This window comes from Arthrobacter sp. zg-Y844, assembly GCF_024385465.1.
In the GTDB taxonomy this organism is placed as follows: Bacteria; Actinomycetota; Actinomycetes; order Actinomycetales; family Micrococcaceae; genus Arthrobacter_B.
This window is the reverse complement of sequence record NZ_JANFLS010000001.1, coordinates 229,695-459,054: the sequence shown is the minus strand read 5'-3', so window position 1 is coordinate 459,054 and position 229,360 is coordinate 229,695. Positions and strand designations below refer to the sequence as shown.

Genomic DNA, 229,360 nt, shown 5'->3' with positions numbered 1-229,360 from the left:
CCGTGATGGTTCCTTCGGAATCGAACGCCGGACGAAGGCCGGCCAGCGTATCCACGGTGGTGTTGGGCCGCACGCCCTCGTCCGAGGTAAGGACCAGGGGCTCTCCGCGGCGCTGCGGCACCGTCACGGGAACGATTTCCGCGTCGAAGACCCCCGACGCCATGGCGGCTGCCGCGCGCTGGTGCGAGGCAGCTGCTACCTCGTCCTGTTCCAGGCGCTTGATCGCCAGCTTTGTATTGCCCCGCTCAGTGGAAATGCCCATGGAATCGTTGTCGAAGGCATCAGTGAGGCCGTCGTGGGCCACCGAATCCAGTGCGGAGATGTTGCCGTAGTTCCAGCCCTGCCGGGAACCGGGAAGCAGGTGCGGTCCGCGGGTCATGGATTCCTGGCCGCCGGCCACCACCACGGTGGCCTCGCCGCCGCGGATCAGCCGGGCGGCATCAATCACCGCAGCCAGGCCGGACAGGCAGACCTTGTTGACGGTGACTGCCGGGACGTCCCAGCCGATGCCGGCCTTGATGGAGGCCTGGCGGGCGGGGTTCTGCCCGCAGCCGGCCTGCACCACATGCCCCATGATGACCGAGTCGACATCCGCGGCATCGACGCCGGCTTTGTCCAGCGCGCCCTTGATGGCAAACGCGCCGAGCTCGACGGCCGTGAAGGCGGACAGCTGGCCGTTCAGGCGGCCCTGGGGCGTACGTGCGCCCCCGACAATAACCACTTCGGGAACGGCGGTGCCCTCGCGGGCTGCGGAGGTGCTTGTGGGTGCGTTAGTCACTCGTGCATCGCTTTCGTCGGTGTGTTCGTCATTGAAGACAGGGATAAGGCTACGCCACCCCGGCGCGCCGGGGGGAGAGCGCCGTCACAGGGGTCCGCGGCACTGCACACCATGCGGGCACGCATAAAACCGCCGTTGTGCGGTAAGGTATCTGTATCCGATGCGTGAACGGTGCGCCGGTGCAGCCTGTAGCTCCCCCTCGATTCCGGGATTAGACAGCCCGGAATTCGATCCCCGGAACATCCTTTCGGAGGGGTTGAGCGAAGCAGGGGTCAGATACCGGCTAGACTTGTCTGCCCATAATGCCCTATAGTGGATATTTGCTTCCTCCTGTTAACCTTCAGCCTTCATATAGCGGTGGGCTTCGTTCCGTGCCGGGCAGTATCCGCAACCTGTGGATAGGCCCCATGCCGGACAATGGGACGCACACGGACTCGGTCCGCATCGTGCAGGGGAGGAGGCGTGAAACACGCCTGAAGGTCTGTGGAAGGATCCCTCTTGGTCGCCTCGAGCACCTCTAATAACGAAACCGCTACTAATCCGGAGAACGCAGCTTCCCGGATTTCATTCGCAAAGATTCACGAACCGCTTGACGTTCCCAATCTTCTTGCCCTGCAGACGGACAGCTTTGACTGGCTCGTCGGCAACGAGCGCTGGAAGGCGCGCGTTGAAAAGGCGCGGGAGACCGGCGAACAGGGTATTGCCACCACTTCCGGCCTGGCTGACATCTTCGAGGAAATCTCCCCGATTGAAGACTTCCAGGGCACCATGTCCCTGAGCTTCTCGGAGCCGGAGTTTGCCGACCCGAAGTACACCATGGCGGAGTGCAAGGACCGGGACGCTACGTACTCGGCCCCGTTGTACGTTAAAGCCGAATTCATGAACAACAACACGGGTGAAATCAAGCAGCAGACCGTGTTCATGGGCGACTTCCCCCTCATGACCGACAAGGGAACGTTCGTCATCAACGGCACCGAGCGTGTTGTTGTTTCCCAGCTGGTCCGTTCCCCGGGCGCATACTTCGAGCGCACCGCGGACAAGACCAGCGACAAGGACATCTACACCGCGAAGATCATTCCTTCCCGCGGTGCGTGGTTTGAACTTGAGATCGACAAGCGTGACCAGGTGGGCGTCCGCCTGGACCGCAAGCGCAAGCAGTCCGTCACCGTGCTGCTGAAGGCACTCGGCTGGACCGAAGGCCAGATCCTCGAGACCTTCGGCGAGTACGACTCCATCCGGGCCACCCTGGAAAAGGACCCCACGGAAACCCGCGAAGATGCCCTGCTGGACATCTACCGCAAGCTCCGTCCGGGCGAGCCGCCCACGGTCGAGGCTGCCCAGACCCTGCTGGACAACCTGTACTTCAACCCGAAGCGCTACGATCTGGCCAAGGTTGGCCGCTACAAGATCAACCGCAAGCTGGGCATCGACAAGCCGCTGACGGATTCCGATGCTTCGGTTCTGAACAATGACGACATCGTCGCCATGATCAAGTTCCTCGTTGCACTGCACGCCGGCGAGAAGACGGTTCCGGGCAAGCGCAACGGCGAGGACGTCGACATCCGCGTTGAGGTCGACGACATCGACCACTTCGGCAACCGCCGCATCCGCGCCGTCGGCGAACTGATCGAAAACCAGATCCGCACGGGCCTGTCCCGTATGGAGCGCGTAGTACGCGAACGGATGACCACCCAGGACGTCGAGGCCATCACGCCGCAGACCCTGATCAACATCCGTCCCGTTGTTGCTGCGATCAAGGAGTTCTTCGGAACCTCCCAGCTCTCGCAGTTCATGGACCAGAACAACCCGCTGGCCGGCCTGACGCACAAGCGCCGCCTGTCCGCGCTGGGCCCGGGCGGTCTGTCCCGTGACCGCGCAGGCATGGAAGTCCGAGATGTGCACCCGTCCCACTACGGACGTATGTGCCCCATCGAAACCCCTGAAGGTCCGAACATCGGCCTGATCGGTTCGCTGGCTTCCTACGGCCGCATCAACGCCTTCGGCTTCATCGAAACCCCGTACCGCAAGGTCGAGGAAGGCGTAGTCACCGACAAGGTCGACTACCTGACCGCCGATGACGAAGTTGAGCGCACCATTGCCCAGGCAAACGCTCCGCTGCGCGCCGACCAGCACTTCGCCGAGGACCTCGTCCTCGTCCGTGCCCGCGGCGGCTCCGGCGAGCCCGTCCTCGTTGAGCCCAACGAGGTCGAGTACATGGACGTCTCCCCGCGCCAGATGGTGTCGGTGGCTACGGCCCTGATTCCGTTCCTCGAGCATGACGATGCCAACCGCGCCCTCATGGGTGCGAACATGCAGCGCCAGGCTGTGCCGCTGCTCCGTTCCGAGCGTCCCGTCGTGGGCACCGGCATGGAGAAGTACACCGCCGTTGACGCCGGCGACTCCGTGACCGCCAAGAAGCCCGGTGTTGTCACCGAGGTTTCCGCTGACCTCGTCACCGTCATGAACGACGACGGCACCGAGACCAGCTACCCGATCATGAAGTTCGAGCGCTCCAACCAGGGCAACGCCTACAACCAGCGCGTGCTGGTCTCCGAAGGCGCCCGCGTTGAGGTCAACAGCATCATCGCCGACGGTCCCGCAACGGACCAGGGTGAACTGGCCCTTGGTAAGAACCTGCTCGTGGCATTCATGTCATGGGAAGGCCACAACTACGAAGATGCCATCATCCTGTCCCAGCGCATGGTCTCCGACGATGTCCTGACCTCAATCCACATTGAGGAGCACGAGGTTGACGCCCGCGACACCAAGCTTGGTGCCGAGGAAATCACCCGCGACATCCCCAACGTCTCCGAAGAGGTGCTCTCGCAGCTCGACGAGCGCGGCATCATCCACATCGGTGCCGAGGTTGAGGCCGGCGACATCCTGGTTGGCCGCGTCACCCCGAAGGGCGAAACGGAACTGACCCCGGAGGAGCGCCTGCTGCGCGCCATCTTCGGCGAGAAGAGCCGCGAAGTCCGCGACACGTCCCTGAAGGTGCCCCACGGCGAGTCCGGCACCGTCATCGGCGTCCGCATCTTCGATCGTGACAACGACGACGAGCTGCCCCCGGGCGTCAACCAGCTGGTCCGCGTCTACGTCGCCCACAAGCGCAAGATCACCGACGGTGACAAGCTGGCCGGCCGCCACGGCAACAAGGGCGTCATCTCCAAGATCCTCCCGATCGAAGACATGCCGTTCATGGAAGACGGAACCCCCGTCGACATCATCCTGAACCCGCTGGGCGTTCCGGGCCGAATGAACGTCGGACAGGTCCTGGAAATCCACCTGGGCTGGGCTGCCAAGCAGGGCTGGAAGATCGAAGGCGAGCCGGACTGGGTCAAGGACCTGCCGAACCTGCCGCGCGAAACCGGCCCCACCACTGTCGCCACCCCGGTGTTCGACGGTGCCAGCGAGGACGAGATCATCAACCTGCTCGACTCCACCAACGTGACCCGTGACGGCAACCGCCTGATCGGTGCATCGGGCAAGGCCCGGATGTACGACGGCCGCTCCGGCCAGCCGTTCCCGGACCCGATCTCGGTCGGCTACATGTACATCCTGAAGCTGCACCACCTGGTGGACGACAAGATCCACGCACGCTCCACCGGTCCGTACTCCATGATCACGCAGCAGCCGCTGGGTGGTAAGGCACAGTTCGGCGGACAGCGCTTCGGTGAAATGGAAGTCTGGGCCCTGGAAGCGTACGGCGCCGCCTACACGCTGCAGGAACTGCTCACGATCAAGTCCGATGACATTCATGGCCGCGTGAAGGTCTACGAAGCCATCGTCAAGGGCGAGAACATCCCGGAGCCCGGTGTTCCGGAATCGTTCAAGGTCCTGATCAAGGAAATGCAGTCGCTCTGCCTGAATGTGGAAGTCCTCTCCACCGAAGGCAACACGATTGAAATGCGTGACTCGGATGAAGAAGTCTTCCGGGCCGCGGAGGAACTGGGTATCGATCTGTCCCGTGCAGAGCCCAGCTCCGTCGAAGAGGTTTAGCTGGTAGATCCGTCCTGGCCGGCGCCAGGACGGTCCGGAACGGCGGCAACGAAATTCCGCGGCTCGCAGAGCTCGCAGCGGAATATTGAAGCCGCCTAACCCGGACCGGCAGGCGCCGGCCCTGATGGTCACCTTCAATCTTTTCCGCACCCGAGACATTCAGATTTAGAGAACAAGAGAGAACAGGGACCCATGTCCAACGATTCCACGTTCGGCCTCATGCGAATCGGCCTTGCCACCGCGGATGAAATCCGCGGCTGGTCATACGGCGAAGTCAAGAAGCCGGAAACCATCAACTACCGAACCCTGAAGCCGGAGAAGGACGGTCTTTTCTGCGAAAAGATCTTCGGTCCTTCCCGCGACTGGGAATGCTACTGCGGTAAGTACAAGCGCGTCCGCTTCAAGGGCATCATCTGTGAGCGCTGCGGCGTCGAGGTCACCCGTGCCAAGGTGCGCCGCGAACGCATGGGCCACATTGAGCTCGCCGCTCCGGTCACCCACATCTGGTACTTCAAGGGTGTTCCGTCCCGCCTGGGCTACCTGCTGGACCTGGCACCGAAGGACCTTGAGAAGGTCATCTACTTCGCTGCCTACATGATCACCTCGGTGGACGAAGAGAACCGCCACGCGGAACTGCCGAACCTGCAGGCCGAGCACGACGTGGAGCGCAAGCACCTCGTCGACCAGCGCGACTCCGACATTGCCGCGATCGCCAAGGACCTGGAAGGCGAGCTTGCCCGCCTCGAGGGCGAAGGCGCCAAGGCTGCCGACAAGAAGAAGGCACGCGACTCCGCCGACCGCCAGATGGCCAAGGTCCGCCGCGACGCCGACAACAACATCGAGCGCCTCGAGCAGGTCTGGGACCGGTTCAAGAACCTCAAGGTCGGCGACCTGGAAGGCGACGAAGGCCTCTACCGCGAACTGCGTGACCGCTACGGTCTGTACTTCGAAGGCTCCATGGGTGCCGAAGCCATCAAGAAGCGTCTTGAAGACTTCGACATGCAGGCCGAGTCCGAGAACCTGCGCGACATCATCCAGAACGGCAAGGGCCAGCGCAAGACGCGTGCCCTGAAGCGCCTGAAGGTTGTCAACGCGTTCCTGACCACCACGAACAGCCCGCTGGGCATGGTCCTGGACGCCGTTCCGGTTATCCCGCCGGAACTGCGCCCGATGGTCCAGCTCGACGGCGGCCGTTTCGCGACGTCGGACCTTAACGACCTGTACCGCCGCGTGATCAACCGCAACAACCGCCTGAAGCGCCTGCTGGATCTCGGTGCCCCCGAGATCATCGTGAACAACGAAAAGCGGATGCTCCAGGAAGCTGTTGACTCCCTGTTCGACAACGGCCGCCGCGGCCGTCCGGTCACCGGACCGGGCAACCGTCCGCTGAAGTCGCTCTCCGACATGCTCAAGGGCAAGCAGGGCCGCTTCCGCCAGAACCTGCTGGGTAAGCGCGTTGACTACTCCGGCCGTTCCGTTATCGTCGTTGGCCCGCAGCTGAAGCTGCACCAGTGCGGCCTGCCGAAGCAGATGGCACTGGAGCTCTTCAAGCCGTTCGTGATGAAGCGCCTGGTTGACCTCAACCACGCCCAGAACATCAAGAGCGCCAAGCGCATGGTCGAGCGTTTCCGTCCGCAGGTCTGGGACGTACTGGAAGAGATCATCACCGAACACCCGGTGCTGCTCAACCGTGCACCCACCCTGCACCGCCTCGGCATCCAGGCCTTCGAGCCGCAGCTCGTTGAAGGTAAGGCCCTTCAGCTGCACCCGCTGGTCTGCGGCGCCTTCAACGCTGACTTCGACGGCGACCAGATGGCAGTCCACCTGCCGCTGAGCCCCGAAGCCCAGGCTGAAGCACGCATCCTGATGCTGTCCTCGAACAACATCCTGAAGCCGTCCGACGGCCGCCCGGTCACCCTGCCCTCGCAGGATATGATCATCGGCCTGCACCACCTCACCACCAAGCGGAACGGTGCTGCCGGTGAAGGCCGCGTGTTCGGTTCCATGGCCGAAGCCATCATGGCCTTCGACATGGGCGAGCTGCACCTGAACGCACTGGTGAAGATGCGCGTGGACGGCTTCGTCCCCAGCGCAGGCCAGCCGGCACCGGAAGGTTGGGAAGAGGGCACTCCTGCCCTCATCGAAACCTCCCTCGGCCAGGTCATCTTCAACCAGACGCTGCCCGCGGACTACCCGTGGGTGAAGGAAGTTGCCGATAAGGGCCAGCTCTCCGCGATCGTCAACGATCTGGCTGAGCGGTACCCGAAGGTCGTCACGGCTGCAACGCTGGACAACCTGAAGGACGCCGGTTTCTACTGGGCCACCCGCTCGGGCGTTACCGTTGCCATCTCCGATATCGCGGCTCCGATCGACAAGCCCGCCATTATGGAAGGCTACGAAGCGCAGGCTGCCAAGGTTGAAAGCCAGTACGGCAAGGGCCTGATCGCTGAAGACGAGCGCCGCCAGGAACTGATCGACATCTGGAACAAGGCCACCAACGAGGTTGCTGCTGCAATGCGGGCGAACATGCCCGAGTTCAACAACATCAACCGCATGGTGTCCTCCGGTGCCCGTGGTAACTGGCTGCAGGTCCGCCAGATTGCCGGTATCCGTGGCCTGGTGGCCAACCCTAAGGGCGAGATCATCCCGCGCCCGATCAAGTCCTCCTACCGCGAGGGCCTGTCGGTGCTGGAATACTTCATCGCCACCCACGGTGCCCGTAAGGGTCTCGCCGATACCGCTCTGCGTACCGCCAACTCGGGTTACCTGACCCGTCGTCTGGTGGACGTTTCCCAGGACGTCATCGTCCGCGAGGAAGACTGCGGCACCGAGCGCGGCCTGAACGTAACCATCGCGGTTCCGGACTCCAACGGCGAACTGCAGCTGCACGAAGAGGTCGAGAACTCGGCGTACGCCCGTACGCTGGCCACCGACGTCACCGATGCACAGGGCAACGTCCTGGCCAAGGGCGGCGACGATGTGGGCGACGTCCTCATCGCCAAGCTGTTCGAAGCCGGCGTCACCGACATCAAGGTCCGCTCCGTACTCACCTGTGAGTCCGCCGTCGGTACCTGTGCGCTTTGCTACGGCCGCTCCCTGGCCACGGGTAAGACCGTGGACATCGGCGAGGCCGTGGGCATCATTGCCGCACAGTCCATTGGTGAGCCGGGTACCCAGCTGACCATGCGTACCTTCCACACCGGTGGTGTTGCTTCCGCTGAGGACATCACCCAGGGTCTGCCCCGTATCCAGGAGCTCTTCGAAGCACGTACGCCTAAGGGTGTTGCTCCGATCTCCGAGACCGCGGGTCGGGTCACGCTGGAAGAGACCGACCGCCAGATGCGTCTGGTTGTCACTCCCGACGACGGCTCCGAGGAAATCGCCTACCCGGTCCTGCGCCGTGCCCGCCTCCTGGTTGCCGACGGCGACCACGTAGAGGTTGGCCAGCAGCTGGTCTTCGGTGCGGTGGATCCCAAGCAGATCCTCCGTATCCTCGGCCCGCGCAAGGCACAGGAATTCCTGGTGGACGAAGTCCAGCGCGTATACCGCAGCCAGGGTGTGGGCATCCACGACAAGCACGTCGAGGTTATTGTCCGCCAGATGCTGCGCCGCGTCACCGTGATCGAGTCCGGCGATTCCGATCTGCTCCCGGGTGAGCTGACCGAACGCCGCCGCTTCGAAAGCGAGAACCGCCGCGTCGTTTCGGAAGGCAAGAAGCCTGCTTCGGGCCGTCCGGAACTCATGGGTATCACCAAGGCCTCCCTGGCCACCGAGTCCTGGCTGTCCGCAGCTTCCTTCCAGGAGACAACCCGCGTCCTGACGCAGGCTGCCATGGAAGGCAAGAGCGATCCGCTGCTCGGCCTCAAGGAGAACGTCATCATCGGTAAGTTGATCCCGGCCGGAACGGGCCTGCCCCGTTACACCGAGGTCACTGTCGAGCCGACCGAAGAAGCAAAGGCCAATCTCTTCACCGGCCCGAGCGCCTTCAGCGACTTCGACTACGCCGGCGTTGACGGCGGCCTGAGCCCTGAGTTCCACGCCATCCCGCTGGATGACTACGACATGGGCAGCGACTTCCGCTAACCAAGGCAACAGGCGCCGCGTGTAGCGCGCAGCGTCAACGGCAGGTCCCGCACCCCAGGGTGCGGGACCTGCCGCGTTTAACGGGCGTGCCGGATAGCTGCTGTGGCAGATAACTGCTGTGCGAAACTTAGACATGGCCAATTCCCCGAGCGGCGAGTCAATGACCAGCCGGATCGTGCGGGTGATTAGTGCCTTCGACGAAACCCACCAGGCCATGCCCATCGCCATGCTGGCCCGCCGTGCCGGGCTGCCGCTGTCCACTGCGCACCGGATCGTAAACGAGCTGATGGGGCACGGCTTCCTGCAGCGGGAAGCCGACGGCGGCGTCCGCTTGGGCCTTCGCCTGTGGGAACTGGCCAACCGCAGCTCCGCCGCGCTCGGCCTCAAGCAGATTGCCATGCCGTTTATGGAAGACATCCAGGCTGTGGTCCGGCAGCACACCCAGCTGTCCGTGCTGCGCTCGGATGAGGTTCTGTTCATCGAACGCCTTTCCAGCCACGGATCGGTGCTGAACCACGCGAAGGTCGCCGGGCGGCTCCCTGTCCACGTGTCCTCATCGGGGATGGTGATGATGGCCCACTCGCCGCGGCACGTACAGGAGGAGTACCTGGCGCAGCAGAACCCGGCTGCCTCCGAAGAAAAGCGGCTGCGTTCGTCCTGGGCAAAGATGCGCCTTGAGGGCAGCGCAAGCCTGCCCGGCGCCGTCGTTCCGGACACCACCGGAATAGCCGTGCCCGTCTTCGGCCCGGGCGGCACGGCCGTGGCTGCCATCGGAGTGGTGGTGCCCACCGGCAGCGAACACATCTCTTCGACCATCCCGGCGCTGATGACTGCTGCCCGCGGAATCTCCCGCGGCCTGGGCGTCCGGGCAGACGCCGCGGGGCCGCACTACCAGCGCTGACCCCCCGGCAAGCCGTGGCCGGATCCGGCCGTGCGGCGTGGCGCTGCCGGCCGGCGGCGGACTCCCGGGTAATAGTAGTGCCGGGCCGGCAGCACATCCTGCCGGGACCTTCTCCGGCAATTCCGTGCCGGCACCAAACGGCGCGGCACAACGGGGGACAGAGTGGCGAAATCAGGGGCGGGCGTCTGGTCGCTGCCTGCTTTCCGTGGCCTGTGGCTGGCCACCACTGCGGTGCACGCCGGTCGTGATGTCGCCGTGTTTGCCGTGTCGGTGGGAATGATCTCCGTGCTCGGCGCTACGCCGTTCGAGGCCGGGCTGGCCGCACCCCTGAGCAGCGCCGGGCCGCTGCTTTTCGGGCTGGTGGCGGGGGTGGCTGTTGACCGGTGGGGGCAGCGGCGGACCATGCTCGCCATGACCTGGGTCCGGGCGGGAGCCTATGCCTGGGCCGTTGCCTCGTTCTTCCTGGGCTGGCTGGAGGCATGGCAGCTGCTGCTCGTCATCCTGGTGGTCGGGATTGCCGACGTGTTCTTTATGGCCGCCCATACCTCGGTATTGCCGCGGCTGGTGGGACGGCACCGGATCGCCGATGCTGCGTCTTCGCTGATGGCCTCCGAGCAGGTGGTGTCCCTGGCCGGTCCGGCGGCCGGCGGGATCCTGGTGCGGCTTCTCCCGGCGCCGGCAGTGCTTGCCGTAAGCGCAGCCACACAGCTGGTCGCCGCCGCGGGACTGGCCCGGCTGCCCCCGGACCACCCGGCCCCGCCGAAGACGGACCGGCCGGGCATCCGCGAAGCCGTCGCGACGGGGGTCAGGTTCATCGCCGGCCACCGCGTTCTGCTGGCACTGATCATGACTACCACCACCAACAACTTTGCTGCCGGTCTCTACCAGGCTGCCGAGTCCTGGTTCATCCTTCACGATCTGGCAATGGACCCGGTGCTCTTCGGTGCCATCTGGTCCGTCAGCGCCGTTGGCGGCATCGTCGGCGCGGTGCTGGCCCCGCGTATCGGAAAGGCCATCGGTCCGCTCCGGGCAATGCTGCTGGCAGCGCTGATGATGCCGCTGAACTTCGCGCTCGTCCCGCTCACCGCACTCTGGCCGCATCTCGCAGTGCTGAGCATCGGGGTGTCGTTCACCCTTTTCGGCCTGGCTCTTGGCCTGATGATGGTGAACAGCTCGGCCCTGACCACTGCACTGATCCCGGATGAGCTGCTGGCCCGCGTTTCGTCCACCCGCCGAACCCTCACCCAGGGCTCCGTTGTGCTGGGCGGTGTCCTCGGAGCGGTGCTGCTGGGCTGGATCGGTGCTGTGCCGACCCTCTGGCTGGCCGTTGCCGTGGCGCTGGGCCAGTGCGTGTTCCTGCTGCGGATAGGAGTGCCCCGGCGGGGTGCGCTGCTGGCTTCGGAGCTCCCCGCGACGCCGGACGCCGGCCGAATTCCCATTCAATGAGAATCACTTTGCTGCTCCCCGTGTGCCGGCAGTCACACTGGGAGGTAGTGTCCGCTACAAAGTTTTCAAGGGAGCAATAGATGGGTGCAGAGCGCACTATCCTCAAGACGCAGGTCGGCATTGTGGGCGGCGGCCCCGCCGGACTGATGCTTTCGCACCTGCTGTCGAAGTCCGGCATCGACAACATCGTGGTGGAGAAGCGGGACCGCGAGACCATCCGCACCACCCACCGGGCCGGCATCCTGGAGCACGGAAGTGTCCGCATGCTGACCGATTCCGGGGTAAGCAACCGGGTGCTTACGGAGGGGTACCGCCACGAGGGAATCGACCTGCGCTTCGGCGGCGAGAGCCACCGGATCGATTTTGAAGACCTGGTGGGGGAGTCCGTGTGGCTGTACCCGCAGAATGAGGTCTTCACGGACCTGGCCGCCGCCCGGGAACGGGACCACGGCGATGTCCGCTACGGAGTCAGCGGAACTTCCGTCACGGACCTGGCGACGAGCACCCCTAAGATCCTGTTCACCGACAGCGACGGCCGGGACTTTGAAGTCCACTGTGAAATCCTGGTGGGCTCCGACGGTTCCGGGGGCATCTGCAAGCGCTCCATCCCCCAGGAAGCGCGCACGGATAACTTCATCGAATACCCCTTCGCCTGGTTCGGCATCCTCACCAGGGCTGCTCCCAGCGCCCCGGAACTGATCTACGCCAATTCCGACCGCGGCTTTGCCCTGATCAGCCAGCGCAACGACTCCGTCCAGCGGATGTACTTCCAGTGTGATCCGAACGAGGATGCGGACGCGTGGAGTGAGGACCGCATCTGGAACGAACTCCAGGCACGGGTGGAGGGCCCGGACGGCTTCGAGCTGACCCGGGGCCCCATCTTCGAAAAGACCGTCCTGAAGTTCCGCAGCTATGTGTGCGAACCCCTGCGCTACGGCAACCTGTTCCTGGCGGGCGACGCCGGGCACACGGTTCCGCCCACCGGCGCCAAGGGCCTCAACCTCGCCCTGGCGGACGTGAAAGTACTGTTCGAGGCCATTGACTCGTTCTACGCCACCAAGTCCCCGGACCTGCTGGACGGCTACAGCGACAAGGCACTGCAGCGGGTCTGGCGCGCGCAGAACTTCTCCTATTGGATGACGTCGATGCTGCACACCCGGGCGGACGCCAGCCCCTTCGAGCGCAAGCGTGCGCTGGGAGAGCTCAGCGGCGTCGTCTCCTCCCGGCACGGCAGCGCCTACCTGGCCGAGGCCTACACGGGCTGGCCGCACGACTAGCGTTCGCATAACGAACATCTGTACATCCATCGAACAGGCGGTGTAACGTGGTCTCGACCACGTGGATGCTTGGAAAGCCGGAGCGCGAGGGTGCGCTTCATTGAAAGGAAAACCCATGGAAATGGAAGAGAACCTTTTCTCGAACAGCCATGTCATCGAGAAGCTGGACGCGGCCGAGGCCTCGCAGGACCAGATCTCCGCTGAAATCGCCGCGGTCCACGCCGAGTACTCCAAGGGGGTGGACGACGGCGCCGCCGAGGAGACCCAGCCCCGCATCGATTTCTCGCCCTACCGCAGTTCCCTCCTGCGCCATCCCACCAAGGATCCGCACCACGTGGACCCCGAAACCATCGAGCTGTGGTCCCCGGCATTCGGGCACCAGGACGTCCACGCGCTCGAGAGTGACCTGACCATCCAGCACAACGGCGAACCGATGGGGGAGCGGATCATCGTCCGCGGACGCATCCTCGACGGCGACGGGCACCCGGTCCGCAACCAGCTGGTGGAAATCTGGCAGGCCAACTCCGCCGGCCGCTACATCCACAAGCGCGACCAGCACCCGGCCCCGCTGGACCCGAACTTCACCGGCGTCGGCCGCTGCATCACCACCGACGACGGTTCCTACGAGTTCACGACCATCAAGCCCGGTCCGTACCCGTGGAAGAACCACTACAACGCCTGGCGCCCGGCGCACATCCACTTCTCGCTCTTCGGCACCGACTTCACCCAGCGCATGATCACCCAGATGTACTTCCCCGGGGATCCGCTTTTCGCGCTGGATCCGATCTACCAGTCGATTACGGACACCAAGGCCCGCGACCGCCTCGTGGCCACGTACGACCACAACATCACCTCGCATGAGTGGGCCACCGGCTACAACTGGGACATCGTGCTCACCGGCAGCAACCGCACCTGGATGGAAGACGAGGACGCAGAGTAATGAACGAGCAGAAGCTAACCGCCACGCCCGGCCAGACCATCGGCCCGTTCTACGGCTACGCCCTCCCCTTCGAGAAAGACAACCAGCTGCTGCCTCCGGGGATGCCCGGCAGCGTCCGTCTCCAGGGCACCGTGACCGACGGCGCCGGAGAAACCATTCCGGATGCCCTGCTGGAAATCTGGCAGGCCGACGCCGACGGCAATATCCCCCAGCGGACCGGATCCCTGGTCCGTGACGGCTACACGTTCACCGGCTGGGGCCGCACCGCCGTCGACAATGCCGGCAATTACACCTTCACCACGGTCAACCCGGGCCCCACGGAAGAGGGATCGGCCCCCTTCATTTCCGTCGTCATCTTTGCCCGCGGCCTGCTCAACAAGCTGCACACTCGGATGTACCTGCCGGACGACGAAGAGGCCCTGGCCCGTGACGCCCTGCTGTCCTCGCTGCCCGAGGAACGCCGGCGCACCCTGATCGCCACCCGCGAAGCGGACGGCGGACTCCGCTGGAACATCTGCCTGCAGGGGGAAGACGAAACCGTCTTCCTCACCTACCCCGGGGCGTAACCGTGGGTGCAGCGGACAGTGCGGACTACGGACTGCTCTCCCCGGCCTGGGCGGGCACCCGGGTCGCGGAACTGACCGGGGACCGGCAGCTGCTCCAGGCCCTCCTGGACGTGGAGCTCGAATGGGTGCGCGTGCTGGCCTCCGCCGGCCTGGCCGATCCGGAAGCTCCGGCCGCGGTGGCCGCCGTCAGCGATGCCTCCCGGTACGACGCCGCGTCCCTGGCCGAGCGGGCGCAGGGCGGCGGCAATCCCGTGATTCCGCTGCTGGCCGACCTCCGGACCCAGGCACGGGAATCTTCGCCGAAGGCCGCGGCCGCCATCCACCGCGGCGCCACCAGCCAGGACATTATGGACACCGCCCTGATGCTGCTGGCCCGCCGCGCCCTGGAAACCATCATCACGGATGCCGACCGGGCCGCCGCTGCCCTGGGAGCCACCGCCCGGCGCCACGCGGCGACCCTGTGCGTGGCACGGACCCTGACCCAGCACTCGCTGCCGTCCACGTTCGGCCTGCGCGCCGCCCAGTGGCTGCACGGGGTGGGCAGCGCGGCGCAGGGGCTGCGTACCGCCGCCGGCAACCTCCAGCTGCAGTGGGGCGGCGCCTCCGGAACCCTTGCCGCAGTTTCCCTGGCCGCCGGCTCCGCTGCCCCCGGGACGGAGCGCACCACCGCCTTCGACCTCACTGCCCGCCTGGCCCGCGGCCTCGGCCTGGCCGAGCCCCTGGCGCCGTGGCAGACCAACCGGCTGCCGGTGACCGCCCTCGGCGCTGCACTGCAGGACTTCACCGCCGCGGCCGGAAAGGTTGCCAACGACGTACTGCTGCTCAGCCGGCCGGAAATCGGCGAGGTCTGCGAACCCCGGGCCGCCGGACGCGGGGGATCCTCCGCCATGCCGCAGAAGCAGAACCCCGTCCTGTCCGTCCTGATCCGCAGTGCGGCCCTGGCGGCACCCGGCTACGGCCTGCAGCTGAACGCCGCTGCCGCGGCCGCGGACGATGAGCGGCCCAGCGGCTCCTGGCACGTGGAATGGCAGGCCCTGCGCTCCCTGCTGCGCCTCGCCGGGGGAGCAGCCGCCAAGCTGGCCGAACTGGCCGAGGGCCTTCAGGTCTCCACGGACGCGCTGGCCCGCAACCTGGAATCCGCCGGGCCGCTTGTGGTCAGCGAGAAAATCATGGCCGTGGCCGCCCCGCTGCTCGACGACGGCGTGCCCGGACGCGGTAAGGAAATCATCGCCGATACAGTGGCCCGCTCGCTGTCCTCCGGCGAGCCCTTCGAAGAGCTGCTGCGCGCAGCCGTCCCCACTGAGGTCCTTTCCGATACGGAACTCAAAAGCATCCTCGACCCCGCCGAATACCTAGGGGAGGCCACCGCCCTCATTGAGCGGATCACCGCGGCCTACCCCGGAAAGTCCCCTGTATGAGCATCCCCGCCATCAAGGCCTCGCGCCTGTCCAACGCCGGCCCCGCGGCCCCCGTCCTGATCGCCGGCCCGTCGCTGGGCACTGCGTCCATGCCGTTGTGGAGCCGGGCCGCTGCCGCCCTGGACACCTTCACCGTCATCGCCTGGGACCTGCCAGGCCACGGTGCCAGCCCCGCTGCAGGGGAGTCCTTCAGCATCGCGGACCTGGCCTCCGCCGTCGCGTCGATGGTCACCGCAGCCCGCAGCGCCGGAGACATTCCCGCAGATGTGCCGGTCTTCTACGCCGGGGTGTCGCTGGGCGGCGCGGTAGGGCTCCAGCTTGGACTGGACCACGGGTCGCTGTTCGACGGCGTGGCCGTCCTCTGCTCCGGTGCCAAGATCGGCGAAACCGGAGCCTGGGAGGAACGCGCGGAAACGGTGCGTGTCCAGGGCACACCCACCCAGGTGGTCGGCTCGGGCCAGCGCTGGTTCGCCCCGGGCTTTATGGACCGGGAACCCGCCGCCGCTGCCGCCCTGCTCCACTCGCTGCAGGACGCGGACCGCTTCTCCTACGCCCTCTGCTGCCGCGCACTGGCGACCTTCGATGTCCGGGGACGGCTGCCGGACATCACTGTCCCCGTGCTCGCGGTAGCCGGTGCCGACGACGTCGTCACCCCGCCGTCGTTCGCGCAGCTCATTGCCGACCGGGTGGCCAACGGAACCGCCGCCGTCGTCGACGACGCCGCGCACCTGGTTCCGGTGGAGCAGCCGGCCGTAACCGCAGAACTGCTGAAGGACTTCTTCGGCGCCCAGTACCTTGAAGGGAAATAACGCTGTGATCGCAGACGCCGACAAGAGCCGGCAGGACGTGTACAACGAGGGCATGGCGGTGCGCCGCGAAGTCCTCGGTGCCGAGCACGTGGACCGCGCCAACGCAGGCAAGGACGAGTTCACCACCGACTTCCAGGACCTGATCACCCAGTACGCCTGGGGCACCATCTGGACCCGTCCGGGCCTGCCGCGCACCATGCGCAGCGCCATCACCCTGACGGCACTGATAGCCCACGGCCACCTGGAGGAGTTCGCCATGCATGTCCGGGCAGCGCTGCGCAACGGCCTGGACCGCGACGAGATCAAGGAAATCGTGCTGCAGTCCGCCATCTACTGCGGCGTGCCCTCCGCCAATTCCGCCTTCAAGGTGGCCCAGGGCGTCTTCCGCGAGATTGACGCCGCGGCCTGAGCAGGGCCTTCGTCCCTTCCAGCACTTCCAGTTTTCGCTTTCCAGTTCAAGGAGCACCGGTGAACCAGGCCTATATCTACGACGCAGTCCGCACCCCCTTCGGCAAATTCGGCGGCGCCCTCGCCGGCGTCCGCCCGGACGACCTGGCCGCCCAGGTCCTGAAGGCCTCCGTGTCCCGGGCGCCCGGCCTTGACCCCGAGCGGATCGACGAAGTGGTCTTCGGCAACGCCAACGGTGCCGGCGAGGAAAACCGCAATGTCGCCCGGATGGCCACGCTGCTGGCAGGCCTGCCCACCTCGATCCCGGGCACCACGGTCAACCGCCTCTGCGGCTCGTCCCTCGACGCGGCACTGATCGCCTCACGGCAGATCAACACCGGTGAAGCGGACCTGATGCTCATTGGCGGTGTCGAGTCCATGAGCCGTGCCCCCTGGGTGCTGCCCAAGAACGAGAAGCCCTATCCGGCCGGAGACCAGAACCTGGCCTCGACCACGCTGGGCTGGCGGCTGGTCAACCCGGCCATGCCGAAGGAATGGACTGTCTCCCTGGGGGAGGCCACCGAGCAGCTGCGCGAGAAGTACGGCATCACCCGGGAACGCCAGGATGAGTTCGCCGCAGCCTCCCACGCCCTCGCCGCCAAGGCGTGGGACGAGGGCAGATACGCGAACCTGACCGTCGCCGTCGACGGCGTGGACCTGGACCGGGATGAAAGCATCCGCGCCGGCTCCACGGTCGAGAAGCTCGCCACGCTGCGCACCGTTTTCCGGCCTGCGTCCGAGGACGTCTCCGGCGGCACCGTCACCGCCGGCAACGCTTCCCCCTTGAACGACGGCGCCTCCGCGGCCTGGCTGGGCAGCGAAAACGCTGCCGGCATCCTCGGCCTGGACCCGCTGGCCCGGATCGCCGGCCGCGGCGCTGCAGCCAACGAGCCGCAGTACTTCGGTTACGCCCCGGTGGAAGCGGCCAACACGGCGCTGAAGCGTGCCGGCATCAGCTGGAGCGACGTCGGTGCCGTTGAACTCAACGAGGCCTTCGCAGCCCAGTCCCTGGCCTGCCTGGACGCCTGGGATGTGGACCCGGCCATCGTCAACGCCTGGGGCGGCGCCGTCGCCATCGGACACCCGCTCGGCGCGTCCGGCACCCGCATCCTCGGCACGCTGGCCCGCCGGCTGCAGGAATCTGGAGAGCGCTGGGGCGTGGCCGCGATCTGCATCGGCGTGGGCCAGGGCCTCGCCGTCGTGCTCGAAAACGCCAACTGAGAATCCAGTTACCGAAGACGTAAGGAAAAACCGTGCTCAACATTGTGCAGGACGTTGATGAGGCCGTTGCGCCCATCCACGACGGCGCCACCGTCATGATCGGCGGGTTCGGCCAGGCCGGACAGCCCGTGGAGCTCATCGAGGCGCTGCTGCGCCAGGGTGCCAGGGACCTGACCGTGGTCAACAACAACGCCGGCAACGGAGAACAGGGCCTGGCCGCCCTGATCGGCGCCGGCCGGGTGAAGAAAATCATCTGCTCCTTCCCCCGCCAGTCCGACTCGCAGATCTTCGACGCGAAGTACCGCGCCGGGGAGATTGAACTGGAACTGGTACCCCAGGGCAACCTCGCCGAACGCATCCGCGCCGCCGGCGCCGGCATCGGAGGGTTCTTTACTCCCACCGCCTACGGCACCCCGCTGGCCGAAGGCAAGGAAACCCGGATGATCGACGGCCGCGGCTACGTCTTCGAAACCCCGCTGCACGCCGACTTCGCACTGGTGAAGGCACTGCGCGCCGATAAGGCAGGGAACCTGGTCTACCGGAAGACCGCCCGGAACTTCGGACCGATCATGGCCGCCGCCGCGAAGACCGCAATCGTGCAGGTCCGCGAGATCGTGGACATAGGAGAAATGGACCCCGAAGTGGTGGTCACCCCGGGAATCTACGTCAACAGCCTGGTCCGCGTGGACCGGGAGAAAGCGCCGGCTGCAGCATGAGCAACCCGACCGAAAAACTGGGCAAGAACGACCTCGCTGCGCTGGTGGCGGCCGATATTGCCCCGGGGTCCTTCGTGAACCTGGGCATCGGCCAGCCCACCCTGGTCTCCAACTACCTGCAGCCGGAACAGCACATCACCCTGCATACCGAAAACGGGATGCTGGGCATGGGGCCCGAGGCCACCGGGGACGAGGTGGATCCGGACCTGATCAATGCCGGGAAGATTCCGGTGACCGAACTGCCGGGCGCCGCCTACTTCCACCATGCCGATTCCTTCGCGATCATGCGCGGCGGGCACCTGGACGTCTGTGTCCTGGGTGCCTTCCAGGTCTCCGCCTCCGGGGACCTGGCCAACTGGCATACCGGCGCTCCCGACGCCATTCCCGCAGTGGGCGGCGCCATGGACCTGGCCACCGGCGCCAAGGACGTCTACGTCATGATGTCGCTGTTCACCAAGGACGGGCTCAGTAAGCTGGTGAAGGAATGCAGCTACCCGCTGACCGGCGTCGGCTGCGTCACCCGCGTCTACACTAATGAAGCGGTCTTCCTGCTGAAGGAGGACGGCGTCCACGTCCGCGACACCTTCGGAACCACGTTCGAGGAACTGGCGGCAAAGATGGACATCCCGCTGATCCGCGCCGCGGCCGACAGCCAGCAGTAACCGACAACATAGGGGACACGTGAGCGAGACGGCATCGGCCAGTGACCAGTTCGTACAGTCGCTGGCCCGCGGCCTCACGGTAATCCGGGCCTTCGACGCCGACCACGTGCAGATGACCCTGAGCGAGGTTTCCCGCCGGACCGGACTGACCCGGGCCACCGCCCGCCGCTTCCTGCTTACCCTCGTGGAACTCGGCTACGTGCGCACCGACGGGCGGACTTTCGAACTGACCGCCCTGGTCCTGCAGCTGGGTTACTCCTACCTCTCCGGCCAGTCCCTTCCCCAGCTTGCGCAGCCGGTACTGGAGGACCTGTCCAGGGAAATCTCGGAGTCGACGTCGGCCTCGGTGCTGGACGGCGACGAGATCGTCTACATTGCCCGGATCCATACCCGGCGGCTGATGACCGTAGGCATCAGCGTTGGGACCCGGTTCCCGGCCTATGCCACCTCCATGGGCAGGGTCCTGCTGGCGGGGCTGCCGGAGGACCGGTTCGACGATTACCTGTCCAAAGCCAGCCTGAGTCCCCTGACGGAGCGCACGGTCACGGACCCGGCCCGCCTGCGCACCCTCGTGGCCCGGGCACGGGAACAGGGCTGGGCCATCGTGGACCAGGAGCTGGAACTCGGGCTGCGTTCCGTGGCCGTTCCCGTCCTGGACCCGCGGGGTAACGTGGTCGCCGCCCTGAACACGTCCATGCAGGCGACCATGGGGCTTACTCTGGAAGAGGCAGCCGCACGCGTGCTGCCGTACCTGCAGCAGGCTTCGGCCACGATTACCGCGGCCCTGAGTGCCCGCAGCTAGTGACGCTGCTCGCACTTTCCGCCGGGGCTCGTTAAGTCTGCTAGACTGAAAACCAATTGTTTGTGTGGCAGTGGATGAAGGCCGCTCGCGTGCCCTCCGTGGTGAGATACTCGGAGGAATGCATTCCGTAAGGAATGGGCGGGCCTGTTTCCGGGTTGCGGGGTCCTTGCGCAACGAATGCCACACTTTTGCACGCCTACGGTCGCTTTCGGCGAGAACATCGGAACTTCTCGGGGCATTGCGGCAACGACTTGAAGCGCGCCGCCCCTTTAGTTGGTTTCAGCCGGCAGCGGGGCGGGGCAACCAGAGAATTATCTCGAGAAAAAACGGAGAACACGAAAGTGCCTACGATTCAGCAGCTGGTCCGCAAGGGCCGCTCACCCAAGGTCTCCAAGACCAAGGCTCCTGCCCTCAAGGGCAGCCCGATGCGCCGTGGTGTCTGCACCCGCGTTTACACCACCACCCCGAAGAAGCCGAACTCGGCTCTGCGTAAGGTTGCACGTGTCCGCCTCAACGGCGGCATCGAAGTAACCGCTTACATCCCCGGTGTGGGTCACAACCTTCAGGAACACTCCATCGTGCTGGTGCGCGGCGGTCGTGTGAAGGACCTTCCCGGTGTCCGCTACAAGATTGTCCGCGGTGCCCTCGATACCCAGGGTGTCAAGAACCGCAAGCAGGCTCGCAGCCGCTACGGCGCGAAGATGGAGAAGAAGTAATATGCCCCGCAAGGGTCCGGCCCCCAAGCGGCCGCTCGTACTGGATCCCGTCTACGGCTCCCCGCTGGTCACGCAGCTGATCAACAAGGTTCTGGTAGACGGCAAGAAGTCCACCGCAGAGCGCATCGTTTACGGTGCACTTGCAGGCGCTCAGGAGAAGACCGGACAGGATCCGGTTGCAGCCCTGAAGAAGGCCATGGACAACATCAAGCCGAGCCTTGAGGTCAAGTCCCGCCGCGTTGGCGGCGCTACCTACCAGGTTCCGGTCGAGGTCAAGCCGGGTCGTGCAACTGCACTGGCCCTGCGCTGGCTGGTCGGCTACTCCAAGGCCCGCCGCGAAAAGACGATGACTGAGCGTCTGCGCAACGAAATCCTGGACGCTTCCAACGGTCTTGGTGCAGCTGTGAAGCGCCGCGAGGACACCCACAAGATGGCCGAGTCCAACAAGGCCTTCGCCCACTACCGCTGGTAATACGCCAAGCTGACGGCAGCCGCTGACGGCCCTGTGGCCCGCATTTGCGGGCCGCAGGGCTTCAGCCGGATAAGCGCCGTTGACGGAAGCAACCAAAAAAGGGAGAAACCGTGGCACTTGACGTGCTTACCGACCTGAATAAGGTCCGCAACATCGGCATCATGGCCCACATTGATGCCGGCAAGACTACTACCACTGAGCGCATCCTGTTCTACACGGGTGTCAACCACAAGATCGGCGAGACCCACGACGGTGCGTCCACGATGGACTGGATGGCACAGGAGCAGGAGCGGGGTATCACCATCACCTCCGCAGCTACCACGTGCTACTGGGACAACAACCAGATCAACATCATCGACACCCCGGGTCACGTTGACTTCACTGTCGAGGTTGAGCGGTCCCTGCGCGTCCTCGACGGCGCCGTTGCTGTCTTCGACGGCAAGGAAGGCGTTGAGCCGCAGTCCGAGACTGTCTGGCGCCAGGCCGACAAGTACGACGTTCCGCGTATCTGCTTCGTCAACAAGATGGACAAGCTGGGCGCTGACTTCTACTTCACCGTAGACACGATCATCAACCGCCTCGGCGCCAAGCCGCTGGTCCTCCAGCTGCCGATCGGCTCCGAAAGCGAATTCGAAGGCGTCGTTGACCTCCTCGAAATGCGTGCACTCACCTGGCGCGGCGACGCCAAGGGTGACGTGACCATGGGCGCCAAGTACGAAATCGAACCGATTCCCGCAGAACTGCAGGAAAAGGCCGAAGAGTACCGCGCACAGCTCGTTGAGACCGTTGCTGAAGCCAGCGACGAACTGATGAACAAGTACCTCGAAGGCGAAGAGATCAGCATTGCCGAGCTGAAGGCCGGCATTCGTAAGCTGACCATCAACTCCGAGGTCTACCCGGTTCTGTGCGGCTCTGCCTTCAAGAACCGCGGTGTGCAGCCGATGCTGGACGCCGTCGTCGACTACCTGCCCAGCCCGCTTGACGTCCCGAACATCAAGGGCCACGACATCCGCGACGAAGAGGTCATCCTCGAACGCGCCGCTGATGCCAACGCTCCGTTCTCGGCTCTGGCATTCAAGGTTGTGACGCACCCGTTCTTCGGCCGTCTGACCTACATCCGCGTGTACTCCGGTCACGCTGCTTCCGGCGCCCAGGTCATGAACGCGACCAAGCAGAAGAAGGAGCGCATCGGAAAGCTCTTCCAGATGCACGCCAACAAGGAAAACCCGGTCGAGGAAATCACGACGGGCCACATTTACGCCGCCATCGGCCTGAAGGACACCACCACGGGCGATACCCTGTGCGACCTTCAGGAACCGATCGTGCTGGAATCCATGAGCTTCCCGGAGCCCGTGATTTCCGTGGCCATCGAGCCGAAGACCAAGGGTGACCAGGAGAAGCTTTCCACGGCCATCCAGAAGCTCTCCGAAGAGGACCCGACCTTCCAGGTCTCCCTCGACGAAGACACCGGCCAGACCATCATCGCCGGCATGGGCGAGCTCCACCTGGACATCCTGGTGGACCGCATGCGCCGCGAGTTCCGCGTCGAGGCAAACGTGGGCAAGCCCCAGGTTGCCTACCGCGAAACGATCCGCCGTGCAGTCGCCAAGCACGACTACACGCACAAGAAGCAGACCGGTGGTTCGGGTCAGTTCGCTAAGATCCAGATCGCCATCGAGCCGCTGGATACGTCCGACGGCACGTTCTACGAATTCGAGAACAAGGTCACCGGTGGTCGCGTTCCGCGCGAATACATCCCCAGCGTTGACCAGGGTATCCAGAGCGCGCTTACTGACGGTGTGCTCGCCGGTTACCCGGTTGTCGGCATCAAGGCTACGCTGCTTGACGGCGCGTACCACGACGTCGACTCCTCGGAAATGGCGTTCAAGATTGCCGGACGGCAGGCTTTCAAGGAAGCCGCACGTATGGCAAGCCCTGTCCTGCTTGAACCGCTGATGGATGTTGAAGTCCGCACCCCTGAGGAATACATGGGTGAAGTTATCGGTGACATCAACTCCCGTCGCGGCCAGATGCAGTCCATGGAAGACGCAGCCGGCGTAAAGGTCATCCGGGCGCACGTCCCGCTGTCCGGCATGTTCGGCTACATCGGCGACCTGCGGTCGAAGACCCAGGGCCGCGCCGTGTACTCCATGTCCTTCAACAGCTACGCCGAGGTCCCGAAGGCAGTTGCCGACGAGATCATCCAGAAGACGCGCGGCGAGTAAAACTTGGAGGGTGGACCGGTTCACGCCGGGCCACCCACCGTGTGCGGCCGGTCCGGGCTTCGGCCCGGACCGGGCGCATAGCCAGACTGAGCGGCCTTGCGAGGCTGCTGCGGAAATCGGCAATTTCATCAAATAAACAGCCCCAAGTAGACTTACATCAGTTTCAGTTGCGAAAAGCGCGGCTGGAGATTGAGTCTTCTAACTCTCTAGGAGGAACCCGTGGCGAAGGCAAAGTTCGAGCGGACTAAGCCGCACGTCAACATCGGCACCATTGGTCACGTTGACCATGGAAAGACGACGTTGACCGCTGCCATTTCGAAGGTGCTTGCTGACAAGTACCCTGATCTGAATGAAAAGCGCGATTTCGCTGCTATCGACTCTGCACCTGAAGAGCGCCAGCGCGGCATCACCATCAACATCTCGCACATCGAGTACCAGACCGAGAAGCGCCACTACGCACACGTAGACGCCCCCGGCCACGCTGACTACATCAAGAACATGATCACTGGTGCAGCTCAGATGGACGGCGCAATCCTCGTGGTTGCCGCTACCGACGGTCCGATGGCACAGACCCGCGAGCACGTCCTGCTCGCCCGCCAGGTTGGTGTTCCCTACCTGCTGGTCGCACTGAACAAGTCCGACATGGTTGACGACGAAGAACTGCTCGACCTCGTGGAAATGGAAGTTCGCGAACTGCTGAGCTCCCAGGACTTCGACGGCGACAACGCTCCCGTCGTCCGCGTTTCCGGCCTGAAGGCTCTCGAAGGCGACCCCAAGTGGGTTGCAGCCGTCGAAGAGCTCATGGAAGCCGTTGACAACAACGTGCCGGACCCCGTTCGCGACAAGGACAAGCCGTTCCTGATGCCGATCGAGGACGTCTTCACGATCACCGGTCGTGGAACCGTTGTCACGGGCCGCGCCGAGCGCGGCACCCTCGCCATCAACTCCGAGGTCGAGATCGTCGGCATCCGTCCGGTCCAGAAGACCACGGTTACCGGTATCGAGATGTTCCACAAGCAGCTTGACGAAGCATGGGCCGGCGAGAACTGTGGCCTGCTGCTCCGCGGTATCAAGCGCGAAGACGTAGAGCGTGGCCAGGTTGTCGTGAAGCCGGGTTCCATTACCCCGCACACCGACTTCGAAGCCAACGTCTACATCCTGTCCAAGGATGAAGGCGGACGCCACAACCCGTTCTACTCGAACTACCGCCCGCAGTTCTACTTCCGTACCACGGACGTAACCGGCGTCATCACCCTCCCCGAGGGCACTGAAATGGTTATGCCCGGCGATAACACTGAGATGACCGTTGAGCTCATCCAGCCGATCGCTATGGAAGAGGGCCTCGGCTTCGCTATCCGCGAAGGCGGCCGCACCGTTGGATCAGGCCGCGTCACCAAGATCATCAAGTAATTTGATGGTTTAGCCTGAACCTCATCGGTTCTTAGCAGGGCCCCGTTGCTTATGGCAGCGGGGCCCTGCTGCTTTTAAGCCGGGGCCCGTCCTCCGGTTTCTGCCGGTCGAGGTGGCGCGCCACGGCGGTGCCGGCCGCCAGCCCCTGTTGGAAGGCACGGACCGCGTTCAGGCCCGAGGCGTCCAGCGCGCCGCCGATCACCGTACCGGGCATGCCGCGGGCGTCGCGCTGGAACCGGAGCGGGTTGTACGGCACCTGTCCCGCAGCCAGGACGACGGCGTCAGCCAGCAGGAGCGCCGTCGTGCCGTCAAGGTTCCGGACCCGGAGCCCGAGGGGAGTCACGTCCAACGGCGTGGTCCCGGCCAGGGTCCGGACGCCGGCAGCCCGGATGTCCTGCAGCACAGCCCACCGTGTGGACGGGCCGATGCCCTGCCCGATTCGGGCTCCCCGGCGCAGTATCGTCACGTCCCGGGGACCGCCCGCAACGCCGGGATCCGCCAGCAGGCGTGCAAGGTCCACTGCAATGCCGCCGGCACCGACAATGACCACACGGCGGCCCAGCGGGGCCGGGTCCGCGAAGGCCTGCCGGTAGTCCAGCACGGGGAGCAGGCCGGTGCCCGGCAGATGGACGGTCCGGGGCCGGACACCGGTGGCCAGCACCAGGTGTGAATAGCCGGCCAACTGCGCGGCTTCGGGGGCGGCGCCGGTCAGGACGCGGACGCCCAGCCGCGCCAGTTCATGGGTGAAGTAGCGGATTGTCTGCAGGAAGTCTGCCTTGCCCGGCACTTTGCCGGCCAGCCGGAACTGCCCGCCGATGGAGCTGTCCTGTTCATAGAGGTCCACGCGATGTCCGGCCAGCGCCAGGGTTGCCGCGGCCTGCATCCCCGCCGGGCCGGCCCCCACCACGGCAACCCGTGCGGGGGTGCTCACGGCTCGCCGGGGCGGCTTCAGCGGGAGCGGAAACTCTGTTTCGCGGCCGGCGCGCGGGTTGACCAGGCAGGAGACAGGCTCGGCGCCCAGTGAACGGTCGATGCAGGCCTCGTTGCAGGCTATGCAGGTGTTGACGAGGTTCGACGCTCCGCGCCGGGTCTTGGCCACGATCGCCGGGTCGGCGAGGAAGGGACGGGCCATGGAAACCAGGTCCGCGTGCCCGCAGGCCAGGGCCCGCTCCGCATGCTCCAGCGAGTTGATCCGGTTGCCGGCGATGACGGGCACGGGAACTCCCGCAGCCGCCAGGGCCGCGCGGATCTCCCCTGCAATGGCCATCCAGCGGCCATGCGGAACCATGCCCTGCACGGACGGGACCCTGGACTCATGCCAGCCGATGCCGATGTTGACGGCATCGGCCCCCTCCCGCGCCAGTGCGACCGCCAGGGCCGCCGATTCCTCCCGGGAGCTCGACCCGGCGACGAGGTCTGCGCCCGACGTCCGGTAGATGACCGGGTAGCCGGGCCCTACGGCGTCCCGGACAGCCTGCAGCACCGCCAGCGGAAAAGCCTGTCTCCTTTGCGGATCCCCGCCCCAGCGGTCCTGTCGCAGGTTGGTCAGGGGCGAGGCGAACTGGTTGATCAGGTAACCCTCGGACCCCATGATTTCCACGGCATCGAAGCCCAGGGCGCGGGCGGCAGCGGCACCCGCGGCGAAGTCCGCAAGCGTGTCTTCGATCTGCTTCGGCGTGAGCGCTCGGGGCAGCGTGCGTGAATAGCCTGAATACACCTCCGACGGCGCGGCCGGACGCAGCCCGTATGTGCCCTCCCGGGCGTAGCGTCCCGCGTGGAACAGCTGCAGGGCAAGCCTGCCGCCCGCATCGTGCACCGCGTTGAGCATCGGGGAAACCCGAGCGGCGGCTTCGGGCTCATTGATCAGCAGGTAGTTGGGTCCGCCGGCGCCGGCGCGGTTCACGGCCGCTCCGCCCGTGACGATCAGCCCGGCTCCGGCGGCCGCCCGTTCCGCATAGAACGCGGCCAGGGCGAGCGGGTCATCCTCCCGGTTCAGGTGCATTGAGCCCATGATGATCCGGTGGTCCAGCTGCAGCGGCCCAAGGGAAACGGGGGAGAAGACCCGGTCCAGCATGCCGGCGTCAGGGACGGGCGGCAGGAGCCGCGGACGGATCGGGAGACGGCTCGGGAGACGGATCGGGATCGGGCAGCGCGGCGTCGGCCGGTGTCTGGTCCCGGCGGAAGATACCGCGGGCGATCACGGTTTTCTGGATCTCATTCGTTCCCTCTTCGAAGCGCTGCGCCCGCGCGTCGCGGTACACCCGCTCGATGGGTGCGGACTTCCAGTAGCCGATGCCGCCGTGGACCTGCAGTGCCTTGTCGGTCACACGGGTGAGCATATCGACGGCGGTCAGCTTGGCCATGGAGGACAGCGAACCGGCGTCGGGAGCGCCGTCCTGCCAGGCCGAAGCTGCGTGCAGGGTCAAAGCGCGGGCAGCCTCGATATCAGCGGCGTTTTCCGCCAGCGCAAAGGCGATGGCCTGCCGTGCGGCGAGCGGCTTCCCGAAAGTGGTCCGCTCCAGGGCATGGGCAACTGCGAGCTGCTGGGCACGTTGGGCCAGCCCGACGCAGCTCATCGCCACGGAGATCCGGCTGGGGGTGAGGAAGCCGCCGAGGGCAACGGCGAGTCCGTCTCCCTCCGCTCCGAGTCGGTTGGCGACGGGGACCGGAGTATCCCTGAAAGCAAGGGAGGCATGGTCGGTGCCGCGGACCCCCATGGTCTGCGAGGTGTCTTCCACTTCGACGCCGGGCGCCTGCCGGTCCACCAGCAGCGCGACCGTTCCGCCGCTGCCGGAGCTGCCCTCCAGCCGGGCAAAAAGCAGCCAGTAGTCGCAGCGCACACCGAACGTGATCAGATGCTTGCGGCCGGTCAGGTAGTAGGTGTCGCCGACCCGCCGGACACTCGAGGTGATATCCGCTCCCGTGCCGTTGCCCGGTTCCGTGAGCGTGAAGGCGACCAGCAGCTCTCCTGCCACGGAGGGAAGGACGAATTTCCTTCGCTGCGCCTCGTCGGCATGCGGATTCATGGCCCGCCAGGTGCCGTTGACCACGTGCACGATCATGCGGACCGAAGCGTGTGAACGGGAGAAGACCTCCATCAGCCCCATCCACTGGACAAAGCTCAGCCCCCGGCCGCCCAGTTCCACAGGTGCCGCCAGGGAAAGGAAGCCAGCCTCGCGGAGTTCCTTCCACAGGGCATCGGGTGCGGTGCCGCTGGTTTCAATGCGGTCTGCCCATGACTCGCCGGGGCCCTCGACCCACGCGGTAACGGACGTGAGCAGCTCTCGGTATTCAGGGTCCGGGATACTGCTGCCCCTTCCGTCGGGTGCGATGGCTGCAGTGCTCACAGGCTGCTCCGATCCGGTGTGCCGGGCTTCGGCGGTCCGCCGCCGTCGGGGAAGCTGCGGGCCCTGTCCCGCAGCAGGAACTTCTGCACCTTGCCCACCGCATTGCGGGGGAGGGCATCAACCAGCTCGAGGCGTTCGGGCCAGTAATGCCTGGCGACGCGGTGCCGGTCGAGGAACCCGGTGAGATCACCCAGCTGCGGGCGCATCCCCGCCACGGGAACGACAAAGGCGCAGGCCCGCTCGCCCAGCCGGTCATCGGGCATGGCGGCCACGGCAACGTCCCGTACGGCAGGATGCCGGTAGAGCAGCTGCTCGATCTCGGCCACCGGGATTTTCTCCCCTCCGCGGTTGATGATGTCGCGAACCCGTCCGGTGATGCGCAGGTACCCGGCATCATCGAGGACGGCGGTGTCTCCCGTGCGGTACCAGCCGTCTTCGGTAAAGACTTCCTTGGTCAGGTCCGGACGGTCAAGGTACCCGTCAAAGACGGTGGGACTGAGAAGTTCGAAATTTCCTTCCACGCCGGGCGGCAGGAGGAGGCCGCCGTCGTCGACTATCCGGGCCCGCACACCCGCCAGGGCCCGCCCGTCGGTGCCCCACACTTTTACCGGTTCGTCCCCGGGCGACGCCAGGGTGGCCAGGCAGGTTTCAGTGGTTCCAAACGCACCGCAGATGCCCGCGCCCAAGACGCGTGTGGCGCGCTCAGCGAGGTGCCGGGGGACGGCGGCGCCTGTGGCAACGAAGATGCGCAGGCTGGGCGGAGCGGCGGTACCCGCGTCTACGGCGGCAACCAAGTCGGTGAGGAACGGGGTGGCTGCCTGGACGAAGGTGGCGCGCCACCCGCGCATGAGTTTCACGGCCCGCTCCACGTCCCAGACCGGCTGCAGGATCTGCGGGCAGCCGAGGACGAACGAGAGCCACATTCCGTACAGGAAGCCGGTCTGGTGGGCCAGGGGCGACGGGATGAAGACGGCGTCATCACTGGTGAGGCCCAGGTGCGCCGCTTCCATGGCCGCAGCGCGGCTAAGCGTTCCATGACGGTGCACCACACCCTTGGGTTCCCCGGAGGTTCCGGAGGTGAAAAGCAATTGTGCAGGATCCCCGGCGGTTGGCGCAGCACCGGGACGGAGGACAGCCGCAGGGGTAACGCGGCTCAGCACAGCGTCCCAGTCGTGGAACCGCGGGCCGCCGGCAACAGAGGGGAGGGGACGCCGCGGCGCGGCACTGGGCAGCACGAGGACATCCGCTACCTTGGGGGCGGGCACCGCATCGGCTCGGTCCGTGCGCTGCAGGAGCCCGGCCAGTTCCTCCGCAGGCCGGCGTCCGCGGAACTCCTCGACGGCAACGAAGACGCGGGCGCCGGCCCGGTTCAGTGCCAGCGCCACCTCCCGTTCCCGGAAGATCGGCATCACGGGTGCGGCGACCGCGCCGAGGCGGAGGACAGCCACGGTGAGGACAACGAACTCGCTTCGGTTGGGGAGCTGGAAAGCCACCCGGTCGCCCGGCCGCACCCCCAGCTCCAGCAGTGCTGCGGCGACGCGGTCGGCCTGCGTGTCGAGTTCGGACCAGGTGAGGTGCCCGGATACCCGCGGGCCGCCGTCGACCACCGCTGTTTCGTTGGGGCGTTCCGCCGCCCAGCGCCGTACCCAGTCCGGACCGGTGACGGACGCTGCCGCCTCCACTGCGGCCGGTCCGGAAATGCTTCGGGAGCGGCTTCCGCGTGCGGTCCGGGCCGGCCGGCTGCGGCGGGGACGCTGGATCACGCCGTCCTCGACCTTCATGCGCAGCCCGAAAGCGGTCATGGCCGCCAGGTATTCGGGGTAGGAAATGCGGTAGGCGTTTGGGTATGTGAGGGTGCTGCGTCCTTCTGCGGCTGAGGCCGCCACGGCCAGGGACATGAGGACCCGGTGGTCATTAAAAGAGGAGAGATCGGCCCCGTCCAAGCTGCCGACTCCGCGGACCACCAAGGTAGAGCCCTCCACGGTGAGGTCCGCGCCCATGGAGTTCAGCTGCAGCATGGCGGCCACCCGATCGGACTCCTTCATCCGCACATGGTCGATGTTGCGGAAAACGCTCCGCCCCTTGGCGAGGCACGCCATCACGGACAGCACCGGAAGCATGTCCGGGACGCGGCGGCAGTCGACGTCTACGGGTTGCAGGTCCAGGCCCTGATGGCGGACCCTCACCGCGTCGGTTGCCTGGTCGTAGTCCATCGGCACTCCCATCTGTGCCGCCAGGTCAAGGAAGTCAGCCTCGGGATGGTCGGATCCGGTTGAGGAGGTGGCGCTGAGTCCGGTAAGGGAAATATCTGCCGGATGCAGGGCCGCCGCCGCGATTCCGAAGGCCGCCGACCCGATGTCCGGGGGGAGCCGCAGGTCCGCGGGGACGGCCTGCTGGTCCGCCGGAATCCGGAAGCGCCTGAGGTCCTCGGAGGCCTCCACCTGCAATCCGAACCGCGCCATCATGGCGAGGGTCAGTTCCACGTAGCTGGATTCATTCTGCTGGCCCTCCACCACCACGGTGGTTTCGGAGCGGGCAAACGGTGCCAGCAGCAGAAGTCCGGAAATCCACTGCGAGAGGGTCCCGGAGATATGGACTTCACCGCCGCGCGGCCGCCCGTGGGCAACCTGCAGGGGAGGGCAGTCGTCGCTCGAGGCGATGTCGACGCCCATCTCGCGCAGGGCGGCCAGCAATGCGCCGATGGGACGGCGCTGGAAGTATTTCTGCCCGGTGACGACGACGTCGCGTGTCCCCAGCGAGGCGAGTCCGGCCATGAAGTACAACGTGGTTCCGGAGCTGCCGGCGGAGACAACGGCACGCCGTGGACGGTACGGCCCGCCGTGGACGATAAAGGTGTCATCCTGCACCTCTATTCCGGTACCGAGCTGGCGGAGCGCAGCCACCGTGTACTGCACGTGGCGGGCATCGGTCAGGCCGGAAATGCGGCTGGTGCCCGGAGCCAGGGAAGCCAGGATCAGCGCCCGGTGGGCGTGGTATTTGGAGTTGGGAACCTGCACCGTTCCGGTGATGCCGGAGTGCGTTCCGAGGACCGAAAGATACATGGCCGCAAGGCCCTTTCCGTTCGTGTGGGCGCCTTCCCCCTGGCTCCTCGTGCGCCGACGCTACCAGTTCGTTATCCGGGCGGGAACAGCCCTTGGCCCAGATCGTCAGGCGGAGCGCATTTCGGCCGGGGGTCGCCGGGCCGCCTTCCGGGTCCGGACCGGGACCGGCCGGCTGCCCCTTGGCCGCGGGCACGCGGGGACTGTTCCTGCACAGGACGCCCGGGTGCGCCACGCACGGAAAGATACGCACACCGGATCGAACAGTTGCCGGGATGTGAGGTGCAGCACCCTAGGATGGTCTCCAGTCGAACTCGAACCGGAAGGTAGCAGTTTCATGGGGGTCTTTCTCTTATTCCTGGCCGCAGCCGCAGCCAGTTTCGCCGTAGGGCGGTCGGCAGGCAAAAAAGCCGCCCGACCCCTCGACGGCCAGGGCAGGCCGCTGCCGCCGCCGGCCCAAATCTATGAGGACGGCTACCGGGCGGGATTCAGGGATGCAGCTGCGCGGTTCCGGCCACCGGCGACCATCCACGTTCCGGAGGGTTCGGCTGACTCGGATCCTGCCGCCGTCGCACCGGCTCCTGCTTCACCTGCCCACGGTGCACCTGCTGCTACACCGGCTCCGGCTGCCGCCGCGGCACCTGCCCCCGCTGCAGCCCCGGCACCCACTGCTTCGTATGTCTCTTCCTACACTGTTCCCTCGTCTCCGTTCCATGCTCCGTCAGCGGCTGTGCCCCCTGCCGGGGTGCCGGGCGGCCACCCGCCGACCGTCGCCCCCGTGCCTGCCGCACCGAACCGGAACGTTCCCGTCCAGCCCAGGCCGGTTCCCCCCAAGCCGGCTCCGCCGGTGAAGACGGAAGCCGAGCTGAAGGAAGAAAAACGCCGCCGGGACCTGCGCAACATCAACATCACGCTCTACTCCGCCAGCCTCCTGCTGGTGGCTGCCGCGGCACTGTTCATCGGGCTGGCCATCCCCGCAGAGGCGCGCTTCTTCGGAGTTGTCGCTGTCACGGCTTTGTTCTACGTTTCAGGACTGGTCATCCATGCCAGGAGCGCCCGCCTTCGGCCGGCAGCCGTAGCCTTTACGGGTACTGGCCTGGCCTTGATCCCCGTGGTCGGACTCGCCCTGTTCAATTTCGTGCTTCCGGACGGGCCTGCAGCCTGGCTTGTCACCTCGGTGGTTGGAACCGCGGCGTTCGCCTACGCCGCTGCAAAGATTGAAAGCCGGGTAGTCACCTATCTCGCCTTGACGTTCCTGCTGTCCTCGGGCCTGGCTTCCGGTGCGGCACTGCGCTGGGGAATTGTCTGGTACTTCCTCTTCACCGTCATCATCGCCACCCTGATCAGCCTCGCGGCGGTCCGGCGTCCGGGCTGGCTGAACAACCTCTATGTGGACGCATTTGTCCGCTCCCACCGCTATCTGGTTCCGGCTACGGCCATAGCCACCGTCCAGATCTCCGGCCAGCTGAGCGCGGCGCAGCTGGGAATCCTGTTCCTCACATTCGCCCTCTACTACGCAGTCATGCTTTGGCAGGGACCCGCCCGAAACCAGCTCGTCAACAGCTACGGACTGCGGGCAGCCGGCACCGTGGGACTTACGTCCCTGTTCTATTCCTTTACGGACAGCACCCAGCTGACGTTGCTCGCGTTCGCAGTGCAGGTCGCGGTCCAGACGGCAGGGGTCCTGGCACGCCGCCCCTTGTACGGGGCCGCAGCCCTGCTGCAGGTGGCTGCCAGGAGCACCGGGCTGCCTTTGGACGGGGAGATCGACGAGCGTTCCCGCCACGAGGCCGGTGCCGGATCAACAGGGGGGTCCGCTCCGCTGGCAACGGCGGCGGGACAGGGCGAAAAGCCCGCAGGTGTGTCGGCACCGCCGGCCCCGCCGGCCCCGTCATCTCCCGCCGCGTTCCCGCCGGCCCCGGCAGCCGAATCCGGGCCTGCAGCGGCGGCCATCAGCCTCAAAAAGAAACCGGCGGCTGCCCCCGAAGAGGCTGCACGCAGGTTCTTCCGCGTCGATGTGGCCGCCCTGCTGGTTCTGCAGGCGTGCACCGCACTGGCAGCCGGACTCTGGTACGTGGTTCGCGAATGGGAGTCTTCGGGAAGTTCCGCTGCCTTCACCGGAACCGCCGTCGTGGTCCTGATGACGTATCTGGCCGCTGCCTGGAAGCTGGGCGGACTGCTCGAGTATGCCGTCCTGGTGCCTGCCGCCCTGGCCTTCGTGCCCAACACATTGATGCCCGGTGACGCACTGTGGCCGGGCGTCCTGGCCACCGCAGTCCTCTCTGCCTACCTGGTGGTCCGTGCGGTGCGGGGCGGCGCGGAGGAACGCCTGGTATTCGTCCTCGCCGCACGTGCTGCGGCTGTCCTGCTGGTGGCCCTGACTGTCCTTGCATCCCTTGCCGGAGTACCCGGCGTGAATGCAGGAGCCTGGGGCCTCGTCACCGCGGTGCTCGCACTGACGGCCAACCAGGCGGTTTCCGTTGTCCGTACCCGGCGCGCGAAACCCGAACGCTTCCCGGGTGCCGCCATCACGGCTGCCGCTGCTGCCGCGGCGGTCCTGACCCTGCTGCTCCGCTTCCAGGAATCGCCGGGGCTGGCGTTGACCTTGCTGGGCCTGTGGACCGTTGTGGCCGGAAACGTTTTGACATCCGTGTTGCGGCCCTCCGGAAGGTATCTCCTTGCTGCACCGGCTGGCTTCGCGGCTGCTGCGCTTACGGGTGCAGGCGTCCTTGGCGTCAGGGGCTACGAACTGCTTGCAGCCGCTGCTCTTTGCTACTGTGCCGTCCTGGCCTGGAAGCTGGCACCCAAGACGCACCGAACCTATTACCTGGCGGCAGGACAGACCCAGCTGACTGCTCTGTCTGCCCTGATTGCCGCAGACCTCGGAGCAGGGGTGCACGGGATCTTCATTGCCATGGCGGTCTGCCTGGCTGCCCAGCATCTCCTGCGGGTCCTCCTGGACCGGAAACTCCGGGGGCTCGGACTCTCCCAGACACTCCTGTGGGCAACCGTCAGCGTGCTGGCGGCGCTGCCCCCGCTCTATTACCTCCTTACCTACACGGCGGCACGGTCGGAGACCGGAGTCGTCCTGCTGCTCATCGGTATCGGGTCCGCGGTCCTCACCCAAGGTGCCTACACACTTGGGGCGGCGGGACGGACGCACTTCGGTGAACGCGGCGAGGCCGGTACCGGTTTGCCGGCGCCCGCTGCCGCAGTCTCCCGCGGGACCGCCGGCGGCACCGGCAGTAGGAGTGTCCCCGGCACCAAGGCTTCGGTCGGAGCTGTCGCCGCAGCAGGACTGGTGCTGCTGATGGAGATCGGCGTACGGGCGGCGGAAGGCAACGGAGCAGTTGCCACCGTGGCCGTTCTCGCAACGGCGCTTGGTGTCAACGTGTTTACGGCGCTGCTGCTCCGCCGCAGCTGGCCGGCTCTGACTGCACCCGCCGGCTTCACCGCAGCCGCCGTCGTTGGAGCGGGCGTCCTGGGGGTCAGGGGGTACGAGATCCTCGTGCTGGCAGCCCTTGCCTACTGCACATACCTAGCCCTGGGACGCAGCAACCCCCTCCGTGGTGCCTACCTCCTGGCTGCCCACATCCTGGCGGTTGTCCTGGCCGGGCTGGCGGCGGCCGACCTGACCGGGGACGTGCACCGGGTCTTCGCTGCCGTGGCAGTCGGCATTGCCGTCGGACAGGTGCTGCGGGCCATCTTTGCCGGGATGCTGGAACCCCTGGGGCTTGCAGCATGGGCGCGGTGGGGCGGCCTGGCTGCATCAACAGGAGTTCCGCTGGCATATATCGGACTCCAGGGCCCGGCAGCGCAAAGCGGCATGCTGATGTTCCTTGTCGTCTGCGCCGCCGGCGTGGCAGTGTTCAGCCAATTGGCCGCCGTCGTCCGGGTGCGGAGGGGCAGGCCGCTGAAGTTTGCTGCCGAGTTCCTCGCCGCCGCCGCACTGGTGGCGCTGCTGGCTACTGCCGCATCCCGCGGGGTCGAGGGACACGGGACCGGCTGGACCTTGGCGTTGCTCTGGACCGCGCTGGCCGCAAACGCAGCCACATCGCTGTTGCTTCCCGACCGGTATGAAGCAGCGGCGCTGGCAGGATTCGCCGCTGCCGCGGCCGTAGGTGCCGGAGTACTGGGGCTGTGCGGCTACGAACTACTGGTTCTGGCAGCGCTGGCCTACTCGGCGCACCTCGCACTGAAGCGCTCGGAACCCAACCGCGGTCTATATCTCCTCGGCGTGCAGGGCCTGCTGGTGGTCCAGACGGTGCTCGTAGCCACCGACCTCGGCGTCGGCATGCACGGTCTGTACATTGCGGGGGCAATGGCTCTGGCGATACAGCAGTTGTTCCGCACCCTGCTGCATCGCCGGCTCGACGCCCATGGATACTCGGAAACGTCGCAGTGGCTGAGCATCGCATTGCTGGCCCTGCTTCCGATCACCTACGGATTCCTTGCCGGAACGGCAATCCAACGGGACGTCGTTGCGCTGCACCTGGTCCTGCTCCTCATCACCGCCGCGGCGGTGTTCACGCGGCGCCGCGCGGAAGGCCACCCGAGGTCAGCCTGGGTTGTTTATCCCGCCGCGTACGCTTTGGGTGTGCTGGGGCTGGTCCTCGCCGACCTGCTGGAGTTCAGCAGCCGGGGGCCAATTCCGGAACCGCTGCTCACCACCGGCGCGGCAGGATCGGTTCTGCTCGTCCTCGCAGCGGCGGCATTGTGCGGGGAAGCGCGCCGGTCCCTCGACGAGCCCACCCGTACGGCACTGCTGGTAACTGCCATCGGGTATACCTCTACCGTCCTTGCGATCAGCGCGGCCGCAGACAACCGCTTCCTGACGGCTGCTGCCTTCGTCCTGGGCGCAGTGATCTTCCTGGCGGTCTCCTATACGCGCAGCCTCACCTGGCTGGCCGTTGGGACGCCGGTCCTGCTCACCGTAGGAATGATGGTCCTGTTCCGGGGACTCTTCGACACGATCCTGGCCGGCAGCGGGGACACCGGCTTCGCTTCGCTGCTGCCGCTCTGGGGGACCGTGGCTGTTCTCCAAGCCATCCGCCTCCTTACCCCCGTCCGTCCGGTCGAAGAGTCCGGGACCGGTGGTGCGGCGGGCAGCATTTCGCCCTCGCAGCTCCGCCGGCGCATCCTGGGTTCGGCGTCGGCCCTTATCCCGGCTCTGGCCGCCATACCGGCAATGGCCCCGGATTCGTCCGCCGCAGCCGGTGCACTGACTGTGGTTGCTGCCTTGGCGTTGGCACTCTTGGAGGTTCCATCCCGATTCCGCGAGCAGGCAGTGCAGGCCGCCGTGCTGGTGACTGCACTCGCGGTGCAGCGGATGGGCTGGCTCGTCCTGGGCCACGTCAGCGGATTCTGGTCCCTGCAGTACTGGGCCACCGTCCTGGCCGGATTGGCGGCTTACGAGTTCCTTCGCAAACGTGACCGGCGGGGCACTGCGGTCCTGGTGGTTTCGGCCGTCATTCTTTCCGCCAGCGGTCTGTCCACTGTCATCTTCGGTGGAGGTGGAAAACAGCTCTGGGCGCTGGTGGCACATGCCGGGCTCCTGGCCTTCGGCCTCCTGGCCAGCAGACGGCTGTTCACCCTGTGGGGCGCGGCCGGTGTAGCGCTGGCGGTGCTTTGGTACCTGCGGGGCTACACGTTCCTGCTCCTGGCCCTGCTGGGTATCGGGCTGATCGCCCTGGCCGTCTGGCGGCTCACCCGCGTGCGGACCGATGACCCGGGGAATCCAACTGTTCAAACTACGCAGGGGACCCCACCGGCCATTCCGGTGCCGGTGCCCGGGTTCACTCAGTCGGGTTCGGCAACGGCGTTTGCTCCGCCGGCGCCACCGGCAGCGGTGTATCCGGCGCAGGGGAGTGCCTCGGCGGTCTTCGGACCCTCCACCACCGGCAGTGCCGATGGAGTCGGGCCTGCATCCGGGAGCAACGCCGGACCCGGAACGGACGCACACGGTCCGGGCCGTATGCAGGGACCCGAAGAGGACCGCACGCACTGACGGCCCGGCGGATCCTTGGCGCGTGCAGCGCAGGGGAGAGGCTGTTCTCCGGCACCGGCCAACCGGCTCCGGCCGACCTGGCCGGCTCCGGTGCCGGAGGGATCGGGGGAGGGACCAGCAGCAATCCCGTGCAAGGCGCAGACCGCCGCGCGCAGACTAAGGAGGAGCCCCGTGCCGCTGACGCCGGGCAACGGCTCCGCTAGGCTCGGAAGATGGAATTCCTTATCCTTCTGGTGATCGTGGCCGCAGTGGTGGCAGGTATCGGGTGGTCCCGTAAGCGGTTCCGCCCCGAAATCGAGCGGGCCAAGCGCATCCGCCGGTCCAACCGGGACGGCAGCTCCTGACTTCCAAGGCGCCGCCCTCGGTGCGTTAGACTGGTGGAAGTTAACACGCCGCCCGTTGAGGGGTTTACCCCGGGAGCAGCGTGAACGGACTTGGGCAGCCCGGCGTCGGGACCCTGGAGGGAGACCTCCGGAGACAGATACCTGATTAGCCATCTGTGCCCGAGTCTGGCAGACTAGAGAAGTTGTTCAAGCGCTTTTGTGCCCACACGCGCCCACGTTCCTGCGAACAGCAGGGGCCAGGCAGTGGTGAGATTTCGTCCCGGTCAGGATAATGCCTGATGCAGGGTCGGATCCTTCAGGGAAAGAGCCCATATATAACCCGCCCCTATTCTTGCTCGGCGTCGTTGGTCTCAACACCGCGACACGCCCGAGCGCGGGGGTCGGAGCCTCGGCAGGGTGAGGAACCCGGAATTATCCGGATTCAGTCTGTTGGAGGGGCGCCAGGCCGTAAGGCAGTTCGGTGCAAAAACTGTACAGAGAGCATTACTCGAAGAAAGAGGCACGACGCCATGGCGGGACAAAAAATCCGCATCCGGCTGAAGTCGTATGACCACGAGGTCATCGACGTATCAGCACGGAAGATCGTTGAGACGGTCACGCGTGCAGGCGCAACGGTAGTAGGCCCCGTGCCGCTGCCCACGGAAAAGAACGTTTACGTTGTTATCCGTTCGCCGCACAAGTACAAGGACAGCCGCGAGCACTTTGAAATGCGCACGCACAAGCGCCTGATCGACATCATTGACCCCACGCCTAAGGCCGTTGACTCGCTCATGCGTCTCGACCTGCCTGCCGACGTGAACATCGAAATCAAGCTGTAGGGGGGGAGCGGATACTTATGTCTACTTCACTTACACGCCAGGTAAAGGGACTGCTGGGCACCAAGCTCGGCATGACCCAGGTTTGGGACGAGAACAACAAGCTCATCCCCGTAACCGTCGTCCAGGCTGACTCCAACGTCATCACGCAGCTGCGCAACGCGGAAAAGGACGGCTACACCGCCGTTCAGATCGGCTACGGCCAGATCGACCCGCGCAAGGTGACCAAGCCGCTGGCCGGCCACTTTGAAAAGGCCGGCGTTACGCCGCGCCGCCACGTAGTTGAACTGCGTACCGCCGATGCCGACACTTACGAGCTGGGCCAGGAACTCTCCGTTGAGATGTTCGCGGCCGGCCAGAAGGTCGACGTCACCGGAACCTCCAAGGGTAAGGGCTTTGCCGGTGTCATGAAGCGTCACGGCTTCCATGGCGTTGGTGCCTCCCACGGTGCACACAAGAACCACCGTAAGCCGGGTTCCATCGGTGGCGCATCCACCCCGGGCCGCGTCTTCAAGGGCGTTCGGATGGCGGGCCGCATGGGCGCCGTCCGTCACACCACCATGAACCTCACGGTTCACGGTGTGGACGCCGAGAAGTCGCTCCTGCTGATCAAGGGTGCCGTTCCCGGCGCCCGCGGCCAGGTCGTCCTCGTACGCTCTGCCGTGAAGGGAGCTTAGTCTCATGGCTAACGAAACCACTGTTGAATTCCCCGCAGAGATCTTCGACGTTCAGACGAACGTACCGCTGCTCCACCAGGTGGTAGTTGCTCAGCTTGCAGCCGCCCGCCAGGGTACGCACAAGACGAAGACGCGCGCCGAGGTAAGCGGCGCAGGCCGCAAGCCGTTCAAGCAGAAGGGCACCGGCCGGGCTCGTCAGGGCTCCATCCGTGCTCCTCACATGACCGGCGGCGGCGTTGTCCACGGACCGACGCCCCGCGATTACAGCCAGCGCACCCCCAAGAAGATGAAGGCTGCTGCACTGCGCGGCGCCCTGTCGGACCGGGCACGCAACGGCCGTATCCACGTCCTCGAATCCCTGGTTGAAGGCACCAAGCCTTCCACCAAGGATGCACTGAGCGCCCTGCGTTCGGTTTCCGACCGCAAGAACCTGCTCGTTGTTATCGAGCGCGCCAACGATGTTGCCGCACTTTCCGTGCGCAACGTTCCGGCTGTTCACGTGATCTACGTAGATCAGCTGAACACCTATGACGTGCTTGTTGCCGACGACGTGGTCTTCACCAAGGCTGCCTACGACGAGTTCGTCGGCAAGAACACAGTCAAGGAGGACGCCAAGTGAGCGCGACCACCGCTAAGGATCCGCGCGACGTAGTGCTTGCACCCGTCGTCTCGGAAAAGAGCTACGGCCTGATCGACGAAGGTAAGTACACCTTCCTGGTCGACCCCCGCTCCAACAAGACCGAGATCAAGCTGGCCGTGGAGAAAATCTTCTCCGTCAAGGTCGACTCGATCAACACCATCAACCGTGCCGGTAAGCGTAAGCGGACCAAGTTCGGATGGGGACAGCGCAAGAACACCAAGCGCGCCATTGTCACCCTCAAGGACGGCACAATCGACATCTTCGGCGGTCCGCTCAGCTAGGGCGGAGACCACTTTAACGAGGAATAAATAATGGGAATCCGTAAATACAAGCCGACTACCCCGGGCCGTCGCGGCTCGAGCGTAGCCGACTTCACCGAAATCACGCGGTCGACGCCGGAAAAGTCGTTGGTACGTCCGCTGCCCAAAAAGGGCGGCCGTAACAACACCGGTAAGATCACGACCAGGCACAAGGGTGGTGGACACAAGCGTCAGTACCGTCTGATCGACTTCCGCCGCCACGACAAGGACGGCGTCAACGCACGCGTTGCCGAGATCGAATACGATCCGAACCGTACCGCCCGCATTGCCCTGCTGCACTACGTTGATGGCACCAAGCGTTACATCATTGCTCCGAACAAGCTCAAGCAGGGCGACTTCGTAGAGGCCGGCGCCGGCGCTGACATCAAGCCCGGCAACAACCTGCCCCTGCGCAACATCCCCGTGGGTACCACCATCCACGCTGTTGAACTTCGTCCGGGCGGCGGCGCCAAGATGGCCCGCTCCGCCGGTGCATCCGTTCAGCTCGTTGCCAAGGAAGGCCGCTTCGCCCAGCTGCGTCTGCCCTCCGGTGAAATCCGCAACGTTGATGTGCGCTGCCGCGCCACGATCGGCGAGGTCGGCAATGCCGAGCAGTCGAACATCAACTGGGGCAAGGCCGGCCGTATGCGCTGGAAGGGCGTACGCCCGACCGTCCGTGGTGTCGCCATGAACCCGGTCGATCACCCGCACGGTGGTGGTGAAGGTAAGACCTCCGGTGGACGCCACCCGGTCAACCCGAACGGTAAGCGCGAAGGCCGTACCCGCCGTCCCAATAAAGAGAGCGACAACCTCATTGTGCGTCGCCGTCGTTCCGGCAAGAACAAGCGATAGGAGCCTGGAAACATGCCACGCAGCCTGAAGAAAGGCCCCTTCGTCGACCAGCACCTGTTTCTCAAGGTAGCGGCCGAAAACGAAAAGGGCACCAAGAACGTCATCAAGACGTGGTCCCGCCGTTCGATGATCATCCCCGACATGCTCGGGCACACGATCGCCGTACACGACGGACGTAAGCACATTCCGGTGTTTGTCACCGAGTCGATGGTCGGGCACAAGCTCGGCGAATTCGCTCTGACGCGGACATTCCGCGGCCATGTGAAGGACGACCGCAAGGGCAAGCGCCGCTAGGCGCTGCTCTTTCGGCAGAAGACGAGAGAAGGAAAGCAATGGAAGCCAAGGCAATTGCGCGTCATATCCGCGTAACGCCTATGAAGGCCCGGCGCGTCGTCAACCTTGTTCGTGGCAAGCAAGCGAATGAGGCTCTGGCAATTCTGAAGTTTGCCCCCCAGGCAGCTTCGGAGCCGGTACTTAAGGTAATTCAGTCGGCTATGGCCAATGCACGTGTCCTCGCGGACCGTGACGGCGTGGCCTTCGACGAGGGTGACCTCTTCGTCAGCGAAGCATTCGTTGACGAAGGACCCACCATGAAGCGGTTCCAGCCGCGGGCCCAGGGCCGCGCCTACCGCATCAACAAGCGGACCAGCCACGTCACCGTGGTAGTCGCAACCCCTACGATCGAGGAGGAACGCTAAGTGGGACAGAAGGTAAACCCGCACGGGTTCCGACTCGGCATCACCACTGACCACGTATCGCACTGGTTTGCTGACAGCAACAAGCCGGGCCAGCGTTACAAGGACTTCGTCCGCGAGGACATCAAGATCCGTCAGCTGATGTCCACCGGCATGGACCGCGCCGGCATCGCCAAGGTTGAGATCGAGCGCACCCGTGACCGTGTTCGTGTGGATATCCACACTGCACGTCCGGGCATCGTGATCGGCCGCCGCGGCGCCGAAGCGGACCGCATCCGCGGCGAGCTCGAAAAGCTCACCGGCAAGCAGGTCCAGCTGAACATCCTCGAGGTCAAGAACCCCGAGATGGAAGCACAGCTTGTTGCCCAGGGTGTTGCTGAGCAGCTCTCTTCCCGCGTGGCTTTCCGCCGTGCGATGAAGAAGGCCATCCAGTCCGCACAGCGTGCCGGCGCCAAGGGTATCCGTATCCAGTGCTCCGGTCGTCTGGGCGGCGCTGAAATGAGCCGTTCCGAGTTCTACCGCGAAGGCCGTGTGCCCCTGCACACCCTCCGCGCGCAGATCGACTACGGTTTCTTCGAAGCCAAGACCACCTTCGGCCGCATCGGCGTGAAGGTCTGGATCTACAAGGGCGACGTTACCGCTAAGGAACTGGCTGCACAGCAGGCTGCTGCACCGTCCCGCGGACGCTCCAACGATCGTCCGGGCCGCGGCCCGGCCGACCGCGGTGACCGTGGCGGCGACCGCCGTCGTCGTCCCGAGCGCGGCGACAAAGCCGCCGCGCCTGCTGCTGCAGAGGCTCCGGCCGCTGAGGCAGCTGCCCCCGCAGCAGAAGGAGGACAGGCTTAAATGCTTATCCCACGTCGAGTCAAATACCGTAAGCAGCACCACCCGGGTCGCTCCGGCGCTGCAACCGGCGGCACTGCCGTCAGCTTCGGCGAGTGGGGTATCCAGGCTCTGACGCCTGCATACGTCACCAACCGCCAGATTGAAGCTGCGCGTATTGCCATGACACGCCACATCAAGCGCGGCGGTAAGGTCTGGATCAACATCTACCCGGACCGTCCGCTGACGAAGAAGCCTGCTGAAACCCGTATGGGTTCCGGTAAGGGTTCTCCGGAGTGGTGGGTTGCAAACGTCAAGCCGGGCCGGGTTCTCTTCGAACTCTCCGGTGTTTCCGAAGAGGTAGCTCGTGAGGCCCTGCGCCTGGCGATCCATAAGCTGCCGTTGAAGGCACGCATTGTGCGTCGCGAGGGTGGTGAATAGAAATGGCAGTTGGATCAAAAGAGCTGACAACCGAGCAGCTGGACGGCTTCGATAAGGACCGTCTCGTAGAAGAACTGCGCAAGGCCAAGGAGGAGCTGTTCAACCTCCGCTTCCAGTCGGCTACCGGCCAGCTGGAAAACCACGGTCGTCTGCGTGCAGTGAAGCGCGATATCGCCCGCATCTACACGGTGCTGCGTGAGCGCGAGCTGGGCATTCGTCCCGAGGTTGTCGCTCCCGTTGAGGAAGCAGCACCCGAGGCACCGAAGAAGTCAAAGAAGAAGGCTACCAAGTCTGAAGCTGAAGCCAAGGTCGCTGAGGATGATGCCAAGTGAGCGAAAACAAGAATGAGGCAGCAGTGACAACTGACGCAAACGGCGCCGATGCCCGCGGGTACCGGAAGACCGCACGCGGCTACGTGGTCTCGGACAAGATGGATAAGACCATCGTTGTCCAGGTTGAAGACCGCGTGAAGCACGCCCTTTACGGCAAGGTTATTCGCCGGACCGAGAAGCGCAAGGCCCATGACGAGCAGAACGCTGCCGGCATTGGTGACCTCGTGCTGATCGCCGAGACCCGGCCGCTGTCCGCTACCAAGCGGTGGCGCCTGGTCGAGATCCTCGAAAAGGCCAAGTAACCTAGTAGTAAGAAGTACCGGCCGGCCCGCCGGTGTGTTCCCCGCGACAAGCGGAGAACACGCCGGCACCGTCCACAGCGTGAGGGCCCCGGCCGCGTTATCATCTTCGATTTCGCTTCCGGGGCCTTTTCGCGATAAACTTGAAATCTTGTCTGTGTGGTGCGGAAGTGTGTCCGGAATCCGGTCTCGAACCGGGGCTCCGGTACTGCCTCCTCACCGCCGAATGAGACAAAAGCCCGATAATCTTGTTCGACGCCGCGCAAGGCGGCTGCACTGGCGTGCGGCCGGTCCGCCCGGCGTTGAGTACCAGTATTACGGGGTCCACCCATATCCGTTCCGCAAGGCTCATTTCGAGAACCGGCGCGACGACAGGAGTAATAAGTGATTCAGCAGGAGTCGCGACTGAAGGTCGCCGACAACACGGGTGCCAAGGAAATCTTGACCATCCGCGTTCTCGGTGGATCCGGCCGTCGCTACGCAGGCATTGGCGACACCATTGTTGCCACCGTCAAGGATGCAATTCCCGGCGGCAACGTCAAAAAGGGCGACGTGGTCAAGGCCGTCATCGTCCGTACCAAGAAGGAACGCCGCCGCCAGGACGGTTCCTACATCAAGTTCGATGAGAACGCTGCAGTGATCTTGAAGAATGACGGCGACCCCCGCGGTACCCGTATCTTCGGGCCCGTTGGCCGCGAACTTCGCGACAAGAAGTTCATGAAGATCATTTCGCTGGCTCCGGAGGTGCTGTAGTCCATGGCAAAAATCAAGAAGGGTGACCTCGTTCAGGTCATCACCGGTGCTAAGGCTGAGCGCGGCGGAGACCGCGGCAAGCAGGGCAAGGTTCTGAAGGTCTTCCCCGAGAGCAACCGCATCCTCGTTGAAGGCATCAACCGCGTCACGAAGCACACCAAGGTTGGCCAGTCCTCCCGCGGTTCCAAGACCGGCGGCATCGAGGTTGTTGAAGCCCCGATCCACGTTTCCAACGTCGCCATTGTCGACCCGGAAACCAAGAAGCCGACCCGCGTTGGCTTCCGCACTGAAACCGTCGAAAAAGATGGCCGTGAGCGCACTGTGCGTATCCGCGTGGCCAAGGGCTCTGGGAAGGACCTCTAATGACTGAGACTGTCACCAAGATCGTTCCCCGTCTGAAGACCCGCTACGCAGCGGAGATCAAGCAGACCCTGCAGGACGAATTCAACTACTCGAACGTCAACCAGGTTCCCCGCCTCGTCAAGGTGGTTGTGAACATGGGTGTTGGAGATGCCGCCAAGGACTCCAAGCTCATTGACGGTGCGGTACGCGACCTCACCCAGATCACGGGCCAGAAGCCCCAGGTCACCAAGGCACGCAAGTCCATCGCTCAGTTCAAGCTGCGCGAAGGCATGCCGATCGGTGCGCACGTTACGCTGCGCGGCGACCGCATGTGGGAATTCGTGGACCGCCTGGTCACCCTGGCGCTGCCCCGTATCCGTGACTTCCGCGGCCTGAACGGCAAGCAGTTCGACGGCAACGGCAACTACACGTTCGGTCTGACCGAACAGTCGATGTTCCACGAAATCGATCAGGACAAGATCGACCGCGTACGCGGCATGGACATCACCGTGGTTACCACCGCAAAGACCGATGACGAGGGACGCGCGCTGCTGAAGGCGCTCGGCTTCCCGTTCAAATCCGAAGATTAATTACTACGTAACAGGTCCGACGGAGATCCGTGAGGCGACGCCGCACGGGGATCCTGCAGGAAACCGTTACGAGGGAGGGCAAGAGCCCAAATGACAATGACAGATCCTGTCGCAGATATGCTCACGCGTCTGCGCAATGCAAACTCGGCATACCACGATTCCGTGTCCATGCCTTACAGCAAGCTCAAGGCGCGCGTTGCTGACATCCTGAAGGCCGAGGGCTACATCGCCGGCTGGAAGGAAGAAGAGGCCGAGGTCGGCAAGAAGCTGACCCTGGATCTCAAATTCGGTCCGAACCGCGAGCGTTCCATCGCCGGCGTTCGCCGCATCTCCAAGCCCGGTCTGCGCGTTTACGCGAAGTCCACCAACCTGCCGCACGTGCTGGGTGGTCTGGGTATCGCAATCCTGTCGACGTCGTCAGGTCTCCTGACCGACCGCCAGGCCGCCAAGAAGGGTGTAGGTGGGGAAGTCCTCGCCTACGTCTGGTAGCAGGGAAGGGAAAGAAAAATGTCACGTATTGGACGTCTGCCCATCCCGGTTCCTGCCGGAGTAGATATCGCCATCAACGGCAACGTTGTATCCGTCAAGGGCGCCAAGGGCGAGCTGAGCCACACTGTGCCCAGCCCGATCACGGCAACGCTTGAAGACGGCACCATCACGGTTACCCGCCCGAACGACGAGCGTGAATCCCGCGCCCTCCACGGCCTGACCCGCACGCTGATCGCCAACATGATCACCGGCGTGACCGAAGGCTACAAGAAGGATCTGGAAATCGTTGGTACCGGTTACCGCGTGGTAGCGAAGGGTTCGGACCTCGAGTTCGCCCTGGGCTACAGCCACCCGGTCCCCGTCGCGGCCCCCGAAGGCATCACGCTTACCGTGGTTGGCCCGACGAAGGTCACCGTGTCCGGTATCGACAAGCAGCAGGTGGGCGAGGTTTCCGCCAACATCCGCAAGCTGCGTAAGCCCGACCCCTACAAGGGCAAGGGTATTCGTTACGCCGGCGAGATTGTCCGCCGCAAGGTCGGAAAGGCTGGTAAGTAACCATGGCCATCAGCATTAATAAGAAGCGAAACAGCAAGAGCAAGTCTGCCCTGCGCAGCCGACGCCAGCTGCGTATCCGCAAGCGGATTTCCGGAACCGCGGTTCGTCCGCGCCTCGTGGTCAACCGCTCTGCCCGCCACATCTTCGTCCAGGTTGTCGATGACAGCCGCGGCGTAACCGTGGCTTCCGCCTCCACCATGGAAGCGGATCTGCGTGCACTGGACGGCGACAAGACCGCCAAGGCCAAGCGCGTCGGCGAACTCGTTGCTGAGCGGTCGAAGGCCGCCGGCATCGAAGCCGTTGTCTTTGACCGCGGTGGTAACCGCTACCACGGCCGTATTGCTGCAGTTGCAGACGGCGCACGTGAAGGTGGGCTGGCACTGTGACCGAGGTAAACAAGGAAAAGGAAAATCAGGTGACTGAAGCTACAGCTGCTGAGGCAACTGAGACCAAGGAAGCCGCAGCCACCGGTACCGACGACCGCCGCGGCGGACGTCGCGGCGAGCAGCGCGGCTCCGACCGTGGAGGCCGCGGCGAACGCGGTGGCCGCGGTGGCCGCGACGGCGGACGCAACGATGAGAAGGACAAGTTCATTGAACGCGTCGTGACCATCAACCGCGTTGCCAAGGTGGTCAAGGGTGGCCGTCGCTTCAGCTTCACCGCCCTCGTTGTTGTCGGTGACGGCAACGGCATGGTCGGCGTTGGCTACGGCAAGGCAAAGGAAGTTCCCTCCGCTATTGCAAAGGCTGTTGAAGAAGCCAAGAAGACCTTCTTCCGCGTCCCGCGCATCGGTGGAACCATCCCGCACCTCGTCCAGGGTGAAGCTGCTGCAGGCGTTGTCCTGCTGCGTCCGGCTTCCCCCGGTACCGGTGTTATCGCCGGTGGTCCGGTCCGCGCCATTCTGGAATGCGCCGGTATCCACGACGTCCTGTCCAAGTCGCTCGGGTCCTCCAACGCCATCAACATCGTGCACGCCACGGTTGATGCGCTGAAGCGCCTCGAAGAGCCCCAGGCAGTGGCAGCACGCCGCGGCCTTCCGCTCGACCAGGTCGTTCCCTACGCGATGCTCCGCAACATGCAGAAGGCAGGTGCCTGATGTCGACTCCGAAGAACGTCGTCGTTAGCACGGCTCGACTGGAAATCACTCAGATCAAGTCCACCATCGGTGGTAAGCAGAATCAGCGCGACACGCTGCGTTCACTGGGCCTGAAGCACATCGGCGACTCTGTCGTCCGTACTGCTGATGCAGTGACCGTTGGCATGATCAACACGGTTCCGCACCTCGTGAAGGTTGAGGAGGCGAAGTAACATGCCCGAAGAAAACAGAACTCTGAAGGTCCATCACCTGCGTCCGGCACCCGGTGCCAAGACGGCCAAGACCCGCGTAGGCCGCGGTGAAGGTTCCAAGGGTAAGACGGCAGGCCGCGGTACCAAGGGTACGGCTGCCCGCTACCAGGTCAAGGCAGGCTTCGCCGGCGGTCAGCTTCCGCTGCACATGCGTCTGCCGAAGCTGCGCGGCTTCAAGAACCCGTTCCGGGTCGAGTTCCAGGTTGTAAACCTGGACAAGATCTCGGAACTGTTCCCCGAAGGCGGCGCCGTGGATATCGAAGCACTGGTTGCCAAGGGCGCGGTTCGCAAGAACCAGCCCGTCAAGGTGCTCGGCTCCGGCGACATCACCGTCAAGGTTGATGTCCAGGCCAACGCCTTCTCCGCCAGCGCTGCAGAAAAGATCGCCGCAGCCGGCGGATCCACCACAACGGTCTAAGACCTCGTGGCGGGTCTGTTACCCTCCCCGTCCGGACACATTGCGTGTACCGGCAGGGGAGGGGCGCACGATCCAACGTTTCACCACTGAACTCCTGGCGGACCCCATCCGGTCCGCCGGGAGTTCAGTTCCGTTTAAGGCAACTACCGCGTCCAGTACGGCGTTAACGCAGTACGGGCCGCGAGCGGCTAGACTCTGTTTCTGTCACAAGTCCGGATCGGACTTTCCAAACTTCAGGAGGACGCTTGCTTAGCGCTATTGGCCGGGCTTTCCGGACACCAGACCTGCGACGCAAGCTGTTGTTTACGCTGGGAATCATCACTATCTTCCGCATGGGTGCTTTTATCCCGGCCCCGGGTGTTGACTACGGCAATGTGCAGCAGTGCTTGAATCTGGGTGCCACCTCCGGTGGTATTTACCAGTTCGTCAATCTCTTCAGCGGCGGTGCGCTGCTGCAGGTCTCCATCTTTGCCCTCGGCATCATGCCCTACATCACCGCCAGCATCATTGTTCAGCTGCTGCGCGTCGTGATCCCGCACTTCCAGGCCCTCTACGAAGAGGGTCAGCAGGGCCAGTCGAAGCTCACCCAGTACACGCGGTACCTCACCATCGCGCTGGGCCTGCTCAACGCGACGACGGTCGTCTCCCTGGCCCGCTCGGGTGCACTCTTCAACAACCAGTGCGCCCTGCCGATCATCCCGGACGACAACCTGGTCACCGTCCTGCTGCTCATCGTCACGCTGACCGCCGGTACCGGCGTCATCATGTGGATGGGCGAGCTCGTCACGGAAAAGGGTGTGGGCAACGGTATGTCGCTGCTCATCTTCACCTCGATCGCGGCGTCCTTCCCCAGCGCCCTTGGCGCCATCCTCAGCGCACAGGGCTGGACCATCTTCCTGGCCGTCATCGCCGTCGGCGTCCTGACGGTGGCCCTGGTCATCTTCGTGGAGCAGTCGCAGCGCCGCATTCCGGTGCAGTACGCCAAGCGCATGGTCGGCCGGCGGACCGTAGGGGGCACGAACACCTACATTCCGATCAAGGTGAACATGGCCGGCGTGATCCCCGTGATCTTCGCATCCTCCATGCTCTACCTGCCCAGCCTGCTGGCGCAGTTCAATACTCCCTCGCAGGGCACGCCGCCGGGATGGGTGGTCTGGATCAACAACTACCTCGTCAGCGGCGACCACCCGCTGTACATGCTGGTGTACTTCCTGCTGATCGTTTTCTTCACCTACTTCTACGTCTCCATCACGTTCAACCCGGACGAGGTCTCGGAGAACATGAAGAAGTACGGCGGCTTCATTCCCGGCATCCGGGCCGGCCGCCCCACCGCCGAATACCTGCAGTACGTGCTCTCCCGGATCACGCTGCCCGGCGCCCTTTACCTGGGCTTTGTCGCCCTGATCCCGCTGATTGCTCTGGTGTTGGTTGGAGCTAACCAGAACTTCCCGTTCGGCGGAACGTCAATCCTCATCATGGTTGGTGTGGGACTGGAAACGGTTAAGCAAATTGACGCGCAGCTCCAGCAACGTCACTACGAAGGGTTATTGCGATGACAAGAATGCTGATTATCGGGCCTCCCGGCGCCGGTAAAGGAACTCAGGCCGCTCGGATCTCGGACCGGCTCGGTGTCACGGCAATATCAACCGGCGACATTTTCCGCTCGAACGTGAAAGAGGAAACGCCCCTGGGCGTGGAGGCGAAGAAATACATCGACGCCGGCAACTTCGTTCCGGATACCGTCACCAACGCCATGGTCCGCAGCCGGCTGGCTGACGGCGACGTCGAATCGGGCTTCCTGCTGGACGGCTACCCGCGCACCGTGGCGCAGGTTGAAGAACTCGACGACATCCTGGCCGGCAACGGCCAGAAGCTTGACGCGGTACTCCTCCTGACCGCCGACGACGACGAACTCGTGGCCCGCCTGCTCCGGCGCGCGGAACTCGAGGGCCGCAGCGACGACACGGAAGACGTCATCCGGCACCGCCTGGACCTCTACAAGCAGCAGACGGCCGACGTCGTCGCCCGTTACGAGGACCGCGGAATCGTCACCCGGGTGGATGGCCTCGGCGGCATCGACGAAGTCACCGAGCGTGTCATGGAAGCACTGAAGGACCTGCGCTAAGAAAGTCCGGCGCAAAACGTTATCCGCTAGGAAGTTAGAAGACACATGTTCGGCCAGCCTCGAATCGAATACAAAACCAACGAGCAGATGCGCATCATGCGCGAAGCCGGCCTTGTATTGATCTCAGCGCTCGACGCGGCGGTCAAGGCCGCCGACGTCGGCGTCAGTACACGCGAAATCGATGCAGTATTTGCCCGGGTACTCAAGGAAGCGGGAGCCACCTCCAACTTCCTGGGGTACTACGACTACCCGGCCACGGTCTGCACGTCCGTGAATGAAGAAGTTGTCCACGGCATTCCGGGAGACCGGGTGCTGCAGGACGGCGACATCATTTCCATCGACGGCGGTGCAGTGGTGAACGGCTGGCACTCGGACTCCGCACGAACCGTGATCGTGGGTACGCCGGATCCGGAGGACCAGCGGCTGTCGGATGTCACCGAGAACGCCATGTGGCACGGCATTGCCGCTGCTGCCAAAGGCAAGTTCGTGGGGGACATCGGCGACGCCGTGGACGACTATGTCAGCAGCGTCCCGGGCAAGAAGCTGGGAATCCTCGAGGACTATGTCGGCCACGGCATCGGCACCGAAATGCATCAGGCACCCGATGTCCTGAACTACCGCACCGGACACCGCGGGCCGAAGCTGCGGCCGGGCCTGTGCCTGGCCATCGAGCCGATGCTGGTACGCGGCAAGATCCTCACCCGCACGCTCGATGACGATTGGACAGTTGTCACCGAAGACGGCAGCCGTTCCAGCCAGTGGGAGCACTCCGTCGCGATCCATGAAAAGGGGATCTGGGTGCTCACGGCGCCCGACGGCGGTGCCTCCCGGCTGGAACCGCTGGGGGTTACCCCGGTTCCGATCCCCTAGGGAATCCTCCGCATGCACTAAACCGGCAGGCCCCGTTCCTTCTAGGAACGGGGCCTGCCGGTTTTCCTGGGCGGATGCGCAGACGCGACGGGCCGGCCTCGGTGCGGGCACGTGCCCGGGGGCCGGGGTCCCGCCGGCGGCCTGGATGAACTGCAGCTGATGTCACGGGGAATCCTTGGCGGACGGCCGGTGAAGAGTAGTGTTTTCCCGGCTTTCGAGCGGTCCGCCACCCTACCGTGAAGTCATGGCCTCGACGTACAGAGCAGCAGCCCCGGCGGCACAATCCCTGAGCAACCTGCCGGCAGTGATCGCCCACAGGGGAAACAGTTCGGCGGCACCGGAGAACACCCTTCCGGCATTTGCCGCGGCGGCAGCAGCCGGAGCTGCGATGATCGAAACGGATCTTCGCCTCACGGCCGACGGAACCGCGGTGCTCCTGCACGACGCGAAACTGGGCCGGACGACCAATCTGCGCGGGCGGGTGGGCCGCACCTCGGCCGCCCGCCTCGCCGTGGCGGATGCCGGTGCCTGGTTTTCCGAAAACCACAGGGGAGTGCCGGTGCCGACGCTCGGGGACCTCGTGACGTTCCTGTCCGACCGGCAGCAACTGGGGCTGGTACTCGAGTTCAAGGGAGAGTGGAGTCCCCGCGGGGTGGAGCCTGTGGCGGATGCCCTGTGGGCGGCGGGACTGAAAGACCGCATTCTCGTGCAGGCCTTTTCGCGGCGGACCGTAGCAGCCCTGGCCCTGGCCGCCCCGGAATTCCGGCGGGGACTGCTGGTCGGCAAAGCACCGTCGGGCAGGCATGGAGAGACGGCGCTGCAGCGGTTCCTCTTCCGGGTGGAGGCTGCAGCGTGCAATCCCGGCGGGCGGTTCCTGGCCGAGCGCCCGGACCTGACGGCGCGGCTGCGTGCCGACGGGATGTCCGTGTATCCGTGGACCCTGGACCGCCCGGCACAGTGGCTGGAAGCCTTCGATGCGGGGGTGGACGGGATCATCACCAACCGTCCCGGCGCGCTGGCGGCGTGGGGAAACACCCGGTGCGGGAACTGGACAGCCGGAGCGATTTAACTTATGGGGGGTCTTCCCGTAGAGTTATCTGTTGGTTGTCTCTACATTCGTGCCCGGATTGACCGCTTTCGATGCTTTGTGCGCCGATGCGGCTGGCTGGGCCGGTGGAACGGCCACATTCGAAAAACCGTTGCCGGCGTCAAGCCGGTGACACAGACGTTAGCGGAGGATATGGCCAAGAAAGACGGCGTCATTGAGATCGAGGGCTCGGTAAACGAAGCCCTGCCCAACGCGATGTTCCGCGTTGAGCTGGCCAACGGCCACATTGTGCTCGCACACATCTCGGGAAAGATGCGTCAACACTACATTCGCATCCTCCCTGGAGACCGCGTTGTGGTGGAACTTAGCCCGTACGACCTCACCCGGGGTCGCATCGTCTACCGCTACAAATAAACCGCTGCAAAGACGGACAGCGCACCGCTCAGCCGGTTCACTGACCGTTCAAGCTCAACCCTGCAACCACGCAAAGGAAAACCATGAAGGTCCAGCCGAGCGTCAAGCAGATCTGCGATAAGTGCAAGGTGATTCGCCGTAACGGTCGAGTCATGGTGATCTGCGAGAACCCGCGCCACAAGCAGCGCCAGGGCTAATCTGCTTCTCTAGCTCCGGAGCCCGAAAGGGCAACGGTAAGAGGGCCCCTGATTTCAGGGATCAGCCCACGCGTAGTTAATTGAATATGGCAGTGCAGCGTCTATACGCGTGACGCATACCCCCGGTACGGAGGCCGGGGACCTGGCAACAGGGACGCACTGCTTCAGACCTCCGGTAATAACCAAAGGAGAACCGCCGATATGGCACGTCTCGCTGGCGTTGACATTCCCCGCGAAAAGCGGGTAGTGATTGCGCTTACCTACATCTACGGCGTGGGCAAGACCCGTGCAGAGCAGACCCTTGTAGAGACCGGCATCAGCCCGGAAACTCGCGTCAAGGACCTCACCGACGCTGAACTCGTTCAGCTGCGTGACTACATCGAGGGCAACTTCAAGGTTGAGGGTGACCTCCGCCGTGAGGTGGCCGCCGACATCCGCCGCAAGGTTGAAATCGGCAGCTACCAGGGCATCCGGCACCGCCGCGGCATGCCCGTCCACGGTCAGCGCACGAAGACCAACGCTCGTACCCGCAAGGGCCCGAAGCGCACCGTTGCCGGTAAGAAGAAGGCCGGCCGCTAAATAAGCGGTCTTCGGCCACGGCCCGAATCCGGGCCACCTAAACCAAACTCTTTGTAGGAGAAGTAATGCCCCCCAAGACTCGTGGAGCGGTCCGCAAACCGCGTCGCAAGGATAAGAAGAATATCGCGCTCGGCCAGGCGCATATCAAGAGCACCTTCAACAACACCATCGTGTCCATCACGGACCCGTCCGGTGCTGTTATCTCATGGGCTTCCGCCGGTGAGGTTGGCTTCAAGGGCTCCCGTAAGTCCACCCCGTTCGCTGCTCAGATGGCTGCTGAAGCTGCCGCGAAGCGCGCACAGGAGCACGGCGTCCGCAAGGTCGACGTCTTCGTGAAGGGTCCGGGCTCCGGTCGCGAGACCGCCATCCGTTCACTGCAGGCCACCGGCCTGGAGGTTGGCTCCATTCAGGACGTCACCCCGAGCGCACACAACGGTTGCCGTCCCCCGAAGCGCCGCCGCGTATAAGCAGCACTGCGGTTCCGGTTTCCCCGGCGGGCAGCCCACTTCTCGAAGTGGGTTGCCCGCCGGAGGGCGCCGGTCCCGGGCTGGCTGTTAGCCGTCCAAGACGCCCGCGGAAGACCCGTCGTCGTCGTTTCCACCATTTGTGTTGCGTCATATAGCGGATGCTCGCTGAAAGGAAATGCAAGTGCTCATTGCACAGCGCCCCACCCTCACTGAAGAAGTCGTAGCCGACAACCGCTCACGGTTCATCATTGAACCCCTGGAGCCGGGTTTCGGTTACACCCTTGGTAACTCCCTCCGTCGTACCCTGCTGTCCTCCATTCCCGGTGCCGCTGTAACCAGCATCCGCATCGAGGGCGTGCTGCACGAGTTCACGACGGTTCCCGGCGTCAAGGAAGATGTCACTGAGATCATCCTGAACGTCAAGAACCTCTCGGTTTCCTCCGAGCACGACGAACCCGTTGTGGCTTACCTGCGCAAGCAGGGCCCCGGCGTGGTTACGGCCGCGGACATCGCTCCGCCGGCCGGCGTGGAGTTCCACAACCCCGACCTGCACATCGCCACGCTGAACTCGAAGGGCAAGTTCGAACTCGAACTGACCATCGAGCGCGGCCGCGGCTACGTGTCGGCCAGCCAGAACAAGTCCGGTGACCAGGAAATCGGCCGTATCCCGGTTGACTCCATTTACTCGCCGGTTCTGAAGGTGACCTTCCGCGTGGAAGCCACCCGTGTTGAGCAGCGCACCGACTTCGATCGCCTGATCGTTGACGTTGAAACCAAGGATGCCATTGCACCGCGCGACGCTGTCGCCTCTGCCGGTACCACCCTGGTTGAGCTGTTCGGCCTGGCACGTGAACTCAACACCGCCGCTGAAGGTATCGAAATCGGTCCGAGCCCCACGGATGCCGCACTGGCAGCCGACATGGCCCTGCCGATCGAAGACCTCGAGCTGACCGTGCGTTCGTACAACTGCCTCAAGCGCGAAGGCATCCACACCGTGGGTGAACTCGTAGCCCGCTCCGAGGCTGACCTGATGGACATCCGCAACTTCGGCGCGAAGTCCATCGACGAGGTGAAGGCAAAGCTGGTTGAACTGGGTCTGTCCCTGAAGGATTCCCCTCCCGGGTTTGACCTGGCCGCCCGTGCCGCAGCTATTGAAGAGGACGAGTCCGAGTACTCGGACGACGAGCTCTAACTGAAGCAAATTCTTGCCGTTCGGGCCATTGAGCACCGCACGGCACCGTTTGAGGAGAAAAAGTAATGCCTACACCCACCAAGGGTAAGCGCCTCGGAGGCAGCCCGGCACACCAGCGACTGATGCTGGCCAACCTTGCCGCGCAGCTGTTCGAGCACAAGCAGATCACCACCACGGTGACCAAGGCCAAGCGTCTGCGTCCCTACGCAGAGCGGCTGATCACGTTCGCAAAGCGCGGGGACCTGTCCTCCCGCCGTCGCGTCCTGGCCCTGATCTCCGACAAGGGCATCGTCCACGAGCTCTTCACCGACATTGCTCCGGCAGTCGAGAAGCGCGACGGCGGCTACACCCGTATCACCAAGATCGGCAACCGCAAGGGCGACAACGCTCCCATGGCTGTCATCGAACTGGTCCTGGAGCCGCTTTCTGCCAAGCAGTCGGTAGTGGCCGAAGCCAGCACCGCTGCCGCTGCAGCCGCTCCGGCGCCTGCCGTTGAGTCTGCAGATTCCGCTGAGTCGGCAGAATCTGCCGATTCCGCTGAGTCCGCCGATTCGGCTGAGTCTGCCGACTCCGCTGATGAGGCTGTCGAAGCGACCGAAGAGAAGAAGTAATTCTTCGCTGAAGTCCCGGTGCCCTTAATATGGGTGCTATGACTATTGAAAGGCCCGCCGTCCCCGAAATGGATGGCGGGCCTTTCCGCGTCCGGATGGACCTCGCCTACGACGGTGCTCCCTTCTCCGGCTGGGCCGCCCAGCCCGGCCTGCGGACCGTCCAGGGCCTGGTCGAAGACGGGCTGGCAGTCCTGCTGCGCCGCCCGGTCCGGACGACAGTGGCCGGGCGGACCGACGCCGGCGTCCACGCCCGCGGCCAGGTGGTGCACTTCGACCTCACTGCGTCCGAATGGCACGAGCTGGCCAGGGGGCGGGACATGGACCCGGGAGTCTCCCTGCGGCGCAGGCTGCACGGGGTGCTGAACAAGGAGCTGACCATGCCGGCGCGGGAAGCAGGCCTCCAGCGGCGCGCCGTGGATGCCCTGGGCGGAGCCGTGGAAGTGCTGTCGGCCGTCCCTGCCCCGGCAGGCTTCGACGCACGCTTTTCGGCCCTCTGGCGCCGCTACAGCTACCGCATCTGCGACCTGCCCGAAACCCGGGATCCGCTGTCCCGGCACACCACGCTGTGGTTCAAGGCACCCCTGGACATCGACCGGATGAACGAAGCCGCAGCCGGCGTGCTGGGCATCCGGGACTTCCTCTCCTTCTGCAAACCGCGGACCGGATCCACCACCACCCGTGAACTCCTGGAGTTCAGCTTCCACCGAGGCGGTGACGGAGTTATCAGCACCCACATCCAGGCTGATGCCTTCTGCCACAACATGGTCCGCTCGCTGGTGGGCGGCTCACTGCTGGTCGGCTCGGGGGAGCGGCGCCCCCAGTGGCTTGCCGAACGCATGTTCGCGCGGATCCGGGACTCGAAGTCACTCCTGGCCCCGCCGCACCCGCTGGTGCTGGAGGAGGTCCGCTATCCGGCCGACTCCGATCTGGCCCGGCGTGCCGAGCTGACCCGGGCGCAGCGCGAATAGCCGATCCGGGCGCTGCGGTCCTAAAATAGGGGCAAAACTAATATCCGGCGCTGGAGCCATAACGCGGGGACAGCTTTTGACCTGACTACTCAAGCAGGCTATTGTTTATAGTCGTTGTGCGTGTCCTACCTCGATAGGCCTATGCCCACGGGAGCGGCTCAGTTGCAGAGCCACCTGGCCCCGGGGAAATAGCCGAGATCTCAGGACCACTGGTTAATTCAGTCCTCACCTGACCATCCGGTAACGCATAGAGAAGCTGCACTGTCCATGGCATCCATGGGCGGCGCGCCACCTAAGAAGAAGAAACGAAGGCAAACACCGTGCGTACGTACACCCCGAAGCCCGGCGACATCAACCGCCAGTGGCACGTCATTGACGCCACCGACGTTGTCCTAGGCCGTCTTGCCAGCCAGACCGCAACACTGCTGCGCGGAAAGCACAAGCCGACCTTTGCTCCCCACATGGACATGGGCGATTTCGTCATCATCATCAACGCCGAGAAGGTTGCCCTCACCGGCGCCAAGCTCGAACAGAAGCGTGCCTACCGCCACTCGGGTTACCCGGGCGGTCTGTCCTCCGTCAACTACGCCGAACTGCTGGAGCAGAACCCGGTACGTGCAGTTGAGAAGGCCATCCGCGGCATGCTGCCCAAGAACTCCCTGGCTGCTGATCAGATCAGCAAGCTGAAGGTCTACCGCGGTGCCGAGCACCCGCACGCCGCTCAGCAGCCCAAGACCTACGAAATCAACCAGGTCGCCCAGTAGTTCTGGCCCGCCAACTAAGAAATTAATTCAAGGAGAATCGTGGCTCAGAACACTGAAGAGCTCAATGAAAACACCGAGGAGCTTTCGAGCTACACCTCGGAATCCTCTGACTCGGTCCAGGCCGACGTCAAGGAACGTCCCGCCCTGACCGTCCCCGGCTCCGCCGTCGGACGCCGCAAGCAGGCTATTGCCCGCGTGCGCCTCGTCCCGGGTACCGGCAAGTGGATCGTCAACGACCGCGAGCTCGAGGATTACTTCCCGAACAAGCTGCACCAGCAGGAAGTCAACGAGCCGTTCAAGCTTCTTGACCTCGAAGGCGCCTACGACGTCATTGCACGCATCCACGGCGGCGGCCCCTCCGGCCAGGCCGGCGCGCTGCGTCTGGGCGTTGCCCGCTCGCTGAACGAGATCGACCGCGAGAACAACCGCCCCGCCCTGAAGAAGGCAGGCTTCCTGACTCGTGACGCCCGCGTCATCGAGCGCAAGAAGGCCGGTCTCAAGAAGGCCCGTAAGGCACCTCAGTACTCCAAGCGCTAAAAAGCGCCTACCCGGGGTGTATTCGCTGGAGCGAATACACCCCGGGGCCCTCGGCGCTTTTTAGCGCTTGGCTCCACAAGCGCCGGTTTCAGGGCTTGGGTTCATAAGCGCCGAAGAGCGTGGGGTTTCACCAAAAGGCAGTCGCTACGGCGGCTGCCTTTTGGCGTTAATGCGGCCGCTGGACGTCGGCTTGACCACACAGCCGAGCGGTATTTGCCTGACTGGCGCACACTTTCGCGTTTCCCGTTTCGGAGACAAGGGTGCACCGGTGGCAGAATGGGCCAGTAAGTTGCCCGTGAGCGGCTCCCGCTGTGGCTACAACCTGCTTGAGGATACGTAATGACTAGATTGTTTGGAACGGACGGCGTCCGTGGGCTGGCGAACGGGCTGATCACCGCCGAAGTTGCCCTGGGCCTTGCACAGGCGGCAGCAGTGGTGCTGGGCCATCGCCGGGTGGAACAGGGCCGTCGTCCGGTCGCTGTGGTGGCCCGGGACCCGCGCATCAGCGGTGACTTTATCTCCGCCGCCATGGAGGCCGGACTGGCCAGCTCCGGTGTTGATGTCTACGACGCCGGCGTTCTGCCGACCCCGGCCGCGGCGTACCTGGTTGCTGACCTCGGCGCAGATTTCGGCGTGGTTATCTCCGCCTCCCACAACGCTGCCCCCGACAACGGCATCAAGTTCCTGGCCCGCGGCGGGCAGAAGCTGGATGACGCCGTCGAGGACGCCATCGAGGCCGAAATGGCGCTGCCCAGCATGCGCCCCACCGGAAGCGAGGTGGGGCGGATCCACCGCTTCGCCGATGCCGAGGACCGGTACGTGGTCCACCTGCTGCAAACCCTCCCCAACCGCATCGAGGGCCTGAAGGTCGTCCTGGACTGCGCACACGGGGCAGCGAGCGGCTGCTCTCCCCAGGTCTTCGCCGACGCAGGTGCCGAAGTAGTGGTCATCGGCGCCGAGCCGGACGGACTCAACATCAACGAGGGTTACGGTTCAACCCACCTGGAGCAGCTGCAGGCGGCCGTGGTGGCGCATGGAGCCGACCTGGGTATCGCCCACGACGGCGACGCCGACCGCTGCCTTGCCGTGGACCATGAAGGCACGGTGGTGGACGGTGACCAGATCATGGCGATCATGGCCATTGCCATGAAGGAAGCCGGCAAGCTCAAGGACAATGCGCTGGTGGCTACCGTCATGAGCAACCTCGGCCTGAAGCTCGCCCTCCGCGAGGCCGGCATCGAGCTCATCGAAACCGGCGTGGGGGACCGCTACGTGCTCGAAGGGATGCGCCGCGGCGGCTACAGCCTCGGCGGGGAACAGTCCGGGCACGTCATCTTCTCCGAATACGCGACCACCGGAGACGGCGTCCTCACCGGCCTGCAGCTGGCGGCACAGGTTGCGCGGACCGGACGGACCCTGAAGCAGCTGGCCGGCGTGATGCAGAAGCTCCCGCAGGTGCTCATTAACGTCAAGGGCGTGGACAAGTCCGCCGTCGAGACCAACGAGCCGGTACGGCTCGCAGTCCAGCAGGCCGGGCAGGCACTGGGCGAAACGGGGCGCGTACTGCTCCGCCCCTCGGGCACCGAACCGGTGGTCCGGGTCATGGTGGAGGCCGCGGACATGGAGACAGCCGCCGAGACCGCACGGCGGCTGGCCGAAACGGTGGAAACCCATCTGGCCCTCAACGCAGGCGCCGGAGCAACGGTCTAGCAGCACTGCACCGGCGCGGGACCTAGTCCCGCGCCGGCCTACGTCTTGCGCAGGAGCATCCGCCGCACCGAGTGGTCCGCGTCCTTGGTCAGCACCAGCTGGGCGCGGCCCCTCGTGGGCAGCACGTTGGTGATGAGGTTCGGCTCGTTGATCCGCTTCCAGATGTCCAGGGCCGTGGCCCGGGCCTCTTCGTCCGTCAGATCCGCGTAGCGGTGGAAGTAGGATGCCGGGTCAGCGAAGGCCCCGGTGCGCAGCGACTGGAAACGCTGGACGTACCATTCCTCGATGTAGGAGGTGCGCGCGTCCACGTAAATCGAGAAATCGAAGAAGTCGCTCAGTGCAAGGCCGGCACGCCCGTCGGCGCGCGTCCGGGCCGGGGCGAGGACATTCAGCCCCTCGACTATGAGCACGTCCGGCCGGCGGACCACTATCTCCTCGCCGGGGACAATGTCGTACGTCAGGTGCGAATACTTCGGCGCCCGGACCTCCTCGGCGCCGCTCTTCACCTCGCTGACAAAGCGCAGCAGCCGGCGTCGGTCATAGGATTCCGGGAAGCCCTTGCGCTGCATCAGCCCGCGGCGTTCCAGTTCTGCGTTGGGGTACAGGAAACCGTCCGTGGTGATCAGTTCCACGTTCGGAGTTTCCGGCCAGCGGCGCAGCATTTCACGCAGGACCCGGGCCGTAGTGGATTTGCCGACAGCCACGGATCCGGCCACGCCGATCACGAACGGGGTACGGGTGGTCTTCTCGCCGAGGAAGGTGGTGGTGGCACTGTGCAGGCGGCCTGCAGCCGCCACATACAGGTTCAGCAGCCTGGAGAGCGGAAGGTAGACCTCCCTGATCTCATCCAGGTTCAGCTGGTCACCGACGCCGCGCAGCCGGAGGATGTCCTCCTGGTTGAGCGGGGAGCGTATCTCATGTGACAGCCGCGACCAGGTCCTGCGGTCCAGCTCGACGAAGGGAGTGAAACTGCTCTCGGGCGGCTGGGCCGCGGAGGACTTAACATGGCGTTCGGTCACCATAGGAATTCTGCCCTGAACAGCAGGCAAACCCAAACGGCCCGAAGCGTGCAATGATGCCGCAACAGGCGGAAGGACACCATGCTTTCGGCATCCGGTCCGCGGGCCGGTACGCTTAGTGCTATGTGTGGAATTATTGGATATGCAGGCCGCCCGGACGCCATTGCAGGTATTAGTGCAGGCGGGCACGGAGCTCTCGAAGTAGTAATGGAAGGCCTTCGGCGGCTGGAATACCGGGGCTATGACTCGGCCGGCGTCGCCGTACTCACTCCCTTGGGTATCGAATACCGCAAGAAGTCAGGCAAGCTGGCCAACCTGGTGGCCGAGCTGGAGGCGGCTCCGCTGACCCCCGCCACCACCGGTATCGGGCACACCCGCTGGGCCACGCACGGCGGCCCCACCGATGAAAACGCCCATCCCCATCTGGCGGACAACGGACGCCTGGCCGTGATCCACAACGGCATTATCGAGAACTTCGCCGAGCTGAAGGCCGAACTGCTGGCCGCCGGTGCAGAGTTTGTTTCCGAAACCGACACCGAGGTGGCCGCAGCGCTGCTGGCCTCCATCTACCGCGGCGAGGGCGACGCGGATCTGGCAAAGTCCATGCAGCTTGCCTGCCAGCAGCTCGAGGGTGCGTTCACCCTGCTGGCCGTCCACACCGATTCGCCCGGCACCGTGGTTGCCGCCCGGCGCAACTCACCGCTCGTCGTCGGACTGGGCGAAGGCGAGAACTTCCTGGGCTCGGACGTTTCCGGCTTTATCGACTTCACCCGCCGCGCCGTCGAACTGGGCCAGGACCAGGTGGTAACCATCACTCCTGACTCGGTCCTGATCACCGACTTCTTCGGGGAGGTCGCCGAAGGCACTGAGTTCTACGTGAACTGGGATGCAGCCGCCGCCGAAAAGGGCGGTTACGACTCCTTCATGGAGAAGGAAATCAACGACCAGCCGCAGGCTGTGGGGGACACCCTCCTGGGCCGGTCGGACATCGACGGACGACTCACCCTCGATGAGCTGCGCGTCAGCCCCGAGGAGCTCAAGAACGTCAACAAGATCATGGTCCTGGCCTGCGGAACCTCCGCGTACGCCGGACAGGTGGCCAAGTACGCCATCGAGCACTGGTGCCGGCTGCCGGTCGAGGTGGAGCTCAGCCATGAGTTCCGCTACCGCGATCCCATTGTCGACTCGAACACGCTGGTCGTGGCCATTTCCCAGTCGGGCGAGACCATGGACACGCTGATGGCAGTGCGTTACGCCAAGGAACAGGGCGCAAAGGTCCTGGCCATCTGCAACACCAACGGCTCCACCATCCCCCGCGAATCGGACGCAGTCCTCTACACGCACGCCGGACCGGAAATCGCCGTTGCCTCCACCAAGGCGTTCCTGGCACAGATCACCGCCGCTTATCTGCTCGGCCTGTACCTGGCACAGATCCGCGGCAACAAGTTCCAGGGCGAGATCAAGGACATCCTTGCGGACCTCAGCAAGGTGCCGGACAAGATCCAGCAGGTGCTGGACAACTCCGGGCAGATCAAGGAACTGGCACAGCTGATGAAGGATGCCGGATCGGTGCTCTTCCTCGGCCGCCACGTCGGCTTCCCGGTGGCAATGGAAGGCGCCCTGAAGCTGAAGGAGCTGGCCTACATACACGCCGAAGGGTTCGCTGCCGGCGAGCTCAAGCACGGCCCGATTGCCCTGATCGAGGAAGGCCAGCCCGTGTTCGTGGTTGTCCCGTCGCCCCGCGGCCGGGATTCACTGCACGCCAAGGTGGTTTCCAACATCCAGGAGATCCGGGCCCGCGGCGCCAAGACGATCGTGATCGCCGAAGAAGGCGACGACGCAGTCAAGGCCTACGCCGAGCACATCTTCTACGTGCCGGAAACACCGACGCTGCTGGCACCGCTGCTGACCACCGTGCCGCTGCAGATCTTCGCCTGCGAGCTGGCATCGGCTAAGGGCTTCGACGTGGACCAGCCGCGCAACCTGGCCAAGTCCGTCACGGTGGAATAAGGAGCGTCCCTCGGTGATTATCGGAATCGGCGTCGATGTAGTGGACGTGCCGCGGTTCGGCCGCCAGCTGGAGCGCACGCCCGGGCTCCGTGCCCGGCTGTTCGCACCGGCGGAACGGGAGTTGAACCTGCGTTCACTGGCTGCACGGTTCGCGGCGAAGGAAGCCGTGGCCAAGGCCCTGGGCGCCCCGGCCGGCATGAACTGGCAGCACTGCCAGGTCCTGCTGGATCCCGCCGGAGCGCCGCTGCTGCAGATTGACGGAACCGTGGCTGCCGTGGCGGAGGGCAAGGGCGTGCAGACCTGGCACCTTTCCCTGAGCCATGACGGCAACATGGCTACTGCAATGGTCATCGCCGAAGGCTAGGACAAAGCGCATGATCAGTGCGTACACCGGCACCGCGGTCCGCCGGGCCGAAGCCCCGCTGCTGGCCGAAGGCCGGGGCGGGGAACTGATGCAGCGCGCAGCCTACGGGCTGTACGCGGCGACGGCCGCCCGGCTGGCGGCCCGCCGCGGCCGCCTCTACGGGGCCGGAGTAACCGTCCTTGCCGGCAGCGGCAACAACGGGGGAGACGCACTTTATGCCGCCGCCCGGCTGGCCCGGCGCGGAGCAGCGACGACGGCGGTGCTTACCTCCGACGCAGCGCACCCCGAGGCACTGGCGGCGTTCAGGGCGCAGGGCGGAAAGGTCCTGGCACTCACCGAGTCCAACGCCGCCGCCCTCGCCGATGCCGCCCTCGCGGCCGATGCCGTCATCGACGGCGTCCTGGGCACCGGCGGCAGCGGCGGTCTCCGCGGTCCCGTCCGCATAATCGCAGAGACACTGAACACGGCACGGCTGCAGGGTCAGGGCCCGCTGGTCGTAGCCTGCGACCTGCCCAGCGGCGTCAACGCCGACTCCGGCCGGGTGGATGGAACGTGCCTGCGGGCGGACCTCACCGTGACCTTCGGCGCCGTCAAAACCGGACTGCTCGCCGGCCCGGGCGCTGTAGCCGCCGGGGAAATCCGCTGCATCGACATCGGGCTCGGCCCGCACCTCGGAACCCCGGCCGCCTACCGCCTGTCCGGGGACGACCTGGCGTCCCTCTTGCCCTTCCCCACACCCGCAGACCACAAATACAGCCGCGGCGTGCTCGGCATTGCCGCCGGTTCGGAGACCTACCCCGGAGCCGCGCTGATGGCCACGGGCGCCGCTCTCGCCACCGGCGTCGGCATGGTCCGTTACCTGGGCCCCGACGCCGTAGCCCGGCTGATCAACCTGGCGCACCCCGAAGCGGTCTGCGGCCCAGGGACCGTAGGGGACACCCACGTCCAGGCCTGGGTGGCCGGACCCGGCGCAGGCAACGACGAGGACCAGCGCCGCCGGGCCGGCGACGCCATGGCCTCCGGGCTGCCCGCAGTGATCGACGCCGACGCAATCGCCGAGGTCCGCACCGGGCTGCACCCCGGCGTCGTGCTTACCCCGCACGCCGGCGAACTCACCGCGCTGCTGCGTTCCCTGGGAGAGGAGGCGTCACGGACCGAAATCGAAGCCGATCCCATCCGCTACGCCCGCCTAGCCGCCCAACGCACCGGCGCCACCGTCCTGCTCAAGGGCTGGGCCACTCTGGCGGCGGCTCCCACCGGCGAACTCTACAGCCAGGCCGAGGCAACGCCGTGGCTGGCGACCGCGGGAAGCGGAGACACACTCGCCGGCATCCTCGGCGCCCTCCTGGCGACGGACCGCACCCCGGACACAGAGCGGGAACCGGGACACTATGCACGGCTCGCCGCGGCTGCTGCCCGTCTCCACGGCCGTGCCGGCGCGCTTGCCGCGGCTGACGGACCGGTCCAGCCGTCCCTGCTGGCCCCGCAGATCCGGTCGCTGGTGGCGGAATCCACCCAACGGAGAAGCGGACGAATTCAAGTAAGCTCCAAGTCTGGGGTAAAAAAGTAAGTAGACATATCAATTACGTGTTGTCAGGGAACTAGTCAGGAGCACTACATGGAAGTTTGGCCGGGAGATGCCTATCCGCTGGGCGCAACCTACGACGGAAACGGCACCAACTTCGCTCTCTACAGCGAGGTGGCAGATTCCGTATTCCTGTGCCTGTTCGATGAGGACGGCACCGAGCACCAGATCCGCCTGACCGAGGTCGACGGGTATGTCTGGCACTGCTACCTGCCGCAGGTCATGCCGGGGCAGAAGTACGGGTACCGCGTGGACGGGCCGAACGATCCGGAGAACGGCAACCGGTGCAACCCGAACAAGCTGCTGCTGGACCCCTACGCCAAGGCCGTCGCCGGCGAAATCGACTGGGACCAGGCACTGTTCGGCTACAACTTCGGCGACGAACACTCGCGCAACGACGAGGATTCCGCCCCGCACATGATGATGGGCGTCGTCATCAACCCGTTCTTCGACTGGGACGGAGACCGGAAGCCCAAGGTCCCGTATCACCAGTCCGTGATCTACGAGGCCCACGTCAAGGGCCTGACCGAGCTGCACCCCGACGTACCCGAGGAGCAGCGCGGCACCTACGCCGGCGTCGCCCACCCCTCCGTAATCGCACACCTGCAGAAGCTCGGGATCACCGCGATCGAACTGATGCCGGTGCACCAGTTCGTCAACGACTCGACCCTGCAGGAAAAGGGGCTGTCGAACTACTGGGGCTACAACACCATCGGCTTCTTTGCGCCGCACAACACGTACAGCGCCACCGGCGACCAGGGCCAGCAGGTACAGGAGTTCAAGGCCATGGTGCGCGCGCTGCACCTCGCCGGCATCGAAGTGATCCTGGACGTGGTCTACAACCACACGGCCGAGGGCAACCACATGGGCCCGACGCTGTCCTTCCGCGGCATAGACAACGCGTCCTACTACCGGCTGGTGGAAGACGACAAGAAGTACTACATGGACTACACCGGCACGGGCAACTCGCTCAACGTCGGCAATCCGCACTCCCTGCAGCTGCTGATGGACTCGCTGCGCTACTGGGTCACGGAAATGCACGTGGACGGTTTCCGCTTCGACCTGGCCTCGACGCTGGCCCGCGAGTTCTACGATGTGGACCGCCTCTCCGCGTTCTTCGAACTGGTGCAGCAGGACCCGGTAGTGTCCCAGGTCAAGCTGATCGCCGAGCCGTGGGACGTTGGACCCGGCGGCTACCAGGTGGGCAACTTCCCGCCCCAGTGGACCGAGTGGAACGGCAAGTACCGCGACACGGTCCGCGACTTCTGGCGCGGAGAGCCCTCCACGCTGGGCGAGTTCGCCTCCCGCATCACCGGCTCCGCCGACCTGTACGAGTCCTCGGCCCGCCGTCCGGTGGCGTCCATCAACTTCGTCACCGCCCACGACGGCTTCACGCTGCATGACCTGGTGTCCTACAACGAGAAGCACAACGACGCCAACGGCGAGGACAACAACGACGGCGAGTCCCACAACCGCTCCTGGAACTGCGGTGTTGAAGGCCCCACGGACGACCCCTCCGTCCTGTCCCTTCGTGCCCGCCAGCAGCGCAACTTCCTCGCCACCCTGCTCCTGTCCCAGGGCGTGCCGATGATCGCGCACGGCGACGAGCTGGGCCGCACCCAGCAGGGCAACAACAACACCTACGCGCAGGACTCCGAGCTGAGCTGGATCAACTGGGAGACCATGGATGCGCCGCTGATGGAATTCACCGCGGCGGTCAACACCCTGCGTGCCGAGCACCCCACGTTCCGCCGGCGCCGGTTCTTCGACGGCCGTCCCGTGCGGCGCGGCGAGGGCGAGGCACTGCCGGACATCGTCTGGCTGAACGAGGACGGCACCACCATGTCCCCGGATGACTGGGACACCCCGATCAGCCGTTCCCTTGGTGTCTTCCTCAACGGGCAGGGCATCTCGGGCAAGGATGCCCGCGGACAGCGGATCACCGACCTGAACTTCCTGCTGTACTTCAACGCGCACGACGAAGCCGTGAAGGTCACCCTTCCGGCGAAGGAATACGCACCCATGTGGGACACGGTGATCGACACCGCCGGCGAATACGCCGACTCGGAGCCGGTTGCCGCGGACAGCCAGCTGACCGTGGCTGCCAAGTCCATGGTGGTCCTGCGGGCACACGAAGAGGAAGAGGAGCACGACCACTCCGTGGCCGCGTCCCTCGCCGCCATGGCCGCCCAAAACACCGAGGCCGCCGAATGAGGACACCCCTCTCCACGTACCGCCTGCAGATCCGCCCGTCCTTCACCCTGTTCGACGCCGCGGAACTCGTGCCGTACCTGGCTGACCTTGGCGTGGACTGGGTCTACCTCTCACCGATCCTCACGGCGGAAGAAGGCTCGGACCACGGCTACGACGTCACTGATCCTTCAGCCGTCGACCCGACCCGCGGCGGAGCGGAGGGCCTGAAGGCCCTTTCCGACGCCGCCCGCGCGGCCGGTCTTGGCGTGCTCGTGGACATTGTGCCCAACCACATGGGCATCGCCACGCCGCACCGGAACAAATGGTGGTGGTCCGTGTTGGCGGAAGGCCGCGGTTCCCGGTATGCCGAAGCCTTCGACATTGACTGGGACGCCGGGAACGGGAAGCTGCGGCTGCCCGTCCTGGGCGACGGCGACAATGAGCTCGAGCAGCTCAAGCTGGCGGGCAATGAACTGCACTACTACGACCACCGTTTCCCGGTGGCCGAAGGCACCGCAGCAGAAGGCGACAGTGCGCAGGACGTGCACGCCCGCCAGGCCTACGAACTGGTGAACTGGCGCCGCGCCGACAGCGAGCTGAACTACCGCCGGTTCTTCGGGGTCAACACCCTGGCCGGCATCCGCGTGGAAGAGCCCTGGGTCTTTGACGAGGCACACGCCGAAATTAAGCGCTGGTTCGACGAGGGCCTCGTGGACGGCCTGCGCATCGACCATCCGGACGGGCTCGCCGATCCCAAGGGCTACCTGGCCCGGCTGCGCGAGATCACCGGCGGAGCGTACATCCTGGTGGAAAAGATCCTGGAACCGGGCGAAAAGCTCGCCGCGGACTGGGAAACCGAAGGCACCACCGGCTACGACGCGCTGGCCGACATCGACCGGTTGTTCGTGGACCCGGCGGGCAGTGACACGCTGACCGCGCTGGTGCCCATGGAACCGTACGCACAGATGATCCACGGCACCAAGCGGGTCATCGCGGACGGCCTGCTGCACTCCGAGGTGCAGCGCCTCGTGCGCCTGCTCCCTGCGGACAGCGGACTGGAACCGGAGACGGCAGCAGATGCGCTCGCGGAACTGCTGGCCTGCTTCCCGGTCTACCGCAGCTACCTGCCCGAAGGCGCCGACCACCTGACCGAGGCCGTCATCGCGGCCAAGGTGCACCGGCCGGACCTGGCGGCGGCGCTGGACATCCTGCATCCGCTGTTGAACCCGCTGCTGGGTGAAGACTCCGCGGGAACAGTGTCGCTTTCGAGTCTGGGCGAGCTGGCGGTGCGTTTCCAGCAGACCTCCGGCATGGTCATGGCCAAGGGCGTCGAGGATACGGCGTTCTACCGTTACTCCCGGCTGACCTCCCTCAACGAGGTTGGCGCCGACCCGGCACACTTCGCCGTATCCCCGTTTGAAATGCACACCCGGATGCTCCGCCGGCAGCTGGAACAGCCGGCGGCCATGACAGCCCTGACTACGCACGACACCAAGCGCAGCGAAGACACCCGGTCCAGGATCTCCGTGCTCGCGGAAATCCCGGAGGAGTGGAGCGAAGCATTCACCCGCCTCGACGCCCTTGTTCCGATGCATGACGGGCCGATGGCGAACCTGCTCTGGCAGACCTTCGTCGGGGCCTGGCCGCTGAGCCGGGAACGTGCACATGCCTACGCAGAGAAGGCCGCCCGCGAAGCCTCCAGCAGCACCACCTGGACGGCTCCCAACGCCGAGTTCGAAGAGCGGATGCATGCAGCCATTGATGCGGCGTTCGACAATCCGGACGTCAACGCGGTAATCACTGCGCTGGTAGAACGCGTCCGGGAGGCGGGGTACAGCAATTCGCTCTCCGCCAAGCTCCTGCAGCTGACCATGCCCGGTGTGCCGGATGTCTACCAGGGCACCGAATTCTGGGACCGGTCACTGGTGGACCCGGACAACCGCCGCGAAGTGGACTTCGCCCGGCGGCGCGAGGTCGCGGCGTCGTTCGCCGACGCCGGTGCCCCCGCCCTGGACGAGGACGCGACAGCGAAGCTGCTCGTCACCACCCGCGCCCTGCAGCTCAAGCGCGGCCGGCCGGAGCTGTTCACGGGATACGTCCCCGTAGCGGTGGAAGGACCTGCGGCCGAACACCTCTTCGGGTTCGACCGCGGCGGAGCGGTAACGCTCGTGACCCGTCTGCCGCTGGGGCTGCAGCGCCAAGGCGGATGGCAGGACACCGCCGTCGTCCTGGCTCCGGGCACCTACCGTGACGTGATCACTGGAAAGACGCACGAAAGCGGCGGCCGGCTGGCAGCTGCGGATCTGTTCGGCACCTATCCGGTGGCGCTGCTTGTTCGGGAGGACGGCAAATGAGGACCGACTTCGATGTGTGGGCGCCCAAGGCCGGCACCGTGACGCTGCTGGCCGACGGCCGGCGCCTGTCGATGACCCGCGGAGAGAACGGCTGGTGGCACGCCCAGCACGCCGAACTCACCGAGGACATCGACTACGGCTACCTCATTGACGACGCCGAGACGCCGGTGCCGGATCCCCGGTCCCGGCGGCAGCCCGAGGGCGTGCACGCACTTTCGCGCACCTTCGATCCGGATCTGTACCAGTGGCATGACGCCGACTGGGTCTCCCCGGGACTCGACGGCGGGGCGATCTATGAGATGCACATCGGTACCTTCACTCCCGAAGGCACGCTGGATGCGGCGATCGGCCGGCTGGACTACCTGGTGGACCTGGGTGTGCGCTTTGTCGAACTGCTGCCCGTCAATGCCTTCAACGGAACCCACAACTGGGGCTACGACGGCGTGCTCTGGTACGCCGTGCAGGAAACCTACGGCGGGCCCGAGGCCTACCAGCGGTTCGTGGACGCGGCCCACCAGGCCGGACTGGGCGTTATCCAGGACGTCGTCTACAACCACCTTGGACCCAGCGGCAATTACCTGCCGATGTTCGGCCCCTACCTCACCGACGGGAAGGCGAACACCTGGGGAGACTCGGTCAACCTGGACGGCCCGCTCTCCGACGTCGTCCGCGAGTACATTGTGGACAACGTCCTCATGTGGTTCCGCGACTACCACGTGGACGGACTGCGGCTGGATGCGGTGCACGCACTGCATGACGAACGCGCCGTGCACATCCTCGAAGAGATGGCCGCTGCGACGGACAAATGCGCGGAAGCCCTGGGGAAGCCGCTGTTCCTCATCGCGGAGTCGGATTTGAACAACCCCCGGCTCATCACCCCGCGGAACGTCAACGGCTACGGCCTTGCCGGCCAGTGGTCCGATGACTTCCACCATGCCGCCCACACCAACCTCACGCGTGAAAACGGCGGGTACTACGAGGACTTCGATTCACTCGGTGCACTGGCGAAGGTCCTGCAGGAAGGGTTCTTCCACAACGGAACGTACTCCTCCTTCCGGGAACGCAGCCACGGACGTCCGTTGGACAAGGAGGCAGTGACCGCACGCCAGCTGGTCACCGCTATCCAGAACCACGACCAGATCGGCAACCGGGCGGCCGGCGACCGGCTGAGTGCGACGCTGGGGTACGAACAGCTCGCCCTCGGCGCGGTGCTGAGCCTGGCCTCGCCGTTCACGCCCATGCTCTTCATGGGTGAAGAATTCGGGGCCTCCACGCCCTGGCAGTTCTTCACCTCGCACCCCGAACCCGAGCTGGGAAAGGCCACGGCAGAGGGACGCCTGAAGGAATTCGAGCGGATGGGATGGGACCCGGACACGGTGCCGAATCCCCAGGATCCGTCCACCTTCACCAACTCGAAGCTGGACTGGTCCGAGGTGGAAGAGGGGGACCACGGCCGGCTGCTGGACCTGTACCGCAGGCTCCTGGCGCTGCGCCGCGAGACCCCCGACCTGATGGACCCGGACCTGCGCAATGTCCGGGTGGACTATGACGAAGTGGGCCGCTGGCTGGTTATGCAGCGCGGTTCCACGGCGGTGGCGCTGAACTTTGCCGACACCCCGCGCGAGCTGCCGCTTCCGTTCGGCCGGAAGGCGGAGGTGCTGCTGGAAACCGCACCGGCGAAGCTCTACGGCGATGCCGTGCAGCTGCCGGCCTACGGTGCGGCCATCCTGGCCGGCTAACAACACCGGCATCCAGCTGCAGCTGGCACCCGCAGGTACTTTTCCTGCCGGGTGCCGGCTGCAGCGGGTTAACCCAGGTCCCGACGCCGGACCAACGCCGCGCGGCGTGAGCCCGGTAACAGTGGCAGTATGGTGCCCATGACTTATGTTGCTGCTGACAACCGATATGAATCCATGCCCTACCGACGCGTCGGACAGAGCGGACTCCAGCTTCCGGCGGTCTCGCTGGGACTGTGGCACAACTTTGGCGATGACAAGCCCTTTGAAACCCAGCGGGCCATCCTGCGGCGTGCCTTCGACCTTGGCGTCACCCACTTTGACCTGGCGAATAACTACGGGCCGCCCTACGGCTCCGCCGAAACCAACTTCGGCCGGCACTTCCGGGACGATTTCCGCCCGTACCGCGACCAGCTGGTGATCTCCAGCAAGGCCGGCTACGACATGTGGCCGGGACCGTACGGCAACTGGGGTTCCCGCAAGTACCTGCTCTCCTCCCTGGACCAGTCCCTGGAACGCATGGGCCTGGATTACGTGGACATTTTCTACAGCCACCGCCCTGACCCCGAAACGCCCCTGGAGGAAACCATGGGCGCCCTGGACACGGCAGTACGGTCCGGCCGGGCCCTCTACGCAGGCATCTCCTCCTACTCGCCGGAAAAGACCATCGAAGCCGCCCGGATCCTGCGTGAAATGGGCACCCCGCTGCTGATCCACCAGCCCTCCTATTCCATGCTCAACCGCTGGGTGGAGGACGGCGAACCCAACCTGTTCACGGCCCTGGACGAAGTAGGCGCAGGATCCATTGCCTTCTCGCCGCTCGCCCAGGGGCTGCTCACCAACAAATACCTCAACGGTGTGCCGGAGGACTCCCGCGCTGCTGCCGGTAAGTCCCTGGACCAGTCCCAGCTTTCGGAGGAAAACCTGGAACGCGTGCGGGGGCTCAACGGCATTGCCGAATCCCGCGTCCAGAGCCTGGCCCAGATGGCCATCGCCTGGGTGCTGCGCAGCCGGGCAGACAGCGCACCCATCACCTCCGCCCTTGTCGGCGCTTCCAGCGTGAAGCAGTTGGAAGACTCGCTGGCTGCGGTGAACAACCTGGACTTCTCCGCGGACGAGCTGCGCAGGATCGACGAATTTGCGGTCGATTCCAAGATCAATCTGTGGGCAGCAGCCCTCGACGCGTAAATGGATGCACTGACCATCCGGGAGGCCCGGCCCGGTGACTGGCCGGCCATCTGGAACCTGATGGAACCCATCGTGCGTGCCGGAGAAACCTACTGCTGGGACACCGGCACCACTGGGGAGCAGGCCCGGCTGTTGTGGCTGGAGCCTGCTCCCACGGTGGTGTTCGTAGCCCTGAAGGATGGAAAGGCGGCCGGGACCGCGCAGCTGCACCCCAACAAGTCCGGCAACGGCAGCCACGTCGCCAATGCCTCGTTCATGACCGCCTCGGAGTTCAGCGGCCAGGGGGTTGCACGGGCTCTCGGCGAGCATGTGCTGGCCGAGGCCGCCCGCCGCGGCTACCGGTCCATGCAGTTCAACGCCGTGGTGGAAACCAACACCCGGGCGGTGGCGCTGTGGCAGTCCCTCGGCTTCTCGATCCTCGCCACCGTGCCCGAAGCCTTCCGGCATCCCGCCACGGGGCTGACCGGCCTGCACATCATGCACCGGACCCTGGACGTGGACGGGAGTGAAAGAATGGGTACGTGAACTACCCTGAATTCCGGCCTCCGTCCGAACGTGCTGCCATAATCGACCTCGCTGCCATCCGGCACAATGTCCGCCACCTCTCCCACATTGTCAGCCCCGCGCGGGTTATGGCCGTGGTGAAGGCGGACGCCTACGGCCACGGTGCGGTCGAGACTGCGCGTGCGGCAATCCAGGCCGGCGCGGCCTGGTTGGGCGTGGCGCACATCAGTGAAGCGCTGGCGCTTCGGGCCGCAGGCATCGCCGAACCGGTCCTTGCCTGGCTGCACACGCGGGACGCCGAATTCGGTGAAGCGATCCGGGCCAACGTGGATCTTGGGGTCTCCGGCTGGGATCTGGACGCCGTGGTCGGGGCTGCCCGGGAGTTGGAAATGCCGGCCCGGGTGCACTTGAAGATAGATACGGGGCTGGGCCGCAACGGCTGCCCGGAGGATCTCTGGGAAGCCTTCGTCGGCCGGGCCCTGGCCTATCAGGAAGAGGGCCTGCTGCGCGTGGTCGGGATCTTCTCCCACTTCGCCGTCGCTGACGAACCCCACCGTCCGGAAACCGATGAGCAGCTGCGGAAGTTCCGCGAGGCGGTCGCCGTGGCCGAAGACGCCGGAGTGGACCGCGAAGTGCGGCACATCGCCAATACCCCGGGTGCACTGTCCCGCCCGGATGCCCACTTCGACCTGGTCCGCATCGGGCTGGGTATGTACGGGCTGTCGCCGTTCGCCGGGCAGACCTCGGCGGAGCTGGGGCTGCGCCCGGCGATGAGCCTGAAGACCACTGTCGCTGCGTGCAAGGAAGTCCCGGCCGGCCAGGGAGTCTCCTACGGGCTGCACTACCGCACCAAGGAGCCGACCACACTGGCACTGGTGCCGTTGGGCTATGCCGACGGCATTCCGCGGGTTGCCACCGGCGGCCCCGTCCTGATAGACGGACAGACGTACCCGGTGGTGGGACGAGTGGCCATGGACCAGATGGTGATTGACCTGCATCGGACCGGCATTGCCGGCACCCCGGATTCCTTCGAGGGCCGGGAAGCCGTCCTCTTCGGCGGCGAGGGCCAGCCGAGCGTCGATGAATGGGCGTCAGCGGCCGGGAGCATCAATTACGAGATCATTTCCCGGATCGGCGGCCGGGTTCCGCGCGTCTATGTGGACACCGCGGCGGACAAAGACGTACCCGCCCCGCCCATCGCCTTGGAAGCCGCGCCCGGAGCTCCGGCGGCAGAAGGCGAACAGGCACAGGCGGTACAGGCCAAGTGATGCAGGAACCTGCTTGGGAAGCTGAATTCCGGACCAACGGGGCCGAAGAGACCCAGGCGCTCGCCGAACGCCTCGGCCGTGTCCTGCGCCGCGGGGACCTGCTGCTGCTCACCGGTGAACTGGGTGCGGGGAAAACCACCTTCACCCAGGGGCTTGGCGCCGGGCTCGGGGTGCGGCCCGGCATCATTTCGCCCACCTTCGTTCTGGTCCGTGAACACCCGAGCCTGGGGGACGGACCGGACCTGGTCCATGTGGATGCGTACCGGCTGGGCTCTGAGGGAGAGGTGGACGACATCGACCTCGAAGCCTCAATGGACCGCTCGGTCACCGTGGTCGAGTGGGGCCGGGGGCTGGTGGAGCACCTGTCCGACAGCCGGCTGGAGATCACCCTGGTCCGCGCCGTGGGCGGTGACGCTCCGGGAGCCCCGGCCACGGACTACTCCGACGAGGACACCGACGAAGAGCGCACCATCCGGCTGGCGGGATTCGGTCCGCGCTGGCAGCAGGCGCCGGACCTGGGCTGAACGCCCGCGGCAACTGCCCGGAAACGGCCATACGTGCCGCGCCGTAGAATAGGAACCGTGCTGATTCTCTCCATTGATACCTCCGCCATCGCCAGTGCGGCACTGCTCAACGGGGAGGGAGAGATCCTGGCGTCCTTCGCCACCGAAGACACCCGCTCCCACGCCGAAGTCCTTGCCCCCGGAATCGCCGGCCTGCTGGCCGACGCAGGGATAACCGGGCAGGACCTGGATGCAGTGGTCGTAGGGGTGGGCCCAGGCCCTTTCACGGGCCTGCGTGCCGGAATCGCCACGGCCCGGACCCTCGCCTTCGCCTGGGACAAGCCGCTGCACGGGGTCATGAGCCTCGACGCCATTGCGGTGGACGCCGCCCTGGACGCCTGGCGCCTGGGCATTGACGAATTCGCCGTGGCCACCGATGCCCGGCGCAAAGAGGTTTACTGGGCGGCCTACCGCAGCACAGGCGGCACACCGGAATTGTTGGACGGCCCGCACGTCTCGGACCCCGGCGGGGTTCCCGCGCTGCCCGTGTACGGGGCAGGAGCCGGCCTGTACCCGGACACCCTGCACGCCGTGGAGGGTTTCGCCGACGCGCAGCCCACCGCCGCGGCCCTGGGACGCACCGCCGTCGTCCGCCTGGTCCGCGGACTGCCGCTGCTGCCCAGCACCCCGCTGTACCTGCGCGAGTCCGACGCCAAGGTCCCCGGCCCGCGGAAGCGCGCCCTGTGATCGCCGCGGAAACCGTGCGGATCCGACGCATGGACACCGACGACATACCCGCCGTCGATGCACTGGAACGCCGGCTGTTTCCCGTTGACGCGTGGCCGCTGCAGATGTTCCACGACGAACTCGCCCAGACGTCCACGCGGTCCTACTACGTGGCGGTGGACCCGGCCGGAACCGTCCTCGGTTATGCCGGCCTGATGTGCGTACTGCCGATCGCGGACGTCCAGACCATCGCCGTCGTACCCGAAAGCGAAGGAGCCGGCATCGGCTCCCGGCTGCTCACCACCCTGGTGGACGAAGCGAAGGAGCGCGGCGCCGAGGACGTGCTCCTGGAAGTGCGCGACGACAACCCGCGGGCCCAGCGCCTGTACCGCTGGTTCGGCTTCGAACAGATCCACGTCCGGCCGCGCTATTACCGCGACGGCGCCTCCGCACTGATCATGCGCCTGCCCCTGGCCGGCTGGTCCGGCGCTCCGGCGCCGGCCGGGACTGCAACAGAAACAAAGGACAGTAAATGAACCGCACCGACCCCCTGGTGCTTGGCATCGAATCCTCCTGCGACGAAACCGGAATCGGAATCGTTCGGGGGACCGACCTGCTGACCAACACGGTTTCCTCCTCGATGGAGGAACACGTGCGGTTCGGCGGCGTCATTCCCGAGATCGCCTCCCGGGCGCACCTGGACGCAATGGTCCCGGCGCTGCAGGCGGCCCTGGCCGAAGCGGGCGTGACGCTCGCCGACCTCGACGCCATTGCCGTCACCTCCGGCCCGGGCCTCTCGGGGGCATTGATGGTGGGGGTCAGCGCCGCGAAGGCACTGGCCCTGGCCACGGGCAAGCCGCTCTACGCCATCAACCACCTGGTGGCACACGTGGGCGTGGGCGTGCTCGACGGCGGCGCCCTGCCGGAAAACCTCGGGGCGCTGCTGGTCTCCGGCGGGCATACCGAGATCCTGCGCGTAGCCGACCTCACGAGCGACGTGGAGCTGCTCGGCTCCACCATCGACGACGCCGCGGGTGAGGCCTACGACAAGGTGGCACGCATCCTCGGGCTGGGCTACCCCGGCGGACCGGCCATCGACCGGCTGGCGAGGGAAGGCAACCCGAAAGCCATCCGCTTCCCGCGCGGCCTGACCCAGCCCAAGTACATGGGCACCGCCGAAGTGCCGGGACCGCACCGCTACGACTGGTCCTTCTCCGGACTCAAGACGGCCGTGGCCCGCTGCGTGGAGCAGTATGAGGCAGCCGGCCAGGACCTTCCGGTGGCGGACATCGCTGCGTCCTTCCAGGAAGCCGTGGTGGACGTGATTACGGCCAAGGCGGTGCTGGCCTGCACGGAGCACGGTATTACCAACCTGCTCCTGGGCGGGGGAGTGGCAGCCAACTCGCGGCTGCGCGCCCTGACCGAGGAGCGCTGCGCCGCGGCGGGCATCAAACTGCGGGTCCCGCCGATCTCCCTGTGCACCGACAACGGCGCCATGGTGGCCGCGCTGGGCGCGCAGGTGGTTATGGCAGGCGGCGAACCCTCGGGGATCGGCTTCGGCACGGACCCGTCACTGCCGGTCACCAGCGTCCACGTGGCAGCGGCCCGGGCCTAGACCGCACGGCTGCTGGCTCCGGTGCAACGCAGAAGGGCCCCGGCGGAATACCGCCGGGGCCCTTCTCATGCGTGCGGCTTAGGCGCCGCGCAGCCGGCGGATACCGTCGAAGACGACGGCGCGCAGGTCGCCGTCGTTCTCCTCCGCCACCCGGCGCTGCTGCTGGTACCCGGCGCCGCGCTCAATGATGGTCCGGACGTCGGCCAGCTCGGCGCTGCAGCCCAGTTCGGCGGCGATCGGTGCCAGCCGGGGCAGGACATCCTCGAGCAGGTGGTCGGTGACCAGCTTTTCGTTGCCCTCGGCATCGAGGATCACGATGGCTTCCAGGCCGTAGCGGGCCGCACGCCACTTGTTTTCCTGGACGTGCCAGGGCGGCATGGTGGGGATGGTGCCGCCGGCGTCGATGATCGAGGAGAACTCGTGCACCAGGCACTGGGTGAGTGCGGCGATGGCACCCACGTCCTGGATATCCGCCAAGCCGTCGCAGACCCGCATTTCAATGGTGCCCAGACCCGGAACGGGCCGGATGTCCCACCGGATTTCACTGATCGAATCGATGACGCCGGTGGTGAACATGTCCTGTACATAGGATTCATACTCGGTCCAGGAACCGAACTGGAACGGCAGGCCGGCGGTGGGCAGCTGCTGGAACATCAGGGCGCGCTGGGAGGCGTAGCCGGTATCGTCCCCGGACCAGAACGGGGAGGACGCGGACAGGGCCTGGAAATGCGGGAAGTAGTTCACCAGTCCGTCCAGGACGGGCAGCACCTTGTCCCGGCTGTCCAGTCCCACATGGACGTGGACCCCGTAAATGAGCATCTGCTGGCCCCACCACTGGGTCCGGTCAATGAGTTTGGCGTAGCGTTCCTTGTCCGTGACCGGCTGTGAACGCGGTGTGCTGAACGGGTGGGACCCTGCGCAGAACAGTTCAACGCCCATGGGATCGGTTACCTGCCGGACCGCTGCGAGGGAACGGGCAAGATCGGCCTTGGCCTCGGCGACGGTGCTGCAGATTCCGGTCACCAGTTCAACGGTGTTTTCCAGCAGTTCCTGCTTGATGTGCGGGTGCTCGTCATCAACATGCAGTGCGGGGTCGTTGACGTTCACGCCGCGCAGCACCTCATCCGCCACGGAGACCAGATCTCCGGTGGTGCCGTCCACAAGGGCCAGTTCCCACTCGACTCCCAATGTTGACTGGGCCGACTTGGCGAACTCGATTTCCAAACTGTCTCCTGCTTTATGCGTTACCACTGAAGTACCCGGACCCGCATCATTGCGTTGAGAACCGTACCAATCCTATAGCCGCAGGCGCCTGCTTCGGGCCAGGGCCCGAACACGCCGGGAAATCGAAGCCAGCGGCCGGCGCGGACATAATAGGGGGATGCCGATCCTGAACAAAGACATGACCCTGTGCATTTCCCTGGCCGCACGTCCCAGCAACATCGGTACGCGGTTCCACAACTACCTTTATGACCAGCTGGGCCTGAACTACGTGTACAAGGCATTCGCCCCCGCTGACCTGGCACAGGCCATTGCCGGGGTGCGCGGGCTCCCCATCCGCGGCTGCGCCGTGTCCATGCCGTACAAGGAGGACGTGATTGCGCTCGTGGACCGGATGGACCCCTCCGCGAAGGCCATCGATTCCGTGAACACGATAGTCAACGACGACGGCGTGCTCACCGCCTACAACACCGACTACCTGGCCATCGCCCGGCTGCTGCGGGACCACCGCGTTCCGGCCACGCACTCGGTGCTGCTGCGCGGATCCGGCGGCATGGCCAAGGCAGTGGCCGCAGCGCTGCGGGACGCGGGGTTCTCCGACGTCACAGTGGTTGCCCGCAACGAAGCCGCCGGCCGTGCGCTGGCCGATCTTTACGACTTCGCCTGGCGGTCGGAGCCCGGCACGTCCACGGCGGACCTGCTCATCAACGTCACCCCGCTGGGCATGTCCGGGCAGGACGAGGACGTTCAGTCCTTCGGCGATGACGCCGTGGCTGCCGCCCGGGTGGTGTTCGACGTCGTGGCGCTGCCCGCGGAAACCCCGCTGATCGCTGCCGCCCGAGCGGCCGGGAAACCGGTGATCACCGGGGCGGAGGTCATTGCCATCCAGGCGGAGGAGCAGTTCGTGCTGTACACCGGCGTCCGGCCGACACCGGAGCAGGTCCGTGAAGCCAGCGAGTTCTCCCGGTCCTGACCCGCTTTCCGGTGCGGCCGCCCGCACCGCCTAGGCGGCCGGAACCGGTTCCACCACCAGGGCCACGCGGTCCTCGCCGATCCGGGTGAGGACCAGCGTGGCTTTGTTCGGACCTTTGCCGGAGCCCGTGAGCAGGGCCTTGCGGACCTCTTCCGGCGTCACGGACATGCCGCGCTTCTTGATGTCCAGGACACCGATGCGGTTTTCCCGGACCCAGGCCTTCAGCGCCCTGATGTTGTACGGGCGGACGTCTTGGATCCGGTAGGCGCGGGCGAAGGGAGTTTCGCGCAGTTCCGGCGCGCAGATGTAGGCAATGTGCGGATCCAGGAGATGCCCGTCCAGGGTGGCAGCGACGTCGGCCACCAGCCCGGCACGGATTACGGCGCCATCGGGTTCATACAGGTAGCCCTCGGCAGGCCCCATGGCCACGTCCTGGGCACCGGCGTCGTAGTCCACCGGGGAGGTCAGCTCCGCAGCGCCGCCGGAACCGATCACCAGGGCGGCACGCCGGACTCCCTCGCGGCGCAGCGCGTTGAACCACAGGGTGGCCTCGGTGACATCTCCGTCCACGGACACCCACTGTGCCTCGCAGTTGGCCGGCAGGGCCTCGTGCGGGATGCCCGGGCCCATCTTCACGCCGACGGGCAGGCCGGCATCCGCCAGGGACTCCACGAAGGACAGGGGAGGGGAGAAGGCCTCCGGGTCGAAGATGCGGGTGGTGCCCGACGTCGACGTGGTCCGGCGTGCCGGATCCAGCCACACGCCGTCGAACCCGGTCAGGTCGAAGTCCTCGGCACGGCCCTGGACCACCGTTGCCTCCGGCCAGGGCATGAGGTTGATGGTGGCTGCCGCAGCGGTGATCTCATCCAGTTCGACGGCGGTCACCTGCCGGTCCAGGGTGGCCAGGGCGAGGGAATCGGCGCCGATTCCACAGCCGAGGTCCGCCACCTTCTCCAACCCCGCCTCCTGGTAGCGGCGGGCATGCAGGGCGGCCACGTTCAGCCGGGTGGCCTGCTCCAGGCCGGGGGCGGTGAAGACCATGTGCTCGGCGAACGGGCCGAACTTACCGCGGGCCTTCATCCGCAGTTTTGCCTGCGTCAGCACAGCGGCCACCAGCTCGGGGGAATGCCCGGCCTTGCGCAGGTCCGTGTTCAGCTTCAGGGACTCGGATTCGAGATAGGGGGGAAGCGAGTTCAGCAGCTGCCATCCCTCGGGGGTCAGAACATGGGCAAGGGAAGTATCGGGCATGCCCTCCAGCCTAGTTGTTCTGCCGGCGGGCACGTTAGCTGTAGGTTGGGCGGCATGACGAAGATCGCCGCCGAGCCGCTGGCCGCCCTGCGGGCCCGCACCAGCTACAAATGGCAGACCTATCCGGCGGACGTGCTGCCGCTGTTCGTGGCGGAAATGGACTATCCGCTGGCGGAACCGGTGCAGCAGGCCATCATCGACCGGGTGCTGGCCTCGGACACCGGGTATATCGCCGGGCCTCAGCCGGTGGCGCAGGCCTTCACGGGGTTTGCCGCGCGGACCTGGGCCTGGGCAGTGGACCCGGATGACGTGCGATGCACCACGGACGTGAGCGTGGCCATTGTGGAATGCCTGCGGCAGGCAGTACCCGTGGATGGGAGCGTGGTCATCACCCCGCCGGTCTATCCGCCCTTCTACGAGCTGCCGCTGGAAGCGGACTCCACGGTGGTGGAGGTACCGCTCCTGTCCGACGGTGAGGGCTGGGAATTGGACCTGGCCGGCATTGAGCGGGCCTTTGCCCGCGGTGCTGACGCCTTGCTGCTGTGCAACCCGCATAATCCGCTGGGCCTGGTCCACTCTGCCGACACCCTGCGGGCGCTCGCGGACCTGTCCGTGAAATACGGCGTGGCCGTGATCAGCGACGAGATCCACGCCCCGCTGACGTACGAACCGGGGGACTTCACTCCCTACCTCACCGTCTCGGAGAACGCGCGGGAATACGGCCTCTGCGTGACCGCCGCCAGCAAGGCGTGGAATATCGCCGGTACCAAGTGCGCGGTGATGATCGGCCAAAGCGACCGGACCCGGCTGATGCTGGCGTCCATGCCCGAGGAAGTCTCCGCGCGCACCAGCATCCTCGGCCTGCATGCCACGGCGGCGGCCTATAACGACGGCGGTCCCTGGCTCGCCGGGGTGATGGAGTCTTTGGCTGCCAACCGGCGCCTGCTGGCTGAGCTCCTGGCGGAGCATCTGCCGGGCGCGGGGTACCGTCCACCCTCGGCCGGCTACCTCGCCTGGCTGGATTTCCGGGCCCTTGGCTGGGGCGACGATCCCGCGGCGGTGGCCCTGCAACGGGCGCGGGTGGCGCTGGAACCGGGGCCGCGGTTCGGCCAGCAGGGCGCCGGATTTGTCCGGTTGAACTTCGCCTGCTCCCCGGAGGTGCTGACCGAGGCCGTAGGGCGGCTCGCGGAAGCGGCTGGTCAGGCAGGACAGCGGGCCGGCCATGGGTAGTTCTCCCCATGGCACTAAACTGCGCGGACCGGTTAGGGTTCTCACAGCGGCGGCACTATAGGGTCCGGCCTGCGCGTAGGACAACCCGTTAGGTCGGGATGGGGACAACATGGGGGAATCATGAGTTTGAGCGGTTACACAATTCAGGTTGACGCTTGTTCGGGTCTGCTGACCCGGGTCCGGGACGACGAAGGAATCGCGGATGCCGCCACGTCGTTGGATAACGCCTATTCCCAGGCAACGGACGGTTGCGGGAGTGTCCCTGTTGCCGCTGCCCTGGAGGGAATACGCGAGATTGTGGCCCTTCAGGCCGAATGGGCCGCTGCGCGGGTGCAGAACGCAGTCGACGGCGTCGGCCAGGCTGTAACTGCCTATCTCGAAGGCGACCAGAAGATGGCAGACGACGCCTGCGGTGTCATGACCCAGGCCCCCGAACTGCCGATTGAGGCAGGCAGCGCCGGCGGCCACTCATCCGTGGCGGTGTACTGAGATGGCTTTTGACACAACGGGGCTCCAGGGCTGGCCTTCCCCTGCACAGCTGACAGCGGGTGCCGATGCGGTTCGCGGCGCAGGGCCCGAACTCGAAAACGCCATCGCGGACGCGTCCGCTCAATGGAATGGCCTGCAGGGCATCTACCAGGCGCCGGAGGCCGAGGTGGCCTACGGTGTTTTTGCGAATATCACCCCCCACGGCGGATTCGTCAGCTCCGCATGCGAGCAGGTAGCCAAAGCACTCCAGGAGTTTTCTGACGGAATTGCCCACCTGGAAACCGCACGCACCCAGGTCCTTGCAGATATTGCGGCCCATAACGCCTTTGTGAACAGCGATTCCTTTGGTGAGGAACAGCAGGACATGGCGGACCTCGGACGAGACACGCTGCAGGGCACGGTCAACCAATTGGCCGCAGAATTTGTTTGGCTGGAAGAGAACTGTGTATCCGCCTTGTCCGATACAACAGGGGAAACCAATCCGTTTTTCTCTTTTATGGCAACGCAGTTCGCGGGCGTGATGTTCAACGTAATGGACACTGCGCTTGGAGGAGTGCGGTTCCGCACTTCACAGCATCCCGCAGGACCGGGCGCGTACTACGACATCCGGCCTGAGCGAAACGATTTTCTTTACGATCGCAGCCAACGGTACAAAGACTACGTCGACAACTCGAACAAATTTCATGTTCCGCACGAGGAAGGACTGGGTGGAAAGGCCGTTAAGGGCGGCGGCTGGGTGCTCACGGTCGGCGGTGCCTATTTCACCTATCAGGACCAGGAACAGGAGGCGTACAACGACCTGCTGGCCAGCAACCCGGAGATGACGGAGGAGGAACGGCGCGCTGAGGCGAGCAAGATCGCGGGGTTCCGTACCGGCGCCAGCGTCGTCGGCGGGCTGGGGGCCGGCGCCATCGGGGCTGGCGTTGGAAGCTTCGCCGGCCCGGCAGGCACGGTTGTCGGCTTCATTGTCGGCTCTGCAGTCGGGTGGGCAATGGAGCAGCCCCTGGATGTACTGGGGGGCAAGACCGTTACCGAGTGGGCCGGAGATGGAATCCGCGAAGGATGGGATTACCTGAGCGGACCTGGGCTGGACCAGGCCCAGCAGGCCGCTGAGGCCTTGGCCGAACAGGCGGAAGAAGCAGCGGAAAACGCGTATAAGGCCGCGGAAGAAGCAGCGGAAAAGGCGCAAAAGGCTTTGGAAGACGCAAAGGAAACCGTCGACAGGGCCGTGGATGATGCCAAGGAAAACGTGGGCAAGGCCGTGGAGGATGCGAAGGAAAACGTCGAGAAGACAATTGACAGCGTGAAGGACCGCGTATTTGGCTGGATGGGATAACCGTCCCCCGGCAAATCCATGGGATAGATTAGGCTGACTCCGGCACGGGCGTGCCGCCGTCCCGCCGCACTAAAAGATCGGACGTGTGTCGAATTTATGAACGCCAATACTGTCGGGGCATTGATCCTGATTCCACTGGGCACCATTCTTATGCTTTGCGGTCTCCTCGTTTACAACGGCAGGTTCCGCCACTACCGGACCGGCCTCAACATTGTGCTGTCCGGAGAACCGGCGCTTGCCACAACCTACCTTGGTGCTGCTTTTATCCTGATGCCGCTGACGCAGTTCGCCATGGACGGCGGCATAAACGCGCTGGTGACCATGTTCTTGATCCTTCTTATGTTTATCGCAGGAATATTGGGGGTCCTGGGCAGTTTCTGGATGCCGCCGTTCCTGCAGCCGCAGTGGATAAGGGATGAAAAGAAGGCCGCTCGACGCCGGCGCATGGAAGAAGCTGCCAGGCGTACCAGCGGGGGCGGAATGTCGTCCCAGGCCGACGGACGGAGCAATTTCTGATGGACCCGTTTTCCGGTTTCGCGAGAGTCGGTTTCCGTGGTGTCAGTGCAGTCCTTCCGCCGGGATGGGAAGAGCTTCCCGGTACCGGCAGCATGTGGATCCTTGCGCACCCGCCCGTTCCGGCCGGCCGTTTCCGGCCGAACCTGGTCATCAGGGCCGGCAGCAACGGGGGAGCGTCGCTGCTGCGCCTGTCCACGGCGGGGCTGGCCGAGACCATGGCGACTCTTGCTCCGATCCACGTCCTCTCCGTTGACGAGTGGCCCAAGGTGTTTGACCGCGAGTCTGGCCAGGCACTGCCCGGGCGGCGGCACCGCTTTGTTTATGAGGCGGACGGGCACACCGTCTGTGTGGACCGTTGGGTCTGGGTCATCGGGGCAGGGGTTCTGGAAGCTACGGCAAGCTACGCGCTCGAGGACCACGTAGGCCAGAAGGCGCTCTTCGAGTACCTCGTGGACCAGTTGGAAATGAAGGACCATGGCGCAACGCATGTCCTGGACTGGTCGGGGTTTGACCTGGTCACCCGGTCCGACCCCATGCCCGACTATTTCGCTTCGGAACAGCGCAGGACGGTGGTGGAAGACCTTAGCCGGATTTCGGCCGAGCAGCCGTATGTCCCCGCCGGGATGGTGCTGCCGGCTGCCGCCGTCGAACTGTTCCAGACGCTTGGGCACCGGGAAAAGCTGGGGCGTTTTGACCTTGCAGGACAGCAGGAGGCCGTGCGGGAACTGGTCCGTTCGGATCTGCTGAGGGAATCGGGACAGGCCACGGTGAAGGGGAAGGACTACCTCACGCCGTTTGTCGATCCGGAGGCCCGCCTGACGCTCACTGCTCGGCGCGGCAGCGAGGTGCGGAACGCAGAAGTGTGGATGGCATCCGGTCGGGCCCTGCTGCTCGCCGATCCGTCGTTCTACGGTGCCGGTGATGTAATCGGCCGCGAGATCCGGCTGATGCGGGACGCGCACCTTCCGCTGGCCCTGGCTGCCTGGGCCGGGGTCGCCCCCGCATGGCCGCTCCGGCACGCACCGCTCGTGATCGATGAAGCCCGGTTTGATGCCCGGGTGGCCTCGGAATCGGCGCCGCTGCCCCCTGGATCGGATGAAGCCGTGGGGCGGCTTTGGAACGCGCCTTGGAGTAGTTGGTCCATCACGCATGTTGAGGCCTACGCAGGGTTCCGCTGGCTGCATGCCGCTGAAGCCGGCCACTACTCCGTAATCCCCGTTGACGGCGGTATGCGGCTGGACGCGCAGCCCTCGTCCCTCGTATGGGATGCGATCGTGCGGACCGTCCACACGGCTGCCACCGGGGCCCAGCTCGATCTCGGTACCGATGTTCCCTCCGCCTGGCTGCATGCCCGGATTCCTGCGCCGGCCGCACGGGAATCAGGGACAGGGTCTCAGACACCGGCACGCTGACCGGATGGTGCTACGCCGGGGCCAGGATACTCAGCTGCCGGGGTGCCAGGGGGTCCGACGCAAAGCTGCCTGTAAGCACCGGCAGTTCGCCGGTCTCCGCACTGCGGATCAATCCCGCCATTGCAGCTTCAGTGATGGTGGCCTTCCTCAGGTCCAGGAGCACGTTGAGGCCCGGCAGGGCAGCGTTGGTGCGGCGGGCGAGCACGTACAGCACCCTGCAGTTCCCTTCCGTGATCTTCCCGCGCACCACCAGCCGCGCCTGGCGCAGGTCGACGTCGAGCCGGATGGCAACGCGCAGCTTGGGCTCCATGGGAGACCTTCCTGGAAGGGGTTAAGAAAGTGCGGCGGATTCCAACCTAGGAGTGCCTTTCCCCTCTGCGCAATGTGCCGGGCGGATACTGCCCCTCCGGGAGATGCTCTTCATCGGCGGATTACTGCTCTACCGGAAAAAGTTCGTAGGGCGCATTGTTCCTGACGAGGTTGTTTCGGTTCCCTATACGAAGCTAGGCGAAATAGACGCCGATCCGGTTTCCGTCGATCTCCTCGATCCGGATATCGATTTCATAGATATCCCTCAACACGTCCGGCTGCATGATGGCCGACGGCGGTCCCTGGTGGATCAGCCGGCCGTCGCACATGGCAATGATGTCGTCCGAGTAGCAGGAGGCAAAGTTGATGTCGTGGATGACCAGTACCACGGTCTTCCCGAAGTCGTCCGTGAGCCGGCGCAGCAGCCGCATCATTTCCACGGAGTGTTTCATGTCCAGGTTGTTCAGCGGCTCATCCAGGAGCAGGTAGTCCGTGTCCTGCGCCAGCACCATGGCAATGAACGCCCGCTGCCGCTGCCCGCCGGAGAGCTCGTCCACAAACCGGTCCGCCAGCGCCGTCAGGTCCAGGTACGCCATTGCCTGCTCGATGTGGACCTTGTCTTCGGGTCCCGGCCGGCCGCCGTTGTGGGGGTAGCGGCCGAAGCCCACCAGGTCCCGAACGGTCAGGCGGACGGTGAGCTGGTTGTCCTGGCGCAGGATCGCCATTTTCCGGGCGAGGTCCCGGCCGGGGGTGGAAACGACGTCGAGCCCGTCCACGGCAACCGTGCCGGAATCCATGGGCAGCAGCCGGCTGATCATGGAGAGCAGCGTGGATTTGCCCGCACCGTTGGGCCCGATGATCGAGGTGATGCCGCCTTCCTTGATCTCGCAGCTCACCCCGTCCACGACGACGGTGGAGGAGTAGCGCTTGGTGACGCCGTTGACGGAGATCATGAACAGGGGCCTTTCGGGCGGTGCAGGGGGAGGACGGTCATTTCACGTTTCCCCTAAGGAGCAGGATGAGGAACACGATGCCGCCCACGAACTCGATGACGATACTCAGCGCAGTGTCGAAGTCGAAGATCCGCTCCAGCACCAGCTGGCCGCCCACCAGGGCGATGATTCCCAGCAGAACGGCAATCGGCAGCACCGAGGCATGCCGGAACTTCGCGCAGAGCTGGTAGGCCAGGGACGCAATGAGGAGCCCGAAGAAGGTCACCGGCCCGATCAGGGCCGTGGACACCGCGACGAGCACCGAGCAGATGATCAGCGTGGCGGTGACCGCCCGCTTGTGGTCCACCCCCAGGTTCACCGCGGTCTCGCGGCCCAGGGCCAGGACATCGAAGGAGTGGCGCATCCGCCAGGCGACGGCACTGACAAGCGCGACGGCGGCGGCGGAGTAGCCCAGCAGGGCGGCGTCGACATTGTTGAAACTGGCAAAGAACAGGTCCTGCAGGATGATGAATTCGCTCGGGTCGATCAGCCGCTGCAGCAGCGAGGAGAAGCCGCGGAACATGGTGCCGAAGACAATTCCGACCAGCAGCATCAAGTGCAGGGATTTCCCGCCGCCGGTGAAAAGCCACCGGTACAGCAGGAACGAGAACCCGACCATCAGCAGCACTTCGAGGCAGAAGCGGATCGGCGCGCCCAGGGACAGCAGGGCACCGCCGCCCAAGGCAAACACCAGGACCGTCTGGATCAGCACATAGAGGGCATCGAAGCCCATGATCGATGGCGTGAGGATCCGGTTGGCGGTGACGGTCTGGAACAGGACGGTGGAAACCCCGACGGCGTAGGCCACCAGGATCATGGAGCCCACCTTGATCGCGCGGCGCGGCAGGGCGTAGCCCAGGTTTCCGCGCAGCTCAATGGTCATGAACACCGCAACCAGTGCCGCCGCGACCAGGCCCAGGGCGATGATCCAGAAGCGGGCGGGAACGGTCCGGACGGGACGCCGGCGGTGCTCGGTAAGCGCTGCGGGCAGTGCGCTGGTGGATGGATCAGGCATGGGAACCGCGCTTGCGTAGGAGGAGGTACAGGAAGATGACGCTGCCTACGGCGGAAACCACTACGCCCACCGGGATTTCATACGGGTAGCGGATGGTGCGTCCGATGATGTCGCAGAGCAGGACGAAGCCCGCTCCGAAGACGGCGACCCAGGGCACCGCGCGGCGGACGTTGTCACCGATCAGCAGGGACACCAGGTTGGGCACGATCAGGCCCAGGAACGGAATGGAGCCGACGCTGACCACCACCACGGCGCTGATGAGCGAGACGATCGCCAGTCCGAGCGCCATGACCCGGTTGTAGTTCAGGCCGAGGTTGGTGGTGAAGTCCTGCCCCATGCCTGCAACGGTGAAACGGTCCGCGGCCAGGTAGCCGATCAGGGTCAGGGCGCCGACAATCCAGAGCAGTTCGTAGCGGCCGCGCAGGACGCCGGAGAAGTCGCCGATCATCCAGCTGTTCAACGTCTGGAGGAGGTCGGTGCGGTAGGCGAAGAAAGTGGTGACGGCGGAAATCACGCCGCCGAGCATGATGCCCACCAGGGGCACGATCAGTGTGTTGCGCAGCGGGATCCGGCGCAGGATGAGCAGGAAGAGTGCGGTTCCTGCAGCGGCGAAGACCGAAGCCGTGGACATCTTCAGGAACATGGAGGCGCCCGGCAGCAGCACGGTCACCGCCAGGATCCCCAGTTGGGCCGACTCCACCGTGCCGACGGTGGAGGGTTCCACGAACTTGTTCCGGGCCATCAGCTGCATGATCAGTCCGGCCACGCTCAGGGCCATGCCCGCCAGGACAATACTCAGCGTGCGGGGGAGCTGGCTGACCCAGAACAGCATGTGCGTGGTGGGATCCCCGGACAGCAGCGAGGCGAGCGAAAGGTCACCGACGCCGACGAAAAGGCTTACGGCCGCCAGCAGAACCACAACGCAGACCCCCAGGACCAGTGCGGCGGTTGAACGCACGAAGCGCCGCCGTTCCGGGGGAGCGGCGGCGGACGCGGGGGCCGGTTTATTCGCCGGCACGGCGGGGGCAGTCATATATCGGTATCCAGTTCCTCCGTGGCCCGGCACGGCCGGTGCCGGGCCACGGAGCGCAGAGGGGCGGCTAGAGAGCGTCGTGGACGGTGTTAACCATGGTGTCCACGTTGTTCAGGCCGTATCCGACCAGGTACCAGCTGGCGGAATCCAGCATGGTGATGTTTCCGTTCCGGGCAGCCTTGGTGCTCTTGACCAGCTCGTTGTCGAGCACGGCGGAGGCGGCTTCGCCGGAGGTGCCGACGGCTACGTCGCGGTCAATGACGAACAGGTGGTCCGGATCGGTATCCGCAATGTAGTTAAAGGAAACGGATTCGCCGTGCTTACCCTCGCCCTGAACCTCGGCGGCCGGTTCCAGGCCGAGGACGTCGTGGATGATGCCGAAGCGCGAGCCTGCGCCGTAGGCGGTCATTTCCCCGCCGCTGGTCATAACGATCAGGCCGTTGCCGGCGTCGGCGGCCAGTTCCTTGGTGTCTTCGACCTTGCCTTCCAGGGCGCCCAGCTTCTCTTCAACCAGGTCTTCCTTCTCGAAGATCGTGCCGAGGGTCCGGGTGTTTTCCTTGAAGGAGTTCCAGGAATCGCCGTTATCGACGCTGAGGTCGACGGTGGGGGCAATCTTGCTCAACTCTTCGTAAGAATCGGCAACCCGGCCGGAAATGATGATCAGGTCCGGAGCGCCGGCGTTGATCGCTTCGAAGTCGGGCTCTTTCATGCTGCCGATCTTGGTGATCTCTTCGGCGCCGTACTGGGAGAGGCTCGCCGGGAAATTGGCGGCAGGCACGCCGTCGACGTCAATGTCGAGGGCATCCATCGTGTCGAGGGCGCCGAGGTCGAAGGTGTACACGATCTCCGGGTTCACCGGAACTTCGGTGCTTCCCTGGGCGTGCTCGACCGTCACGGTTGAGTCCTGCGCGGACTCGACGTCCGCATCTGCTGCTTCAGTGGAGCAGGCGCTGAGCGCGAGGAGGGACACAAGGGCGGTTCCGGCCAACAGGCGGGACTTCGTGATCATGGGGGCTCCGGTGAGAGTCGATGTGCCTATCCGGGGGATTAGGTCACAGAAATGTTTTCTAATGATGCGCAGATGAAAACTATCCCGGTTAGGGGAACCTAAGCAAATCCCCTTCTTCATTTACCTGCCCGCCGGTACGGGGGAGAGGGGTGGACAGGCGGCGCGCGCTGGCACTCACCTTGACCGAGTGCTAACCGTTGCATAAAGTCTGAGTTAGCACTCCGAACGTGAGGGTGCTAACTCCCGAAGGGAAAGCGCGAACCGGCACCGCGACGACGGCCAGCGCCAGACCAACGGCCCCATTCCGTTAGAAACTACGCAAAGGAGAGCCCGAGTGTCGGTCTCTATTAAGCCCCTTGAGGATCGTATTGTTGTCCGCCCCCTCGAAGCCGAGCAGACCACTGCTTCCGGCCTCGTTATCCCGGACACTGCAAAGGAAAAGCCCCAGGAGGGTGAAGTAGTTGCAGTTGGACCCGGCCGCGTTGATGACAACGGCAACCGCATCCCGGTTGACGTTGCCGAAGGCGACGTAGTCATTTACTCCAAGTACGGCGGAACCGAAGTCAAGCACGGCGGCCAGGAATACCTGGTGCTGTCCGCCCGCGACGTGCTGGCCGTCGTCGTAAAGTAGTTCCCCTGGAAAACCCCGGCCACGATTCTGGCCGGGGTTTTCTGATGCAGATGTAGTTGTCGGAAAGGACACACACATGGCAAAGCAGTTGGAGTTCAATGACTCCGCCCGCCGCTCGCTCGAAGCAGGCGTCGATAAGCTCGCCAACACGGTCAAGGTGACCCTCGGCCCGCGCGGCCGCAACGTCGTCCTGGCCAAGACCTGGGGCGCTCCCACCATCACCAACGACGGCGTTACGATTGCCCGCGAAATTGAGCTGGACGACCCGTACGAGAACCTCGGCGCACAGCTGGCCAAGGAAGTAGCCACCAAGACCAACGATGTTGCCGGCGACGGCACCACCACGGCCACCGTGCTGGCACAGGCCCTGGTCAAGGAAGGCCTGCGCAACGTTGCCGCCGGTGCTGCCCCCGGGCAGCTCAAGCGCGGCATAGAGGTATCCGTTGACGCGGTAGCCAAGCGCCTGCTGGAGAACGCCAAGGAAGTTGAAGGCAACCAGGTTGCCCACGTTGCGGCCATCTCCGCGCAGAGCACCGAGATCGGCGAGCTGCTGGCCCAGGCCTTCGACACTGTCGGCAAGGACGGCGTCATCACGATCGAGGAATCCTCCTCGACGCAGACCGAGCTGGCCATCACCGAGGGCATGCAGTTCGACAAGGGCTACCTCTCGCCGTACTTCGTGACCGACCCGGAGCGCCAGGAAGCCGTCCTCGAAGACGCGCTGATCCTGATCAACTCCGGCAAGATCTCCTCCGTCGCCGAGTTCCTGCCGCTGCTGGAAAAGGCGCTGCAGACCTCCAAGCCGCTGTTCATCATCGCCGAAGACGTAGACGGGGAAGCCCTGTCCACCCTGGTGGTCAACAAGATCCGCGGCACCCTGAACGTCGTCGCCGTCAAGGCTCCGGGCTTCGGTGACCGCCGCAAGGCAATGATGCAGGACATCGCGACCCTCACCGGCGCCCAGGTAGTCAGCCCCGACCTCGGCCTGAAGCTGGACCAGGTTGGCCTTGAGGTGTTGGGCTCCGCCCGCCGCATCACGGTTACCAAGGACAACACCACGATTGTTGACGGCACCGGCTCCGAAGCCGACGTCGCCGACCGCGTGGCACAGATCCGTGCCGAGATCGAGCGCACCGATTCGGACTGGGACCGCGAGAAGCTGCAGGAACGCCTCGCCAAGCTGTCCGGCGGCATCGGCGTCATCCGCGTCGGTGCAGCCACCGAGGTGGAGCTGAAGGAAAAGAAGCACCGCATCGAAGATGCCGTTTCCTCCACCCGTGCCGCACTCGAAGAGGGCATTGTGGCCGGCGGCGGTTCCGCACTGGTCCACGCTGCCCGCGCACTGGACACCGATCCGGAGGTGACGAAGCTGCAGGGCGACGCCGCCACCGCCGTCGGCCTGGTCCGCCGTGCACTGGCGCAGCCGCTGCGCTGGATCGCCGAGAACGCCGGTTCCGAAGGCATGGTCGTCGTTGCCAAGGTGGGCGAGCTGGAAATCAACAACGGCTTCAACGCCGCCACCGGTGAATACGAAGACCTGATTGCCGCCGGCATCATCGACCCGGTCAAGGTCACACGCTCGGCCCTGCGCAACGCCGCCTCGATCGCTTCGCTGGTGCTCACCACCGAAGCCCTCGTGGTGGAGAAGCCTGCCGAAGAGGACAACGACCACGGTCACCAGCACTAATCAGCCCTGATCCGCGCCTTACGTGCGGAAATCGGCCCAGGCCCCGCCCCCGGAACACGTTTCCGGGGGCGGGGCCTCGCTGTTTTCCGTGGCATCCCTCACAGGCAGCAGATACCTTCGGGACGGAATAGGGGCGGGACCGCTTTCGTTTTACGATAGGTACAGGCTAAATCGGGCCTTTTCCTTCCTCTCATCCCCGAAAGAGGCGCAGCTTTGAGTCAGCAGTACCCAGAACACGATCCGTTCGGCTTCGTCGGCCTGACCTACGACGACGTCCTCCTGCTGCCCGGCCCGACGGATGTAATTCCCTCTGAAGCCGACACCAGCTCCCGGCTGTCCAAGCGGATCACCGTGCAGACTCCGCTGCTTTCCGCCGCGATGGACACGGTCACCGAATCCCGCATGGCCATCGCGATGGCCCGGCAGGGCGGCCTCGGCGTGATCCACCGGAACCTTTCCATTGCCGACCAGGCGGAACACGTCGACCGGGTCAAGCGCAGCGAATCCGGCATGATCACCAACCCGGTGACGATTTCCCCCGACGCCACCCTGCAGGAACTCGACGACCTCTGTGCGCATTTCCGTGTTTCGGGCCTGCCGGTGGTGGATACCGAAAACACCCTGCTGGGCATTGTCACCAACCGCGACACCCGCTTCATTCCGCGTGCCGACTATCCGAGCCGCAAGGTCGAAGAAGTCATGACGCGCATGCCGCTCATCACCGGCCGGGTGGGCATCAGCGCCGCAGAGACAATGGAGCTGCTGGGCAAGAACCGGATCGAGAAGCTGCCGCTGGTGGACGACGCCGGCAAGCTGCAGGGATTGATCACGGTCAAGGACTTCGACAAGGCCGAGCAGTACCCGCTGGCCACCAAGGATGACGAGGGCCGCCTGCGCGTCGGTGCTGCCATCGGCTTCTTCGGCGACGGCTACGAGCGTGCCATGTCCATGGTCGAGGCCGGCGTCGACATCCTCGTGGTGGACACCGCCAACGGCCACAGTGCAGGCGTGCTGGAAATGATTGCCCGCCTGAAGAAGGACCCGGCAGCCGCGCACGTGGACATCATCGGCGGCCAGGCTGCCACCCGTGAAGGCGCCCAGGCCCTGATCGACGCCGGTGCCGACGCCGTCAAGGTAGGCGTGGGGCCGGGTTCCATCTGCACCACCCGTGTAGTTGCCGGAGTGGGCGTCCCGCAGATCACCGCCATTTACGAAGCCTCCAAGGCCGCCATTCCGGCGGGCGTCCCGCTGATCGCCGACGGCGGCCTGCAGTACTCGGGTGACATCGGCAAGGCCATCGTGGCCGGCGCCGACACCGTAATGCTGGGCGGCCTGCTTGCCGGCTCCGCGGAAAGCCCGGGCGACCTGGTCTTCGTCAACGGCAAGCAGTTCAAGTCCTACCGCGGCATGGGTTCGCTCGGGGCCATGCAGTCCCGGGGCAAGAACACCTCCTACTCCAAGGACCGCTACTTCCAGGCCGACGTCCCCAGCGACGAAAAGCTGATTCCGGAAGGCATCGAAGGCCAGGTGCCCTACCGCGGACCGCTTTCCGCCGTGGCGCACCAGCTGGTCGGCGGCCTGCGCCAGACCATGTTCTACACGGGTGCACGCACCATCGAAGAGCTGAAGGCCAAGGGCAAGTTTGTCCGGATCACCCCGGCCGGGCTGAAGGAATCCCACCCGCACGACATCATGATGACGGCCGAGGCGCCGAACTACGGGCGCCGCTGACCCGTCCTCCCTGCCAAGGGCAGCCCCTGCGCACTGCGCTGGAGCTGCCCTTGGGCTTTAAGGGCCTGTTCTGCACTCACGGCGGCCCGTTGCCGGCAGCTTTCGGGCCGGCGCCGCGCACTGGGATAACCTAGGGAGCGTGAGTAACGAGATAGAAATTGGCCGTGGCAAGCATGGGCGCAGAGCCTACTCCCTGGATGACGTGGCGATTGTGCCCTCGCGGCGCACCCGCGATCCCCAGGATGTTTCCATCAACTGGCAGATCGATGCCTACCAGTTCGAGATGCCGGTCATCGGCGCCCCGATGGACTCGGTGATGTCTCCGGCATCAGCCATTGCCCTCGGCAGGCTCGGCGGCCTCGGCGTGCTGAACCTTGAGGGCCTGTGGACCCGGTACGAGAATCCGGAACCGCTGCTGGACGAAATCGCCGCCCTCAGCAGCGACAACTTCAACCCCGCCGCCACCCGCCGCCTGCAGGAAATCTACAACGCACCGATCCAGGCCGAACTGATCAGCTCGCGCCTGGCCGAAATGCGCGACGCCGGCGTGACTGTTGCCGGCTCGCTCACCCCGCAGCGCACCCAGGAGTTCTACAAGACCGTCCTCGCCGCCGGCGTCGACGTCTTCGTCATCCGCGGCACCACCGTTTCCGCCGAGCACGTGTCCAAGACCGTGGAACCGCTGAACCTGAAGCAGTTCATCTACGAACTCGATGTTCCGGTGATCGTCGGCGGAGCCGCCGGCTACACCCCGGCCCTGCACCTGATGCGTACCGGCGCGGCCGGCGTCCTCGTCGGGTTCGGCGGCGGCGCGACCACCACCACCCGGCGTGCGCTGGGCATCCACGCGCCCATGGCCACGGCCATCTCCGACATCGCCGAGGCGCGCCGGGACTACATGGACGAGTCCGGCGGACGGTACGTGCACGTGATCGCCGACGGCGGCATGGGCACCAGCGGCGACATCATCAAGGCGTTCGCGATGGGCGCCGACGCCGTGATGCTCGGTTCCGCGCTGGCCCGTGCCGAAGAGGCACCGGGCCACGGCTGGCACTGGGGGCAGGAAGCACACCACAGCGAGCTGCCGCGCGGCGACAGGGTCCGCTTGGACACCGTGGGACCGCTCAAAGAGGTCCTTTGGGGGCCGTCCCACCACACCAACGGCACCTCCAACCTCATGGGTGCGCTGCGCCGGGCAATGGCCACCACCGGCTACTCGGACCTGAAAGCGTTCCAGCGCATCGAAGTGCTGGTGTCCCCCTACCAGTACAGCCTGTAAATCCCGGCGCCCAGCCCATAGAGTGGACGCAGCTACGGCAGGACCCTAGAGAGGAACCTGGACCATGACTGCAGACGCCCTGAGCCCCGAGTACCGGACAGAAGCCATGGACAAGCTCCGGGCAACCACCGCGCCGGGCAATGAGCTGGACATCCTGATCGTCGGCGGCGGCGTGGTGGGCGCCGGCGCCGCGCTGGACGCGGTGACGCGCGGGCTGAACGTAGGCATGGTGGAGGCCCGGGACTGGGCGTCGGGAACGTCATCGCGTTCCTCCAAGCTCATCCACGGCGGCCTGCGCTACCTGGAGATGCTCGATTTTGCGTTGGTCCAGGAGGCGTTGAAGGAGCGGGGGCTGCTGCTGCAGCGGATCGCCCCGCACCTGGTGAAGCCCGTGGCGTTCCTGTACCCGCTGACGAAGCGGTTCATCGAGCGGCCGTACGTGGGCGCCGGCATCTTCCTGTACGACACCATGGGCATGACCTCGGGGAACTCCCGCGGCGTGCCCATGCAGAAGCACCTGACCCGGCGCCAGACACTGCGGATGGCGCCGAGCCTGAAGGATGACGCGATGGTGGGGGCCATCCGCTACTACGACGGCCAGGTGGATGACGCCCGGTACGTGGCCAACATGGTCCGCACCGCCGCGCATTACGGCGCCGCAGTGGTGAACCGGCTCGCCGTCGTCGACTTCCTGCGCGAGGGCGAACGCGTGGTCGGGGCCCGCGTCCGCGACCAGGAAACCGGCAACGAGTTCGACATCGCGGCAAGCCAGGTGGTCAATGCCACCGGCGTCTGGACGGATGAAACCCAGGCCATGGTGACCGACCGCGGGCAGCTGAAGGTGCGCGCCTCCAAGGGCGTCCACCTGGTGGTTCCCAAGGACCGGATCCAGTCCACCGTCGGCATGATCCTGCGGACGGAAAAATCCGTGCTCTTCGTCATCCCGTGGGGGCGGCACTGGATCATCGGCACCACCGACACGGACTGGAACCTGGACAAGGCCCACCCGGCGGCCACCTCGGCGGACATCGACTACATCCTCGAGCACGTGAACCTGGTGCTGAAGACACCGCTGACCCGGGAGGACGTGGAAGGGGTCTACGCGGGGCTTCGGCCGCTGCTCGCCGGGGAAAACGATTCCACCGCCAAACTCTCGCGTGAACACGTGGTGGCCCACCCGGTACCGGGACTCGTGGTGGTTGCCGGCGGTAAATGGACCACCTACCGGGTCATGGCCAAGGACGCCGTGGATGAGGCAGCCCGGGCCCTGGACGAAAAGGTTCCCGAGAGCTGCACGCAGACCATCCCCCTCCTGGGCGCGGTGGGTTACAAGGCGGCCTGGAACCGCCGGCACCGCACCGCCGACGAGTACGGGGTGCACGTGGTGCGGGTGGAGCATCTGCTCAACCGCTACGGCTCCATGAGCGACGACCTGCTCGAGCTCATCAAGGCGGACCCGACGCTCGCGGAACCGCTGCCCGGCGCCGACGACTACCTGCGCGCGGAAGCCGTGTATGCCACCACGCACGAAGGCGCCCGGCACGTCGAGGACGTCCTCGCCCGGCGGACCCGGATCTCCATCGAAACCTTTGACCGGGGCGTCTCGGCCGCACCGGTGGTAGCCGAACTGATGGCGCCGCTGCTGGGCTGGGACCTTGAACGCGTGGAAAGCGAAGTCGCCCACTACCTTGCACGGGTCGACGCGGAACGCCGCAGCCAGGAACAGCCCGATGACAAGAGCGCCGACACCGCCCGCCTGGCGGCCGAGGACATAGCACCGCGCATCTAGTGCGGCACACGGACTAATGGAAATGCAGAAAGCCCCTTGAACGAACACCCGTCCCCGAACGCTGAACACCCCTCGGAACCGTCCCGGAACGAAGAACTCACCCTGAACGAAGCCGGGGCGGTGCTGACCGAACCCGGGACGGTGATCCTCGGCATGGAGGCGGCAGACCGGTACGACGCCGCCGCCCAGTTGGCCGAGCGGTTGTACCGTGCCGGCCGGATCAGCAACTTGGAGGGGTTCCTCGAACAGGTCAGCGCCAGGGAACACCAAATGGCCACCGGCCTGCCGGGCGGAATCGGACTCCCGCATGCCCGCAGCGAATTCGTGCACAAAACCTCCATCGCAGTGGGCATCACCCGCTACGGGCACAGCGTGGATTTCGGAGCAGCAGACGGACCGGCGACCGTGATCCTGCTCATTGCCACGCCGGCGGCTTCCTTCTCCCAGCACCTGGAAGTCCTTGCCACCCTGGCCCGGTCCCTGTTCCGCCCGTCCTTCCGGGATTCCCTGCGCCGGGCCAATGACGCAGAGGTGATTGCCGAGCTGATCAATTCGTCCCTGGTCTTTTTCGACCACTGAAGCGGCCGCACACCGGCATTGGGTTTTCTACAGCTTGACGAAGTACCGTTAACGAGTGCTCAAAACTGCCCTGCAGCCGCGCTGGATCGCCGGCCTGCTCTTTGCCCTCGTCATCTCGACGGTCTTCGTGCTGTTGAGCCAATGGCAGTTTTCCAGTGCCGAATCGGAGGAGACCGGCGAGCCCCGCGCCACCGAAGACGTCCGGCCGCTGACCGAGGCTTTCACCCCGGGTAAGCCGATGTATGAAACCGAAGCGGACCAGATGGTTTCCCTCACCGGGTCCTTTGACCCGGATCGGTCCGTCCTCGTTCAGGAGCGGCTCCAGGACGGCGAGATGGGCTACTGGGCGGTCACCGCCTTCAACGTCGACGGCGCACCCTCGGGCGAATTCATCCCGGTGGTCCGCGGCTGGGTCTCCGACCCGGAAGACGTCACGAAGGCCCCGGCCGGTCAGGCCGCCGTCGTCGGGCGCCTGCTGCCTTCCGAGGCCCCGCTGCCCGCGACGCCCGAGGACGGACGGGTTACCGCCCTCTCCACTGCCGAACTGATCAACCTCTGGGACGCCCCCGCCTACTCGGCGTTCGTCACGGCTTCGGAAATCACCGTCGACGGCGAGCCCGTGGACAACGGTGGCATGGAAACCGTGGAGGTGGGTGCCCAGCCCGAGGAAACCCCGGTCAACTGGCTCAACATCTTCTACGCCCTGGAATGGATCGTCTTCGCCGGCTTCTCCGTCTTCCTGTGGTGGCGCCTGGTCGCCGACGAGCACAACCGCAGCCTTGAGGACGACGAATATGAGGACGAGTACGACGACGACTACACCGACGCAACCGAACCCGACCACGATCATCCCAGCAGTGAGGTAACCAAGTGAACGAATCCGCAAGCACCGCCAAGGCACCGAGGAAAAAGAAGCGCCGGTTCGGCGGTACCCACGCCCAGATTCGTTCAGCCCTGAAGTTCTACAAGGTCTTTTCCTACGTGACCGGCGTGCTGCTGCTCGCCCTCGTCGTGGAGATGATCGCCAAGTACGGCTTTGACACGGAGATCATCGTCGGCAGCGTCAACCTCTCCATCGGCGTGCTCATCCTGCACGGCTGGATGTACGTGGTGTACCTGCTGTCCGACTTCCGGCTCTGGCAGCTGATGCGCTGGCCGTTCTCCAAGTTCATCCTGATTGCGCTCGGCGGCGTTGTGCCGTTCCTCTCCTTTGTGGTCGAAGGACGGATCCACAAACAGGTCCTGGCGGAGCTCGAAGCGCACCCTGAAGCGGCCAAGCGCTACTAGGGGAGAGGGTTCCGCCGGCCGCCCGCGTCCCGCGGAACCGGCCCGGTGTGCATGGCCGGGGGCGGGCCGACTATCCTTGAAACGTGACTAATCCCGCGACAGATCCCATTGAAGAGCGGCCCGTCCTTGTAGTGGACTACGGAGCGCAGTACGCCCAGTTGATTGCCCGCCGGGTGCGCGAAGCAGATGTCTACTCCGAGGTGGTTCCCCACACCTACAGCACCGAGCAGCTGCTCGCGAAGAACCCAGCTGCCATTATTCTCTCCGGCGGCCCCTCCAGCGTGTACGCCGAAGGCGCCCCCAAGGTTGACGCAGACCTGTTCGAATCCGGTGTTCCGGTCTTCGGCATCTGCTACGGCTTCCAGGCAATGGCTGCCGCCATGGGCGGCAAGGTCGCCAAGACGGGACTGCGGGAGTACGGTTCCACCGACGCACGCGTCATCGGCGGCGCCCGGTCCATCCTGGAAGGCACCCCGGACGAGCAGAACACCTGGATGAGCCACGGCGACAGCGTGCAGGAAGCCCCCGAGGGCTTCGACGTCCTGGCCAGCACCGCCGGCGCACCCGTCGCTGCCTTCGCCAACGAGGCAAAAGGCCTTTACGGCGTGCAGTGGCACCCCGAGGTCAAGCACTCCGCGCACGGCCAGGCCGTCCTGGAAAACTTCCTCTTCAAGGGCGCCAAGCTCGAACGCAGCTGGACCACCGGCAACATCGTCGAAGAGCAGGTTGCACGCATCCGCGCACAGGTAGGCAACTCGCGGGTTATCTGCGGCCTGTCCGGCGGCGTCGACTCCGCCGTAGCCGCCGCCCTGGTGCAGCGCGCCGTCGGGGACCAGCTGACCTGTGTCTTCGTGGACCACGGGCTGCTCCGCGAAGGCGAAGCAGAGCAGGTGGAACGCGATTTCGTGGCAGCCACCGGCGTTAACCTCTACGTCGCCAACGAGCAGGAACGCTTCCTGAGCGCCCTGGCCGGGGTCTCCGATCCCGAGACCAAGCGCAAGATCATCGGCCGCGAATTCATCCGCGCCTTCGAAGAAGCCGAGCGGGCCATCATGGCCCAGGCCGAAGCAGAGGGCGAGCCGATCCGCTTCCTGGTGCAGGGCACCCTGTACCCGGACGTTGTCGAGTCCGGCGGCGGTGAAGGCGCAGCCAACATCAAGAGCCACCACAACGTGGGCGGCCTGCCGGAGGACATGAAGTTCGAACTGGTGGAACCCCTGCGGGCGCTCTTCAAGGACGAGGTCCGTGCGGTCGGCGCCGAACTCGGCCTGCCGGCCGAGATCGTGGGCCGCCAGCCCTTCCCGGGCCCCGGGCTGGGCATCCGGATTGTCGGCGAGGTCACGCACGAGCGGCTGGAACTGCTGCGCCGGGCAGACGCCATCGCCCGCGCCGAACTGACCAGCGCAGGCCTCGACGACGAAGTGTGGCAGATGCCGGTAGTGCTCCTGGCTGATGTCCGCAGTGTCGGCGTCCAGGGCGACGGCCGTACCTACGGGCACCCCATCGTGCTTCGTCCGGTCTCCAGCGAAGACGCGATGACCGCTGATTGGTCGCGGCTACCGTACGATCTGCTGGCCCGCATTTCCAACCGCATCACCAACGAAGTGGACGGAATCAACCGCGTGGTGCTGGATGTAACCAGCAAGCCGCCGGGAACAATCGAGTGGGAATAGCGTAAAGGGGACCGAGGACGGCCGTTTCGGCCGTCCTCGGTTTTGTCCCCCGCGTTGCTATGTTCGGGAAACCCGCCCCGACGCGATAGTTTTGAAGGTATGCCAATTTGGTCGAGAACGCGCGGAAGTGCAGAAAAGAGGGCACTAGTGTCTGAGCAGAATACCGGGGAGAATCCCTCGGACTTCCTGCTGCCGTGGCTGGGACAATTGGGACAGCACGCCGGAACGGACACACTGCTCCATTTCACGCCGTCCGCCGCCAACAGCATCGACCTGACGCACGCGCATCCCTCCGGCCTGGCCCAGTTGCTCGCCGGCCGGCGTACCCGCCTGTCGACCCTGCTGCGGGACCCGGACCAGTACGGTGCCGCCATGAAGGCCGGCCGCCTGCTGCGCGCGAAGATCTACGAGCTGGGCACCGACCGCGGCATCGACGTCGGCTACATGGCTGCGGGAACCGCGTCCTGGCGCTATGCCTCGGATGAAGCACTGCGTCCCGAGTCACTGACGGCCCCCGTGCTGCTCACGCCCGTGGCGCTGACGGTCCACGCCTCACAGGATGACTATGAGCTGCAGCTGACCGAAAAGGCGGCGCTGAACCCCGCCCTGGTCCGCCACCTGCAGCATGAGCAGGGCCTGGACATCGACGTCGACGCGCTCACCCGCCTCGCCTACGGCACCGCCCGCTTTGATCCCCACCCCGTGCTGGAAAAGCTCCGCGCCGTCACCGGCAGCGTCCGCGGAATCAACATTGAACACCGCCTGCTGGTTTCCACCTTCGCCGACCTGTCCGACCTCAGCGAGGATCCGGCGCTGGACCCGGCCCATCCGATCCTCCGCGCACTGATCGACGCCGCCCGGGACGGCTCCACCGGTCCGGCCATCCCCGAACCGCTGGACCTGCCGGCCCTGGACGAGCGGGATCCCGCGGATGAGCTGCTCATCCTCGACGCCGACCGCCAGCAGCAGGAAGTCCTGGACCTGATCAACGCAGGCCAGTCGCTGGTAGTCTCCGCGCCGGCCGGTACGGGCCAGACCCAGACCGCGCTGAACGCCGTGGCGGCGCTGGCCAATGCCGGCAAATCCGTCCTGGTAGTGGCGGAACGGCGCAGCACCCTGAACCAGTTCGTCTCCGAGCTGGACGCGATGCAGCTTGGCTCCCTGGTCCTGCAGGCCAACGCCGGCCTCACCCAGCAGCAGTTGAAGGACCAGCTGGTCCGGGCCATCGTGCGCAACGAAAAGGCGCAGGCCCCGGAACTGGACAGCCTGCACAAGGTCCTGCTCGAAAACCGCCACCAGCTCCGCGACCACGTGAAGTCGCTGCACAACGTCCGCCGCCGCTGGGGATGCTCGCCCTACCAGGCCATGCAGTCCCTGGCCGAGCTGACCTCCATGAACCCGGCGCCGGCCACCACCGTCCGGCTCAAGCGGAGCGTCCTGGACAGCATCACCGACCGCACCGAACTCTCCGGCCGCCTGCGCCGGGCCGCCGAACTCGGCAGCTTCAGCCGGGCAGCTACCACCAGCCCGTGGTACGGAGCCAAGCTGCTCAACCGCAAGGAAACGGAAGAAGCGTACGCGCTGACCCAGACCCTTGCGGCGGACCTGCCGGCGCTGCGCGCCAAGGTCCAGGACGTGGCCGAGCATTCGGAAATCCGCCTCGGCGAAACATTTGCCCAGTGGGGCGAACAGCTGGAACTGCTGGTTGCCGTGCGCGAAAGCCTGGACAAGTTCACCCCGGACATTTTCGACCGCCCGGTGACGGACCTGATCTCGGCAACCGCGTCTTCGTCCTGGCGGCGGGAACGCGGCATCGATATGAGCTCCATGACCCGCTCCCGCCTGCGGCGCGTGGCCAAGGAATACGTCCGGCCCGGTGTGCATATTTCCGACCTGCACGCCTCCCTGGCAGAAGTCCAGCAGCAGCGTGCCGTCTGGACCCGCTACGCCACCACCCAGCGCCACCCCTCGGTGCCCACCGGCCTGGCCGAGATCAACCGTTCCTACCTGCTGGTCAAGCGCCAGCTGGATACCCTGACCGGCATCCTGGCCGAGACGCCGCTCCATCCTGACCTGGCATCCCTGCCGCTCGATGAACTTGAGAAGCAGCTCAGCCAGCTCGCGGGGGACCGGGAAACCCTGGAAACGCTGCCCGAACGGACCCTGCTGCTCGACGAGATGCGAGCCCAGGGCCTGGGCGAACTGCTGGATGACCTGAGCGCACGCGAAGTCCAGCCCCGCCACGTGGGTTACGAGCTGGAACTGGCATGGTGGCAGTCCGCCCTCGAAGCCATGATCAGCGGCGACGATTACCTTGCCATGTCCGACGGCAACAGCCTGCGCCGCCTGGAAGCGGAGTACCGGCTGGCGGACAACGCCCACATTGCCTCGGGCGCAGCCCGGCTGCGCTGGAGCCTTGCGTCGCGCTGGCGCTCGGGCGTCCAGGCCGCGAAGGGTGCTGCCGAAGACCTGCGCGAGCTGCTCAAGGACGGCGAGCTGTCCCTGGACAGCCTGGGCCTGCAGTCCGAGGAACTCGTGTCCTCGCTGCTGCCGGTGTGGGCTGCCAGCCCCCTGGTGCTGCCGATGGTACTGCCCGAACACCGCCGCTTCGACACCGTGGTCCTCCTTGATGCCGAGTCCACCAGCCTGCAGTCTGCCGTCCCGGCACTGGCACGCGCTTCGCAGGTTATCGCCTTCGGTGACAGCTGCCTGGGCGGGCCGCGGCCCTTCACGATCGGTGTTGAGCCGGCCGGAACAGCACCGCAGCACGTTGAGCTGCTCAGCGCCTTCGAAGCGCTGGAACGCGTCCTGCCCACGCGCTGCCTCTCCACCGTTTACCGCGGCACCGACAAGGCACTGCTGCGCCAGCTCAGCGAGTCCTTCTACGGCGGACGCCTTTCCATGGTCCCGAGTGCAGACGAGGTCACCACCGGCCACCGCGCACTCTCCGTGGAATACCTGCCGGACGGCACCGGCATGCCCAGCGCTGACCATGAGGGCGTGGAGAGTGTCGCGGCCGAGGTCAACCGCGTAGTTGACCTGGTCTTCGAACACATCCGCCGCCGCCCGCACCAGTCCCTCGGCGTCATCACCGCCAGCCCGCGCCACGCCGTGCGGGTGGCCGAGGCAATCCGTGTCCAGATGGCCAACTTCCCCTGGGCCGCGGACTTCTTCACGGCGAAGTCCGAGTCCTTCCGGGTCGTGCCGGTGGACCGCGCCGTGGGCATGGTCCGGGACTGCGTGATCTTCTCCCTCGGCTTCGGGCGTACCCCGCACGGGCGTGCCCTGCACAACTTCGGCCCGTTGTCGGCACCTGACGGACGCAAGAAATTCGTCACGGCCATGACCCGGGCCCGTTACAAGCAGCATGTGCTGACCTGCTTCCAGCCGGCAGACCTGGACCGCACGCGGCTGGGCTACGGCGCCCTGGACTTCTACGAACTCATCAAGCGGGAGCTCGATCCGGAAACCGCCAGGGAGGAAATCCCTGCTGCCGGAGGCATCATGGAGGAGGATCCGCTGGTCGCGGATCTGGTCGGCCGCCTGCGGGAACGCGGCGCGAAGGTCTGGGACCACTACGACGGCGCCATCGACATTGTCGCAGCGGCTCCCCATTCGGCCGGTCCGACCGGTACGCCGGCGCCGCTGGCCATCGAGTCCGACGGCACCGAACGCTACCGGGCGATGTCCGTGCGCGAACGCAGCCGGCTCCGGCCGCAGCTGCTTGAACGGCGCGGCTGGCGGTACATGCCGCTGTGGACCATTGAGGTCTTCAGCGACCCGTCCGCCTGCGCCGACCTGGTGAGCCGCTACCTCGAGCTGCCGGATCCTCCGGTCGGGCAGCAGCCCGTGCCCCGCAGCACGGTTACTCCCGAGGCAGGCACGGATGAGGCTGCCCGCCCGGCAGCCCAGGTCACGGTGACTCCGCACGGAAGCAGCCGGATGCGTGAACGGAGGTCGGGATCCGTCCCGGACAACGCAGCAGGAGAATGAGCGATGACTAAGGAACCCACAGGGAAGGCCGCGGCGGAGGAAACCGCCGCGGCCTCGGGGACCGGCACAACGGCAGCAGCGGGCGAACGCCAGTCCACGGATGGCAGCACCAGCGGCAGCAGCGGAACCCGCAGGCGCGGAAACCGCCGGGCGGTTTCGCCCGGGCCCGGCGGGCCGGCCGGGCTGCTGCCCGTCGTCGCCAAGGAAGATGATCCCCGGGCCTGGGGCGACAGCACGGAAGACAGCGAATCCTGGCTCCGGGAGCAGCGGCCTCCGCACTGGGGGTAAGCGGCCGGCCCGCCCGGCCGCGGCTAGCCGCCCGTCAGGACAAGATAGATCCCTTCGTTCCCCGAAGCGGCTGTGAGCCGGGCAGCGTTCTCCCGGTCCGCGGCCACCACCACCAGGCCCTCGCCGCCGCCGTTGCCTGGCCAGCCGCCGCCCGCGGGCTCGCCGCCGGACACCCACAGCACCGGCACCGAGGCTGCCAGCACCACCGCGCTGCTGCCGTCCTCCGCATAGTGCCCCGGCTCGGCCCCCGCCCACGCGGCTTCGCCACCCGCTACAACGTTGACGAGTTGTCCGGGACCCAGCAGATCGAGGACGGACGGGTCAGCCGGGCGCAGCGGCACGGCCACGGAACCGGGCGGGGCACCGGCCAAAAGTCCGGCACCGGCCAGGGAAATGTCCGTGACCGGGCTGCCGCGCAACAGCGGCGTGGCGAGGCGCCTGCCCACCAGCGCGTCCGGCTGTTCGTGGGCGCCCGGTGGGACGGCTTCAGCCGGTAGGCGGACAGTTTCCAGTGTCCCGGAGTCCAGCACCGTACCGGCAGGCAAATCCCGGGCCGCGCGCACAATCACGGTCCGTTCCGCAGCCGCCGGTACCAGCGCTTCGACCGCAGACCCCGCGGCGGCGCAGCAGGCCAGGGCAGCAAGGAGGCGGCGGTGGCGGACAATAAAGCGGCGCATCCCTGAGAGGGGACCGCCGGAAACGGACGGCTGTCCCGGGTAGGCGGCAGCGCCGGGGGACGCCTTGGCAGAGCGGCGGCGAAAAGGCATGGCACGACGCTAGCGGCTTTACGCCGCGTAACAGGGGCGGCCCTGCGCAAGGCTCAACGCACACGGGAACGGCCCGGCCGGAAAGGCCGGTGTGGAGGCGCAGTGCACAGTGGATACACGGGCAGGCGAACCGTACGGGCCGGTGCGGGACCGCAGTGCCTGGAGGCTGTGCTGCCGGGGAAGCAGGCCCGGCGGCAGGGCTTACGGCTGGGCGCTGCCGGAGCCTGCGGCGGCTGCAGGCGTGGACGTCCCGCTGCCGGAAGTTGTGGCCGGTGCCGAGGAGCTCTCGGTCTTGGAGGGGGCTGCAGGAACAGTGGAGGCAGCTTCGCGTGAATCGGTGCGGTAGAAACCGGAGCCCTTGAAGACAACTCCGACGCTGTTGAACTTCTTGCGCAGGCGGCCGCCGCACTCGGGGCAGACCGTCAGGGAGTCTTCACTGAAGGACTGCTGGATATCGAACGAATGGGAGCAATCCTTGCAGGCGTAGGCATACGTGGGCACTCTGGTAATCCTCCTTGGGGCACTCTCAAAGCTGGCACTCTCAAGCCTTGAGTGCTAAGTATACATGGGCTCCGACGGCACAGGCCGCCAGGCTTCGGGGGTGAGCACGGCGTCCACGGCAGCGTCCAGGGGAGTGGTTTCGAAGCTGCCGGCAGGAACGTATTCGTGCTCGAAAACCACTGCCACGGCAGCGGCAGGATTGCCGTCCGCCCGCAGCTTGGCCAGGAACCGGTCATAGTAGCCACCGCCCTTGCCCATCCGTCCGCCCGCGGCATCGGCGGCCAGCGCGGGGACAAGGACCAGGCCCAGCTCCGGCAGGTCGGAGGCGGCATAGCGTTGTCCAGCCGGTTCCAGCAGGGAAGCATGCAGTCCAGGCACCAACTCGGTCTCGGGGGTCCAATCCGCCCATGACAGCTGCCATTCGGGTTCGCACACGGGGACCACCACTCGGTACCCGGCCCTCACCAGTCCGGGGAGCAGCGCATCCATGCCCGGCTCGTTCCCCACGGAGAGGTAGCCGGCCACGGTTCCGCCCCTGGGTACCCGTTGCCGGACCCCCCGCAGCCCGATGCGGGCCAGTCCCTGAACCGCTTCGGCCCTGTCCTCCGCGGTCAACTCCCGCCGCAGCCGCAGGAAGTCCTTTCGGGCCTGGTCCTTCGCAAGCGCACACATACCCCCATTCTCTATAAGCGTGCTTATTTGGTGCAATCTAAGACCTCTTAGGTACGCTTACGACTATGACGACGTCACGCCCCTCCATAACCAAAGCCGTAATCCCCGCAGCAGGTCTGGGTACCCGCTTCCTCCCTGCCACCAAGGCGATGCCGAAGGAAATGCTCCCGGTGGTGGACAAGCCGGCGATTCAGTACGTGGTTGAAGAAGCCGTTAACGCGGGCATGCCGGACATCCTGATGATCACGGGGCGGAACAAGCGCTCCCTCGAGGATCACTTCGACCGCGTCCCCTTCATCGAGAAGACGCTGGAAGACAAGGGCGACCACGAAAAGCTGGCGATGGTGCGTGCGGCCTCCGAACTGGGCGAAATCCACTACCTCCGCCAGGGTGATCCCAAGGGCCTGGGCCACGCGGTGCTGCGGGCCAAGCTGCATATCGGCGACGAGCCCTTTGCCGTCCTGCTGGGCGATGACCTGATCGATGCCCGCGACGAACTGCTGGGAAAGATGGTCGAGGTCCAGGCAAAGACGGGCGGATCCGTCATTGCCCTGATCGAGGTTGATCCGGAACAGATCAGTGCCTACGGCTGCGCGGACATCTCCGTGGTCGAGGGCGAGGACTATGTCCGGGTCAACAAACTGGTAGAGAAGCCCGACGTCGACGACGCTCCCTCCAACCTGGCCGTGATCGGCCGTTATGTGCTTCACCCCTCGGTCTTCGGAGTCCTCGAAGAAACCGGCCCCGGCCGCGGCGGGGAAATCCAGCTTACGGATGCGCTGCAGACGCTGGCCGCCGCCGACGGCGAAGGGTCCGGAGTCTACGGCGTGGTCTTCCGCGGCCGCCGCTATGACACCGGTGACAAGCTGAGCTACCTCAAGGCAGTGGTGTCACTGGCTTCCGAACGTGAAGACCTCGGCCCGGCCCTTCGGGACTGGCTGAAGGATTTCACCAACACGCTCGAAGACTAATACCCCATGCGGGCGTCATGGCCGGTGACGCTGGAGAGTGACGATGTCATTCTCCGGCCGATCCGGCACCGGGACCGGCGGGAATGGACAGAGGTCCGTTCCCGGAACGCCCGCTGGGTAGGCCCGTGGGAGGCCAGCAATCCCGTCCCGGGCGGCGAACCGCCGACCTACGGTGACATGGTGCGCAGCCTCAACCGCCAGGCACGGCAGGACTCTGCCCTGCCGTTCCTCATCACGGAGCGGCAGGATCCCGCGCGGCAGCCGGCAATTGTGGGGCAGCTGACCGTGTCCACCATCGTGTGGGGGTCCGCGCGCATGGCAACCCTCGGATACTGGGTGGACCAGGGGAGGGCAGGGCTCGGAATTGTGCCCACTGCGGTGGCGCTGGCCACCGACCACTGCTTCCAGGCCCTGGCCCTGCACCGGATGGAAATCAACATCCGGCCGGAGAACGGCCCGAGTCTCCGGGTGGTGGAAAAACTCGGATTCCGGGACGAGGGACTGCGCGAGCGGTACCTGCATATCGACGGCAAATGGGCCGACCACCGGAGCTTTGCGCTCACGGCGGAGGAGGTGCCGGAGGGGCTGTTGAACCGCTGGAAGTCCCGCCGGGCACAATAGGCAACAACTTTCACAGCAGACACGCCGACACACCGAACGTAATGCGCGTACCGGGCGCCCGGAGCTTCTACGGTCATAAGTGTGGACTTCCCTCTTAACAGCTCACTGCTCTGGTCACTGCTCGGGTCACTGAACAGCTCACTGGTGCTGGCGCTGGCCGTTGCACTCTGGCTGGTGTGGGTAGGTCCGTATTTCTTCCGCCGTCCAGCTGCTTCCGGGGCCGAGGCAACCGCCCGGCCCGCCACACAAACGGCAGCACAGACAGCTAATACCATCCGCCCGCCCGCCTCACCGGACAAGGGGTCCCAGGGGATCATCATGAACAACATCAGCACTACACCCAGCGGGGGCGGGGCAACACAGTTCCAGAGCCATGACCAGCCAGCCCTGCGCCCGGCGCAGCAGGCACCGGCTTTCCGGATCCGCACCGGCCGGACAGTCCTGGCGGCCACCGGCCTCCTTGGCGTCCTTGCCGTTGTGGTCGGGACACTGCTTGCAGCCTTCACCTCAGTGTCCTGGCTCGTTCCCGCCGCCGGCCTGGCCGCTGTGGCAGCGGTGGTTGCGATGCTCCGCACGATCGCCCTGCGGGACCGCCGACGCCGGATGGAAGACGCTTTCCGTGCCGCCATGGGTCCGGAGCCCCGCCGCACGCAGAACCGGGCCGCCGTCGAACCCGATGAGGTTCCGGCACCCGCAGTCCAGGCGCCGGAGACTGAACCGCAGCCCGAAACCGTGCTCTTTGACCGCGAGTCCGCCGCCGTACCTGGCGAAAGCCCAGCGGCGGCAGGAGTCCCTGCCCGCGTTACCGCCGAGGAACTGCGCACCGAGGCCCTGAAGGTGGCAGCAGCCGCCGTCCAGCCCCCGGCCCGGCCCAGCACCACGCCGTGGCAGCCCGTAGAGCTCCCCAAGCCCATTTATGTAGATGCACCCAAGGCAGAGCGTCCGGCACCCGAACCGATCGTCCTTCCTGAAACGCCCCGGTCCCTGACCAAGACTCCGTTGCGTCCCGCCACCGCTCCCGCCTCCGTGCAGGCGGAGCAGGCACGCCCGGAAACCGGCAAAATCAACCTCGATGACGTCCTGCAGCGCCGGCGGGCCTAGGCACACCGAGGCAAGGCCGCGGCGCCTGCCGTGCCGGTCGAGCCCAGGCCCCGCCTTGGACGGGCCGCGGAGGCTGTCGCCGTCCTGGCCGGCCCCGCGATGCGGGGACCCCTGCAGGACCTGCTTCGGTCCCGCGGGCTGAGGCTTCAGCGCTGGGAACACCTGAGAAGCCACCACCGGCCGGGAGGCGCTGTTTCGGCCCTTTACCGGGTCCAGTGCCGCCGGACCGGGCCTGGATCCGCAGCCGATGCCGCCCTGACCCTTCACCTCGGTGCCACGACAGGCGACGTTGCCGCGGATGCCGCATCCGCCGGTCCCGACGTTGCCCCGGCACGGATTGCCGGGCTGGACCTGCGCCTGTGGTTCCACCCCCATGACCCCGTTCTCCGGTCCCTGCCCTGGGCCACCGACGCCGACGCCGTGGCGAGGGACGTGTTTGGCGCAGGCGGACCGGCGAGCTTATCGCTCGTTGCCTACCGGCCGCTGCGCCGGGCAGTAATCCGGGCGCGGCACCTGGACGATGCGGCCTATCTGAAGCTCCTCCCGCGGGAGCAGCTGCCTGCCCTGCGCCGGCGCCACCGGCTCCTCGAGGACAGCGGCGTGCCTGCCCCGCGTCTCCTGCCCGGCGCTTCCGCAGCCGTCCCTGAGGCGGTCATCCTCAGCGCACTGCCCGGTACCTCCCTCTTCCGGCTGCTGGTTGAGGACGACGCAGCCCCGTTAAGGCCCGAAGTCCTGCTGGATCTGCTGGAGGCATTGCCGTCCGGTGCGCTGGACCTGCCGCTGCGCCGGTCCTGGGCCGAGCGGGCCGAAGACTATGCCGCAGCTGCCGCGGCCGCCCTGCCCAGGGAACGGGACAGTATCTTCGAACTCGCGGGTGGTATCCGGGAGGTGGTGGAATCGGCCCCGGCCGGCCCCCTGGTGCCGGTCCACGGCGACTTCCATGAAGGAAACCTGCTGCTCAGCGGAGGCAGGGTCACCGGGCTGCTCGACATTGACGGTCTGGGCCCCGGCCGCCGGGTCGACGACCTGGCCTGCCTGCTGGGGCACCTGGCCGTCCTTGCGGCAGCGAATCCATCCCGGCCGCAGCTGGGGCAGGCACTGGCCGATTTCCGCCGGGTCTTCGAGGACACCGCGGACCCGTCCGCGCTGAACGCGAGGGCGGCCGGCGTCGTACTGACCCTCGTGTCCGGTGCCCCCGCCGCCAACGGCAGGAGCCGGACGCAGAATGCCGGGATCCGGCTCGCAGCCGCGCAGCGACTGCTTCGCGCCGCTGATCGATAGGAGCAGCAGCCGGGCGGAGTCAGGGAGCCGGCGGAACCAGTTTTTCCAGCAGCGGTTCGGTGCGGTAGGGGATGTGCTCATGCAGGGCCAGGACCGTTTCCGTACGGATCACGCCCTTGATCCGCAGGACGGAGCGCAGGGCCTGCTGCAGCTGCTGGGTATCCGTGGCGGTCAGGCGGCACCACACGTCGCCGCGGCCGGAGATCTCGTGCACTTCCAGCACCTGGGGGAGGGTGCGCAGCCCGGAGATGACGCCGTCGAGTTCGCGGTGGTTCACCTCGATGGTGACGAATGCCTGAACGTCATAACCCAGCTGGGTCAGATCGACGTCACGCCCCGACCTGCGGATGACCCCGGCCCGCAGCAGGTGCCGGACGTGGGCCTGGGCGGTGTTGCGGGCAACACCGAGCCGCTCGCTCAGTTCGCTGATCTGCGCCCGGGGATCGCGCACCAGTTCCAGCAGCAGCCGGCGGTCCAACGGGTCCAGATTGGCCATCTAGCGCATCTCCTGTCATTTGCCCGCAACGATATTGAGCGATTCGATCAAAAGAACACTCTAATGTGTCTGCCGTGCTCCGTGGCACTTCATCCTATAGAGGCATTAGCTACAAATAGGATGGAAGTGCCCCTTGACAGTGCTCAGTGAGCTGCGCATGCAGCCCGCCGCCCGCACCAGGCGGAAGGAGTGGGACGCGGCCATCCGGCCCCGGCTGCTCCTGACGCTGGCCGTAATGAGCACGCTGCTGATCGGCGCCAACCTCGCGACCCCGCTGTATCCGCTGCTGGGCCAGTCCCTCGGCCTGTCCTACTTCGGCGTAACGCTGGCGTTCACCTCCTACGTGCTGGTCCTGGTTGCAGGCCTGCTGCTGGTGGGCCACTGGTCCGACTACATCGGCCGCCGCGCCGCACTGGTGCTGGCCGGCGTCGTTTCCCTGGCCGGCGGATTGATTTTCGGCACCGCCACCGGAGTCGGCACCCTGATGCTCGGACGGGCCCTCCAAGGCGCCTCGGTTGCCCTGGCCACCGGAGCCAGCTCGGCTGCGCTGCGGGAACTGCTGCCGCATCGACCGGAATGGGCCACCCGCTTTACCCTGCTGGTTTCGGCGGGCGGCGTGGCGGCCGGGCCGGTCATCGGCGGGCTCCTGTCCCTGCTGCCCGCACCCACCATGACGCCCTTCCTGATCCACTCGGCGGTCCTGGCGGCGCTTCTGATTCCGCTCTGCATGCTGAAGGCCCGCCCGGCCATTTCCCTGGCCGAGGGCCGGCCGCTGGCCATGCTGCGCCCCCGCAAGCCCGCCGTCTCCCACCGCGCGCGTACCCAGTTCTGGATTGCCTCCACCACCGGGTTCCTCAGCTTCGCGGCCTTCGGGTTCTGCCTGTCCCTGGCACCCACTTACTTTTCCTCCATCGCGGGCACCACGTGGCGGCCCGCCATCGGGCTGCTGGCCGCACTTGCTCTCGGAGCGTCTGCAGTCAGCCAGCTCACCGGCATCCGCGGGCGGTACACGGCACCCGTGGGCCTTGCGGCCATGGGCACCGGCATCGCGTTGATCCCGGTGGCCGGAGCCACCGGAAGCCTGGTGCTCCTTACGGTTGCCTGCCTGATGGCCGGGTTCGGGCAGGGCATGGCGTTCCGCGTGGTGTTCAACGAGGTGGCCGCAGCCGTAGAGGCTGCTGAACACGCGCGGATCATCAGCACGGTCTATGTCATCACCTACCTCGGCAGCGCCATCCCGGTGCTGGGGCTCGGAGTGGCAGGCGGGATCTGGGGGCTGGACGTCTCCGTGGCCTGGTTCTCGGGACTGATCACGGCCGCCTGCCTGACCCTGGCTGTCCTGAGCCTGCGGCGGAACCGGCGCCGGAACGCCGCCGGCTAGGTTCGTCCGGCGGCCGCGGGAAAGTAGGGTGGACGAATGCAAGCATTCCCTCCTCCGGCCACCAACGACGTCGGCCACGACGTCGGCCACGACACCATCGGCCTCGATATCGGCGGTACCAAGACCCACGGCATCCGGCTGCACGGCGGCACCGTCACCGCCGAGACCGTTGCCGGCAGCGCCAACGTGCAGAACGTCCCGGTGCAGACGGCACGGGAGTGCCTCGCGGAAGTTTTCGCTGCGCTGGGGACCGACGGCGTGGGCCGGGTCATTGCCGGGTCCGGGGGAGTGGACACTGCACAGGATGAAGCCGCCCTGCGCGCACTCATCGCCGAGCACGTCCCCGGCGCCGTCGTGGAAGTCATCCATGACACCCGGCTGATCCTTGCGGCAGGGCAAGCCTCGGAGGGCATTGCCGTCATTGCCGGCACCGGCTCCGTGGCCTGGGGCATCAACGGCTCCGGGCGGCAGGCCCGTTCGGGTGGCTGGGGCTATCTCCTCGGCGACGAGGGCAGCGGCTACTGGGTTGGCCGCGAAGCCGCCCGCCACGCACTCCGCCGCAGCAACCTGGAACTCGCACCGGATTCCCTCAGCCTTGCCCTGCTGAAGGCCTGCGGCGTCGAGGACCCCGACTCGCTGATCGGCCTGTTCCACGGCGCCACCGACCGCCGCTACTGGGCCGGGAAGGCGGGACTGGTTTTCCAGGCAGCGCTGGAAGGGAACCAGCCGGCCATCGACATCGTCAACCAATCCGCGGACCACCTGGCCGGGCTCATCCTCGATGTGGCCCGCCTGCTGCGCATCGGCGGTCCCGTAGTGATCGGCGGCGGGCTGGGCATGCACCAGCCGCTGCTGCAGGACCTGCTGCGCAGCCGCCTGTCCGCAGCGGGGCTGACGGACATCCGCTTCCTCGCTGTAGATCCCGTTTTCGGGGTGGCTTACCTGCTGGGCGCCGGCAATGTCCGCTGACTTCGATGTCCGCGTCGGGGCCTACGCGGTGATCGTCCGTGACGGGCAGCTGCTCCTGGCGCACTGGAACCAGCACGGCAACCAGCGCTGGACCCTTCCCGGCGGCGGATTGGAACTGGGCGAGGACGCCCCGGCCGCGGCCGTACGGGAGGTCCGGGAGGAAACCGGCTACGAGGCGCAGCTCGACGGGCTGCTGGGAGTGGACAGCATTTTCATTCCTGCGGAAAAGCGCATGCGCGGGGAGCCCCGCATGCTGCATGCCCTGCGGATCATTTACCGGGCCACGCTCACCGGCGGCTCCCTGCGCCACGAACAAAGCGGCAGCACGGACCAGGCCGCCTGGATACCGTTGACCGAGGTCCCGGCCCTGGACCGGACCGAACTGGTGGACGCGGGACTGCGCCTGCTGGACGCCCGACCTGTTTGACGCTGGACTACCCCCGCACGTGTGAAATACCGTGATGCTTCACGGCACGTCGCGAGCTGCCCCTGCACACCGGAATCCCCACGGAAGGCATGCACCATGACTGAGCCGCGAGAACCCGCTACCGGCCGACGAACCGAACCCGACACGCGATCCAGCGCTGCCGGACAGCCGATGATCCGGTTCCGTGCGGTGACCAAGACCTACGGTGATGCTGCGCCGGCGGTCCGGAACCTTGACCTGGACATTGAGCGCGGTTCCATTACGGTCTTCGTCGGCCCGTCCGGATGCGGGAAAACCACCTCCCTGCGCATGATCAACCGGATGGTGGAGCCGACGTCGGGCACCATCGAAGTCGACGGCCAGGACATCTCCACCGTCAAGGCCGCGCAGCTGCGGCGGTCCATGGGGTACGTCATGCAGTCCTCCGGCCTGCTGCCGCACCGGACGGTGCTGGACAACGTGGCCACGGTGCCGCGCCTCAACGGCACTCCGCGGCGGGATGCCCGCCGCCGGGCCGCGGAACTGCTCGATGTCGTCGGGCTGGCGTCCAGCCTCGGCAGCCGGTATCCCGCCCAGCTTTCCGGCGGCCAGCAGCAGCGCGTGGGGGTTGCCCGTGCCCTGGCTGCGGATCCGCCGGTGCTGCTGATGGACGAACCCTTCAGCGCCGTGGACCCGGTGGTCCGGGCCGAGCTGCAGGATGAGCTGCTGCGGCTGCAGCAGGAACTGTCCAAGACCATCGTGTTTGTCACCCACGACATTGACGAAGCCACCATCCTGGGGGACAAGGTGGCCGTCTTCGCCACCGGCGGCCGGCTCGCGCAGTATGCCGCCCCCGAGGAGATCCTCCGGGCACCGGTCGATGACTTCGTGGCGGGTTTCGTGGGGAGGGACCGCGGCTTCCGGCACCTGTCCTTCCAGGATGGAAACGCGGTGCCCCTGCACCCGGTGCAGGTGATTGCCGCCGACCGGCTCGCGGACCGGAGCGCAACGCTCGACGGCGGCTGGGCGCTGTGCGTGGATGCCGACGGCGCGCCGCTGGGCTGGGTGCCGCCGGGACGCCGCGACGCGGTCACCACTACCGCGGACCTGGTGCCGGGCGGCTCCCTCTACCCGGCGGGCACCAGCCTGCGCCGGGCACTGGACGCCGCCCTGTCCTCCCCGTCCGGGCTGGGCGTGGCCGTGGACGCGGACGGGCGCGTAACCGGCGTCGTACAGGCCACGGAAATCCTGGCGCTGATCGAGGCCGCCCGCCTGCAGCGGACCGGGAGCTGACATGGAATGGTTCCTCGCCCACACCGACGACGTCTTTCGGCTCGGCGGGCTGCACCTCTACCAGTCGGTACTGCCCCTGGTCATCGGCGTCCTGATTGCCCTTCCCCTCGCACAGCTGGTGCGGGGCCGGCGGAAGATCCGGGGCTTCGTCCTGTCCGCAGGCTCGCTGCTGTACACCATTCCGTCGCTGGCCCTGTTCGTCACGCTCCCGGCCATCCTGGGCACCCGCATCCTGGATATCGCCAACATCATCGTGGCCCTGACCATCTATGCCGTGGCCCTGATGCTGCGGGTGGGCATCGACGCGTTCGACTCCGTTGACGACGGCGTCCGCCAGGCCGCGGTGGCCATGGGCTACCGGCCGCTGCGCCGGTTCCTCACGGTGGACCTGCCGCTGTCCGTTCCGGTACTCATCGCCGGGCTGCGGGTGGTTTCGGTCAGCAACATCTCCATGGTCAGCGTGGGCGCCCTGATCGGCGTCGAAAACCTCGGGTTCTTCTTCACCGACGGCCTGCGCCGCTTCTTCCTCACCGAGATCGTAGTGGGGATCATCGCCACCCTGGTCCTCGCCTTCCTGATGGACCTGGTCCTGGTCCTGGCGCTGCGGCTGCTCACGCCCTGGACCCGCGCCGGCGTAACCGGCAGGGCGGGGCGACGCCGCGCCAACCGCAGCCGCGGCACGGACGGCGGGGGCCCGGCAGCCACCGCCCGGCCGGTGCCGGCGGCGGCCGCACCCGACGTCGCACTGAAGGGGGCGTAGGAATGGTTGGCATTCCGCGCACCGACTACACCAGCACCAACCCCCTCGGGCAGGGCCTCGAATGGCTGATGGATCCGGCCAACTGGAGCGGCCCGGCCGGCATCCCGGTGCGGACCCTGGAGCACCTGCAGTACACCGGGCTCGCACTGCTGATCGCCGCACTCATCGCGGTGCCGCTGGGTCTGTTCATCGGGCACACCGGCCGCGGGCAGGTGGCGGTTGTGGCCGTCTCCGGGCTGCTGCGCGCACTGCCCACCCTGGGCATGCTCACCCTGTTCGTCCTGCTGGCCGGGCTGGGCCTGATGCCGCCCATCTGGTCGCTGGTCCTCCTTGCCGTCCCGCCCCTGCTGGCCGGCACCTACGCCGGAGTTGCCTCGGTGGACCGCACCGTCGTCGACGCCGCCCGCAGCCTGGGCATGAGCGAATTGCAGGTGCTGTTCCGGGTGGAGGTCCCCAACGGGATGCGGGTGATCCTGGGCGGACTGCGCGGAGCCACCCTGCAGGTGGTGGCGACGGCGGCCGTGGTGGCGACGATCAACCTGGGCGGGCTGGGCCGCTACCTGATCGACGGCCTGGCACTGGGGGACTACGGGCGGGTCTTCGGCGGAGCGGTCATCATCGCCCTGCTGGCGCTCGCCGTGGACGCCGTGATTGCGTTGGGATCACGCTTTCTGATCCCGTCAGGACTCGGCCGCCTCGAAGCGGCCGGTAAACCGACCGGCAGCGGAGTACCCGCCGTCGGCGCACAAGGAGGAAAACAATGATGCAGCACCCGCGCCCCAATGCACGGCGGAAGGCGCTGGCCGTCCTGGCCGGCGGAATGGCCCTGGCCCTGGCCGGCTGCAGCGGAGGAGGGGATCCGCTGGAGAACGAAACCACGGCGGAAGCTTCCGGCAGCAGCACCGGGCAGACGCTGGTGGTGGGCTCAGCAGACTTCCCGGAGAGCAGCACCATCGCCGAGATCTATGCCGGCGCCCTCAACGCGGCCGGCATCGAGGCCGAGACCCGGCTCGGCATCGGATCCCGCGAGGTCTACATCCCGGCCCTGGAAGACGGCTCGATCGACCTGATTCCCGAGTACACCGGAGCCCTGCTGGTCCACACCGACCCGGAAACGGACCTGGTGGACGCCGGCGAGATCGTGGATTCCCTCGAGGAGAAGCTGCCGGAGAACCTGGTGGTCCTGGAGCCTTCGGACGCCGAGGACAAGGACGCCATGGTGGTCACCGCGGCCACCGCCGAGAAGTATCAGCTGGAGTCCATCGAGGATCTGGCAAAGGTCTGCGGTGAACTGACCCTCGGCGCACCTGCCGAGTTCGCGGAGCGCACCCAGGGCCTCGCCGGGCTGAAGGAGAAGTACGGCTGCGAGTTCAAGGAATTCACCGCCATCGGCGACAGCGGCGGCCCCTTGACCGTTGATGCCCTGCTGAACGACGACGTCCAGGTGGCCGACATCTACACCACCACTCCCGCCATCGAGGAAAACGGACTGGTGGTCCTGGAGGACCCGAAGCAGAACTGGCCGGCCCAGCAGGTTATCCCGCTGATCGCCGACGACCGCGTGAGTGACGAGGCCCGGGACGTACTGAATGAGGTCTCCGCGCAGCTGACCACGGAGGACCTGATTGCCCTGAACCAGGCGGTCAGCGGTGACCAGAAACTCGACCCGGCAGACGCAGCCCAGGACTGGCTGGAGGAAAAGGGCCTGGCCTGACCTGCGGGCCGCCCCTGCGTTACGCAGGCGGCGTTCCGGGCAGTGACACATACCCTGCCCGGAACGCCGCCTGTGGCATCCTAAAGAAATGGCAGAATTCAAGCAGTCGCATAAACTCCACAACGTCCTGTATGACATCCGTGGACCGTTGCTCGAGCACGCGCAGCGGATGGAAGCAGCAGGCCACCGGATCCTCAAGCTGAACATCGGCAATCCCGCGCCGTTCGGCTTCGAAGCGCCGGAAGCGATCCTGGTCGACATGATGCGGCACCTGCCCAAGGCCCAGGGCTACAGCGATTCCCGCGGCATTTTCTCCGCCCGCACCGCAGTGGTGCAGTACTACCAGGGCCGCGGGATCAACAACATCGACGTCGACGACGTATACCTGGGCAACGGGGTCAGCGAACTGATCACGCTCTCGATGCAGGCGCTGCTGAACAACGGCGACGAGATCCTCGTCCCCGCCCCGGACTATCCGCTGTGGACCGCTTCGGTCTCGCTGGCCGGCGGCACGGCGGTGCACTACCTGTGCGACGAATCCGAGCACTGGTGGCCGGACGTGGAGGACCTTGCCTCCAAGATCACCGACCGGACCAAGGGCATTGTCCTGATCAACCCCAACAACCCCACCGGCGCCGTCTACCCGGAGCATGTGGTGAAGTCGATCGTGGACCTGGCCCGCAAGCACGGCCTGATCATCTTCTCGGACGAAATCTACGAAAAGATCCTGTACGACGACGCCGTGCACGTTAACTCGGCCACGGTCACCGGCGACGACGTCCTCTGCCTGACGTTCAGCGGCCTGTCGAAGGCCTATCGGATAGCCGGTTACCGCAGCGGCTGGATGGCCATCTCCGGTCCGAAACAGGACGCAGCGGACTACATCGAAGGCATCAACCTCCTGGCGAACATGCGCCTGTGCGCGAATGTGCCGGCACAGCACGCCATCCAGACCGCGCTCGGCGGGTACCAGAGCATCAATGACCTGATCCTGCCCGGCGGACGGCTGCGCGCCCAGCGCGACAAGGCGCACCAGATGCTCAACGACATCCCCGGCGTCACGTGCGAGCTGGCGCAGGGTGCCCTGTATCTGTTCCCGCGCCTGGACCCGGAGGTCTATCCGATCAAGGACGACGAGCAGTTCGCCCTGGACCTGCTGAAGCAGCAGAAGATCCTGGTGTCCGTGGGTACCGCGTTCAACTGGGTGCGGCCGGACCATTTCCGGATGGTGACCCTGCCCAACGTCGAGGACATCGAAGACGCCATGACGCGGCTGGGCGAGTTCCTGAGCAGCTACAAGCCGTAGGGGGTGACCCCGCTGGTGCCTTACTCGCCGGTGGCTGAGCTGCGGGCAGCGTCCAGGCGCTGGCGGGCGCCCTCGAGCCAGGATTCGCAGCGGCTGGCCAGGTGCTCGCCGCGCTCCCACAGGGCCAGGGATTCCTCCAGGCTGGCGCCGCCGGTTTCGAGCCGTCCTACTACGGTCAGGAGTTCGTCGCGGGCCTGCTCGTAGCTCATGGCCTCGATGTCTGCGGGTACTGCGGGAACTGCCGGTGTTTCACTCATGTCTTGTCCTTTTCGGTCTTTGGTAAATGATCGGGGGAGCGGTGCAGGCTAGCGGGTGCCTTCGGTGGCGGTCAGCTCACCGACGGCAACGCGGATCCGCAGCTGTGCGGCGGCCGGCACCGTGCCGGCGTCGCGCACCACGGAGCCGTCCTGCAACTGGACCACCGCGTAACCGCGGTCCAGGGTGTTCTGCGGGGAAAGCGCGCGGACCTGGGCGCGCAGGTGCCCGATCCGGTCCGCGTCCCGGCGGACCTCCGCGGTGATAGCGGACATGGCCCGGGAGCGCAGCCGGGAGATCTCTTCCTGGCGCCGCTCCACCATGGACTGCGGCGCCGCCAGGGCGGGACGGGACCGGATGTGGTTCAACCGGTCCGTTTCCCTGCCCACCAGGGTGTTGAGGACCCGGCGCAGCTGCTGACGGGACTGGCGGATCCGGGCCAGCTCCTCGCCGACATCCGGTACCACCCGCTTCGCGGCGTCGGTGGGCGTGGAGGCGCGCAGGTCGGCTACGTCGTCGAGCAGGGGACGGTCCGCTTCGTGCCCGATGGCGCTGACCACCGGAGTCTGCGCTGCCGATACCGCGCGGACCAGGTCCTCATGGCTGAAGGCCAGGAGGTCTTCCAGCGAGCCGCCGCCGCGGGCAATGATGATGACATCCACTTCGGGCATGGCGTCGAGTTCGGCCAGTGCGCGGCTCACTTCGGCGACGGCGTTCACGCCCTGGACCGCCACCTCCCTGACCTCGAACTCGACGGCGGGCCAGCGCAGTGCGGCGTTGCGCATCACGTCCTTCATGGCATCGGAGTTCCGTCCGGTGATCAGGCCGATCCGGCCCGGCAGCAGCGGCAGCGGCAGCTTGCGGTCCTCCCGGAAGAGGCCTTCCGCGGCGAGGGCATGCCGCAGCCGTTCAATCCGTGCCAGGAGGTCGCCCAGCCCCACCGGCCGGATGTCGCGGGTCTGCATGGACAGCCGTCCGGTCTTGACCCAGAAGTCCGGCTTCACCAGGGCCACCACCCGCGCACCGCGCTCCAGCGGCAGCTCCAGCCGGTTCATGACCGTGCTCCACGCGGTCAGGGAGAGCGACACTTCGGCGTCGACGTCGCGCAGTGTGATGTAGGAGGCGTTGGCCCGGCGGTTCAGCTCGATCACCTGGCCCTCCACCCAGGTGGCGGGGGCACGGTCGATGTAGCTCTTGAGGTTCTTCGAGAGCAGTGCCAGGGGCCAGGGGTTCTCCGGGGTCGTCTGCGCGGCAGTGGCGGGCAGCGTGGACTGCTCCGGGGTATTCTCGGGACTCAACGGTCCGCTGTCGTCTTGCATGAGGATGCTCCCGCGGTGGATTGGAACTGGCTCTCGGGCCGGCGGAGGAACCGGCCCAGGCTTAATGTCTATCAGGTGCTTCCCCCGGTCCGGTTCCGCCGGCCGTCCTCAACGCCCGCGGATCCCAACGGACAAGGAATTTCTTTATGCGCACATTCGTCTCAGCCGTCTTCGGCCTGCTCGCCGTCCTCCTGACTGCGGCGGCCTTCTGCGGGGCGTGGCTGAACACGAACGTGGTTTCGGAAAACGGCTTTGCCTCCCTCGGCGAACCGCTGGCCCGGGACGAAACCTTCCAGCGCGAACTCGCCACGGCCCTGTCCGCAGAGGCCGTCGGTGCGGTGGACGTGCCTGCTCCGCTGGCCTCCGTGGTGGAGCCGCTGATCACCTCGGCCGTGGAACAGGTCCAGGCACTGCCCGAATATCCCGAGGCGTGGAGCGAAACGCTGCGCCGCTCGCATGCGCTCACCTTCGGGGACGCCGCGGAGGGGTCAGGAGCGGCGCTGACGCTCGACGTCGCACCCCTGGTCTCGCTTGTCACGGGCAGCGTGGGGAACGAACTGTCCGTGGACGTGCCGGCTGCGGAGCAGGTCCCCGTGGAAATCGGCGGAGCCGGGCACGCGGAGCTGATGCGAAACGCCGAGCGGGCGGGCGAGGCCTGGCCGGTACTGGCGCTCGCTGCCGCCGTCGCCGGTCTTCTGGCACTGCTGGCCGCACGACGCCGGTCTACCACCTTTGCGCTGATCGGCCTGGGTGTGGCGCTCGCCGGGGGAGTGCTGTGGCTGGGAGCGGGGATGCTGCCGGGCCAGGTCTCCGCACAGCAGTTCAGCAGTCCCGTGGCGTCCGCGTTCGCCGAGGCCTTTGCCGGAGAGGCCTCGGCAAGCCTGCGCACCTGGACCATCGGCCTGATGCTGGCCGGAGCCGCCGCGTTCGTGGCCGGGATGCTGGCACGGGTCCTGAGGGGCTCCCGGCGGTAGCTCCGCTGTGAGCGTACCCACGGTCTGCGGGGACGGGAACCCATGGCCCACCCGATAGCATGGGTGCATGACCAGCACAGTTATCTCCGTGCCTATGCCCACCGTGCCCCGGCGGCGCCGCACCCCCGAGGAAGTGGCAGCTGCGGCTCCCGTTTTCGGTCCGCGGCGCGTGCTGCTGGCTGCACCGCGGGGCTACTGCGCGGGAGTGGACCGGGCTGTCATTGCCGTCGAAAAGGCGCTGGAAGCCTACGGCCCGCCCGTGTACGTCCGCAAGCAGATCGTCCACAACCTCCACGTGGTCACCACTTTGGAGGAAAAGGGTGCGATCTTCGTGGATGAAACCGACGAGGTTCCCGAGGGCGCACGGCTGATCTTCTCCGCGCACGGCGTCTCACCCGCCGTCGTCCAGTCCGCCAAGGACCGGAACCTGCAGACCATCGACGCCACCTGCCCGCTGGTCACCAAGGTGCACCGCGAAGCCGTCCGGTTTGCCCGCGACGACTTCGACATCCTGCTGATCGGTCACGAAGGCCACGAAGAGGTCGAAGGCACCTACGGCGAAGCGCCGGAACACATGCAGATCGTCAACGGCCCCGAAGACGTGGACAAGGTCACCGTCCGGAACCCGGACAAGGTCATCTGGCTCTCCCAGACCACGCTGAGCGTGGATGAAGCCATGCACACCGTCAACCTGCTGCGCGAACGCTTCCCCTCCCTGCAGGACCCGCCCAGCGACGACATTTGCTACGCAACCTCCAACCGCCAGGCAGCCATCAAGAAGATCGCTCCGGAAGCGGACCTGGTGCTGGTGCTGGGTTCGGCGAACTCCTCCAACTCCGTCCGGCTGGTGGAAGTGGCGCTGGAGTACGGCGCCAAGGCCTCCTACCGCGTGGACTTTGCCAACGAGGTGGACGAAAGCTGGTTCGAGGGCGTGGCCACGGTCGGCGTCACGTCCGGTGCCTCCGTTCCCGAAAACCTGGTCCAGGACGTGCTGCACCTGCTGTCCCAGTACGGTTACGGCGACGTCGAAGAGGTAGTGACGGCCGAAGAGGACATTATCTTCTCCCTGCCGAAGGAAATCCGCGCCACGCTGAAGGCCATGGGGGACTCCACCCTCGGCCTTGGCGGCCGCCGTCGTGCGGACGAGTCCTAGCGCCCGGTATCATTTACTAACGTGGCTCTTACTATTGGCATCGTCGGCCTGCCCAACGTCGGCAAATCAACCCTGTTCAATGCGCTGACCCGCAACAACGTGCTGGCGGCGAACTATCCGTTCGCCACCATCGAACCGAACGTCGGCGTCGTGTCCCTTCCCGATCCGCGGCTGGCCAAGCTGGCCGAAATCCACGGTTCGGCGCGCATCCTTCCGGCAACGGTGTCCTTCGTGGACATCGCCGGGATCGTCAAGGGCGCTTCCGAGGGCGAAGGGCTGGGCAACCAGTTCCTCGCCAACATCCGTGAAGCCGAAGCCATTGCCCAGGTTATCCGCGTGTTCGATGACCCCGACGTCATCCACGTGGACGGCAAGGTGGACCCGCGGTCGGACATGGAAACCATCAACACCGAGCTGATCCTGGCTGACCTGCAGACGCTGGAAAAGGCGATCCCGCGGGTGGAGAAGGAAGTCAAGATCAAGAAGCGCGACGCCGCGCAGCTGGCCGCCATGGAGGCCGCCCGCACCGTCCTGGAACGCGGCGACACGATCTTCTCTTCCGTGGCCAGCGACAAGCTGGACATGGAGCACCTGCGCGAGCTGAGCCTGCTCACCGCCAAGCCGTTCATCTACGTGTTTAACGTGGACGACGCCGTGCTGGGCAACCCGGACCGCCAGGCCGAACTGCGTGAACTGGTGGCACCGGCAGACGCGATCTTCCTCGACGCCAAGCTCGAAGCCGACCTGGTGGAGCTGGACGAAGAAGAAGCCCGCGAAATGCTGGAAATGAACGGCCAGGAAGAATCCGGCCTGGACCAGCTGGCACGCGTCGGCTTCCACACCCTCGGCCTGCAGACCTACCTGACTGCCGGCCCCAAGGAAACCCGCGCCTGGACCATCCGCAAGGGCGACACCGCGCCCCAGGCTGCCGGCGTCATCCACTCCGACTTCCAGCGTGGCTTCATCAAGGCCGAAGTTGTCTCCTTCGACGACCTGGTCGACGCCGGCTCCATGGCCGAGGCCAAATCCCGCGGCAAGGTCCGCATCGAAGGCAAGGACTACGTTATGGCCGACGGCGATGTGGTGGAGTTTAGATTCAACGTTTAGATTATTTCGCCTGAATCAATCGAAATGCCGCCCTCAGCGAAAGCGTCTGAGGGCGGCATTTCTTGTTTATGGATCGAGGGTTGTACCGTCACCAGCCCTCGTGGATCTCGCGCGGTACCGCCCACGGGCCTTTGAAGAAGAATAGCCAGCACGGGTCACGACTTAGTTCGCCTCCGGAGGCCCCGATCCCAGCGGACATTTCCGATCGGGGCCTCAAGCTTTGAGCGAACCATTTACTGAAGGCAGGTCGAATGCGATGCTTGGCACCAACCACTGTTCTCCGTCCGGCCGACAAATCAAGGAGTCACTATGTGGGGAATAGGGCTTAGACGGCGGGCTGTTTGGCCAAAGGAAATGACCATCCGGATTGATGACCACGCGCAGAACCTGAAGATGCTTCTCTTTATCCGACAGGCATGGATGATCGCCCAGGACATCGAAATTCCGGAACTCAGCCCTGTGCCTGCGACGGGTGCATCGAAGATCCCGGCGTCAGCAAGCCGTGAGGTATGGGATGAACGCTGGAAGCAGCAATGGGACCGCAGCTGGGACTGGTTCAACGTAAGCACAGTTCAAAACGAACCGATCTCACAGGAAGAGATGCAAAAACTCTCGAGCCCTGGACAGGAACTCCACCCGATTGTGCCACCGTTCTGGCCCGTCGAATACGGCGAGGATGGGGTAGATCTGGTGGCCTTCAATACGTGGGATAAACAGACAACGCCGAACTTTCCTTCCCGGTCCGAACAAGATAGCCTTCCGGTGCTGGTTAAGGCATGGCAAGACGGGCTCACGACGATCATCGTACTGCCCTATTTGGGGTACTTTGCGCAGCGTCTCAACGGCAGTCATCTTGTCATCTCAGCTGAAACCAGGAACGACCCGAAACTCTACACTGAGGCACTCCAAACCAGTCACTGATACCAAGAAGCGCCCAGGTGGCAAAGGACGGCGGCGCCGCTGGCAGGGTCCGGTGCCGCGCGCCGGCGGCAGGACCTCCGACGTGGGAGCGGGGTTCCGTCAGCGGCCCATGCTGCCGCCGCCGGAGACATTCCTCAGATCACCCGGGACGTAGCGCTCGGCTTCCCCTACCTCGAAGGTAATCTGACTGCGAATGTAAGAGGTTGATTGGCTACGGAACGTGGTGGAGTTCCGCTTCAACGTCTAGTCGTGCTCCGAAAAAGCGCTTCCCGGATTTCGACCCGAGAGGCGCTTTTTATTTTTCTGGCTACCCTACGAGGTGCGGGTCCACAGCAGGTACGCATGCGCCAGCTGGGCCTGCACCTCCGGCGCCGCTTCACGGATGGGCGAGATCTGCGGACGGGTGATCGTCGCCACCGCAACGATCACGTCCAGCGCGGTGAGCTCCTGGCGTACCACCCCCTGGGTTTTCAGTGCAGACAGCACCTCGTCAAGGGCGTGAAGTGCAGGCTGTTGCACCTGCGCCAGGGGAGTGGCGTTCAAATCGCGGACGGCACCGGGCTGCAGCGCGAGGCCATCGGTCAGCGCACCCAACTCCATGGACATCAGGTGCGATAAGAGCCGCTCCCATGACGCCGCAGCGTCCGTTTCCAGCCCGGCGCGGGCCTCGTTTGCCGCTTCCAAGATGCCCTCGACAGTGTCCTGCACTACGGCTCGGACCAGTTCATCGCGGGAGGGGAAATTGCGGTACAGGGTAGCAATGCCGACTCCGCTCGCCGCGGCTACCGTCTCCAGCGCAACATCGCCGCCCCGCTCGGCAAAAAGGTGCCTCGCATGGGCGACGATCGCTTCTCTTCGCCGCGCAGCGTCAGCTCTCATCCGGCCCCCTTCAAGTTGACCTTCAGTCTAAACCGGAGGAATATCATCCGTAGAAGTGGAGGAAGTTCCTCCACAAACGAAGGATCCATGACAGCTCAAACGCCGGCAACCGGCTCCCATCGAAAGCATGCAGCCATTTGGGCGGGCCTGACCGTCGGACTCTCGGTCATTCTGCTTGCACTCCTGATGCTCTTCATCTCACCCTCACTCCTTTCCGGACCGCGGGACCTGGGCCTGGGTGTAGTTGGTGCGCAGGAGAAGGCCGAGACGGTCTCGGAAACCCTGGAGTCCCAGTCGCCGGGCGCCTTCGTTGTCCAGGCCTATGAAAGTGCCGACGACCTGGAGCAGGGAATCCGGGACCGGGACATCGTCGGCGGTTTCGACTTCTCAGATCCGGAAGACATGCAGGTCTACGTGGCGAGCGCCGGGTCAACAGCCGTATCCGGGACCGTCAGCAACGTCGGCGCCACGATGGCGGGCAGCACGGGGCAGACGGCCGAGATTGTGGACGTGGTTCCGCTTCCCGCGGGCGACCCGACGGGCGTGGGCATCGGTGGCCTGGCCTTCCCCCTGGTCTTCGGCGGTATCGTGCCCGCCGTGGCGTTCCGCTCCATGCTGTCCGGGAAACGCTGGTGGATCTTGGCCGGCCTTACCGGCTTTTCAATCGCCGGCGGGTTCGTGGTCGCTGCAGTTTTGAAGCACGTCTTCGGCAGCATTGAGGGTCCGCTGGTCCCGGTCGCGGCAAGCGTCGCCCTGGGCATCGCAGCGCTGGCACTGCCGCTCGCCGGCCTCTATGAGTGCTTTGGCACCAAAGGCTTCACCATTGCCGCCATGTCCATGATGTTTGTGGGCAACCCCTTCGCCGGCATCTCGACCAGCGCACAGTGGCTTTCCGCCGGAGTGGCTATGATCGGCCAGCTTCTGCCACCCGGCGCTGCCGGCACCCTTGTGCGTGCCGCGGCCTATTTCGACGGCGCCGGCGGAGGGGCTGCGGCCCTGACCCTGGGCGTGTGGGTCTTGGCGGGGATCGTGCTGTGGTTTAGCGGGCCGCGCATCGCGGCCGCCAAGGCTCAGAAAGAGGGGGCACTGGCGACGGCCTGAGTCAGCTCGGGAACGCATGAGGACGGCAGCTTTGTAGAGCACGACGGCGACAGGTCGGTGCGTTCCTGCTCAGCATCCCGTGGTGTCGTCAACCAGCATCAGGCCGCGCCCGCAAGCCGGTGTGGCATCATCTGGGGATGGCCTCACCCCAGACCCTCAGCGATCCGAACCGGCGCACCATCGCGCGCTGGGCGGCAGCATGCGCTGAACGTGTCCTGCCGCTCTACAAAGCAGATGAAGCCGCGGAAGAAACAGCCCGGGCCGCACTCGCCCGCACCCGTGCGTACAGCTCAGGATCGGGAACCGCTGCAGACGAAATCAGCAAGCGGCTCATCGTCGTGAAGATCGCGAATGCCGCGACGACGCCGGCCGGCGCTGCCGCGGCCCGCGCCGTCGCCCAGGCCGCCGCCGTCGCCCACATGGGCGCCCATGCCCTGGGCGCGGCCGCCTACGCGGCGAAGGCAGTCTCGCTCTCGAATCCGGAACAACCGGAGGCGGTCCGGCAGGAGATCCAGTGGCAGTTGGCCAACCTGAGCGACGGCGAACGGGCCGTGCTGAGATTGCTGCCGTCTGTGGGTACGGACTCCTCCGGCCCACTGGGCGAGGGGCTGCTGTCGCGCGGCATCCTGGGGGCGGCGATCCGTGAGATCCAGGCCGAAATTGCCTAGGCGTGATCGGCAGGGTAGCGGCGTCGACTCCACGGCACAGGGAGAAGTTAGAGCCACGCCCAGGACCACCCCGTGCCCGACGACGTCGCCCGCCTGCTCGCCACCGTGCCCGAATGGTTCGGGCAGCCGGACTCGAATGCCGAGTACATCGACGCCGCCCGAACCAAGGAAACCTGGACCGTGCGCGACGTCGGCGGTTCCGTCATCGGAGTCACCCTGGTCGACCGGCACTTTCCGCATGTGGCCGAGATCCACCTCACCGTGGTGGACCGCGCAGCTCACGGCTCCGGCGTCGGAACCACGATGCTGGCGGCCATCGAGGCCGACGCGATCAGCCGCGGCGTACACCTCCTTGAGGTGAAGGCGCTCGGTCCGTCCCATCCGGACTCCGGCTACGCGCGAACCCGGCACTTCTATGAGAAGCGGGGATTCCTGCCCTTGGAGGAGACGGATCTCTGGGGAGAAGCCACGCCGTGCCTGATCATGGTGAAGCCGCTGGCTCCGGGGCCCTAGCTGCTGACGCCAAAGGCCCTGCCGACGGCGGACTCGTCCGTCAGGAGGCTGAGCATGCAGGCGGCAAGGTCGGCCCGCGGAATGGAGCCCTTGAGTTTTCCGTTGTCCGTCGTCTCGAGCATCCGCCAGGTGCCGGACGGTTCCTTGTCTGTCAGGCCGGTGGGTCGGAGGATGGTCCAGTCCAGGCCGGAGCCTTGGACGGCGGACTCCTGGGCGTTGTGATCCGCCAAGGCTTTCGCAAGCACGATCCGGGTAATCAGTCCCAGCGGTCCGGGAAGCTGGGACGCCGAGTCTCCTGCGCCCAGCGAAGACTGCACCACAAGCCGCCGTACGCCTTCTGCCCGCATCGCGCCGATAACGGTCCGAGTAACGGCGCCGCGCTGATGATGGACACCCTTGGCCCCTCCCACGGTCACTACGACGGCGTCGGCCCCCGCAACTGCCCGGGCGGCTGCCTCCGGGTCGGTTGCGTTTCCGGTGACGCTCCGGACACCTTCGGGTGCGGTACCGCTGCGTGAGAGGACGGATACTTCGTGGCCTGCCTCTTGGGCGAGGGAAGCCAGCCGGGCGCCGGTGCCCTTCGAGCCGCCGATAATGGTGATTCTCATACAGCCCAATTTACCCCGCGGGGGAGAAGCCGCCCCTCGCCCGCATCAGAGGCAAGGCGGAAATGGTTCGGCGCGCCGTGGAACCCCCAGCAAACGCCCCGCTACATTGGCCCGATGACTCCGGAAGAACACCGCTTCAACGCCCTTGCGCTCATCTTCGCCAACCTCCAGCGACTGATGGTTTTCCATAACGCCGTCGCCGTGAGCGAAGGCAAGCAACTGGACCCTGACCTGCGCACAGAGCTCACCACGCAGCTCGACCTGGTTGGCGAGGCCATCCAACGGGCCAGCGAGACCAAAACAGTCAGTGAGCCCGACGTCGAGGCCATGCGCCCGGTGGTCGACTACCTCGCCAGGGAGATCCGCTCCTATTACGCAACCGAGCTCGGGAGTGATCTGGGCAAGCAGGCAGCCTTCGGTGCCGCGGCGGTCTATGCAGCTGGATACCTCGACGACGGGACTATTCAGATGGGTCGCGTCTTCGGCCATCCGGAGTGGGTTGACCGCACACTGCAGAACAATCCCGTTCTCATCACTCTGCGGAACCAGGCAAACGCCGCCGTCGCATCCGCGGCCAGGCACGAGTTCTCCGCCGAAGTCCGCGGTTACATCGGCCACCACGTCAGCGTTGCACTTGGCAACCGGGAGCAGGCCCTGGCCCAGGTGGACGGGCTGCCGGAGATGCTGGCCGGACGGGATGCGCGGCAGCCTCAATAGCGTCCCGCTCGGCCTGCCCGGCCTAAGTACGGCGCAGGTGATTTTCGCCGCCGAGCACGCAATATGACATGTCATTGCATGTAATACATCCCACGTATGCCAAATCGTTACCAGGCGGTATGGGCCGGTCTTTCCCCACGTCATCAGCGTCTTTGATGCAATGTGATCCACCACACGGTGTCCATACCGGCGCCACATGCCGGACTTGGTTACCTGACGGCAACAAAGTGGGCTTATGCTTTTGGCCTTGTGAGTCGGTTCACCATTTGGCAGAGCCGCAACGCCGGCGTCATCATCGCCGGCACCGAATAGAACTAGGAGGCGGAATGCGCGTCACACGCACTTCCAAAATGCTGAGCGTAGCGGCACTTGCCGCACTTACGCTGAGCGCCTGCGGTGGGGGATCCGACGAATCGGCCGAAGGCTCGGGTGAGACCGAAGGCAGCAACAACGCCGTGATCATCACCGCTAACGGCACCGAACCGCAGAACCCGCTGATGCCGGTCAACACCAACGAAGTTGGCGGCGGACGCATCATGGACCTGCTCTTCGAAGGCCTGGTCAGCTACGACGCTGACGGCAACACGGTCAACGAACTCGCCGAGTCCATCGAGACCGAAGATTCCCAGACCTACACCATCAAGGTGAAGGCGGACCAGAAGTTCACCAACGGCGAGGCCATCACGGCCAAGTCCTTCGTTGACGCCTGGAACTTCGGTGCAGCCGCCAAGAATGCCCAGCTGAACTCGTACTTCTTCGAGAGCATCGAAGGCTACGACGAAGTCAGTGCAGAAGGTGCCACAGCCGACACCATGAGCGGACTGGCCGTGGTGGATGACACCACGTTCACCGTCAAGCTCAGCCAGCCGGAATCCGACTTCCCGCAGCGACTTGGCTACACCGCCTTCTTCCCGCTGCCCGCCGGTGCACTGGAAGATCCCGCCGCGTTCGGCGAGAATCCGGTCGGCAACGGACCGTACAAGCTGGCCGGGGACGACGCCTGGCAGCACGAAATCCAGATCGACCTGGTCGCCAACCCGGATTACACCGGAACCCGCGTACCGCAGAACGGCGGAGTAACCTTCAAGTTCTACTCCTCCTTCGACGCAGCCTACGCAGACCTGCAGTCGAACGAGCTGGACATCCTCGACACCATTCCCAACATGGCGTTGAAGACGTTCAAGACCGATCTGGGCGAGGGCCGCTTCTCCGAAAAGGCGTATGCAGGCAACCAGACCATCACGATCCCCGGCTACCTGCCGGAGTTCTCGGGCGAAGCCGGAGAACTGCGCCGCCAGGCCATCTCCATGGCCATCGACCGGGACGAAATCACCGACGTCGTCTTCTCGGGATCCCGTGAACCGGCCACCGAATTCACCGCTCCGGTCATCGAGGGCTACAGCGACAGCATCCCCGGCAACGAGGTGCTCGAGTTTAACCCCGAGAAGGCCAAGGAACTCTGGGAAGAAGCCGAGAAGGTTTCACCCTGGCCCGCCGACCAGGCCTTCACCATCGGCTACAACGCCGACGCCAACCACAAGGAATGGGTTGACGCCGTAGCCAACGGTCTGAAGAACAACCTTGGTATCAAGGCCGAAGGCAAGCCCTACGCAACGTTCAAGGAACTGCGCGCAGACGCTACCGCCAAGACCTTGTCCGGTGCTATCCGCACCGGCTGGCAGGCTGACTACCCGTCCCTGAACAACTTCCTCGGCCCGCTGTACGGCACCGGGGCAGGTTCCAACGACGGCGAATACTCGAGTGAAGAGTTCGACAAGCTCCTGGGCGAAGGCCTTGCCGCTTCCACCCCGGAAGACGGAGCCGAAATCTTCAACCAGGCCCAGGAAGTCCTGCTGAAGGACCTCCCCGTCATCCCGCTGTGGTACCAGGTTGCACAGTCCGGCTGGAGTGAAAACGTGGACAACGTTGAAACCGGCTGGAACGGCGTCCCTGTGTACTACAACGTCACGGCCAAGTAGCAGTATCTAGACCGACCGATCCGGGGCCCGGCCAGAAGGCCGGGCCCCGGCTTGTATTTCGGGTTCTATCAAGAACAGGCATAGAAAAAAGATGCGAGACTCCAATCCCCCACAGCTGGCAGGAGGCCACCCCTAATGGCCGGCTACGTCATTCGACGCTTCCTCCAAATGATCCCCGTTTTCTTCGGGGCAACATTCCTCGTTTATTTCCTCGTGTTCTCCCTCCCGGGAGACCCCATTGCCGCACTCTTCGGCGATAAGCCGGTTAACGAGGCCGTCGCCGCGCAGCTGCGCAGCCAGTACAACCTGGACCAGCCCTTCATCGTCCAGTACCTGCTGTACCTGAAGAACCTGGTCACCTTTAACCTGGGGGTCGACTTCTCCGGCCGCGAGGTTTCGGCCGTCCTGGCCCAGGCCTTCCCGGTGACCATGCGCCTTGCCGTGCTGGCCCTGCTTTTCGAAGCGGTCTTCGGTATTGCGTTCGGCCTCATGGCCGGCCTGAAGAAGGGCAAGATCTTCGACAGCACCGTCCTGGTTGTCTCCCTGATCGTGATCGCGATCCCGGTGTTCGTACTCGGCTTCCTGCTGCAGTTCCTGGTGGGCGTCAAGCTCCAATGGACCAGCCCAACAGTCGGCGGCGACGCCAGCTGGGCGGACCTGATACTGCCGGCAGTGGTCCTGGGCCTGGCGTCCTTCGCCTACGTGCTGCGCCTGACGCGCACCTCGGTCATCGAGAACATGAACGCCGACTACGTCCGCACCGCCACCGCGAAGGGGCTTTCCCGGCCGCGCGTGGTCACCGTGCACATCCTGCGCAACTCCCTGATCCCCGTGGTGACCTTCCTCGGGGCGGACCTGGGCGCGCTGATGGGCGGCGCCATCGTCACCGAAGGCATCTTTAACGTCCCCGGAGTGGGACAGCGACTTTACCAGTCAGTCATCAGGGGAGAGGGGCCGACGATCGTGTCGATCGTGAGTGTCCTCGTCTTCGTCTACGTCATCGCCAACCTCCTGGTAGACCTCCTGTACGCCTGGCTTGATCCGAGGATCCGTTATGCATAAAGACACCACAAACATCGAGCACTACGTCGCTCCGCTGGAGGAAACCCCTCTGGCGGCGACCGACAGCGTCAAGGACGACGTCCAGCCGCTGAGCCTCTGGGGGGAGGCCTGGCGCAACCTGCGCACCCAGCCGCTGTTCGTCATTTCCGCACTGCTTATCCTGCTGATCCTCACGGTCGCGGCTTTCCCGGGCCTGTTCACGAATGCGTCACCGGATGAAAACTGCCTGCTGGCCAACTCCAACGGCGCACCCTCGGCGGGTCACCCGCTGGGCTTCACCTTCCAGGGCTGCGACGTTTACGCCCGCGTCATCTACGGCACGCGCGCATCCCTGATGGTGGGAGTGCTGACCACACTGGCAGTCGTGATCATCGGCGGCATCGCGGGAGCACTGGCCGGCTACTACGGCGGATGGCTCGACGCCATCCTCGCCCGGGTCGGCGATATCTTCTTCGCCCTGCCGCTGATCCTCGGCGCCATCATCATCATGCAGCTGCCGACCTTCCGCGAGAACCGCACCGTCATGACGGTGGTCTTCACGCTGCTGATCTTCGGGTGGCCCCAGGTGGCCCGCATCACCCGCAGCGCCGTCATCTCGGTCCGCAACGCGGACTTCGTGGTGGCATCCCGCTCCCTCGGCGTTTCGCGGTTCTCGGCACTGGTGAAGCACGTTATTCCCAACTCCACCGCCCCCGTGATCGTGATCGCCACCATCTCGCTGGGCACGTTCATCGTTGCGGAAGCCACGCTGTCCTTCCTGGGCATCGGGCTCCCGCCGGGCATCATGTCCTGGGGCAATGACATCTCGGCCGCCCAGTCTTCGTTGCGGTCCAATCCCTCAACGCTGCTCTGGCCTGCGGCCGCCCTCTCCATCACCGTGCTGAGCTTCATCATGCTCGGCGACGCGGTCCGTGATGCTCTTGATCCGAAGGCGCGCAAACGATGACCATCAATACACAAAATGCGGCTGTGAAGCCCCTGCTGGAAGTCCGCGACCTGGCAATCACCTTTGCCACCGCAAACGGCGACGTGGAAGCAGTCCGTGACGCACACCTGACGATCATGCCCGGCGAAACCGTGGCCATCGTGGGCGAGTCCGGCTCGGGCAAGTCGACGACGGCGCTGGCGGCCATCGGCCTGCTGCCCGGCAACGGCAGGGTCAGCGCAGGCCAGATCCTCTTTGACGGCGAGGACATTTCCAATGCCAGCGCCAAGCGGATCCAGGAGCTGCGCGGCAACTCGATCGGCATGGTTCCGCAGGATCCGATGTCCAACCTGAACCCGGTGTGGAAGATCGGTTTCCAGGTCAAGGAAACCCTGCGCGCCAACGGGCTGCCCCACTCCTCGGCGGACATCGCCAAGGTCCTGGAGCAGGCCGGCCTGCCGGATGCGGCAAGCCGCGCCAAGCAGTACCCGCACGAGTTCTCCGGCGGCATGCGCCAGCGTGCACTGATTGCCATTGGCCTGTCCTGCCGGCCCCGACTGCTCATCGCCGATGAGCCGACGTCGGCGCTGGACGTCACCGTCCAGCGCCAGATCCTGGACCACCTGGGCACCCTCACGGAGGAACTGGGCACCGCGGTACTGCTGATCACGCACGACCTCGGCCTGGCCGCGGAACGTGCCCAGAAGGTCGTTGTGATGTACAAGGGACGCGTGGTGGAATCCGGGCCGGCCCTGGAAATCCTTACCAACCCCCGCCACCCCTACACACGCAAGCTCGTGGAATCGGCGCCCTCACTGGCCTCCAAGCGCATCGACTCTGCGAAGAGCCGCGGCCTGGAGAGCGCAGACCTGCTCACCTCCGAAGACGATGCCAAGCTGAAGGCTGCGGATAACGTCATTGAGGTGAAGGACCTGACGAAGGTCTTCAAGCTCCGCAGCGGGCTCGGCAAGTCGACGGATTTCACCGCCGTGGACAACGTCTCCTTCGACATCAAGCGCGGCACCACCACCGCCGTCGTGGGGGAGTCCGGCTCGGGCAAATCCACAGTGGCCCGCATGGTGCTGAACCTGGAGACGCCCACCAGCGGCTCCATCCTGTTCAACGGGGTGGATATGACCACGCTGAACAGCAAGCGGATGTTCGAGTTCCGCCGCCGGGTACAGCCGATCTTCCAGGATCCGTACGGTTCCCTGGACCCGATGTACAACATCTTCCGCACCATCGAAGAGCCGCTTCGGGTGCACAAGATCGGCACGTCCAAGAGCCGCGAGGCCAAGGTGCGCGAGCTCCTTGACCAGGTTGCCCTGCCGTCGTCGGTGATGCGCCGCTTCCCGAACGAGCTCTCCGGCGGCCAGCGCCAGCGCGTGGCCATTGCGCGGGCCCTGGCACTGGATCCCGAGGTGGTCATCTGCGACGAAGCGGTTTCGGCGCTGGACGTCCTGGTGCAGGCCCAGATCCTGAACCTGCTGGCGGACCTGCAGTCGGAGCTGGGACTGAGCTACCTGTTCATTACCCATGACCTGGCGGTGGTCCGGCAGATCGCGGACTTCGTCTGCGTGATGGAAAAGGGCAAGCTCGTGGAGACCGGCACCACGGACGAGGTGTTCGACGCCCCTCAGCAGGCCTACACGCAGGCACTGCTGGCGGCCATCCCGGGCTCACGCCTGGAACTGCCGCCCGAAGTCGCCTAGCGGCCTCGCAGCACCTGCGCTGAAGGCGGGGAACCGGACAGGTTCCCCGCCTTCAGTGTGTCCGGCACGGCCCCGGGTTTGCGCCTGTCCCGGGCCCTGTCCGCGACCCGAAACCACGCAGTCGGGTCCGCCCCTCAAAGGCACGCATTAGGGATCGTATGGTATTGCGACTAGAATGTTAGCGTGCCCGCTGACGGCGGGGCCTTCGGTGGATTCTGACTGGTGATTGAGCAAGCGATTGAATCAGCATTCGTACAGAACAGCCGGAAACGCCGGTACCAATCCGGCCGAAAAAGATACACCCCGAACTGATCTCCTATGAATTGAGTCCTCACGCATGTCAGAAACCAACACGGCTGTAAATACCGCAGTACGAAGCGATCTCCGCAACGTTGCGATTGTGGCCCACGTTGACCACGGTAAGACGACTCTCGTCGACGCCATGCTGAAGCAGACGAACTCGTTTGCCGCCCACGGAGACGTGGAAGACCGCGTGATGGACTCCGGTGACCTGGAGCGCGAAAAGGGCATCACCATCCTGGCCAAGAACACCACCGTGTTCTACAACGGTCCGGCCGCCAAGGGCGAAACCATCACCATCAACGTCATCGACACCCCCGGCCACGCCGACTTCGGCGGCGAGGTCGAGCGCGGCCTGTCCATGGTCGACGGCGTTGTGCTGCTTGTTGACGCTTCTGAAGGCCCGCTGCCCCAGACCCGCTTCGTGCTGCGCAAGGCGCTGGCCGCGAAGCTGCCGGTAGTCCTCCTGGTCAACAAGACCGACCGTCCCGATGCCCGGATCGACGAGGTTGTCAGCGAGTCCATGGACCTGCTGCTCGGCCTGGCCTCCGACCTTGCGGACGAAGTCCCGGACCTTGACCTTGACCTGGTCCTGAACGTCCCCGTTGTCTACGCCGCCGCCCGCGTCGGTGCAGCCTCCCTGGAGCAGCCGGCCGACGGCTCAGCCCCCGCGAATGACAACCTGGAACCGCTGTTCCAGACGATCATCGACCACATCCCGGCTCCCACGTACGACCCCGAGGGTGTCCTCCAGGCGCACGTCACCAACCTGGATGCCTCCCCGTTCCTCGGCCGCCTGGCCCTGCTGCGTATCTTCAACGGCACCTTGCGCAAGGGCCAGACCGTTGCCTGGGCCCGCCACGACGGCACCATGAAGACCGTCAAGATCACCGAACTGCTGGCGACCAAGGCACTGGACCGGGTCCCGACCGAATCCGCCGGACCGGGCGAGATCGTTGCTGTCGCCGGTATCGAGGACATCACCATTGGTGAGACCCTGACCGACGTCGACAACCCCAAGCCGCTGCCGCTGATCACCGTGGATGATCCCGCGATCTCCATGACCATCGGTATCAACACCTCGCCGCTGGCCGGCCGGGTCAAGGGCGCCAAGGTTACGGCCCGCCAGGTCAAGGACCGCCTCGACAAGGAACTGATCGGCAACGTGTCGCTGAAGGTCCTTCCGACCGAGCGTCCGGACGCCTGGGAAGTCCAGGGCCGCGGCGAGCTCGCGCTGGCCATCCTGGTGGAGCAGATGCGCCGCGAAGGCTTCGAGCTGACCGTCGGCAAGCCGCAGGTTGTCACCAAGATCGTTGACGGCAAGGTCAACGAGCCGATGGAGCACATGACCATCGACGTACCCGAGGAATACCTGGGCGCCGTCACGCAGCTGATGGCCGTCCGCAAGGGCCGGATGGTCAACATGGCCAACCACGGCACCGGCTGGGTCCGCATGGAATTCATCGTTCCCGCCCGTGGCCTGATCGGCTTCCGCACCAAGTTCCTCACGGAAACCCACGGTGCAGGCATCTCCTCGTCCATCGCCGAGGGCTACGAGCCCTGGGCCGGTCCGATCGAGTACCGCACCAACGGTTCGCTGATCTCCGACCGCTCCGGCGTCGTTACCCCGTTCGCAATGATCAAGCTGCAGGAACGCGGCTCCTTCTTCGTGGAGCCCACCTCCGAGGTTTACGAGGGCATGATCGTCGGCGAGAACTCCCGCGCCGATGACATGGATGTGAACATCACCAAGGAAAAGCAGCTCACCAACATGCGTGCCGCTTCCTCGGATACCTTCGAGAACCTGACCCCGCCGCGGAAGCTCACCCTGGAAGAGTCGCTCGAATTCGCCCGTGAGGACGAATGCGTAGAGGTCACTCCGGAGTCCATCCGCATCCGCAAGCTGGTCCTGAACGCGAACGACCGTGCCAAGGCCAACCGCGCCCGCGCCAAGGCCTAGTCATTTCCACCACGGCTGAGACCGGCAAGAGGTCCCCGCGCTGGCGGGGGCCTCTTGCGGCCGTTGCCGGCGGGATCCTGGCCGCGCTGCTGGGCACGTCCCTGCACGGCCACGTGGTGTATGCGGGCGACGACGGACTGCCCGTCGGTGCGTTGCTGGCCGTAGTGTTCAGCGGTGCCGTCGCCTTGCTGGTCGGCCTCTGGCAGCGCAGTGCACTGCTGAGTGCCGTCACCGGCGTGATCACCTACCTGGTGCTGGGGCTCTTTTCCCTGGACCTCGTCAGTGAGGTACCGCTGATCGTGACCGGTTCCTCCGCTCCGGAGCAGCCGTCGGTAGTGACCGCCGGACTGGTGTGGCTCTTCGGGCAGGCTTTGGCCACCGTCGCAGCTGTGCTGGTCTGCGCACGCGTGCTCGGCCGGGACCGGGCAGCCGGCACCGCCGCCTAAGGCATCCGCAGAACTTCAAGAGTGTGTAAAAAGGCCGCTGGAACATTGTGTTCCGGCGGCCTTTTTGCATGGGATTTTCACGGGGTTACAGCGGACGTGTACGCGCAGCTCGGCGCGGGGGAGCGGGCGGGACGGTTTTGGCCGCCGTAACCAGCGGATACGCGATGGGGACCTCGCCGCGCCGGGTGGAGACCGTACAGCCGTCCGTCCCGACGTCGCTGAGGGTGCCCAGCGCGTCCGTGAAGCCGCCGTCGATCCGGTAGCGGACCACCACGCGGACGCCGGGCTGCAGGCCGCGCAGCAGCGCGGCAGGGTCTTCGGGCGTCATCCCTCCATCCTACGGCGGCACCGGCGTCACCGGGACGCTCCGGCTGGGAGATAATGGACAAGGCTACTAACGTGGAACCAACACCCAGCGATCCGCCGTCCCTTGAGGCCGACGGTCCGCAGATCAGGAAGGCAAGGGACGTGACGTACGTAATTGCGCAGCCGTGCGTGGATGTAAAAGACAAGGCATGTATCGAAGAATGCCCCGTGGACTGCATCTATGAAGGCGAACGCTCCCTCTACATCCACCCGGACGAATGTGTTGACTGCGGGGCCTGCGAACCTGTCTGCCCGGTGGAGGCCATCTACTACGAAGATGACACTCCCGAGGAATGGGCCGAGTACTACAAGGCCAATGTCGAGTTCTTCGACGTCCTGGGCTCGCCCGGCGGCGCCGCCAAGGTAGGCAACACGCACACGGACCACCCGATCATCGCGGCCCTGCCGCCGCAGAACCAGGCATGAGCGCCGCGGCGTCCCGGGCCTTCGGGCTGGACCTGCCGGAATACCCCTGGGACGCCATGGCGCCCTACCAGCGCCGGGCAGCCGAGCACCCTGACGGTGCGGTGAACCTGTCCATCGGCACCCCCGTGGACCCGACGCCCGCCGTCGTCCGTGACGCGCTGGCAGCGGCTTCGGATGCCCCGGGCTATCCCACTACGCACGGCACCGCGGACCTGCGCGCCGCCGTCGTTGACTGGTTTGCCCGCCGCCGGAACGTGTCCGGGCTGGATCCGGCCGCCGTGCTGCCCACCGTGGGTTCGAAGGAACTCGTGGCCTGGCTCCCGCTGCTGCTCGGGCTGGGGGAGGGCGACGTCGTTGTCCGCCCCGTGGTCGCTTACCCCACCTACGATATGGGGGCGGTCTTCGCCGGCGCGACGGCGGTAGCGGCGGACCACCTCTCCGACCTGGACGAGCAGACGCGTTCCCGCGTACGGCTGGTCTGGGTGAACTCACCGGGCAACCCCACCGGCATTGTGCGTTCCGCCCAGTCGCTGCGCACCCTCGTCGAAGAGGCCCGCGCCCTGGGCGCAGTGGTTGCCTCGGACGAATGCTATGCCGAACTGGGCTGGGGCCAGTGGGATCCGGCTGAAGGCGGCGAACCCGTCCCCAGCATCCTGGATCCGCGGATCAGCGGCGGAAGCACCGAGAACCTGCTCGCGGTGTACTCCCTGAGCAAGCAGTCCAACATGGCCGGTTACCGCGCCGCGTTCACAGCCGGAGATCCGGCGCTGATCGCCAACCTGGTCAACAGCCGCAAGCACGCCGGAATGATCGTCCCCGCGCCGGTGCAGGCCGCCATGGCCGCAGCGCTGCGCGACGACGCGCATGTGGCGGCGCAGAAGGACCGCTACCGCGCCCGCCGCAACCTGCTCGTCCCGGCACTGGAGGCGTTCGGCCTGAAAATCGAGCACTCGGAAGCCGGGTTGTACCTCTGGGCGAGTGCCGGCGAGGACACCTGGACCACCGTGGCCCGTTTCGCGGAACTGGGAATAGTGGTGGGCCCCGGCGTTTTCTACGGCGACGCCGGTGCCGGCTTCGTCCGGATTGCCCTCACCGGCACGGACGAGGGCATCCGGGCAGCCGCACAGCGCCTGCACGCGGGGTCCGCGCCGGGCGGCCTGCTGCGCGCATAGGCCCGGTGCCCGGACACCCCCCGGACGGCGGAGGTGCCGCGGAGGAATAGTATTGGGCACTGCACCGTAAATACTGCGCCCAGCGATGTTGCGCTTGTACAACAGTGCCCGCCTCGATTAGTGGTAAGGGCACTGAAACCGGTAGCGTTTTAGCGAAATAGTTTAGTGGAATGCACTATGTCCGCCGGAAGCGGATGTACATAGCGGCGGTTTCGAAAACTCCTAAAGGAGAATTAATGACTGAGCAACCAAGTGCCAAGCTCCAGTACGGGCCAAACCCGGAAGACGAGCTTGTACTGCCCCGCGTTGCCGCAGCTGAAGGAAACAACGGTTACGACGTTTCCAAGCTGCTGAAGCAGACCGGCACCGTCACTTTTGACCCCGGCTTCATGAACACGGCGGCCACCACCTCCGCGATCACCTACATCGACGGCGACGAGGGCATCCTGCGCTACCGCGGGTACCCCATTGAGCAACTGGCAAAGCACTCGAGCTTCCTCGAGACCTCGTACCTGCTGATTTACGGGGAACTGCCGACGCCCACCGAGCTGGAGAACTTCGACCAGCGGATCCGTCGCCACACCATGCTCCATGAGGACCTCAAGGGCTTCTTCGGCGGATTCCCGCGCGACGCGCACCCGATGCCGGTCCTGTCCTCGGCGGTCAGTGCGTTGTCCACCTTCTACCAGGACTCCCTGGACCCGTTCGACGAAGAACAGGTGGAGCTCTCCACGGTCCGCCTGATGGCAAAGCTGCCCGTGATCGCGGCCTACGCGCACAAGAAGTCCATCGGCCAGCCGATGCTCTACCCGGACAACTCCATGAACCTCGTAGAGAACTTCATGCGGCTGTCCTTCGGCCTGCCGGCAGAGCCGTACGAAATCGATCCGGACCTGGTCAAGGCCCTGGACCTGCTGCTGATCCTGCACGCGGACCATGAGCAGAACTGCTCCACCTCCACGGTCCGTCTGGTGGGCAGCTCCAACGCCAACATGTTCGCTTCGGTTTCGGCCGGCATCAGCGCCCTCTTCGGGCCGCTGCACGGCGGGGCCAACGAGGCAGTGCTGAACATGCTGCGCGACATCCAGGCCACCGGCATGCAGCCGGAGACCTTCATGGAAAAGGTCAAGAACAAGGAAGACGGCGTGAAGCTCATGGGCTTCGGGCACCGCGTCTACAAGAACTACGACCCGCGTGCCAAGATCGTCAAGGCCACCGCCCACGACATCCTGGCCAAGCTCGGCGGCAACGACGAGCTGCTGGACATCGCCATGCGCCTGGAAGAGAAGGCACTGGCGGATGACTACTTCATCGAGCGCAAGCTCTACCCGAACGTGGACTTCTACACCGGCCTGATCTACAAGGCCATGGGCTTCCCGGAGAAGATGTTCACGGTCCTGTTCGCCATTGGCCGCCTGCCGGGCTGGATTGCCCAGTGGCGTGAAATGATGCAGGACCCGCAGACGAAGATCGGCCGCCCGCGCCAGCTCTACACGGGCGCCCCGGAGCGCAACTACCCGCAGCGCTGATCGGTTTGTAAGACACACGAAAAAGGGAAGGTCCCCGGAGAATTCCGGGGACCTTCCCTTTTTCGTGTTGAACGCTTACAGCCCCGTCAGCACGGTTTCTGCGCGCAGGCCGGGCAGCGGTGCTGACGGACTGTAAGCCCTACGGGGCGGTGTAGCCCTCGGGGTTGTTCTTCTGCCAGCGCCAGTGGTCCTCGCACATGCTTTCCAGCGTGCGTTCGGCCCGCCAGCCGAGGTCGGCGTGCGCTGCGGCAGGGTCGGCGTAGCTTACGGCGGCATCTCCCGGGCGGCGCTCGGCGAACTCGTACGGGATTTCCTTGCCTGCGGCGGCGGAGAAGGCGGAGAGGACTTCCAGGACGGAAGAGCCGTTGCCCGTGCCCAGGTTCCAGCGGTGCACGCCGGGGGCCTCGCCCAGGTAGTTGAGCGCGGCGAGGTGGCCTGCGGCGAGGTCCACTACATGGATGTAGTCGCGGACGCCGGTGCCGTCCGGTGTGGGGTAGTCATTGCCGAAGACCATGACCTTTTCGCGGCGGCCGACGGCAACCTGCGCCACGAACGGCAGCAGGTTGTTCGGGACTCCGGTGGGATCCTCGCCGATCCGGCCGGACTCGTGGGCCCCGGCAGGGTTGAAGTACCGCAGCAGGGCGACGCTCCAGCGTTCGTCGGCGGCACCGAGGTCACTGAGGATGTCCTCGATCTGTTCCTTGGTGCGCCCGTAGGGGTTCACGGCATCCATGGGAGAGTCCTCGGTGAGGGGAACCTCTTCGGATGCGCCGTAGACGGTGGCGGACGAGCTGAAGACGATGGTCCGGACGTTATGCCGGTCCATGGCATGGAGGAGGTTGATGGTGCCGACCACGTTGTTGGTGTAGTAGTACAGCGGCTTAGCCACCGATTCTCCCACTGCCTTCAACCCGGCGAAGTGGATGACCGCATCGATGGAGCGGCCGTTGAAGGCCGCTTCGAGCGCCGCTTCATCCAGCAGGTCGGCCTTGATGAATTCCGCCTTGCGGCCGGACAATTCCTGGACCCGCCGCAGCGATTCCTCGTTTGAATTCTGGAGGTTGTCCAGGACCACCACATCGTGGCCCGCTTCGAGGAGGGCGAGAGTGGTGTGGGATCCGATATAGCCGGTGCCACCGGTGACTAGAATGCGCATGGTTCTAAGCCTAAACGCTTCCTCGTCCGTATCCGCGGCGGTGGTGCCCGGCGGGACCGTTTATTCGGCGGGGAGACTGAACGCGGTGACGGCCACCTGGCCGGGTACGGCGTCCGACTCCGCCCAGACGGCGGTACCCCGGTGCCAGGTCCGGCCGTCGTAGGCCACGGACTCGATCCCCAGCGTTTTGGCATTGGCGACGAACCACTGGGCCACGGACCAGCCGTAGGCACCCTCGACGTCGGCCAGGTAGAGCGGGCCCAGCACGGACCCGTTCAGCGGTCCGTAGATTTCCTCGACGGCGGCAGCGCTCACCGCGGGATCGGCGGATTCGGCTGGCGTCCGCAGGGTGCAGGAGAGGGCGGTGGGGGTCTGCCCGGTCAGCGCCGAAGCGAAGGCACGGGCAGGTCCCTCATGCTTCGCGTACGCGTCCGGGAAGGCGCTGCGCTGGACCGCCTGGGCCGCTTCCGTGATCGGGAGCTCCAAGTACCCCGGGACCTGCTCCAGGCCGTTGTAGAAGGCGGTGGCGGCGTAGGCGGGGTCCATGACCTGCGCCTCGCTGCCCCAACCCTGCGACGGGCGCTGCTGGAAGAGCCCCCGGGAGTCCGGGCCGGCGTCGTCGCCGTAATCCACGTTGCGCAGCCCCGATTCCTGCAGGGCAGTGGCCAGGGCAATGGAGACGGCGCGCGGCGGCAGCCCGCGGGCCACCGCCACCCCGGAGATGATCGAGGCGTTCGCCGCCTGTTCCAGCGTCAGCCAGTATTCCGCGCCGCCCACGACGGCCACGCAGCGTTCAGTGATCACCGGTGCCTGCTTCTTTCCCGAGAGCGCGGAGACAGCGAACAAGGCGGCGAACGCCGCCACGCAAAGCACCAGCAGCAGGACCAGCACCCGGAAGGAACGGGTTTCATGCTGCTGGAGCAGTTGCATGGCGTCCGGCCGCTAGTTCGCGTGCAGCGCGGAGTTCAGTTCCACGGTGCGTCCGTTGCGGGGCAGTGCCTCCACCGCACCGGTGGCGGAATTGCGGCGGAACAGCAGGTTCGGCACGCCCGAGAGTTCAGCGGCCTTCACCAGGCGGGGCTCGCCGCCGTCGAGGACGCTGACCCGGGTGCCGGCCGTCACGTACAGCCCGGCCTCCACCACGCTGTCGTCACCGATGCTGATGCCGACGCCGGAGTTCGCGCCCAGGAGGACACGTTCGCCCAAGGTGATCTTTTCCTTGCCGCCGCCGGAGAGGGTGCCCATGATGGAGGCGCCGCCGCCGACGTCGGTCCCGTCGCCCACCACTACTCCGGCGGAGATGCGGCCTTCGACCATGGAGGTGCCGAGGGTGCCGGCGTTGAAGTTGACGAAGCCTTCGTGCATCACGGTGGTGCCTTCGGCGAGGTGGGCGCCGAGGCGGACCCGGCCGGCGTCGGCAATGCGGACGCCGGAGGGCAGTACGTAATCGGCCATGCGGGGGAACTTGTCCACCCCGTAGACCGTCACGGTGCCGCGGCTGCGCAGCCGCAGGCGGACCGCCTCGAAGTCGGCCACCGCGCACGGTCCGTGGTTGGTCCAGACCACGTTGGGCAGGGCGGCGAAGATGCCGTCAAGGTTGATGGTGTTCGGCTGGACCAGGCGGGCCGAGAGCAGGTGCAGGCGGAGGTAGGCATCGGCGGTGTCGGCGGGGGCGGCGTCGAGGTCGATCCGGGTTTCCAGCACTTCGCCGTGGGTGCCGCGGATACCGTCGGCCATGGCAACGGCGGCGGCATCGAGATCCTCTTTCAGGGCCTCGTCGAAAGCGGCATCACCCAGCAGGGGCTGGGGGAACCAGACATCGAGCACGACGCCGTCGGAGGTTACGGTGGCCAGGCCGAGGCCTGAGGCAGTACGGGTGTCGGGCGTTTCAGCGGGTGTGGGGGCAGCGCTTACAGTCATGGTTCCCAGTCTACCGAGCGGTACTGTGGGAGGGTGACTGATGCATCTGTGCCCTCCTTGGATCTTTTCGGCGACGTCGCGGACCTGACCGCGGACCTGATGGACTTCGAGAGCGTTTCCGGAAACGAAACCGCCCTGGCGGATGCCGTCGAGACCGCTCTCCGTACCTGCCCCCACCTCGAAGTGTCCCGTGACGGGGACTCCGTGGTGGCCCGGACCCGGCTCGGCCGGGCGGAGCGGATCATCCTTGCCGGCCACCTGGACACCGTGCCGCTGCCGACGGTGCCGGGCTCGCGCGGAACCGTACCGTCGACGTGGGACGGGGACGTCCTCTACGGCCGCGGTGCCACCGACATGAAGGGCGGGGTGGCGGTCCAGCTGGCCCTGGCTGCCGCCCTCACCGAGCCCGCCAGGGATGTCACCTACGTGTTTTACGACCACGAAGAAGTCGAGGCTTCCCTCAGCGGACTCGGCCGGTTGGAGCGCAGCCATCCGGACTGGCTGAAGGCGGACTTCGCCGTCCTCCTGGAGCCGACCAACGGGACCGTGGAGGGCGGCTGCAACGGCACCATGCGCTTCCATGCCACCACTACGGGCCGTGCCGCGCATTCCGCACGGGCCTGGATGGGGGAGAACGCCATCCACGCCGCGGCGGACATCCTCGTGCGGCTGCGCGACCACAAACCGGCCACGGTGAACGTCGAGGGCCTGGATTTCCGTGAGTCCCTGAACGCCGTCCGGATCTGGGGCGGGACGGCGGGCAACGTGATTCCGGATGCGGCCACCGTCGAAATCAACTACCGCTTTGCCCCGGACAAGGGCATCGAGGAAGCCGAAGCCTACGTCCGGGAGCTGCTTTCGGGGTTCGACGTCGTGCGCACCGACGCGGCGGCCGGCGCCCGGCCGGGACTGACCCTGCCGGCTGCTGCGTCCTTCGTGGCCGCCGTGGGCGCCGAACCGAAACCGAAATACGGCTGGACCGACGTCGCCCGCTTCAGTGCGCTGGGGATTCCCGCCGTGAACTTCGGCCCCGGGGACGCGCTGCTGGCGCACACCGATAACGAACACGTGCACGCCGCCGCCGTGAGGGAGTGCCTGGCGGCACTTCGGTCCTGGCTGAGCTAGGTCGGCCGCGGGTTCCGCCCCGTCGATTGAGGGCTTAGGCAGCAAAAGAGGAGAGGACCGGCAGGCGCCGGTCCTCTCCTCTTTTCGTTGGCTGTGTGGTTCCGGGTGCGGTTACTTTCCGGCACCCTTCGCCGGTGCGGCAGCCGGAACCGGGGCTTCGATGCCCTCGGGCTCGATCGTGTCTTCGATCTTCAGCACTTTGCCGGCCCGTGCACCCAGGCGCCGGGAAAGGCGCTGGGCGGCAAACGTGAGCAGCCAGTTGAGGGCAATGAAGATCGCGGCGGTGACCAGCAGCGCGGGCAGGATGTTGCCTTCGCCCGCAGCCAGGCGGCGTGCGTAGTCCAGCAGCTCGGTGTAGCCGATGAAGGTACCCAGTGCGGAGTCCTTCAGGATGACCACGAACTGGCTCAGCAGCGCCGGCAGCATGGCCACCAGCGCCTGCGGCATCTCGATGCTGCGCAGCGACTGGCCCGGCGTCAGGCCGATGGCCAGTCCGGCCTCGCGCTGGCCCTTCGGGAGACCGAAGACGCCGGAGCGGACCAGTTCCGCGATCACCGAACCGTTGTACAGGGTGAGGGCTATGACAACCGCGAAGAAGGGGACCTGCGCGGGCTCCACTGAAGTGGACTTGGAGAGGAACTGGTAGAAGAACACCATCATCAGCAGCACGGGAACCGCGCGGAAGAACTCCACCACGAGCCCGCAGGCCCAGCTGATCGGCTTGAAAGGCGAAAGGCGCCCGATGCCGAAGAGCAGGCCGAAGACAATCGACGTCACCACGGCCACGGCGGCAGCCTTCAGCGTGGAGAGCAGTCCCGGGAGCATGAAGTACTCCCAGGTCCGCCATTCCAGGAAGGGCGTCCATTTGGCGGCGTCGAACTGGCCCTTGTCCGCCAGCCCGGAGATCGCCACCCAGAGCAGCGCTGCGATCAGCAGCACGCCCAGGATGTTGCCGACCATGATGTTCCGGCGGGCCTTGGGCCCGGGGGCATCAAACAGGACATTCTGTGCGCTCATCGTGCGACCGCCAGTTTCTTCGAGGCCCAGGTGGTGAGCAGGCCGATGGGGATAACGATGATGACGTAGCCGATGGCAAAGGTCAGGAAGATCTGCGTCATCAGGTTCGGATTGAACTCGATCATGGTCTTCATCATGCTGGAGGTCTCCAGGGCGACGCCGGCCGTGGCGGCCACGGTGGTGTTCTTCACCAGGGCGATCAGCACGTTGCCCATCGGGGCGATGGCGCCGCGGAAGGCCTGCGGCATGATGACCAGCCGGGCTGCTTCCAGGAAGCCCAGGCCGATGGCCCGGGCGGCCTCAGCCTGTCCCAGCGGAACCGTGTTGACGCCGCTGCGGATGGCTTCGCAGAAGAACGCTGCGTGGTAGACAGTCAGCGACAGCACGGCAAGGCGGAAGAAGTTGGTGGTGAAGTCGCTGGACAGGCTGACATTCAGCTGCGACCACAGCGCCAGCGAGCCGAACACCATGATGATGGTCAGCGGGGTGTTGCGGAAAATGTTGACGTAGGCAGCACCGAACCACTGCAGGCTGGGGATCGGCGAGATCCGCATCAGTGCCAGGACGGTACCGAGTATCAGCGACCAGAGCGCCGCCCAGAAGGCAAGCTGGATATTGACCCAGAAAGCGCCGAGGACGTCGTACTGCTCGAAGAGGGCAGTAAAACCCTCCATGTTTCACCTCTTTACGGTGGAAGAAAACCCGCAGCGGGGAAGCCGGAGATTATTGCCGGCTTCCCCGCTGGGGTGGAACGTGCAGGAACTAGGCGCAGGCGTCAGGCGTCGGCGGGTTCAGGTCTTCGTTGAAGGTGTAGTCGGCGCCTTCGGTGTTCTTCTTGATGGCTTCCTCCCACGCACCGTCCTGGACCATCTTGGTGATGGCGGCGTTGATGTCCTCGCACTTGACGATGCCGCCTTCCTTCGGCAGGCCGACACCGTACTTCTCCTCGGAGAAGGTGTTGCCGACAACCTTGAACTGGCCCTTGTTGGCGTCAGTGGAGGCCAGGCCGGCAAGGATGATGTCGTCAGTGGTGACGGCGTCAATGGAGCCGCCCTGCATGGCGGTCACGCACTCGGCGTAGCTCGGCTGCTCCAGCAGGTTCACGCCGGCGGCGTAGTTGTCCTTGATCTTCTGTGCGGAGGTGGAGCCGGTGACGGAGCAGAGGTTCTTGCCGTCCAGGTCCTCGGGACCGCTGATGTCGCTGTCGACGGGAACCAGAAGGTCCTGCCCGGCCACGAAGTACGGTCCTGCGAAAGCAACCTTTTCCTTACGGGCATCGGTGATGGAGTAGGTTGCGAAGATCATGTCCAGCTGGTCATTTTCCAGCATGTTCTCGCGCTGGGCGGAGGGGCTGGAAATGAATTCGATCTGGTCCTCGGGGTAGCCCAGCTCGTTGGCGACGTATTTGGCGACGTCGACGTCGAAGCCGGCGTAGTTGCCGCCCTCGTCGAAGCCCAGGCCCGGCTGGTCGAACTTGATGCCGATACGGATCTGCTCGCCGGAGCCTTCGGTGGCGCCTTCGCTGCTGCCGGATTCGGAACCGGAATCGCCGCCGCAGGCGGACAGGGTCAGGGCTGCAACTGCGGCGATGGCCGCAGCGGCGTAACGGGTCTTGCGCATGTTTTCTCCTTGCATTGCGGTCCTCCGCGCAAAAGCGGAGGACCTAGCCTCATAAGGGGTTGCTGCCTGCTGGTGAAACCCCGGTACTGCTGGTGGAGCGTGTAGTGCTTGGAACGGTTCTAGTGGGAGAGGATCTTGCCCAGGAAGTCCTTGGCGCGGTCGCTCTTCGGGTTCGTAAAGAATTCCTGGGGAGTGGCTTCTTCGACGATCTGTCCGTCGGCCATGAAGATCACCCGGTCCGCGGCCTTGCGGGCGAAGCCCATTTCGTGCGTGACGACCACCATGGTCATGCCGTCCTTCGCCAGGCCCACCATGGTGTCCAGCACCTCGTTGATCATTTCCGGATCGAGGGCGGAGGTGGGCTCGTCGAAGAGCATGACCTTCGGCTTCATGGCCAGCGCGCGGGCAATGGCTACGCGCTGCTGCTGGCCGCCGGAGAGCTGCGCCGGAAGCTTGTTGGCCTGGTTCGCAACGCCCACACGCTCAAGCAGTTCCATGGCCAGTTTCTTGGCCTCGGCGGGCTTGGACTTGCGGACCTTGACCGGTCCGAGGGAGACGTTGTCCACGATGGACTTATGCGCGAAAAGGTTGAACGACTGGAAGACCATGCCGACGTCGGCGCGCAGCTTGGCAAGCGCCCTGCCCTCGGACGGCAGGACGGCGCCGTCAACGGTGATTTCGCCGTCGTCGATGGTTTCGAGGCGGTTGATGGCACGGCACAGCGTTGACTTGCCGGACCCGGAAGGCCCGATCACCACCACTACCTCGCCGCGGGCGATGTCGAGATTGATGTTCTGCAGGACATGGAGGTCCCCGAAATGCTTGTTCACGTTCTTCAGCGAAACGAGCGGTGCAGCGGATTCAGGCACGGATCTACCTGGGGATGTGTCACTGGTCATAAGGAAAATCTAACCATTGATTATTGCCGGCGTGTGTCACGGGCCACCCGGGCACGTAATTGTGACGTAAGCGCAACCTGCCCGGAGCTAACCGTCGGCGATGGGCCCGGCCGCGTTGCCAGCGGCGCCATCACCGCTAGCCTAGAGGCATGCCTATCAGCGATGCCTCCAGTCCCATGTCCGAGCGTCCGCGCAAGCGGGGGCCGGTGGAGCTGCGCCGGGGCGCAGCCCTGACCCCTCAGTCGGACCGTTTCCTGCTGGACTCGGCGGGCACCACCCATTTCACGCATACCGACCCGTGGCGGGTGCTGCGGATCCAGAGTGAGTTCGTGGAAGGCTTCGGTACGCTGTCCGAGCTGGGTCCTGCCGTAAGCGTGTTCGGTTCTGCCCGCAGCGTTCCGGGATCGCGCTATTACAAGCTCGGGGAAGAGGTTGGCAGGCTGCTGGCTGAAGCGGGCCTCGCGGTGATCACCGGGGGAGGGCCCGGCTCCATGGAAGCCGCCAACAAGGGGGCTGTGGGGGCGGACGGCCTGTCCGTGGGCCTCGGGATAGAACTTCCCTTCGAGACCGGCCTGAACGAGTGGGTGGATCTGGGGGTCAATTTCCGGTACTTCTTCGTGCGCAAGACGATGTTCGTCAAGTACGCGCAGGGGTTCATTGTCCTGCCGGGCGGGTTCGGCACCCTGGATGAGCTTTTCGAGGCCATGACCCTGGTGCAGACGCAGAAGGTGACTTCCTTCCCGATCGTGCTGATCGGCACCGAGTTCTGGAATCCGCTGCTGGGCTGGATCCGCGAAACGCTGCTGGCGGAGGGCATGGTCGGAGAAGCGGACCTCGAGCTGCTGCACGTAGTGGATGACCCTGCGGACGCGGTGCGGCTGATGATCGCGGACAGCGCAGGACACGTTTCGCCCTAGCAGGACGGCCGCCGCCCGGGACCGGCCCCGTCTGGCACCATGGTCCTGTGACACTCCTCCTGGTCTTCCTTGCCATCGCCGTGCTGGGCCTGGCCACCGTATTCGGCATCGGCCGGCTGCGCCCGGGCTCCGCCGGCACCGTGCCGGCCACGGTACAGGGCCTGCCGGAGCCGGATCCCCGGCTCCCGCCCGTATTGCTGCCGGAGCACCCCGTTGCCGGCGACGTTTCCCGGCTGCGGTTCTCCATGGCCCTGCGCGGCTACCGCATGGACCAGGTGGACACGGTTCTGGACCGGTTCGCCGCAGCACTCGAAGAACGCGACGCCCGGATCCGCGCCCTCGAAGCAGCGGGCCGGAGCAACCTTCCCGACGGAGAAGCGAATTGACTGCCGTGCCGGGTGCGGACGGGCGGCTGCGCTGCGGCTGGGCACTGGCCAGCGAGGACTACCAGCACTATCACGACACGGAATGGGGGCGTGCCGTGGAGGGCGAAGCTGCCCTCTTCGAGCGCCTGAGCCTGGAAGCCTTCCAATCCGGCCTCAGCTGGATCACCATCCTGCGCAAGCGCGAGGCCTTCCGCGCCGCGTTCGCCGGTTTCGACCCGCAGGCCGTGGCGGCCTTTGACGACGCCGACCGGGCGCGGCTGCTGTCCGATGCGGGCATTGTGCGCAACGCCGCCAAAATCGATGCCGTGATCAACAACGCCCGTGCGCTGATGGAGCTGCCGGAGCATGAAAGCCTCGGCAGCCTGCTGGAACGGTACCGTGCTCCGGCAGACCGGCCCGCGCCGCAGGCACTGGCCGACGTCCCGTCCGCCACGGCGGAATCCGCGGCGCTGGCCAAGGACCTGAAAAAACGGGGTTTCCGGTTCGTCGGGCCGATCACCGCCTACGCGATGATGCAGGCCACCGGTTACGTCAATGACCACCTCGGAACCTGCTGGGTGCGTCATGGAAACTGAACCAGCTGAAAGGTCCTCCGTGAACCTCCGGGCAAAGACGGTGCCGAGCCGTGCCGCTGCCGCCGTCCAGCGGTGGCCGTGGTACCTCCAGGTCCTTGCCTTGTGGCTGGGGGCCCGCCTGTTTTCCTATGCCGTGCTCGCCGCCACCGCCCGGTTCCAGCCGGCAGGCCCGTGGTGGGACGCATCGCCGTCGTACTGGGACTTCATCAACATCTGGGACGCCGAGTGGTATTTCCGGATCTTCTCCGACGGCTATCCCGACAGCGTGCCGCGGGATGCGGCGGGCAATGCCATGGAAAACGAGTGGGCCTTCTACGCACTTTTCCCGCTGCTGGTGCGGGGGCTCGACGCCGTAACCGGCCTGGGCTGGAACGTCCTGGCCCCCGTGGCCGCCACGGCGGCGGGCTTTGCCGCAGCGCTCGTCATTTACCGGCTCTTCCGGCTGCGGGCCGGGAAAGGCACCGCCATGTGGGGAGTGCTCTTCGTGGCGGTCTTCCCGGTGTCCCCGATCCTGCAGATTCCCTACGCCGAGTCGCTGAACCTGCTGCTTCTTTCCGGCGCCCTGTACCTCTTCCTGGCCGGGCGCTACCTCACCGCCATCCCGGTGGTGGCCCTGATGTGCCTCTCCCGGCCGGTGGGCGTTCCCTTCGCGCTCGCGGTGGGGTTGGTGCTGGTGGTGCGGTTCCTGCGACGCGGGCGGGTGCCGTTCCCTGCCGGTGAGGCGTGGCGGCTCACCGCCCTGGCTGCGGGAGCAGGCTTCTCCGCGCTGGCCTGGCCGGTCATCGCCTGGGCATCCACCGGGGACATCCGCGCCTACACGGATACGGAAAGTGCCTGGCGCTTCGGGGACCTCGTTCCCTTCAAACCCTGGCTCACCATGTCCCAGCACCTTTTGGGGCCGCTGTTCGGCCCCGTGGCGCTGGTGGTACTGGTCGCAGGCGCCGCGCTCTACCTGATGTCCCCGCCCGTCCGGCGGCTCGGCCTGGAGCTGCAGCTGTGGTGTGCAAGCTATCTGCTTTACCTGCTGGTATTCCTGAACCCGCAGACCAGCACGTTCCGCCTTCTGCTGCCGCTGTTTCCGCTGGCGCTCGCGACAGCCTGGCTTAGCCGGTCCAGGGCCTACCGGGGGACCGTCGCGGTCGCCTTCGCGGTCCTGCAGACTGTCTGGGTGGTATGGCTGTGGCGGTGGACGCAATTACCCGGCGGCGGGGACTATCCACCCTGATTTGTGGCACGCAACACACGAAATTTCGTTTGCCCGGTACTTGTGCGGAATAATGACAGCAATTGCCGGGCGAATATTTTACTTCCATCGGCAGCGGATTACAGGTGGTCCGGGTAAACCGGGCGCTGTGAAAGGGGAATCTCGAAATGGCTGCGATGAAACCAAGGACGGGCGACGGGCCCATGGAGGTTACAAAGGAGGGGCGCAGCCTCATTTTGCGGGTGCCGATAGACGGCGGCGGGCGCCTGGTGGTTGAGCTGAATGTAGAAGAAGCAGGGAAGTTGAAAGACTGCCTTCTGGGCGTTACGGGCTAGCCTTTAATTCATGCAGCTGCCTCCGAAGCCAACAGACCGGACCGGATCCGTTCCGGCGTCGCCCTATGTCACCGCATCGCTGCCGGGAGTCACTGCCCTGGCTGCGTTGAATGCACGGACCGGGGAGGCGGAGTCCGGGACCGGACTGCATCCGGTCCCGGATGAAGGCGTGGACGTCCTGGCCGTGGCCATGACGCCGGCGCCGGACGGCTCCGGGCGGGAAGACGCCGACGAGGCAGCAAACCCGGTTCCCCAGCCGCGGCGCGGTGCCGTCGAAGCGGCGCTGCGGTACGGCGCCGACGTCGCTGACCGGGCCCGCCGCGCCAAAGTCACGGGCAGGGCGGGGGAGATCCTTGTGATCGAGCCGCCCCGCGGTGCTGCGGACCTGCCCGGAAAACTGATCTATGTTGGTGCCGGCGACGAGTCCGGGCCTGCGCTGCGGCGCGCCGGTGCCTCGCTGGCCCGTGCCACCATGGGCGCCAAGCGGGTGCGCGGAAGCGTGGTGGACGGGCTGGAACCGTCCGCCCAGGAAGCTTTCCTTGAGGGCTTCCTGCTCGGAGGCTACCGGCCGCCGCGTGCGGGTATCACCGAACCGCCGGCACCGATTGCGGAACACCTGGAACTGACCGGGCTGGACGCAGCGGCCGCCGAACGTGCCACGGTTACCGCACGGGCAGTGTGGACGGCCCGCGACCTGACCAACACGCCTGCCGAGACGGCCACGCCGGACTGGATGGCGGCACAGGCACGGATGATTTCCGGCCGCAGCGGGCTTCAGGTACGGGTCCGCGACGAGAACGATCTGCGCGCCGAAGGATTCGGCGGGCTGCTGGCCGTGGGCGGCGGATCCGAGCATCCGCCGCGGCTGGTCGAGGCCACTTACCAGCCCGAGGGCGGGGACCTGCCGCACGTTGTCCTCGTGGGCAAGGGCATTACCTTCGATTCCGGCGGCATTTCGCTTAAGCCGCGGGACGCCATGATGACCATGAAGACGGACATGGCAGGTGCGGCGGCAGTCCTGGCCGTGGCCGAGGCGGCAGCCGCGTTGAAGCTTCCCGTAAAGGTCACCGCGGTGCTGGCTTTGGCCGAGAACGCCATCGGCGCAGCTTCCTACCGGCCCGCCGACGTCGTGACCACCTACAACGGGACCACCGTCGAAGTGGGCAACACCGACGCCGAGGGCCGGATGGTCCTGGCGGACGCGATGGCCTATGCCGCCGCAGAGCTGGCCCCGGACGTGCTGGTGGACGTCGCCACCCTCACCGGTGCGGCGGCCCTGGGTCTTGGCATGCACCACGCAGCACTGTTCGGCAATGCACCGGGACTGCTCGCCCGGCTGGAGGCGGCAGGGAAGGCCTCCGGCGACGCCGTGTGGCAGCTGCCGCTGGTGGCGGAATACGGCTTTGTGCTGGACTCCGACATCGCCGACGTTTCCCACATAGCGCCGGTGCAGGCGAAATTCGGTGCCGGGGCGATTGTTGCCGCCCTGTTCCTGGAGAAATTCACCGGCGGCGTTCCGTGGGCACATATCGATATCGCCGGACCGGCACGTGCCAATAAGGACAGCCGGGAACTCACCAAGGGCGCGACAGGCTTCGGCGTGCGTCTTTTGCTGTCCTATCTTGCCGGCTTGGGCCGGACCGCCTGACAGGAGCGGTTTCGCCGTTGCTTTGGCCGTGCGCTACTTCGGCAGCGTGAGGATTTCGGCCCCGTCGTCGGTGATGGCGACCGTGTGCTCGCTGTGCGCCGTCCGGCAGCCTGTTGCACTGCGCAGGGTCCAGCCGTCGGCGTCGGTCACTAATTCCGCGGTGTCCGCCATGACCCACGGTTCCAGGGCCAGCAGCAGTCCGGGGCGCAGCTTGTAGCCGCGGCCCGGCCGCCCGGAGTTCGTGATGTGCGGGTCCTGGTGCATCGTGGAACCGACGCCGTGCCCGCCGAACTCGGTATTCACGGGATATCCCGCATCAGTAAGGACAGTTCCAATGGCAAAGGAAATGTCCCCGATGCGGGCGTCGGGACGGGCCGCCGCTATTCCAGCGGCCAGTGCCCGTTCGGTCACGGCGATCATTGCGGCGCTCTCCGGGGAGGGGGCCTTGCCGACGATGAAACTGATGGCCGAGTCTGCAACGATTCCCTTGAGTGATACCGCAAGGTCCAGTGTCAGCAGGTCGCCGTCGGCCAGGACGTAGTCGTGCGGAAGTCCGTGCAGCACGGCATCGTTGACGGACGTGCAGATGTAGTGGCCAAACGGCCCGCGTCCGAAGGACGGCGCGTAGTCGACGTAACAGGACTTGGCACCGGCCTCGAGGATCATGGTCCTGGCCCACCGGTCGATGTCCAACAGGTTGGTTCCCACCGTGCTGCGGGCCTTGATCGACTGCAGGATGTCGGCGACCAGGGCGCCTGTCTTCCTTGCCCGGGACAACTCGTCGGGGTTGAGGATCTCGATCATGTGGCACCTTTCCTGGGAGCCCTGCGTGCGGGCCGCTTTGGTGAGGCTGGCTAAGCGGTTTTCACGGCCAGCAGGAGGCCGTCACCGGTGGGCAGCAAGGCGGAGGCGAGGTCTTCGTTCTCCCGGATGGCCTTGCCCACCTTGCGCATGGTGTTGGTGGTGGCTTCGCGGACAGCCGGATCCGCTACCTTGCCGTGGTCCAGCGCGTCATTGACCACCAGCAGGCCGCCGCGCTTGAGCAGCCGCACCGCCTGGTTCACGTAGAGCGGGAAAGAGGGCTTGTCTGCGTCGATGAACACCATGTCGTAGGCGGCGTCCGTGAGGCGGGGGAGCACCTCGGCCGCGCGGCCGGAGATGGTGCGGGTCCGGTTGCCCGGGATGCCGGCCTCCGCATAGGCCTCGCGCGCCGCCCGGAGGTGGTCGACGTCGGAATCTATGGTGGTCAGCACCGCGTTGCGGCCCAGGCCGCGCAGCAGGCAGACGCCCGAAACGCCGGCTCCGGTGCCGACTTCCACAACCGTGGTGGCCTTGCTCGCAGCGGCCAGTACGGTCAACGCCGCACCTACGCCACTGGAAACAGCGCTGACGCCCAGCTCATAGGACCGTTCACGCGCACGGATCAGGACCTCATCCTCGGTAGGCAGTGCCTCCGTGTAGGACCAACTGGTCTGCTTGTCGGCGCGCATGGGTTTTTCACTTTCGGTCCGGAGGAATTCCTGCTCAGACAAGCTTAAGGCCAACGGGCGCAGAACCGGGTACGCACTGCCGCGCCTGCCTTGTCCCGGTACTAAAGGCGTGCTAACAGCCAACTCCCAGATTGATGCGTAAACATTGTTAATCAGTGATAAACGGCCCTCCAAGCGACCCTGGGCCCACCCGGATTCCTTGGACCCGACGGGAACTGCCCGGGCACACCGGGACTGCACTGGCGGCACGCAGGTTGTAAGGAAGGAGGAAGACTATGGCAACGACGCCGGACACAGCAGCCGCGGACATGGCTGCGGAGTGGGTACGACCCACTTGGGAGGAAGTGGTCCAGGCGCACTCGGCGAAGGTATACCGGCTGGCCTATCGGCTGACCGGAAACAAGCACGACGCCGAGGACCTGACCCAGGAAGTCTTCGTCCGGGTTTTCCGCTCGCTGGCCAACTTCCAGCCCGGCACCCTCGACGGCTGGCTGCACCGCATCACCACCAACCTCTTCCTTGACCAGGCCCGGCGGCGTAGCCGGATCCGTTTTGACGGCATGACCGAGGAAACCTCCAGCAGGCTGCCCAGCAACGGCCCGGGCCCGGAGCGAAGCTTCGAATTCAATAACCTTGACGTGGACATTGCCCGCGCCTTGGAGGAGCTGCCGCCCGACTTCCGCGCCGCCGTTGTCCTGTGCGATCTGGAGGGGCTTTCCTACGACGAAGTCGCCCGCGTATTGGACGTCAAACTGGGCACTGTCCGGTCCCGGATCCACCGCGGCCGGGCGATGCTGAAGGAAAAGCTTGCCCACCGGAACCCGCAGGTGCCGCCGGTTACCCGTCCGCTGCTCAACCTGCCCCGAGTCGCGGGAGCCAGCTGAATAGTGCGACACCCCAAACGGCATTTACGGAACTACATCGACGGCGAAACAACCCCGCAGCGCGAGCAGGCCATTGACGCACACCTGTCCCGCTGTGCCTCGTGCCGTGCCGTCGTCGCTGAGGAGCGCCGGCTGCGCAGCCGGCTGCGTTCCTTCCGGGTGCCCGATGCCGGTCCGGAACTTTCCGCCCGGATCGCAGGACGCGTGACGGCATTGCAGTCCGGCTGTCCGGAATCCGAAGCGGGTCAGCCCGGGGCGCCGGCCAAGGCGCTTGACCGGCGCAGCCACGCCGTGGCCGCAGTCGGGGCGGTAGCAGCTGCCGGGGCGGTGCTGCTTGGCGGCGCCTATTTTGCGGGCAGCATCCTCGAGGTTCCTGCGCAGGCCGGTGCACGTGCCGCCATGGCCGCCGGCTGGGAGGAAGTGGCCCAAAGCGGCAACCTCGAAGCCGAGCAGCTGCAGCTGCTCCGTGCACATGGCTGGACCTGCCCGGAACTGGCGGATCTGGGATTGAAACTGGAGTCCGCCCGGTCCCTCCGGGTCCAGGGGCGTCCCGCCGTGGAAATGACCTTCGCAGCAGACGGAGAGCAACTGCGGCTTGTGGAACAGCACCCGCTGCCGGGAGAGGATCGCCAGCCCGTAATCAACGCCATGACCGGCCGGCCCGTCTCCGAAGACGGGTTCTCGGTTGCGGGTTCGCAGGCCGGCCCGGCGGTCTTCGGATCGGCGGAGCATCCCGGACAGAAGGTCGTGGCAGCCGGCAGCGTCACCTATACCTTCGAGTCCAGCCAGCCGGAGAAATCGCTGCCCCGGGCGGTGGAGGAGCTTTCCCTGCTCGAATCCGCCCGCCTCGCCCGCACCGGCGACGATGCCGAGCCGATGGAACGCATTGTGCGGGGCCTTTCCATGTTCACGCGTACGGGCTGGAGCCTCTAGGGGAGCAGCGAGTAGCTCCCCGCTCCCGGGAAAAGGTAGTCTTCAAGAGTGGTAGGAATCAACGGTTACGAGTTCATCCTTCTGGCAATAATCGCCGTGGTGATACTAGGTCCCGAACGCCTGCCCGAATACGCCTCGCAGCTGGCCCGGCTGGTGCGGGAAGTGCGGCGGATGGCATCCGGCGCCCGTGAACAGTTGCGTGAAGAAGTGGGCCCCGAGATCGACGAAGTGGACTGGCGGAAGCTGGATCCACGGCAGTACGACCCGCGGCGCATCATCAAGGAAGCGTTGCTGGATGATTTCGACGACGCCGCCAAAGCGGTGAGCGGACGGCCGTCCGCAGCGCCCGCTCCGCCGGTTTCCGCCGCCCAGCCTGCGGCGGCTTCTGCCGTAGCCTCCCCGGCCGCCGCTGCCTCCCCGGCAGCAGCGAGCCGGCCGCCTGCGGTGAAACCGCTGGAACGCCTTGCCGCGGGCCAGCCTGCACCGTTCGACATCGAAGCAACGTAAGGCTGAGACCGGGCTGCCGCCCGCTGCCTAGACCGGGCTGACCCCGAGGCTGCGGCCGGCCAGGCCGCGCGGCCGGTGTGCCAGCTCCCGGGCAATCCGCCGCAGTTCGGCTGCGGCAGTCTCTCCGCCCGCCGGGGTGTTCCCCTCTGCATCGTCAGTGCCGTCAGCGGTTGCCGCACCGGCGTCGGCCAGTACTACCGGCAGGCCGCCGTCGCCGCCTTCGCGGAGGGCTACGTCGAGGGGGATGCTGCCCAGCAGCGGAACCGGATAGCCCAGGGTGTCGCCCAGCCGCCCGGACACCGCCGCGCCTCCGCCGGAGCCGAAGACCTCCAGGCGTTCGCCGCCGGGCAGCGCGAGCCAGGACATATTCTCGATCACGCCGGTGACCTTCTGCCCGGTCTGCCGGGCAACGCTGCCGGCGCGTTCAGCGACGTCCGCCGCGGCGCTCTGCGGTGTGGTGACCAGCAGGATCTCCGACCCCGGCAGGAGCTGTCCCACGGAAATGGCGATGTCCCCGGTGCCGGGAGGCAGGTCCAGGAAGAGGACGTCCAGGTCCCCGAAGTACACATCGGTCAGGAACTGCTCCAGGGCACGGTGCAGCATGGGTCCGCGCCAGGCCACCGGCTGGTTGCCGTCCACGAACATGCCGATCGAGATGGTCTTGATGCCGTAGGCCACCGGGGGCAGGATCATCTCATCCACGCGGGTGGGCGGCCGGGTGATTCCGAGGAGGCCGGGAACGGAGAACCCGTGGACATCGGCGTCGACAATGCCCACGCGCAGCCCGAGCGAGGCCATGGCCGCCGCGAGGTTGACCGTGACGCTGGACTTGCCCACGCCGCCCTTGCCGCTGGCCACGGCGTACACGCGGGTCAGGGAATCGGGGCGGTTGAAGGGGATGGTCCGCACCGGATCGCCGCCGCGCAGCCGGTCCTTGAGCGCGTTGCGCTGCTCCGGAGTCATAACGTCCAGGAACACGTCCACAGTGTTCACTCCGGGAACCGCGGCAAGTGCGCGTTCGACGTCGGCCGTGATGGTGTCCCGCAACGGACAGCCGGCAATCGTGAGCAGGACCTCGACTGCCACTGAGCCCCCGGCGCCGAGCCGCACGTCCTTGAGCATCCCGAGTTCGGTGATGGGCCGGCGCAGTTCCGGGTCCTGGACGGTGTCCAGGGCGCGGAGTACCTGCGCTTCCAACGCGGAAGCTGGTTCGGATACTGGCACGGCCTTAGCGTTCCCTTCCGCCGGGATTCAGTTTCGGCATGCTGTCGGTGCCCTCCGGCCGGCGGCGGCGCCGCGTCCCGCCGTCCTCACGGTCGTCGTTGGCCTCGAGGAGTTCTTCCAGCAGTCCGCGGATTTCGGAGCGGACATAGTCACGGGTGGCCACCTCACGCAGGGCAATCCGCAGTTCGGCGATCTCCCGGGTGAGGTATTCGGTGTCCATAAGGTTGCGCTCGGCGCGTTCGCGGTCCTGCCGGACGGAGACGCGGTCCCGGTCATCCTGCCGGTTCTGTGCCAGCAGCAGCAGGGGAGCGGCGTAGGAGGCCTGCAGCGACAGCATGAGCGTCAGGACGGTAAAGCCCAGGGCGGCGCTGTCAAAGCGGGCGGATTCCGGTCCCCAGGTGTTCCAGGCCAGCCAGACGAGGCAAAAGACCGTCATGTAGACCAGGAACTGCGGGGTGCCCATGAACCGGGCGAAATTCTCCGTGGCATGGCCGAAGGCGTCGGGGTTCGGGGAGAGCCGCGGCAGCCATCGGGTCCGTGCAGAGCGGGGAGTGTCGAGGCCGGTGGTCGTTGACTTGATCTTTTCAGCCATTTGTCCTTCCCTGCTGCGTTATGGGGCCGGTTTCGTCGGAAATGCGCCAGTCGTCCGGCAGCAGGTGGTCCAGGACATCGTCCACCGTGACCGCACCCACCAGGCGTCCGGCGTCGTTGATTACCGGCAGTGAGTTCAAGTTATAGGTGGCCAGCATCCGCGATACTTCGCTGATGGTGGCGTAGTCGCGGACCGGTTCCAGGTCCGTATCCAGGATGTTGCCCAGTGCCTCGGGCGGTGCCGAGCGCAGCAGTTGCTGGATGTGCACAACGCCGAGGTACTTCCCGGTGGGTGTTTCCAGCGGCGGCCGGCAGACGTAGATGGAAGAGGCAAGCGCGGGGGTGAGCTCTTCGCGGCGCACGTGTGCCAGCGCCTCCGCCACGGTGGCCTCGGGCGGAAGGATGACGGGCACGGGGGTCATCAGCGACCCGGCGGTGTCTTCCTCGTAGTTCAGCAGGCGCCGGACGTCGCGGGCGTCCTCGGGCTCCATCAGGGCAAGGAGCTCTTCCTTCTGCTCTTCGGGCAGTTCGTTAAGGAGGTCCGCGGCGTCGTCGGGGTCCATTTCCTCCAGCACGTCTGCGGCGCGCTCCACGTCCAGGGACTGCAGGATCTGGACCTGGTCGTCGTCGGGAAGTTCCTGCAGGACGTCGGCGAGACGTTCGTCCTGCAGTTCGCTGGCCACTTCGATCCGGCGTTTGCCGCTCATCTCGTGCAGGGCGTCGGCAAAGTCGGCGGCCTTGAGGTCGTCGTTCTGGGCGACGAAGGACGTGGCGGCCTGCGGGCCGGTGGCGTCCCAGTGGGCGATGTCCTTCCAGTCAAGGATCATCTGTTCTCCGCGCCGGCGCAGGGACCGCAGCCGGGAGGCCGAGCCGCCGCGGCGGACGAAGAGGTTGGAGACGTACCAGTCGCCGGCGCGGTTCTGCTCGATGGCGATGTCTTCGATGGTGGCTTCGCCGCTGCCGTCGCGCATCTGAACCCGGCGGTCGAAGAGTTCCGCGACCACCAGCATCTCTGCTCCGCGCTGTTCGAAGCGGCGCAGGTTGACCAGGCCGGTGCAGATGATCTGCCCGGGGTCCATGGACGTGATGCGGGTGAGGGGGACGAACACCCGTTTCTTGCCGGGAACCTCCACCACGATGCCCACGGCCTGGGGCGGTAGGCCCGGCCCGCGGTCCAGCACGACCGCATCGCGCAGCCGGCCGAGACGGTCACCCAGCGGGTCGAAGACGTCAAGGCCGAGCAGGCGCGCAATAAAGACTCGGGTTGGATTTGTACTCACCTTATAAGGCTACTTTGTGCCCGCCGGTAACGCGGTATCACGGGGTGCGAGGGAGGTGAGTCCGTTCACTGCGAGCGATACGTTCACCGTCCGGGGCAGGTATGCGCGAGAATGGAGCAATGTCGAACCTATTTGGTGCCACCCCTCCGCGTGATGCGGGCCGCAGCTTGCCCAAGGGTGAAACGGTGGGCCGCTACACGGCCTACCTCGACGCCCAGAAGGCCGTGGATTACCTTGCCGACAGCAAGTTCCCGGTCCAGCTGGTCTCGATTGTCGGCAACGAGCTCAAGTCCGTTGAACGGGTGACCGGCCGGCTGACCTACCCCCGGGTGGCGCTCTCCAGTGCAGCCACCGGTGCCTGGTTCGGCCTCTTTGTCGGGCTGGCACTGATGCTGTTCGGGGGCAGCGCCGCAGCGATCTCCATCCTTCCGTCCATGGCCCTCGGTGCCGTCTTCTGGGTCCTCTTCGGGGTTCTGGCCTACGCCCTGCAGCGCGGGCGCAGGGACTTCACCTCCACCAGCCAGGTGATTGCCACCAGCTACGACGTTATTGTTGCCCCCGAGGCGGCCAATGACGCACGGCAACTGCTGCACCGGCTGCCGATGGTCGGCCAGGCAGGCCACCCGCAGGCACCCGCTGCCCGGCGCCATGAGCCGATGCGTCCGCCCGCAGGCGGACCGCAGGCACCGGAACGGCCCTCCGGCTGGGCCAACCCGTACGGCCAGCCCGCTCCGGACTCCGATCCCGCAGGGCAGGCCCCGGCCGATGCCGGCAGCCAGGCACCCGCAGGGGCAGGCCCGGCAGCGAAACCCGCGACTCCGCGGGGCCAGTTCCCGGACCTTCCGGACGGCCGCCCGCAGTACGGTGTCCGCCGTCCCGCTCAGCCTGCCGCACCCGAACAGACCGCACCGCAGCCCGCCGCACCGGAACAGGCCGCAGTGCAGCCTTCCGCTCCGCAGCCGGCCGCACCCGGGCAGGATCCGGGTTCTCCGCAGGGTTCAGACCAGCCGGAGCAGCCGCGCCACTAGGTCCCTCGCTTCATCGCATGAGGCCCGCATCCCCAGGGTGCGGGCCTTTTTCGTGCCTTCGCTTCGGATTGGGTATGGCCCCTCGGTTTGTCGGGTTCCCTGCGCCGTGCGGCGCAGGGAACCGGACAAACCGAAGCGGTCCGGACAAACCGCAGGGATCGCGACGAATCGCAGTCTCCGCCCCGGGGAAGCTGTCGGACAGCATCCCCCGGTACGCAAAAAGGTCCGCATCCCTTTCGGGGATGCGGACCTTTTGCCTAGAGGCGAAACCGGAAGTTACTCGGCAGCGTAGATGCCGGCCATCCAGTCCTCGACGTCGTCCGGGTTACGCGGCAGCGCGTCGCTGAGGTTCACGGGTCCGTCGGCGGTGATGAGGACGTCGTCCTCAAGCCGTACGCCGATGCCGCGGTATTCCTCGGGCACCGAGAGGTCGGTGTCCTTGAAGTAGAGGCCCGGTTCGATGGTGAAGACCATGCCCTCGGTGATGGTGCCGTCCAGGTACAGCTCGGCCCGGGCCTGGGCGCAGTCGTGCACGTCCATTCCGAGGTGGTGGCTGACGCCGTGGGGCATCCACCGGCGGTGCTGCTGGCCTTCGGGGGACAGTGCTTCCTCGAGCGGCACGGGCAGCAGGCCCCAGCTGTCCAGGCGTTCGGCCAGGACCTTGACGGCTGCAGCGTGGACGTCGCGGAACTTGGCGCCCGGCTTGGCGGCTTCGAAGCCGGCGTCGGCGGCGTCGAGTACTGCCTGGTACACCCGGCGCTGGACCTCGGTGTAGGTTCCGTTGACGGGCAGGGTGCGGGTGATGTCGGCGGTGTAAAGGCTTTCGGCCTCCACGCCGCCGTCCAGCAGCAGCAGATCGCCGGCGTGGACGGCGCCGTTGTTGCGGATCCAGTGCAGGACCGTGGCGTTGTTGCCGGAGGCGGCAATGGTGTCGTAGCCAAGGTCATTGCCCTCTTCGCGTGCCCGGGCAAAGAACGCGCCTTCGACGACGCGTTCGCCGCGCGGGTGGGAGATGGCGCGGGGGAGTTCCTTGACCACTTCGGTGAAGCCGTTGACCGTGGCGGCCACGGCGGCCTTCATCTGCTCGATCTCCCATTCGTCCTTGACCAGGCGGAGTTCGGACAGGGCTTCGGTCAGTTCGCCGTCGAGGGCGTCCAGTGCGCTGAGGTCGGCATTTTCCGGGTCCAGGGCGGTGTTGTAGCGGACGGTATCCACCAGCGCATCGACCATTTCATCGACACTGCGCAGCAGCCGTACCGAGATGCCGCCGAACTGCGGGTCTCCGACGTTGTTGGTGATGGCAGTCTCTGCCTCGTTGAGGTGCCGGGTGGGCAGGCCGATCAGTGCGCTGATCTCCGCCAGGCCGAGCCGGTCACCGATCCAGAAGGAGCCGTAGCGTGCGTTGGAGTAGAACTCGTCACTGTCCGTGCCGGCGAGCGGGCGGAAATACAGTACGGCGGTGTGGTTGCCGCCGTCGTCTCCCGCACCGGGTTCGGTGGGCTCCATCACGAGCACGGCATCCGGTTCGCGGTCCACGCCGAGGCCGGTCAGGTGCGCAAAGCCGGAGTGCGGACGGAAACGGTAATCCGTGTCGTTCGAGCGGACCTTCAGCGGGCCGGCCGGGATAACCAGCCGTTCCCCGGGGAAGCGCTCGGAGAGGGCGCGGCGGCGGCGCGCGGCGAACGGTGCCACGGCGTCGGGTTCGGGAAGTTCGCCGGATTCCGCGGCCCAGCCGGAGGACATGAACTTCTTGAAGGCTTCGGAGGAGGGCCGCTGGGACCGGTTGTTGACCCGGTCTTCGAGCGGCTGGCCTTCGGAGGGCTCGGGCAGGGATGTCGTCGAATTCGCTTCAGTAGTCACCACTCCATCGTCTCACTGCGGCCGGGAGGGGCAAAACACCCAGGGATACCCGACCTTTCCGGTGCGGGCGGACCGGCGGGGAACCTGCCGTCCGGAGGCGTAGATTGAAAGCGTGAGAATTGACCTGCACACCCATTCCTGCGTCTCCGACGGCACCGAGCAGCCGGCAGATGTTATCGCCTCCGCTGCGAAGGCCGGGCTGGATGCCATTGCGCTGACCGATCACGATACGACGGCGGGCTGGGCCGAGGCCGCCGCTGCCTCCCAGGAGCGCGGCATCACCTTTGTGCCGGGTATGGAGGTGTCCTGCCGCAGCAGCGAGGGGATCAGCGTCCATGTGCTGTCCTATCTGCATGATCCGGCCCATCCGGGACTGCTTGAGGAGATCGCCCGGTCCCGCGCAGCCCGGGTCACCCGGGCCGAACTGATGGTGCAGCGGCTGGCGGAGGATTTCCCCATTGACTGGGACTCGGTGCAGGCGCAGGTGGCGCCGGGAGCAACCATCGGACGGCCCCACATTGCCGATGCACTGGTAGCCGCGGGCGTGGTCCCGAACCGGTCGGCGGCCTTCAGCGGCATCCTGACCGCGCGGTCGCCGTACTTCGTGGCGCACTACGCGCCGGATCCGGCACGGGCAGTGGCACTGGTCCGGCAGGCCGGCGGAGTCCCCGTCTTCGCGCACCCGGTGGCGTCCTCCCGCGGCCGGGTGGTGGGGGAGGAGACCTTCGCCGAAATGATCGACGCCGGGCTGCTGGGCGTGGAGGTCAACCACCGGGACAATCCCGAGCAGGGCAGGGAATGGCTGCGCAGGCTGGCGAAGGACAATGACCTGCTCGTCACCGGCTCCAGCGACTACCACGGGACCGGGAAACCGAACCTCCTGGGTGAGTTCACCACGGAGCCGGCGGTACTGGAACGGATAGCCGCGCTCGGGACCGGCGCCGCCGTCGTCGGCCCGTTGCCGCGGTAGTCAGCGCAGGCGCCGCCGTGCCGGCAAAGCGGACGACGGCGCGGCGCGGACCTTAGGGGCCGGCGGCAGGAAGCGGTGAACCCGTTTCGGCGGAGACCACGGTGGCCGCCGAACCAAGCCGCCGGGCCATGACGTCGATCGCCTGCGGATTGGCGTCTACGCACACGAACTTCCGGCCCAGCTTGGCCGCAACGGCGCCGAGCGTTCCGGACCCGGCGAAGAAATCCAGGACCCAGTCGCCCTCCCGGCTGCTGGCCGCGACGGCACGCCGAAGCAGGCCCTCGGGTTTCTGGGTGGGATAACCGGTCTTCTCGCGGCCGGTGGGGGAAACGATGGTGTGCCACCAGACATCGGTGGGCAGCTTGCCCAGTGCCACCTTTTCGGGCGTCACCAGGCCCGGGGCCATGTACGGTTCCCGGTCCACCTCGGCGTTGTCGAAGTGGTACGAATCCGGGTTCTTTACATAGACCAGGATGTTGTCATGCTTGGCCGGCCACCGGTTCTTCGCCCGGCCGCCGTAGTCGTAGGCCCAGATGATTTCGTTCAGGAAGCAGTCCCGGCCGAACAAGGCGTCCAGCATGACCTTCGCGTAGTGCACCTCGCGGTAATCGAGGTGCACGTACAGGGTGCCGTCGTCGGCCAGCAGGCGCCAGGCCTGCGCGAGCCGGGGTTCCAGGAACGCCCAGTAATCCTCGAAGGCGTCGTCGTAGCTGGAGAGCAGGCCCTTGACCGTGCTGTAGCTGCGGCCCTTGAAACCGATCCGGTCGCCGCTGCCGTCGGCGCTGCGGACCATGGTGGTCTGCTGCCGGCGCTGGGACCGCCCGGTGTTGAAGGGCGGGTCCACGTAAATCATGGTGAAGGAGCCGTCCGGCAGGGTCGGGAGGAACTCCGCGTTATCCGCGTGTACCACCAGCGACCCGCCGTCGGGCGTCCATACAGGGTTGCTCATGCAGGCCTACGTCGGCGCTATTCGGCGGCCGGGCCGGTCTTGGGAACAACCTCGCCGTTGCGGCGGCGGGTCCGGCTGCGGCGCGGGCGGTCCGAGGCTGCTCCGTCCGCCGCAGGTGCAGCGGTCCGGGTTTCAGCCGGGCGGGTTTCAGTCGGGCGGGACTCCGCGGTCCGTGCCTCGCCGGAGCGGGCGCTGCTGCGCCGCGACCCGTCGCGTGACCCGTCGCGTGTTCCGCCGCGGGGGTTGCCGCCGCGGGATCCGGCATCCCGGCCGGAACCGGAACGGCTGCCTTCACGGCTCGAGGAGTTGCTGCGGCCGCCGGATTTACCGGTCTCGCCGAGGTCCTCGATCTTTTCGGCATCAATGCCCGCATGGGTGCGCTTGTTGCGCGGCAGGCGTCCCTTGGTGCCTTCGGGGATATCCAGGTCGGTGTACAGGTGCGGGGAGGAGGAATAGGTTTCCACCGGTTCCGCCTGGTCCAGGCCCAGGGCCTTGTTGATCAGGCCCCAGCGGGGCACATCGTCCCAGTCCACGAACGTCACTGCGGTGCCCTTGTGCCCGGCGCGGCCGGTGCGGCCAACGCGGTGCAGGTAGGTCTTCTCGTCCTCGGGGCACTGGTAGTTGATCACGTGGGTAACGTCGTCGACGTCGATGCCGCGCGCGGCGACGTCGGTGGCCACCAGCACGTCCACCTTTTCATTGCGGAAAGCGCGCATGGCCTGCTCACGGGCGCCCTGGCCCAGGTCACCATGCATGGCGGCGACGGCGAAGCCGCGGTCCACGAGTTCCTCGGACAGTTTGGCGGCCGTGCGCTTGGTCTTGGTGAAGATGATGGTGCGGCCGCGGCCGCGTGCCTGCAGGATGCGGGCCACCACTTCGGCTTTGTCCAGGTTATGCGCCCGGTAGACCACCTGGCGGATGTCCTTCTTGGTCAGGCCCTCGTCGTCGGGATCCGCAGCCCGGATATGGGTGGGCTTGGTCATGTAGCGGCGGGCCATGGACACGACGGCGCCGGGCATGGTGGCCGAGAACAACAGGGTCTGGCGCACGGCGGGCGTGGCAGCCATCAGCGTTTCGACGTCGGGCAGGAAGCCGAGGTCCAGCATCTCGTCGGCCTCGTCAAGGACCACCAGCCGCACGTTCTTCAGCGAGAGGTGCTTCTTGTTGTAGAGGTCGATCAGGCGGCCCGGGGTGCCGACCACGATTTCGACGCCGGCGGCCAGGGCCTCCGTCTGCGGCTCGTAGGCACGGCCGCCGTAGATGGTGACGATGCGGGCGCCGCGCCGGCGGGCGGCGGTGGTGAGGTCGCCCGCCACCTGGACTGCCAGTTCACGGGTGGGGACCACGATCAGGGCCTGCGGTGCGCCGGGGACGGCGAGTTCGGCGTAGCCCTTGTCTTCCGGGCCCACCACCCGCTGCAGTGCCGGGATGCCGAAGCCGAGGGTCTTGCCGGTGCCGGTCTTGGCCTGGCCGATGATGTCGTGGCCGCTGAGCGCAACGGGCAGGGTCATCGACTGGATGGGGAAGGGGTGCGTGATGCCGGCGTCGGCGAGGGATTCGACGATGTCCGACCGGACACCGAAATCTGCGAACGTCAGTTCGGGGATTTCCGCGGCGTCGGCCTTGACGGCCAGGGTGTCCGCAACGGTCAGTGCTTCGGTGCTGTCATCGGCAGTGAGATGACGATCGTCATCAACCTGGGAAAGTTCAGTGTTCAATTAAATACCGTTCAGTTTAGGCAGCGCGGGGGCGCCAGGCTCGACGAGTGGCTGTTACAGCCCATTACGGAGCGGATGGCACGCACGCGGTGCGTCCAGCGGAAGCCGATCGCGGGCTAACAACTGCGGGCCGCCTGTGCTCCATTGGCCACGGCGGCGGCCGATAATTCAAGATCGCGTAGGGTTTGCGGGTCTGGTCAATACAGCAACAAAATGACACTTCTTATGCCACTTCTCATGACAATTCATACGACAGACGACCGGGCATCCAGTTTCTACCTTTCCAGTCTACCTGCCAGCCGCTGATCGCCGCGCATCCGGGGGCCCGGCGCGGTTACGGCGCGGTCCCGGGCCGCGCCTGCAGGTACGCTGGCGGGTATGACTAACGGGCACCATTCGGATCATCCGGCCGCTCCCGGGGCGGCCCCGCAGCACTTCGGCGAGACGTATCAGCGGTTCCTCACGGATCTTTTCGGGGCTATCGCCTACGGCGAGCTGTCGGCGTTTGAACGGATGTCTTCCGATGCCCGGTTTTCCCCCACACTGCATGACCGTGCCACGCTCGGACGCCTGGCGGTGCATGAATACGCGCATTTCGAGTTGATCTGTGCCCGGCTCAGCGCCATGGGAGCGGACCCCGAAGAGGCCATGCGCCCCTTCCAGCCCTCCGTGGACGCGTTCCACGACCGCACCCGGCCGGCGGACTGGTACGAGTCGCTGATGAAGTTCTACGTCACGGACGCCATTTCCGACGATTTCTACTCCGCGGTGGCGTCCCGGCTGGATGCCGAAACGAACAGCCTGTTCCAGGGCCTCAAGGCTACGGAGCAGCCCGGCGAAATCCTGCTCGGCAGGCTGCGGGAGGCCCTCGCGGATGACCCGCGGCTGGCCTCGAGGCTGGCACTCTGGGGCCGCCGGCTGGTCGGCGAAGCCCTGACCCAGGCCCAGCGGGTCCTGATTGAACGGGCCTTCCTGGGCGGGCTGTTCGACGACGGCGGCCAGGACGCCGTCGACGCCGAAATCAAGTCGCTCACGGCGCAGCTGACGCGAAACCACTCAAAGCGGATGAACCTCCTCGGCCTGACGGCTTAGCCCTGCGGTACGCTTCCCCCGTACGGATACGCTGGCTGCGGCCGGAAACGGGCTGCAGGGGGAACCTAGTGCGGGGGAAAGCAACACGGAAGTGGGTGCGGGGTGCCCTGGCCGTCGTCGTTTTCGCGGTCCTGTTCCTGGCCGTGGCAGCGGCTGCCCGGCCGGACCCCGGAGCCGGCGGGACGGTGCCGGCGCTTCCGTCGGGTGACGCTGCCTCTGCTGAAGCCTTGCCTGAGCCGGCGGTGAGCGGACCTGCGGAGAGCGAAACGGCTCCCACCACGGCTCCGGCTGCCGGATCACTGGTTTACATGCCCCAGACCGGCCGGATGATGTCCGTAGTTCCGGGAGTGGAGGACTCTGCCCTGGTGATCGGGGACTCGCAGGCCGGGCCGGATACCTGGGTGGGGCAGGGGCTGGAACAGGCCGGGTACCCTGCCATCATCAGGGGTTCAGGCGGAACCGGGTACGTCCAGGGGAACAGCACAGTGGCCGGATATGCCCGGGCGCTGGAGGCCCAACAGTGGCTGCTCCCGTGGGGTACGCCGCGTTTGATCGTGCTTCAGGGCGGCGGTAATGACACCGCCCATCCAGCCGCAGATATCCGTGCGGAAGCGCTCCGGCTAATCCGCGACCTGCGGCAAAGCTACCCGTCCGTCCGGATTGTCATGGTGGGGGTCATCGGTGACGGCACGGGACCACGCAGCGAGGTGGACCGGGTGCTCGCCGCCGTGGCCGCCGAACAGGGAATCGGTTTCCTTACCCCGGGGGACTGGTGGGCACGGTATGGACTGAACGGCACACTGCGGCCGGACGGAAGGCACCTGAGCCCGGAAGGACACCGGGTAGCGGCCCGCGTGTTCGCAAGCGAACTGGCCCGGATGGTGCCGCCTGCCGTCCCGCAGGCGCGGCCCTATTATGCCGTGCCGTAATCCCCGTCATCCCCGTCGCCGTACCCGCGAACGGACCACGTGGGACACGAAGAAAGGGCGGTGCGACAGCACCGCCCTTTCGACGTTTTGTTGCAGGTCCAGCAGATCCGTTGCCGGTTCCCGGTCCAAGGGGACCTACAGGCGCAGGATGCGCTCCGTCTCCGCTGTGTCCGCCTTGGCGCGGCTGCGTCCGATCGGTACGGCCGCCACGAGCGGCGCCAGGATCGACACCGCCACCGGGATGGCCCAGCCGATCCAGTCCGCTTCGAAAGCGGTAACTCCGGCCGCGCGCAGTACCAGCCATGTGATGAGCGCAGCACATACGGAAATGCCCGGGAGCAGCAGCGCGCCGTAGAAGGCGCGGCGGCGGTCCGCAGCCCAGACCGCGAAGCCCGCGGCAACGGCGGTCAGCGTGACCAGGATCAGGCTAAGCATGGAAGCGGCGGGTTAGAGGGCGCCGAAACCGACGCGGCGGACTTCCTCGGCACCGATCTCGACGTAGCCGATGGATGCACCGGGAACCACGATCAGCCGGCCCTTGATGTCCTTGAGCCGGAGCAGGGCGCCGTTGGCGAGGGACTGCTCCACTGCGTCGGCGACCTCATCAGCGCTCTGGCTGGATTCGAAGACAATTTCGCGGGCTACATTCTGAATGCCGATTTTTACTTCCACCGTGGTGCCTCCTGATTAACGATTTAAGAACTGATCGAAATCTACTCTAGATCTCCTTGGGGAACCGGCTGATTCCGCGCCAAGCTAAACGGTAAACCAGCTCGCTTGCCGCATCGATGTCCAGGCCGCCGTCGGTTTCCAGCCAGTATCGGGCGCTGACCTGCGCCATTCCGGCCAGGGCGCGGCCGAGCAGGGTGGCCTCGAGGTGGGAAAGCTTGGTGTCTTCGGCAATGACGCCGGCAATGCTGTTGGCGAAGCGGGCATTGAATTCCTCAATACGGGCGCTGACCTCGGCGTCATTGGTGAGGTCGGATTCGAAAACCATCCGGTGCCCCTGGCTGTCCTGCGCCACGAAACGGAAATAGGCCCGCATGGTTTCCCGCACCCGAAGCTTATTGTCCGTGGTGGAGGTCAAGGCGGTGCGCAGGAACTCCGTCAGCGTGTTCAGGTGGTTGTCCAGCAGGGCCATGTACAGCTCGCGCTTGCCGGGGAAGTGCTGGTAGAGCACGGGTTTGCTGACGTGCGCCGCTTCGGCGATCTCGTCCATGGCCGCACCGTGGAAGCCGTTACTGACAAACACTTCCTGCGCTGCGCTTAGCAGCTGCCGGCGGCGTTCCTCCCGGGGGAGTCGAACCGGTTTGCCGGCTGCCTGGTTACTCACTGGTGGACCTCTCAACAGTTCCGGAGCCCTTAGCTGCACGGACAATGACCCTTAGTTTACCCGCGGGTATTCGAAGCGACAGGTCCCACCGCCATACCTGTGGCTTAGATTGGACTTCATGACCTTAGCAAGTGCATCCGCCCCTGTCGGGGAACTACCTGCTTTGGTGGCGCCCGGCGCGGACCTCACCCGCGACGAAACCGAACGCTACTCGCGCCACCTCATCATCCCCGGGTTCGGGCCCACGGCACAGCGCCGGCTGAAGAACGCGAGGGTGCTGGTGGTGGGGGCCGGCGGGCTGGGCTCCCCGGCGCTGCTCTATCTGGCTGCGGCGGGCGTGGGCACGCTCGGCATTGTCGACGACGACGTCGTGGATGTCTCCAACCTGCAGCGCCAGGTCATCCACGGCGTATCCGACGTCGGCACCCCCAAGGCGGAGTCCGCGGCCCGCTCCGTGGCGGAGCTGAATCCGCTGGTCCAGGTGGTCCTGCACCGCGAGCGGCTGGACAACTCCAATGTCCTGGCAATCTTTTCCGGTTATGACCTGATTGTGGACGGCACGGACAATTTCGCCACCCGCTACCTGATCAACGACGCCGCGGAAATCCTGGGCAAGCCGTACGTGTGGGGGTCGATCCTCCGCTACGACGGGCAGGTCAGCGTGTTCTGGGGCAAATACGGTCCCACGTACCGCGACCTGTTCCCGCAGGCGCCGCCGGCCGGTTCCGTTCCTTCCTGCGCGGAAGGGGGCGTGCTCGGGGTGCTCTGTGCGCAGATCGGCTCGGTCATGGTCAATGAGGCCATCAAGCTGATCACCGGAACGGGCCGGACCCTGCTGGGCCGGGTCCTGGTCTTCAACGCCCTGGAGATGAGCTGGCGCGAGCTGAAGGTCCGGCGGGACCCGGAGGCCCTGCCCGTGACGGCGCTCAGTGATTACCAGGCATTCTGCGGCCTTGCGCCGGCGGAGCCTGCACCCGCCGGGGCGGAAGTGGACGTGGCCGTGCTGCGGGACCTGCTGGCAGAACGCTCGGCCGGGTTCCGGGACTTCGAACTGCTGGACGTCCGGGAGCCGGGGGAACATGACATTGTCCGCATCGACGGTGCCCGGCTGGCGCCGCGGGGCGCCGTGCTGGCGGGGGAGTTCCGGCCGGAGCCGGGACGGCCGGTATACGTGCACTGCAAGTCAGGGGCGCGGTCCGCCGAGGTCGCGGCCTACCTGCGCCGCGTCGGCTATCCGGAGGTCTACAACGTCACCGGCGGCATCCTGGAGTGGGTACGCCGGGTGGAACCGGAGAAGCCGGTCTACTGAGGATCCCTACGCGGACTTCGACTCGGCGTCGTCATCCGAGCCGGCGGCGCCGTCGTCGGCAGGGGAACCGGCACGCTTGGCGGGCGCCGCGTCGTCGCTGCGCTCCACCGTGATCCCGTACAGGGCCTCAAGGCCCCGGATGTAGTCCTCCTGCTGGCCGCTTGCGGCCAGTTCCCGGGCGCGGACGGTGGGAACGTGGAGCAGCTGCTTGACCATGCGGCGCATGGCAAACTCCACTTCCTGTGCCGCTCCGGTACACCCGTGCTGGGCGCGGACCTTCTCCAGCTCCGATTCCAGCACGTCCAGGGTGTGCCGGCGCAGGGCGACGATGGCTGAGTCCATTTCGCGGCTCAGCTGCTGCTTCGCAAAGTTCTTCGCGGCATCGGCGACGATGGTGCTCGCCTGCTTCAGCGATTCGGCCTGCTCGGCCGGTGCGGCCAGCCGGACGGACTCCAGGGTGATCAGCTCGACGCCGTCGATCTCGCGGACGGCCGGATCGAAGTCGTGCGTCAGGGCAAGGTCAATGATGATCAGCGGCTTGCCGGCCGCTGCACGGACGCGGCGGACATCTTCGGCGCTGACCTGGCTGTCGCTGCCGCTGCAGCCGATGACGACGTCGGCCCGGGTCAGTGCCTCGGGCAGGGACGAACGGGTCAGGGGCTTCCCGCCGCGGGAGGCGGCGAAGGACTCTGCGCGGTTGGAGGAGGAGTAGACACTGATGTCGGTGCAGCCCCGCTCCTTGAGCAGGGCCATGGTGGCGCCGGCGTAGGCACCGGTGCCGAACACGACCACCGACTTCCGGGACCAGTCGCGGTCCTCGGACAGGTCCGTGGCCAGGCCCAGGGCAACCGAAACAATGGAAAGCCCCCGTTTACCGAGGGCTGTAAGGGCGCCGACGTCCTTGGCGGTGCGGGAAGCGGTCTGGAATAGGCGGGTGAGGCCGCCGCTGGCGGTTCCGCTCTCCTGGGCTTCAATCAGTGCCCGGCGCACCTGGCCGGCGATTTCGCGTTCGCCGACGACGGCGGAATCCAGGCCCGCGCCGACGGCAAACAGGTGCTGGGGAACGGACTCGCCGGTGTTCGTGGCAAAGGAGCGGGAGACCAGGTCTTCGCTCATGCCGGAGTGCCGGCTGATTTCTGCAACAACGGCGGAACGGGCGGCTTCAATGTCCGCTTCCGAGCCGGTTTCGCAATACACCTCCAGCCGGTTGCAGGTAGCGAGGACAACGGAGCCGGAGACGGCGGTTCCGGAATCGACCAGCGAAGACGAGACCTCGGATGCGCCGGCGCTCAGCCGGGCGACAGTCTCCAGGTCTACGTCGGTGTGCGTAGCAATGAGGGAAAGTAGAACCACAGTAGGTCAATACTAGCCACGCCCGGGAGGATACCTTCAATCGCACTGCCGGAATTGGCCCCTCACGGGTGTGAGAAGCGCCACTGCGGCCGCCGGGAGGGGCCCGGTTATGGCTTGTCCCAGATTTTGGGGAGAATCAAGGTATGACTCTTAGCGCCACGCACCCGCTGCTGGACGGCCGGACGGCCGATTCCCCCCTGATCACCGCGTACCGCGGCGGAACCCCCGCCCGCCGCCCGGTGTGGTTTATGCGTCAGGCCGGCAGGTCCCTGCCCGAGTACCTGAAAGCCAGGCAGGGGATCGGCATGCTGGAATCCTGCCTCCGGCCCGAGCTGGCGGCGGAGATCACCCTGCAGCCGGTGCGCCGGCACGACGTGGATGCGGGCATCTTCTTTTCCGACATCGTTATTCCGCTGAAACTGGCCGGCGTGGACGTAGACATCGTTCCCGGCGTCGGACCGGTGCTGGGCAGTCCGGTGCGTACCGCCGCCGACGTCGCCGCCCTGCCGCGGCTGACCGAAGAGGCCCTGGAACCGATCCGGGAAGCCGTGCGGCTGACGGTTGCCGAGCTTGGTTCCAAGCCGTTGATCGGATTCGCCGGCGCGCCGTTCACCCTGGCCGCCTACATGGTCGAGGGCAAGCCGTCCCGCGACCACCTCGGCCCGCGCACCATGATGCACGCTGATCCCGATGCCTGGCAGGCGCTGACCGCCTGGGCCGCCGACGCGTCCGGAATGTTCCTGCGCGCGCAGCTGGAAGCAGGCGCCAGCGCCGGCCAGCTCTTCGACTCCTGGGCCGGTTCCCTTGGTTTGGCCGACTACGTCAAGCACGTAGCGCCTGCCTCCTCCCGTGCCTTGGACCATGTGCGCGGCCTCGGCGCCCCGCTGGTGCATTTCGGCACCGGCACGTCCGAGCTGCTGGTGGCCATGCGCGACGTCGGCGTGGACGTTGTCGGCGTGGATTACCGGCTGCCGTTGGACGAAGCCAACCGCCGCCTCGGCGGCACGACGCCGCTGCAGGGCAATATTGACCCGGCACTGCTGAGCGCCCCGTGGGACATCCTCGAAGCACACGTCCGCGAGGTCCTTGCTGCAGGCGCGGACGCTCCCGGCCACGTGGTCAACCTGGGCCACGGCGTGCCGCCGGAAACCGACGCCGGCGTCCTGACGCGGGTGGTCGAACTGATCCATTCTGTGGAGCCGTAGGCATGCCCCACCGTTTCCTCACCAAGCCGGAAAAAGCCGCAAAGGCGGAATCCGCAGGCGGCCCGGTCCCGAGCGGTCCCACGGCCGTTGTTATAGGCGGCGGCATTTCCGGCCTCATCGCAGCCCGGGACCTGCAGCGCGCAGGCGTCCAGGTGACCGTGGTGGAGGCCTCGGACCGGTTCGGCGGCTGCGTCGGCCGGCACGAGGTGGCCGGCGTACAGCTGGACAGCGGCGCGGAATCCTTCGCTACGCGGTCACCGGCCGTTCCGGACCTGGTGGGGGAACTTGGCCTGGCAGACGCGGTGGTCCTGCCCAATCCGGCCGGGTCGTGGCTGCAGCTGGCGGCCCAGGACCTGCCGTCGGGAGCACAGCAGATGCCGAGCAGCGGCCTGCTCGGTATTCCCGCAGACCCCCGCCATCCTGACATTGTCCGTGCCCTGGGCCGCGCGGGAGCAGCCCGGGCAGCCATGGACAAGGTCCTGCCGGTGGGTAACCTGAGCCGCCGCCCGTCCATGAGCCTGGGGGAAGTGGTGCGGGCCCGAATGGGTGAAGCAGTGCTTCGCAGGCTCGTCACTCCGGTGGTCGGCGGCGTCTATTCCTCCGACCCCGACGTGCTCGACGTCGACTCCGTGGCACCGGGCCTGCGCTCTGCGATCTCCCGGCACGGCTCCCTTGGGGCGGCTGTCGGCGCGATGCGCGCGGCGGCCCCTGCCGGTTCGGCCGTGGCCGGACTCGACGGCGGAATGGGCCGGCTGACCGAAGCGCTGGTCGCCGATCTGGAAACCTCCGGTGCCCGCCTGCGCTCCGGCATCCGTGCCGAATCCCTTGCCAGGGGTGCCGAAGGGTGGCGGATCCACTGCAGCGGCGGGCCGGAACTGGTAGCCGACGCCGTGGTGGTGGCGGCCGAAGGCCCGGCAGCTGTTGACCTCCTGGCCACCGCGCTGCCCGAGGTGGCAGCCTATCGTCCGCAGCCGGGACCGGGGGTTGCCCTGGTAACCCTGGTGGTGGACCTGCCGGAACTGGACGCCATGCCGCGCGGCACCGGCGTCCTGGTGTCCCGGGAAGTGGATGGCATCGATGCGAAGGCAATGACCCACGCCACCGCCAAATGGCAGTGGCTCGCCGATTCCACCGGCCCGGGCACGCATGTGCTGCGCCTTTCCTACGGGCGGGCGCTCTCGCCGGAGGACTCCGCCGCGGAACCCTCGCACGTGGCCCGCGCCGACGACGACCTCTTCCGCCAGGCCGTGGCCGACGCGTCCGGTCTGCTGCAGGTGCGCATCAAGGCCGACGACGTCGTCGGGTGGGACGTGGTCCGGTGGGTGGGCGCACTGCCCTCCGCCGCCGTAGGGCATAAGGACCGGGTGGACGCCGTCCGCGCGGCCGTGGCCGAATCGCACGGACTGGAAGCGGTGGGAGCCTGGCTGGCCGGAACCGGACTGGCCGCGGTCACCGCCGACACCCGCACCCGAATGGCAGCGCTCGCCAACGCACTGCTGTGATCTTCCGCACTTTCTACACTTTGTAGAAGTGCGGTGTTTCGACTTACCTATACGCAAAGGGCAGACTGTTAAACATGAGTGAGACGATGGACCGCAGCGCCGCCGGAACGGCCGGCAACGACGAACAGTTCTTTACCCTCTGGACCGTTTTCAAGCGGTCCTCCATGCCGAAAGCGCCGGTCTCGAACGGTGCAGTTGCTGCCTTCGAGGCCCTGACCAAGGACCTGGCAGCCAGCAACGTCACGCTCCGCGGCCTGTACGACGTCTCCGCCATGCGCGTGGATGCCGACGTGATGGTGTGGCTGCACGGCAGCGCGCCGGAAGCGCTGCAGGCGGCCCTGCGGCAGATCCGCCGGTCCGAGCTGTTTGCCGGCACCGAGATCGCCTGGTCCGCCATGGGCGTGCACCGCGACGCGGAGTTCTCCAAGAACCACTGGCCGTCCTTCGCCCGGGGCATCGATCCCGAGACCTGGATCTGCGTTTACCCGTTTGTCCGCTCCTACGAGTGGTACCAGCTGCCCGCCGAGGAACGCGGCAAGATGCTGCGCGACCACGGCATGCTCGGCCGCGAATTCCCCCAGGTCCTGGCCAACACCGTGGCCTCCTTCGCCCTGGGCGACTGGGAATGGATCCTGGGCCTTGAAGCCCCCAATCTGGTGGACCTCGTCGACATGATGCGCCACCTGCGCGCCACCGAGGCCCGCAACCACGTCCGTGAAGAAGTCCCGTTCTATACCGGCCGGCGTATTCCGGCCGCCGAAGTTGCCGAGGTACTCAAATGACATCCGCTGTTTCCAACGAGCCTGCCTTCGACCCCTTTGAGGGCGTCGACGAAAACGGCCGCATGGCCCCGAAGCATTACGACGCCATCCTGCTGGCCTCCTTCGGCGGTCCGGAAGGCCAGGAAGATGTCATTCCCTTCCTGCGTAACGTCACCGCCGGCCGCGGCATCCCCGACGAGCGGCTGGAGGAAGTGGCCACCCACTACCGCGCCAACGGCGGCATCAGCCCCATCAATGAGCAGAACCGTGCGCTGAAGGCTGCCCTGGAAGCAGAGCTGGCACGCCGCGGCGTCGAACTCCCCGTCCTCTGGGGCAACCGGAACTGGGCTCCCTACATCAAGGACGTCCTGCAGGAGGCCTACGACGCCGGCCACCGCCGCATCCTCATGGTCACCACCAGCGTCTACTCCTCGTACTCGAGCTGCCGCCAGTACCGCGAAGACCTGGGCATGAACCTGTTGAAGACCGGCCTGGACAAGAAGCTGCACGTGGACAAGGTCCGCCAGTACTTTGACCACCCGGGCTTCGTGGAACCCTTCGTCGAAGGCGTCCGCGGGTCCGTGGCGAAGGTCCGCGAGCAGCTTGCGGCCCAGGGCGTGGAAAACGGGAAGATCGAGATCCTCTTCTCCACCCACTCCATCCCCACGGCCGACGCCGAAGCCTCCGGCCCGCGTGACCGGGAGTTCGAAGAAGGCAGCGCCTACGTTGCCCAGCACCTGGCCAACGCCCGCGCCATCATGGACCGGATCCCCGAAGCCGCGGGCCTGGACTGGCAGCTGGTCTACCAGTCCCGCTCCGGCGCCCCGCACATCCCCTGGCTGGAACCGGACATCAACGACGCGATTGCCGAACTGCCCGCCAAGGGCGTCAACGGCGTGGTGATTGTTCCGCTGGGCTTCGTCAGCGACCACATGGAAGTCCTCTGGGACCTCGATACCGAGGCCATGGCTACCTGCCGGGAACTGGGCCTGGCGGCTGACCGCACCCCGACCCCGGGCATCCACGAGACCTTCGTGTCCGGCCTGGTGGACCTGCTGCAGGAACGCACCCTGGAAAACAACATCGCCATCCGCCCCGCCCTGACCGAACTCGGTCCGTGGTACGACGTCTGCCGCCCCGGCTGCTGCGCGAACCTGCGCGGCGAAAAGCCGACCATTGCAGGCGCCGATTCCACAGTGGGCGTCCAGTAGTGGCGCACTCGCCCGTCCTGATCGGCACCCGCGGCAGCGCCCTGGCCGTCACCCAAACCACCACCGTGGCCGAGGCCCTGTCCGGGCTCGGCGGCTTCGACGTCGAACTGGTCCGCGTGCGCACCGAGGGCGACATCAACCGTGCCGCCCTGTCGCAGATCGGCGGCACCGGCGTGTTCGTTGCCGCGCTGCGCGAGTCGCTGCTGCGCGGAGACTGCGATGTTGCCGTGCACTCGCTCAAGGACCTGCCCACCACCCCGGCGGACGGCCTTGCCCTGGGCGCCATTCCGGAACGGGTGGATGTCCGCGACGTGCTGTGTGCCCGTGACGGACTGACCCTGGCACAGCTTCCCGCGGGTGCGAAGATCGGCACCGGTTCCCCGCGCCGGGCAGCCCAGCTGCGGGCCGCCCGCCCGGACATCGAGATCGTGGACATCCGCGGCAACGTGGATACCCGCCTCGGCCGGGTTGCCGGCCTGGTCGAAGGCGCCCCCGGCGACCTCGACGCCGTGGTGCTGGCTGCCGCCGGCCTGGCCCGGCTGGGCCGCCTGAACATGGTTACCGAGTTCATTGATCCCGCCGTGATGCTTCCCGCCCCCGGGCAGGGAGCGCTGGCCGTGGAATGCCGTGCGGCCGACGCCGTTGAAGGGCAGCTCGCGACGGCACTTGCCGCGTACGACCACCGCGAAAGCCGCCTTGCGGTGGCAGCCGAACGGGCCATGCTCGGCAGGCTTGAAGCAGGGTGCACGGCTCCGGTCGGTGCGCTGGCCAGTGTCGCAGCCGAAGGCATCACGCTCGAAGCCGTGGTCTGCAGCGACGACGGTACCCGGCTGATGCGCCGCACCGGCGTTGCCGGGCAGCTCACCGAAGACGCCGCCCGCGCCTTGGGCGTGCAGGTTGCCGAGGAGCTGCTTGCGGCCGGCGCCGCGCAGCTCACGGACCTGCCTGCCAGCTGATGCCCCTCTTCCGGAGCTGCTGAGATGGCGGCCAGACACAACGGTCCGGACCTCGCCGGGCTGAACGTTGTCCTACCACGCACCCCGGACCGGGCTTCGGCCATGGTCCGGGAACTGCAGGACTGCGGGGCGTCGGTGACGCTGATGCCCCTGATCGATTTCCAGTTCCCCGCGGACACCGCACTGCTGGACCGCGCACTGAATTCGTTGAAGGCCGGACGGTTCGCCTGGGTGGTCTTCACCAGTGTCACCACCGTGCGGGCCGTGACCCGCCGGTGTGCAGCGCTGGGCATCTGCCCCGAGGCCCTGGTGCCCGCCGATACCCGGATCGCGGCAGTCGGTGCCGGAACGCGGCAGGCCCTGGAAGAAGTCGGCTTCGATATCGATTTCCTGCCGGACACCGACCAATCCGCCCGCGGCCTGGCCGCATCCTGGCCGGATCCCTCCGGATCGGATCCGGAGGGCGGTGACCTGCGGGTGCTGCTGCCGCAGGCCGATATTGCCGACCCGTCCCTGCATGAGGCACTGACCGCCCTGGGCTGGGAGGTCCGCGCCGTCACCGCGTACTGCACGGTGGACTACCCGGCCACCGGCGTGCGCTTCACCCCCGCGGTGACCGGGGGAGGACTGCTGAACCCCGAGTCCTTCGCCGCGTCGGCACCGGCCGGACGCCGCGCCGTCGTCCTCACCTCCCCGAGCATCGCCCGACGGTTCGTCCGGCGCTGTGTGCCGGTACCGGCCGGAACGCTGCTGGTGGCCATCGGCGACAGCACGGCTGCGCGGATGCGTGAACTGGGTGCGGCGCCGGCTGCCGTGGCGAAGCAGCCAACGCCGGCGGGAATAGCCCACGCACTCTCCGTTGCTATGTCTACGGGTCCTACTCCCTAGTTCCCCATCATTACCGGAAGGCAGAACCATCCCCATGAGCTTCCCCCAGCACCGTCCCCGCCGCCTCCGCACCACCCCCGCCATGCGGCGGCTGACCGCTGAATTCCGGCTGGATCCGGCCGAACTGATCCTTCCGGTCTTCGTCCGTGAGGGCATCACCGAGCCCAACCCGCTCACCTCCATGCCCGGCGTCGTCCAGCACACCATGGACAGCCTGAAGAAGGCTGCTTCGGAAGCGGCAGGGCTGGGCATCGGCGGCATCATGCTGTTCGGCATCCCCGCCGAGCGTGACGCCGTCGGCAGTGCGGGCACCGATCCCAACGGCATCCTCAACCGCGGCATCGCCGCCGTCCGCGGGGAAGTCGGCGACGACCTCGTCATCATGAGCGATGTCTGCCTGGACGAATTCACCGATCACGGACACTGCGGCGTGCTGGACGAACACGGTGTCGTGGACAACGACGCCACGCTGGAAATCTACGGCCGGATGGCGGTGGAGCAGGCCCGCGCCGGCGCGCACGTGCTGGGCCCGTCGGGCATGATGGACGGACAGATCGCCGTCATCCGCCACGCCCTGGATACCGCCGGTTTCACCGATGTCTCCCTGTTCGCCTACGCCGCGAAGTACGCCTCCGCGTTCTACGGTCCCTTCCGCGAAGCCGTGGACTCCCAGCTGAAGGGTGACCGCCGGACCTACCAGATGGACGCCTCGAACCGCCGCGAGGCCCTCCTCGAAGTGGAGCTGGACCTCGAAGAAGGCGCCGATATGGTGATGGTCAAGCCGGCCATGAGCTACCTCGACGTGCTGGCCGACGTGGCCGCCATGTCCCCGGTGCCGGTGGGCGCTTACCAGATCTCCGGCGAGTACGCGATGATTGAAGCTGCCGCCGCCAACGGCTGGATTGACCGCCGCCGGGCCATCGAAGAGTCCGTGCTGGGCATCAAGCGGGCCGGCGCCAACATGATTCTCACCTACTGGGCCACCGAGCTGGCGGCCTGGCTGAAGGAAAGCAAGTAATGTCCTCACCTGTCTCCTCGTCCGAAGAACTCTTTGACCGCGCCCGGGCCCTGATGCCCGGAGGCGTGAACTCCCCGGTCCGGGCCTTCGGCTCCGTGGGCGGCACGCCGCGTTTCATGGTCTCTGCCAAGGGCCCGTACATCACCGATTCCGAGGGCCGCGAATACGTGGACCTGGTCTGCTCCTGGGGTCCGGCGCTGGTGGGTCACTCCCACCCGGACGTCCTGGCCGCCGTCCACGCAGCCGTGGACAACGGACTGTCCTTCGGTGCGTCCACCCCGGCCGAAGCCGAGCTGGCGCAGCTGGTCATGGACCGCGTGCCCGGCGTGAAGCGCCTGCGCATGGTGTCCACCGGCACCGAAGCCACCATGACCGCCATCCGGCTGGCCCGCGGCTACACCGGCCGGAACCTGGTCATCAAGTTCGCCGGCTGCTATCACGGCCACCTCGACGGGCTGCTCGCCTCCGCCGGCTCCGGCCTGGCCACCCTGGCACTGCCCGGATCGGCCGGCGTCACCGAAGCGACCGCCGCGGAAACCCTGGTACTTCCGTACAACGACGTGTCCGCCGTCGAAAAGGCGTTCGCCGAGCACGGCGCCAACATTGCCGCCGTGATCACCGAAGCCGCCCCGGCGAACATGGGCGTGGTCACTCCGGACGAGGGCTTCAACGCCGCCCTGTCCCGGATCACGGCCGAGCACGGCGCGCTGCTGATCCTCGACGAGGTACTCACCGGGTTCCGCACCGGACCGGCCGGCTACTGGGGCCTGACCGGCGGCGCAGCCGACGCAACGGAACCGTGGACGCCGGACCTGTTCACCTTCGGCAAGGTGATCGGCGGCGGCATGCCCGTGGCAGCCCTGGGCGGCCGGGCAGACGTGATGGATTACCTCGCACCGCTGGGCCCGGTCTACCAGGCCGGCACCCTCTCGGGTAACCCGATTGCGATGGCGGCCGGCGTCGCCACGCTGAAGGCCGCCACCGCCGAGGTCTACGCCAACGTTGACGCCCGTTCCGCGGAGCTCTCCGCCGCAGTGTCCGCCGAACTGGACAAGGCCGGGGTGGACCACAGCATCCAGCGCGCCGGAAGCCTCTTCAGCGTCGCCTTCGGCACGTCCGCCACCGGCGTGCACAACTACGAGCAGGCGCAGGCGCAGGAAGCCTTCCGGTATCGGCCGTTCTTCCACTCGATGCTCGACGCCGGCGTGTACCTGCCGCCGTCGGTGTTCGAGGCCTGGTTCCTGTCCGGTGCCCACGACGACGCCGCGATGAACCGGATCTACGCAGCGCTGCCGGCTGCCGCCCAGGCCGCGGCTGCGGCGCAGCCGTAAGGCCGGCCCGGCTTTTAGGGCAGTAAAAAACCCCGCACCTCCCCTTGAAACGGGAAGTGCGGGGTTTTTGTCGTCCTGCCCTAGAAAGCGGCAGTCACGTCGCCGTTCGGCCAGGTCTCTTCAATGAAGGCCTTGGTTTCGGGGGAGTGGAGCAGTTCCTCGAGCTTGTCGATCCGTGCGTCCTTGTTGCCGGTCTTCCAGACCAGGAAGTTGGCGTACGGGTTGTCCTCGGCCGATTCCACCAGCAGTGCGTCGTCGGTGTTCAGCCCGGCTTCGAGGATGTAGTTGCCGTTGATGATGGCGAGGTCCACGGTGGGATCCCCCAGGTCGTTGACCAGCAGCTCAGGGTTGTTTTCCTGGAAGTCCAGGTTCTTGAAGTTCTGTTCCTCCGTGAGGGTCAGCACCGAGGAGTCGTCGGCGATGTCCTTCACGAGGTCGGCCTCCTCAAGCATCTTCAGGGCACGGGCCTGGTTGGAGGGGTCATTGGTGACCATCACCCGGGCGCCGTCCTTGATGGAGGAGACGTCGTCGTGCTTATCGGAGAACGCGGCGTACGGCTCCACGTGGATGCCTGCGCCGTGCTCGAAGTCGTAGCCCTGCTTTTCCATCTGGGATTCCAGGTAGGGCAGGTGCTGGTAGAAGTTGACGTCGCTGTCGCCGTCGTTCAGGGAGATGTTCGGCGTGACGTAGTCGTCAAACTCCTGGATCTCGAGTTCCAGCCCGGTGCCCTCGGCGAGGTTGTCACGGACAAACTCGAGGATCCGGGCGTGCGGGGTGGGGCTGGCGCCCACGGTCAGGGTTACCGGGTTTGCGGGGTCAAGGCTGTCCACGGCGCTGGAGGCGGAATCGGATCCACCGCAAGCCGTCAGCGCCAGGGCCGTAGCCACACCGGTGGCAACGAGGGTAAGTGCTTTACGCATCGAGTGCGTTCCTTTCACGTGACCCGGGAAGCGGAACTCCGCTGTCCGGGGAAGGTGCAGCTAGCGGCTACTGGCTGCAGATCCGGCAGCGCCGGGGCAGGGCCCCGTACTGCCGAAGACGGAGACTAGACAGAGGTCTTGTCGAATTCGCGGTCCGTGCCGGTCCGGGGAACGGCGGCGGCGTCGGTGACCGCAGTGGCCGGACGGCTGCGCCGGCCGGTGCCCGCGGCGGACCGGTGGTCCACCCGGCGGGAAACGAAATCGCCGGCAAGCTGGATGATCTGTACGAGGGCCACGATGATGATGATCGTGACCACCATGACCTGCGTGTCAAAGCGCTGGACGCCGTAGTTGTAGGCCAGCCGGCCGAGACCGCCGCCGCCGACAATGCCGGCCATGGCGGAGTAGCCCACGAGGGTCACCAGCGTGGTGGTCAGGGCAGCGACGAGGCCGGGCAGGGCCTCGCGCAGCAGCACCTTGGTGACCACCTGCATCTTGGTTGATCCCATCACCAGGGCGGCATCGATCTTGCCGCCGGTGACGTCGCGGAGCGCGTTTTCCACCAGCCGTGCGAAGAACGGGATGGTCGCGATGCTCAGCGAAACGGAGGCGGCCACGGGCCCGATTGAGGTCCCGGTGATGAGGCGTGCCAGCGGAATCAGGGTCACCATGAGGATGGCGAAGGGTACCGACCGGGTGATGTTGACGATGATGTCGCTGACAATCCGGTTGACGACCTTCATCGGGAGCAGGCCCCCGGGCGCACTGACGTGCAGGAACACGCCCAGCGGCAGGCCGATCAGCAGGGTGAAGAAGCCGGAGATGCCGACCATCTGGAGGGTTTCAAGCACGGCTTCGGGCAGTGCCTTGGTGATTCCGGGGTTGTCGAAGAGTCCGGTCAGGAAGTTCATGCTGCCACCTCCACGGTGACGCCCTGCAGGGCGAGGTATTCATGGACGGCGGCCATGTCGGTGTGCGTGTCCAACTGGATGCGCAGCCGTCCGAAGCGGGTGCCGGCCAGCAGCTCGACGCTGCCGGCAAGGACGTTTACATCGGTGTCGAACCGGCGGGTGAGCGCGGAAAGCACCGGGTCCGACGTGGTCTGGCCCGTGAACAGCAGCTCCAGGACCGGGCCGCCGGGCGACGGCGGCGTTACGGGCAGCGGGATCAGCTGTTTGGCCAGGCGGCCGCGCAGGTCGGAGGCAACCTCGCGCAGCGGGCCGTGTTCCACCACCCGTCCTGCCTCGAGCAGGGATACCGAATCGCAGATCCGCTTCACCACATTCATCTCGTGCGTGATGATCAGGACCGTCAGGTCCAGGCGGCGGGTGAGATCGGAGATCAGGTCCAGGATGTCGTCCGTGGTGCTGGGGTCCAGGGCCGAGGTCGGCTCATCGCACAGGAGCACATCGGGATCGGAGGCCAGTGCCCGGGCGATGCCCACGCGCTGCTTCTGTCCGCCGGAAAGCTGGGCGGGGTACGCTCCGGCGCTGCCTTCGAGGCCAACGAGGGCCAGCAGTTCCTTCACCCGGGCGTCGATGACGCTCTTCTTCGTGCCCACCAGCTCCAGCGGGTGGGCGATGTTGGCGGCGGCGGTGCGGGAGTCCATGAGGTTCGCGTGCTGGAACACCATGCCGATCCGGCGGCGGGCCGCGCGGATCTCGGAGTCCTTCACAGCGGTCAGCTCACGGCCGTCGATGGTGACCGAGCCCGACGTCGGCCGGTCCAGCAGGGTCAGGCAGCGGACCAGGGTGGACTTTCCGGCACCGGAGTGGCCGATGATCCCGTGGATCGAACCCTTGGGCACGCTCAGGCTCACGCCGTCCAGTGCAGTGACCATGCGGTCGCCCTGCCGGTAGACCTTGCGAAGGTCGGTAACTGTGATCATTCGTCCTCGTCATATGCGTTCAATGGCCGGACCGGAGCATGGGGAAGGGGGCACGGTTCTGTGCCGTGCCCAAATGCCGGCTGTGCGGAGGGTGCCTGCCAATCTCGTGGCGCGAGACGGTACGCGCGCGTAGGAACGCGGGTACGCCTGGGGCGCCATCAGCGCCAAACACAGTAACCAGTATCGCATGGTGGCCGCCGCGCTCCGGCCAAAGTGACGGCCCGTGAAGGAGCCGGGACGGCGGCCGCGGAGGGGTCAGGCCGGGTCGAGGACGGACCCGGGCGCGTGGTCCGGTGCGGCACGGAACGGCCAGCTGCCGTCGATCACGGCTTCCGGCTCCCGGCGCCGCAGGTATTCCTGGAAGCTGGCAGCCTGGCCTGCCGCCCAGCCGATCTGGGACTCGTGCAAGGTGCGCGCATCGCACTGCAGCTCCGGATACTTCGCGGCCATGACTGCCGCCACGGACAGGGTGGCGGCGACGTCGGCCGCTGAGGTGTGTGCGTTCTCGAACCCCACGCCGTAGTGCTCGGCCATGGCGGTGAGGGTGCGCTTGCCGCGGCGGAACCGGTCCACCTGCTTGTCCAGGATGTACGGATCGATAACGGGAACCGGATGGGGAGCCGTGAGGCCGAAGCGCTCGCATTCGCGGGCCAGGACCGTGAAGTCGTAGCAGGCGTTGAAAGCCAGGACGGGAATGCCGGCTGCGAACATGCCGGCCAGCACCTCGGCCACCTCGGCCGTGACGGCGGCAGGGTTCCCGCCCTCCGCCCGGGCGCGTTCATTGGTGATGCCGTGGATGGCTGCCGCCTCGGCGGGGATCGGGATCTCGGGGCAGGCCAGCCACTCGTGGTGCTGCAGGGTTTCGCCCCGGCCGTTGACCAGGATGATGGATGCGGTGACGATCCGCGCGGTCTGCGGGTCCCGGCCCGTGGTCTCCAGGTCGAAGGCCGCCCGGGGAAGTTCATACCAGCTGTTCATGCCTCAAACCTATCGGGGAGCGGTGACATTCCCGGGATTGGCGGCGGCGCCGCCGGCATCGGTACCCTACTGGATATGCGCAGGGACTACGCCGACGCGGTGCTGGCTGTGGCCGATCTCATACCGCCCGGGCGCGTGCTCTCCTATGGCGACATAGCCGAACTGCTCGACGCCGGCGGCCCGCGCCAGGTAGGCGCGGTAATGTCCGCACGCGGCTCCGAGGTGTGCTGGTGGCGGGTCCTGCGGTCCTCGGGACAACCCCCGCGCTGCCATGAAGGGCGCGCCTGGGAACACTACCGGCTCGAGGGCACCCCGGTGCGCGGGACGGCGGACGACGACGGCGCGGGCTACCGGGTGCGGATCGAAGCCGCCCGCTGGCAGCCCGACGAGGCGGAATGGGACCGTTTGGACCGCCTGCGGACCGGTCTGCAGAACACCCAGCGGGCCGCCCCGGAGGTGCCGGACTCCACCGGCCGGCAACCACCGGCGGCACCGATATCAGGAATGTCGGAGGGACATGATGAAGTGGAACCATGAGCGTTGAACTCCAACTCGTCGGTCCGGCTGCAAGCGCATTGTCAGCGCCCCGGCTCAGCGCAGACCAGCAGGCCGTGGTGGACCTGCCAACGGGCAGCGGCCCCGTGCTCGTCCTCGGAGCGCCGGGAACCGGCAAGTCCACCGTCCTGGTGGAAGCCGCCGTCGCACGGATTGAACGCGACGGGCTTGATCCTTCCCATCTGCTGATGCTCGCCCCCTCACGGCTTGCCGCTGCGGGCCTGCGGGATGCGCTCTCGGCACGGCTGCAGGGAACCCTGAGCACCGCGCCCGCCCGCACCTGGGCCTCCTACGCCTTCGACCTGATCCGGCGCGCCAAGACCGAAGGCCGCCTGCCCTACATCACGCGGGCTCCGAAGCTGCTCTCCGGCGCCGAACAGGACGTCATCATCAAGGAACTGCTGGCAGGGCACGGACAGCAGGGGGTGCCGGAACTGCCCTGGCCGGACAGCCTGGACCTTGCCCTGGGGACCCGCGGTTTCCGACAGGAAATCCGCCAGCTCTTCGACCGCGTCATTGAATACGGCATCTCCGCCGAGGAGCTGCGCGAGCTGGGTGAGCGGCACGGCCGTCCGGACTGGGTGGCCGCCGCGGAACTCTACGCCGAGTACCGGGACGTCCTGGACCTGCGCATGCCGGAGTCCTTTGATCCGGCAGGCATCATCACGTCAGCCCTCAACATCCTGCACTCGGATCCGGAATTCCTGGCCGCCGAGCGGGAACGCCAGCAGCTGGTGCTGGTGGATGACCTGCAGGAAGCCAACCCGGCCATCCACAGCCTCTACGCGCTGCTCGCCGGCACCGGGGACTCCATCGCCGCCGCCTGCCCCGACACCGTGGTGCAGGGCTTCCGCGGCGCCCGCCCGGATCTGGTGGGCCAGCTGGGCAGGCATTTTGACGGCCGCCTCCAGACCCGCGTCCTGACCACCTCGCACCGGCTGACCGGTTCGCTGGCGGGAGCCTGGACCCGGACGGCCTCACGGATTTCCGTGGTCGGCCAGCTGCCGTCCTACCGCACCGCCGTGGCCGATGCCCGGTTCATCGGGAAAGCGCCGGCACATGTTCCAGCCGACGGCGGAACCCCCGACGACGCACCGGGTCCCGACGCTCCGGAAGCCGATGCCGCTCCGCTGGCGGGTACTGCCGAGGCCCATGTAGTGGACACCCCCATGCATGAGCAGCGCTACGTGGCGCAGCGGATCCTGGAAGCCCAGCTGCTGCAGGGCCGTTCGCTCGAGGACATCGCCGTCATTGTCCGGACCGGTGCCCAATTGGCTGCCCTCCAGCGCTACCTCACCGGCCAGGGGATCGAAGTCAAGGTCCCCGTCGCCGAGCGGGCGGTCCGCGATGAAGCCGCCGTCCGCCCGCTGCTGGACGCGTTCGCCGTCGTACTGGATCCGGACCTGCTGACCCCTGAGCTGGCGGTGTCCCTGCTGACTTCGCGCATCGGCGGCGCCAGCACGCTGGAACTGCGCCGGCTGCGGCAGGCACTGCGCCGGGAAGAACGCAGCGCCGGCGGCGGACGGACCAGTGACGTATTGCTGGTGGAGTCGCTGCTTGACCCGGAATCGGAATCCGGCCGGGCCCTTGCGGGCCTGAGCTGGGATGCCCGCCCGGCCGCCCAGCGCATCTCAGCCATGCTGGCCGCGGGCCGGGCAGCAGTCCAGGAGCCGGGAGCCACGGCGGAGACCGTCCTGTGGGCGTTGTGGTCCGTTTCCGGCTGGTCCAAACGCTGGGCGGAAACCGCGCTGTCCGGAGGCCCGGGTGCCTCCCGCGCGGACCGGGACCTGGACGCGATCATGGCACTGTTCCAGACCGCTGAACGCTATGTCGACCAGCTGCCAGGCTCCACCCCGGCCCAGTTCCTGGACTACCTCACCAGTTCAGAGCTGCCCATGGATACGTTGGCCGCCCGTGCCCAGCGCCGCGAAGCAGTGGAACTGCTCACCCCGGCCAGTGCTGCGGGCCGGGAATGGCCGATGGTGATAGTCGCCGGCATCCAGCAGGATGTGTGGCCCAACCTGCGCCTGCGCGGTGAACTGCTGGGTAGCGGCGAGCTGGTGGCAGCGGTCGAGCACGGCGACAATTTCCGGGCACACCGCAGCCCGTTGACACTGATGCAGTCCATCCGATTTGACGAACTGCGCAGCTTCTCCACCGCCATTTCGCGTGCCCGCGAAGTACTGATCTGCACGGCCGTCTCGTCCGAAGACGAGCAGCCCTCGTCCTTCCTTGACCTCGTGGCGCCGCTGGAACCGGGGGCGGAAAAACGGCAGCGCACCGAAGTCCTGCGCCCCCACACCCTGCGCTCGCTGGTGGCCGAACTGCGCCGTTACGCGCAGCAGCCCGCGGAAGATCCGGAAGCAGCCGCCGAAGCCGTCCATCATCTGGGGACCATGCTGAACCACCCCGTTCCGGTCCCGGGAGCCCACCCGGAGCAGTGGTGGGGGCTCGCCCCGCTGTCCAGCACTGCGCCCATCCTGCCCCCGGACGCGCGGATCCCGGTGTCACCCTCCAAGGTCGACGCCGTGCTGAAGTCACCCCTGAGCTGGTTCGTCTCCGCTGCGGGCGGCGAGCAGGCCACCGACTTCGCCCGTTCACTGGGCACGCTGGTGCATTCCATTGCCCAGGACATGCCCGACGCCGCCGGCAGCGAGTACGTGCAGGAGCTGCAGAAACGCTGGCCGTCCCTGGGCATGAAGGACAACTGGGAAGGCCAGATGGACTACCAGCGGGCCGAAACCATGGTCCGCAAGCTCGCCGAGTACGTCATCACCATGCGCCGCAGCGGCCGGGCCCTCGTCGCGGTCGAAAAGGACTTCGAGGTGGAACTGCCGGTGGAGATCGACGGCGCCGTCCGCACCGCCCTGCTGCGCGGGCAGATCGACCGGCTGGAAGCCGACGAGCACGGCCGGCTGTTCATCGTGGATTTGAAGACCGGCAAATCGGCCCCGAAGAAGGACGACCTGCAGGGCCACCCGCAGCTGGCCGCCTACCAGGAGGCGGTGCGCGAAGGCGCGCTGCCGGACGCCCCTCCGGTGCCCGGCGGAGCCGCCCTGGTGCAGCTGGGCACCACGAACAAGGGCGTTTCCGTCCAGGAACAGCCGCCGCTGGATCCCGATGACACCACGGCGCGGGACATGGTCCGCAATGCGGCGGCGCTGATGTCCGCCGCGTTCTTCGAGACCGTCCACGACCCGGGCCGCAGCGGTTTTGGCGGCAACGGCTGCCGGCTGCCCGAAATCTGTCCCATCTGTGCTGAAGGAAAGCAGGTCACCGAGTGAGCGTGCCCGTAACGGTGCCGGGGGAACTGCCGGAAGCGGCGCCCGTCCCGAAGTACTCCGCCCGGGAGCTGGCGGAACTGCTGCACACCGACCCCAACAAGCCGGTGGAGTACCCCACCGATGACCAGGCCGGGATCATCGAAGGTCCCCTCGAACCCCTGCTGGTCATTGCCGGTGCCGGGTCGGGCAAAACCAAGACCATGGCGGACCGGGTGGTCTGGCTTGTGGCTAACGAGCTGGTCCGGCCCGAAGAGATCCTCGGGGTCACCTTCACCCGCAAGGCGGCCGGGGAGCTGGCCTCACGCATCCGGGCGCGCCTGAACCTGCTCTATCACCAGCTCGACGCCGGGCCGGGCGGTGCCGCGGATCCGGACACCGCCGGCGGCGGCGAGGAACGGATGGAGCCCAGTGTTTCCACCTACCATTCCTACGCGAACGGGATCGTGAACGATTACGGCCTGCGGATCGGCGTCGAACGTGATTCAGTCATGCTCGGCGGCGCGCAGTCCTGGCAGCTGGCCAACGAAGTGGTGGAAGCCTATTCCGGTGAGTACGAACATTTCACCGCAGCCAAGTCCACCCTGGTCGGGGCGGTGCTGCAGATGGCCGGCGAATGCTCCGAACACCTGCGCACCCCTGCCGAGGTCCGTGCCGAGCTCGAAGCCCACGTGGCCGCGGTCACGGCCCTGCCGTACCAGTTCGGCAAGCCGAAGGAACCCACCCAGGCGGCCAGGAAGCTGATCAACCGCCTTCGCACGCGCATCTCCGTGACCGAACTGGTGGAAGCGTACCGGCAGGCCAAGGCGGAACGCCGGCAGCTGGACTTCGGCGACCTCGTGGAACTGGCCGCCCGGATTGCCGCCACCATCCCCGAAGCCGTGGAAATGGAGCGCGCCAAGTTCAAGGTGGTGCTGCTGGACGAGTTCCAGGACACCTCCCACGCGCAGATGGTGCTTTTCTCCAACTTGTTCGGCGACGGCCGCTCCGTCACCGCCGTGGGGGATCCGCATCAGTCCATTTACGGGTTCCGCGGGGCCTCGGCCGGGCAGCTGGGCACCTTCCGGGAGAAGTTCCCGCTGTTCACCGACACCGGCCGGGAACTGGCGCCGCTGGCGAACCTGTCCGTCGCGTGGCGGAACTCCACCTCGGTGCTGGCGGCTGCCAACACCGTCTCCACCCCGCTCAACGGGGTTGCCCCGTGGCTTAAGCACCAGCGCCTGCCGCACGTACCCGAGCTGCAGGCCAAGCCCCTCGCCCCCGTAGGCGAGGTGTATCTGGGCCGCTACCTCTGTGATGTCTCGGTGGAGCCGGGCAAGGGCACGCCGGAACGGATCCTGGGGGAAGCCGAGGCCGTAGCCGAGCAGGTGGCGTTCCACCGCAGCCGCAAAGCGGAGCTCGGCGGGCACGATGACCGCGGGAAGGAACTGACGCCCACGGTGGCGGTGCTGTGCCGGGGGCGGAAGCAGTTCGAACCGATACGCAAGGAACTGGAGCTGCGGGGGATTCCGGTGCAGATTGTCGGGCTGGGCGGACTGCTGTCCACCCCGGAAGTGGTTGACCTGCTCGCTGTCCTGCGGGTCCTGGGTGACCCGGGGCGTTCCGATTCGATGCTGCGGATCCTGGCCGGAGCCCGGTGGCGGATTGGACCGGCGGACCTCATGGCACTGGCTGACTGGTCCCGGCACCTGGTCCGCGTCCGTGAACGGGCCGTGCGGGTTGCCGACGCTGCGGATATCCACGGCCCGGACGAAGGTCCGGACCTTGTTGTGGAGGCGGACTTGGTGGAGGCCGGCAGCCTGGTGGAAGCCGTGGACTCGCTGCCGCGTCCCGGCTGGGTGTCCAACGCCGGAAGGTCCCTCTCCGAAGAGGGTCTGAATCGCCTGACCCGGCTGCGGAACGAGCTCCGGGACCTGCGCGGTTTTGTCGGCGAGGACCTGACCACGCTGATCGGGGAAGTGGAACGCCGGATCCTGCTTGACATCGAGGTCGCCGCCAAGCCCGGCGTGACCCTGCACGAGTCCCGGCGGAACCTGGACGCCTTCATCGACGCCGCAGCCACCTTCAGCTCGTCCGCCGAACGGGTGGATCTGGCTGCGTTCCTGGCGTGGCTGGAAGCGGCCAACACCGAGGAAAACGGGCTGCCCGTGACGCCGCTTGAGCCGAGCCGGGAAGCGGTCCAGCTCCTCACGGTCCATGCGTCCAAGGGCCTGGAATGGGACATCGTGGTGGTTCCGGGCCTGAACGAAACCTCGTTCCCCAATGACAAGGATTCGCGCTGGAGCAGCGGTGACGCCGCGATCCCGTGGACGCTGCGCGGTGACAGCCTGGACCTGCCGCAGTGGGACTGGGAACAGGTGGACCAGAAGTCCTGGCTGGAAAGCGAGAAGCTCTTCAGCGAAGATGCCAAGGGCCATGCCGAACGCGAGGAACGCCGGCTGGCCTACGTGGCGTTCACCCGCGCCAAGTCCGTGCTGATCTGCACCTCCTCCGCCTGGGGCGGGGGGCGGTCAAAGGCGTTGGGAGTGTCGCGCTACCTGCAGGACCTCTACGACCTGGAGCAGTCCGGAGCCCCGGGCTACCGGCTCCTGCACTGGGTCGCCACCGAAGATGAGGGGACAGAAAACCCGGCCAACGCCGAGGCGGAACGGGCGGTATGGCCGGTTGACCCGCTGGGACCGCGCCGGCAGGCGATGCAGGCCGCCGCAGAGGCCGTGCTGGAATCGGCCGGAAGCCGGGCGGCAAAGGCCCGGAACCTGAACGGGGCCGTGGGGGAGGGCCCGGGAGGAGAACGTCAGTCCGGGCAGGATTCCGGGCCTGCTGATACCGCCGCTGCGTCGCTGATCGGGCGCTGGAGCCGCGAAACGGAACTGGTGCTGGCGCGGCACCGTCCGCCGAACGAGGTGGTGCAGGTGGAGCTTCCCGCCCACATTTCGGCGTCCATGCTGGTGGATCTGAAGGACAACCCGGCGGAGGTTACCCGGCAGCTCCGCCGTCCGGTGCCGAGGCAACCGGGCATGGCCGCCCGCAAGGGCACGGCCTTCCACGCCTGGGTCGAGGAATTCTTCGGTACCAGCGGCATGCTGGACATCGATGAATACCCCGGGGCTGCCGACGCCTATGTGGATGAGGCCTATCAGCTGGAGGACATGATTGCCACGTTCGAGGCCTCGGACTGGGCGCAGCGGACGCCGGCCTTCATTGAGGTGCCGGTGGAGACCAAGGTGGACACCGTCGTCGTCCGCGGCCGGATCGACGCCGTGTTCCAGGACGCGGACGGCACGTGGGACCTCATCGACTGGAAAACCGGTGCTCCGCCGTCGTCGCAGAAGCTCGATGTGCGCTCCGTGCAGCTCGCCGTGTACCGGCTGGCCTGGGCACGGCTCAAGGGGGTTCCGCTGGAGCAGGTACGGGCTGCCTTCTACTATGTGGCCGCCGATAAGCTGGTGCGGCCGTATAACCTGGCGGGCGAAGACGAACTCGAGGAGATCATCCGGGAGGCAGCAAAAACCCCGTCCGCCGGATACTGATTCGGCGGACGGGGTTCGGGCGGCTGGACCGGTCGGGGAGGGTCAGGGAACGGCTCGCCGAAGCGTGGCGTAGGACGTGAGGGCAAGCAGCGCACCGGCAGCCAGCAGCCAGCCGGCCAGGGAGAGCGGCGTCAGCTGCACTATCCAGGCGCCGACGGAGGGCCAGGCCTCCCGCCAGGTGATCAAGGCGATGACTCCCAGCAGGGCGGCGCCGGCGCCCACCAGTGCTGCCGTGAGTCCAATCGGCCGCCAGCGCTTGTAGATGGTCGAACTCCAGAAGCCCAGCAGGAACAGCAGGATGGTGACCGCGAAATAGAAGAGGATCTGGGTGGACCAGGCGCCCTCGGCAATCCACGGGATGGCGAAGATGGCACCCTTCATGCCCCAGCCGTCGGTTGCCTGCTCCACCAGGCCCAGCACCCAGTACAGGACCGCGAGAGCCAGGGCGACCAGGGAGAACAGGCCGATGGTGCCGACGTAGAAGGCGCGGCGGCTGACGCTGAGGGCCTGCGAGAACGGGAAAAGCAGGGTCATGGCCTGGATGCCCAAGGCAAAGAAGTACCACATCACGGCCTGCCCGGAGCCCGAAATGACGTTCGATGCGTCGTCGGGGATCATCGCGAAGATGGCCAGCGAAATCAGCGTGGAGGCAACCAGGATAATCAGCGGGATCCACAGGTAGATCCATTTATTGGTCAGCTGCATTCGCGCCACGGCTACTGCACGGTTCATTGGAACGCCTCCAGGCTGTCTGTTGCCGCAGTGCCGGACGGCTTCTCTACGCCATCGGCCTGCAGGGTCTTGCGGACAATGAGTTGCTGCAGGGATACCGGGGTCAGCTGCAACCCAAGCTCTGCGGCTTCCCGACGCCCGGCGTCGTCCAGCCGATGCTCTACGGTCACCGAGGCAAGGGACCCCAGGGCTTCGCGGTGCAGTACCGGGTACCCGGTGATGAAGGCCTCGACGACGTCCGCAGTGCCGGTGATGGTTACGGCGCTGCCCCTGATGTTCTCTGCGTCGTCATTCAGGACAATCCTGCCGCTGTCGATCACGATCACATGCTCCAGGAGAAGGGCGACCTCGTCGATCAGATGCGAGGAAAGCACGATGGTGCGGGGATGCTCTGCGAAGTCTTCAACCAGCCGGTCGTAGAAAATCTGGCGGGCCACGGCGTCGAGCCCCAGGTAGGGCTCGTCAAAGAAGGTGATTTCCGCCCGCGATGCCAGTCCGAGAACCACTCCGACGGCGGAAAGCTGGCCGCGGGATAGCTTTTTCAACCGGCGCTTGACCGGCAGGCGGAATTCCTCCGCGAGCGAGGCGGCGAACCCGGCATCCCAGTTCGGATACAGGAGCCCGGCGGATGCGAAGGCGTTGGCCGCGGTGAAATCGTCCGGGTACTTCTGCGATTCGCGGACGAAGCAGAGCCGCCGCAGCACCCGGTCATTTTCGAAGGGGTGTTCTCCGAAGACCCGTACCTCGCCGGAAGACTCAAAGCCCTGGGCCGTGAGGATGGACATCAAGGTGGTCTTGCCCGCTCCGTTGCGTCCGAGCAGCCCGTAAATGCGGCCGCCGGAGATATCCAGGTCGACGTTGTCGAGCGCTAGCTGGTCCCGGTAACGGCGCGTAAGGTTCCGGGTTTCTATCACGTTCGTGGTGCCGGCAGTCATGGCGCCATGCTCCCTTCGGTGTCGACGGCGCTGCGCTGAATCAATCCGGCGAGCTGGGTGCCGTCAATACCCAGCTTCCGCGCTTCGATTGTCAACGGACGGACGTACTGCTCATAAAACTGTTCCCGCCGCTTTTTGAGGACGGCTTCCCTGGCTCCGGGCGCCACGAACATACCGATGCCCCTGCGCTTATAGAGGATTCCCTCATCCACAAGGAGGTTGATGCCCTTGGCCGCCGTCGCCGGGTTGATCCGGTAAAAGGCCGCGAACTCATTGGTGGAAGGCACCTGGCTCTCCTCCTTGAGGGTTTCGTCAAGGATGTCGCCTTCGACGCGTTCGGCGATCTGCTGGAAGATCGGCCTGCTGTCATCTATCAAAGCGGCTCCTGTGGTTTCGCCCCGGGGACGCACGTCCCCGGTTCGCTACTTGCTTGGTTCATTACTGATGTAACTAACCTAGGGCAGGAACCGAGACATTGCAATAGCTCTTAAAAGAAAAAGGTGCCCCGCCGGAATTCGGCGGGGCACCCGAGCGTAGGCGTGCTGGGCTACTTCTCAGGGACCGGGGTCAGCGGGAGGGCCGTTGTTTCGGTCCCCGGCTGGCTCGTGTCGGACTCTCCTTCGCGGGAAGAGCTGCCAACGGAAGCGTTGTCCGCCTCAGAATCAGCATCGGTTTCCGGATCGTTCCCGGAGCCGGTGTCCACGCCGGAAGCTGCGGCTTCATCCGCTGCGGCTTCCCCTGGTGTTCCTTCATCGGGGGCTAATGTTCCCCGCACACTCTCATCAGGTTCCGGGCGGTCCGTTGCCGTTGCCGTTGCGGTTTCGGTGCCGTTTTCCGTGTCCGACCCGGTGCCGGTATCGACCACGCGGTTGACACTGCCGGTGTCCGGGCCGGTGTCGTTTCCGCCTGACGCCGCAGGTGCCGCGTCCGGAGCAATGGGGACAACGGTAACCTTGGCGGCAGCCGGCCGGGCGGCCGCCGCGGCAGCGGCGTCGGCTTCCGCTGCCCGGGCGTCGGCAGCGCGGGCCTGGCTGTCCCGCCGGTCCGACGCTTCCTGGGCCAGTACGTCTTCTTCGAGGGTGCCGAGCATCTCCACGGCTTCGTCGACCATGGTGGAGTTCTCTGCGGCGACGCCGCGCACCAGCCACTGCGCGAGGGCGAATTCCGCAGACAAAGCTGCCCGGCGGATCAGGTGCGGATCCTCGGGATCGTTGCTGGCTTCCAAATAGGCAGCGTGCACGGTCTCCGTGAACCGGGGATCGTTGGCCGCGATCAACCACGCAAAATCATCTGCCGGGTCGCCCACCCGGAGGTCGGTCCAGCCGGTGACCGCACTGACCCGTTCGCCGGTCAGCAGGATGTTGTCTTCATGCAGGTCGCCGTGGACCACGGTGGGCTTGAAACGCCACAGCGAGACGTCTTCCAGCGCGTGCTCCCAGCGCCGCAGCAGTACAGCGGGGATCTTGCCGGTGGTGGCCGCCTGGTCCAGCTCGTTCAGGCGCCGCTGCCGGAACTCGTTGGCGCTGTAACTCGGCAGGTCCGCGGAGGTGACCAGTTCCCGGGGAATGGCGTGGATCGCGGCCATGGCCCGGCCGATCTCCATGGCGACGGAACTCCCGGCCGTCACCAGGGCATCAATGCTCCGGAGGGCGCCCGGCAGGTGGGAATAGACAAAAGTGCATAGCTCGCCTTGGCGGACGGTGCCGGCAACATACGGCAGCGCGAACGGCAATTCGGCCCTCACCGCCGGGACAAATGTGCGCAGGACCAGCAGTTCGGTCTCCAGGCGCATACTGGCCTCGAGGTGTTTGGGGGACCGGACGCGCCACCTGCGCCCGGCGTCGTCAAGCAGCAGCGCCGCGTCAAAATCCGCAGCGTCGTCCGGGGAACCGGCAACGCCGGTAGGGGTCAGCCCTGGGACGGCAGCGCTGGCCATTGCAGCCAATTCCATGGGGGTCCGTTTCACATCTTCAACCGTAGGGGCAGATGTGGTCCGAATAACCATTGGCGGGCGGCGAGTCGCCCAAACCGTGAGGAAAACCTCAGACCGGGGACGGCACCCGGGGCCAACTACAGTTTGGGGGGAGGGAGTCAGTACGGTAGGTGGTATGAGTATCCCGGCACCGGCAGCAGAAGCAACTCCCTTGGGTTTATTACCGCTGGCGCGGACGGCCGTGGATCGGGGCTCCGAGCGCCGCGTGGCACCGGATCTCTTCGAAACCATCCGTGCCGACGGCGGAACCCGGGTCATGTACCTGGCAACAGGCCGGACCCTCGTCCGCGACGGCGCCCTGGTGCTCTTTGAACCGCCTGCGGCGGGCTTTGGCGACGTTCCCGTCTATCTGGGCCGGACCCTCGAAGATGCGCAGGTGCCGCTGGGGACCGACGTCGTGCTGGTGACCCTGCCCGAGCCGGATGAAGCGCTCGCCGTGGAAGGCGCCGCCTGGGTGAGCCTGCGTGAAGCCGCAACCCATCTGGGTGCCCTGGACGCAGGACTGTTCGTCGAGGCAGCTTCCATCGCCAACTGGCATTCCGTGCACACCCACTGCCCGCGCTGCGGTGCGCGGACTGTTCCGGAGCAGGGAGGCTGGGTCCGCCGCTGTCCCGAGGACGGCAGCTCCCACTTCCCGCGCACAGACCCAGCGATCATCGTTGCCGTTATCGACGAGCAGGACCGCATCCTGCTTGGTTCGGCCGCTGCCTGGGCGGGGAACCGGTATTCCACCCTCGCCGGTTTCGTTGAGCCCGGGGAATCGCTGGAGGCCGCCGTCATCCGCGAGGTGGCTGAAGAGTCCAACGTGGTTGTCCACAGCCCGCAATACCTCGGTTCGCAGCCGTGGCCGTTCCCGTGTTCACTGATGCTGGGCTTCACCGCCCGCGCGGAGCACGCGGAAGCGAAGGCCGACGGCGTCGAAATGTCCGATGTCCGCTGGTTCAGCCGGACGGAACTCACCGATGCCGTGGCCAGCGGCGAAATCACCATTGCAGGCCCCATTTCCATCGCCCGGAACCTGATCGAGCGCTGGTACGGCGGCACCATTACCGAACCGGAGGCCAACACCCGCGCATGAGCAGTGAATCACCAGAAGCACGAATCCTTGCAGGGCTCGACGACGAGCAACGGGCAGTAGCCACCACCCTCACCGGTCCCCTCTGCGTCCTGGCGGGTGCCGGAACCGGTAAGACCCGTGCCATCACGCACCGGATGGCCTACGGCGTGGCCACCGGCGTCTACAAGCCGCAGCAGGTGCTGGCGGTTACCTTCACGGCGCGGGCCGCAGCGGAAATGCGCACCAGGCTCCGGGACCTCGGGGCCGGCGGCGTCCAGGCACGGACATTCCACGCTGCCGCGCTGAAGCAGCTGCAGTATTTCTGGCCGCATACCGTCGGCGGAGCGATGCCCGGCCTGCTGGATCACAAGGCCCAGATCATCGCGGAAGCCGCTCGGCGCCTGCGGCTGTCCACCGACCGGGCCGCCATCCGTGATGTTGCCGCGGAAATCGAATGGGCGAAGGTTTCCATGCTTACCCCGGACAGCTACGTGCGGGCCGCCGGGGACCGGGAACCCCCGGCAGGGTTTGACCTGACGGCCATTTCGCGGATCTTCCAGTCCTACGAGGACGTAAAAGTGGACCGCAACATCATCGACTTCGAAGACGTCCTGCTGATCATGGTGGGGATCCTCCAGGAAGACGAGCGGGTGGCGGCCATGGTGCGGGACCAGTACCGGCACTTCGTGGTGGACGAGTACCAGGACGTTTCACCGCTGCAGCAGCGGCTCCTGGACCTGTGGCTGGGCGCCCGCAACGAACTGTGCGTGGTGGGCGATTCCAGCCAGACCATCTACTCCTTCACCGGCGCCACCCCGCGGCACCTGCTGGACTTCACCAAGCGGTTCCCCGGCGCCGACGTCGTCAAGCTGGTCCGCGATTACCGTTCCACGCCGCAGGTGGTCGGCCTGGCGAACCGGATCCTCGCAGCCCGCACAGCCGAGGGGGAGCGGAACCGGACGGCACCGGCCTGGCCGACGCCGCTGGAACTGGTGGCGCAGCGGCCGGCCGGCCCGGAGCCGACGTTTACCGAATGCGCCGACGACGAAGCGGAAGCCGCGCACGTGGCTTCCTCCATCAAGGCACTGATTGAGCAGGGGGTCCAGGCCAGCGAGATCGCCGTCCTCTTCCGTACCAACGGACAGTCGCAGGCCTATGAGCAGGCGCTGGCGTCAGCCGGTATCGGCTACCAGCTGCGCGGCGGCGAGCGGTTCTTCGCCCGCCGCGAAGTCCGCGACGCGGTGCTGCAGCTCCGTGCGGCGTCCCGGTCCGTGGGCAACGAGCCCGTGCCCCAGATGGTGCGGGACATCCTGGCTTCCCTGGGCTACACGTCCGAGGCGCCGACAGGCGGCGGCGCCACGCGGGAGCGGTGGGAATCCCTGGCGGCGCTCGTGGCGCTCGCCGAAGAGCTGCAGGTCACCCGGACCCGTGACCCGGACAGCATCTTCACCATGCAGGACTTCGTGGCGGAACTGGAGGAACGCGCCGCGGCACAGCACGCACCCCGGGTCCAGGGGGTAACCCTGGCGTCCCTGCACTCGGCTAAGGGTCTGGAGTGGGATGCAGTGTTCCTGGTTGGACTGAGCGAAGGCTTGATGCCCATTTCCTTTGCCGATACCCCGGAGGCCGTCGACGAGGAACGGCGGCTGCTTTACGTGGGTATTACCCGTGCGCGGGAACACCTGGCGCTGTCCTGGTCCACGGCCCGGACACCGGGCGGGCGTGCCAACCGGAAACCGTCACGTTTCCTGGATGGACTGCGTCCCCGTACGGAGCGGGACGCCGGACGGACGGCAGGACCGGCGAAGCAGACCCGGCGCAAGGTCACCGGGCCGGCGAAGTGCCGCAGCTGCGGTGCCCTGCTGAACACCGGCGCCGAACGCAAGGTCGGGCGCTGCGGGGACTGCCCGGTGACCTATGAGGAAGCTACCTTCGACGCGCTGCGGGAATGGCGCCGCGAGGCGGCCGCCGAAGCAGGTATTCCGGCCTTTGTGGTGTTCACCGACGCCACTCTGGTCGCCATCGCGGAAGACCGGCCGCCGTCACTGAACCGGCTGGCCACCCTGCCCGGCGTCGGTCCGTCGAAATTGGAGCGCTACGGCGAAGCGGTACTGAAGGTACTCGCGGAAAGCGCCGGAGCCTAGCTGCCGGGCCTTCCGCCGCGCCCTGGGCGCCGGCTACGCCACCCGGTTGCTGCGTTGCAGACGGCAGCCGCAGGCGGGGTGGTAGTCCAGTTTCCGCAGCTGCGGGTAACCGTCGGATGTCCGCAGCCTCAGGACGGCGGAGAACACAGCCGGTTGATTGATTCCATCCAGGAAGACCAGCGCCGCCATGGCCGCCGCTCCGGCGGCCAGGACCGAGCCGGCAAGTTCCTCGCCCGAGGGACCAGACGAGTCGGGCGTGCCCGCACGCTCCTGCCCGGGGGCTTTATCCTTGTCCGCAGTCAGGGCTTCCAATGCGGCGTACCACCCCGGATCGGTGTCTGCCCGGTGCCGGTCCAGGCATTCCAGGCAGGGTGTGACGCCCGGAACCACCAACGGGCCGATATCCCATCCGCCTTCCTGGGCGGTCAGTACCAGTCGGGGAACACCCTCGTCACCGTCCGGCAGATCCGACTGCCGTCCCGGCCGTACGGGACCGGCCCCGACCGCGCGGACGGTCACCGCCAGATCCACTGCGGGCGGGACCTGGCGGCCTCCGCCCGGCGCCATCGCCAGCACCTGAAGGGTGGGGTCGATCCGGAACAGATGCCGTTTGACGGCGGCTGCACGGTTCATTCCGATATCGGTCATGGCATAGGCCGGGCCGACATCTGCCGGGCAGACCACCCCGGGGTCGGTGAGCAGCAGGGTGCCAATGCCTGCGGAGGCAATGGTGCGTGCCACCAGGGCTCCCGTGCGGCCCAATCCATCCACGGAGACGGCCGCACCGGCCCGCCGCCGGATCGATTCCTCACCGTTGACGCGATAGGCGGACGAAAGACGCTGTGCGTCCGGGAGGAGGCGTTCCGAGCGCAGGGAGGGAATGGGATCCGCGGTTCCCTCCTGCGGTACCAGCAAAGGTCCCAGGACCTGCAGGAGCGACGCTGCGCGGTCCGGCGGGAGGGACAGTCCTGCTGCGGTGGCCGCTTCAGCACCGTCCGGAACGCCTTGACGCAGCGCCGCCAGGAAAGCGACGTCGGCGTCCTGGAGGTTGCGCAGCAGCAGGGATCCTGAGCCGATCCCCAGTTGCCGGGCGCCCGGTGAAACTTCCAGCACATGAATTCCAGGATTGATCCGCATGGCCTGCTCCCGTAGTCCGGTTCTTCCTGCGTGTTGCCAGCCTTGCCAGCCTTGCCGGCCCTTGCCCGCCGGGCTGCCGGCACTGCCCGAACAGCCGGGCTGCTGACCATGCTGGCACGGCGTTCGCAGCCGTTCCGGGTTATCCACAGGCTGCAGGGCCGCCGGCGACGGCGGCTAGGCTTGGAATATGCCTTCCCCGCACCGGACCGCCGACGTTTCCATCCCGGCCACCACCAGCACCGGAATACCGATCCAGGTCCGCCGGTCCGCCCGGCGGAAGCGGACGGTCAACGCCGTCTTCCGTGACGGGGTGGCGCTGATTTCCATCCCCGCGCATTTTTCCACAGCGCAGGAGGCGGAATGGGTACGGCGGATGGTGGCGCGGCTGGAAGAGCGCTCGGCCGGTGTGCCGCACCCGGAAACCAGTGAGAGCGAGCTGATGCTGCGCGCCGCGAAACTATCCCGGACCTACCTCTCCGGCCGTGCCCGCCCGCAGTCCGTCCGCTGGGTAAGCAACCAGAACTCGCGCTGGGGATCGGCCACGCCCGGCAGGGGAACCATCCGGCTTTCCGACAAGCTGCAGGGCATGCCCGAATGGGTCATCGACTACGTACTGCTTCATGAACTCGCGCACTTGCTGGTGCCCTCGCACGGCCCGGCGTTCTGGCGCCTGCTGGAAAGCTATCCGCAGACGGAGACCGCCAAGGCCTTTCTCTCCGGGGCAGCGTTCGCCAGCGCCCGCGGCCTGAAGGGCGAGATGGGGGAGGACTAACCGGTCCTTAAACGCAGCTGCTCCAGAGGCTGTTGCCTCTGGAGCAGCTGCGGGTGCTGCCGGTCAGCTAGCTGGCGCCGGGTTTTCCGTCGTCGCCCTCGGTCTCGTCCGAATCACCGTCCGAACCCTCGTCGGTGTTTTCGGCGGCCGGCGTATCCGTCGCAGTTTCCCCGGAACCCTTTTCTTCAGAGCCTGATCCGTCGGCCGGCGTGTCGAAGCCGCCGTCGAGGAGGCGCTTCAGTGCGGCATCAACGTCGGAGTCGGCCGCTTCGAGAAGTTCACGCCGCCGGCTGAAGCCCTGGGGATCGTCGAGGTCCTCGGAGGTCGGCAGGAGATCCGGGTGCTGCCAGATGGCATCGCGGCCCTCAATGCCGCGTTCCTCCGTGAGATGCGCCCAGAGTGCAGCGGCATCGCGCAGCCGCCGCGGCCGCAGCTCCAGGCCCACCAGGGAAGCGAACGTGTGCTCAGCGGGACCACCGCTGGCACGGCGCCGGCGGATCATTTCCCGAAGGGCCCCCGCCGAGGGCAGGTTCGCCGTGGCAGCGGCCGTGACCTCGTCCACCCAGCCCTCCACCAGGGCCAGGGCGGTCTCCAGCCGTTCAAGGGCGGCATCCTGGGCCGGTGTGCGCTGGGGCTGGAACACTCCGCCGGACAAGGCGGCCTGGATGGACTCGGGATTGGCGGGGTCGATCTCCCGGGCGGCTTCCTCGATCTTGGACATATCGATGTGGATGCCGCGGGCGTAGCTTTCGATGGTGCCGAAGAGGTGGGACGCCAGCCACGGAGCCTGTGCGAAGAGACGGGCATGAGCTGCTTCCCGAACGGCAAGGTACAGGCGGATTTCCGCTTCAGGGATATCCAGGCCTTCGCCGAAGGCTGCAACGTTGGCGGGCAGCAGTGCCATGGTTCCGGCCGCGAGGGGCAGGCCGATGTCGGTGGAGCTCACCACTTCCTTGGACAGTGCCCCCACGGCCTGGCCGAGCTGGATGCCGAACATTGCTCCGCCCATGTTGGCCAGCATGGAGGATGCCCCGCCCATCATGGACTTCATTTCTTCGGGCATCTGCGTGGTGATGGCATTGGACAGGGCTTCTGAAATGCTCACCGCCACCGGTTCCGTCAGGCGGCGCCAGGAATCCATCGTGGCTTCAACCCACTCCGCCCGCGACCAGGCGCGGCCCAGGCTGCCGGTGGACGCGAAATCGGTGGCCGGGTCCAGCCAGAGTTCAGCCAGGTGCAGCGCCTCGTCAACCTCGCGGGCCGCCGTCGGGCCCGTGGAAGGGTCGCTGCCGGTTGCCGCCACCCGCCGGGCGTTGTCCTTGGCCAGCTGCCAGTTCACCGGACCGTCCGAAGAAGCGCTGAACATGGCCTGGACCTGCTGGAAAATCATGGCCATGGCGTTGGGGTCCGAGGGCAGCCCGGCCGCCTTTGCCAGCTCGGTAGGATCCATGCCGCCCGCGCCGCCGGCGCCGAACAGGCGCGCGAGCATTTCGGACAGCGGATCCTGCGGGTTGTCCCCGCGGTCGGATGGATTGGAACTCATGGGATACCACCGGTCCTGTGAAAGAAGATAAAGCGGAAAGATACTGCGGAAGATTAATGCTGTGGAAGATAGTGTGCGATGCCCGGCACCTGCCGACCATATTCCCCTTACGCTACCCGCAGGGTCCAAGCCCTGTCCCGCACAGGCCGTTTTCGTTCGCTGTAGGCAAAGCCTGCCCTGCACGCCACGGCCGGGGGCCGGGCGTAGGCTTGCAGGGTTGGCAGCCCGACCGCGGGCGCCGGATCTGTACACGAGCACAGCAAAACGAGCACAACAAAACAAGCACAGCACACGAGCGCAGGAAAAGGTTGGTCAGTTGCGCCCCTCTCATGACGACAGCAGGACTGCGGCGCAGGGCCGGCCAGGTAATCCCGTGCCCGGGGAGCCTCCGGTCCCGGCCCCGCAGCCGGACGGCAGCTACTCCGTCTATCCGTACCAGGGCCTGGGTGCGGGCCGCCCCGCGCCCGCGAAACGCTCCGCCCGTTCCCGGGCGATGATTGCTTCCGGTGCGCTTGCCGCCGTCCTCGGTGCCGCCGGGCTGCTGCTGCCCGCCCAGTACGTGGTGGAGTCCCCGGGACCTACGTTCAATACGCTGGGCAGCGCCGGCGACGCGGAAATCATCGAGATCGAGGGGCGCCCGAGCTATCCCACGGAGGGCGAGCTGGACCTGACCACCGTCTACGTTTCCGGCGGTCCGAGCACGAACATCAGCATCTTCCAGGCCGTGGGCGGCTGGGCGAACAATAACGACGTCGTCTATCCCACCGAATTCCTCTACGCCCCGGGAACCACCAGCGACGAGGTGGATGAGGAAAACGCCGCCGCCATGACGTCGTCCCAGGAATCCGCCGTCGCCGCAGCCCTGAACCAGCTGGATATCGGCTATACGCAGGAACTTACCGTGGCAGCCGTGGTGGAGGGGTCACCGGCCGAAGGCGTGCTGGAGGCCGGAGACACCGTGGTTGCAGTGGGGGACACCCGGATCGACGGCATCGAGAGCCTGCGCGCCGTCCTGAACGACGGCGGCGGCTCGCCTGCGGCAATCACGGTACGCCGCGACGGGGACGAAGTAACCGAATCCGTGACCCCGCGGCAATCCGATACCGGTACCTATCAGCTCGGCATCGAACTGGCGACCTCCTTCGAGTTCCCTTTCGAGGTCAACATCGGGGCAGGAATGGAACGCGTAGGCGGTCCGTCCGCGGGAATGATGTTCGCCCTGGGGATCGTGGACCGGCTCACCCCGGAACCGTTGACCGGCGGCAGGCATTTCGCCGGAACCGGGACCATCGATGCGGCCGGGAACGTGGGCCCTATCGGCGGGATCCGGCAGAAACTGATCGGTGCGTCCGACGCCGGGGCCGAGTATTTCCTGGCCCCCGCCGACAACTGCGGCGAGGTCGTCGGCCATATTCCGGCAGGCCTGGACGTGGTGCGGGTTTCCACCCTGGACGAGGCCATCCAGGCGGTCGAAAAGCTCGCCGCCGGCGGGAGTGCGGCGGATCTGCCGCAGTGCACCCCCTAGTAGTAGGCGGCCCGCCCTAGTTACGATCGGGACAAGGTTGTTTGCGGCACCGGATCTAAGTGGCAGCCACAGAGCAATCCAAGGCAGAATGATTTACGGACGGCTTCCGGGGTAACCGGTGGGGAAACAGGGCTGGAAACACGACCCGAAAGCATTCCCGCCGGTGCATCCCGGCCAGGCCGCGAGCCGACGCACCGAACGATGAGGTAACTGTGACTTCCGGACCAAACGGCCCATTTTCCCGACCCGGTACGGCCACGGCCGTCGGCAGGCGACGGCGGCGCAGCCCGCTGATCGCAACGCTGATCGTCGTTGCCATCCTGGTCATTGGCTTCGTGTACTTTTCCCAGGTCTACGCGAATGTCCTGTGGTACAACCAGCTGGGGTATCTGGAAGTCTTCGTCAAGGAGAACCTGACCCGCATCTCCATGTTCCTTGCGGCCTTCCTCGTGATGGCCGCCGGAGTGTTCACCAGTATCCGGGTGGCCTACACGTCGCGGCCGATCTACGCGCCGGACAGTGCACTCCAGGACAACCTCAACCGGTACCAGGCCCAGCTTGAGCCCATCCGCAAGCTGCTGATGATCGGTATTCCGATCGTTGTCGGCGGCTTCGCCGGCACGGCCGCCATGTCCATGTGGCAGCAGGCCCTGCTCTTCTTCAACCGGCGCGATTTCGGAAAGACAGATCCGCAGTTCAACATGGACTACAGCTTCTATCTGAACACGCTGCCCTTCATCGGGTTCCTGGTGGGCTTCCTGATCAGCGTCGTCGTTATTGCCGGTATTGCCGGCCTGATGACCCACTACCTTTACGGCGGCATCCGGCTGGAGGAAAAGGGTGTGTTCGTCAGCCGCCCGGCCCGTCTGCACCTGGCCATCATCGCGGCAGCCTTCCTCATCCTGCAGGGCATCAACTTCTGGCTCGACCGCTACGACACCCTGCTGAGCACCTCGGGAACCTGGACCGGCGCCCTCTACACCGACGTCGAGGCCGTCATCCCGACCAAGGCCATCCTGGCCGTTGCCTCGGTCATCGTTGCCGTCCTGTTTATCCTCTCAGCCGTCATCGGCCGCTGGCGCCTGCCGATTATCGGCACCGCCATGCTGATCATCACGGCCATCGTGGCCGGCGGCGTCTATCCCTGGATTGTCCAGCGCTACCAGGTGCAGCCTTCGGAGCTGAGCCTCGAGCGCGAATACATCCAGCGCAACATCGACCTCACGCGGGAGGCCTACGGCCTGAGCGACACCGAGGTCATCCCGTACGACGCCACGGTGAACGCCAACGCCGGAGCACTTGAACAGGACGCCGGCACCACGGCCAACATCCGTCTCCTGGACCCGAATGTCGTCTCCGACGCGTTCGGCCAGCTGCAGCAGTTCCGCCAGTACTACCAGTTCCCCCAGACCCTGAACGTGGACCGCTACGAGATCGACGGCGAGGTCCAGGACACGGTCATCGCCGTCCGCGAACTGAACGTCGGCGGCGTGCCCGCAGGCTGGGTCAACGAACACATCCTCTACACCCACGGCTACGGCGTGGTGGCAGCGCGCGGTTCAACGGTCGGGGCGGACGGCAAGCCCAGCTTCATGGAGTCCGGCATTCCCTCCACCGGCGTGCTCACCGACGGCGGCGAGTACGAGCCGCGGATCTACTTCGGCGAAAACTCTCCACAGTACTCGGTGGTCGGCGCCCCGGAGGGCACCCCACCGGTGGAAATCGACCGCCCGCAGACGGGTAACTCGGAAGAGGAATCGCAGACCACCTTCAGCGGCGAGGGCGGCCCGAGCGTCGGGAACTTCTTCAACCAGCTGGTCTACGCGATCAAGTTCCAGTCCACCGAGCTGCTGCTCGCGGACGCCATCAACGAGGAATCCCAGATCCTGTATGACCGCGACCCCCGCGACCGGGTGGAAAAGGTTGCCCCGTACCTGACCGTGGACAGCAACGCGTACCCCGCTGTCATTGACGGCCGGGTGAAGTGGATCGTGGACGGCTACACCACGAGCAAGTACTTCCCCTACTCCACGCAGCAGGAGCTGCAGGATGCCACCACGGACTCGTTGACTCCGGGAGCTGCGGCACTGCCGCAGGAACAGGTGAACTACATCCGGAACGCGGTGAAGGCCACGGTTGATGCCTACGACGGTTCCGTCGAGTTGTACGCCTGGGACGATGAGGATCCGCTGCTGAAGTCCTGGCAGAGCGTCTTCCCCTCCACCCTGAAAAAGTACAGCGACATGTCCGCTGACCTGATGGCGCACGTGCGTTACCCGGAAGACCAGTTCAAGGTCCAGCGTGAACTGCTGGGCAAGTACCACGTCACCGATCCGGATTCGTTCTACAAGAACGACGACGCCTGGAGCGTTCCGGCCGATCCCACGGGCGGCAACGGCAGCGTCAAGCAGCCTCCGTACTACCTGTCGCTGCAGATGCCGGGACAGGATGAAGCGACCTTCTCGCTGACCACGCCGTTCATTCCGTTCGTGAGCGAAGGCGGCGACCCCCGCAACGTGCTTTACGGTTTCCTCTCCGCCGAGGCAGACGCCGGCACCGGGGAAGCGGGTGTCAGGAGCGAGGACTACGGCAAGCTTCGCCTGCTCGCCCTGCCTACGGATACGGCTGTTCCCGGGCCGGGCCAGGCGCAGAACACGTTCAACTCCGATCCGACCGTCTCCAACGCGTTGAACCTCCTGCGCCAGGGTGCTTCGGAAGTCATCAACGGCAACCTGCTGACCTTGCCGGTAGGCGACGGCATCCTGTACGTGCAGCCCGTGTACGTACAGTCCTCGGGTGAGGCCTCGTATCCGACCCTGCAGCGGGTGCTGGTGAACTTCGGCGAGAAGGTGGGCTTCGCACCCACCCTGGAAGAAGCCCTGGACCAGATCTTCGGCGGAGACTCCGGAGCGTCCACGGGGGATGCCGGCAACGTCGGGGCTACGCCTCCGACAGCGGAAGGCGGCGGCGACGTGACCGCCCAGTCCGAACTGGCTACGGCGCTTTCCGATGCCGGGCAGGCCATCCAGGACGGCCAGGCTGCCCTTGGCCGCGGCGACTTTGCCGCCTACGGCGAGTCCCAGGCCCGGCTCCAGGACGCCATTACCCGGGCTACCGCAGCCCAGGAGCGGATGGAGGGTGCTGCCGGTGACGCCACCGAGGCGCCTGCCGACGGCGCCACTGCTCCGGCGGAAGACAGCGACGGCGGCAACTAGCGACGGCGGGAACTAGCGGACGGCGGCGGGGCACCCGGGGTGCGCCGCCGTCGGCTCGCAGGCCGGGGCCCCGGTCCTGCAGCGATGGGCCGGGGTTCCGGTTTGCGTCAGTGTCCTGCGGCGGGTAGAGTTAGATATCACGCCGCGGGGTGGAGCAGTTCGGTAGCTCGCTGGGCTCATAACCCAGAGGTCGCAAGTTCAAATCTTGCCCCCGCAACAAAAGAAAGTCCCTCGAGGATCCGCAAGGAACCTCGAGGGACTTTTGTTTTGCCCGCCGACGGACCCACTAAACTTCCCACATGGGCGATACTCCGGCGGAACGGGACCCGGACCGCGGTGAAACTCCGCTGCAGAAGCAGGACCGGAACTGGACGGACCTGCTGCAGGAGCTGCGGGTGCTCCAGACCGGCATCCAGATCCTGACCGGCTTCCTGCTGACGCTGCCGTTCCAGCAGCGCTTCACCGAACTGAACCCGGTCCAGGTGGGCATCTACCTGTGCCTGGTGGTGCTCTCGGTACTCGTCACCGCGCTCCTGCTGTCCACGGCGGTGCTGCACCGCGCCTTCTTCCAGCGGCGGATCAAGGGGAACCTGGTGGACAGCGCGGACCTGCTGCTGCGCCTTACCCTGGTACTGGTGGGCCTGATCCTGGTCGGGACCATTGGCCTGGTGTTCGACCTCGTACTCTCCGGTTCAGCCGGCGCCATAGCAGCAGCATCGGTGGCGGTTGTCGTGGCCCTGCTGTGGCTGCTCCTGCCTCTTCTCCTGAGGCGGCAGGCCCTGCGCCGGCGCACGGCCCGGCAACACCGGCCCCGGCGGGAACGCACCAGACGGACGAAGGGCGGGCGCCGGTAGCGGCACCCGCCCTTCGGCAGTACTGGAAGCAGCTGTGGCTAGTCCTCGATGGCGGACTGCGTTGTGCCGGACGACTTCAGGGCCGCGAGGCGGGCTTCGACCTCGGTCTGCTCGCCGAGATCCTCCAGCGACTCGAACTGCGAATCAAGGCTGGAGGACGCCAGCTCGTTGGCGCCGCGGACGCGGGCTTCCTCGCGGCGGATCTTTTCCTCGAAGCGGCCCACCTCGGAGGTCGAGTCCATGACATCGATGCTCTTCATGGCCTCATGCATTTGCGTCTGAGCGGAGGCGTTGCGGGCGCGGGCAATCAGTTCGTCGCGCTTGCTGGTGAGCTGGTCCAGCTTGCCCTTCATCTGGTTCAGGCCGGTCTTGAGGCGTTCAACGATCTCTTCCTGGGAAGCAATGGTCGGCTGTGCGCCCTTGGCTTCGTTTTCGGAGGCGATCTGGCGCTGAAGGGCCACCTTGGCAAGGTTGTCGAACTTCTCGGCGTCGGCGGTGTTCCCGGCCGCGCGGAACTCATCGGCCTTGCGGGAGGCAGCCAGCGCCTTGTTGCCCCAGTTCTGGGCGTTCTGGATGTCCTCGTTGTAGTCGTCCTGGAGCATCCGAAGGTTCCCGATGGTCTGCGCGACGGCGCTCTCGGCCTCAGCGATGTTGTTGCTGTAATCCCGCACCATCTGGTCGAGCATCTTCTGCGGATCCTCGGCCTGGTCGAGGATGGCATTGATGTTGGCCTTGGCCAATTGAGTGATACGTCCGAAAATCGACTGCTTAACCACGGTGTCTGCCTTTCAATCTGCTGTGTTCGGAAAAAGCCCGCCTCCGCCATGGAGCGTTACGGGTACATCTTGGTGCACTTTTGCGTCTTTGGTCCGTGTGGGCTAGAAGTTTCCGCCGGATGAGCCGAACCCGCCGCCTCCGCCGAAGCCGCCGCCCCCGCCGAAACCACCGCCTCCGAAACCGCCGAATCCGCCGCCGCCCCATCCGCCGCCGTGCGAGCCGCCGCGCAGGATGGAATCAATGAGGATACCTCCGAGGATGGCGCCGCCCAGCCCGTTTCCGCCGCCTCCTCCGCCGCCGAATCCGCCGCCGCCGAAACCTCCGCCGAAACCGTCCACGTCCTGCTGCGCCATTTCCGCGGCCTGGGCCGCCAGCGCATTGGCTTGCTGGGCGTAGGCGAGGGCGCTCACCGGATCCGAGGACTGCATTGCCACGGCCTGCTGCAGATTGCGCTCAGCCTCGGCCAGCCGGGTCCGGGCCTCGCTGCCGACGCCGCCGCGGCGTGCCCGGATGTAGTCCGAGGTGCCGGAAATCTGCGCCTGCGCGGCCATCATGGCATGCTGCAGGGAATCCCGTGCCCGGCGCTCCTGCTCCTGGCGGTCCCGGATGCCTTCCAGTGCGGCATCGAGCTGGTTGTTGGCCGTTTCCAGCCGGCGCAGCAGGTCCACCGGGTCAATGGGGCCGGCCTGCGTGGCCTGGTTCACGGCATCGAGGGCGGCACGGACTCCGGCTGCCGGACCGGCGAGACCGGGAGTGGTTCCGCCGGCGGCAATAGCGCCGGCCTGTGCCAGGTCCTGGTTGGCGTCGGCAACTGCGCGCTGGAGCTCCTGGCGTGCGGCGTCGAGTTCCTGGCTCCGCTTGTCGATCGCGTCCAGCAGCACGTCGGCCTGGTGGACGGATTCTTCGGCCGCTCGGACGGAAACCACTGCCGAAGAAGTATCCCCTTCAGCCAGCTTTTCATTCGCCGTCGCGGCGGCATTGGACACGAATGCCAGGCGTTCATGGGCCTGGTCGATGTTGTCGCTGATCTGGCTGACGGCGGAGGCGGCGTAGCGGGACCGAAGCGAATCGAGTGTCGCCGCCGAGGTGCTTAGGCGCGAGGCGGCCTGGTCCGCGGCTGCCTGTGCCGCTGCCAAGGCGGCGGGGGCGTTCTTCTCCAGTTCCCGGAGGGAATCGAACTCTTCCTTGTGTGCCTGCAGCGACTCGTTCACTGCCTCGCACCGGCGGATGATTTCCTTCAGCCAGGTCCGTTGCTGCTGCTCGGTATCCGGAATGTGGTCGTCGAGCTGCTGCTGCAGCTTGAAGGACTCGCCCATGTGGGCGCGTGCTGCGGCCAGGTCCTCGGAGAAGGTCGTGACCGCGCCCTCGCCGTAGGCGGCCATGGCGAATCCCAGCTCCTGCTCGCTGGACTTGATCGCGTCGTCGGCCGCCACGAGCAGGCTGCCGGCGCGCTTGCGCAGGTCCGGCACGCTCATGGTGTCCAGCGGATCCACCGGGGCAGCGGGGCCCTGCTGCTGCACGGGCGCAGCGGCGGCGGACTTGCGGCGGCGGCTGCGGATCAGCAGGGCGGTCCCCAGTCCGCCGGCGACGACGACGCCGCCCACCAGCAGGGGCGCCACGTCGGCTCCGCCGGATTCCTCCGCGGCGGCAACCTCTCCGTCTCCGCCGCGGGCAATGTCTTCCAGTGACTCCGCAGCGTTCACTGCGCTGTTGGCCCACTGGGCGGAGGAAATGTCCTGGGACCCCAGCAGGGGGTCGGTCGCCGCAGCAAGAATGGCGTTGCGGCGCGCCTGGTTCAGGACGCTCTGGTCCCCGGTGGAGACCTGGATCTTGCGGTCCTCGGTGGCGATGCTCAGGAGTGCTTCCTTAGCGCCCATGCCCTTGCCCTGCACCACCTGCTCCGACCAGGCGACCGGGTCCGAGGGGCTGGTAAAGGAGTCCACGTAAACCACGTAAAGGGTGTACCCGCTGTTCCGCTGCACTTCCGAAATGGCTTCCTCCACCTCGGAAGCATCACTGCCCAGCACATCGGCCGGGTCCACGACGAATTCGCCCGGCGGTATCCGCACGGGGGATTCCGCCGGCACAAGGACCACCGGACCGGCAGCCGCCGGGACCGGCTCCGCGGGCCCCGCAAAAGCAGCGGCCGGGACCAGGACCGTAACTGCGCTCAGGCCTAGTACGGCCGCCAACCTGTTCCGTGACCGCATACAACGTCCTTTGGTTTTCGTCTCGCTCGGTTCCAGCTGCCGTAGGGGGCAGCGCATGCGGCCCCGGACCTTGGTACCGATTCTAGGGGCCGCCCTATGCCGCGTCCACCGCGGCCGGAGCGGGAGAGCCGGCACCGCGGCCGGGGAACGCCCGCCTGACCTGCACCTTTACCCCGTTCTCGAGTAGCCTGCCAATAGGACGGCGTTCGGGTTCTTCACAGCGGATGTCCAGTAATCGTCCCCGTACATCCCAGCTAGCACTGCCATAGTGGATAAAAAGAACGATGTGGCTACACCATGGGTAAACGAACTTTGAAAGGACAACCCACATGACTGAGCAACACGGCGGTCCCGAGGGCACCGAACGCCCGTTGCCGCCCCGGCCGCCGGCGCCGCCGTCGTATTCGGGGACCGCTTCGGGGGAAACTTACAGAGAAACACAGGGGGAAACGCCGGGAAACCCGCAGACCGAACCCCTGGCGAATGCCGTCCCCGCGCAGGGACAGCCGGGCCACGGAAACGGCCCGGCCGGCTACGGGTCTTCCGCTTACGGGTCTGCCGCGCACGGGTCCACGGCCTCGGGCAGCGCCTTCCACGCACCGGCCGGAACGACGCCGGCACCTGAATCCCGGGCAAAGAAGTTCGGGGCGGGAACACTGGTTGCGGGCATGCTGCTTGCAGGTCTGTTCGGCGGCGGCGTGGCCGTCGGGGCCAACGCGCTCTTGGAGGACGGCAATGCCGCCGGCCAGGCCAGCCAGCCGCAGACAGTCGTGGTGAACGACGAAGACAGCGTCAACTCGGTCACGGCGGCGGCAGTGAAGGCCTCACCAAGTGTGGTCACCATTGAAGTTGCCGCCTCCGGCAGCACGGGCACCGGTTCCGGGATCATCCTGGACGAGGACGGCCACATCCTGACCAACACCCACGTAGTGACCCTCGGAGGCACTGCCGCCGATCCCGTCGTCGAAGTCCAGACGTCGGACGGACGGGTCCTGACCGCGACCATCGTAGGGACGGACCCCCTGTCCGACCTCGCGGTCATCAAGGTGGACGCCGCGGACCTGACACCCGCTGCCCTGGGCGATTCCGGGAACCTGAATGTCGGGGACACCGTGATTGCCATCGGCGCCCCGCTCGGCCTGTCCGGGACAGTGACTGACGGCATCGTCTCCACCCTCAACCGCACCATCAGCGTCCAGTCCTCGGCTGCGCCGGAAGAGTCGGAAAGTTCGGACGAACCCGAAGACAACGGTTTCGGTTTCCGGTTCGCTCCGCCGGATGGATCGTCACAGGACCAGAGCACCGCGGAGAGCTCGATCTTCCTCAACGTGGTGCAGACCGACGCCGCCATCAACCACGGCAACTCCGGCGGCGCACTGGTGAACACCGACGGCGAAGTCATCGGCGTGAACGTCGCGATTGCCTCGGCCGCCTCCGGTGCCGCCGGCGAGGACAGCGGCAACATCGGTGTCGGCTTCGCCGTTCCCATCACCTATGCCGAGCGGGTGGCGGAAGAGATCATCGACAACGGGTCCGCGACCCACGGTTACCTGGGCGTCTCGGTGACGCCGGCAACCGCGTCCGATTCGTCGTCGACGTTCACCGTGGGTGCCGAGGTCGCCGAAGTCGTATCCGGGTCCCCGGGCGAAAAGGCCGGCCTGCGCAAGGGCGATGTGGTCACGTCCGTCAACGGCATCCCGGTCACGGATGCCCAGTCGCTGACTGCAGCCATCAGGATGCAGCCCGCCGGCGGCAAGGCCACCATCGACTTCACACGGGACGGTAAAACGGACAGCGTCGACGTCACCCTCGGGGATTCGGCAAAGCAGTAACACGGACCGCATAGGTCGAGCAGGCAACGAAGGGCCGCGCCGGGTGCATCCGGGCGCGGCCCTTCCGTTTGCACCCGCCCGGCATTTGCGCGGACGCGAAAGCCCGCCCAGTGTGTGATTAGCTTTAAACGCGCCGCTCCTTGGCGGCGCGCGTCGGCGGGAGGATCTCCAGGCCGCCGGGAAACGATTTTCCTACCGGAAAGGCCGGAATGCAGGAGTCAGCCACCCATCCGCTGAACATTGTTGTCTTGGTAAAGCATGTCCCCGACGCGCAGTTTGACCGGCACCTCACGGGTCCCGGGCATACCTTGAACCGTGCCGAGAGCATCCTCTCCGAACTGGACGAGTACGCCCTTGAGGCAGCACTGCAGCTGGCCGAGGCCCGCGGCGGCGAGAGCGCCGGGAACCGGGTGACTGCCCTGGCCATGGGCCCGGCGGCAGCAGTGAACGCGGTGAAGAAGTCCCTGCAGATCGGCGCCTATGCAGGCGTCCACCTGGCCGACGACGCCCTGGCCGGTTCCGATGCAGCCGGCACCTCGCTGGCCCTTGCCGCTGCGGTACGCACCATCGCTGAGTCCCAGGGCCCGGTCGACCTGGTCATCACGGGCATGGCCTCCACGGACGGCGAAACCTCCCTGGTTCCCGCGCAGCTCGCCGAAAGGCTGCAGCTGGCACAGGTGACCTTTGCTTCCGAACTCGACGTAGTGGACGTCGACGGCGCCCCGGTTGTGAAGGCGCGCCGCGACGGCGACTCCTTCACCGAAACCGTTGAGGCACCGCTGCCGGCCCTGGTATCGGTTACGGACCAGGCCAACAGCCCCCGCTATCCGAACTTCAAGGGCATCATGGCCGCGAAGAAGAAACCCGTTACGGTGCTGACACTCGCCGAAATCGGAGTGGACCCGGCCCAGGTGGGGCACGACGGCGCCTGGACGGCAGTAGCCGCCTCCGCTCCGCGGCCGCCGCGCTCGCAGGGAACCATCATCACCGACGACGGCACCGCCGGCGTGCAGCTGGTGGACTACCTTGCCGCCCAGAAACTGATCTAAGACTTCTCCTGCTTGAAACCGGCGCTTCGCAGGCGCCGCCGCCTACGTCCTAAGGAGCGCACCATGGCGTCCGTCCTGGTTTTTCTCGATGTCCCAGCCCTGCCCCTGCCGCGGGCCGCCCGCGAACTGCTGACCCTTGCCGGCACGGTGGGCGAACCCGCGGTAGCTGCCGCCCACCGGGTGGATCCGGCCATGCTCGACGCACTTGCCTCCCACGGCGCCGTGAAGGTCTATGAGCCGGCCGGGGAACTGGACACCGTCCTGGTGGCCGCGAAGGCTGCCTTCCTGGCGGACGCCGCCAAGAGCGAGCAGCCCGCCGCGATCCTGCTGGGCAACTCCTTCGAGGACCGCGAGATTGCAGCCCGCGCCGGAATCAAGCTCGGCTCCGGAGTCATCACTGACGCCGTTGCGGTGGCGCCGGACCTCGCCGTCACCAAGTCGGTGCTCGCCGGGTCCTACACCTCGACCTGCCGGGTACGCACCGGTACGCCCATCATCACCGTGAAGGCCAACAGCGTCGAGCCCGCACCGGCCGAGCCGTCAGCCCCGGCTCCGCAGCGGGTCGAGGTTCCGCTCTCGGAAACCGGCCCTGCCGCACGGGTCACCGGCCGCTCCGGCAAGCGCGTGAGCGGACGTCCCGAACTGGCCGAGGCACGGGTGATCGTTGCGGGCGGACGCGGCATGGACGGGAACTTCGGTCCCGTGGAGGAACTCGCTGACCTCCTCGGCGGAGCGGTGGGCGCGTCCCGTGCGGCCACGGACGCAGGCTGGATTGAACATTCCGCCCAGGTGGGACAGACCGGCAAGACCGTCTCCCCGCAGTTGTACATTTCCGCCGGCATCTCCGGCGCCATCCAGCAAAAGGCCGGTATGCAGACCGCCAAGGTGATCGTCGCGGTCAACAAGGACGCCGATGCACCGGTGTTCGAGATCGCGGACTTCGGCATTGTCGGCGATGTGTTCTCAGTGCTGCCCCAGGCCGCCGAAGAGATCCGGAAGCGCAGGGCCTGATATGTTCCCGACGTCGGCTCCCGCACGGGCCCTGGCCTTCGCAGCCCATCCGGACGACATCGATTTCGGTGCCGCCGGCACGCTGGCCCGCTGGGCACGCGAGGGTACCGAAATCACCTACTGCATCATGACCTCCGGTGATGCCGGCGGCTTCGACCCAACAGACCGCTCCGGCGTCAGCGCCCTGCGGAGCGGGGAACAGCGGGAAGCGGCCCGGCAGGTGGGAGTGCAGGACATTGTGTTCCTGGGGGAGCGGGACGGCTACTTGGAAGCCAACCACTCGGTGATCGCCCGCGTGGTGGAGCAGATCCGGCGCGTGCGTCCCGACGTCGTGCTGTCCATGCACCCCGAACGGAACTGGGACCGCCTCCAGGCCAGCCATCCCGACCACCTGGCCTGCGGTGAAATAGTGACTCGCGCCGTGTACCCGGCCGCCGAGAATCCCTTCGCCTATCCGGAGCTCGCGGAGCAGGGGCTGGAAGCGTACAAGGTGCCGTGGCTGTGGTTTTACGGGGCGCCGCGGGAGCGGGAGAACACTGCCGTGGATGTCAGTTCCACGGTAGACGTTAAGCTTGCCGCCATCCGGGTCCATGCGAGCCAGCATCCGGACATCGAGGGCATGGACGCCTCGGTCCGGCGGTTCCTGCAGGACAACGCCCGCCGGCACGGCCTGGCCGAGGGCGTCAGCGCGGAAACCTTCCACGCCGTAGGCGTGAACACCCCGGAGACCATCGCCGGATTCTAGCTGCCGCAGCTACTGCCTGCTGTCCTGCCCGCCGTCCCTGCCGTTGGCTGGCTACGGGCGGACAGCCGTGGCGATCAGGGTGTCGGTATTCAGTGCGAAGTCGTCACCGAGTTCGGCCAGGAACGCGGTCCGGACCCGGTCCACGGCCGCCGGATCTTCGGGCAGCAGCATCCGGTAACCGCCGCCGAGCACCAGCGACCAGGCGAGGGACGGACTGAGCTGGACCTGTCCCGGCGTGGGGGCCACGGTGATTTCGGTCAGGCCCAGGGACTCGAGCCAAGACGTGAGCTGCTCCGGGGTCTGGAGCCGCTGGACGTTTTCGGCTCCCGACTGGGGGAGGGCGTCAAGGTCGGGCCGTTCCTGCAGGCAGGCTTTCCACAGCAGCTCCCTGAAGGGCTCCCAGGAACCTTCGGCCCACGTGCTGAGGGCGAAGCGCCCGCCGCTGCGAAGCAGCGACACGAGGTGGGCGGCGCCGGCGTCCATGTCCGGAACGAAGAACAGGGAGTAGGCGCAGACCACCGCGTCGTAGGGTTCCTCCGCCTGCCACGAGGTGAGGTCGGCCTGTGCAAGGTGGACGTTGTTGAGCGAGAGCGTGTCTGCCTTGGCCTGGGTCAGGGCCAGCATCCCTGCACTGAGGTCCACCCCGTCGACGACGCCGTCGGGACCGGCGAACTGCGCGGCCGGGATAGTGGATGCACCGGTGCCGCAGCCTGCGTCCAGGACCCGGTTGCCGAGCGTGATGTCCGCCGCGGCCACGAGCGCATTTCCCATGGGATTCCAGAGCGACGGCGCGAGCCGCTCGAAGTCGGCGGCGCCGTCGTCGAACGCGTTGCCGATGTGGAGTTCAGGCATGGGAAGAATCCTTCGCTAGAGCTGGGCGCCGGCGAAGCCGTGCTGGCGCCAGGCTTCGTAAACGGCTATGGAGGCGGAGTTCGCCAGGTTCAGGGAGCGCAGGGTGGGCAGCATGGGCAGCCGTACCCGGGCGGTGACATGCGGGTCCTTCTTCACCTCGTCCGAAAGCCCGACCGACTCGCGGCCGAACATCAGGACGTCTCCGGCACGATACTCGATATCCGTGTAGGAAGTGTCACCGTCCGAGGTGAAGGCATATACTCGCTCGGGTTTCAGGGCGTCCCAGGCATCCTGCAGGCTCGCATGGACATGCAGGACGGCGAGGTCGTGGTAATCCAGGCCTGCGCGCCGGAGTTTGGAATCCTCCAGGCTGAAGCCGAGGGGCTCAACCAGGTGGAGCTCGGCCCCCGTGATGGCGGCAAGGCGAATGGCATTTCCGGTGTTGCCGGGGATTTCAGGGGAATGGAAGAGGATACGGAACACGAATACATCCTATGCCCGCCACCGGGGCCCCAACGCATCAGTCAACGGGTGGTCGCGTCGATCAACGGCGCCAGCACCGGCAGCTGGACGGTGTTCGGCTGGGGGCCTTCGGCAAAGAACCTCCGCAGCTCCCGCAGCAGGCCGCCGGGATTGGCGACATGCAGGGTCGCGGGCGCTGAGCGGCTCAGCCTCGGCGGGTAATCGACGATGGGCTCGAAGGGATTCCCGTTAGGGCTGTGGAGGACAAGCCAGCCCGTGGCATTGCACTCCGGAAAGCGGGACTGGAGGGTGCGCACCGCATCGGCCAGCCGCAGGGTGGACACCTCCCGGCCGCGGTGCAGCAGATGCTGTCCGTCCCACCGGTAGTTGCCGGGCGAGGCCATCAGCGAACCCAGGACTGCCATGCGGTAGCCGCCCAGCAGCACGTGGCTGACATCGAGGTTGCCGCCGCGCGGTCCCGTGTCCGGAATGTGGAGGCCGTTGACCAGGCGCGCGGCCGGGTAGTCCTCCAGCAATTCGCGTTCCAGCAGGTGGATGGTCCGGTTTTCGGCCTCGAAGCGTCCCGCGGCGTTGGAGCCGATCCGCGAGAAGAAACCCGGACGGCGCGGTGCGCCGTGGACCTGCTGTCCGGCCAGGACCAAGGGGATGAGGGGAGGATTCTTCGGGGAGAAATCCGGGACAAACACCGGCGGCCGGTCCAGGTCTGCCGTGGTCCGTTCGGGGGCGGACCCGGTTCCCGCGGCCCGGCTGGACGGGCTGCCGGAGCTGCTGCCGGCAGCGGCACGGGTGCTGCCGGCGTCCGTGCCCTGGCCGAACCGGCGATCGTACGCGGCCTTTCGCCGCGGATCGGAGAGCACCCGGTATGCTTCCGTGACCCGGTGGAAGCTCTCGCTCGTGCCGCCCTGGTCCGGATGGGCGTTCCGGGCTGCCTTCCGGTACGCGGTCTTGATTTCGACCGCCGATGCCGCGCGGGTCAGGCCTAAAACCTCATAGAGCGTCGGGTCTGACGGGCTCAAAGCGGTTCCTCTCGGGCGGCTGGTCCGGCTGCGTGAGGCAAGTCTACCGGTCGTCCCTGCACCGCAGCCTGGGCGGGGGAAGGGGTATCCGGGACGATGAATTTTCCGCGCCGGGGCAGAGGAGGACAGTGTGTGTCCTGCGGGATCCGTATCGTCGGCGTACATCGGGGAGCTGTCCCCGACCTACGACAGGCGGAGGAACCCGTGAATGAGCAGATCCAGCCCTTCAGCATCCCGATCGACCCGGCTCTGGTAGGCCGGCTCAGCCACAGGCTCCGGGGAACGCGGTTCGCGCCCGCACTGCCAGGGGAAGAATGGGCAACGGGTGTCCCGTCCGGCTACCTCGAACGCGTGGTTGCGTACTGGGCCGATGAATACGACTGGGCGTTGCATGCAGCTGCCCTGAACGGGCTGCCCCAGTTCACCACTGTCATCGACGGCCAGCAGATCCACTTCCTCCACATCCGCTCGAAGGCCGAGGGCGCGTTGCCGCTCCTCCTCACCCACGGCTGCCCCGGTTCCTTCGTCGAGTTCCTGGATCTGATCGGCCCGCTCACCGACCCGGCCGCGCACGGACGGGACACTGTGGATGCTTTCGACCTGGTGATTCCCTCACTCCCGGGGTTCGGGTTCTCTACCCCCGTGACCGAGGCAGGTTGGGACACGGCGCGCATCGGCCGCGCCTGGGCAACGCTCATGGGCCGGCTGGGCTACCGCCGGTACGGGGCACACGGGGGAGATATCGGCGCGGCGGTCTCGCCCGACGTCGGACGTGCCGCTCCACGCAACGTGGTGGGTGTCCACGTCAACGGGTCGATAGGCATGCCGCTGCAGACACCCACCAGCGATGATCTCGCCGCGTTTACCCCCCTGGAGCTTGATCGGCAAGCCGGGTGCAGCGTTTCCTGCAGGACGAATACGGGTACATCGCGATCCAGTCGACGAGACCGCAGACGATAGCCGCAGCCCTGGTCGATTCCCCGGCCGGCCTGCTCGCCTGGATCCTGGACAAGTTCCAGAAGTGGACTTTCCCGGACAAAGCCCTCCCGGAGACGGTCATTGACCTCGAGCGCATCCTGACGAACGTCATGCTGTACTGGATCACCGGTTCCGCAGGAACGGCTGCGTTTATCGGCTACGCCCAGCAATCGGCATGGGGAGCCCGCAGGGAGCCGTCGGGTGTGCCTACCGGCGTCATCATGTTTGCCCACGACGTCGGTATCCGCCGCTATGCCGAGCAGGAGAATACGATCACGCGGTGGACCGACATCACCGACCGTGGCGGACACTTCGCCGCCCTCGAAGAGCCCGCCCTGCTTATGGACGATCTCTCCGACTTCTTCCGTCCGCTTCGGTAAAGGGCAAACCGCGGTTCCCGCTCACCCCGTGGCCGAGCGGGCGGCGCGGGCGGCTACGCGTCCGAATGCTTCGCGCAGCTCCGCAGGCTCGATGACGTCGATGTCCGCCTGCACCAGGAGGAGCCAGCGGGCGATCGCGTCGTAGCTGTCCGCTCCTGCCCGCACAATAACGGACCCCGCGCCGTCGTCTTCGACGGTTCCCCACGCCGGCGCCACCCACCGGCTCACGGCCTCCAGCGGGGCGTGGACCCGTACAGTGGCCGTGACCTGCTGCCAGCCGGTGCGGAGCTGCTGAGTCACCCATGCCTCGACACCTGTGCCGGGGAAGACGCGCTCGCGGACCGGCGCTCCGGTCACCGTCACGGTGGAGATCCGGTCGACCCGGTAGGTGCGCCATTCGTCCCGGTCCAGGTCGAAGGCCACGAAATACCAGCGGCGGACCGTGTTGACCAAGGCGAATGAATCGGCTGTGCGCATCTCCTCCTTCCCGTTGTGCTGCGCGTGCAGGAACTCCGCGCGGCGGTGCAGGACACAGGCCCGGGCTAATTCCCCGAGCACGCAGACGTCGACCGGGGCCGGCTCCGGTTCCCTGAGGCCGTCGATTTCGAGATCGACTGCTGCCTGGTCGAGGGCCGTCATGATCCACTGCACGCGTTTCGGCATTGAGGCGAGGACCTTCTGCAGCGCGCCGGCCGCCAAGTGCGGTTCAGCCGCCTCGTTCCACCGGCGGAGTGCGAGGGTGCAGGCCAACGCTTCATCCATGCTGAGGAAAATCGGCGGGAGCACCGTGCCGGGTTCCAGCGAGTAGCCGCCGTCGATACCCAGGCGCGTCTCGATCGGGTACCCCAGGTCGCGCAGCCGTGCCACGTCGCGGCGGATGGTGCGGGTTGACACCCCGAAATCGAAAGCCAGGGTCTCGCCCGCAACGAAACCCCTCCGCTGCAGTTTTCGAAGGACCTCGAATGAGCGCGATGCTGTATCCCACATGACGTAATAGTGGTCCCTATTGAGGACAGCCTGCGTCCTCAATAGCACCGGGTGCTGCGACGGACCGGTGCCGGTCAGGAAACTGTTGCGGAGCGGGACCGGACACGCCGCGGGAAACGTCAGGAAAGTCCCAGCCGCCCGAATCGGCAGGAGCCGCCATGACCGCTAGAATTGGTTGGTGCCCGTGTATCTAGATCACGCGGCGACCACGCCGATTTCGGCTTCGGCCCTCGCCGCACTCACCTCAGAACTCAGCCGCAGCGGCAACCCTTCGTCCCTGCACGGTTCGGGCCGACGTGCCCGGATGGTCGTAGAGGACTCCAGGGAAGTCCTGGCCGTCGCCGCAGGCTGCCATCCCTCGGAGATCATTTTCACCTCCGGCGGTACCGAAGCGGACAACCTGGCCGTCAAGGGTCTTTTCTGGGCCCGGCGCGATGCCGACCCGGTACGCAACCGCATCCTGGTCTCCGGCATCGAACACCATGCCGTGCTGGACGCCGTCGAATGGCTGGAGAAACATGAAGGCGCGGTGCCGGTGTGGATCCCGGTGGATCACGAGGGCGTCATTTCCCTCGACGCCATCCGACGCGAACTCGAAGCCAACGCAGACAGCACAGCGCTGCTCACCGCTATGTGGGCAAACAACGAGGTCGGGACCGTCCAGGACATCCGGGCCATCGCCTCCCTGGCCCACGAATACGGCGTCCCGGTCCATTCGGATGCGGTCCAGGCTTTCGGTGCGCTGCCGATCGGCTTCCGATCCGCCGGCCTGGACACGATGGCCCTCAGCGCCCACAAGATCGGTGGCCCGGTGGGAGTGGGTGCACTGGTTGTTGGCCGTGCCGTCAAGCTCACGCCCGTCCAGCACGGCGGCGGACAGGAACGGGACATCCGCTCCGGCACCTTGGACACCGCGGGAATAGCAGCGTTCGCTGCGGCAGCGCAGGACGCCGCCGAGCACCTGACGGACGAGGCCGAACGCCTGCGCACGCTCCGCGACTACCTCATCACCGGCGTCGAGCGGGCCATTCCGGAGGCAGTCCTGCGGGGCGCGCGGGACGACGACGGCGGCGGACGCCGGCTGCCGGGCAACGCCCACTTCACCTTCCCCGGCTGCGAAGGCGATTCACTGCTTTTCCTGCTGGATTTGGCCGGAGTGGAGTCCTCAACCGGGTCTGCCTGCACAGCCGGCGTCCCGCGGCCTTCACACGTACTCCTGGCGATGGGACTGACCGAAACCGAGGCCCGCGGTGCCCAACGGTTCAGCCTCGGGCATACAACCACCGCCGAAGACGTTGACACTTTGTTGCAGGCACTTCCCGAAGCATATGAGCGGGCCAAGAAGGCCGGCATGGCCGGACACGTAAGCAGCATCCAAACAGCAGGAACAGGTTTTACTTCATGAAGGTTTTGGCAGCAATGAGTGGCGGAGTCGATTCCGCCGTGGCCGCGGCACGGGCAGTGGAGGCCGGGCACGACGTCGTCGGCGTCCACCTTGCGCTGTCCCGGATGCCGGGCACCCTGCGCACCGGCAGCCGCGGCTGCTGCACCATCGAAGACTCCCGCGACGCCTGGCGCGCCTGCGACATCCTCGGCATTCCGTACTACGTCTGGGACTTCTCCGAGCGGTTCAAGGAAGACGTCGTGGACGACTTCGTGGCCGAATACGCCGCCGGACGCACACCCAATCCCTGCATGCGCTGCAACGAACGGATCAAGTTCGCCGCGCTGCTGGAAAAGGCGCTCGCGCTGGGCTTCGACGCCGTCTGCACCGGCCACTACGCCAAGGTGATCACGAACACCGAGGGCAACCCGGAGCTGCACCGTGCCGCTGACTGGGCCAAGGACCAGTCCTACGTCCTGGGCGTGCTCACGGAGGAGCAGCTGCGCCACTGCATGTTCCCGCTGGCCGAAACCCCGTCCAAGGCCGAAGTGCGGGCCGAAGCCGAACGCCGCGGCCTGTCCGTGGCGAACAAGCCCGACAGCCACGACATCTGCTTCATTCCCGACGGTGATACCCGCGGCTGGCTCGAAGAGCGCATCAACATGACCGAGGGCGACATCGTCGATGAGACGGGGGAGAAGCTCGGCACCCACCCCGGCGCGAACGCGTTCACCGTGGGCCAGCGGCGCGGACTGAAGCTCGGCACGCCCGCCGCGGACGGCAAGCCCCGCTTCGTCCTGGAAATCCGGCCGAAGGAAAACAAGGTCGTGGTCGGACCCGAGCAGCTGCTGAACATCGACCAGATGCGCGGCATCAAGATTTCCTGGGCCGGACTGCCGATCCCCGAGATCGCCGCCCGGACCACCTTCGACTGCAAGGTCCAGGTCCGCGCCCACGGCGACCCCGTGGCAGCCACCGGCTGGATGGAAGACGTAGCCGACGAGGCCACCGGTGCAACATGTGAAGAGCTTGTGGTCCGGCTGGTCGAACCCATGCGCGGGGTTGCCCCCGGCCAGTCCATGGTGCTTTACCAGGGAACCCGAGTGCTGGGACAGGCGACCATCGACTCGGCACGTTCCCTTGAATGGGACCCCGCAGCGGTTTCCTAAAGCCCTGGTTTCACGGCCGATTCCCGGTACCGGCGCAGCGCCTCGCCGAAGCCGGGCGTAATCTGCTCCGGGCCGGGAGCCGCTCCACCTAAACTGGTCCAATGAGCCAGACAGGACCAATGAGCGAATCACCGGACCATGAGTTCGATCCGCGGGCAAGTTCCCTCTCCGGGAAGGTCGCCGAGGATGTCATGGAAGAGCTGCTTGCCATGCGCAGCAGCATCGACAACATCGACGCCACTCTCGTGTACCTTCTTGCCGAACGCTTCAAGGCGACCCAGCGGGTGGGCCATCTGAAGGCGGAGCACCACTTGCCGCCGGCGGACCCGGGACGGGAAGTGGCCCAGATTGCACGCCTGCGCCGCCTGGCCGCAGACGCCCATCTGGACCCCGCCTTCGCGGAGAAATTCCTGAACTTCATCATCAGCGAAGTGATCCGCCACCATCAGGCAATCTCCCAGACCCGCAACGGCGGAACAGATGTCCCGGAGGCCTGAGGACCGGCGCGGGGAAGCAGTTCCTCCGGAGCAGCCCGCCCGACCCGAAGCACGAAACGGCATGGTTACGGCGACGGCGCTCGGCAGCTGGCCGGGGACCGATCCGGTCGAATCGAGCCGGGTAGTCCGAGGCGAGCTGGGCGACCCGCACCTGCCCTTCCTGGTTGAACTGCCGCAGCGCGGGCCGGGGGCCGACGCGCTCGGACGGAGTGCCGCCCTGCTTGTGGACCTTTTCGTGGATGTCCAGCCGCACGGCTGGCGCCTGGTGGAGCGCCCGGGCAAGGACCACCGCCGCGCGGTGTCCCTGCTGACCCAGGACCTGAACGCACTTGCCGACGTCGTCGGAGCCGAAGAACGCACAGGCGAGGCGTTGAAGATCTCCGTCCGCGGACCGCTCTCGCTTGCCGCGAACCTTTATCTGCACAACGGCGAGCGGGCGTTGTCCGACGCCGGTGCCCGCCGGGACATCCTCCAGTCCTTCACTGCCGGAGTGGGCGACTATGTGGCCCGCGCGTCGTCGTCGGCACCGGGCGCACGGATCACGGTGCAGGTCGACGAGCCTGACGCCGCCGCCGTCCTTGCCGGCGGGATCCCCACCGCCAGCGGCTACCGCACACTGCGTTCCGTACCGTCTTCGGAGGTATCCAGCGCCTGGCAGCAGGTCCGCGAGGCAATCGAAGCCGTCGGCGCGGATACTGTCTTCACCCTGCCCCGTGCGGAGGCATTCGGACCGCTGCGGCCCGGCGCCCGGTCACCGTTCGAGCTCGCCGTCGGCGCCGGAGCGCAGGGCGCGGCCCTCGCAGCCGACGGGCTGGACGCCCGCGACTGGGAAGGCATCGCCGAAGCCGTTGAAGGCGGACGCCGGATCTGGCTGGGCATCCTTCCGGTTCCCGCGGACGGAGCCGCACTGCCCCAGGTCACCGACCTGGTGGAACGGGTGCTGCGGCCGTGGCGGAAACTGGGGCTCCCGCAACAGGACCTGCCGGCGCTTCGCCTGGCACCTGCCGCCGGGCTGGCCGATATTTCACCGGAGGCGGCGCGGAAAGTCCTGGCCCGCCTCACGCAGACTGCGTCGGCATTGAACCAGGTGGTAGCCGAGGGGTAAACCTGCCGGGGACGGGTCCGCGCGGACCTAGGTCCGGCGCTCCCAGCGTGCCGGTTCGACGTCGGCAGGCAGGCCGCCGTCGAAATCGCGGCTGGCGTAGCTGAACGCGCCGTCGTACTCGAATACCGTGCCGACCTGCCGCTGGATGACCCGGGTGCGGATCCGGAACCGGTCCTGCTGTTCGTCCCACCACTGTTCCACCTGCGCGTCGGCACCGGCGAAGTCCGGCAGGGGCAGCCGCAGCGGACCGAGGAACAGCCGGCTTCCCGGGGAATCCATGTGCAGGTGGCCGTCGTCCGAAACCCGCAGCAGCAGGTTCGTGGCCAGGTTGCGGCGGCGGCCCAGATAGTCCGTCAGGACCCCGGGCCCGGTCAGCACCGTGGTGTCCTCGAAGGTCCGCTGCCGGCCCGGGAAGTCAAAGCGGCGGACCGCAGTCAGCGCCGGCCGGCCCCACGGGTCGCGGTGCGGATAGTTGCGGATGGAGAAGGGGACGGAGGTCCCGTACTCCGGGAAAAAGGCGTTGGACACCGGAACCAGCGGCAGCAGCGGACGCAGCCAGGGCCGCGGGCAACCGGCGCGGAGAAAGACGCCGGTTCCTTCACCGAACCGGCCGGCGTCCGGGCCGAGGCTGAAATACGCCTGCAGCTGGGGCTGCAGGCGAAGGAACCCTGCTCCGAGGACCTGCTGGTACACCGAGTCCACGGCTACAGCCTTCCGGTGGCCTTGAGGCGGAGATACATATCAGCAAGTTTCGGAGCCAGCTCGTGCGGCGGCTCATCCACCACTTCCGCTCCCATCGACCGCAGCTGCGCGCTGACCGCAGCCCGATCGAGGAGCGCCCGCTCGGCTGCCGCGGCACGGAAGACTGCCGGCGTTGTGCCTCCGCCGGAACGCAGCTCGTCCAGGCCGGGATCCCGCACGGAGGCAACCACCACCACATGCTTTTCCAGCAGCCGGGGCAGGACCTGCACCAGCCCCTCCTCGACAGCTCCGGAATCCAGTGCGGTGATCAGGACGACCAGGGAACGGCGGGCGGACACGGCGTGCACGGCTCCGGGCAGCAGGGAGAAGTCCGCTTCGATGAGTTCCGGTTCCAGCGGTGCCGCGGCAGTGACGAGCCGGCTCAGCAGGTTTTCCTTGCCGCCGGAGTCCACGCGCGCCCGGATCCGCCGGTCGAAGGCCAGGAAGTCCACCCGGTCGCCGCCGCTGCGGGCAAGCACGGCCAGGAGCAGGGTAGCTTCAATGCCGGTGTCCAGGCGGGGTTCGTCTTCGATCCGGGCGGCGGACGTCCGGGAGGTGTCCAGGGCAATGACCACCCGGCGGTCGCGTTCGGGCCGCCAGGTCCGCACCACGGTGTCCTGCCGCCGGGCGGTGGCACGCCAGTCAATGGAGCGGACGTCGTCGCCCCGCACATATTCGCGCAGCGAGTCGAATTCGGTCCCGGCCCCGCGCAGCTGTACCGAGGCGTTCCCGTCCAGCTCCCTCAGCCTGCGCAGTTTCGAGGGCAGGTGCCGCTTGGCATGGAAGGGAGGAAGCACCCGGATTTCTCCGGGCACAGGCAGCGTCCGCTGGCGGGCCGCGAGTCCGAAAGGCCCGAAACTGCGGACCGCCACATGTCCGCTTTTCAGGATCCCGCGGCGGGCAGGTTCCAGCACCACGTCCATGGCCCGGGCTTCACCGGCCGGAACGGCCAGACGCTGCTGCGGGTTGCGGGCACCGGCGGAAGGCTGCCAGCCGTCCCGGACCACAGCCCGCAGCCGGGCCTTGGCGTCATTGCGGACCACCAGGGTTCCTGCCGTCGTTTCGCTCAGCCGCACGCTGTCCGGCAGGCGCCGCTCCACGCGGAGCCGCCGCACGGGGGCAGCCAGCAGCAGGTCCAATCCGGCAGCGGCAGCCAGGAAAGCCAGCCAGAGCAGGATCGAGGCGGCACCGGGATAAAGCACCACGGGTACGGATCCCAGGAGTGCCAGCAGGACAAAGCGGCCCGAAACAGCCATCGGCGCTACCGGGGAACCGGCACTGTGGCGAGGATGCTTCCCAGCACATCGTCCACATTGACCCCGTCCATCTGGGCCTCGGGCCGAAGCGCCACACGGTGCCGCAGGGCGGGAAGGGTGAGTGCCTTGACGTCGTCGGGAGTCACGAAGGCCCGCCCCGAGAGCCAGGCCCAGGCCCGGGCAGTATTCAGGAGGGCCGTGGCTCCGCGGGGGGACACCCCGAGCTGGAACGACGGCGCCGACCGCGTCGCCCGGACGAGGTCCACGATGTAGGCGAGGACCTCAGGCGCAACGGTCACCCTGGCCACTGCCTCGCGTGCCAGTTCCAGGTCCCGGGCCGAGGCGACCGGCCGGACACCGGCCGCGGCGAGGTTCCGCGGATCGAAGCCGCCGCTGTGCCGGCGGATCACTTCGATCTCGTCCTCCCGGCCGGGCAGGTCAAGGGTCATCTTGAGCAGGAACCGGTCCAGCTGGGCTTCGGGGAGCGGGTACGTTCCCTCGTACTCCACCGGATTCTGCGTTGCCGCAACAATGAACGGTTCGGGCAGGGGACGGGTGGCACCGTCCACGGTTACCTGGCGTTCTTCCATGGCTTCCAGCAGGGACGCCTGGGTCTTGGGCGGCGTGCGGTTGATTTCGTCCGCGAGCAGGATGTTGGTGAACACCGGTCCCTCCCGGAAGGAGAACCCGGAGGAACGGTTGTCGTAGATCAGCGAGCCGGTGACATCGCCGGGCATGAGGTCGGGGGTGAACTGGACGCGCTTGGTGTCCAGGTCCAGTGCCGCGGAAAGGCTTCGTACCAGCAGCGTCTTGGCTACGCCGGGCACCCCCTCCAGGAGCACATGCCCCTTGGCCAGCAGGGCAATGATCAAGCCCGTCACGGCTGCGTCCTGCCCCACCACCGCCTTGGCAACCTCACGCCGGACCTGCGCCAGGGCTTCCCGCACAGGGTCCTCTCCCGGGGACGGGGGAGGCGCCGGCGCGGTGCCGTTGGCGGCTCCGGAGGCTGCGGGGGCGTAGGGCTCGTACTGCTGGCTCATGATGAAGTGGCCTCTTCCTCTAGGTCTTTCAGGTCCCGGGCCCAGCGCACGAGTTCCGCGCCGGTTCCGGGCAGTCGCTGGTTGAGCAGATGGTCGGTCTCGGAATAGCTGCGGCCGGATGCGTTCGCCGTCGCACGCGTGACCGTGTCAACGCCGGCTCCCGGGCCCACCCGCAGGTGTGCCGCCAGCCGCGTCAAGGCCGCCGCACGCAGGGTGGCGGCCGCATGGGCCACAGCCTGGCTGTCCTGGTACAGGCGGGCCCGGCCCTCAGCGGTCTCGGCCGCATGGACGATAACGGGCAGGGGTTCCTCCATCAGCGGGCCGAGCCTGCGGCCCCGCCAGAACGCAGCCGCGCAGGCGACCAGCAGGAGCCAGAACAGGAGCGGATTCACCCATGCGGGCAGTAGGGAGAAGGGATCGGCGGGCGCTTCCGAAGGGGGAACGTCGAAGGGGCCGGCCTGGTACCAGACCAGTGTGTCGTCCGCGCCGAGCGTTCGAAAGGCCAGTGCGGCGTTGCCCTCGCGTGCGACGCTTTCGTTGGCGATCAGGTCGGCGCTGCCAAGCACCACGGCGGATCCGCTCGTGGTGGCCGCGTAGGAACCCGCGGCGTCGGTGCCCTGGCTGCCGGGAGCCGGGAAACAGGTGACCGGACCGCGGTAGGTTTTCCCGCCGGCTTCAACGGCGCCGGCTGCCTCGGCATCCCGGTTGCTGCAGCCGGCGTCGAGCCGGTGACGTTCGGGATCCTCGGGAAGGAGCCCGGCGGAACGGATCTCGGGGGCGAAATCCGCCAGTTGCTCAAAGGACGGTTCCACGAGCACTACCCGGCCGGCAGCGTCGGCGAGGTCCCGGCGTTGTTCACCGGTGAGGAAGCCCGAGGGGTCAAGGAACAGCAACGTCGCCCCGGGATTATCCTCAAGGGCGGCCAGCGCTTCCGCCATCGTCTGGTGGTGCTGTACGTCCACTCCCCGGTCCGCCAGGATTTCGGCGGCAGCCATGGCTCCGTCCGGGGCAGGGTTGGCGGGGGAGAGCGCAGCGGTGTCGTGGTCAGCGCGTCCC

General features: G+C 66.4%; 215 protein-coding genes and 1 tRNA gene (2 of these 216 only partly in view). 156 read left to right on the top strand and 60 right to left on the bottom strand.

What is annotated here, in order from left to right; translation table 11 throughout:
- On the bottom strand, positions 1–778 hold the 5' portion of the coding sequence (locus tag NNX35_RS02090) for an acetyl-CoA C-acetyltransferase (RefSeq protein WP_255866837.1). The gene continues 458 nt to the left of window position 1, outside the view; the window shows 778 of its 1,236 coding nt (coding positions 1–778); it begins with the start codon at positions 776–778; its stop codon lies beyond the left edge, outside the window.
- Positions 779–1,276: 498 nt separating this feature from the next.
- Here NNX35_RS02090 and rpoB point away from each other — a divergent pair, with 498 nt between their 5' ends.
- From rpoB to tuf, 18 genes are all read left to right on the top strand, one after another.
- Positions 1,277–4,777, top strand: coding sequence for a DNA-directed RNA polymerase subunit beta (rpoB, locus tag NNX35_RS02085; RefSeq protein WP_255764896.1), 3,501 nt, complete (start codon positions 1,277–1,279; stop codon positions 4,775–4,777).
- A gap of 192 nt (positions 4,778–4,969) precedes the next feature.
- On the top strand, positions 4,970–8,860 hold the full coding sequence (locus tag NNX35_RS02080) for a DNA-directed RNA polymerase subunit beta' (protein WP_227918767.1): 3,891 nt from the start codon (positions 4,970–4,972) through the stop codon (positions 8,858–8,860).
- 133 nt (positions 8,861–8,993) lie between these two features.
- Complete coding sequence (locus tag NNX35_RS02075) at positions 8,994–9,761, top strand: IclR family transcriptional regulator (protein ID WP_255764895.1); 768 nt, start codon at positions 8,994–8,996, stop codon at positions 9,759–9,761.
- 162 nt (positions 9,762–9,923) lie between these two features.
- Entirely contained in the window at positions 9,924–11,207 is a 1,284-nt protein-coding gene (locus NNX35_RS02070) for an MFS transporter (protein ID WP_255866836.1), read from the top strand.
- A gap of 80 nt (positions 11,208–11,287) precedes the next feature.
- Positions 11,288–12,484 (top strand): 4-hydroxybenzoate 3-monooxygenase, encoded by a 1,197-nt coding sequence (locus NNX35_RS02065; protein WP_255866835.1) that lies wholly within the window; start codon positions 11,288–11,290, stop codon positions 12,482–12,484.
- A gap of 115 nt (positions 12,485–12,599) precedes the next feature.
- Entirely contained in the window at positions 12,600–13,424 is an 825-nt protein-coding gene (gene pcaH / locus NNX35_RS02060) for a protocatechuate 3,4-dioxygenase subunit beta (RefSeq protein WP_370646920.1), read from the top strand.
- The gene (pcaG, locus tag NNX35_RS02055) at positions 13,424–13,990 is read left to right on the top strand and encodes a protocatechuate 3,4-dioxygenase subunit alpha (protein WP_255764892.1); all 567 of its coding nucleotides are present in this window, start codon (positions 13,424–13,426) and stop codon (positions 13,988–13,990) included. The genes pcaH and pcaG overlap by 1 nt, the downstream gene beginning before the upstream one ends.
- A gap of 2 nt (positions 13,991–13,992) precedes the next feature.
- Positions 13,993–15,408, top strand: a complete 1,416-nt coding sequence (locus NNX35_RS02050; protein ID WP_255862634.1) for a lyase family protein — start codon at positions 13,993–13,995, stop codon at positions 15,406–15,408.
- On the top strand, positions 15,405–16,217 hold the full coding sequence (locus tag NNX35_RS02045; protein WP_255764890.1) for an alpha/beta fold hydrolase: 813 nt from the start codon (positions 15,405–15,407) through the stop codon (positions 16,215–16,217). Before NNX35_RS02050 ends, NNX35_RS02045 begins: the two co-directional genes overlap by 4 nt.
- Before the next feature lie 52 nt (positions 16,218–16,269).
- Positions 16,270–16,626, top strand: a complete 357-nt coding sequence (gene pcaC, locus NNX35_RS02040) for a 4-carboxymuconolactone decarboxylase (RefSeq protein ID WP_146361690.1) — start codon at positions 16,270–16,272, stop codon at positions 16,624–16,626.
- Between the two features lie 59 nt (positions 16,627–16,685).
- Positions 16,686–17,885, top strand: a complete 1,200-nt coding sequence (locus tag NNX35_RS02035) for a thiolase family protein (protein WP_255764889.1) — start codon at positions 16,686–16,688, stop codon at positions 17,883–17,885.
- A 32-nt stretch (positions 17,886–17,917) separates the two neighbouring features.
- A complete protein-coding gene (locus tag NNX35_RS02030) occupies positions 17,918–18,601 on the top strand; it encodes a 3-oxoacid CoA-transferase subunit A (protein ID WP_255764888.1) in 684 nt (227 codons plus the stop codon).
- Positions 18,598–19,263, top strand: coding sequence for a 3-oxoacid CoA-transferase subunit B (locus tag NNX35_RS02025; protein ID WP_255764887.1), 666 nt, complete (start codon positions 18,598–18,600; stop codon positions 19,261–19,263). The genes NNX35_RS02030 and NNX35_RS02025 overlap by 4 nt, the downstream gene beginning before the upstream one ends.
- A 19-nt stretch (positions 19,264–19,282) precedes the next feature.
- Complete coding sequence (locus tag NNX35_RS02020) at positions 19,283–20,065, top strand: IclR family transcriptional regulator C-terminal domain-containing protein (protein WP_255764886.1); 783 nt, start codon at positions 19,283–19,285, stop codon at positions 20,063–20,065.
- 341 nt (positions 20,066–20,406) lie between these two features.
- Positions 20,407–20,781: a 30S ribosomal protein S12 gene (rpsL, locus tag NNX35_RS02015; protein WP_146361060.1), complete on the top strand. Its 375-nt coding sequence runs from the start codon at positions 20,407–20,409 to the stop codon at positions 20,779–20,781.
- Between the two features lies 1 nt (position 20,782).
- Positions 20,783–21,253 carry a 30S ribosomal protein S7 gene (gene rpsG, locus NNX35_RS02010; protein WP_146361062.1) on the top strand — a complete coding sequence of 157 codons (471 nt, stop codon included), beginning with the start codon at positions 20,783–20,785 and terminating at the stop codon, positions 21,251–21,253.
- A gap of 110 nt (positions 21,254–21,363) precedes the next feature.
- A complete protein-coding gene (gene fusA / locus NNX35_RS02005) occupies positions 21,364–23,478 on the top strand; it encodes an elongation factor G (RefSeq protein ID WP_255764885.1) in 2,115 nt (704 codons plus the stop codon).
- A 219-nt stretch (positions 23,479–23,697) separates the two neighbouring features.
- Entirely contained in the window at positions 23,698–24,888 is a 1,191-nt protein-coding gene (tuf, locus tag NNX35_RS02000) for an elongation factor Tu (protein WP_227918747.1), read from the top strand.
- A gap of 49 nt (positions 24,889–24,937) precedes the next feature.
- On the opposite strand, the gene NNX35_RS01995 is transcribed toward tuf, so the two are convergent.
- Genes NNX35_RS01995 through aroA form a run of 3 tightly spaced genes read right to left on the bottom strand, consistent with a single transcriptional unit; the run spans position 24,938 to position 31,297 of the window.
- Positions 24,938–26,962: an FAD-dependent oxidoreductase gene (locus NNX35_RS01995; protein ID WP_255866834.1), complete on the bottom strand. Its 2,025-nt coding sequence runs from the start codon at positions 26,960–26,962 to the stop codon at positions 24,938–24,940.
- A 7-nt stretch (positions 26,963–26,969) separates the two neighbouring features.
- Positions 26,970–28,235, bottom strand: coding sequence for an acyl-CoA dehydrogenase family protein (locus NNX35_RS01990; protein ID WP_255764883.1), 1,266 nt, complete (start codon positions 28,233–28,235; stop codon positions 26,970–26,972).
- Positions 28,232–31,297, bottom strand: coding sequence for a 3-phosphoshikimate 1-carboxyvinyltransferase (aroA, locus tag NNX35_RS01985; RefSeq protein ID WP_255764882.1), 3,066 nt, complete (start codon positions 31,295–31,297; stop codon positions 28,232–28,234). Before aroA ends, NNX35_RS01990 begins: the two co-directional genes overlap by 4 nt.
- A gap of 844 nt (positions 31,298–32,141) precedes the next feature.
- Here aroA and NNX35_RS01980 point away from each other — a divergent pair.
- From NNX35_RS01980 to glmM, 36 genes are all read left to right on the top strand, one after another.
- Entirely contained in the window at positions 32,142–37,301 is a 5,160-nt protein-coding gene (locus NNX35_RS01980; RefSeq protein WP_255764881.1) for a hypothetical protein, read from the top strand.
- A gap of 212 nt (positions 37,302–37,513) precedes the next feature.
- A complete protein-coding gene (locus tag NNX35_RS01975) occupies positions 37,514–37,645 on the top strand; it encodes a hypothetical protein (RefSeq protein ID WP_255764880.1) in 132 nt (43 codons plus the stop codon).
- 509 nt (positions 37,646–38,154) lie between these two features.
- Positions 38,155–38,463 carry a 30S ribosomal protein S10 gene (gene rpsJ / locus NNX35_RS01970; protein WP_146361073.1) on the top strand — a complete coding sequence of 103 codons (309 nt, stop codon included), beginning with the start codon at positions 38,155–38,157 and terminating at the stop codon, positions 38,461–38,463.
- A 17-nt stretch (positions 38,464–38,480) separates the two neighbouring features.
- A complete protein-coding gene (gene rplC, locus NNX35_RS01965) occupies positions 38,481–39,137 on the top strand; it encodes a 50S ribosomal protein L3 (RefSeq protein WP_255764879.1) in 657 nt (218 codons plus the stop codon).
- Positions 39,138–39,141: 4 nt separating this feature from the next.
- The gene (gene rplD, locus NNX35_RS01960; protein WP_227918737.1) at positions 39,142–39,756 is read left to right on the top strand and encodes a 50S ribosomal protein L4; all 615 of its coding nucleotides are present in this window, start codon (positions 39,142–39,144) and stop codon (positions 39,754–39,756) included.
- Entirely contained in the window at positions 39,753–40,058 is a 306-nt protein-coding gene (gene rplW / locus NNX35_RS01955; protein WP_104052736.1) for a 50S ribosomal protein L23, read from the top strand. Before rplD ends, rplW begins: the two co-directional genes overlap by 4 nt.
- Positions 40,059–40,088: 30 nt before the next feature.
- Positions 40,089–40,928 carry a 50S ribosomal protein L2 gene (gene rplB / locus NNX35_RS01950; protein WP_146361090.1) on the top strand — a complete coding sequence of 280 codons (840 nt, stop codon included), beginning with the start codon at positions 40,089–40,091 and terminating at the stop codon, positions 40,926–40,928.
- Positions 40,929–40,940: 12 nt separating this feature from the next.
- Positions 40,941–41,222 carry a 30S ribosomal protein S19 gene (gene rpsS, locus NNX35_RS01945; protein ID WP_104052734.1) on the top strand — a complete coding sequence of 94 codons (282 nt, stop codon included), beginning with the start codon at positions 40,941–40,943 and terminating at the stop codon, positions 41,220–41,222.
- Positions 41,223–41,260: 38 nt separating this feature from the next.
- A complete protein-coding gene (gene rplV / locus NNX35_RS01940) occupies positions 41,261–41,626 on the top strand; it encodes a 50S ribosomal protein L22 (protein WP_227918735.1) in 366 nt (121 codons plus the stop codon).
- Entirely contained in the window at positions 41,627–42,469 is an 843-nt protein-coding gene (rpsC, locus tag NNX35_RS01935; RefSeq protein WP_227918732.1) for a 30S ribosomal protein S3, read from the top strand.
- A complete protein-coding gene (gene rplP, locus NNX35_RS01930; RefSeq protein ID WP_055239353.1) occupies positions 42,470–42,886 on the top strand; it encodes a 50S ribosomal protein L16 in 417 nt (138 codons plus the stop codon).
- Between the two features lie 2 nt (positions 42,887–42,888).
- Positions 42,889–43,218: a 50S ribosomal protein L29 gene (gene rpmC / locus NNX35_RS16020; protein ID WP_304658988.1), complete on the top strand. Its 330-nt coding sequence runs from the start codon at positions 42,889–42,891 to the stop codon at positions 43,216–43,218.
- Positions 43,215–43,520 carry a 30S ribosomal protein S17 gene (gene rpsQ / locus NNX35_RS01920; RefSeq protein WP_279326965.1) on the top strand — a complete coding sequence of 102 codons (306 nt, stop codon included), beginning with the start codon at positions 43,215–43,217 and terminating at the stop codon, positions 43,518–43,520. The genes rpmC and rpsQ overlap by 4 nt, the downstream gene beginning before the upstream one ends.
- A 381-nt stretch (positions 43,521–43,901) precedes the next feature.
- Positions 43,902–44,270 (top strand): 50S ribosomal protein L14, encoded by a 369-nt coding sequence (gene rplN / locus NNX35_RS01915; protein WP_055239356.1) that lies wholly within the window; start codon positions 43,902–43,904, stop codon positions 44,268–44,270.
- A gap of 3 nt (positions 44,271–44,273) precedes the next feature.
- Positions 44,274–44,633 carry a 50S ribosomal protein L24 gene (gene rplX, locus NNX35_RS01910; protein WP_227918730.1) on the top strand — a complete coding sequence of 120 codons (360 nt, stop codon included), beginning with the start codon at positions 44,274–44,276 and terminating at the stop codon, positions 44,631–44,633.
- Positions 44,633–45,202: a 50S ribosomal protein L5 gene (gene rplE / locus NNX35_RS01905; RefSeq protein ID WP_227912807.1), complete on the top strand. Its 570-nt coding sequence runs from the start codon at positions 44,633–44,635 to the stop codon at positions 45,200–45,202. The genes rplX and rplE overlap by 1 nt, the downstream gene beginning before the upstream one ends.
- A gap of 90 nt (positions 45,203–45,292) precedes the next feature.
- Positions 45,293–45,691 (top strand): 30S ribosomal protein S8, encoded by a 399-nt coding sequence (gene rpsH, locus NNX35_RS01900; protein ID WP_146361106.1) that lies wholly within the window; start codon positions 45,293–45,295, stop codon positions 45,689–45,691.
- A gap of 18 nt (positions 45,692–45,709) precedes the next feature.
- Positions 45,710–46,246 carry a 50S ribosomal protein L6 gene (rplF, locus tag NNX35_RS01895; protein WP_255764877.1) on the top strand — a complete coding sequence of 179 codons (537 nt, stop codon included), beginning with the start codon at positions 45,710–45,712 and terminating at the stop codon, positions 46,244–46,246.
- A 2-nt stretch (positions 46,247–46,248) separates the two neighbouring features.
- Positions 46,249–46,632 carry a 50S ribosomal protein L18 gene (rplR, locus tag NNX35_RS01890; RefSeq protein ID WP_227918722.1) on the top strand — a complete coding sequence of 128 codons (384 nt, stop codon included), beginning with the start codon at positions 46,249–46,251 and terminating at the stop codon, positions 46,630–46,632.
- A 29-nt stretch (positions 46,633–46,661) separates the two neighbouring features.
- The gene (rpsE, locus tag NNX35_RS01885; RefSeq protein WP_227918719.1) at positions 46,662–47,342 is read left to right on the top strand and encodes a 30S ribosomal protein S5; all 681 of its coding nucleotides are present in this window, start codon (positions 46,662–46,664) and stop codon (positions 47,340–47,342) included.
- Positions 47,342–47,554, top strand: coding sequence for a 50S ribosomal protein L30 (rpmD, locus tag NNX35_RS01880; RefSeq protein ID WP_227918717.1), 213 nt, complete (start codon positions 47,342–47,344; stop codon positions 47,552–47,554). The genes rpsE and rpmD overlap by 1 nt, the downstream gene beginning before the upstream one ends.
- Position 47,555: 1 nt before the next feature.
- Positions 47,556–48,011, top strand: coding sequence for a 50S ribosomal protein L15 (gene rplO, locus NNX35_RS01875; RefSeq protein WP_255764876.1), 456 nt, complete (start codon positions 47,556–47,558; stop codon positions 48,009–48,011).
- Positions 48,012–48,256: 245 nt separating this feature from the next.
- Positions 48,257–49,567 carry a preprotein translocase subunit SecY gene (gene secY / locus NNX35_RS01870; RefSeq protein ID WP_255764875.1) on the top strand — a complete coding sequence of 437 codons (1,311 nt, stop codon included), beginning with the start codon at positions 48,257–48,259 and terminating at the stop codon, positions 49,565–49,567.
- Positions 49,564–50,136 carry an adenylate kinase gene (locus NNX35_RS01865; protein WP_255764874.1) on the top strand — a complete coding sequence of 191 codons (573 nt, stop codon included), beginning with the start codon at positions 49,564–49,566 and terminating at the stop codon, positions 50,134–50,136. The genes secY and NNX35_RS01865 overlap by 4 nt, the downstream gene beginning before the upstream one ends.
- Positions 50,137–50,181: 45 nt before the next feature.
- Positions 50,182–51,006, top strand: coding sequence for a type I methionyl aminopeptidase (gene map / locus NNX35_RS01860; RefSeq protein WP_227918708.1), 825 nt, complete (start codon positions 50,182–50,184; stop codon positions 51,004–51,006).
- 244 nt (positions 51,007–51,250) lie between these two features.
- Positions 51,251–52,075, top strand: coding sequence for a glycerophosphodiester phosphodiesterase family protein (locus tag NNX35_RS01855; RefSeq protein ID WP_255866833.1), 825 nt, complete (start codon positions 51,251–51,253; stop codon positions 52,073–52,075).
- Between the two features lie 171 nt (positions 52,076–52,246).
- Positions 52,247–52,468: a translation initiation factor IF-1 gene (infA, locus tag NNX35_RS01850; RefSeq protein WP_055239372.1), complete on the top strand. Its 222-nt coding sequence runs from the start codon at positions 52,247–52,249 to the stop codon at positions 52,466–52,468.
- 83 nt (positions 52,469–52,551) lie between these two features.
- Positions 52,552–52,665, top strand: coding sequence for a 50S ribosomal protein L36 (rpmJ, locus tag NNX35_RS01845; RefSeq protein ID WP_012397712.1), 114 nt, complete (start codon positions 52,552–52,554; stop codon positions 52,663–52,665).
- Between the two features lie 201 nt (positions 52,666–52,866).
- Positions 52,867–53,244: a 30S ribosomal protein S13 gene (gene rpsM, locus NNX35_RS01840; protein ID WP_227903828.1), complete on the top strand. Its 378-nt coding sequence runs from the start codon at positions 52,867–52,869 to the stop codon at positions 53,242–53,244.
- Between the two features lie 65 nt (positions 53,245–53,309).
- Positions 53,310–53,711 carry a 30S ribosomal protein S11 gene (gene rpsK, locus NNX35_RS01835; protein WP_049829160.1) on the top strand — a complete coding sequence of 134 codons (402 nt, stop codon included), beginning with the start codon at positions 53,310–53,312 and terminating at the stop codon, positions 53,709–53,711.
- 181 nt (positions 53,712–53,892) lie between these two features.
- Positions 53,893–54,903, top strand: a complete 1,011-nt coding sequence (locus NNX35_RS01830) for a DNA-directed RNA polymerase subunit alpha (RefSeq protein WP_146361126.1) — start codon at positions 53,893–53,895, stop codon at positions 54,901–54,903.
- Between the two features lie 65 nt (positions 54,904–54,968).
- On the top strand, positions 54,969–55,514 hold the full coding sequence (rplQ, locus tag NNX35_RS01825; protein WP_227918703.1) for a 50S ribosomal protein L17: 546 nt from the start codon (positions 54,969–54,971) through the stop codon (positions 55,512–55,514).
- A 38-nt stretch (positions 55,515–55,552) separates the two neighbouring features.
- The gene (locus tag NNX35_RS01820) at positions 55,553–56,482 is read left to right on the top strand and encodes a tRNA pseudouridine(38-40) synthase TruA (RefSeq protein WP_255862643.1); all 930 of its coding nucleotides are present in this window, start codon (positions 55,553–55,555) and stop codon (positions 56,480–56,482) included.
- A gap of 320 nt (positions 56,483–56,802) precedes the next feature.
- Entirely contained in the window at positions 56,803–57,246 is a 444-nt protein-coding gene (gene rplM / locus NNX35_RS01815) for a 50S ribosomal protein L13 (protein ID WP_227918698.1), read from the top strand.
- A 39-nt stretch (positions 57,247–57,285) separates the two neighbouring features.
- Complete coding sequence (gene rpsI, locus NNX35_RS01810) at positions 57,286–57,783, top strand: 30S ribosomal protein S9 (protein ID WP_227918696.1); 498 nt, start codon at positions 57,286–57,288, stop codon at positions 57,781–57,783.
- Positions 57,784–58,122: 339 nt separating this feature from the next.
- Entirely contained in the window at positions 58,123–59,493 is a 1,371-nt protein-coding gene (gene glmM, locus NNX35_RS01805; protein ID WP_255764871.1) for a phosphoglucosamine mutase, read from the top strand.
- 38 nt (positions 59,494–59,531) lie between these two features.
- On the opposite strand, the gene coaA is transcribed toward glmM, so the two are convergent.
- Positions 59,532–60,515, bottom strand: a complete 984-nt coding sequence (gene coaA / locus NNX35_RS01800) for a type I pantothenate kinase (protein WP_255764870.1) — start codon at positions 60,513–60,515, stop codon at positions 59,532–59,534.
- Positions 60,516–60,635: 120 nt separating this feature from the next.
- Between coaA and glmS the strand changes: the two genes are divergently transcribed.
- The 13 genes from glmS to tsaD all read left to right on the top strand — a co-directional run bounded on the left by glmS (position 60,636) and on the right by tsaD (position 76,558).
- On the top strand, positions 60,636–62,522 hold the full coding sequence (glmS, locus tag NNX35_RS01795; protein ID WP_255764869.1) for a glutamine--fructose-6-phosphate transaminase (isomerizing): 1,887 nt from the start codon (positions 60,636–60,638) through the stop codon (positions 62,520–62,522).
- A gap of 13 nt (positions 62,523–62,535) precedes the next feature.
- Positions 62,536–62,886 carry a holo-ACP synthase gene (locus NNX35_RS01790; protein WP_229949943.1) on the top strand — a complete coding sequence of 117 codons (351 nt, stop codon included), beginning with the start codon at positions 62,536–62,538 and terminating at the stop codon, positions 62,884–62,886.
- 10 nt (positions 62,887–62,896) lie between these two features.
- Positions 62,897–64,456 carry an NAD(P)H-hydrate dehydratase gene (locus NNX35_RS01785; protein WP_255866832.1) on the top strand — a complete coding sequence of 520 codons (1,560 nt, stop codon included), beginning with the start codon at positions 62,897–62,899 and terminating at the stop codon, positions 64,454–64,456.
- A 48-nt stretch (positions 64,457–64,504) separates the two neighbouring features.
- Positions 64,505–66,685 (top strand): glycogen debranching protein GlgX, encoded by a 2,181-nt coding sequence (gene glgX / locus NNX35_RS01780; RefSeq protein WP_255866831.1) that lies wholly within the window; start codon positions 64,505–64,507, stop codon positions 66,683–66,685.
- The gene (gene treY / locus NNX35_RS01775; protein WP_255866830.1) at positions 66,682–69,018 is read left to right on the top strand and encodes a malto-oligosyltrehalose synthase; all 2,337 of its coding nucleotides are present in this window, start codon (positions 66,682–66,684) and stop codon (positions 69,016–69,018) included. The genes glgX and treY overlap by 4 nt, the downstream gene beginning before the upstream one ends.
- Positions 69,015–70,757 carry a malto-oligosyltrehalose trehalohydrolase gene (gene treZ / locus NNX35_RS01770; RefSeq protein WP_255866829.1) on the top strand — a complete coding sequence of 581 codons (1,743 nt, stop codon included), beginning with the start codon at positions 69,015–69,017 and terminating at the stop codon, positions 70,755–70,757. The genes treY and treZ overlap by 4 nt, the downstream gene beginning before the upstream one ends.
- A 138-nt stretch (positions 70,758–70,895) precedes the next feature.
- Positions 70,896–71,942, top strand: a complete 1,047-nt coding sequence (gene mgrA, locus NNX35_RS01765; protein WP_255866828.1) for an L-glyceraldehyde 3-phosphate reductase — start codon at positions 70,896–70,898, stop codon at positions 71,940–71,942.
- On the top strand, positions 71,943–72,467 hold the full coding sequence (locus NNX35_RS01760; protein ID WP_255866827.1) for a GNAT family N-acetyltransferase: 525 nt from the start codon (positions 71,943–71,945) through the stop codon (positions 72,465–72,467).
- Positions 72,464–73,714, top strand: a complete 1,251-nt coding sequence (gene alr / locus NNX35_RS01755) for an alanine racemase (RefSeq protein ID WP_255764861.1) — start codon at positions 72,464–72,466, stop codon at positions 73,712–73,714. The genes NNX35_RS01760 and alr overlap by 4 nt, the downstream gene beginning before the upstream one ends.
- Positions 73,714–74,238: a tRNA (adenosine(37)-N6)-threonylcarbamoyltransferase complex ATPase subunit type 1 TsaE gene (tsaE, locus tag NNX35_RS01750; RefSeq protein ID WP_255764860.1), complete on the top strand. Its 525-nt coding sequence runs from the start codon at positions 73,714–73,716 to the stop codon at positions 74,236–74,238. Before alr ends, tsaE begins: the two co-directional genes overlap by 1 nt.
- A gap of 57 nt (positions 74,239–74,295) precedes the next feature.
- Entirely contained in the window at positions 74,296–74,964 is a 669-nt protein-coding gene (gene tsaB, locus NNX35_RS01745) for a tRNA (adenosine(37)-N6)-threonylcarbamoyltransferase complex dimerization subunit type 1 TsaB (RefSeq protein ID WP_255764859.1), read from the top strand.
- A gap of 29 nt (positions 74,965–74,993) precedes the next feature.
- Positions 74,994–75,479, top strand: coding sequence for a ribosomal protein S18-alanine N-acetyltransferase (rimI, locus tag NNX35_RS01740; RefSeq protein ID WP_255866826.1), 486 nt, complete (start codon positions 74,994–74,996; stop codon positions 75,477–75,479).
- Positions 75,476–76,558, top strand: coding sequence for a tRNA (adenosine(37)-N6)-threonylcarbamoyltransferase complex transferase subunit TsaD (tsaD, locus tag NNX35_RS01735; RefSeq protein WP_255862648.1), 1,083 nt, complete (start codon positions 75,476–75,478; stop codon positions 76,556–76,558). The genes rimI and tsaD overlap by 4 nt, the downstream gene beginning before the upstream one ends.
- A 78-nt stretch (positions 76,559–76,636) precedes the next feature.
- Here tsaD and NNX35_RS01730 read toward each other — a convergent pair whose 3' ends face one another.
- Positions 76,637–77,782, bottom strand: coding sequence for a glutamate--cysteine ligase (locus tag NNX35_RS01730; protein WP_255764854.1), 1,146 nt, complete (start codon positions 77,780–77,782; stop codon positions 76,637–76,639).
- 157 nt (positions 77,783–77,939) lie between these two features.
- Here NNX35_RS01730 and NNX35_RS01725 point away from each other — a divergent pair, with 157 nt between their 5' ends.
- Positions 77,940–78,752, top strand: a complete 813-nt coding sequence (locus tag NNX35_RS01725; protein ID WP_255764852.1) for a shikimate 5-dehydrogenase — start codon at positions 77,940–77,942, stop codon at positions 78,750–78,752.
- A 30-nt stretch (positions 78,753–78,782) separates the two neighbouring features.
- On the opposite strand, the gene NNX35_RS01720 is transcribed toward NNX35_RS01725, so the two are convergent.
- Entirely contained in the window at positions 78,783–80,000 is a 1,218-nt protein-coding gene (locus NNX35_RS01720) for a methyltransferase (RefSeq protein ID WP_255866825.1), read from the bottom strand.
- A gap of 54 nt (positions 80,001–80,054) precedes the next feature.
- Here NNX35_RS01720 and NNX35_RS01715 point away from each other — a divergent pair, with 54 nt between their 5' ends.
- From NNX35_RS01715 to NNX35_RS01695, 5 genes are all read left to right on the top strand, one after another.
- A complete protein-coding gene (locus NNX35_RS01715; RefSeq protein WP_255866824.1) occupies positions 80,055–81,230 on the top strand; it encodes a MalY/PatB family protein in 1,176 nt (391 codons plus the stop codon).
- Positions 81,231–81,350: 120 nt separating this feature from the next.
- Positions 81,351–81,719, top strand: a complete 369-nt coding sequence (locus NNX35_RS01710) for a DUF6507 family protein (RefSeq protein ID WP_255764849.1) — start codon at positions 81,351–81,353, stop codon at positions 81,717–81,719.
- 166 nt (positions 81,720–81,885) lie between these two features.
- Positions 81,886–83,055: a hypothetical protein gene (locus NNX35_RS01705; RefSeq protein WP_255866823.1), complete on the top strand. Its 1,170-nt coding sequence runs from the start codon at positions 81,886–81,888 to the stop codon at positions 83,053–83,055.
- A gap of 96 nt (positions 83,056–83,151) precedes the next feature.
- Positions 83,152–83,571, top strand: a complete 420-nt coding sequence (locus NNX35_RS01700) for a hypothetical protein (RefSeq protein WP_255764847.1) — start codon at positions 83,152–83,154, stop codon at positions 83,569–83,571.
- Between the two features lie 92 nt (positions 83,572–83,663).
- Positions 83,664–84,983 (top strand): hypothetical protein, encoded by a 1,320-nt coding sequence (locus NNX35_RS01695; protein ID WP_255866822.1) that lies wholly within the window; start codon positions 83,664–83,666, stop codon positions 84,981–84,983.
- A 10-nt stretch (positions 84,984–84,993) separates the two neighbouring features.
- On the opposite strand, the gene NNX35_RS01690 is transcribed toward NNX35_RS01695, so the two are convergent.
- From NNX35_RS01690 to NNX35_RS01670, 5 genes are all read right to left on the bottom strand, one after another.
- The gene (locus NNX35_RS01690) at positions 84,994–85,293 is read right to left on the bottom strand and encodes a hypothetical protein (RefSeq protein ID WP_255764845.1); all 300 of its coding nucleotides are present in this window, start codon (positions 85,291–85,293) and stop codon (positions 84,994–84,996) included.
- A gap of 193 nt (positions 85,294–85,486) precedes the next feature.
- Positions 85,487–86,245 (bottom strand): ABC transporter ATP-binding protein, encoded by a 759-nt coding sequence (locus NNX35_RS01685; protein WP_255862654.1) that lies wholly within the window; start codon positions 86,243–86,245, stop codon positions 85,487–85,489.
- A gap of 37 nt (positions 86,246–86,282) precedes the next feature.
- Positions 86,283–87,299 (bottom strand): iron chelate uptake ABC transporter family permease subunit, encoded by a 1,017-nt coding sequence (locus NNX35_RS01680; RefSeq protein ID WP_255866821.1) that lies wholly within the window; start codon positions 87,297–87,299, stop codon positions 86,283–86,285.
- A complete protein-coding gene (locus tag NNX35_RS01675) occupies positions 87,292–88,332 on the bottom strand; it encodes an ABC transporter permease (RefSeq protein WP_255866820.1) in 1,041 nt (346 codons plus the stop codon). Before NNX35_RS01675 ends, NNX35_RS01680 begins: the two co-directional genes overlap by 8 nt.
- Positions 88,333–88,399: 67 nt before the next feature.
- Positions 88,400–89,341 (bottom strand): siderophore ABC transporter substrate-binding protein, encoded by a 942-nt coding sequence (locus tag NNX35_RS01670; RefSeq protein WP_255866819.1) that lies wholly within the window; start codon positions 89,339–89,341, stop codon positions 88,400–88,402.
- Between the two features lie 334 nt (positions 89,342–89,675).
- Between NNX35_RS01670 and groES the strand changes: the two genes are divergently transcribed.
- The 11 genes from groES to NNX35_RS16145 all read left to right on the top strand — a co-directional run bounded on the left by groES (position 89,676) and on the right by NNX35_RS16145 (position 104,278).
- Complete coding sequence (groES, locus tag NNX35_RS01665; RefSeq protein ID WP_146361179.1) at positions 89,676–89,972, top strand: co-chaperone GroES; 297 nt, start codon at positions 89,676–89,678, stop codon at positions 89,970–89,972.
- Between the two features lie 76 nt (positions 89,973–90,048).
- Entirely contained in the window at positions 90,049–91,659 is a 1,611-nt protein-coding gene (gene groL, locus NNX35_RS01660; protein WP_255764841.1) for a chaperonin GroEL, read from the top strand.
- Between the two features lie 213 nt (positions 91,660–91,872).
- Positions 91,873–93,390 carry an IMP dehydrogenase gene (guaB, locus tag NNX35_RS01655; RefSeq protein WP_227918618.1) on the top strand — a complete coding sequence of 506 codons (1,518 nt, stop codon included), beginning with the start codon at positions 91,873–91,875 and terminating at the stop codon, positions 93,388–93,390.
- Positions 93,391–93,529: 139 nt separating this feature from the next.
- Complete coding sequence (locus NNX35_RS01650; protein WP_255764840.1) at positions 93,530–94,669, top strand: GuaB3 family IMP dehydrogenase-related protein; 1,140 nt, start codon at positions 93,530–93,532, stop codon at positions 94,667–94,669.
- Positions 94,670–94,733: 64 nt separating this feature from the next.
- Entirely contained in the window at positions 94,734–96,458 is a 1,725-nt protein-coding gene (locus NNX35_RS01645; RefSeq protein WP_255866818.1) for a glycerol-3-phosphate dehydrogenase/oxidase, read from the top strand.
- Between the two features lie 102 nt (positions 96,459–96,560).
- Positions 96,561–97,037 carry a PTS sugar transporter subunit IIA gene (locus tag NNX35_RS01640; protein ID WP_255867297.1) on the top strand — a complete coding sequence of 159 codons (477 nt, stop codon included), beginning with the start codon at positions 96,561–96,563 and terminating at the stop codon, positions 97,035–97,037.
- Between the two features lie 55 nt (positions 97,038–97,092).
- Complete coding sequence (locus NNX35_RS01635; protein ID WP_255866817.1) at positions 97,093–97,911, top strand: SURF1 family protein; 819 nt, start codon at positions 97,093–97,095, stop codon at positions 97,909–97,911.
- Entirely contained in the window at positions 97,908–98,324 is a 417-nt protein-coding gene (locus NNX35_RS01630) for a DUF3817 domain-containing protein (protein ID WP_255764837.1), read from the top strand. The genes NNX35_RS01635 and NNX35_RS01630 overlap by 4 nt, the downstream gene beginning before the upstream one ends.
- A gap of 83 nt (positions 98,325–98,407) precedes the next feature.
- On the top strand, positions 98,408–99,997 hold the full coding sequence (gene guaA, locus NNX35_RS01625) for a glutamine-hydrolyzing GMP synthase (protein WP_255764836.1): 1,590 nt from the start codon (positions 98,408–98,410) through the stop codon (positions 99,995–99,997).
- 147 nt (positions 99,998–100,144) lie between these two features.
- Entirely contained in the window at positions 100,145–103,990 is a 3,846-nt protein-coding gene (locus NNX35_RS01620; protein ID WP_308219721.1) for a DUF4011 domain-containing protein, read from the top strand.
- Positions 103,991–103,993: 3 nt separating this feature from the next.
- Positions 103,994–104,278 (top strand): hypothetical protein, encoded by a 285-nt coding sequence (locus tag NNX35_RS16145; protein WP_370646914.1) that lies wholly within the window; start codon positions 103,994–103,996, stop codon positions 104,276–104,278.
- Positions 104,279–104,301: 23 nt separating this feature from the next.
- Here the strand turns inward: NNX35_RS16145 and NNX35_RS01615 are convergent, their stop codons facing one another.
- The 3 genes from NNX35_RS01615 to NNX35_RS01605 form a co-directional block, all read right to left on the bottom strand.
- The gene (locus tag NNX35_RS01615; RefSeq protein WP_255866815.1) at positions 104,302–105,045 is read right to left on the bottom strand and encodes an SAF domain-containing protein; all 744 of its coding nucleotides are present in this window, start codon (positions 105,043–105,045) and stop codon (positions 104,302–104,304) included.
- Between the two features lie 201 nt (positions 105,046–105,246).
- Positions 105,247–105,546: an FmdB family zinc ribbon protein gene (locus NNX35_RS01610; RefSeq protein WP_255764834.1), complete on the bottom strand. Its 300-nt coding sequence runs from the start codon at positions 105,544–105,546 to the stop codon at positions 105,247–105,249.
- A 54-nt stretch (positions 105,547–105,600) separates the two neighbouring features.
- Positions 105,601–106,218 (bottom strand): 5-formyltetrahydrofolate cyclo-ligase, encoded by a 618-nt coding sequence (locus tag NNX35_RS01605; protein WP_255862660.1) that lies wholly within the window; start codon positions 106,216–106,218, stop codon positions 105,601–105,603.
- A 65-nt stretch (positions 106,219–106,283) separates the two neighbouring features.
- Between NNX35_RS01605 and galU the strand changes: the two genes are divergently transcribed.
- The 4 genes from galU (at position 106,284) to NNX35_RS01585 (ending at position 110,192) form a co-directional block, all read left to right on the top strand.
- Positions 106,284–107,189 carry a UTP--glucose-1-phosphate uridylyltransferase GalU gene (gene galU / locus NNX35_RS01600; RefSeq protein WP_255764832.1) on the top strand — a complete coding sequence of 302 codons (906 nt, stop codon included), beginning with the start codon at positions 106,284–106,286 and terminating at the stop codon, positions 107,187–107,189.
- 6 nt (positions 107,190–107,195) lie between these two features.
- Positions 107,196–107,810, top strand: coding sequence for a GNAT family N-acetyltransferase (locus tag NNX35_RS01595; protein WP_255764831.1), 615 nt, complete (start codon positions 107,196–107,198; stop codon positions 107,808–107,810).
- An 81-nt stretch (positions 107,811–107,891) separates the two neighbouring features.
- Entirely contained in the window at positions 107,892–108,911 is a 1,020-nt protein-coding gene (locus NNX35_RS01590; protein WP_255866814.1) for a hypothetical protein, read from the top strand.
- A gap of 30 nt (positions 108,912–108,941) precedes the next feature.
- Positions 108,942–110,192 carry a phosphotransferase gene (locus NNX35_RS01585; RefSeq protein ID WP_255866813.1) on the top strand — a complete coding sequence of 417 codons (1,251 nt, stop codon included), beginning with the start codon at positions 108,942–108,944 and terminating at the stop codon, positions 110,190–110,192.
- A gap of 19 nt (positions 110,193–110,211) precedes the next feature.
- Here the strand turns inward: NNX35_RS01585 and NNX35_RS01580 are convergent, their stop codons facing one another.
- The gene (locus NNX35_RS01580; RefSeq protein ID WP_227918579.1) at positions 110,212–110,688 is read right to left on the bottom strand and encodes an Lrp/AsnC family transcriptional regulator; all 477 of its coding nucleotides are present in this window, start codon (positions 110,686–110,688) and stop codon (positions 110,212–110,214) included.
- Positions 110,689–110,827: 139 nt separating this feature from the next.
- Between NNX35_RS01580 and NNX35_RS01575 the strand changes: the two genes are divergently transcribed.
- The 8 genes from NNX35_RS01575 (at position 110,828) to NNX35_RS01540 (ending at position 118,517) form a co-directional block, all read left to right on the top strand.
- Positions 110,828–112,069, top strand: coding sequence for an MFS transporter (locus NNX35_RS01575; protein WP_370646974.1), 1,242 nt, complete (start codon positions 110,828–110,830; stop codon positions 112,067–112,069).
- A 36-nt stretch (positions 112,070–112,105) separates the two neighbouring features.
- Positions 112,106–113,038 carry an N-acetylglucosamine kinase gene (locus tag NNX35_RS01570; protein ID WP_255862663.1) on the top strand — a complete coding sequence of 311 codons (933 nt, stop codon included), beginning with the start codon at positions 112,106–112,108 and terminating at the stop codon, positions 113,036–113,038.
- A complete protein-coding gene (locus NNX35_RS01565; protein WP_255866812.1) occupies positions 113,028–113,465 on the top strand; it encodes an NUDIX hydrolase in 438 nt (145 codons plus the stop codon). The genes NNX35_RS01570 and NNX35_RS01565 overlap by 11 nt, the downstream gene beginning before the upstream one ends.
- A gap of 171 nt (positions 113,466–113,636) precedes the next feature.
- Positions 113,637–114,737 carry an ABC transporter ATP-binding protein gene (locus NNX35_RS01560; protein WP_255867296.1) on the top strand — a complete coding sequence of 367 codons (1,101 nt, stop codon included), beginning with the start codon at positions 113,637–113,639 and terminating at the stop codon, positions 114,735–114,737.
- 1 nt (position 114,738) lies between these two features.
- On the top strand, positions 114,739–115,497 hold the full coding sequence (locus NNX35_RS01555; RefSeq protein WP_255862665.1) for an ABC transporter permease: 759 nt from the start codon (positions 114,739–114,741) through the stop codon (positions 115,495–115,497).
- Between the two features lie 2 nt (positions 115,498–115,499).
- Positions 115,500–116,261, top strand: a complete 762-nt coding sequence (locus NNX35_RS01550) for an ABC transporter permease (protein ID WP_255866811.1) — start codon at positions 115,500–115,502, stop codon at positions 116,259–116,261.
- Complete coding sequence (locus NNX35_RS01545; RefSeq protein WP_255765697.1) at positions 116,261–117,211, top strand: ABC transporter substrate-binding protein; 951 nt, start codon at positions 116,261–116,263, stop codon at positions 117,209–117,211. The genes NNX35_RS01550 and NNX35_RS01545 overlap by 1 nt, the downstream gene beginning before the upstream one ends.
- Positions 117,212–117,299: 88 nt before the next feature.
- Entirely contained in the window at positions 117,300–118,517 is a 1,218-nt protein-coding gene (locus NNX35_RS01540; RefSeq protein ID WP_227918526.1) for a pyridoxal phosphate-dependent aminotransferase, read from the top strand.
- 20 nt (positions 118,518–118,537) lie between these two features.
- Here NNX35_RS01540 and NNX35_RS01535 read toward each other — a convergent pair whose 3' ends face one another.
- Together NNX35_RS01535 and xseA are read right to left on the bottom strand one after the other, a co-directional pair.
- Positions 118,538–118,774, bottom strand: coding sequence for an exodeoxyribonuclease VII small subunit (locus NNX35_RS01535; protein WP_255866810.1), 237 nt, complete (start codon positions 118,772–118,774; stop codon positions 118,538–118,540).
- Between the two features lie 48 nt (positions 118,775–118,822).
- Entirely contained in the window at positions 118,823–120,091 is a 1,269-nt protein-coding gene (gene xseA, locus NNX35_RS01530) for an exodeoxyribonuclease VII large subunit (protein WP_255866809.1), read from the bottom strand.
- Positions 120,092–120,237: 146 nt separating this feature from the next.
- Here xseA and NNX35_RS01525 point away from each other — a divergent pair, with 146 nt between their 5' ends.
- The 4 genes from NNX35_RS01525 (at position 120,238) to NNX35_RS01510 (ending at position 124,246) form a co-directional block, all read left to right on the top strand.
- Complete coding sequence (locus NNX35_RS01525) at positions 120,238–121,065, top strand: hypothetical protein (RefSeq protein ID WP_255866808.1); 828 nt, start codon at positions 120,238–120,240, stop codon at positions 121,063–121,065.
- Positions 121,066–121,132: 67 nt separating this feature from the next.
- On the top strand, positions 121,133–122,218 hold the full coding sequence (locus tag NNX35_RS01520; protein WP_255866807.1) for a 4-hydroxy-3-methylbut-2-enyl diphosphate reductase: 1,086 nt from the start codon (positions 121,133–121,135) through the stop codon (positions 122,216–122,218).
- A gap of 21 nt (positions 122,219–122,239) precedes the next feature.
- A complete protein-coding gene (gene ychF, locus NNX35_RS01515; protein WP_255865070.1) occupies positions 122,240–123,325 on the top strand; it encodes a redox-regulated ATPase YchF in 1,086 nt (361 codons plus the stop codon).
- A 354-nt stretch (positions 123,326–123,679) separates the two neighbouring features.
- Complete coding sequence (locus tag NNX35_RS01510) at positions 123,680–124,246, top strand: hypothetical protein (RefSeq protein WP_255866806.1); 567 nt, start codon at positions 123,680–123,682, stop codon at positions 124,244–124,246.
- A 312-nt stretch (positions 124,247–124,558) separates the two neighbouring features.
- Here NNX35_RS01510 and NNX35_RS01505 read toward each other — a convergent pair whose 3' ends face one another.
- On the bottom strand, positions 124,559–125,125 hold the full coding sequence (locus NNX35_RS01505; protein ID WP_255866805.1) for a TetR/AcrR family transcriptional regulator: 567 nt from the start codon (positions 125,123–125,125) through the stop codon (positions 124,559–124,561).
- A gap of 87 nt (positions 125,126–125,212) precedes the next feature.
- On the opposite strand from NNX35_RS01505, the gene NNX35_RS01500 reads away from it, so the two are divergent.
- From NNX35_RS01500 to NNX35_RS01490, 3 genes are all read left to right on the top strand, one after another.
- Positions 125,213–126,226: a hypothetical protein gene (locus NNX35_RS01500; protein WP_255866804.1), complete on the top strand. Its 1,014-nt coding sequence runs from the start codon at positions 125,213–125,215 to the stop codon at positions 126,224–126,226.
- 137 nt (positions 126,227–126,363) lie between these two features.
- Entirely contained in the window at positions 126,364–126,894 is a 531-nt protein-coding gene (locus tag NNX35_RS01495; protein ID WP_255866803.1) for a putative immunity protein, read from the top strand.
- Between the two features lie 72 nt (positions 126,895–126,966).
- The gene (locus tag NNX35_RS01490; protein WP_255866802.1) at positions 126,967–127,407 is read left to right on the top strand and encodes a GNAT family N-acetyltransferase; all 441 of its coding nucleotides are present in this window, start codon (positions 126,967–126,969) and stop codon (positions 127,405–127,407) included.
- On the opposite strand, the gene NNX35_RS01485 is transcribed toward NNX35_RS01490, so the two are convergent.
- Positions 127,404–128,015 carry an NAD(P)-dependent oxidoreductase gene (locus NNX35_RS01485; protein ID WP_255866801.1) on the bottom strand — a complete coding sequence of 204 codons (612 nt, stop codon included), beginning with the start codon at positions 128,013–128,015 and terminating at the stop codon, positions 127,404–127,406. The two genes, NNX35_RS01490 and NNX35_RS01485, sit on opposite strands and share 4 nt — an antisense overlap.
- Before the next feature lie 114 nt (positions 128,016–128,129).
- On the opposite strand from NNX35_RS01485, the gene NNX35_RS01480 reads away from it, so the two are divergent.
- The 7 genes from NNX35_RS01480 to NNX35_RS01450 all read left to right on the top strand — a co-directional run bounded on the left by NNX35_RS01480 (position 128,130) and on the right by NNX35_RS01450 (position 137,116).
- Entirely contained in the window at positions 128,130–128,732 is a 603-nt protein-coding gene (locus NNX35_RS01480) for a hypothetical protein (protein WP_255866800.1), read from the top strand.
- A gap of 326 nt (positions 128,733–129,058) precedes the next feature.
- Entirely contained in the window at positions 129,059–130,711 is a 1,653-nt protein-coding gene (locus NNX35_RS01475; protein WP_255866798.1) for an ABC transporter substrate-binding protein, read from the top strand.
- Between the two features lie 135 nt (positions 130,712–130,846).
- Complete coding sequence (locus tag NNX35_RS01470; protein WP_227918490.1) at positions 130,847–131,773, top strand: ABC transporter permease; 927 nt, start codon at positions 130,847–130,849, stop codon at positions 131,771–131,773.
- Positions 131,766–132,719, top strand: a complete 954-nt coding sequence (locus NNX35_RS01465) for an ABC transporter permease (RefSeq protein WP_255764807.1) — start codon at positions 131,766–131,768, stop codon at positions 132,717–132,719. Before NNX35_RS01470 ends, NNX35_RS01465 begins: the two co-directional genes overlap by 8 nt.
- Positions 132,716–134,410, top strand: a complete 1,695-nt coding sequence (locus NNX35_RS01460; RefSeq protein WP_255764806.1) for an ABC transporter ATP-binding protein — start codon at positions 132,716–132,718, stop codon at positions 134,408–134,410. Before NNX35_RS01465 ends, NNX35_RS01460 begins: the two co-directional genes overlap by 4 nt.
- A gap of 337 nt (positions 134,411–134,747) precedes the next feature.
- Positions 134,748–136,670 carry a translational GTPase TypA gene (gene typA, locus NNX35_RS01455; RefSeq protein ID WP_230020977.1) on the top strand — a complete coding sequence of 641 codons (1,923 nt, stop codon included), beginning with the start codon at positions 134,748–134,750 and terminating at the stop codon, positions 136,668–136,670.
- Between the two features lie 113 nt (positions 136,671–136,783).
- Positions 136,784–137,116, top strand: a complete 333-nt coding sequence (locus NNX35_RS01450) for a hypothetical protein (protein ID WP_255866796.1) — start codon at positions 136,784–136,786, stop codon at positions 137,114–137,116.
- Positions 137,117–137,201: 85 nt separating this feature from the next.
- Here NNX35_RS01450 and NNX35_RS01445 read toward each other — a convergent pair whose 3' ends face one another.
- Positions 137,202–137,444 carry a hypothetical protein gene (locus NNX35_RS01445; protein ID WP_255764803.1) on the bottom strand — a complete coding sequence of 81 codons (243 nt, stop codon included), beginning with the start codon at positions 137,442–137,444 and terminating at the stop codon, positions 137,202–137,204.
- A gap of 140 nt (positions 137,445–137,584) precedes the next feature.
- Between NNX35_RS01445 and fdxA the strand changes: the two genes are divergently transcribed.
- The 3 genes from fdxA (at position 137,585) to NNX35_RS01430 (ending at position 140,609) form a co-directional block, all read left to right on the top strand.
- The gene (gene fdxA / locus NNX35_RS01440; protein ID WP_227918473.1) at positions 137,585–137,908 is read left to right on the top strand and encodes a ferredoxin; all 324 of its coding nucleotides are present in this window, start codon (positions 137,585–137,587) and stop codon (positions 137,906–137,908) included.
- Positions 137,905–139,080 (top strand): succinyldiaminopimelate transaminase, encoded by a 1,176-nt coding sequence (dapC, locus tag NNX35_RS01435; protein ID WP_255866795.1) that lies wholly within the window; start codon positions 137,905–137,907, stop codon positions 139,078–139,080. The genes fdxA and dapC overlap by 4 nt, the downstream gene beginning before the upstream one ends.
- A gap of 236 nt (positions 139,081–139,316) precedes the next feature.
- Complete coding sequence (locus NNX35_RS01430; protein ID WP_255764801.1) at positions 139,317–140,609, top strand: citrate synthase; 1,293 nt, start codon at positions 139,317–139,319, stop codon at positions 140,607–140,609.
- A 139-nt stretch (positions 140,610–140,748) separates the two neighbouring features.
- Here the strand turns inward: NNX35_RS01430 and galE are convergent, their stop codons facing one another.
- From galE to dapD, 3 genes are read right to left on the bottom strand one after another with little or no spacing between them, the layout of a single operon-like run.
- Positions 140,749–141,765 (bottom strand): UDP-glucose 4-epimerase GalE, encoded by a 1,017-nt coding sequence (gene galE, locus NNX35_RS01425; protein ID WP_255862680.1) that lies wholly within the window; start codon positions 141,763–141,765, stop codon positions 140,749–140,751.
- 60 nt (positions 141,766–141,825) lie between these two features.
- Positions 141,826–142,695, bottom strand: coding sequence for a hypothetical protein (locus tag NNX35_RS01420; RefSeq protein WP_255866794.1), 870 nt, complete (start codon positions 142,693–142,695; stop codon positions 141,826–141,828).
- A gap of 12 nt (positions 142,696–142,707) precedes the next feature.
- Positions 142,708–143,685: a 2,3,4,5-tetrahydropyridine-2,6-dicarboxylate N-succinyltransferase gene (gene dapD, locus NNX35_RS01415; protein ID WP_255862681.1), complete on the bottom strand. Its 978-nt coding sequence runs from the start codon at positions 143,683–143,685 to the stop codon at positions 142,708–142,710.
- Between the two features lie 33 nt (positions 143,686–143,718).
- Between dapD and dapE the strand changes: the two genes are divergently transcribed.
- On the top strand, positions 143,719–144,810 hold the full coding sequence (dapE, locus tag NNX35_RS01410) for a succinyl-diaminopimelate desuccinylase (protein ID WP_255866793.1): 1,092 nt from the start codon (positions 143,719–143,721) through the stop codon (positions 144,808–144,810).
- Between the two features lie 111 nt (positions 144,811–144,921).
- Here the strand turns inward: dapE and NNX35_RS01405 are convergent, their stop codons facing one another.
- The 4 genes from NNX35_RS01405 to NNX35_RS01390 form a co-directional block, all read right to left on the bottom strand.
- Positions 144,922–145,827: an amino acid ABC transporter permease gene (locus tag NNX35_RS01405; protein WP_255764796.1), complete on the bottom strand. Its 906-nt coding sequence runs from the start codon at positions 145,825–145,827 to the stop codon at positions 144,922–144,924.
- Positions 145,824–146,501 (bottom strand): amino acid ABC transporter permease, encoded by a 678-nt coding sequence (locus NNX35_RS01400; RefSeq protein ID WP_227918455.1) that lies wholly within the window; start codon positions 146,499–146,501, stop codon positions 145,824–145,826. The genes NNX35_RS01405 and NNX35_RS01400 overlap by 4 nt, the downstream gene beginning before the upstream one ends.
- A gap of 88 nt (positions 146,502–146,589) precedes the next feature.
- The gene (locus NNX35_RS01395; RefSeq protein ID WP_255764795.1) at positions 146,590–147,447 is read right to left on the bottom strand and encodes a glutamate ABC transporter substrate-binding protein; all 858 of its coding nucleotides are present in this window, start codon (positions 147,445–147,447) and stop codon (positions 146,590–146,592) included.
- 119 nt (positions 147,448–147,566) lie between these two features.
- Complete coding sequence (locus NNX35_RS01390; RefSeq protein ID WP_255866792.1) at positions 147,567–148,346, bottom strand: amino acid ABC transporter ATP-binding protein; 780 nt, start codon at positions 148,344–148,346, stop codon at positions 147,567–147,569.
- Positions 148,347–148,495: 149 nt separating this feature from the next.
- On the opposite strand from NNX35_RS01390, the gene NNX35_RS01385 reads away from it, so the two are divergent.
- From NNX35_RS01385 to NNX35_RS01360, 6 genes are all read left to right on the top strand, one after another.
- Positions 148,496–149,263, top strand: coding sequence for a TIGR00730 family Rossman fold protein (locus NNX35_RS01385; RefSeq protein ID WP_255764793.1), 768 nt, complete (start codon positions 148,496–148,498; stop codon positions 149,261–149,263).
- Between the two features lie 47 nt (positions 149,264–149,310).
- Positions 149,311–149,649: a DivIVA domain-containing protein gene (locus NNX35_RS01380; RefSeq protein ID WP_255866791.1), complete on the top strand. Its 339-nt coding sequence runs from the start codon at positions 149,311–149,313 to the stop codon at positions 149,647–149,649.
- Entirely contained in the window at positions 149,646–150,224 is a 579-nt protein-coding gene (locus tag NNX35_RS01375; RefSeq protein WP_257794792.1) for a DNA-3-methyladenine glycosylase I, read from the top strand. The genes NNX35_RS01380 and NNX35_RS01375 overlap by 4 nt, the downstream gene beginning before the upstream one ends.
- Positions 150,214–151,449 carry a hypothetical protein gene (locus tag NNX35_RS01370; RefSeq protein WP_255866790.1) on the top strand — a complete coding sequence of 412 codons (1,236 nt, stop codon included), beginning with the start codon at positions 150,214–150,216 and terminating at the stop codon, positions 151,447–151,449. Before NNX35_RS01375 ends, NNX35_RS01370 begins: the two co-directional genes overlap by 11 nt.
- A 146-nt stretch (positions 151,450–151,595) precedes the next feature.
- Positions 151,596–151,763: a DUF3117 domain-containing protein gene (locus tag NNX35_RS01365; protein WP_146361313.1), complete on the top strand. Its 168-nt coding sequence runs from the start codon at positions 151,596–151,598 to the stop codon at positions 151,761–151,763.
- Positions 151,764–151,773: 10 nt separating this feature from the next.
- Positions 151,774–153,411, top strand: coding sequence for a M17 family metallopeptidase (locus NNX35_RS01360; protein ID WP_255866789.1), 1,638 nt, complete (start codon positions 151,774–151,776; stop codon positions 153,409–153,411).
- Positions 153,412–153,444: 33 nt separating this feature from the next.
- Here the strand turns inward: NNX35_RS01360 and map (NNX35_RS01355) are convergent, their stop codons facing one another.
- Both map (NNX35_RS01355) and NNX35_RS01350 read right to left on the bottom strand, forming a co-directional pair.
- Positions 153,445–154,215, bottom strand: coding sequence for a type I methionyl aminopeptidase (map, locus tag NNX35_RS01355; protein ID WP_255764789.1), 771 nt, complete (start codon positions 154,213–154,215; stop codon positions 153,445–153,447).
- Between the two features lie 50 nt (positions 154,216–154,265).
- Entirely contained in the window at positions 154,266–154,901 is a 636-nt protein-coding gene (locus NNX35_RS01350) for an O-methyltransferase (RefSeq protein ID WP_227918438.1), read from the bottom strand.
- Positions 154,902–155,176: 275 nt separating this feature from the next.
- Here NNX35_RS01350 and sigE point away from each other — a divergent pair, with 275 nt between their 5' ends.
- The 3 genes from sigE to NNX35_RS01335 are packed head-to-tail and all read left to right on the top strand — an operon-like array spanning position 155,177 to position 157,225.
- A complete protein-coding gene (gene sigE, locus NNX35_RS01345; protein ID WP_227918437.1) occupies positions 155,177–155,785 on the top strand; it encodes an RNA polymerase sigma factor SigE in 609 nt (202 codons plus the stop codon).
- A gap of 3 nt (positions 155,786–155,788) precedes the next feature.
- Complete coding sequence (locus tag NNX35_RS01340) at positions 155,789–156,718, top strand: anti-sigma factor (protein WP_255764788.1); 930 nt, start codon at positions 155,789–155,791, stop codon at positions 156,716–156,718.
- A 48-nt stretch (positions 156,719–156,766) separates the two neighbouring features.
- A complete protein-coding gene (locus NNX35_RS01335) occupies positions 156,767–157,225 on the top strand; it encodes a Sec-independent protein translocase TatB (protein ID WP_255764787.1) in 459 nt (152 codons plus the stop codon).
- Positions 157,226–157,252: 27 nt separating this feature from the next.
- Here NNX35_RS01335 and NNX35_RS01330 read toward each other — a convergent pair whose 3' ends face one another.
- From NNX35_RS01330 to NNX35_RS01320, 3 genes are read right to left on the bottom strand one after another with little or no spacing between them, the layout of a single operon-like run.
- Positions 157,253–158,449, bottom strand: coding sequence for an Mrp/NBP35 family ATP-binding protein (locus NNX35_RS01330; protein WP_255866788.1), 1,197 nt, complete (start codon positions 158,447–158,449; stop codon positions 157,253–157,255).
- Positions 158,450–158,453: 4 nt separating this feature from the next.
- On the bottom strand, positions 158,454–159,041 hold the full coding sequence (locus tag NNX35_RS01325; protein ID WP_255764785.1) for a DUF1003 domain-containing protein: 588 nt from the start codon (positions 159,039–159,041) through the stop codon (positions 158,454–158,456).
- Positions 159,034–160,320, bottom strand: a complete 1,287-nt coding sequence (locus NNX35_RS01320; protein WP_255764784.1) for a magnesium transporter — start codon at positions 160,318–160,320, stop codon at positions 159,034–159,036. Before NNX35_RS01320 ends, NNX35_RS01325 begins: the two co-directional genes overlap by 8 nt.
- Positions 160,321–160,439: 119 nt before the next feature.
- On the opposite strand from NNX35_RS01320, the gene NNX35_RS01315 reads away from it, so the two are divergent.
- Positions 160,440–161,348: a general stress protein gene (locus NNX35_RS01315; RefSeq protein ID WP_255866787.1), complete on the top strand. Its 909-nt coding sequence runs from the start codon at positions 160,440–160,442 to the stop codon at positions 161,346–161,348.
- Positions 161,349–161,624: 276 nt separating this feature from the next.
- Here the strand turns inward: NNX35_RS01315 and NNX35_RS01310 are convergent, their stop codons facing one another.
- Entirely contained in the window at positions 161,625–163,208 is a 1,584-nt protein-coding gene (locus NNX35_RS01310) for an aminopeptidase P family protein (RefSeq protein WP_227933096.1), read from the bottom strand.
- 112 nt (positions 163,209–163,320) lie between these two features.
- On the opposite strand from NNX35_RS01310, the gene NNX35_RS01305 reads away from it, so the two are divergent.
- Positions 163,321–164,178 carry a PHP domain-containing protein gene (locus NNX35_RS01305; RefSeq protein ID WP_255866786.1) on the top strand — a complete coding sequence of 286 codons (858 nt, stop codon included), beginning with the start codon at positions 163,321–163,323 and terminating at the stop codon, positions 164,176–164,178.
- 52 nt (positions 164,179–164,230) lie between these two features.
- Here NNX35_RS01305 and NNX35_RS01300 read toward each other — a convergent pair whose 3' ends face one another.
- Together NNX35_RS01300 and NNX35_RS01295 are read right to left on the bottom strand one after the other, a co-directional pair.
- Positions 164,231–165,127 carry a site-specific DNA-methyltransferase gene (locus NNX35_RS01300; RefSeq protein WP_255764781.1) on the bottom strand — a complete coding sequence of 299 codons (897 nt, stop codon included), beginning with the start codon at positions 165,125–165,127 and terminating at the stop codon, positions 164,231–164,233.
- A 17-nt stretch (positions 165,128–165,144) separates the two neighbouring features.
- Positions 165,145–166,779, bottom strand: a complete 1,635-nt coding sequence (locus tag NNX35_RS01295) for a DEAD/DEAH box helicase (RefSeq protein ID WP_255867294.1) — start codon at positions 166,777–166,779, stop codon at positions 165,145–165,147.
- Positions 166,780–167,223: 444 nt separating this feature from the next.
- On the opposite strand from NNX35_RS01295, the gene NNX35_RS01290 reads away from it, so the two are divergent.
- Positions 167,224–167,937: a ferritin-like fold-containing protein gene (locus NNX35_RS01290; protein ID WP_255764780.1), complete on the top strand. Its 714-nt coding sequence runs from the start codon at positions 167,224–167,226 to the stop codon at positions 167,935–167,937.
- Positions 167,938–168,005: 68 nt separating this feature from the next.
- Positions 168,006–168,866 (top strand): SGNH/GDSL hydrolase family protein, encoded by an 861-nt coding sequence (locus NNX35_RS01285; RefSeq protein WP_255866785.1) that lies wholly within the window; start codon positions 168,006–168,008, stop codon positions 168,864–168,866.
- 135 nt (positions 168,867–169,001) lie between these two features.
- On the opposite strand, the gene NNX35_RS01280 is transcribed toward NNX35_RS01285, so the two are convergent.
- The 3 genes from NNX35_RS01280 to NNX35_RS01270 are packed head-to-tail and all read right to left on the bottom strand — an operon-like array spanning position 169,002 to position 170,199.
- Positions 169,002–169,301, bottom strand: a complete 300-nt coding sequence (locus NNX35_RS01280; protein WP_255866784.1) for a hypothetical protein — start codon at positions 169,299–169,301, stop codon at positions 169,002–169,004.
- A 12-nt stretch (positions 169,302–169,313) separates the two neighbouring features.
- Positions 169,314–169,538 carry a DUF3107 domain-containing protein gene (locus tag NNX35_RS01275; protein WP_227918419.1) on the bottom strand — a complete coding sequence of 75 codons (225 nt, stop codon included), beginning with the start codon at positions 169,536–169,538 and terminating at the stop codon, positions 169,314–169,316.
- Positions 169,539–169,584: 46 nt separating this feature from the next.
- Complete coding sequence (locus NNX35_RS01270; RefSeq protein ID WP_255862693.1) at positions 169,585–170,199, bottom strand: TetR/AcrR family transcriptional regulator; 615 nt, start codon at positions 170,197–170,199, stop codon at positions 169,585–169,587.
- 118 nt (positions 170,200–170,317) lie between these two features.
- Here NNX35_RS01270 and moeB point away from each other — a divergent pair, with 118 nt between their 5' ends.
- A complete protein-coding gene (gene moeB / locus NNX35_RS01265) occupies positions 170,318–171,508 on the top strand; it encodes a molybdopterin-synthase adenylyltransferase MoeB (protein WP_255862694.1) in 1,191 nt (396 codons plus the stop codon).
- A 6-nt stretch (positions 171,509–171,514) separates the two neighbouring features.
- Here moeB and NNX35_RS01260 read toward each other — a convergent pair whose 3' ends face one another.
- A complete protein-coding gene (locus NNX35_RS01260; RefSeq protein ID WP_255764775.1) occupies positions 171,515–172,861 on the bottom strand; it encodes a glutamyl-tRNA reductase in 1,347 nt (448 codons plus the stop codon).
- Positions 172,862–173,004: 143 nt separating this feature from the next.
- Between NNX35_RS01260 and hemE the strand changes: the two genes are divergently transcribed.
- The 8 genes from hemE to hemL all read left to right on the top strand — a co-directional run bounded on the left by hemE (position 173,005) and on the right by hemL (position 181,733).
- Positions 173,005–174,066 (top strand): uroporphyrinogen decarboxylase, encoded by a 1,062-nt coding sequence (gene hemE, locus NNX35_RS01255; protein ID WP_255764774.1) that lies wholly within the window; start codon positions 173,005–173,007, stop codon positions 174,064–174,066.
- A 2-nt stretch (positions 174,067–174,068) separates the two neighbouring features.
- Positions 174,069–175,568, top strand: coding sequence for a protoporphyrinogen oxidase (gene hemG / locus NNX35_RS01250; RefSeq protein ID WP_255866783.1), 1,500 nt, complete (start codon positions 174,069–174,071; stop codon positions 175,566–175,568).
- 74 nt (positions 175,569–175,642) lie between these two features.
- Complete coding sequence (hemQ, locus tag NNX35_RS01245) at positions 175,643–176,350, top strand: hydrogen peroxide-dependent heme synthase (protein ID WP_255866782.1); 708 nt, start codon at positions 175,643–175,645, stop codon at positions 176,348–176,350.
- Positions 176,347–177,540: a ferrochelatase gene (locus NNX35_RS01240; protein WP_255866781.1), complete on the top strand. Its 1,194-nt coding sequence runs from the start codon at positions 176,347–176,349 to the stop codon at positions 177,538–177,540. The genes hemQ and NNX35_RS01240 overlap by 4 nt, the downstream gene beginning before the upstream one ends.
- Positions 177,540–178,496, top strand: a complete 957-nt coding sequence (hemC, locus tag NNX35_RS01235) for a hydroxymethylbilane synthase (protein ID WP_255866780.1) — start codon at positions 177,540–177,542, stop codon at positions 178,494–178,496. Before NNX35_RS01240 ends, hemC begins: the two co-directional genes overlap by 1 nt.
- Positions 178,497–178,520: 24 nt before the next feature.
- Positions 178,521–179,384 carry a uroporphyrinogen-III synthase gene (locus NNX35_RS01230; RefSeq protein ID WP_255866779.1) on the top strand — a complete coding sequence of 288 codons (864 nt, stop codon included), beginning with the start codon at positions 178,521–178,523 and terminating at the stop codon, positions 179,382–179,384.
- A 34-nt stretch (positions 179,385–179,418) separates the two neighbouring features.
- Complete coding sequence (gene hemB, locus NNX35_RS01225; protein ID WP_255764768.1) at positions 179,419–180,402, top strand: porphobilinogen synthase; 984 nt, start codon at positions 179,419–179,421, stop codon at positions 180,400–180,402.
- Entirely contained in the window at positions 180,402–181,733 is a 1,332-nt protein-coding gene (hemL, locus tag NNX35_RS01220) for a glutamate-1-semialdehyde 2,1-aminomutase (RefSeq protein WP_255764767.1), read from the top strand. The genes hemB and hemL overlap by 1 nt, the downstream gene beginning before the upstream one ends.
- An 80-nt stretch (positions 181,734–181,813) precedes the next feature.
- Here hemL and NNX35_RS01215 read toward each other — a convergent pair whose 3' ends face one another.
- From NNX35_RS01215 to NNX35_RS01200, 4 genes are all read right to left on the bottom strand, one after another.
- Entirely contained in the window at positions 181,814–182,653 is an 840-nt protein-coding gene (locus NNX35_RS01215) for a MetQ/NlpA family ABC transporter substrate-binding protein (RefSeq protein WP_255866778.1), read from the bottom strand.
- 125 nt (positions 182,654–182,778) lie between these two features.
- Entirely contained in the window at positions 182,779–183,564 is a 786-nt protein-coding gene (locus tag NNX35_RS01210; RefSeq protein WP_255862700.1) for a methionine ABC transporter permease, read from the bottom strand.
- Positions 183,561–184,541 carry a methionine ABC transporter ATP-binding protein gene (locus NNX35_RS01205; protein WP_227918405.1) on the bottom strand — a complete coding sequence of 327 codons (981 nt, stop codon included), beginning with the start codon at positions 184,539–184,541 and terminating at the stop codon, positions 183,561–183,563. The genes NNX35_RS01210 and NNX35_RS01205 overlap by 4 nt, the downstream gene beginning before the upstream one ends.
- Positions 184,542–184,796: 255 nt before the next feature.
- Positions 184,797–185,519 carry a 3'-5' exonuclease gene (locus NNX35_RS01200; protein ID WP_255862701.1) on the bottom strand — a complete coding sequence of 241 codons (723 nt, stop codon included), beginning with the start codon at positions 185,517–185,519 and terminating at the stop codon, positions 184,797–184,799.
- A gap of 75 nt (positions 185,520–185,594) precedes the next feature.
- On the opposite strand from NNX35_RS01200, the gene NNX35_RS01195 reads away from it, so the two are divergent.
- From NNX35_RS01195 to NNX35_RS01185, 3 genes are read left to right on the top strand one after another with little or no spacing between them, the layout of a single operon-like run.
- The gene (locus NNX35_RS01195) at positions 185,595–186,056 is read left to right on the top strand and encodes an MGMT family protein (protein ID WP_255862702.1); all 462 of its coding nucleotides are present in this window, start codon (positions 185,595–185,597) and stop codon (positions 186,054–186,056) included.
- On the top strand, positions 186,053–189,358 hold the full coding sequence (locus tag NNX35_RS01190) for an ATP-dependent DNA helicase (RefSeq protein WP_255866777.1): 3,306 nt from the start codon (positions 186,053–186,055) through the stop codon (positions 189,356–189,358). Before NNX35_RS01195 ends, NNX35_RS01190 begins: the two co-directional genes overlap by 4 nt.
- Positions 189,359–189,360: 2 nt before the next feature.
- Positions 189,361–192,885: an ATP-dependent helicase gene (locus tag NNX35_RS01185; RefSeq protein ID WP_370646973.1), complete on the top strand. Its 3,525-nt coding sequence runs from the start codon at positions 189,361–189,363 to the stop codon at positions 192,883–192,885.
- A 42-nt stretch (positions 192,886–192,927) separates the two neighbouring features.
- On the opposite strand, the gene NNX35_RS01180 is transcribed toward NNX35_RS01185, so the two are convergent.
- From NNX35_RS01180 to NNX35_RS01165, 4 genes are all read right to left on the bottom strand, one after another.
- Entirely contained in the window at positions 192,928–193,617 is a 690-nt protein-coding gene (locus NNX35_RS01180; RefSeq protein WP_255866775.1) for a hypothetical protein, read from the bottom strand.
- Complete coding sequence (locus NNX35_RS01175; protein WP_255866774.1) at positions 193,614–194,552, bottom strand: ABC transporter ATP-binding protein; 939 nt, start codon at positions 194,550–194,552, stop codon at positions 193,614–193,616. The genes NNX35_RS01180 and NNX35_RS01175 overlap by 4 nt, the downstream gene beginning before the upstream one ends.
- Entirely contained in the window at positions 194,549–194,929 is a 381-nt protein-coding gene (locus tag NNX35_RS01170; protein ID WP_227918398.1) for a GntR family transcriptional regulator, read from the bottom strand. The genes NNX35_RS01175 and NNX35_RS01170 overlap by 4 nt, the downstream gene beginning before the upstream one ends.
- Positions 194,930–195,099: 170 nt before the next feature.
- The gene (locus NNX35_RS01165; RefSeq protein ID WP_370646910.1) at positions 195,100–196,488 is read right to left on the bottom strand and encodes a phosphotransferase; all 1,389 of its coding nucleotides are present in this window, start codon (positions 196,486–196,488) and stop codon (positions 195,100–195,102) included.
- 172 nt (positions 196,489–196,660) lie between these two features.
- On the opposite strand from NNX35_RS01165, the gene nudC reads away from it, so the two are divergent.
- Positions 196,661–197,623, top strand: a complete 963-nt coding sequence (gene nudC, locus NNX35_RS01160; protein ID WP_255764757.1) for an NAD(+) diphosphatase — start codon at positions 196,661–196,663, stop codon at positions 197,621–197,623.
- Complete coding sequence (locus tag NNX35_RS01155; RefSeq protein ID WP_255764756.1) at positions 197,620–199,746, top strand: ATP-dependent DNA helicase UvrD2; 2,127 nt, start codon at positions 197,620–197,622, stop codon at positions 199,744–199,746. Before nudC ends, NNX35_RS01155 begins: the two co-directional genes overlap by 4 nt.
- A 33-nt stretch (positions 199,747–199,779) precedes the next feature.
- Here the strand turns inward: NNX35_RS01155 and NNX35_RS01150 are convergent, their stop codons facing one another.
- Complete coding sequence (locus NNX35_RS01150; RefSeq protein ID WP_255866771.1) at positions 199,780–200,883, bottom strand: ThiF family adenylyltransferase; 1,104 nt, start codon at positions 200,881–200,883, stop codon at positions 199,780–199,782.
- Between the two features lie 187 nt (positions 200,884–201,070).
- Between NNX35_RS01150 and NNX35_RS01145 the strand changes: the two genes are divergently transcribed.
- Positions 201,071–201,655 (top strand): M48 family metallopeptidase, encoded by a 585-nt coding sequence (locus tag NNX35_RS01145; protein ID WP_255866770.1) that lies wholly within the window; start codon positions 201,071–201,073, stop codon positions 201,653–201,655.
- A 67-nt stretch (positions 201,656–201,722) separates the two neighbouring features.
- Here the strand turns inward: NNX35_RS01145 and NNX35_RS01140 are convergent, their stop codons facing one another.
- Entirely contained in the window at positions 201,723–203,198 is a 1,476-nt protein-coding gene (locus NNX35_RS01140) for a zinc-dependent metalloprotease (protein WP_255866769.1), read from the bottom strand.
- Positions 203,199–203,571: 373 nt separating this feature from the next.
- Here NNX35_RS01140 and NNX35_RS16140 point away from each other — a divergent pair, with 373 nt between their 5' ends.
- The 4 genes from NNX35_RS16140 (at position 203,572) to NNX35_RS01120 (ending at position 208,792) form a co-directional block, all read left to right on the top strand.
- The gene (locus NNX35_RS16140; protein ID WP_255866768.1) at positions 203,572–204,723 is read left to right on the top strand and encodes a S16 family serine protease; all 1,152 of its coding nucleotides are present in this window, start codon (positions 203,572–203,574) and stop codon (positions 204,721–204,723) included.
- 212 nt (positions 204,724–204,935) lie between these two features.
- Positions 204,936–207,938 (top strand): UPF0182 family protein, encoded by a 3,003-nt coding sequence (locus tag NNX35_RS01130; RefSeq protein ID WP_370646909.1) that lies wholly within the window; start codon positions 204,936–204,938, stop codon positions 207,936–207,938.
- 143 nt (positions 207,939–208,081) lie between these two features.
- Positions 208,082–208,155, top strand: a tRNA-Met gene (locus tag NNX35_RS01125).
- 82 nt (positions 208,156–208,237) lie between these two features.
- Positions 208,238–208,792 carry a DUF6328 family protein gene (locus NNX35_RS01120; RefSeq protein WP_255866767.1) on the top strand — a complete coding sequence of 185 codons (555 nt, stop codon included), beginning with the start codon at positions 208,238–208,240 and terminating at the stop codon, positions 208,790–208,792.
- 38 nt (positions 208,793–208,830) lie between these two features.
- Here NNX35_RS01120 and NNX35_RS01115 read toward each other — a convergent pair whose 3' ends face one another.
- Together NNX35_RS01115 and NNX35_RS01110 are read right to left on the bottom strand one after the other, a co-directional pair.
- Complete coding sequence (locus NNX35_RS01115) at positions 208,831–209,568, bottom strand: PspA/IM30 family protein (protein WP_227918389.1); 738 nt, start codon at positions 209,566–209,568, stop codon at positions 208,831–208,833.
- Between the two features lie 102 nt (positions 209,569–209,670).
- The gene (locus NNX35_RS01110) at positions 209,671–211,638 is read right to left on the bottom strand and encodes a TPM domain-containing protein (RefSeq protein ID WP_255866766.1); all 1,968 of its coding nucleotides are present in this window, start codon (positions 211,636–211,638) and stop codon (positions 209,671–209,673) included.
- Positions 211,639–212,108: 470 nt separating this feature from the next.
- Between NNX35_RS01110 and NNX35_RS01105 the strand changes: the two genes are divergently transcribed.
- The 4 genes from NNX35_RS01105 (at position 212,109) to NNX35_RS01090 (ending at position 216,416) form a co-directional block, all read left to right on the top strand.
- Positions 212,109–213,611, top strand: a complete 1,503-nt coding sequence (locus NNX35_RS01105; protein WP_255866765.1) for a S1C family serine protease — start codon at positions 212,109–212,111, stop codon at positions 213,609–213,611.
- 209 nt (positions 213,612–213,820) lie between these two features.
- Positions 213,821–214,660 carry an electron transfer flavoprotein subunit beta/FixA family protein gene (locus NNX35_RS01100; RefSeq protein ID WP_227918386.1) on the top strand — a complete coding sequence of 280 codons (840 nt, stop codon included), beginning with the start codon at positions 213,821–213,823 and terminating at the stop codon, positions 214,658–214,660.
- A 63-nt stretch (positions 214,661–214,723) separates the two neighbouring features.
- Positions 214,724–215,671, top strand: coding sequence for an electron transfer flavoprotein subunit alpha/FixB family protein (locus NNX35_RS01095; RefSeq protein WP_255866764.1), 948 nt, complete (start codon positions 214,724–214,726; stop codon positions 215,669–215,671).
- A 1-nt stretch (position 215,672) separates the two neighbouring features.
- A complete protein-coding gene (locus NNX35_RS01090) occupies positions 215,673–216,416 on the top strand; it encodes a PIG-L deacetylase family protein (RefSeq protein WP_255866763.1) in 744 nt (247 codons plus the stop codon).
- A 51-nt stretch (positions 216,417–216,467) separates the two neighbouring features.
- Here the strand turns inward: NNX35_RS01090 and NNX35_RS01085 are convergent, their stop codons facing one another.
- From NNX35_RS01085 to NNX35_RS01075, 3 genes are read right to left on the bottom strand one after another with little or no spacing between them, the layout of a single operon-like run.
- A complete protein-coding gene (locus tag NNX35_RS01085) occupies positions 216,468–217,268 on the bottom strand; it encodes a class I SAM-dependent methyltransferase (protein ID WP_255866762.1) in 801 nt (266 codons plus the stop codon).
- A 15-nt stretch (positions 217,269–217,283) separates the two neighbouring features.
- The gene (locus tag NNX35_RS01080; RefSeq protein ID WP_255764744.1) at positions 217,284–217,751 is read right to left on the bottom strand and encodes a tRNA (cytidine(34)-2'-O)-methyltransferase; all 468 of its coding nucleotides are present in this window, start codon (positions 217,749–217,751) and stop codon (positions 217,284–217,286) included.
- Positions 217,752–217,792: 41 nt separating this feature from the next.
- Positions 217,793–218,767 (bottom strand): J domain-containing protein, encoded by a 975-nt coding sequence (locus tag NNX35_RS01075; RefSeq protein WP_255866761.1) that lies wholly within the window; start codon positions 218,765–218,767, stop codon positions 217,793–217,795.
- A 204-nt stretch (positions 218,768–218,971) separates the two neighbouring features.
- Here NNX35_RS01075 and NNX35_RS01070 point away from each other — a divergent pair, with 204 nt between their 5' ends.
- Together NNX35_RS01070 and NNX35_RS01065 are read left to right on the top strand one after the other, a co-directional pair.
- Positions 218,972–219,727 (top strand): epoxide hydrolase, encoded by a 756-nt coding sequence (locus tag NNX35_RS01070; RefSeq protein WP_255866760.1) that lies wholly within the window; start codon positions 218,972–218,974, stop codon positions 219,725–219,727.
- Positions 219,661–220,125, top strand: coding sequence for a hypothetical protein (locus NNX35_RS01065; RefSeq protein ID WP_255866759.1), 465 nt, complete (start codon positions 219,661–219,663; stop codon positions 220,123–220,125). The genes NNX35_RS01070 and NNX35_RS01065 overlap by 67 nt, the downstream gene beginning before the upstream one ends.
- Before the next feature lie 21 nt (positions 220,126–220,146).
- Here the strand turns inward: NNX35_RS01065 and NNX35_RS01060 are convergent, their stop codons facing one another.
- The gene (locus NNX35_RS01060; RefSeq protein WP_255866758.1) at positions 220,147–221,112 is read right to left on the bottom strand and encodes a YafY family protein; all 966 of its coding nucleotides are present in this window, start codon (positions 221,110–221,112) and stop codon (positions 220,147–220,149) included.
- A 178-nt stretch (positions 221,113–221,290) separates the two neighbouring features.
- On the opposite strand from NNX35_RS01060, the gene NNX35_RS01055 reads away from it, so the two are divergent.
- From NNX35_RS01055 to NNX35_RS01040, 4 genes are all read left to right on the top strand, one after another.
- Complete coding sequence (locus NNX35_RS01055) at positions 221,291–222,517, top strand: cysteine desulfurase family protein (RefSeq protein ID WP_255866757.1); 1,227 nt, start codon at positions 221,291–221,293, stop codon at positions 222,515–222,517.
- Positions 222,514–223,665 carry a tRNA 2-thiouridine(34) synthase MnmA gene (gene mnmA, locus NNX35_RS01050; protein ID WP_255866756.1) on the top strand — a complete coding sequence of 384 codons (1,152 nt, stop codon included), beginning with the start codon at positions 222,514–222,516 and terminating at the stop codon, positions 223,663–223,665. The genes NNX35_RS01055 and mnmA overlap by 4 nt, the downstream gene beginning before the upstream one ends.
- A 119-nt stretch (positions 223,666–223,784) precedes the next feature.
- Positions 223,785–224,162 carry a chorismate mutase gene (locus tag NNX35_RS01045; RefSeq protein ID WP_255764738.1) on the top strand — a complete coding sequence of 126 codons (378 nt, stop codon included), beginning with the start codon at positions 223,785–223,787 and terminating at the stop codon, positions 224,160–224,162.
- A gap of 61 nt (positions 224,163–224,223) precedes the next feature.
- Positions 224,224–225,267 carry a hypothetical protein gene (locus NNX35_RS01040; protein WP_255764737.1) on the top strand — a complete coding sequence of 348 codons (1,044 nt, stop codon included), beginning with the start codon at positions 224,224–224,226 and terminating at the stop codon, positions 225,265–225,267.
- A 27-nt stretch (positions 225,268–225,294) separates the two neighbouring features.
- Here the strand turns inward: NNX35_RS01040 and NNX35_RS01035 are convergent, their stop codons facing one another.
- The 4 genes in view from NNX35_RS01035 to NNX35_RS01020 are tightly spaced (at most 5 nt apart) and all read right to left on the bottom strand, a layout consistent with a single transcriptional unit that may run on beyond the window.
- Positions 225,295–225,969 carry a DUF4166 domain-containing protein gene (locus NNX35_RS01035; RefSeq protein WP_255866755.1) on the bottom strand — a complete coding sequence of 225 codons (675 nt, stop codon included), beginning with the start codon at positions 225,967–225,969 and terminating at the stop codon, positions 225,295–225,297.
- Between the two features lie 2 nt (positions 225,970–225,971).
- The gene (locus NNX35_RS01030; RefSeq protein ID WP_255764735.1) at positions 225,972–227,264 is read right to left on the bottom strand and encodes a DUF58 domain-containing protein; all 1,293 of its coding nucleotides are present in this window, start codon (positions 227,262–227,264) and stop codon (positions 225,972–225,974) included.
- A 5-nt stretch (positions 227,265–227,269) separates the two neighbouring features.
- Complete coding sequence (locus tag NNX35_RS01025; protein ID WP_255866754.1) at positions 227,270–228,304, bottom strand: MoxR family ATPase; 1,035 nt, start codon at positions 228,302–228,304, stop codon at positions 227,270–227,272.
- Positions 228,301–229,360, bottom strand: partial view of a DUF4350 domain-containing protein gene (locus tag NNX35_RS01020; RefSeq protein ID WP_255866753.1) — the 3' portion only. It continues 173 nt past the right edge of the window; only the last 1,060 of its 1,233 coding nucleotides appear in the window; the start codon falls outside the window, past its right edge — the gene reads right to left on this strand; the stop codon is at positions 228,301–228,303. The genes NNX35_RS01025 and NNX35_RS01020 overlap by 4 nt, the downstream gene beginning before the upstream one ends.

What these genes read in the sequence shown, in the direction of transcription:
- rpmD (WP_227918717.1), top strand. Translation starts at nt 47,342, where the DNA reads ATGTCGACTCCGAAGAACGTCGTCGTTAGCACGGCTCGACTGGAAATC.
- NNX35_RS01300 (WP_255764781.1), bottom strand. Translation starts at nt 165,127, where the DNA reads ATGAGCAACCCTGTATGGACGCCCGACGGCGGGTCGCTGGTGGTACAC.
- rplO (WP_255764876.1), top strand. Translation starts at nt 47,556, where the DNA reads ATGCCCGAAGAAAACAGAACTCTGAAGGTCCATCACCTGCGTCCGGCA.
- NNX35_RS01045 (WP_255764738.1), top strand. Translation starts at nt 223,785, where the DNA reads ATGAGCGAATCACCGGACCATGAGTTCGATCCGCGGGCAAGTTCCCTC.
- NNX35_RS01690 (WP_255764845.1), bottom strand. Translation starts at nt 85,293, where the DNA reads ATGGAGCCCAAGCTGCGCGTTGCCATCCGGCTCGACGTCGACCTGCGC.
- glmS (WP_255764869.1), top strand. Translation starts at nt 60,636, where the DNA reads ATGTGTGGAATTATTGGATATGCAGGCCGCCCGGACGCCATTGCAGGT.
- NNX35_RS01105 (WP_255866765.1), top strand. Translation starts at nt 212,109, where the DNA reads ATGACTGAGCAACACGGCGGTCCCGAGGGCACCGAACGCCCGTTGCCG.
- NNX35_RS01545 (WP_255765697.1), top strand. Translation starts at nt 116,261, where the DNA reads ATGCAGCACCCGCGCCCCAATGCACGGCGGAAGGCGCTGGCCGTCCTG.
- nudC (WP_255764757.1), top strand. Translation starts at nt 196,661, where the DNA reads ATGAGTATCCCGGCACCGGCAGCAGAAGCAACTCCCTTGGGTTTATTA.
- NNX35_RS01470 (WP_227918490.1), top strand. Translation starts at nt 130,847, where the DNA reads ATGGCCGGCTACGTCATTCGACGCTTCCTCCAAATGATCCCCGTTTTC.
- NNX35_RS01180 (WP_255866775.1), bottom strand. Translation starts at nt 193,617, where the DNA reads ATGAACCGTGCAGTAGCCGTGGCGCGAATGCAGCTGACCAATAAATGG.
- NNX35_RS01155 (WP_255764756.1), top strand. Translation starts at nt 197,620, where the DNA reads ATGAGCAGTGAATCACCAGAAGCACGAATCCTTGCAGGGCTCGACGAC.
- NNX35_RS01725 (WP_255764852.1), top strand. Translation starts at nt 77,940, where the DNA reads ATGCCGATCCTGAACAAAGACATGACCCTGTGCATTTCCCTGGCCGCA.
- hemG (WP_255866783.1), top strand. Translation starts at nt 174,069, where the DNA reads ATGCCCCACCGTTTCCTCACCAAGCCGGAAAAAGCCGCAAAGGCGGAA.
- xseA (WP_255866809.1), bottom strand. Translation starts at nt 120,091, where the DNA reads ATGCAAGACGACAGCGGACCGTTGAGTCCCGAGAATACCCCGGAGCAG.
- NNX35_RS01290 (WP_255764780.1), top strand. Translation starts at nt 167,224, where the DNA reads ATGACTAACGGGCACCATTCGGATCATCCGGCCGCTCCCGGGGCGGCC.
- moeB (WP_255862694.1), top strand. Translation starts at nt 170,318, where the DNA reads ATGACCTTAGCAAGTGCATCCGCCCCTGTCGGGGAACTACCTGCTTTG.
- rpsH (WP_146361106.1), top strand. Translation starts at nt 45,293, where the DNA reads ATGACAATGACAGATCCTGTCGCAGATATGCTCACGCGTCTGCGCAAT.
- NNX35_RS01715 (WP_255866824.1), top strand. Translation starts at nt 80,055, where the DNA reads ATGACGAAGATCGCCGCCGAGCCGCTGGCCGCCCTGCGGGCCCGCACC.
- NNX35_RS01215 (WP_255866778.1), bottom strand. Translation starts at nt 182,653, where the DNA reads ATGCGTAAAGCACTTACCCTCGTTGCCACCGGTGTGGCTACGGCCCTG.
- rpsG (WP_146361062.1), top strand. Translation starts at nt 20,783, where the DNA reads ATGCCCCGCAAGGGTCCGGCCCCCAAGCGGCCGCTCGTACTGGATCCC.
- NNX35_RS01040 (WP_255764737.1), top strand. Translation starts at nt 224,224, where the DNA reads ATGGTTACGGCGACGGCGCTCGGCAGCTGGCCGGGGACCGATCCGGTC.
- NNX35_RS01645 (WP_255866818.1), top strand. Translation starts at nt 94,734, where the DNA reads ATGACTGCAGACGCCCTGAGCCCCGAGTACCGGACAGAAGCCATGGAC.
- NNX35_RS01420 (WP_255866794.1), bottom strand. Translation starts at nt 142,695, where the DNA reads ATGCAACTGCTCCAGCAGCATGAAACCCGTTCCTTCCGGGTGCTGGTC.
- NNX35_RS01120 (WP_255866767.1), top strand. Translation starts at nt 208,238, where the DNA reads ATGGGCGATACTCCGGCGGAACGGGACCCGGACCGCGGTGAAACTCCG.
- rplX (WP_227918730.1), top strand. Translation starts at nt 44,274, where the DNA reads ATGGCAAAAATCAAGAAGGGTGACCTCGTTCAGGTCATCACCGGTGCT.
- NNX35_RS01540 (WP_227918526.1), top strand. Translation starts at nt 117,300, where the DNA reads ATGGCAGAATTCAAGCAGTCGCATAAACTCCACAACGTCCTGTATGAC.
- rpmC (WP_304658988.1), top strand. Translation starts at nt 42,889, where the DNA reads ATGGCAGTTGGATCAAAAGAGCTGACAACCGAGCAGCTGGACGGCTTC.
- aroA (WP_255764882.1), bottom strand. Translation starts at nt 31,297, where the DNA reads ATGTATCTTTCGGTCCTCGGAACGCACTCCGGCATCACCGGAACGGTG.
- NNX35_RS01710 (WP_255764849.1), top strand. Translation starts at nt 81,351, where the DNA reads ATGAGTTTGAGCGGTTACACAATTCAGGTTGACGCTTGTTCGGGTCTG.
- NNX35_RS01550 (WP_255866811.1), top strand. Translation starts at nt 115,500, where the DNA reads ATGGTTGGCATTCCGCGCACCGACTACACCAGCACCAACCCCCTCGGG.
- NNX35_RS01100 (WP_227918386.1), top strand. Translation starts at nt 213,821, where the DNA reads ATGCAGGAGTCAGCCACCCATCCGCTGAACATTGTTGTCTTGGTAAAG.
- NNX35_RS02080 (WP_227918767.1), top strand. Translation starts at nt 4,970, where the DNA reads ATGTCCAACGATTCCACGTTCGGCCTCATGCGAATCGGCCTTGCCACC.
- NNX35_RS01685 (WP_255862654.1), bottom strand. Translation starts at nt 86,245, where the DNA reads ATGATCTCCGTCAACGGCGTCACCAAGCGCTACTCCTCCACCGTCGTC.
- NNX35_RS01460 (WP_255764806.1), top strand. Translation starts at nt 132,716, where the DNA reads ATGACCATCAATACACAAAATGCGGCTGTGAAGCCCCTGCTGGAAGTC.
- NNX35_RS01785 (WP_255866832.1), top strand. Translation starts at nt 62,897, where the DNA reads ATGATCAGTGCGTACACCGGCACCGCGGTCCGCCGGGCCGAAGCCCCG.
- rplR (WP_227918722.1), top strand. Translation starts at nt 46,249, where the DNA reads ATGGCCATCAGCATTAATAAGAAGCGAAACAGCAAGAGCAAGTCTGCC.
- rplQ (WP_227918703.1), top strand. Translation starts at nt 54,969, where the DNA reads ATGCCTACACCCACCAAGGGTAAGCGCCTCGGAGGCAGCCCGGCACAC.
- mnmA (WP_255866756.1), top strand. Translation starts at nt 222,514, where the DNA reads ATGAAGGTTTTGGCAGCAATGAGTGGCGGAGTCGATTCCGCCGTGGCC.
- NNX35_RS01485 (WP_255866801.1), bottom strand. Translation starts at nt 128,015, where the DNA reads ATGAGAATCACCATTATCGGCGGCTCGAAGGGCACCGGCGCCCGGCTG.
- NNX35_RS01500 (WP_255866804.1), top strand. Translation starts at nt 125,213, where the DNA reads ATGACAGCTCAAACGCCGGCAACCGGCTCCCATCGAAAGCATGCAGCC.
- hemE (WP_255764774.1), top strand. Translation starts at nt 173,005, where the DNA reads ATGACTCTTAGCGCCACGCACCCGCTGCTGGACGGCCGGACGGCCGAT.
- dapD (WP_255862681.1), bottom strand. Translation starts at nt 143,685, where the DNA reads ATGACTGTAAGCGCTGCCCCCACACCCGCTGAAACGCCCGACACCCGT.
- mgrA (WP_255866828.1), top strand. Translation starts at nt 70,896, where the DNA reads ATGACTTATGTTGCTGCTGACAACCGATATGAATCCATGCCCTACCGA.
- NNX35_RS01595 (WP_255764831.1), top strand. Translation starts at nt 107,196, where the DNA reads ATGCGGGCGTCATGGCCGGTGACGCTGGAGAGTGACGATGTCATTCTC.
- NNX35_RS01510 (WP_255866806.1), top strand. Translation starts at nt 123,680, where the DNA reads ATGACCATCCGGATTGATGACCACGCGCAGAACCTGAAGATGCTTCTC.
- treZ (WP_255866829.1), top strand. Translation starts at nt 69,015, where the DNA reads ATGAGGACCGACTTCGATGTGTGGGCGCCCAAGGCCGGCACCGTGACG.
- rplP (WP_055239353.1), top strand. Translation starts at nt 42,470, where the DNA reads ATGCTTATCCCACGTCGAGTCAAATACCGTAAGCAGCACCACCCGGGT.
- rplF (WP_255764877.1), top strand. Translation starts at nt 45,710, where the DNA reads ATGTCACGTATTGGACGTCTGCCCATCCCGGTTCCTGCCGGAGTAGAT.
- NNX35_RS02025 (WP_255764887.1), top strand. Translation starts at nt 18,598, where the DNA reads ATGAGCAACCCGACCGAAAAACTGGGCAAGAACGACCTCGCTGCGCTG.
- rplV (WP_227918735.1), top strand. Translation starts at nt 41,261, where the DNA reads ATGGAAGCCAAGGCAATTGCGCGTCATATCCGCGTAACGCCTATGAAG.
- NNX35_RS01995 (WP_255866834.1), bottom strand. Translation starts at nt 26,962, where the DNA reads ATGCTGGACCGGGTCTTCTCCCCCGTTTCCCTTGGGCCGCTGCAGCTG.
- NNX35_RS01395 (WP_255764795.1), bottom strand. Translation starts at nt 147,447, where the DNA reads ATGCGCAAGACCCGTTACGCCGCTGCGGCCATCGCCGCAGTTGCAGCC.
- NNX35_RS01190 (WP_255866777.1), top strand. Translation starts at nt 186,053, where the DNA reads ATGAGCGTTGAACTCCAACTCGTCGGTCCGGCTGCAAGCGCATTGTCA.
- NNX35_RS01150 (WP_255866771.1), bottom strand. Translation starts at nt 200,883, where the DNA reads ATGCGGATCAATCCTGGAATTCATGTGCTGGAAGTTTCACCGGGCGCC.
- NNX35_RS16145 (WP_370646914.1), top strand. Translation starts at nt 103,994, where the DNA reads ATGACTAAGGAACCCACAGGGAAGGCCGCGGCGGAGGAAACCGCCGCG.
- NNX35_RS01760 (WP_255866827.1), top strand. Translation starts at nt 71,943, where the DNA reads ATGGATGCACTGACCATCCGGGAGGCCCGGCCCGGTGACTGGCCGGCC.
- NNX35_RS01465 (WP_255764807.1), top strand. Translation starts at nt 131,766, where the DNA reads ATGCATAAAGACACCACAAACATCGAGCACTACGTCGCTCCGCTGGAG.
- NNX35_RS01675 (WP_255866820.1), bottom strand. Translation starts at nt 88,332, where the DNA reads ATGACTGCCCCCGCCGTGCCGGCGAATAAACCGGCCCCCGCGTCCGCC.
- NNX35_RS01060 (WP_255866758.1), bottom strand. Translation starts at nt 221,112, where the DNA reads ATGTGGGATACAGCATCGCGCTCATTCGAGGTCCTTCGAAAACTGCAG.
- map (WP_255764789.1), bottom strand. Translation starts at nt 154,215, where the DNA reads ATGATCGAGATCCTCAACCCCGACGAGTTGTCCCGGGCAAGGAAGACA.
- NNX35_RS01605 (WP_255862660.1), bottom strand. Translation starts at nt 106,218, where the DNA reads ATGTGTGCGCTTGCGAAGGACCAGGCCCGAAAGGACTTCCTGCGGCTG.
- NNX35_RS01560 (WP_255867296.1), top strand. Translation starts at nt 113,637, where the DNA reads ATGATCCGGTTCCGTGCGGTGACCAAGACCTACGGTGATGCTGCGCCG.
- tsaD (WP_255862648.1), top strand. Translation starts at nt 75,476, where the DNA reads ATGAACCGCACCGACCCCCTGGTGCTTGGCATCGAATCCTCCTGCGAC.
- NNX35_RS01165 (WP_370646910.1), bottom strand. Translation starts at nt 196,488, where the DNA reads ATGGCCAGCGCTGCCGTCCCAGGGCTGACCCCTACCGGCGTTGCCGGT.
- NNX35_RS01495 (WP_255866803.1), top strand. Translation starts at nt 126,364, where the DNA reads ATGGCCTCACCCCAGACCCTCAGCGATCCGAACCGGCGCACCATCGCG.
- pcaC (WP_146361690.1), top strand. Translation starts at nt 16,270, where the DNA reads ATGGCGGTGCGCCGCGAAGTCCTCGGTGCCGAGCACGTGGACCGCGCC.
- NNX35_RS01820 (WP_255862643.1), top strand. Translation starts at nt 55,553, where the DNA reads ATGACTATTGAAAGGCCCGCCGTCCCCGAAATGGATGGCGGGCCTTTC.
- rplB (WP_146361090.1), top strand. Translation starts at nt 40,089, where the DNA reads ATGGGAATCCGTAAATACAAGCCGACTACCCCGGGCCGTCGCGGCTCG.
- NNX35_RS01520 (WP_255866807.1), top strand. Translation starts at nt 121,133, where the DNA reads ATGACCAGCACAGTTATCTCCGTGCCTATGCCCACCGTGCCCCGGCGG.
- NNX35_RS01570 (WP_255862663.1), top strand. Translation starts at nt 112,106, where the DNA reads ATGCAAGCATTCCCTCCTCCGGCCACCAACGACGTCGGCCACGACGTC.
- NNX35_RS01280 (WP_255866784.1), bottom strand. Translation starts at nt 169,301, where the DNA reads ATGCTTAGCCTGATCCTGGTCACGCTGACCGCCGTTGCCGCGGGCTTC.
- NNX35_RS01200 (WP_255862701.1), bottom strand. Translation starts at nt 185,519, where the DNA reads ATGAACAGCTGGTATGAACTTCCCCGGGCGGCCTTCGACCTGGAGACC.
- NNX35_RS01535 (WP_255866810.1), bottom strand. Translation starts at nt 118,774, where the DNA reads ATGAGTGAAACACCGGCAGTTCCCGCAGTACCCGCAGACATCGAGGCC.
- NNX35_RS01325 (WP_255764785.1), bottom strand. Translation starts at nt 159,041, where the DNA reads ATGGCTGAAAAGATCAAGTCAACGACCACCGGCCTCGACACTCCCCGC.
- NNX35_RS01700 (WP_255764847.1), top strand. Translation starts at nt 83,152, where the DNA reads ATGAACGCCAATACTGTCGGGGCATTGATCCTGATTCCACTGGGCACC.
- treY (WP_255866830.1), top strand. Translation starts at nt 66,682, where the DNA reads ATGAGGACACCCCTCTCCACGTACCGCCTGCAGATCCGCCCGTCCTTC.
- NNX35_RS01720 (WP_255866825.1), bottom strand. Translation starts at nt 80,000, where the DNA reads ATGCCCGATACTTCCCTTGCCCATGTTCTGACCCCCGAGGGATGGCAG.
- NNX35_RS01145 (WP_255866770.1), top strand. Translation starts at nt 201,071, where the DNA reads ATGCCTTCCCCGCACCGGACCGCCGACGTTTCCATCCCGGCCACCACC.
- NNX35_RS01095 (WP_255866764.1), top strand. Translation starts at nt 214,724, where the DNA reads ATGGCGTCCGTCCTGGTTTTTCTCGATGTCCCAGCCCTGCCCCTGCCG.
- sigE (WP_227918437.1), top strand. Translation starts at nt 155,177, where the DNA reads ATGGCAACGACGCCGGACACAGCAGCCGCGGACATGGCTGCGGAGTGG.
- rpsM (WP_227903828.1), top strand. Translation starts at nt 52,867, where the DNA reads ATGGCACGTCTCGCTGGCGTTGACATTCCCCGCGAAAAGCGGGTAGTG.
- rplE (WP_227912807.1), top strand. Translation starts at nt 44,633, where the DNA reads ATGACTGAGACTGTCACCAAGATCGTTCCCCGTCTGAAGACCCGCTAC.
- NNX35_RS01205 (WP_227918405.1), bottom strand. Translation starts at nt 184,541, where the DNA reads ATGATCACAGTTACCGACCTTCGCAAGGTCTACCGGCAGGGCGACCGC.
- hemB (WP_255764768.1), top strand. Translation starts at nt 179,419, where the DNA reads ATGAGCTTCCCCCAGCACCGTCCCCGCCGCCTCCGCACCACCCCCGCC.
- NNX35_RS01195 (WP_255862702.1), top strand. Translation starts at nt 185,595, where the DNA reads ATGCGCAGGGACTACGCCGACGCGGTGCTGGCTGTGGCCGATCTCATA.
- NNX35_RS01445 (WP_255764803.1), bottom strand. Translation starts at nt 137,444, where the DNA reads ATGACGCCCGAAGACCCTGCCGCGCTGCTGCGCGGCCTGCAGCCCGGC.
- rimI (WP_255866826.1), top strand. Translation starts at nt 74,994, where the DNA reads ATGGACACCGACGACATACCCGCCGTCGATGCACTGGAACGCCGGCTG.
- NNX35_RS01865 (WP_255764874.1), top strand. Translation starts at nt 49,564, where the DNA reads ATGACAAGAATGCTGATTATCGGGCCTCCCGGCGCCGGTAAAGGAACT.
- NNX35_RS02075 (WP_255764895.1), top strand. Translation starts at nt 8,994, where the DNA reads ATGGCCAATTCCCCGAGCGGCGAGTCAATGACCAGCCGGATCGTGCGG.
- map (WP_227918708.1), top strand. Translation starts at nt 50,182, where the DNA reads ATGTTCGGCCAGCCTCGAATCGAATACAAAACCAACGAGCAGATGCGC.
- NNX35_RS01315 (WP_255866787.1), top strand. Translation starts at nt 160,440, where the DNA reads ATGTCGAACCTATTTGGTGCCACCCCTCCGCGTGATGCGGGCCGCAGC.
- NNX35_RS01555 (WP_255862665.1), top strand. Translation starts at nt 114,739, where the DNA reads ATGGAATGGTTCCTCGCCCACACCGACGACGTCTTTCGGCTCGGCGGG.
- NNX35_RS01400 (WP_227918455.1), bottom strand. Translation starts at nt 146,501, where the DNA reads ATGGAGGGTTTTACTGCCCTCTTCGAGCAGTACGACGTCCTCGGCGCT.
- NNX35_RS01430 (WP_255764801.1), top strand. Translation starts at nt 139,317, where the DNA reads ATGACTGAGCAACCAAGTGCCAAGCTCCAGTACGGGCCAAACCCGGAA.
- NNX35_RS01580 (WP_227918579.1), bottom strand. Translation starts at nt 110,688, where the DNA reads ATGGCCAATCTGGACCCGTTGGACCGCCGGCTGCTGCTGGAACTGGTG.
- NNX35_RS01030 (WP_255764735.1), bottom strand. Translation starts at nt 227,264, where the DNA reads ATGGCTGTTTCGGGCCGCTTTGTCCTGCTGGCACTCCTGGGATCCGTA.
- glgX (WP_255866831.1), top strand. Translation starts at nt 64,505, where the DNA reads ATGGAAGTTTGGCCGGGAGATGCCTATCCGCTGGGCGCAACCTACGAC.
- NNX35_RS01140 (WP_255866769.1), bottom strand. Translation starts at nt 203,198, where the DNA reads ATGAGTTCCAATCCATCCGACCGCGGGGACAACCCGCAGGATCCGCTG.
- pcaG (WP_255764892.1), top strand. Translation starts at nt 13,424, where the DNA reads ATGAACGAGCAGAAGCTAACCGCCACGCCCGGCCAGACCATCGGCCCG.
- rplC (WP_255764879.1), top strand. Translation starts at nt 38,481, where the DNA reads ATGTCTACTTCACTTACACGCCAGGTAAAGGGACTGCTGGGCACCAAG.
- NNX35_RS01670 (WP_255866819.1), bottom strand. Translation starts at nt 89,341, where the DNA reads ATGATCACGAAGTCCCGCCTGTTGGCCGGAACCGCCCTTGTGTCCCTC.
- dapC (WP_255866795.1), top strand. Translation starts at nt 137,905, where the DNA reads ATGAGCGCCGCGGCGTCCCGGGCCTTCGGGCTGGACCTGCCGGAATAC.
- rpmJ (WP_012397712.1), top strand. Translation starts at nt 52,552, where the DNA reads ATGAAGGTCCAGCCGAGCGTCAAGCAGATCTGCGATAAGTGCAAGGTG.
- coaA (WP_255764870.1), bottom strand. Translation starts at nt 60,515, where the DNA reads ATGGTGACCGAACGCCATGTTAAGTCCTCCGCGGCCCAGCCGCCCGAG.
- hemL (WP_255764767.1), top strand. Translation starts at nt 180,402, where the DNA reads ATGTCCTCACCTGTCTCCTCGTCCGAAGAACTCTTTGACCGCGCCCGG.
- tsaE (WP_255764860.1), top strand. Translation starts at nt 73,714, where the DNA reads ATGCAGGAACCTGCTTGGGAAGCTGAATTCCGGACCAACGGGGCCGAA.
- NNX35_RS01230 (WP_255866779.1), top strand. Translation starts at nt 178,521, where the DNA reads ATGGCGGCCAGACACAACGGTCCGGACCTCGCCGGGCTGAACGTTGTC.
- NNX35_RS01350 (WP_227918438.1), bottom strand. Translation starts at nt 154,901, where the DNA reads ATGCGCGCCGACAAGCAGACCAGTTGGTCCTACACGGAGGCACTGCCT.
- NNX35_RS01365 (WP_146361313.1), top strand. Translation starts at nt 151,596, where the DNA reads ATGGCTGCGATGAAACCAAGGACGGGCGACGGGCCCATGGAGGTTACA.
- NNX35_RS01085 (WP_255866762.1), bottom strand. Translation starts at nt 217,268, where the DNA reads ATGCCTGAACTCCACATCGGCAACGCGTTCGACGACGGCGCCGCCGAC.
- NNX35_RS01525 (WP_255866808.1), top strand. Translation starts at nt 120,238, where the DNA reads ATGCGCACATTCGTCTCAGCCGTCTTCGGCCTGCTCGCCGTCCTCCTG.
- rpsK (WP_049829160.1), top strand. Translation starts at nt 53,310, where the DNA reads ATGCCCCCCAAGACTCGTGGAGCGGTCCGCAAACCGCGTCGCAAGGAT.
- NNX35_RS01175 (WP_255866774.1), bottom strand. Translation starts at nt 194,552, where the DNA reads ATGACTGCCGGCACCACGAACGTGATAGAAACCCGGAACCTTACGCGC.
- galE (WP_255862680.1), bottom strand. Translation starts at nt 141,765, where the DNA reads ATGCGCATTCTAGTCACCGGTGGCACCGGCTATATCGGATCCCACACC.
- NNX35_RS02045 (WP_255764890.1), top strand. Translation starts at nt 15,405, where the DNA reads ATGAGCATCCCCGCCATCAAGGCCTCGCGCCTGTCCAACGCCGGCCCC.
- rplD (WP_227918737.1), top strand. Translation starts at nt 39,142, where the DNA reads ATGGCTAACGAAACCACTGTTGAATTCCCCGCAGAGATCTTCGACGTT.
- NNX35_RS02065 (WP_255866835.1), top strand. Translation starts at nt 11,288, where the DNA reads ATGGGTGCAGAGCGCACTATCCTCAAGACGCAGGTCGGCATTGTGGGC.
- glmM (WP_255764871.1), top strand. Translation starts at nt 58,123, where the DNA reads ATGACTAGATTGTTTGGAACGGACGGCGTCCGTGGGCTGGCGAACGGG.
- NNX35_RS01090 (WP_255866763.1), top strand. Translation starts at nt 215,673, where the DNA reads ATGTTCCCGACGTCGGCTCCCGCACGGGCCCTGGCCTTCGCAGCCCAT.
- NNX35_RS01695 (WP_255866822.1), top strand. Translation starts at nt 83,664, where the DNA reads ATGTGGATCCTTGCGCACCCGCCCGTTCCGGCCGGCCGTTTCCGGCCG.
- hemQ (WP_255866782.1), top strand. Translation starts at nt 175,643, where the DNA reads ATGAGTGAGACGATGGACCGCAGCGCCGCCGGAACGGCCGGCAACGAC.
- NNX35_RS01565 (WP_255866812.1), top strand. Translation starts at nt 113,028, where the DNA reads ATGTCCGCTGACTTCGATGTCCGCGTCGGGGCCTACGCGGTGATCGTC.
- galU (WP_255764832.1), top strand. Translation starts at nt 106,284, where the DNA reads ATGACGACGTCACGCCCCTCCATAACCAAAGCCGTAATCCCCGCAGCA.
- NNX35_RS01405 (WP_255764796.1), bottom strand. Translation starts at nt 145,827, where the DNA reads ATGAGCGCACAGAATGTCCTGTTTGATGCCCCCGGGCCCAAGGCCCGC.
- infA (WP_055239372.1), top strand. Translation starts at nt 52,247, where the DNA reads ATGGCCAAGAAAGACGGCGTCATTGAGATCGAGGGCTCGGTAAACGAA.
- NNX35_RS01360 (WP_255866789.1), top strand. Translation starts at nt 151,774, where the DNA reads ATGCAGCTGCCTCCGAAGCCAACAGACCGGACCGGATCCGTTCCGGCG.
- NNX35_RS01480 (WP_255866800.1), top strand. Translation starts at nt 128,130, where the DNA reads ATGACTCCGGAAGAACACCGCTTCAACGCCCTTGCGCTCATCTTCGCC.
- NNX35_RS01370 (WP_255866790.1), top strand. Translation starts at nt 150,214, where the DNA reads ATGGAAACTGAACCAGCTGAAAGGTCCTCCGTGAACCTCCGGGCAAAG.
- NNX35_RS01855 (WP_255866833.1), top strand. Translation starts at nt 51,251, where the DNA reads ATGGCCTCGACGTACAGAGCAGCAGCCCCGGCGGCACAATCCCTGAGC.
- pcaH (WP_370646920.1), top strand. Translation starts at nt 12,600, where the DNA reads ATGGAAATGGAAGAGAACCTTTTCTCGAACAGCCATGTCATCGAGAAG.
- NNX35_RS01025 (WP_255866754.1), bottom strand. Translation starts at nt 228,304, where the DNA reads ATGAGCCAGCAGTACGAGCCCTACGCCCCCGCAGCCTCCGGAGCCGCC.
- NNX35_RS01615 (WP_255866815.1), bottom strand. Translation starts at nt 105,045, where the DNA reads ATGCCTTTTCGCCGCCGCTCTGCCAAGGCGTCCCCCGGCGCTGCCGCC.
- NNX35_RS01210 (WP_255862700.1), bottom strand. Translation starts at nt 183,564, where the DNA reads ATGAACTTCCTGACCGGACTCTTCGACAACCCCGGAATCACCAAGGCA.
- NNX35_RS01385 (WP_255764793.1), top strand. Translation starts at nt 148,496, where the DNA reads ATGCCTATCAGCGATGCCTCCAGTCCCATGTCCGAGCGTCCGCGCAAG.
- NNX35_RS01390 (WP_255866792.1), bottom strand. Translation starts at nt 148,346, where the DNA reads ATGACCAGTGACACATCCCCAGGTAGATCCGTGCCTGAATCCGCTGCA.
- NNX35_RS01240 (WP_255866781.1), top strand. Translation starts at nt 176,347, where the DNA reads ATGACATCCGCTGTTTCCAACGAGCCTGCCTTCGACCCCTTTGAGGGC.
- rpsJ (WP_146361073.1), top strand. Translation starts at nt 38,155, where the DNA reads ATGGCGGGACAAAAAATCCGCATCCGGCTGAAGTCGTATGACCACGAG.
- NNX35_RS01505 (WP_255866805.1), bottom strand. Translation starts at nt 125,125, where the DNA reads ATGAGAGCTGACGCTGCGCGGCGAAGAGAAGCGATCGTCGCCCATGCG.
- NNX35_RS01975 (WP_255764880.1), top strand. Translation starts at nt 37,514, where the DNA reads ATGGAATTCCTTATCCTTCTGGTGATCGTGGCCGCAGTGGTGGCAGGT.
- NNX35_RS01475 (WP_255866798.1), top strand. Translation starts at nt 129,059, where the DNA reads ATGCGCGTCACACGCACTTCCAAAATGCTGAGCGTAGCGGCACTTGCC.
- groL (WP_255764841.1), top strand. Translation starts at nt 90,049, where the DNA reads ATGGCAAAGCAGTTGGAGTTCAATGACTCCGCCCGCCGCTCGCTCGAA.
- rpsS (WP_104052734.1), top strand. Translation starts at nt 40,941, where the DNA reads ATGCCACGCAGCCTGAAGAAAGGCCCCTTCGTCGACCAGCACCTGTTT.
- NNX35_RS01680 (WP_255866821.1), bottom strand. Translation starts at nt 87,299, where the DNA reads ATGCCTGATCCATCCACCAGCGCACTGCCCGCAGCGCTTACCGAGCAC.
- typA (WP_230020977.1), top strand. Translation starts at nt 134,748, where the DNA reads ATGTCAGAAACCAACACGGCTGTAAATACCGCAGTACGAAGCGATCTC.